This is a genomic window from Vibrio sp. SCSIO 43133 (genome assembly GCF_023716845.1).
Classification (GTDB): Bacteria; Pseudomonadota; Gammaproteobacteria; order Enterobacterales; family Vibrionaceae; genus Vibrio; species Vibrio mediterranei.
Genome location: NZ_CP068025.1, coordinates 57,672 through 288,357, shown reverse-complemented (window position 1 = coordinate 288,357; position 230,686 = coordinate 57,672). Strand labels below are relative to the sequence as shown.

Genomic DNA, 230,686 nt, shown 5'->3' with positions numbered 1-230,686 from the left:
ACCAGCATCCGCGATAATGTTGATTTTAATCCCTTCAATTTTACCCTCACGCGATACGCCTACTTTGTAGCGCATAGTGTATGGATGACGCTTGGTACTTTCGATAAGTGACTGCTCTCTGTTATAGGAGAACTTGACTGCGCGTTTAGTAAGGTAAGTGGATAGCGCCGCACGACAAGCAAGATGATCAATGGTGTCATCTTTACCACCAAACGAACCACCAAGCACAGAACGCTTCACGTTGATTGTTGCTTGCGGAATACCAAGGAAACCGGCGACAAAGCTTCTTACTCTATGAGGGTTTTGAATTGAACCAACGATAGTCAACTCGTTATTATTGGGGTCGAGATAAGTGGTTATTGATTCTGGCTCAATATAGCCATGTTCTTGATAGTGCGTTTGATAGGTGTGTTCGATAACCACATCGGCCTTCGCAATTGCCTTATCTGCATCACCTTTAACGGTGTGGTGAGTGTTAACGACATTAGAATCTTTATCCGGATGAATCAGTCTTGCATCACTTTCTAACGCTGACTCTGGATCAGTAACGGGCTGAAATGGTTCATATTCGACTCGGATCTTTTCACTTGCTTCACAAGCAGTCTCATAACTGTCTGCAATAACGAGCGCAATAACATCACCACTAAAACGTACCCATTCCTGACATATAGGGTAAAAGTCTCGAATGATCACCCCAACTTTGGGGTCTCCTGGAATATCGTCATAAGTAATGATTCGTTCGACACCAGGGACTTTCATTGCGTCCGAGGTATCTAAAGAAAGAATTCTACCCGCAGGTATATCTGTGTAACGGCAAACTCCGTGAAGAGAACCCGATATGTGAACATCGTCGCCGTAAACTGCCGTACCTTCTACTTTGGCTCGTCCATCTACTCGAGGCATTCTGCTGCCTAAGCCAGCTTCATTCATAATAACTCCCTCTTGGTTGAATGAGGTGTGCATCACGATTCGCGGCACGCCCACGAAATAGAGCAGTAAAGCAGGCGTGCCGGAAAGCTAGATCAAAGCATTTATCAAGCCATTAATTTCATAAAGTCAGTCGTCAGCATAAATATTCTTGTTAAAAATGAACTACCTAAAAAACTGTGATGGAGATTTTATTTATCGGATGATATAAAGGCGATATATATCTTAGCTATAAAATACTCGAATCTAAGTTAATTTATTTATAAACCTGAAAATTGCAGATTATCATTGTGAGACTATCAATTTGATAGCCTCGCAGGCTGATAGACTCATTTCGGAAAGTTCTCTTTTTCTGACATCAAATGGGAATAATGCTTATTTATTCAAAAGTGCGTATTGATAAATATGTGACCCAGATACCAAAGCTCTGAAAATTGACAGGCGCGTACATTTGTCTCTGACCTAAATCAAACTCATAAGGAGTAATTAAAAATAGAATGTCATTCTCTTAATAACGATTAAAACATTATGCCTGAAACTAAGAACGCTTCCGAACTCATGGCTATACAGCCAACCATCATCCGATTCACCCAGATGCTATCTACCGTTCTAAAGGTGGATGCTGAAGTGGTTGACGCGGATTTGGTCCGTATCGCGGGAACAGGCCCATATAGCCAATTTTTTGGAAAAAAACTCAACGCCAGCTCACGACTTTTTAGATACATTATTGAAACAAAAGAAGAAAAAACACTCATCAAGTCTCAAGCCGATCCACTCTGTGCTGAATGCACAACTAAGGACGCGTGCCGAGAAACTGCCTTCCTAGGTGTTCCTATTCTTCTTGAAGATCGTTGTATTGGCGTAATGAGCCTTGTCGCTTTTACAGAAGAATCTCAACAGACTATTAAAGACAACGCGAAGCTTTTTTCCGACTACATTAAACATACCGCGCAACTTGTTGTGGCAAAAGTCACAGAAAACCAAACACCGAATAAAGGCCTTGAAGATGTCTTTATTAACTTAATAGACAATATGGACCAAGGAGTTTTAGTTCTTGATGAAAATAACTACGTTAAATATGGCAATCAACCAGCCCTAGCTAACCTCAATATTACTATTCAAGAACTACCAGAAAAGAAAATAAATATTAGACCTCTATCACAATGTCGTGGTAGTAATGATCACCAACAGCAACATATTGTTTCTATTGGTCGTCGAGAAGAATTATTAGTGGGGCAATTTTATAATTGTCGAACTCATAAACTATTCTTAATGTCATTCTACCAACCACATAACCCTGTCCTACCTTACGAGACCAACGCCGTATTTGCCGAAGTCATCGGTGAAAGTGCAAAAATGCAAAAGCTGAAAGGACTCATGTCGCGCATTTCTAAGAGCCCATCGAGTGTTCTTATTAATGGTGAAAGTGGTACAGGTAAAGAAGTCATCGCCAACGCTGTTCATAAGCTCAGCGGACGAGCACAAAACCCGTTTATTGCTATCAACTGTGCAGCGATCCCGGATCAGCTACTGGAAAGTGAACTATTTGGTTATACCAAGGGCGCCTTTACCGGTGCGTCCAGTAAAGGCCGAGTCGGTTTAATCCAAGCCGCAAACAATGGCACACTTTTCCTAGACGAAATCGGCGATATGTCGATGCAGTTACAAGCGAAACTGCTTCGTGTACTAGAAGCGCGCGAAGTCATGCCAATTGGCTCTAACAAAGCCACTCCAGTGGACATTCGAATTATTTCTGCGACCAACCGAAACTTCGCCGAGATGATTGCTACTAACAAGTTCCGTGAAGACCTTTACTACCGACTTAACGTTATTCCTTTGCAACTACCTGCATTGCGTGAGCGCGAAGGTGACGTACCTCTGTTGGTTAATCACTTTATGGACATACATACCCAAAAACTGGGAACCAATTACCCAGGTATGTCTGAAGAAGCTATGAGCTGTTTAACCAGTTACCACTGGCCGGGCAACGTTCGTGAATTGAGTAATTTAGTAGAGTATCTGATTAATATCGTACCGGAAGGCGAACAGATTGATGTTGACCTTCTCCCCCCTCACTTTGAAGCACATCAACCCGAGCCCAAACCTAGCCCTATTCAGGATTCAGGAATGAGCTTAGAAGACATGGAACGAGTCAGAATTGAAGAAGCAATTGGCCGACTAGGAAACCGCAAATTAGTTGCGGAAGAACTAGGCATAGGAATTGCTACTCTTTATCGAAAACTCAAAAAATATGGTCTGAACGAGAAGTGCTATAGCTAACTATTTTCGACAATCTCTTGTTGAACGCTCTCAATAGCTAAAATGGGGCGCTGTAATAACCAAGTCTGCACTTGGTTATTGCCTCATTGATGCTTCTCTCCCTAATTCACTTACGTACGGAGTTGTTGCTATGGAAAATATCGCGCTTACCCAATACAGTCATGGTGCCGGTTGTGGCTGTAAACTGTCACCGAAAGTCCTTAACCAAATTCTCGCCTCCTACACACCTACGCCAAGCAGTGATCAATTAATCGTTGGCAACCTTAGCCGTGATGATGCCGCGGTTTATCATATTGGCGATGGACACTGCGTTATCAGTACCACCGACTTTTTCATGCCAATCGTTGACGACCCGTTTGATTTTGGGCGTATTGCTGCCACTAACGCTATTAGCGACATCTATGCGATGGGTGGGAAACCTATTATGGCGCTAGCAATTTTAGGCTGGCCTATCGACAAATTGGCTCCAGAGATTGCAGGAAAAGTTATAGAGGGAGCACGCAGCGTCTGCCAAAAAGCAGGTATTGAGCTTGCGGGCGGCCATTCCATTGACTCCCCAGAGCCGATATTTGGCTTGGCCGTAACCGGAACTGGCAAGTTAGATCAAATCAAACAGAATTCAAAAGCCACCGCAGACTGTGACCTCTTTCTAACCAAACCTCTAGGTATCGGTTTATTAACCAGTGCTGAGAAGAAAAAGCAGCTTAAACCAGAACATAAAGGACTAGCAGTCAAATGGATGTGTGAGTCCAACGTGATTGGTCAGCAACTTGCTGAGTTTTCACAAGTAAAAGCTATCACAGATGTAACGGGGTTTGGCTTACTTGGCCACCTTACTGAAGTCTGTAATGGTTCCAATCTAGATGCCCATATCGATTTACCTGCGATACCTCTGCTACCTGGCGTTGAGGAATATATTGAGTTAGGCACCATACCTGGAGGCACTCACAGAAACTATGACTCAGTCAAACATATGCTGGGTGAAATAAGCGACTCTGACAAAGCCATCTTATGCGATCCACAAACTTCTGGTGGCCTGCTTCTCGCAGTAGAAAAGAGCGGCGTAAACGATATGCTGAACTTCTGCAGAAGTTGTGGTGTTACGGCAACAAGAATTGGGTCACTGACTCAGCCAGCCAATAGTGAGCAACCACAAATTAAAATAGAACGTTAATAGTCACAAGATGGGAGACATTTGTACTGCACTTGTCTCCCAAAACAACCAGCCGACCATGATATAAAAGCTTGAAATAGCGAAAACCGCGACATAACCCCACATCCATTGTTTCTCTTGGTTTTTATGTCGACGATGAAGTAAAGATTCCAGTTTAAACCAAGCGCTTTGACCGAATACGACCACTAAGCTTAATGATAAAAAGCTGCCGAAAAAGCTCGCCAGCATCAAACCTAACGACAGCTGCCAGCCAAACCAAAGCATACTGAAAAGCCCTATCAATGCCGTGCTGCTGCAAGGTCGCAATCCATATAATATAACGTTTGAGAAATTCCATGTCGCCACGGTACTGACTTCAGGTTCGTGTGGCCGTTTTTGTTTGATACAACCTTTAATCAAATAAACGACGCCAAGCACCACCATACCAGCGCCAACAAACTGATTGATGGATGCAACCCAGCCTATGGAAGCCCGATACCCAATAGATAAGAACTGGTTGGCAAGCAAAACAATGGAGATCGTCACTGCTGCTTGCAACATATTGATAAGTAGGCTTAACCAAACTAGTTTCCATCGGCTTAAGGTTGAGCTTGTTGCGAGCAACATCACCGCACTTTTGCCATGCCCCGGCCCCAAAGAATGAGTAAAACCATAAGCAAAAGTACACAGTGCAGTAACAATGAGTGCCTGCCAGTCGCCAGAGTCAACCAGATCCAAGTAGTCAGATAGCTGTTCTAGTAGCGATCGCTGTATCGAAACAAACGCCCATCTAAGGGAGTCAATGTTCTCGATCACACTCATAATCACGGCGACAAAAACGGCCAATATTAGTGCCAGCGTTAAAGCTTGAATCCAACGGTTCAAGCTATTCACAATGTATGCTCACTTTCTGACTAAAATGAGCACCAAGGTCGTCATCCCCTTGTTCATCAATGCCTAATGAGTTCGCGTAATCAAGGATTTCTTGAGACGGATTTGGTGTTTCAAGGGTAGTTTTGCATTTGCCACTCACGTCTGGACTAAGCGTAACGGTCGACGGGTCTTTCCAAGAAATATAGATGAAGTACGTATTATCGTAAACCTGAACATCCAGCTCCTGAGTCGATACATCGATAGCGCGAGATAACGGCAATGTAAAAGTCAGTACCATACGTCGTCCTCGCTTAGTTAATGCGTAGACCTCTGGCAAACGAAACTTAAGCGGTTCGCCATCAACATGCAAATAGGTAAAGTAATGTGTATTCAAAAGATTCGACATCAACCTTACCGCTTCTTTTTGCGCTTTTTCTTCGCTATCAAACACTGAAAAATCGCCGTCTAGCGCATAGGCGCTGGTGAAAGGATCAAACACCCATTCCATGCTGATGCTATCCACCAGTGTCCCTTTGCCATTGATCGTTAACTGGTTACCTATCCACGAATGTGGGTGTGCGTTGACGTTGGTCGCCAACGTCAACAAAACCACAAAGAATACTCCCTGCCAGTTGAAAGCTCTCAATGCGAACCGATTAAACATGGCGTTTTTCTTGAACCGCCGGAATATCGCCTTCGTTACCAACAAGTTGGTCAAATTCCGAAATTCGCGCAATAAACGCAGGCTTATCCTTCGGTGGTATCGACGTTGCCATCGGCAAGTTAGCTGTAATTGGATCAACTGCACGATTTCGTACTAGCACTTCAAAGTGTAAATGGGGCCCCGTTAAGCGCCCAGTTGCTCCAGATAAAGCCACTGTCTGACCACGCTTAACATGGTCACCTCGTTTAACAAGAATACGCTGCAAATGTAAGTATCGTGTTTTGTAGACACTGTTATGCTCAATAACTAAATACTTGCCCGCATAAGGGTGGTTGCGCACGGCAATTACCTTACCATCACCAGTCGAATGAACGGGTGTGCCGACAGGCGCTGCAAAGTCAGTACCGTTATGTGGTGAAATACGCCCAGTAACAGGATGGATGCGTCGTGGATTAAATGGTGAGGTAATTCTTCTGAACGGTTTCGCAACGGGGTAGCGGTCAAAGGCTTGCTCTAAACTGTTACCTTCACGATCATAGAAACGACCATCTTCAGCCAAGAACGCAGCGACTTCTTTTCCTCTAATCGTAATCGAGATACCTTGTACTTCGGTATTACCTGTTAAGTGGTTACGCAGGTATTGCTCATTGACCAGAATGTTAAAGGTATCACCCGCTCTAAAATCTTTGGCGAAGTTTATTTTGTCTCTTAGGACTCGGGTAATGTTGGCGATCTGTGTGATCGTTAACCCTGCTTTATGGGCAGAGCTCGAAAAGCTGCCAATTACTTCTCCAGAGAAGAGATGTGTCTTCCACTCACCCTGTTCTTCAATAAATTCATAGCTGTAGCTGCCATCTTCCAAGCGTTTGTATACAGCCCTTTCCACTAAGCTTTCATGATAGGTTAATTGATTGAGCTGGTTAGTGTTTCGATCTATCACCATTTCTAGGTGGTCGCCAGGCTTAATAGTATCGAGTTTCAGAGAGTTTAAATCGGCCTCTAGTAGACTTTGCAGAGTGTTATACGACAAGTCCCAGGCATTAAAAATGGTGCTTAACGAGTCACCAACTTTAACGATGTAATGGACTTTAGCGAGGTTAGGCTTTTCTGCTTGCAGCGATGTCGTTGGGGTTGAAGCGCTAATTTCAGGGTTATCGAGCGTAGACTTGTATGGTGTAATTTTAATGGTTACAGGTTCAGGTTGAGGCTGTTCTTGTTCAAGTGAGAGGTACGCTGCGAGGGAAAATGAGACAGCAGCGATAGCAAACAAGACGTATCGTGGAGACTTCATAGGATAACAATAACTAAAACACAATTGTTATGTTATAACATCACTCTCGCTAATAATAAACACTGTTTATGTCAGAATATGTATCACAGTAAGCACTACTCACCAAGTCAGCGATTGTTAGAAAAAAACCTTGCTATGAATCACAGCAAGGTCCTCGTCATTTAATAAGGGCGACTTAATGTGTCTATGGCACACCGTGACCTTTTGCTGCAACCCAAACTCTGAACCATTGTTCACGAGTAAGTTCGATTTCTAGAGAAGCAACGGCTGCTTTAACTCGTTCAATTTTGCCTGAACCAATGATAGGTAAAGGATTCGAAGGAAGACACTTAACCCACGCATAAATCACCTGATCGATGCTGGCCGCCCCTACTTCGTTGCGAATTGCCTCAAGTTCTGCTCGGACTCGCTTCGCTTGTTCCGATTTGCCGTTGAAGATTTCTCCACCAGCAAGTGTTGACCATGCCATTGGCAACACACGAAGTTGTTGCAATTGATCTAGCGTACCGTCATGAGCCACTTCAAAATTAAGCGGGTTAATTTCTACTTGGTTAGTCACTAGTGGTTTGCTCAAACGCGATTGCAGCAATTCAAACTGGCGTGGCGAGAAGTTTGAAACGCCGAAGTGTTTGACCTTACCAATCTTGTATAGTTCATTAAACGCATCAGCAACTTCATCAGCATCCAATAAAACGTCTGGACGGTGAATTAACAGTACATCTAACTCGTTTACGCCCAAGCGTTGTAACGAGTTATCTACTGACTCATAAATATGTTTTGCACTGGTATCGTAATGGTTGATCTTACGATCCGGGTATTTATCTGAGCACAGTTTGATGTCGCATTTTGAGACGATTTGAATCTGTTCACGGACTGAGCTATCTAGCGCTAACGCCTCACCAAACAAACGTTCGCACTCATAGTTACCGTAGATATCAGCATGATCAACAGTAGTAACACCGAGTTCAATATGCTGTTTAAGGAAGGTCAGACGTTGTTGCGGTGTCATTCCCCAATCGGCTAATCGCCAATACCCCTGAACCAGTTCTGAAAACTCTGGTCCATTTGGCGCTATTGTCACTTTAGAAACAGCTGTAACATTCGAAACCATTGGTTATCTCCTTATTTAAGTCTGCCAACATCCTATGCTTGTTTTACCTAGCTCTCAACGGGTAAACTTCGAAAAAACGAACTAGAGTACGAAGTTGTGAGCTTTGCAGACAGACTACAAGAATTGATTGGACAAGAGAGTGTTAGCGGATTTGCTCGACGTGTCGAGCTATCAGAAGCACTCATTCGCAAATACTTAAAAGGTAGTGAACCAAGCTTAGCAAAAGCAAACCAAATCGCCATGAAAGCCAACTGTTCACTCGAATGGTTAGCGACAGGATGCGGATACCTGTACCGCCAGGCCGAAGTTGTCGATATGGAAGCCTACCAACTGGCTTACGAGGCCGTTAACGGCACTCGCCTAGCTGAAAAGGACATTTTCGAGCATCGTAAGCTCATCACTGCTTATCAATATTTACGTGCGACCAAAAAGCCAGATGGATATTTGGACCAATCAGGCATGAAACGACTACTGACTTCGCTTGCTGAGTTATGAATACACTCAAAAATCCCTCAACTTTATTACCGAAATACCACTAAGAGTAACATTTTATTAACAACCATTCGTTTTATAAAAAGTACAACCCTCCTTCTATTTGCCTAGTTCATACATGAGCAATCATCGGTCCTATAAATGTGACCGAGGTTAAACACACGTTTGAAAAAAATATCTTACACTAAATATAAATAACGTATTTATTAATAAAGTAGGAAACCATCAACAAAGATTAATTAATCTGCTCCAAACTATGTCCCCTAATAGTGGTATTCAAAAATAGATTTATTTTTGAATGGGGATTCTTTTATCCAAAAAAACGGAAATTATAAAAAGGAATAACTATGAAAAGTCTATTCAAACTTTCTACATTAGCTGTAAGTGTATTTGCTGCCTCTCAAGTTAGCGCTATCGAATTATATAATAACGAAGGCACTGAACTTACTATGTATGGTGCGATTGCTGCACAAGTGAGTAAGTATGATTATGATAAATCAACACCAATGGGGTCAGATGATGCCTATGGCCTTAACGGTGACTCTACATTTATCGAAGATCCAGGGTCATATGTTGGATTTGATATCAGTCATACACAAGGAAAGTTTAAAGGCGTAGCCAAGATTGCGTTTGATGTTAATTTTGGGACGCAAACCGACGTTAATGGATATGGAGATAGTTTAGAGGCACTTACCGCAAGACAAATTTACGCTGGTTTCGGTCATGAGGACTTTGGTACCGTGACGATTGGCCGTCAGGAAAGTCCTTATATGAAAACTGACAAAGGCTATTACTCATACTGGGCTGGTGGCCTTAATATGATGCAGTCTGATGAGTTAGGAAGTCGTCGTGCTCCAAATACTGTCGTTTGGCAAAACGATTTCGATAATTTGTATTTAGGATTGCAATATCAAGCACGCAGAGATGTAGAACAAATTGCTTTTGGTAACGGATTAAACTTTGGCTCATTCATAGTTGGTGGCACGCTAGATAGTAACTTTGATTTGGAATCACGTTCTAAAATCACCATTAAAGATGGCTTTGGGGGCGCAATCGCCTATACCTTTGATTTCGGAACATACGTGTCTGCTGCTTACAACCAAGCAAATGATATCAGCGGGAATTTTATCGATATCTTAGGCAGCGCCACCGGTACAGCAGACAATGCCGAAGTGAAACAATATGCGTTGGCTGCTGAGCATCACTTCATGGATGGGGCAATTTCTGTCTCTGGACGATATGAGCACTTCGAAGCAAAAGATGGTAGTAGCAGCCCAATCTTCGACAGTAAAACTGACAACTTCGGATTAGGTGCTAACTTCTACTTTACGGAATCAATGCGAATCTACGGAAGTTATGAATATGCTAAAGAAAACAATAACCTGACAGGTAAAACGCAATCTGAAGCAAATATATACAATATTGGCTTTGGTTGGGCGCCAGTCGCTTGGGGTGAAGTGTATCTAGAAAGTTACTACGATGACGTACAGCTTAACGACAGTATTAACTATGAGACTGGCGCTGCTCCAGCTGACACAGAATCAAAAGGCGCTCACTTCTTCCTCGGCGCAGCTGTTTTCTTCTAAATAGTGACTAAAATGTGACCTACTTAATGCCTCCTTCTCTGGAGGCATTTTTACATTCCAACCACATTTCACCCTTGATATTTCAACATACCTAAATCAGCGACAGATTTCTTTACTCCCCTCAACCCTAATCCATTCATTAATTCTATAAGTAAGAGTCATTACCATAGTCTAATTAATTACATAAAAAATTATAAAACTATAAGTTGTGATTTGTACCATGAATAATTCCACACCATTTAATTAAACTCCGGTCAGCCAATAAATTAATGCAGAGGGACATAATAACCTAAACAAAAACATAACAAATTCAAACATAACAAATCTAGAAAAGATAATTAAATACTATGACATGCTAGCGTTTAAAACGTAGGCAGAGACTTTTGCAACCTAATTATAAGCTTAAGAAACATGACTAAACTGAACCCTATTTTCCTAGCACTTTTGGCAACTTTTTCTTCCAATGCAATAGAGCTTTACAACGACGAAGGTACCGAACTATCAATTTACGGGGCGATAGCCGCGCAGCTTAGCCGTTATGATTACAACTCAGCTACCGCCATGGGTAACGCCAATGGCTACAATTACAATAGCGATGTTACCCACGTAGAGGATCCTGGCTCATATTTGGGCTTCGATATCTCGCACACCCATGGGCACTTTAAAGCCCTCGTAAAACTGGAATGGGACGTTAACTTTGGTACTCAATCAGATACATCGGACATTGCATTACAGCAGCGCCAAACCTATGTTGGCTTCGGCCATGATATTTACGGACAAGTAACTATTGGTCGCCAAGAAAGCCCTTACATGAAAACAGACAAGGGCTATTACGCATATTGGGCTGGTGGCTTAAATATGATGCAGTCTGATGAGCTGGGTAGCAGACGAACCAAGAATACTGTTGTGTGGTCAAAAGAGTCAGAGAATTACTATGTTGGACTGCAGTATCAAGCCAGTCGTAATGAGGACCAAATCTCGTTTGGTAATGGCCTTAACTTTGGCTCCGTATATACGCCTGTTGAGGCGCGCCCTACTATCACCATAGATAATGGCTTTGGTGTCGCTGCAACCTATACTTTTGATTTTGGTACTTACTTAGCGGCGGCATATAACCAAGCCAATCATATTAATGGCGAGTTTATCGACTTGCTTGGCATACCAGACCCAAGTGCCAGCCTGACCGCAACGGATGCAACCATTAAGCAGTATGCCGTTGCTTTTGAACATCATTTTGCTGAGGGATTACTCTCTGTCTCCGGACGCTACGAACGATTTATGTCTGAAGATGGCGCAACCAATCCGGCGTTCAAAGGCACCACGGATAATGTTGGTCTTGGTGCAAACCTATATGTAGCCGAAAATATCCGTCTCTATGGCAGTTATGAATGGGCGTTAGATAAAGATGACTTGGCTAACAAGACCAATACTAAAGTGGCGATGATTAATTTAGGTGCAGCTTGGGCTCCTGTTCCGTGGGGAGAAATCTATGTTGAGGGTTACAGAGACGATGTCACACTCAACGACACGTTAAATTGGAATACGAATCAACCGACCGACTATCGGGGTTCATCCAATCATTTCTTCTTAGGCGCGGCAGTGTTGTTTTAAAAACGAGGGATAAACAAAGTGGAGCAGCTTAGCCTCTGCTCCACAACATAACACCATTCAAACCACCATCATTTATTGGTGGTCTTTCGAGTAAGATCACAACAACCTGCTATTATTTTACATAGAGTTATATTGAGCAAATAATAGACAACAAGGAAGGTAGGTATGTACGATCTAAAGAAAGAGTATGACCAGTTTGGCCCCTGGTTGATCGAAATAAAATCGCAAGAAGACATTCCACCCCAGTTCTCAGAACAGCAGCATTTCTTTGAAGACGCGGTATACAGCTTTAAGATTCCTGTGCATCAAGAACGTAGAAATATGAAGCCAGGCATGTTGCTTTATCCCGAAGTTGTCATCATTCAACAAGATTTCATCATGCATTTGAAGATTGATGGTGAGCGGATTCAAGCCGAGAAAATGTGGTACACCGATGTGTTGTTCCTCACTCATGGCGGTGATTTGCTCGACAACTACATTGGCCTTCAATCGATTCAAGGCGAGATGATCATCAAATACAACCTCGTATCTCAAGATGTTGCCAGCCATGTGATAAAACTATTGCGTGAAATTGTCTCTCCGAGAACCAGTTACCCTATTTCTACAGAACTAAATGACGCGAGTTTGTTGGACAAAGTGACCTACAGTTTCTATTGTGGCACCGAAAAGCTATTAGAGCCGCTGCACATACTGGCTTACCAAAGCGAAATGATGCTCACAGAGAGAAAACGCACGAGCATCATGGATCTTTACCATAATTTTGTGCAGTACAAACTGTTACGCTCAATGATTATGACAGATGGCGTTGATTTGATTATCGCTAACCAAGGTAAACACATTATCGATGTTAAAGATGCCAACTATAAATTCGGTCACACCTTTATTCGAATAGGCTTGATTGAAAACGTATCGCTAGAACCTCATCCTCACTTCCCTGAGCTAAACTCGCTCATTATTAAAGTAGGATTATGCGAGTTTACTTTAGCGGTCGATAAAGCCTTCTCTATCAATAAAGTCAATGAGCTACTTCTTGCCACTAAGCAAGTGAAAGAGCCAGCCTAATGCGTTAAATACGCTAAGCGTTCTTCCTAATTGAACTAGGGAGAACGCTAACTACACTGCTGTTGTAGCCAACTAGCCAGTTTCTTGATTTCCGGCTGTCGGGCACGACTCTTCTTGTAAACGAAATAAAAATTGTCGCCCGTTTCTAATCCATGTGAAGGGATCACGACCAAATCTTGTAAGTCTCGCTCAGTCATCATGTAACCATTAGCGAAGGTGATTCCTTGGTCATACTTCGCCGCTTCTACGGCCAACAACATATGGCTGAAGTGCTGCATATCAAGGTCTTTTGGCATGGTTATACCGCCTGCTTGACACCATTTTAGCCAGTCTTTACCTCTTTCTCTGAATACAGAATCCGTCGACAAGATGGGATAGTTCCACAACGCCTCAGGAAGGTTTTTTCCATCTATCTCTTTCCAGATTTTATGGCTACAAACTGGGTAAAGAACCTCGTTGTATAAAGGCTCGGCAACAAAATTCCTTCGAGGTTTCTCTACAGTAATAAAGCAATCACCTATGTTATCTGATAACTCGGGATCTTCCGCTACCATGTTTAGTGTCAGCTCGATTTCAGGATATAGGCGCTTAAAATCAGACAACCTTGGAATCAACCACTTTACGGCTAACGAACTGTATAGCGCCAAACGTATCGTGCCACGCTCCCCTTCTCTAATTCTCTGGCTGGCCTTCGCAATAGACGCAACGGCAGGGCTAATCTCTTCCAAATAGCTTTCACCAATTTGAGAAAGTGACAGCTTTCTCCCTTGTCTAATAAATAGCACTTCGCCTAAATACTCTTCCAATAAACGAATCTGATGACTGATGGCACTTTGGGTCACATTGAGCTCTTCAGCGGCAAGTGAAAAGCTGAGGTTTCTTGCTACAGATTCAAAACAATGGACGGCACGTAACGGAGGAAGTTTCATTATCTAAATATCTCATACTAAGTGAATATTTATCATTTCACTTCATCCTAGGTCATCTCGTATGCTCTCGTAAAGAGGAAGAGGAGGATAAACATGAAACCAATGACCGTCGGCGTAGCGATGCTTTTGCTCGTATTTGGTAATCAAATTGCTATTTTGTCAGACGCACTAATTAAAAGTGTGGGTAATGACGTCGCTGTTTTTCAGTTCGTCTTCTTCCGTCAGTTGTCAGCGGTTCTGATCTTGTTGCCTTTTTTCCTATTTAGTAAACCCAAAAACATCACTGAAGGTTTGAAGTGGCATGCTCTGCGAGCACACGTTTGGTTGTTTGGCGCCATATTCATGGTTTACGCCATTTCATCAATGCCATTGGCAACAGCCAATGCTATTTTCTACGCAGCACCGCTGATGATGTTACCTTTGGCTGGCCTGTTTTTTGGTGAGAAACTCTCGCGCCAAACCATCGCGGCAGCGATTATGGGTTTTGCCGGTGTGTTAGTCATTATCAGACCTGACCAAGTCGATTTTGCCGCCTTATCGGCCTTGGTTGTTGCGCTTACTATTGCGGTAAACAATCTATTAATTCGCAAACTGCCTAAACAGCAATCGGTCGTACACACGTTACTCATAACTAACCTTGTTGGAATGCCAGTCTCGTTATGTTTGGCATACATGGAAGGTCAATCTTGGGATTGGAGTTCGTTTCCTGTAGCCGCCGCATCAAGCACCTTTATTTTGATTTATGCGGCGACGTGTGTGTTAACCTATCGTTCTGTAGATAGCAACAAAATTGCCAGCGCAGAATACAGCGGTTTGATTGGCGCAGTGGCAGTGGGCTTACTGTGGTTCGGTGAAGTTCCCGATATCTTTATGGCAATTGGTACCTTGATGATCGTCGTTCCTATTGTCTGGTTAACCAAACATGAGAAGAAACGCAAACGAATGCATAAAGAGACCGCGATTGTTGAAAGCTAGGTCACAGCAATGTGAACAGTTTGTGAATGCAATTTGTAATATTTTTTCCATTTCATATACTTAATAGCGAACTCTGAAATGGAAAATCACTATGAAACACTTAACTAGGACGTTATTGTTCTCATCTCTTTTAGCTACATCAAGTCTTCAAACAGCCTCTGCAAACGAGTGTGGTACTGTCACTATCGCTGACATGAACTGGAATTCAGCCACACTCATCGCCAACATCGATAAATTTATTCTGGAACATGGTTTCGACTGTGATGCAGAACTTGTTCCCGGCGATACCATGCCAACAGGCGCATCGATGATTTCAAAAGGACAACCTGATATCGCACCTGAGTTCTGGAGTAACTCAATGCGTGAAGCCTTAGATCTCGGTGTTAAGGAAGGCCAGATTCAATACGCCGGAACCACGCTTACCGATGGCGGTGAAGAAGGCTTCTGGGTTCCTGAATACATGGTTAAACAAGATCCTACTCTCGCAACGATCGAAGGCGTACTTGCCAACGCGAAGAAATTCACTCATCCAGAAGACCCAAGTAAATCCGCATTTTATACTTGCCCAGCAGGTTGGAACTGCCAAATTTCTGCTGGTAACTTATTCAATGCACTAGGTATGGAACAAGCGGGATTTGAACTAGTCGACCCAGGTTCAGGTGCAGGTCTTTCCGGCTCGATTGCGAAAGCCTATGAACGTGAAGAAGCGTGGTTTGGTTATTACTGGGCACCGACTGCGGTTCTTGGTAAATACAAAATGGTCAAAGTAGACTTTGGCAGCGGTGTCGACGAGACCATGTTTAAAGACTGTATTACCCAAGAAGAATGTCTTGATCCTAAACCTACGATGTACCCACCTTCAGCTGTTGAGACGGTTGTTACCGATAGCTTTGCGAAGAAGTCACCAGAAGCGATGGCGTATTTCAAGCAGCGTGAATTCACCAATGCTCAAATGAATGGCCTACTTGCTTGGATGGAAGACGAGCAAGCAGATGGTGAATATGCCGTTGAGCACTTTATGAAGGAATACAAAGATACGTGGGCAGCATGGCTGTCACCTGACGTAGCCGCAAAAGTACAAAAAGCGGTTGATTCACTGTAAAAGAAATAAAGCTCTAGAAGGATTGCCTCTTCGGATTTAGAGGCAAATTAGAGCCAGAGATTGATCCAATACTCGCCATGATGGCATTGGTTGGCGTCAATCACACTAAAAGAAGATCCCTAAGTTAGGGATCTTCTTAAATGGCAGAAGTAATCAAGGAGTAACAGATGTCTAATGCCAGTTGGTTGAGTGAAATACCTCAGCTCGATAGAAAACAACTACTCGATATTCGTAAAACCCTCGACGGCGCATATCGCGACTTCTCTCGCGAATATGGCGACGCCATCGAATCCATCTTTGACCCTCTCTTAAGTTTTTTAATCTGGTTTGAAAAGCTGCTTCTTTCTAGCCCTTGGTGGCTCATCCTCGGTATTTTGGTCGGCCTAGCCTACTTAGCCAGCCGCTCATGGAAGCTTAGTGCTTCTGTTGGTATTGCATTCTTTTTAATAGGCTTCTTCGGAATGTGGGACAATACCATGCGAACCATGAGTATTATTCTCGTCTCCACCTTTGTCGCCATCGCGCTCGGAATACCTACCGGTATAATTATGGCTCAGTCTAAGAAAGCACGAGCAGTGATCACTCCGATACTCGATATTATGCAAACCATGCCAGCGTTTGTTTATTTGATACCCGTGGTCATGCTACTTGGCATTGGTAAAATTCCGGGCGTTATTGCCGTCGTCATTTATGCCATTCCGCCAGTGATTCGACTGACAGATCTCGGTATTCGCTTGGTAGACAAAGAAGTTCTTGAAGCTGCTACTGCGTACGGCGCAAGTCCGATGCAGCGCCTATTTGGCGTGCAAGTTCCTTTAGCAATGCCAAATATTATGGCAGGTATCAACCAAACCATTATGATGGCGCTCGCCATGGTGGTCATTGCCTCTATGATTGGGGTGAAGGGATTGGGCCAACCTGTGCTTAAGTCTATTACCAACCAATACTTCACTTTAGGTCTTTTAAATGGTCTAGCGATCGTTGCACTTGCTATCATCTTCGACCGCGTTTCCCAAAGCTACGCTAAGCGTACCCAAGCTCACTTAGGAGGAAGAGAATAATGACTCAACCTCAGCCAATTATTCAAATTAAAAACCTCTATAAGATCTTTGGTCCTAAAGATAAGTCATACTTACAAGCCGTCAAGCACGGTGAGACCAAAGATGAGCTACTAGCCCGTACCGGCCATACTCTCGGACTTCAAGACATCAACCTTGATGTCTACCCTGGCGAAATTTTCGTCGTTATGGGACTTTCCGGCTCGGGTAAATCCACTTTGATTCGTCACTTTAACCGCCTTATCGACCCTTCTGAAGGTGAGATTATCGTTGATGGATCTGACGTGATGAAACTATCCGATAAGGACTTGCGAGATTTTCGCCGTCATAAGATGTCGATGGTATTTCAACGTTTTGGATTACTTCCACATAAATCGGTCATCGACAACGTGGCGTATGGTTTACAGATTCAAGGCTTAAGCAAAACAGAGCGCTTGGCCAAGGCTAAAGAATGGATCAAGACCGTGGGCTTAGAAGGCTATGAAGAACAATACCCTAGCCAACTTTCAGGAGGACAACAACAACGTGTTGGCCTTGCTCGCGCCCTTTGTACCGATGCCGATATCCTTTTAATGGATGAAGCATTCTCAGCACTCGATCCGTTAATCCGCAGCGAAATGCAAGACCAGCTAATCGAACTTCAGGAAAAACTGCACAAAACCATTATCTTTATCACTCACGATTTGGATGAAGCACTACGCTTAGGTGATCGCATCGCAATCCTTCGCGATGGCGTGGTTGTTCAACAAGACAAACCTGTCGATATACTGCTAAACCCAGCAGACGACTATGTTGAAGCCTTTGTTAAAGACGTTAATCGTGCGCGTGCATTAACCGTAGAGACAGTGATGCAACCTCCTATTTCGCGCATTACTGCCGAAACTCTTGGTGAAGCACTGACACAAATGCGTCGTTCAAAACACGATTATGGTTACGTTGTCACTGATGAAGGATACCAAGGAGTCATTACCCAAGAAGCGTTGGAGCAAGTTGAGCGCTCTGATTACCATAAGGAAATTCCTGATGAGATGTTGGATGATGTTCCCGCGGTGAAAAGCGATGCTTTGTTGGAGGAAGTGATTCCAGAAACGCTGGATAACGATCACCCTCTTCCGGTTGTCGATGACAACGGTGACCTTCAAGGCCACCTATCTAAGTCAACGCTTGCTGATGTGCTAAGTGATAACACCAGCGAAAACGAAATCTCGGAAGAGGAGACGTCTGAGCCAAAAAAGGGCGCAGCCTAACCTAACTAATGGCGCAAACCCAGCGTTTGCGCCATTCTGCCGCCGGATAGTCGTCTGGCCAATATTCTACTTGCTTGACGATTTCTCCATTTTCCACGGTATGAAAAGTAATAGCTTTTGCTTTGATCTTTCCATCAGTGACATTAACATCGGTAACGACCGTATTACCCTCTGCAACAATAGAAACAATATCAAACTGCCACAACCCATTAGCGGGATACTCAGTGTTTACCGCAGCAAAGTTCTCTCTTCCCACGATTTTTTCATTCGACTGAGGCCAATGAACTTCAATACTTTCTGCTAAACACTCACTCGCATAATAGAAATCATTCCCTTCCATTGCACGCCAATACGCTTCAACTATCTGTTTAACGTTTTCCATAAATCTACCTTCCACGTTGTTACTAGTGATAATTTAACGTAGAAATAACTGTATGCATATACAGCCAAGTGAGTTTTGAGAACTAAGACAGAGAAGAAGCGAATGGTATAACGTCAGCTATACCGTCGTCCTAGGTTGAATGACGAAATTGCCCTCCTGCGACTCGGTATAACGATATCGACTCTCTTTTAACAACCAAGACAGCGGATGGCGAACCCATGGCTGTGGGTCAGTTGGAGCAAAAGCATCGACACCCCGCAAGGAAATACAGTGCCAACCACATTCTTCTGCCTGACGAATACAGCGGCTTGCATGCCAAAGTTGAGCAACAATATTCACCTTGCGAACTTGGGTATACTGAATAGCCTTCAAAGCGACTTCTTTTGTTGTCATATAAGTCTCGTTATGCCCGAACTGAATGGAAGTAACGCGCGACTTAAAATTTGGCTGAGAGTCTAAAACAATGTCGCAGATTTCCCATTGCAGGATAGCTTGAATCCTTGGCTGACTGAGCATAATAGTAATGACTTGCTCAGCAATGAGTTGATTAACCTCTCTGCCTTCTCCATATGAAAAGGCCAAAATGGGAAATCTAGGGTCAACGACACCACGAGGTTCGGTGAAGTATTGGTATCGTTTAAGATAGATATCTAACTCACAAAGAGCCCTAGTTGTTACGGGTTGTTCGCAACGAGGGTAGTACTGATGATGAGTCAAAACCCACGAAGTATCGGACGTTATCAATTGATTATCAGCCCATGTTAGAACGGTACAAGGCTCTAGCATTTCCATTCCTCACGATATTCAGAAATTGCATTGAAGCATTCGACAACCTAAAACAGTTACCTTTACTACAAACTTAAGCCATCTCGGTAAAGCCTTTACCAACTAACGTTCTGAACACGTACTCTAATGAATGTAGCCGCGATTCATTATTCAAGTAAGTAGCAAATAGACTGAAAACTAATCTGTCTCAATCTTGCACCAAAACTCGAACTTAACTTGTTCGCTGCTCACGGTTTGCCTCTTTACGTTCTAGCAAAGTCACGCTTCAGTTTTATGAACAGTGAAGAACCTCTGCGTTAAAATCGTTTCTAACCACACCATAACTCCAACCTCACTCTCACAAAATTTGTAACGGCCAAGAATCTGGAACAATTAATGCAGTTGTAATCACAGTTTCTTATCGAAAGCGCAAATTGCCCTATTCGTAATACATTCAAGGAGAGAGATGATGTTAGATAACTTTGTAGACTCAATACAGGCGTACACTGAGCTTAAAGAGATAAGCATCCGTTCTGTATTTGGCGGGAAAGGCGTTCTGTCTAATGGTGTGATGTTTGCACTAATAAAGGGCAACGAGCTCTACCTTAGAGCACCGAATAGTAAGTTTAAGGACGAGTTTTCGCAATTTGGGTGTACGCCATACGAGTTTCACTGGCGCTCATCGTCTCGCAACTACCCTAGCCTTTCTAGTTACTATTCCATTCCTGAAGCAGTAAAGCATTGCGATAAACAAATAGCACAGCTCTGCGAAGAAGTTTGGAGTGTAGGTTTGGAAGAAAAAAGGCGTAAAGAAACGCCCACGCGCATCAAAGACCTTCCTAATATGCAATATAAAACGGAACGAATGTTACGTAAGGCGGGCATCCACTCCATTGATGAATTAAGAGCGCAAGGTCCTGTGAATGCTTATAAAGCAGTGTGTGGTAGCCACGATAAACAGCCGGGAATCAACTTACTGTTTTATATCGCTGGTGCGTTGGAAGGCATACATTGGAGTATCCTTCCTGAAACACTGCGAGAGACACTTTCTCGCCAAGCAGGCTCTGACTATCTTACTCATTAAAAAAACGCCCTGCGGCCAAAGGCTGCAGGGCAAAACATTAATACAATGTCTATGTTGGATGCATGTGTTAATTGAAAGTGGACAGGACAACTAAGCACATACCGTTATTAAACCACGTGCTTCAGTGGTTCGATAGCGAATAACCTTATCAAGTGATTGCAAACCCACTTCAATAGATGACCAATTGTTTCGAAATGTAGATCAAGCCCCGTCATATGTAGGCTACCCGACCCAAATCACACTCCACTGTACTAATTTGTAAATTAAATCATTAAATTTATTGCGGTTAATTGTAGTTAAGTTGTTTAAATAGGAGACAATTTTAGTTATAAATGGGAGTTATTACGGACAAAGTTTTACGTATAGGATGTACTCAATGAACAAAAAAACGCTCCCCCTCACCATTGCCTCTTTACTTATCGCGACGTCTTTTCATGCACTCTCTGCCAATGTTCCGGATGGGACGGTATTAGCAAATGAGCAATATCTTGTTAGAGGAAATGGAGCCGAGCCTAGCACTATCGACCCAACCTTCGTTAATTCGGGTATGCCGGGCGACATTATTGCCAACGATATGTTCGAAGGATTAATTATCGAGGACCAAAATGGGCGAATGATTCCAGGCCAAGCCAAGTCTTGGAGTGTCTCCGACGACGGTTTAACAGTGACTTTCCAACTAAAAGAAGATCTTAAATGGTCTGACGGTTCACCGCTAACAGCAGAAGACTTTGTCTTTGCTTGGCAACGCGCGGTAGATCCTAGTACGGGTAACAACACTGGACACTACTTCAAGACCGCCAACATCGCTAATGCTGGCGCTATCTTATCGGGAGACGTTAAAGCTTCTGAATTGGGTGTAAAAGCGCTTACAGACACTGCTCTTGAAGTAACCTTAACCAAACCAACACCGTATTTCTTAAGCTTGATGAGTGTGAAGACCTTCTTTCCTCTTCCTGAAGCAGTAGTAACAAAGTTCGGTAACCAGTGGACTCGTCCAGAGAACATGGTCACCAATGGTGCTTATAAGTTGGTTAAGTGGGTACCTAATGAGTATGTTGAAGTAGAGCGTAATCCACAATATTGGGACGACCAACACACTGTCATTAATGGCGTGACCTATCTTGGTCTTGCTTCTCAAAATGCTGAACTTGTGCGTTATCAATCAGGTGAGATTGATATGACCAACCGAATTCAGTTGGAGCAATATCAACGTTTGATTAAAGAGGATCCATCTCAAATCCAAGGGTTGCCACTACTTGGTTCGTATATCTACTCTTTCAACACCCAAAAAGCGCCGTTCGATAACGCCAAAGTTCGACAAGCCCTTACCGTTGCTATCGACCGCAACATACTGGTTGAGAAGATCACTGGTCAAGGAGAAGTCGCTGCTTATACGCCCGTTCCATCTATCATTCCAAATTACGATGCTCCACATATGGCATACAGCGATAAGAGCATGCAGCAGCGTTTGGAAATGGCAAAACAGTTGTTAGCAGAAGCTGGATATAACAAAGACAAACCGCTCGAATTTACAGTGACTTATAACACCAGTGAAAACCATAAAAAGATAGCCTTGGCCCTCGCCTCCATGTGGAAGCCGCTTGGCGTCAAAGTTCACCTGCAGAACATGGAATGGAAAGCCTATGTCTCAGCTAAATCTTTAGGAGATTTTGAGATAGCGCGTTCATGGTCATTTGGAGATTATGCGGAACCATCCTCAGTGTTAGCTTCCTATACGTGCAATCACGTTGAAAACGAAAGTGGCTTCTGTGATGCGAAGTTTGATGAGCTAATGCAACGTGCTAGCGTAACCGCAGATAAAGCCAAGCGCTACCAACTGTTCAACCAAGCAGAAACCATATTAGCCGAGGCCGCACCGATGATTCCACTCTACTATTACAAGCATACTCGACTGGTTCGAAATACTCTGAAGGGCTTCCCGATTAATAACCCGAAGGGCAATATTTACGCTAAAGACATGTACTTTGTTCAACCAAAGTAAAGTAGCGCCTACGCGCATTCTTTGATAGTGCACCACTATCACTGTTTTCAAAACATTAACCTCATTGATGCTCATTGCTTATACAATGAGCATCAATTTATAGCCTTGCCAATTGCCATTCGAAACTATCCTAGTTTCAGATAGATACCCTTTTTTCGCTAGTGACCTCAACATCCCTGCTCTATAGAATCCGCGCCAACCTCTTTCACTACACCCTATTTAGAGAATCCAATAATGAATCAAGTATTCAATTCAGCACATATGACAAAAACGCTAATGCTAACAATCTGGATCGTAGCCGGTACGGTTATTCTTCAGAAGTTAGGTATTCACGATAAATGGCCTGCATTTCTTGCGCTTATCTTTTTCTTTGAAGCAAAATTTGACCTAAGCAAACTTAAGAACATTTTCGCAGCTGGTATTGTAGGTATCGCCATGGGAATGCTAATCCCTGCAACCTTGGGAGCACTGGCGCCTATCGTTGGCGGTGAGAACGCGTTTTACATTTACGTTGCTGGTGTTGTTCTGATTACTATTGGTATGGGGCCAATCGCGCACTTTGCATTTAGCTATATTACGTTCGCTTATGTGGTGATGTGTATTCTTCACAAAGACCACGTTGTTGAGCATGGCTTATCTTGGATGGCAGTGGCTCTTCTTGGTGGCGCTATGTACATTGCTGGTGTTACTGCGATTGCTAAATTTCTTGAGAAAAAGGCACTCGTGGCTCAGCAAGCATAAGACTACGTGGGAGCGGTCTGTGACGGCCGCGCTCACTTATTTATTATCTCTTTGGTGTAATAATTATTTACCCAACCAACACTACCAAAGTTTTTGAAATTATTTATACTCTCGCCCATCAGAATACGAGCGGTTTCGTATTCACTTGTTTGGTGGTAATGCAGTATGTTTCAAACTCTTGTTTCTCTGCCTCCAGCTATTGCACTTTCAATAGCCATTGTGACTGAAGTGATCGCAACTTCGTTTATTCCTAAGACAGAACAGTTTACCAAGCTGGCTCCTAGCCTAGTGGTTGGTATCGGCTACGCCGTGGCTTTCTTTTTGTTATCTGTCACCGTTAAAAGTATGCCGGTTGGTGTGGTTTATGCGATCTGGAGCGGTGCAGGCATTGTCTTAGTAGCGACGGTCGGATATTTTGCTTACGGACAGAAATTGGACCTAGCGGCAATTGTCGGAATCGGGCTTATTCTATCTGGCGTTCTTGTCGTCAACTTGCTTTCGAAAACCGTAGGTCACTGATCTCAACCTCATCAACGATTTCACTAGGGGCCCTGATTCGGGCCCTCCGTTATTTGTAATAACCTATGCAGGCTTACCCCATACTTCAATTTCTTGGAAGTTGTTCCATTTGACCAGCTTGCTGTTCACAGGGTCATTATTGCCGTTGCAAGTAATTCTTAGGGTACGGGCCTGTTGACCACCAAGCTCTACGTCTACATAGCCAGTTGTATCTCCCGGCGTTTGGTAACTCATGAGTTTAGTGAACTGCACGCCATCGCTACTTACCGATATATCCATAAAGTACTGCCTTACATCGCCCTTAGCTTGTGAAAAACGCAGCACATCAAGGCTAGATATCTGTGACAATGTAATATCAAAATGAATCCCTTCGCCTTTCGCCGTCCATTTCGTCGTAGGGTCACCATCAATAGCCATCTCTGGTGTATGATCTACCCGAGTCACAGAAGCCGCGACACCGGCGATTGCTAGATTTTCGCTTTCCATTAAATCCTGTCCTAAGAAACCTAAGTAACGGCTTGGGAAGTGATTTTCCTTATCTGGCGACAAAGTTGGGAAGATATAGTCAACTCCGGATTCCGATAATCCAAACCATCGACATAATGTCGCAGCATACTGTTCCGACGCTGTGGTAGGTATGAACTTGTTACCTATTGCGTCTGGACCATCCTTAACAAACTCTGGATAGCGACCATAAGCTTTGCCGCCTTTTACACTACCGCCTATAACTAATTGGTTACTTCCCCATCCATGATCTGTACCTCGATTACTGTTATTTTGAATGGTTCTACCGAAATCAGACATAGTGAAAGTTACTACGCTATCTTGCAATCCATCAGCCTCAAGGGAGGCATAAAATGCGGAAACAGCATCGTCAATCGTGGTCAGCAAACCATCATGCTTGCCACGCTGGTTGCTGTGATTATCGAACCCACCTAGCGAAACAAAAAATACCTGGCGTGCTTGATTAAGGCCCCCACTCGATTGGATAAGTCTTTTAACCATTTTCAACTGAGATCCAAGGTAGCTGGAAGGAATGTTTGGATCTTCTGGGTATTGGTCGAGCAAATCTCCCAATGTATCTTGAAAATCTAAGATGTCTTGGAAGCTCTGCAAGTATGCCTTACCGAACTCCGATGCATTATTATCAGCAAGTAATTTGGTAATATTATTGTTTACTGAGTTTACCGACAAAGAGGACATTGCACGAATTCCCGATGAACTCACTCTAAGGTCTTGCACTCCCGAACCATTCATTAGCTCGTTACCACTGAAAGAGAGATTAGGTGAAATGGATTCAGCCCCAGTCGCTAGTAGGTCCATCATCATTCCAGCCCAACCGTAAGGATGATACTGACTCGTCGCCCAGCTTCGCTGCCATGCCAGTTGCTGCTTATTATGCGCCCCCAAATTGGGAGAGCGTTTGACACTGTTGTAGTTTTCCTTGGTTGTTGGTTCGATTAATGAACCGACATTAACGATACTTGTCGCCACTTTGGCCTCGAACAAACTGGATATTTTGGGCATAGCGGCATTGAGGGCTAAGGATTGCTGATTGTCGTCCATAATATGACCAATTTGCGACACCTCATGCTCCCATAACTGAATATCTGGCCGGGAATCTCTATAATTATTTAAATTTTCTCCATCTTTTGGAACAAGCATATTAAAAGAATCATTACCACCATAGAGAAATAAACAAACCAAGGCTTTATAATCACTTCCTTCATTTGCTAAAGCGCTCGACGGCAATGATAACGTCAATGGAATAGAAGTTGCTGCAGAACTATAAAGAGTGCTTTTAATAAAATTACGTCTTGTTAATTTCATAGTACTTTACTCCTGAACCATAAAGTTGGGAGAGATAAATGCAAAATAAAGCATGGCTGATACCGAGTAGGGTTTATTATTATCGCTTTTCGCATTCCATAAACCTTCAAATCGAGGCGCTAAATCTGCAGGAACTTCTCCTCCAAAGAATCGATTTGCAATTAAATTTATAAGCTGTGAGTAGTCTCCAGATGCCGACACAAAATCCGACACATCCGGATAGAGTTCTCCAGAACTATTTGAGCTAGTTTTATAACCATTATCGGTAACCAGTTTCCAAGCAATATTGCTCATTTTTACGGTTTGGTTCCAATCAATGATCTCAAGCTCAGGAGCAGTTAGCCCTTGTCCGCCAAGACTGCCCATTGGTAGGTAATCTGGAGAGTAGAAATTAAATACCGAAGGTGAACCCAGTGGATATTGACCAAAAGTGTCTTGATATAGCATGGCATTTGGTGTGATAGTTGCGCCTGCCCCCGGTTTGCTATCCAGAGCACGATACAGGTAGGTCATGGCCAATATGGGCTCACGAAGTTTCGCGCGAAATAGACTTCCTTCTGCATTTACTTCGTCATCAAGTAACACTGCTTTAATCACTGCAGCTAGGTCTCCATCCGTTTGTTTAAACACGGATGAGACTCGCCCTACATAGGCAGGAGTCGGGTTAGAGGTGACAAATCGCTTAATCAACAAGGTAGAAATATTCGGGGCGGTATTAGGGTGTTTGACTAACACTTCCAGCACGTGATCGAGTTCTTGTTCCGCTCCAACGCCAGCCGGAAAGCTCTCTCCCAACACCTTTTTTGATTCCATATCGTGGTAAGAATTGTTTGCTTCCATAGGAGCATTCATGCTGCTATTAGACATAAACCAACCAGTAAATATTCTTGCCATATCTTCTACATCGGCATCGTCATAATTAGCTTCGGGGTTACCTTCCAAATCTAAGTAAAGTGTTCCGTCTGGATTAAGTTTATTTAGACCTATCGTAAACAACTGCATGATTTCTCGTGCATAGTTTTGATCTGGATTCACTCCAGTTTGAGACTTGGGAAGGTTACCCACCATAGTCAAGTAATGACCCATGATGGGTGAGCGTGTGACATGGTAAAGCAGCGTTTTGTAGTCGCTAAAAGCGTAGGTTGTCAGAATGTCATAGTAATTGGCCAACTCTAATGGATACGGTGCCAACTGCGCATCACGGTCGCCCACAACCAGTATTTGACTGAGTGCGAAGGCAACTCGTTGACGTAACTGAGCCTCATCTTGCAAAGCAAGATCAAACCAAGCGCAGACTCTCATTTCCTGAGTGAGAGTTGTTTGACCACGCTGTTGCTGCTGGATTAACGTTTGTGAAACATGATTTGTGTAACTGAGGTTAATCTGTTGGTCGATCCAGCCGTTTCTATCATCACTAACTAATAACGCTTCAACATCGCCTTTCTTAATTCCCATCGTCGCTGCATCAAGAAATTTAGATGCCTGTTTATATGATAAACCATCCATAGTTATTCCTTATATTATTCCCTAGCTCGCAATTATAAAACTAGTACCCACAAAATATATTTCAAACACAAAATGCAGATTTAAAATAACCCTTCCTAAGCAAAGTTTAATATATAAAAATCAATACAAACACTTATAGAGAGATTATATTAACCACAACAATTAGACTTTAAACAACATAATAAAATAAGAATAATTACTTTAACAACAAATAGATCAGAATAACTAATGAAAAACAAAAGTATTTTTTAGATAATTATCAATTTTCGATAATTTAGATTGAATATTCCAATTTTCATTGAAGAATTTTATAAGGTGAGCAAATAGCCGATTTTTAAACAAATTACAGATTGCTTTTCTAGCCAGTTCCTGCACCATAGAGGCTAAACTAATGTGCTACTAGTAAGAAATGTCATGAGATCTCTGCCATGGAATGCTTGGTTACTTGCCACAGTCCAACCTTTTGTCCTCTCTGTAGGCGCTTTAAACGTATTTTTGGGAGGCATTGTCGGTACCAGTCTTCATAGTGACCCGACCCTCGCTACTTTTCCGGTCACTGCTTTGATTTTAGGCGTATCACTTAATATCTTTCCCGCTGCTCGTATCCAGAGAAAAATTGGTCGAAAACACGCTTTCGTCATCGCTGCGCTAGTAAGCAGCGTCGCAGCCTTCTTTGCAGCTTGGAACATCGATAATAGCAGTTTCTGGGGATTCTCTCTGAGCACTTTTATTCTTGGCACTCAATTAGCCTACGTCGGTCAATATCGATTCGCAGCAATAGAGAGTTGTGCAAACCCTTCCCAGCACGCCAGTGTTATCAGTTTGGTTTTGGTCGGTGGCATTGCAGCAGCATGGGTTGGTCCTGAACTGCTCAATTTGGGCCAGTTTATCCCAATGTTTGAGTCTGATTACGCTCGGGCATATGCTGCGCTAGGGACTTTAGAGATCGTTGGTGCTCTCATTCTGGCTATCGCAATGAAACCGCTAGAGATTCACGATAGCAGTAAAGATGTTGGTGAAGCGCGCACCCTTTCACTTCTATTTAAACAACCCCTACTTTGGCTCGCTATCGGTGCTGGGCTTACCGCTTATGCAGTTATGGCTTTCTTAATGACTGCGACACCACTTGCGATGTCAGGTCATGGACATGATATCCAAAGCGCAAAATGGGTCATTCAGAGTCATGTCATGGCAATGTACTTACCGTCATTAATCACTCCGCTGATCATTAAGCGCATCGGTCTCTACAAGTTGATATCCTTAGGTTGCATTATATTCCTTGCTTGTATTGTCATCGCTCTACTAGGACATTCCGTACACCATTATTGGTGGGCATTAGTAGCACTTGGTGTGGGTTGGAACTTCTTATTTATCGGAGGGACAACATTATTACCTCAAACATACAAGCCTAGTGAGCGATTCAAAGTGCAAGCTGTAAACGATTTCTCTATCACTGGATTTCAAGCGGCGGGTTCATTAGGAGCGGGAATCGTCCTCTATACTCAAGGCTGGGCGTGGATGTTGATTGCCTCACTATTTCCTATCGCGCTGTTGTTTGTCCTCAATTTAGTCGTTAAGAAATAGCTCAAGTAACCATGTTTTGACACAAAACCATATAAGGCCGTCAATGACGGCCTTATTCGTACTTAACAATAGGTACCAAGTTGGCAATGAGAGTAGCTAGCGTGCATGTCATTGACTTTAACAAGACGTTGATTTACATCGCCCTGCCCCGCCAATTGAATCTGGTACCAACGGTTATATCGCTTTTCGTCGGAAGTAATACTATCGGCAACGTACTTAAGAACCTGATCATACGTAGCGACATTTTTTTCTGAAAAGCGATAACTATCAATAACGTCCTGTCGCTTTTCATCCAGCTGTTTAGCTAACGCAACACGGTCTTTTTTCATTTCAGTATCTTTTTCAGTAACTAAAATGGCTAGATAGTAGTAGGTTAATGCCGCATTTAACTGGCTCTTGTTAGCCGTTAAAGTATCCAAATGATATTTCACGTCATTTTCATCGGGGGATTGCTTATCAAAAGAGGCGACAAAGTCTTCGCTGTCCAACGCATCCCTTGAAAAAGACCAATCATAAGCCACCAGCAACCCCAAAATCACGGGTAGTATCCACTTTTTCATCTAGAGCACTCTTTCTACTTGTCCAGACCGATACTCGAAGCTCTCCTCAGCCTCGACCCAACACTCCACCATCTCACCTTCTAACTCAAGGCTTTCGCAGTCCTCTAACACGCCAAACTGGCCACTGGTAAGCATCACGACAATATCCATATGCATTTCCTTATGCAGTATCTAGATATGTTCAAAATTAGTCGCTATACCCCAACTCTTCAAGGAAACAAGACTAAAGTCTTATCGACTAATGGGCTCAACGCTATCATCCTCCCAAACGAAATGCATTACTTATACTAATCCATAAATCATTGAAAATTTATTTTTTAATTGAGAGTGGAATAATTATTTAAAGCTAAATTGCATTTGAGATCTCAATCACGGATATACTTGGAATTCAAATATAATATAAGCATCAATATGGAATTGGATAGATAAAATGAAACCAACAATGAAATTTAAACTAAAAGTTACGGAGTGCATCAAGCTGTTATTGCTTGCACTTCGTTCTTTTTGTTTGTTTTTCATACCACAATCTATTGATTCCGTAGATAAACTGACGAACGCATCTCAATCAGAACTCGCAACAGACGAGCTCAATCTTGCAGAGCAATACTCTAATTTATGGACTAAGAGCGCCGAACTCATTCCTCCATTTAGAGCGATTTCTCTTCCAATGGCAACGACTCGATTCAACCATGAATACAAGTACGCGGTGCAACACGCTCGCTTACTACGTCTTGTATTGAGCTTTATTGCCATTGTAGGATTTACAGAGATTTTAAAAGCATGTCAGTACTCTGTACTTGAGAAAGCCTACGCTTTTCTTACATTAGTTGATAGAAACATCAAAAAACACACAACTAGCGTTATCGCAGTTGTGTGTTTTTTTTTACAATAAAAAGAGGATTACATTATGTTCATCGTGTGCGTTGCCGCTTGCCCTACTGGCGTAGCTCATACCTATATGGCCGCTGAAGCGCTTGAAGTTAAAGCCAAGGAATTGGGACTCGAAGTAAAAGTCGAGACTCAAGGTAGTATGGGAGCTGAAAACGAAATTACTCCTGAAGATATTGCGCGAGCTGACGCTGCTATTATCGCAGCTGATGTGGCAATAAATGGTGTTGAGCGTTTCGCTTCACTTCCTAAAATTGAATGCAAAGTAGCAGATCCAATTAAGCACGGCTCTGCTTTGTTTGAGGCGCTAACAGCGGAGGTGTAATTATGAGCCAGTTCAATGCAGGACAAAAATCAGTAGGTACTGAAATTAAGAATGCCATCATGACCGGTGTGTCATATATGCTCCCTTTCATCATTGCCGGCGCGGTACTGATGGGAATTGCTCGTATCGGTGCCTCGTTTTATGGTGTCGATAACATTTGGGATGGCAGTCACGCCGAGTCGGTACATCAACTAGTCAGACTGTTCCACGATTTTGACGGCTTCGGTGGTATGGCATTATCGCTAATGTTACCTGTTGTTGCGGGATACATCGCGTTTGCTATCGCTAACAAGCCGGCGATAGCCCCAGGCATGATTGGTGGTTTGCTTGCCGGTAAAATCGGTACTGGTTTCCTGGGGGCGCTTGCAGCAGGCCTTCTCGCAGGTTATATCGTCAAGTATCTAGCAACCAAAATTAAGCTACCAAAGTCACTAGCCTCCGCCGGACCAATCTTTATTATTCCTGTTGGCGGTACTCTGCTCGTTTGCGCACTAATGTCTTACGTAATCGGCGACCCAATGGCGGCATTGAATAGAGGTCTAGAAACATGGCTACTCTCTATGTCTGACGGCAACAAAATCGTTCTTGCGGCGGTAGTCGGTGGCATGGTTGGCTTTGACCTTGGCGGTCCGATCAATAAAGCGGCAGTAACTACTGCTATGGCTCTATTAGCGTCTGGCATTTATGATCCAAATACAGCAGCCCAAGTCGCTATTATTATTCCGCCAATTGGCATTGGTGTTGCGACGTTAATCTGGAAATCTCGCTTTCCCGCATCACTTCAAGAAGCAGGCAAAGCCTCAACACTGATGGGGCTAATCGGTGTGTCAGAGGGCGCTATTCCCTTTGCACTGGCTAATCCAAAGATCATCGCAGTAAACGTTTTGGGCTCTGCCGTTGGTGCCGCTATGGCTGTAGGCTTAGGAGCCGTAAACAAAGCGCCAATCTCAGGATTCTACGGCTGGCTTGCTGTTGAAAGCTGGTTTGTTTACGTCTTAGCAATTGCAACGGGCTCTGCCATCATTGCTGTAGGTTCCCTGTTAGTTTTCAACGGAGAACAAACGACAAAGCAGGACAAAACGGAAAACGCACCTAAGTTTACCGTTTCCCGTTAAACAAATTCTTCTTAGTTCAGGGCTAGTCACCTAGCCCTGACATATACCTTCATTATAAAACTATTAGAGCCCATGCTCTGGGGTTAATCACGCCTTATGAAAACTATTCACTTAATTCAGCATACCCACTGGGATCGCGAATGGTATTTTACTGAGAACGATTCAAAAGCATTACTTTATTATTTCATGGACGATTTAATGTCCAATTTGGAACAAGATAATAATATCGGATCTTTTGTATTAGATGCTCAAACCGTTGTATTAGACGACTATTTACAAGTTGCACCAGAACACAAAGAACGATTAGAATTTCTTATCAAAAACCAGAGAATATTGATTGGCCCCTGGTATACTCAAACGGACTTTCTCACCGTCAGTGCTGAGTCAATTACTCGTAACCTACTGCTTGGGATGAGCGACTGTGAGAAATATGGTCAAGCGATGAAAACCGGCTATGTTCCTGATTCCTTTGGGCAAACAGAACAACTACCAATGCTGTTAAATCAATTCAATATTGATAGAGCAGTTTTATGGCGTGGTTGGTCTGAACGACTCGTCGCCAATACAGAATTTCAATGGCAGAGCCAAGACGGGAGTAAGATAACAACAGCAGTCTTTCCATGGGGTTATGGGTGTTCAAAATGGTTACCTACTGACCCTATGAGTTTTACCGAAACTATTACTTCCAATGCACGAAAGCAATGCCAGTTTGCAGCGAGTGAGCACGTCATGCTTCCGAATGGCAATGACCAATCACCTTTTGAGTTTCAGGTAGTTAGCCTTCTTGATCATGCCAACCAAACTCAAGATGAATTTCACTTTGTGAACAGTTCTTTCGATGACTATTTCGATGCACTTGCTACATCGGCTCCCACTCTAAATTGCTTCAAAGGTGAAATGCTCGATCCTAAGTATATGAGAATTCATCGTGGCATTTTCTCGACACGAATGGATATTAAGCTCGCGAACGAAAAGTTAGAGACCCTAGTCAGTCGTTATTTGGAGCCTTTGCTGGCATTAAACTACACCAATGGACTGCCTTACCCACAAAATGCCGTTAATCAGATCTGGCGTGAAGCCATGAAAAGTCATGCACACGATAGTATCGGTGGTTGCAACTCAGACCGTGTAAATGCAATGGTTCTTAATCGTCTTTTGTCAGGCATCGAAACCGCTGAGCAATTGTTAGATCTCAACTTCAGAAAGTTAACGCAAGGTATTCAAGCCTCTGTCGATGGCACAAAAATCGTAGTCTTCAATAGTATTCCGAAAAAACGTGACAGTTTAGTTGAAGTTACCATCTACACCCCGTCTGACCAATTTAACATCGTCGATCAGCAAGGTAACGAACTGCAATATCAAATCATTGACGAATCACAACAAGATATGTCGACGATCATTCAGGAACTCTCGAATAACACAACAACAACTTGGTATAGAAAGATCTCCATGATGGTGAGTGTTAAAGATATCCCTGCATGTGGTTATACAACGATTTACCTTCAAGAAGATAAGCTAAGTGCAACTAACTCTGACACAATCCGCCGCAAAGAATCAGTAATCAGTAACCAATGGTTCACGCTTGAATACCAAACTAACGGTACACTGCATCTTGTCGACCATAGGAATGGCGCTCAATACCCGAACCTGTTCGAAATCTGTGATGGTTCTGACGAAGGTGACAACTACAATTTTTCTCCACTCCTCAATGATTGGATAATTAGCAGTAAGAGCGCCGAACACACCGTGTTTGTAGAAACAGGCGTATTAACGTCAACCATGACATTAAGTTTCTCCATGGTGCTTCCTAAAAACCTTGATGAGAGAAAGCAACACGTCGCTTCAACTCGACTTCCTATTTCTCTCAAAATCACTCTACGTAATGACTGTCCTGCCATTGATGTAGACGTTGACTTAGATAACTGCGTTTTGGACCACCGTTTACAAATCAACTTCCCTACAGGCATAGAGTGCTCACAACATGTGGCAGACCAACCATTTGGCTTGGTCACTCGAGAGAACGTACCGGGTGAGCTTGATATCTGGCAACAAGAATCGTGGACCGAAGCACCTGTTGCTAACTATCCGATGCAATCAATGGTGCTACATCGTAATGCGTCGCGAGGGTTAGGTGTTGTCACGAAAGGCTTACGCGAGTACGAGTTTCATCAAGACACACCTAACTCTATTGCTATTACCCTACTACGTAGCGTTGGGTGGCTTGGACAAGCAAATCTCACTTATCGACCAGGTCGTGCCTCTGGTATGGTCCTTCCTGCTCCTGACTCTCAAATTCAAGGCCGTCATCAGTTCTCTCTTTCTCTGGTTCCTTTCTGTAGTGAAAAGGAAACTGAGTACTGGCAAACCGTTGAGTGTATCAATACACCCGTCATCAGCCATGTCGGCACTGACTGGGCAAGATTCAGACTCAACCCTACAACGCTTGTCGTCCCAGAATCACAAAGCCTGGTCGAATGGAACAATTCTCTGCACTTCAGCACATTAAAGAAATCTGAGCACTCCGAACAGATTATTTTACGTGCTTTCAACCCTACTTTATCTTCGTGCGAATTTGGCGATATTCAAACTCTTTACTCATACCAAAATGTTCAACTAGACGAACGTAGCCCAGTAGAACAAACGGCAGACATACCACCGTGCCGACCAGTAACAATAAGCCTTGCAACCAAAGCACTATGAGAAACGACAATGACTAATCTTAATTTTATCTGCCCACTACCAAATGGTTTACATGCGCGACCTGCCAAAGAAATTGAGCTACGAGCAAATCGATTCAACTGTGACATTCTCTTAGTCAACAGCTCAAAAGATAAAACTGCTAATGCGAAAAGTGTCTTGTCTATGATTAGTGCCGATATCTTGGAAGGCGATCATTGCCAGTTTATTTTCACTGGCTCAGACGCCAACGAGGCACTTATGTTTTTTCAAGCATTTGTTGATACTGAACTCAGCCATATCGACAATGCGATAGACACACAGAATGTCCAATTAAGCGAACAACCACTTCCTGTGGGTTTAATGCGTGCAGCACCTCGTTATGTACGAGGTACCGTTGCTTCAGTCGGTTTAGGTGAGGCTAGTGCTACTCTCTGGCAACAAACTGACCTTAGAAAAATGGCCGCTGCATTACCAAGCCAGACGTCATCTTGTATCGAGAGTGAATTACAGAGTGCTTTGAAAGCGTTACAACTAAACCTTCTGAAGAAGCAAGCTAGCTCTGAAGGCGAATGTAAAGAGATACTCGAAGCACATTTGAAAATTGCCCAAGATGAAGAGCTAGGTCGTGCTCTAATGATGCAAAATAATGCGTTAAACACTCTTGATGCGATCGCAAATGCATGCGACAAGTTATGTGCGCCACTAGAAAATAGCGCTAGTGACTATTTGAAAGAACGAGCGCTCGATATCAAAGATATCGCTCTTCAACTTGCTAATATCGTTCGCGATGAAGATCTGAGTCAAATGCCGACGATCACAGCACCAACTATTTTGGTCTCAGACACGCTACTCACCCCAAGTCAGCTTCTTGCTCTTCCAAAAGCACTAATTCAAGGTATTGTGATGGGTGAAGGAGGCAGCACTTCTCACACTATAATCTTGGCACGCTCTTTTAATATTCCTGTTTTGGTCGGAATAGAAAACCTCACTCAGCAGATTATCCAAGGCCAACGGCTCGTTGTTGATGCCATTAATGGCGCATTGATTTTAGAGAGTAACGTGGCTTGTGATGCGTTCTATCAACTAGAGCGCAAAAAACTCAACGCACTTTCGGCTCAAACCGCAGAGTTTAAGGATCTTAAAGTAACGACACTCGATAAAGAAAAGGTTAACGTTCTCGCCAATATCGTCTCAAGCGAAGAAGCTGAGGGTATCTATTCGTCTGGTGCAGATGGTATTGGGCTATATCGAACTGAGATGCTGTTCTGCGAGCGTACCACTCCACCTTCAGAGGAGGAGCAATTCCAACATTATTCAAATGTTGTGAAACATAGCCAAGGTAACAAGGTGGTTATTAGAACTCTAGATATAGGCGGTGACAAACCTTGTGCTTATATGGGTTTTCCAGCAGAAGACAACCCTTTCTTAGGTTATCGTGCTGTCAGAATGTACCCTCAATATGACGCCATTATACGCTCTCAGCTTCGTGCATTACTTAGAGCCAGTTGTTTTGGTGAAGTGTCTATCATGGTGCCTATGATTTCTAACCTTAACGAAATCATTTGGTGCAGAGAACTCATTGACGAACTGGCTATCGAACTTGCCAATGAAGGGCATGAGTTAGGCAATATCCGTCTTGGTGCAATGGCTGAGGTTCCATCCATTGCTTACATCTTCGACCAAGCATCTGAGTTCATCGATTTCATTTCTATTGGTAGTAACGACCTAGCACAATACTTCTTTGCGTGTGACCGAGGAAACAAAACCATCGCTGACCTATACGACCACTTCAACCCAGCCTTTATCGCATTTCTAAAGCAGCTGATTGGTTCGGCAAAAGTGGCCAAGTTAGAGGTTAGTCTGTGTGGCGAGTTCGCTGCTGACCCTATCGCGCAACCCTTGTTATTGGGTTGTGGGCTCACACAGTTTTCTATGGCAGCCTCGAAAATTGCCACAAGCAAACGTGCCTTAACTCGACTTAACGTAAACGAGTGTGAAGCTTTAGTTAATGAAGTACTTACCTTAACGAATAGCGAGCAAGTGAAAGCGCGTGTCGCAGCGTTTTACAACAGCAGTGACGGCAAAGAAACACTCGATGAAGCGCTCGTATTTACTCAACAATCTATTAGATCGAAAGAAGAAGCCATAAAGCTACTTTGCGATAACTTAGAGATTAACGAACGCACAGGTTGTGCAAATGAGGTTGAAAAAGCGATTTGGGACAGAGAAGCCGTGTTTTCAACCGCACTAGGATTTTCAGTAGCGATTCCTCATTGTAAATCTTCCAGTGTCTCTCATAACAGCGTCTCCGTTCTCACCTTAGACAACCCTATCTCTTGGGGCGAGGATGTCGATGTTGATATTATTATCATGCTTACTGTCACTGAAGAGGGTAAGGATTCACATATGAAGATTTTCTCTAAAATCGCACGCAAACTCATGCATGAAGACTTCCGTACCTCTTTGCAGCAAGCTCATGAACGGAAGCAAGTCATCGACATTTTGAATAACGCAATCAACGCCTAAAGCTTGTTCTTATCTGATTGCTGATAAGCAATTAACCATCAGTATTCATCGGAGGAGGTCCACAGAAATGTGGGCCTATGTTTCAGTGGCTTCCAAATCATCTCAATCTTTAATTTTGTTATCTGCTGTGTTTTTCAGTTGGGGTCTACTAACTTCTGCAAACAGTATATTAGTCCCCTATTTTCAATCGACATTTTCACTAAGCTACGAACAATCGATGCTTGTTCAACTGGCCTTTTATTTTGCTCCGTTTGCCATAAGCATTCCTACTTCTGCTTTAATGGCCCGTAAAGGGTATAAATTAAGCCTGACGGTAGCGCTTATGCTCACATTTTTGGGCTCGCTCTGTTTGTGTATCAGTCTTTATGCTGAAAGTTTTGTCTTCGCGTTAAGTGCCGTTTTTATAACCGCTATGGGAGTAGCTGCTTTGCAGGTTGTTGCTAACCCGTACATCATCAGAACCAGTAACGACCAGAACGAAACTAAGAGGTTAACGATCGCTTCAACGTTCAATTCGTTAGGTACAACTATCGGTCCTATTGTTCTTGGAGTCGCTATGATTTCCATCGGACTATCCAACATTTACTTAGTTTTATCCGCATTGCTTGTTTTGCTTGCCTGTACTTTGTACTCCTCATCGATAACCGATTATCGAAGCACAGAGAGCGTGAAAATTCTAAGTCATCTGGCTACCTTACGTCACCAGCCTCAGTTTATTTTTGGTGCTGCAACTATCTTTGTTTACGTAGGGGTCGAGGTGTCGATTGGTACCGTCACGATAAGTTACCTTTCTGATCCCAACATTGGAGGATTCAGTGCTCCAGTTGCCGCTACATTAATGAGCTTATACTGGGCTGGCTCCCTGCTTGGTCGTTTTGGATACAGCATTTTTGCCCAACGTCTTTCTGCGATGAACACGTTGTTCTCTGGTGCGTGTATTGCGATGATATTACTTTCAGTTGCTATCTTATCGCCGTCGCTTTTTGGCGGAGTCGCTCTAATACTGATTGGTCTGTGCAATTCATTTATGTATCCAATCATATTTTCTCGAGCGGTTTCAGGACTCGGTGATGCAAGTGGTGCAGCATCAGCGATTCTCATCATGTGCGGTATTGGTGGCGGAATTATCCCTATGATGCAAGCAACGCTAATTACAAGGTTTGATGTCCCTACTAGTTACCTCATTCCTGTCCTCTGTTATGCCTTCATTGCTTCGTTCGCCTTCATCGCCAAAAAGCGAGGACTGTCCATCGTGACCGCATAGCAACGTATCTTATCTCACTTGAACTGGTATCCGCTTTCTTCCCCACGGCTTGTCGCATTTCGCGAAACGTCCTGCAATTTGGTGGCCACAGTGGTGGCAAACGCCAGAGCTAGTTAGTGCGCAATCGCCGAGTTGGTGCCAGTTACGTGAGAGCACTTTATTATGACAGCTTGGGCAATAGGTACTGCTGCAAGCTTCATCGTGTACATTGCCCACATAGACATAGTGAAGACCGTTGTTAAGCGCTATGTTTCGCGCTCTGACTAAACTGTCCGCTGGTGTTCTCGTTTTATCGAGCATTTTGAAGTCTGGATGAAATGCGGTGAAATGGAGTGGCACTTCAGGTCCCAAATTGTCCATGACCCACTGGGTCATGGCATCGATTTCAGCCGAGCTGTCGTTTTCGTCGGGGATAAGCAGAGTGGTAATTTCAAACCAAACATCGGTTTCATGTTTAAGATACTTCAGTGTCTCTAGCACCGGAGCAAGTTGCCCACTGCACACTTTATGATAGAAACGCTCAGTAAAAGCTTTGAGATCAATGTTGGCAGCGTCCATCACTGAGTAGAAGGTTTCTCGTGGCTTCTCACACATGTAGCCTGCCGAAACTGCAACGGTATTTACTCCTGCCTCCTTACATGCAAGCGCCGTATCGACAGCATATTCAAGAAAAATCACTGGATCGTTGTAGGTAAAAGCGATGCTGTCACTTTGGTGTTTCGTCGCTGTTAAGGCTATTTGTTCAGGACTTGCCTGACTACCTAACGTGTCAATTTGACGAGACTTACTGATATTCCAGTTCTGGCAAAACTTGCACCCTAAATTACACCCAGCAGTCCCAAAAGAGAGTACTGAACTACCCGGATAAAAATGGTTGAGAGGCTTTTTCTCTATAGGGTCAATGCAAAAACCACTCGAACGCCCATAGGTGGTTAACACTATCTCACCATCAATGGCTTGACGAACAAAACATGCGCCACGCTTGCCTTCTCTGAGAGTGCAAAAACGAGGGCAAACCGTGCACGTGACCCTTCCATCGTCCTGCAAATGCCAAAATTGTGTACGGTGATTGGCGTTAACTGGTTCCATCTCACACCTTCATTCAGTACAAAAACTATACTAATGAGTATATACATTTGATGTTATTTGAGTGGAAAAATGACGATTAGACCTCCTGCTGTCGCGGGCCGTTTTTATAACAAGGATACCGAGCAACTCACTAGACAGGTAAACCAGTTATTGACTGGCCCTAACGTCAGAGACGCAGAGACATGTAACGTTCAGAATGATCTGCGAGGACTTATTGTTCCACACGCAGGCTATGTATTTTCAGGAGAAACAGCAGGATTAGCGTACCATCAGTTGCAATCTGTCGCACAGCAGTTTTCACGAGTGATTTTAGTTGGTCCTAGTCATCGAGTCGCGTTTCACGGATGTGCATTACCTTCTGTGGGTGCCTTTGAAACACCTCTTGGCCGCGTGAGCATTGACCGAGATTGTGTCGAGTTACTTGCCGACAATTCCATGGTATCGATTAACGATCAAGCACATGCTCAAGAACATAGCTTGGAAGTACAACTTCCCTTTCTTCAAACGGTATTGGATGACTTTCAACTGCTGCCCATCGTCACAGGACAAGTTAGTGCCTTAGAGATTGCCAAACTTATTGAGCCAATATGGGACAGCAAGACCTTATTGGTGATCAGCACTGATCTTAGTCACTTTCATCGCTATTCTGAGTGCCAACTCCTTGACCGGCAGACCTGCAACAAAATTGAGTCAGGCATGACGACGATTACCCCACACGAAGCGTGCGGTTCAACCGGTGTTAATGCCGTAATCCATCTTATTTCAACCAAACAATATCAGTTACAGCGTCTCACTTTGATTAATTCCGGAGACACTGAATATGGTGATAAACAAAGGGTCGTTGGTTATGTCAGTTACACAATCTGCCGCTAATCCATCGAAAAGTACGCTAACCCATAGCGAGCTTTCTATGTTGCTCGACGTGGTTGAACACACCATTCATTGCTATTTGAATGAACTACCGCTACCGAAAGTACTGGTACAAGATTACCCAGAAAGTTTGGCTTTACCCGGGGCTTGCTTTGTCACGCTAACCGTAAACAATCAGCTGCAAGGCTGCATTGGCACAACAGTGGCACAGATTCCCTTAGTACTAGAAGTAGAGAGAAAAGCTTGGGCAGCGGCTTGCCAAGATAGACGATTTACCCCTCTTCAAAAACATCAAGCCGAAGCGCTTAACATTGAGGTTTCCGTACTGACACAACCCGAACTCCTGCACGTTGATTCGGAACAAGACTTACTACAGCACCTTTCCTTGCACCAGTGCGGCGTGACGTTAAAGGACGGAAAAAAAGGCGCGTTATTCTTACCCCAAGTTTGGGAACAACTCCCTAATCCGGCTCAATTCTTAGGACACCTAAAACAAAAAGCCGGGTGGTCTCTAGATTTTTGGAGTGATTCGATACAAGTCGCCACTTTCGAAGTGCAAGCATTAAGCCGCCCATTCCGCAGGCTATAGATATTCTAACGCTTTGATTAATAACCAGTGAGCTCCATATATCCTCTACCTTGATGAGAGCCTTCAACGATAATTGGGCCTTCCCAATATGGGACGGAAAGTGGCATTTTGGCGTTAGGATTAAGTGCTGAAAGCTTTACGTCAATACCCTGCGACACGACTATTAGTTTCCATTGCGTCGGGTATGATTGGCCTTCGATTACGGTTTGTTGAACGGCTGACAGTTCTAGATCGTTTTGAGTCAAAGTAATGCCTCGACCATCTTTATACATTAATCGCCCATAGGAATAAGTCGCTTGTCCGGTCGCAGCATCACGCAATTGAAAGACCACCAAACTCGTTGCTTCGTCTAACCGTATTGCGAACCAATCCCATCCTTGTTGAGAATCGAGCAAAAATTGAGAGCTCCACTCTCGGTCTATCCAGCCTTGTCCAGATACGTGATGGCTTTCTCCATTAATCGATACAGTACCATGAACGTCGATAAAGGGCTGGCTGTAATAGTACGATGCAACCTTTCCGTCAGCGCTTTTCTCGCTATAACCCTCATCACCTTGTTTTTGATAGGGAGCGGTTCGAGTCAATGACAATTGATAGCCAAATTGGTTTGATGCGACATCAAGGGTCGCAGGGAAAAGATCGTTGGTTGTGGAAGTCCATTGCCAATCATCAATAAAGACTCGAAACGGTTCGCTTGATACGTCCGCTATTTCTGGGTGCTGGCGAGACCACTTCTCATCTGCAAGGTGAATATCAGGGGTAGTAATCGCACTGTGCGCCATAAAGATCTGCTGACTCTGCCATCCATTTTCATTCGCTGGTGCCTCAGAACTCACCGCCAAGCGAAACTGTGTCCATTGAATACCATATTCTCGGCCTTCGGCATCCTGTAAGTTTGCCGTGAGATACCACCATTCTTGACGAAAGTCGTTGTGGGCTTGATGATCTTCTGGAAAAGAAAGGTTGCGACCACCTTTGACCTCTTCAAATTGACCATCATCGGAGCCTAACATTTGGCCAAAACTTGGAGCGTCAGGTTCACCGCAGCCAATAAGGATTAGAGCCGATAATGCCGCCATCATCTGTTTGAACATTACAGTACCTCGCTTTGCAAACTTGCGACCACAGGACGAGTCACCAAACGCCACAAAGGAATAATGGTCGCGACGATGGTCACGGCGACGGTTATGGTCGCAAGGCGAACCACATCCATCCAACTCCAAACAAAGTTCAAACTCCAACCAAATGCTCTCAATGTCACAATATCAGTCAGCACATAACCGACTAATGCGCCCAGTGGCAAGGCAACCAATAATGTGAACAGCACTAAAGTGACCATTTGTCCTACCACCATAACAAACAATTGCGATTTGTTGACGCCCAGTGCATAAAGCCGAGCGATAGCTGCTTTGCGAGCTTCCAGTAGCATAAAACAGGAAGTAAATAAGCCAATAACAGCGACGAGTAACGTCACACCATTGAGAGCGCTGGTAATAGCAAAGGTTTGAGCAAATATATTGAGCGCAATCGCCTTAATTTCTGCCTGATCAAACAATTGACTGGAGTGTAAATTCAGTTTGGCTTTTAATGCCTGCTGCATAGCTTCGCGGTTACCGCTCACCTTCACACCTAAACTGCTTGGCACCATCGAGAACCCTTGTGATTGCCATAACTCAGGCGAGATAAGCACTTCGCCATCGGGCGAACCATAATCATAAAAAATGGCACCGACTGTCAGTGTCATACCAGACATAAAGTCTCTAGGCAGCTCACTTCCCAGCACTAACCCCAGTTTCACTGCCATCGGCTCACTGATAGCCACGACATCCCCAGCATAGAAACGGGACCAAAAATCATTAACTTTTGATTGAAACACCATGGTTTGTTCTAAGGTTATACGGTCTTTGGTACCTAATCGCGTAGGCAGTCCACTGACGTTAGATTGTACATAATATTGCTTATAGACCTCTTCCACGCCGTCGAAATGAGCTAACGTCTGCTCGACTTTAGTCATGTCACTTTGTGCAGGACTGACATAAATATCCGCATGCAGGCGCTGCTCTAGCCAATGTTTCAATGTCGACTCGAAACTGCCCACCAAGGTGTTCATTCCTATGTTAGCGGTAATAGCCAACAACAGCGCCATCATAGCCAAAGACAAAGGTGCAATCAGTTCCCGCAATTCCGCAAACAGGTACTGGACCAACCCAGTAGAGGTTTTACGTTCTGCTATTCGAGCCAGCAGGCCAAGAGACTTGGGCAGCAACATTGGAATCGCAACAATAAACACACCCAGCCAGAACATCGTTAAGCGAAAATAACTACTCAACCAAAGGCCAATGAGTGCCACCACCACAAGTATCAGCCCAACGATCATCAAGCGGTTTTCATTGCTCTGTTCAGGAGATTGATAGAATCCGCCGTGGGAGGATAAGGGTTGTTGTACCCTCTGTTTAAAATGATGCCAACAAGCGAACAATGCCGCTACTAACGTAAGTAGCAGTGCCTGAGCCCACCATTGCCATTGCCATGTTCCCGGCAATAACGTTGCGCCGTAAAGCTGCTCTAAGGTGAGTGCTACCGTGGGATGTAACCAATGACTTAATTGGATACCAAAGATAAACCCAAGACTGGTGCCTACAGTGACCAAAAGCACCAGTTCTAAAATCAGCGCCAAGAAAACCGTGTTAGGTGTGAGTCCCGCTTGCTGCATTTGCACTAACAGCCGATTGCGTTTCAGTAAGCTGTATTTCACACCGTTGTAGGCAATGAATAACCCAACCAGAAATGCCAACATACTCATTGCAGTGAGGTTGAGGTGAAAGCTCTCCGTCAGTGAACCAAGGTCTGAGCTTTTTGTATTGGCAACCCATTGTGCTTCGCCTGATATCAACGCTTGCCACTTAGTATCGTCCGCCACCTTGTTATCGTCAGCCACCTTGTTATCCAGTATGGCAATGTAGCTAAGCTGCCCCTGTTTGTTCAGCAAACGTTGGGCAAGGCTGATATCCACCAGCAAGCGACTTCCCAACTGCCATTCGTCGGGTACTACAACAAACTGGATAGCAACGTCGTCCAAAACAGCAGTCTTAGTGCCGCCCATCCTTTGATACTGAGTTTCGCTTACAATGACAAAAGGTTCGCCATTCATCAAATTCGCCAGAGGCAATGCTGAATTAGATAAAGACACATCATCACTCTCTGACTGTATTCGAGAGCGTGAAGTGACGGCCGCTACAATGTCACTTCCTTGGATAGAATAACGTCGCCCAGTATCATCTCTCACTCGACCCTCAAGTATTGGCAACGATTGACTCAACCCAGATTGACGTAATGAAAAGTACACGGATTCAGCAAGATAGCGCTGTCCAGGCATTGGAATGACTAGATAACTCGCCTTGACGCTAAGCGATTCTGCCGATTCCGCGTAACTGCGTTTGGCGTTTAAATTGATCGCTTGCACGGCCACAAATAACGTCACTGCCAAGATAATGCCAATAAGAATAGCGAGTGCCTGTAAAGGCGCTTGACGATAGTGGGCAGCAGAAATGGACAGAGCGACTCGTAGATGGATTCCTTTACGGTTTTTCATAAAGCAATCCGTTTTCTAGACGGCAACGTCGCTGCATAAACGCCGCACATTCTTCGCTATGAGTGACAAGCAAAACAGATGTATTTCCTTCGCGGGTAATATCTTCTAACAGTCGCATCACTTCCAAGCCCGCTTTCTGGTCAAGGTTTCCGGTGGGTTCATCTGCCAAAAGCAATGCGGGTTGATGCGCCAACGCTCTTGCAATCGCCACTCGTTGTTGCTGACCACCTGATAACGCAGAAACATGGCGTTCAAGCAGTGGTTGAATATCCAATTTAGCGACTAAATAGTCGCACCAAGCGTTCCACTTCCGTTTGTTTAAACTTAAAGGAAACTCAATATTCTGTCGGACATTTAACGGCGTTAGCAGGTTAAATTGCTGAAAGACTACGCCAAGCTTGTGGTGACGAAAATAGCCCCATTGCTTATCGTTCCACGTTTGCGCCAATTCACCAGCCAACTCTAAGGTCCCACTGGTCATTGGCTCGAAACCACCCAAGATATTCAATAGCGTGCTCTTGCCACTACCACTTGCGCCAGTGAGTGCCATGCTCTCTCCTTCCGCCAGCGACAAGTTCACTCTGTCCAATACGTGATGAGATTCTTTGCCGTCAATAAACGTTTTGACCGCATCTTTAAGTACAACTACCGGCCTTGGTAAAACCATCGCTCTTGGCACTATCGAGCTTTCCATCCAGATTCCTTATTTGGGTTTGGATACTTTATACGTACTCGTTAAGGTAACGGATGCTTACCTTGTTGAGCGAGCTAATTATCGAAATTATAACGGATATTTCTTGTGCATTGCGCCCACTCATTAGCTAAGTCATTGTGTTTTCGTTAATCCGCTGCGTCATTTCACATATTCCTGAAAGAAAACGTTCTTTGAACTATAAATTAAACTATATTGATACAAAATGTATCAATATGGACAGTTAAAATGCATTCAGTAAAAGGAATTAGAACAACCATTGGCGAGTCGCCTATTTGGAAACCCGACACCAATAGTCTCGTCTGGGTCGAAGCTGCAGGTAGTGAGATTTTTGAGTATTCGATTCACAGCCAGAGTACCCAAGTCTTTCACGTACCTTTTGATATCACGGCGATTGCACGATGTGAGGGCAATGGTTGGATATGTGCTAGCAAACAGGGACTGTTTTATTGTACTTCGAGTTTTGACGATTTTGCTCCTATCGCTGATCCTTGCTTTGGTTCAACTAAGCTTCATTTAAATGATGCGGTTACGGCGCCGAATGGTCATTTATGGTTTGGTTCGATGAACCACAAGCAACTTGAAGCTCCTGATGGCAAGCTTTACCGACTAACGGCGAACACCGCGCTTGAAATGGATTCTGGATTCAGCGTCGCCAACGGCATAGCGTTTAACCCAGCACTCAAACGCGCCTACTGTTCAAATATGTTCCAAAGAAAAGTATATGAATATCAACTCGATGATTCGATGACCCAAATAATTGAAAAGGCGGTGTTTGTTGAACTCGATGAGTGCAAGGGCTATCCTGATGGGCTGTCCGTTGATCGCCACGGAAACCTGTATATCTGTCACTGGGACTGCGGCATCATTTCCTATTACACTCCATCACAGAACAAAATAGGTCATGCCACACAACTTGGTGAAATCAATCTTGCAGTTAAGCACGCTACGCGCTGTACTTTTGGCGGCGAAGATTTCAATACCTTATTCGTCACAACAGCAGATTATGAGCTTACCACTCAAGAGTCGGTGTTATATCCCAGTTCAGGAGAACTTTTTATTCTCGATGCGCCAACTCAAGGACGAGAAGAGTATCGGGTCAATACCGACATTTTGCCCCACTCAAATCAAGTCAATGTCTCTTTAACCAGTTGAAACTCGTAAAATACTTTGGGAATATAAAGCCTTGCTGCCCAAATGACTGCGTTAACGCAGTGAGATTGGATATTATTTTAGGGTGAGCTTTTAAAAGGAATCTATGGTGTCGGAAAAAGTAAATTCAGTCGATCGTCTTATCAACGTTATTGAACAGATTGGCGAAGCAAAGAGTCCTATCTCAGCTTCTGATATTATCTTCGAGTCAGGGATTCCCAAACCTACTTGCCACCGGTTGTTGCAGCAACTCGATGACGCAAACTACATCCAGTCTGATGAACGCGGCCATTTCTATCCAGGCTCACAAATGCTATCTATCGCGTTGGATGTAAGATGGACCAATCAGCATAAACTGCAACGACAAGCTATTCTACACGGCCTTTCTCGTAAGCTAGAGGAAACCTGCGGTTTGGCCTTGGCGAATGATGACCCTAGCCCGCATATGGTCTACTACGACCGAATTCAAACCAATTGGCCGCTGCAAATTGTCATTCCGGTTGGTTTTCCCACTCCACTTTGGGCATCCGCCAGCGGCAAGCTTTATTTAAGTACTTTGACGCCACCTCAATTACGTCGAGTATTGAGTAAAATTGAACTGAGCCAGTGTGCGAAAAACACCATTATCGACAAGCAGAGCCTAAAAAAGGAGCTAAGCGTTATTCAACGCAGAGGGTACAGCGTGGATGATGAAGAGTTCATTGATGGTATGGTGGCGATCGCACTTCCCCTTTATGACCAATTTGGCAGCTTTATGGCAGCCTTATTTTGTCATTGTCCAAAGAGCCGTAAAACCGTTGCCGATCTCGAAAATTACCTCCCTATTCTTCGTGTCGCCCAACAGAGCCTAGAAGCCGTATATCAGGAAATGAAAGAGCTGGCGGAAAGTAAATAGCAAGGTGTGACTCATCTTTACCTAATCATACAGTCACATAGCTAAAGCTTCCTTAAACTGGGGGCATAGTAATTACCAAACTTAGCTCTTTTTCACTAAGTTCGTTAGCTGTTCACGTTCGCTATCTCGCCATTTCAAGGAACTCATCAGATTATGAAAAAGCTCTGCTTTTTAGCTGCATTACTCATCACTGGTCATGCACAGGCACAATGGGACAACCCTGTCGACCGTTATGCCAACGAATATAAAAACCATATCTCTGCTAAATGCCCGATTCCAAAAGATAATATTCAGCATTTTGTGTACTTTGCACGTGATCGAGAAGCCATACACAATCACCCATTGCTAAACAACACTCGCTTTTCGGGTGCGCAAATCATGTACTCTTGGGCAATGTTAGAACCAGAGAAAGATCAGTACGACTTTTCTATGATTCAAGCCGATTATGACTATCTAAAAGCACATGGCAAAAAGCTCTTTATTCAGCTTCAGGACGCGACGTTTGATCCTCGCTACAAAGGTGTACCTAGCTACCTATTGTCTGATGAATACGATGGTGGTGCGGTTTACCAATACACAGACGACGGTGAGCCAGAGGGTTGGGTGGCAAAACGGTGGGACAGCAAAGTAAGAGCGCGTTTCGCGAAACTCCTCAACGCATTAGGAAAACAGTTTGATGGAAAAGTTGAAGGCATCAACCTTCAAGAAACCGCTATTGGCGTTGAGAAAGATCCAAGCTTCACTGAAGCGAGTTATGTCGAAGGACTCAAGGATAATATGCGAGCCATGAAACACGCGTTCCCAACCTCCACCACGATGCAATACGCTAACTTTATGGTTGGTGAATGGCTACCATGGGAAGATAAAGGTTACTTAAAGAGTATTTATCAATATGGACAAGAAATAGGCGTTGGCCTTGGCGCACCTGACCTTATGATGCGAAAACGCGGACAATTAAATCACGCCCTAGCAATGATGCATGAGAATAACTATACCGTGCCACTTGGTATCGCGATACAAGACGGTAACTACATTGGCCAAACCAACAATACTGACGTCGTGGATAACCGACAAAGTCTTGTTCCTGCCCTCCACTCATTCGCTCAGTCGTTTCTTCATGTTAACTATATGTTTTGGGTAAACCAAGAACCCTATTTTGAGCAGGATGTATTACCCTGCTTTAAGTAATCGATAGCCCCAATGTAAAACCTGCCTGAGTCTGCTTCAGGCAGGTTGAAATCTTAAGGTGCTTGTTTCCTGAGCATTTGGTAACTGCACATGAATCAATCCATGACATTCACAATAAATCTCGCTACCATTCACGCAATGTAAATAATTCTCATTGGCGACTAACATTCTTGTTTGCTGGTGCGCCGCTATTTTGCTATGACTATTTCTCATTCAGATTACTTCAAAATTGCTCTGCCCTTTATTATCTCCACAGTCACTCAGCCTCTGCTGGGTGCCGTCGATACTGCTGTGATTGGCCACTTAGGTATCACAGAGCTGATTGGTGGCGTTGCTATCGGGACGGTCATTATGAACACCCTATATTGGTTGTTCGGTTTTTTCCGAGTTAGTACAACGGGCCAAAGTGCAATGGCATTAGGTAAAGGTGATGACGCATTGATGACAAATAGTTTGATGCGCCCATTTGTTCTTGCTGCTGTTGTCGGTGCAAGCTTTATCCTACTACAGTCCGTCATTTGGCAAGGAGCACTCTGGATAATAGAGCCCGAAAATGCCGTAGCTGAACAAGCCCATATCTATTTTGGTATTTTGATCTTCGGTGCTCCGTTTGTGCTTCTCAACTACACCATTATTGGTTGGTTGATGGGGCAAGCGAAAGCGAAAGAAATTTTATACACCCAGGTCTTTGGCAATGTCTTGAATATTGTCCTTGATGCCCTGTTTGTACTGTACTTTGACCTTGGTGTAGCGGGCGTGGCTTATGCCAGCTTGATTGCACAGATCACGACATTTGCGATTGGAATGACGTTAGTATTCAATACACAAGCAATGTCTCTAACTCGCCTTATTTCCTCCGCCAAAATGAGTAGTCACGACTTCTCAACGATCGTCTCATCGAACACTGATTTGATGTTGAGAACGGTCTGCATTTTAGTTTTCTTCAACATGATGGCAAGAGTTGGCTCTCAACTAGGGGTTGACGTACTTGCGGTTAACGCCATTCTTATGCAAATTACTTTTATCGTCAGCTACATGTTTGACGGTATCGCCAATGCCTCTAGTGTTTTCGCAGGTAAAGCCGTCGGACAAAACAATCCAAAGATGCTAGATCGAGTGCTAACACTCAATTTCCAGTGGACATCGGGCTTCATCGTAATTCTCACTCTGTTGGTGCTGATGTTCCAATCGCATTTAGTTTTACTGTTCACGACACAAACAGAACTCGTCAGCTTGTATCACCAAGTGGCAGCTTGGCTAATTGTATTCCCCTTGGTTGCCGGGTACGGCTTAACGGTCTACGGGATCTTTACCGGAACCGGAACAACCCGACCGGTCAGAGACTCCAGTATTGCAACACTGATGGTGTTTTTATTGGCGCAGTTATTGGCTGTTCCACTATGGGGTAACCACGGTTTATGGCTTGCTTTTACTATTTTTTATTGTGGCCGTATCGTCTTTCTCTATCCATTCATCGGTCAAGTTAAGCAAAAGTGTGGTCATCAAACCATTTCTTAGCCCCAACCACAAAACCATACTATTCAAGAAGCACTCTTTTGAGTGCTTTTTTGATTTAATCTGGTGATACACCAGCTAGAAAATCTACACCGTAATCTGTGCATTGCTCTTCTCTTACCTAACTCGTGATGATAACATTGTTATGTTATAACATATTATTTAAGAGTTTTTTCGTGACACCTCCTCTCCTCGCCATAAATCAACTATCCATAAGCAGTAAAGACCGAATCCTATTTCAAGGCATTCAGTTTGACGTATCTGCGGGGGAAACGCTGGCCGTAATGGGTCCTTCAGGTATTGGTAAGTCCATGCTATCTAAAGCCATTGCGGGCTTTACTCCAGACACCATATCCGTATCGGGTACGATAACAATTGCGGGCAGTGAAGTCTGTAAGATTCCATTGCTTAATCGTTCTGCACAACAACGGCCAGCCTTCATTTTTCAGGATGCCCTTCAAGCGCTTAATCCTTTAGTTTCTGTAGAGAAGCAGCTTTGTCTCGCTCTCACCGGAGACCAAACAAAGCCAAGCGCTAGAAATCGGAACACCATAGTTAATCTACTTGCTCGTCTTGGGTTTCCCGATCCGGCCATAGTATTAACCAATTATCCTAGCCAACTCTCTGGTGGGCAGAGACAACGCATTTGCATTGCTATTGGTTTATTAAGCCAAGCTCAAGTATTAATTGCAGACGAACCGACAAGTGCTCTCGATCCTGTCACTGAACAGGAAATATTGACTCTCATTCTCCAAAGCGTAAAGCAGTCCAATATAGCTGGTATTTTGATTACACACGACCTAAATAGTGCGTTAGCTTGCGACAAATTACTGGTTATTGACGAAGGAAAAGTCGCTGCTTATGGTGAACCGCGAGTCGCTCTTGAATCCAGTTCTCATCATTTTTGTCGTTCACTGAAAGGACTCCTTCAATGACTGCCATTATCGAAGAGACTATCATGGGTTGTAGTAAGGTAAGTTCAACTTTAGTGAGCTTTAGCAACGTCAGTGTGCACCACTACTCTACTCCTAGATGGTTGGGTGGCAAACCATTTAAAGCACTCAGTAATGTTTCCCTCCAGATCGAGAATCAAAACATTGCCATTGTTGGCCCATCGGGTGCCGGAAAGTCTACGCTTATTGAATTGCTCTTTGGTTTACGGACACCTTCACTAGGAAACGTTCAAATCGCGGGAAGGACACTCTCTCTCCACAACGCAAGCGAGCGTTTGAGGGTCTGCAGTGAAGTACAAATGGTTCCCCAAGAGCCACACACAAGTTTAAATCCGTACTACACGGTCGAACAAATCCTGATTGAACCACTAGAAAACCTCAAAATTGGGGGGAACCACCCACAGCTCGCACAAATTGCACTGAACGAGGTTGGCTTGACCGCGGACTTGTTGCCACTCTACCCGCAACAGCTTTCAACAGGTCAGGCACAGCGAATCGCCATCGCTCGTGCGCTCATTGTAAAACCCAAGTTACTTGTTGCAGACGAACCTACCAGTAGCTTAGACCCAGTAAATCGCCAACGAATAATCGAACTGCTCAACTCGCTAAAGCAAAAATATGACCTGCAACTACTTCTTGTCAGTCACGACCTCAAGGCAGCAATCGCGCTATGTGAAGAGATAGTGGTCTTAGATCAAGGAGAGATCGTCGAATACGGCTTTGTTAAACAAATCATGGAACAACCTGTTCACCCAACAACACAGGCACTGATTCGTGCCCAAATTCATTCAAAAACGAATACTTAACACAACATCACCGAGACATAATCATGCGTTTTCACTCAATTAAATTGGCATGCGCGCTTGCGCTCGCTCTACCGTTAACTGGCTGTTTTGATTCACAAACTGAAAACAGTGACTCAAGCGTCAAATCCGAGATTCGTGTGGCAATGATGCAGCCACCTCGCACTGAACTATCACCATTATCTGACGACGCTTTCAAATTATCACGTTGGAGCACAGCGGAAACGTTAATCAATCTTTCCCCGGCTTCTGAGGTTGAACCAATGCTGGCTACCGATTGGAAGCAGATTGACCCACTCACATGGCACTTCACTATTCGTCAGGGTGTGAAATTCCACGATGGTTCCATGCTAACCGCAGAATCAGTGGTTAACTCACTGCAACAGGCTTTGAGTGCTGCACCTAAGCCTCGTATACTTGATGGTGTTGACCTCACTGTGAGAGCCCTTGATTCATCGCACGTAGAAATCAAGACAACATTTAATGACCCTTTACTACCTAGCCGCTTATCAAGTCCTCAACTCGCCATTTTGGCGGCAACTGCATATAAAGAGAATGGTCGAGTCGTACCTACTGGTGCAGGCACTGGTCCATTTGAATTAATAGAAATTAACGGCACAACCAGTGCCAAGCTAAAACGATTCGATGATTACTGGGGTGAGAAAGCACACATAGACACGGTCATCGCTGAGTATGTTCCAAATGGCTTCACGCGTGCAGCAGCACTACGCACAGGTTCCGCCGATGTTGTCGAAGCTGTGCCTGTATCTCAAATAGCAACGATTGATAGCAACCTTTTACACGAAGTGGCTATGCCGCGTACTAACACGCTCTACTTAAACAATAAGTCAGATGTTTTTAGTCAATTAGAGTTGCGCCAAGTTGCCGCCGCCGCGGTAGATAGAGAGCAAATCATTAAAACTGTGTATGAAAACCATGCCGATATTGCGAAGGGTTTGTTAGGTCCGGCACTTGCTTGGGCTGCACCACTTCGTCCCGAAGCATCACCAATTGAAGCTAAAACAAAAGCAAATGGTGAGAAAATCGTCATAGGTACTTTCACTGACCGTGCTGAACTTCCTGAAGTCGCCGCTTTGCTCAAACAGCAGCTTGAAAGCGCAGGCTTCCAAGTAGAACTTGATATCCGTGAGTACGCTCAAATTGAAAACGATGCATTAGCGGGTAATTTTGATGCCTTTATTCTTTCTCGAGCGACAGTTTTGGATTCAGGCGATCCTATCGCATATATGATGAGTGATTTTGGCTGTAAGGGGTCGTTCAACTTAGGTCAATTCTGTTCTGAGGAAGTCGACAACGCTCTGACTTACGCCGATCTACAGCCTTTAGGACCAAAACGTCAACAAGCCATCATTGCTGCAGAACAGATCATTTTGAACGATTTCGCTGCCATTCCACTGCTACACGAACGTGTCATTCAGGGTGAAAGTCTTCGTGTTTCTGATGCTGTTCGCGACCCAAGCGAACGTCGCCTTATCAATGCAAACACTAAGGTGAACTAACTTAATGTTGTCTGTTGATACTTCTCGACGAATATTCGATGTGCTAACACCTTGGTTATCAAGACTTATCTCATTGATCGTCGTCGTCATTTTAGTCGGTTTGATGCCAGATATTGCTGGTATTGACCCAAGCCAATCGATTTTGCGTGCCCGCGCCGGACAACAACACATGTTAACGCCGGAAGCACTTGCCGCGGTAAGAGCCGATTTACAGCTTGACCGTAGTGCAATGGAACGATTAACAGACTGGCTTAGTGACGCTCTGCATGGTGATCTAGGCTACTCATGGATCGATGGTTCACCGGTCATAGATGGTATTCAACAGACAATGTCGACCTCTCTGTTACTGATGTCGATGGCACTAGGTTTAACCTTTGTACTGTGTGGGTTTAGCTTAGTTCATACCTTGTTTAGCTGGAAACAAAGAAAGCTAAAGCAAACCCATAATAGCCTGAGTACTGTGCTCATCTCGTTACCTGAATACGTGGTAGCGTCCGTTCTCATCCTTGTTTTATCGATTTGGTTGGGTTGGTTCCCCCCCTACGGGTGGCAAAGCTGGCACCATATTTGGCTGCCTAGTCTGGCACTTGCGCTTCCCGCTAGCGGTCTTTTGAGTCGCCTGTTAAGGGACAGTTTGCAGCGCGTCCTCAATGAACCATGGGTGATCACTTGGCTCAGTGCGAACATCAGTTCCTTCCAGATCATGCGCTTCGCATTAAAACGTGCAATCAGCAGTTTGATCCCGCAAATCGCGATGATAATGATCGGCCTGACCGGTGGAGCGGTTGCTGTCGAGCAGATTTTTTCCATCCCAGGAATAGGACGACTAATTTTAGGTGCAGCGAAAGCACAAGATCTACCAGTGCTCCAAGGTGGTTTGTTAGTACTTCTATTTATTTCGATTTTCATCAGTAGCTTGAGCTTGCTTGTTCAACAGTTGTTGTTAGGCCACAGTCTCAGAAACGGTAAGCTTATCAGTAGTCATTCATCTTTTGCGTTTACCTCGAGTAATAACAAACGATTGACGGCAGGTTTAATCTTGTCAGTGTTGCTGGCTGTTGTTATCTGGTCACTGTTTCGCGACCCGTTTAGCAGTCAGTTCATCAGACTTGCTGCTCCGAGCTTGCAGGCACCCTTAGGTGGCGACGGCATTGGACGTGACCTTCTAGCCCGCATTGGGTCTGGTATGTTATCGACGTTTTGGGCAGGGTTTGTCGCGACAGTGCTAAGTTTGGTTGTGGGTATGGTCCTTGGGTTCAACACTCGATACAGCCAAGGTTTAATCGAAATAACCAAGGGTATTCCTTATATTATCGCTGGCTTATTGGTTGCTGGAATGACGGGGATGAATCCAAACAGTGCCATGATTGCCATTGTTTTGGTGTCTTGGGCCCCTCTTGCGGCTCACTGCTCAAGTCTTATCGTTGAGGCTAAAGCGCAGCCCTACACGCATCTTGCGCCGATATGGGGAACGAGCAAATTCAAGATACTTAGGTATTATCTCCTTCCTTATGTGCTTCCGCCATTATTGAGACATGCTCTACTAAGAATGCCAGTGATTACGCTAAGCTTAACGTCGCTGAGTTTTATCGGTCTTGGCGCTAAGCCACCCTCACCCGAATGGGGGCTGATGATTGCAGAAAACCTACCGTATATTGAACGAGCACCGCTTGGCGTACTTGGTCCAATTTTCGGATTAGTGCTGTTAGGCATTGCTATTAACCTTTTGTTTGACGATTAATTGTCAACCGAAACGCTAAAGCAGGTAGTGCTGTGAAATTCGTTTCAACTATTTAGCACTAAACAGAGAAGTATCTATAAGAGAAATACCCTTTGTTATGACTTCTTTCAATATAGCGCCCAAAAGGTGTCCTATTTGTGTTAAAATCCGTCCTTCAGGATTAGATGTAAAACGGACGCTTTCATCATAAACTACTGATTAACATAATGTTAATTGGAAGAATTTCGAATTCTAATCAGTTATTAATTAAACATGGAGTTGGTCTTTATATTCGTTCACACGAATATGTAAACCTCATAATTATGGGTTTTAAATCTCAAAAATACAGTATAGATTCTACAGATTATCAAGTCGGTCAAGACAACATCACTAAATGGGGCATGGATGTTCACAATACAGTGTTTACCGCTTCCGCGGGCTTATCCATCCTCTTCATCGTCACTCTCTTAGTACTTTCCCCAGAAGACGCAAAAGCAGCCATCGATGCCGTTAAATCCGCTGCACTATCAAAGTTTGATTTTGTCTTTATGTGGGGCGCAAACATTCTTCTGATTTTTGCCTTGCTGATTGCTTTATCTCCGCTCGGTAAAATTCGTTTAGGTGGCGACAATGCCACAACAGATTATTCAACCATTTCCTGGATCGCCATGTTATTTGCAGCGGGTATGGGTATTGGTTTGATTTTTTGGGGCGTAGCAGAGCCGACCGCCTTTTATACCAATTGGTTTGGTACACCGCTAGGTGTTGAGCCGTTTACACCAGAAGGGCGAGAACTAGCCTTAGGTGCTGCCGTATTCCACTGGGGACTTCACGCTTGGGCTATCTATGGGATGGCCGCATTATCGCTAGCATACTTTGTCTATAACAAAGGTCTTCCGCTCTCAATGCGTTCGGTATTCTACCCTCTACTTGGTGACAGAGTTTGGGGAAGAGTCGGTGACGTTATCGATGTAATGGCTGTTCTGGTAATCCTATTTGGCCTTGCAACATCACTTGGTCTGGGCGGCTCACAAGCTGCAAGTGGAATCAGTCACGTATTCGGACTAGAAAACAGTCTTCTGCTTCAGATTGCCATTATCCTGACCATTATGGGTTTGGCTATTGTTTCTGTTGTTCGTGGAATGGACGGCGGCGTTAAGGTATTGAGTAATCTCAATATGATTATCGCATTCGTTTTCCTTGGTTTTATCGGTATTTTGAACTTCACAACGGTATTGGATTCAGTTTCGACCGCAGTCGTTGGTTATGTGAAAAATATTCTTCCACTAAGCCAAAGCGCTGGCCGTGAAGACACCACATGGCTTCATGGCTGGACTGTGTTCTATTGGGCCTGGTGGGTTGCATATGCGCCATTCTTCGGTATGTTCGTTGCACGAATTTCAAAAGGCAGAACAATTCGCGAATTCCTATTTTGCGTACTAGTTATCCCTACTCTTGTCACCACTGCATGGATGTCTTTCTTTGGCGGTGTCGCGATTCAACAGATCGTTGATCATGTGGGTATACTTGGTGCCGCTCAGGGTATCGGAGACGTTTCACTTAGCTTGTTCTATATGCTTGATGCGTACCCTATTGGTAACATCTTATCTCTGATTGCCGTTGCGCTGATCATTGTTTTCTTTGTGACCACTTTGGACTCAGGTTCAATCGTAGTAGACAGTATGACTGCAGGTGGCAAACTCGAGCTTCCTATCAAACAGAAAGTGGTCTGGGCTGTGATTTCAGCCGTCATCGCCGTGGTCATGTTGTGGATCGGTGGTACTCAATCGATTCAAGCACTTCAATCGATTACCATTATTGCAGCGCTGCCATTTACACTGATTCTAATTTTAGGTTGTGTGAGTTTGATTAAAGGCTTACTGACTGAGGTTGAACAACCTCAAGTAGTTAGCGACAAGTCTGCACAATAGATAACTTTAGGCTTATCGTAACCGGGTTACGGTAAGCCTTTTTTAGCTCTTTACTCACATTCCCCTTTGCCCTCACCGTTCAAGATCCTCCTTAATAAAACGACTGTTCGACATGGCCCTGCTCTCCAAATGGGATATCAACAGAATAAATACCACACACCAAAGCCATAGCCTCAACTAATGTTTTATCAAGTATATCTGGGTATAATCTCTATCAATTTAAGGATATTTCCTCAAAACGGTGTACTTAACACCCCGTAGCTGCTTTTCGATTCAAATCATCAATGCGGCAAGATAAAGGACTATTGAACACATGAATTCCGATTTATCTATCCATGTATTGCTCATTGAAGATGACCGAGACTTAGCAGCCTCGGTTGCAGATTACTTGGAATACGAAAACATAAAATGCGATCACGCCTACGATGGACAGAGTGGTTACAATTTAGCCAGCGAGAATTACTACGACGTCATCCTTCTTGATTTAATGCTACCCAAGGTAAACGGCTTTACGGTTTGCCAAAACCTTCGAAAAGCAGGTATTGACACACCTATTCTCATGTTGACGGCCAAAGATACCATTGAAGACAAAGAGGCTGGGTTCAACTCAGGTACCGACGATTACCTTGTAAAGCCATTTATGATGAAAGAACTGGCTTTACGGATAAAATCTCTATCGAGAAGACGAAGTGGTCAAATAACTAAACTCGTTGCTGGAGATCTGACCTATGATCTTAAACAAAAACGAGTAACGCGCTCAAATCAACCTATTGAACTCACTCGACTTAATCTTAGGTTGTTAGAGCTGCTGATGCGTAAATCTCCTCAGTTGGTCTCGAGAGAAGAAATTGAACAGACGCTATGGCCTAATGAAATACCTGAAACCAACAACCTAAAGGTTCAGCTTTATCAACTTCGACAGAAAGTTGATAAGAATCATAATATTAAACTCATCGAAACCGTTGTGGGCCAAGGTGTAAGAATTCAGGTTACCAGCAATGCTTAATAGGAGCTTTCCATTAAAAAACCATCTCACCTCGTTTTTTCTTGGAATCGCGATTATCACTGCCTTCATGCTTTTCGAGCTGCTAGTTCGCTACTTTGAGTACGGCATTGAAGATTCCGTGAAGATGAGAATGTTAACGGAGTGGCGAGCCTACTCAGAAGCTTACCAGTTAGACCCCAATATCGAGTTGCCAAGTTCTTATGTGATTCGATTCTACCTAGACGACCTCCCCGTTATTCGTGTGGAAGGAACGAATATTTTGGCAAATGTTCAACTTTCCAACAATCAATTCACTGTGGTTTCAGTGGATGAAACTTTTTCCGATGACCCAGAGAAGGAAATCACTTTAGGGATATTTAGGTTTCTTCGCGACGACGAAAAAACGGTATACGTCATCGCGAAATATGACTATCACCTAATCAATGACACCATCGATATATGGTTTGATAGCCGATTCAATTTTATCTTGCTAATCGTCGGTGGTTATATCTCTATAGTGCTGTTGGCACTCTGGTTTTATAACTATCGAATAGGAAAAAGAACAGAGCAACTGGTTCATTGGTCTGAACTGGTATCAGAGAACTTAGAATCAAACCCCACTCCCGATTTTACTTTTCAGGAATACAATCGCGTCGCTTCATATTTGCAACGAGCACTATCGAAAAATGCCCGCCTGCTCGCTCGGGAAAAGGACTTTTTATCCCATACCAGTCACGAACTTCGCACCCCTCTGGCCATCATCAGAGCTAATATGGAGATATTGGAAAGAATAGCGCTACCAGAAGCATCAAAAAACGCGATTGTGCGCATAGACCGAGCAAGTCAAAATATGCAACAAGTCGTTGAGACAATGCTTTGGCTTTCTCGCAAACACAACACCGCTCCACCACAAAAGGAAATTTCAGTAGCCGCTTTATTGAATGAACTGGTCGACGAGTACTATCACTTCATTAACGGTTCTGATGTGTCGTTAGAGACTGATTATAGTAACGCCCCAGTACTAGAATTACCGGAAACCCCGATACGAATCGTTATAAGTAATCTTTTGGTTAACGCATTCAAATACACCCACGCAGGGCTTATACGCATTTACTGCAAAGACAACACCGTCATCATTGAAAATACCACTACGGCAGACCATGAGCTTCAGGTAACAGACGGATTTGGTTTGGGACAAGATCTAATATTCAGAATTTGCGATAAGCTCGGTTGGTTTATGGAAACTAAAAAGACCGAGACAGGCTTCGTTGCTATTCTTCACTTGCCAACATAATGTCATGTACTCGCAACAGGCCGAACCGAATGTTCCAAAAACAAGGGTGCCACCATTTCACCTCTATTTCACCTCCCTTCCGATAGAATGGACGGTATGTCAGATTTATAGGCTAAAGATAGTTCCTTCAGAATAGTTTTTGTTTCTTAGCCTAGAACTCTGCTCGTATTTACCGCCTCTCGCTGCATCAAGCGACTTCTTATGGAGCCATTTTTTATGACTTTGCAATATCCCAAAGCCCTTCCGATAGCAATGACCGTAGCTTGTCTCAATATCAACGCAGTCAACGCGGGTTCATCCAGTGTTGATTTTTCTATTTCAACACAACAAGAAGCACTCGGTATTACTGAAGTTCCATTACAACTGAAAAAACAGTTTTCGTCAGAGTTACGCTTTAATCGTTACACTTCGGTTGTTGCACCGAATGGAAAGTCGATTCACATTGTTGCTCAAGACCAGCTATCTGACGGACAGATAATTCGAGCCAAATCGGTGCTTGTTCATTATCTTAGCGACTTTTCCGGATCTAAGTATGGAAGCAATAAGAGCTCTGTTGCGAATAGAATGGCTGAGAATGGTGCTACTTTACTCCTTTTAAACGGACGAGATGATGGCACTAATAATGCTGCCGAACTTGAGGGGCAGCCTTTATATGAAGAGGAAATTCAAGTTGAGGGCGGACCTTGGTACATGGCGCAAAACTACCAGCACCGAGACGCGACTTTTGAAGAAATATTGCACCTCGTTCATGATTATGGAATCGGCGTAGATGGGTACGACAAATTCATAGGGGTTCTCCCTGAGTACCAAACTGAAATACGCAATGCTCAAATCAATGCTTATGCCAAACAAATTTGGGCTATGACTCCAGAAGTACAAGATTGGATCGACGAGCTAACGGCAGAGAACAGTCTAACTCAAGAGTATCTAGCATCTGTTCTAGACTCATATTACGGCTTGTGGGGTGCTTATCCGAAGCAATCTTTTAGGATGATGGACAAGTTTACCGGCGGATGGGGTATGTGGGGATTTTACATTGCTGGAACTAGACACGAAGTTCAACTTCGTGATCCAAAGGGCTATCAGTTAATGACAGAATTCTTCCATCCCTACTTAACCTATAACGCCCATCTAGACCCTAATTTTAAAGGAACGTTTAGTCTCCAGTACCGTGAAGACTTGCTTTATACCAACCACTCTCGCTACCTCAAAGACATAACTTTGACAGGAAGCCATCCCGTCGAAGTAATCGTCAATAAACTTGACAATAACATTACAGGCAATAATTCCAATACCATCGTTACGTTCTCAGGAGAAAAGAATGATTACAACATCAACTATCAGGATGATGTTGTGATTGTTAGAGACTCTCTTTTAGGACGAGATGGTAATAATACGCTACGGTCAGTCAGTACAATACGTTTTGCAGACCAATCCGTTGACACTCGTAGAATATATTAGCTCTCCGACTCGTCATTAATTCTCAACTGACGAGTAGACGATGCTCTCAGACACTGTGAATTAGATAATAATACCAAAGCAATTACAATCACATACATTAGGTGAACAAGAAATTACATACAAGTTACTTAGATAGACTTAACCCACAATTATCTTACCAACCTTATCACAATGAATATCAAAAGTGGCGTTCAAGTCTAAATAATATATTTATCATCTTGATATGCTATATATCACCAAAAATAAATGCACTCTTTCATCAGAGAACATTGACAATTGAGGCAATCAATAGAAGCTTGAAGACAACCCAATTAATATGCAACAAAAGTCGATGCTGCACACAAAAAGATTGGGCTCTTCACTATGCAATAACTGTTACCCTAGGTTTGTACTTGCATATAAAAATGTCAATTGAAATACAACACCAGCGGTAAACAGCTAAGTAAACCAATATTGCTTTACATTAAAACCTATCAGAAAGAATGAACCAATGTTGGTTTATTTAATGCTAAACCAACAAGTAAATATAGATAAATCCAAGGTTACTTTATGAGCTTTCCACCAAAATCTGCTGTCGATGTTTTTGCTTTATTAAAGGAAAAACATAACCTCAGTACAAGAGAGTTGGCTCGGTCCATCGGTGTAAGTCATGGTGGACTTGCAATGGTCTTATGCGGAAATACGAGACTCTCTCCTAAACTAGCTATGAGGCTGTGCTGCTTCTTCGCACTGGACATAGACAGCATACTTGAGGCACAAGCAAAATATGAAGCATGGCAAGTTAAACAGGACGGCTTGTCGATTGAAGCCACATTGAGCGAAGTATTGGAAAATCGGCAAGAAAACAAATAACCTGTGTTTTGCTTTAACGCTTAAGGTGATCACCTTTTAGATGATCGCCTTACTATCGTTTCCTATCACGTTTAGTATTGTCGTCAATTCATTATTAAATCTCTACTAATAAGATTCTCAACCTCTTTTCACTAAATACCTCAACTCTCACCATCTCGCGATATAGCACCTTCGTTAATTATATTATCTATTCTTTATTACATTCCAATACACTATCAACATAGAAAATGACATTGTAAATAACCCATCTGACAAAGAAGTTATATTCAAATACAACCTCCCACCTTAAAAAGGGTATTTAACTGTTCAAGTCTAAATATTAATACTATCAACTTGTCAATAAACATCTCTCACATAAAAATAATCATCGTTGAATAAAAACACAAGAAAGGACAAAAAGGTAAATTATGAAATTCAATATATTAGCAGTGAGTATTGCATGTGCGACTATGTCATTTGGAACAATGGCAGCAGACATTAAAGCTGGCCCTGGTACATTAACTCTTGGCGGCAATATGCGTATTGATATGAACGCTACGAAACAATCTGTTGACTTAAAGACTTCGACAACAAAACTAAAATCGGACAAAACAACGCTTAATACAAATGGGCGTCTATCATTTACTGCCGATTATATTGTTGAGCAAAACGGGTATAAAATGAAAGCTCGTGTTAATCCGTTACTGAAAACTGACGGCACCGTCACTATGGATGACGCTTACTTAGACCTTAAGAAAACTGGCAACACTTATCTGGGCGCTCAGTTAGGTCGTTTCGAAGCTCTGGATCTCTCCCCTCTTCAAATTGATATTTTCGTAGATGATGCTGATACAGCCAGTCTAGTCGATGGTGAACTATTCGCAGGTCACTATCGTGGTAACAAATACCGCGGACGTTTTGATGGCGCAGCGTTACTTTACGCTGGTAATGATTTAATTAAATTTGAAACCAACGTTGTTTTCGTTGATCAAAAAGATAAAAACAGCAATGTTGCGTTACGTCCAGTATTAACAGTGACTCCAAGCAAATCGTTCTCAATCTCAGCAGGTCTTGAGAAAGGTTTTGACGACGCGTCTAAAGACAAAGATGAACTTGGTTTAGCAACAACTGCTAATGTTAAATTTGGCCTAGCAAGCTTAAACCTGAGTTACGCATACAAGACATCTAAACCTCTCTTGAAAGGTACCAGTACCCGTGTAGACACAAAACTACACACGTTCGGTACTAACATTGCAGCGTATGGTTTCGGCTTAGGAGCTTTCTATACAACAGCCAACAACGAAGTAAAAAATGGCAGCGTTGGCGATGTGAATCTATTCACTACCTACGCTGGTTATGAGCACAAAGACTTTTTAGTTGACTCATTGACGGCGTCTACAGGTGCTTATTACACCTCCGCAAAGGCTGACAAAGTAAGCGGCGATGTCTCTGAATACGGCGCTCGTGTACGTCTTCAGTACAACTTCTAAACAAAAAGAATCAAGACTTATAAGGAAACTGCCTTTTCGATAAGTCCTGATGCTCCCTTGCAAACTTAATCTCACTTGCAAGGGAGCCCCTCCTTCCATAACTCCTAACGTATCTCATTGTTTTAAGTAGGCTTACGTAGAGTTGCTAAGATATTTCTATACCAATTTACCATCTACTACCTAAAAATTATCCAAAATAATATTTGACACATACTCAAAGTGAAATTAACATTCGCACCCACTGACTGACTGGTCAGTTAACAAAGTGAGTAATGTGATGGACAAGAAAGACAAGATCATTGAAGTTGCCATGCAGCTATTTGCTGAGCATGGGTTTGAAAAAACGCCTATTTCAACTATCTGTGAGCATGCAGAAATCTCAAAAGGCTTAGTTTTCCATCACTTTAAAAATAAGAACGAACTACTAAGAGCAGTGTTCACCCATATGACTGACATCATCAACGGAGTTGACCAACAAGATGAGCACTTAGCTTCATCAGAAGGGAGACTTGAGGCGATGATTGATTCGATATTTGAAGGAATGATGATCGAACAGCACCGAAAGATGTATCAATTAAACTTCAGTGTTATGGTACATCCGACCACGCGTAAGATCGTCTTAGATCTAATTGAAGAAAGATATCAAGGTCTGCAGGCATCAACCGAAGAGGTGTTTCGTTCTCTATCGCACCCAAATCCATCGGTTGTGACAAGAATGTTTATCGCTGAAATCGACGGCATCGCAATGAACTATTTGTTGAATGTTGACTTCCCTATAGAAGAAATCAAACAAGAATTCATCAACAAATATTGTTAATAGATTCACTCAATATCACGCACAGTTAACGGCGTGATTTTTTTAAACACAACAACCGACTGCACGGTCAGTCAGTTCCTTTTTAAGGAGCAGTATCACCAATAAACTAACTAGTGTGAGGTATTCATTATGACTAGAACGAAAACTTTAAGAGCTAACCCTAACGAATCATTCCTTTGTGCATCATGTGGTTTAGGCGTGACACCTATTCAATACGGTGGACAACATCGTAACCACTGCCCTCACTGCCTAAGCAGCGTGCACATGGATATTAAAGCGGGAGATAGACGTTCGAGTTGTCGTGGCATTATGGAACCGATCAGTATTTATGTTCAAAAGAATCGAGAATGGTCTCTGGTCCACAAATGTAGTAAGTGCAGCACGATTAGAACAAACCGAATCGCAGCAGACGACAATGAGTTTTTGTTAGTAACAATGGCAGCAGAACCGATGATGTCTCTACCATTCCCATCAAAAACTATTTTGTCTGAACTGAAACAAATGAGCATAAACAAAGGTAGTGAATATGTACTCGAATAACCTACAGACATACCGAGTAATTGAAAGAAACGCCAATAGATACAAAGTACAAACCCCTGACGGCATTAGAACTGCCCAATTGAAGGGTAGCTTTATCCATTTAATACAAGACAAGCAAGGCTATCCTTGTGTTGGCGATTGGATAGAAGCCAGAGATGACAACAATATTATATTGATCGAAAGCATCAAGAAACGGAAAAGTTTGGTAAGCAGAAAAGCCTCAGGTGAAGCAACAGTCCAACAAACTATCGCTGCAAACGTAGATTACACATTCATCGTGATGGGCTTAGATGGTGGTCGAAACTACTCAGACCGTCTATTAGAAAGACTTCTGACCGTTGCTTGGAACAGTGGTGCAACGCCTGTAGTCATACTTAATAAGTCGGATTTAAATGAAGACGCTGAATTAGTGCAAATGCAAGCCGAAACGATCGCGCTAGGTATCGACATAATTACCTGCAGTGCTCTAGACGGCACAGGTATTAACGACGTTATGACATACCTAGCTAACGGTAAAGTCGGTGTCTTCATTGGACCATCTGGTGTGGGTAAATCGACCTTAACCAATACGTTATTGCAATATCAAGCGCAGAAGACTAATGGACTTCGCTTGCAAGACATGCGAGGCAGGCATACCACGTCAAGCTCTTACCTATTTGAGTTAGAAAATGGCGGTTTCATTGTCGATACATCTGGTATCAAGGAAGTACAGGCGTGGGCAAACGGTAACGATATTGACTCAGTTTTCGAGGAAATATCTTTTGTTGCCCAAGATTGCAAATATAGAAACTGCCAGCATGAGGGAGAACCTGGTTGTGCAGTTCAGAAAGAGCTTGAAGCAGGTAACATAACCCCTGAACGTTATGACAGTTACCTAAATTTAAAACAGGAACATGCTTTCTTAGAAAGACGAAAAAATGACAAAAACTCGAATGTAGAACGTCGATATGACAAAGATATGAGCAAATTGATCAAAACGTCTTTAAGTAGAAAAGAACTCGTCAGACAAGCAATGAGGTGAACCGTGGACGCTTGGGTTTGTGCTCTGACAACCATGAAATTTATAAGGTAAATCGAATGAAAACGCCGTACCAAATTCAATATGAAGCCTTCGCTGCTGCAGGAGGACTATATGATGAAAGACATGCCAAGCTCTATGCTGAGTTTGCCGATAACTTAATTCTCGATGGAAGCTACTCTATCGTTTATCAGGGTGTCGCTCACGCATGTTATACGCCAATTATCATTGATGCTGCACCACATCTCAAATGTTATGTGCTCGCACCATTAGCTGTACTGCCGGAATATCAAGGGAAAGGCTATGCGACACGATTGATGGACCAAGCCGAAAGTGAATTGGATGCAGACGTTATCTTTGTTATGGGAGAACCCTTCCATTATGGTAATCGCTACAATACACCGCATAATGTTCTACCGCCGGTGAGAACACAGGCGCCATTGGAATGTTGGTTTGCACGTGAACTGACACCGAACGCTTTGCAAGGTATTGGGGAGTCCACATCATCGATAACAGGCCCTTACGCTGAGCCGCGCATGTGGGGACACCCAAACGAACAGGTATAAAGTAGGCCTTCGAACTTCAAGAGCACTCAAATAGGTCTAGCTTTCAAGCTAGACCTATTCCTTATACGTAGGTATCAACGCCCGCTTTTTTCTCCGCAATTTTCTCACCGTCATAGGTTTTGACGACCGCTCCCTCAGAGTTGCGAATCTTGATTTGGTTCTGACTATCCAAGGATGCTGTCAAGTCTCCTTTGCCTGATTTTAGATACCCATTAATGAACTTTGTGGTGTCTTTTAAATGCTGCTGAATATGAGGTTGGTACATTGCGTTGCTGGTTTTCAATGCCTAATGCTCCCTTGGATTGGAAGTATTAACATACTCGAGACGGATGAAAATTAATATCTCAACCAATCACAAATTCTCACTAACGATTAATGCCGTACGGTAATTTTTGGCAAAGATCAAACTACTCGGTCTTTAGCTCGCCAAGTGTAAACTCTAAAATTTCTTGCGCAGCTGAGCGTAATTCTGGGAGATGTGTTTTCAGCTTATCCAACGAGGTACGAAAGCTCGGTGCATGACAAAATAGATAACCAAAACTTAATGCATCGGAGCCAATAGGCACCGATATCGCCACCATACCGTCGACAAATTCTTCATTGTCTTCACCAAATCCTTGTTCAGCAATCCGGCTCAGCTCTTCAAGAAACAGACCATCATTAGTTATGGTCTTTGGTGTGTATTCGGTTAACCCCATGTGTTGTACGACGTTTTCACGAATTGAAGTGTCCAATGAAGCGAGATAAAGCTTACCCGATGCGGAAGCTGCAATAGGGACCGGACTCCCCTCTGCCAAATTGATTTGCAGTGGCCAGTTGCAGTTCACACGCTCAAAGTAGATCATTTCAATACCATTAGGCACTGAAATTCCGCACGTTTCACCAATCGTGTCAGCAAGGCGTTGCAACACCGATGTTCTTTGTTCAGAAAAGCGTTGGTTCTTCAAAATATCATGAGATAAAGACTGCAGGTTCGGCCCCGCAATAACGCGACCAATGATATTTTCTTGGAGATGGCCTAAAACGATAAGCTGGTTGATCAGTTTGTTCGCAGACGCAATTGGCATAGACAGTTGTTCGGCAATAGACTCTCTATTGAGTTGGCCACGGCTGTGAGCCACGATGGCGAGCACTTGTAGTACTCGGTCTAGGGTTGAACCTTTAGTAGTATTTGCCGAACTAGAGCTTGTCATAGAGCTACATTCATCCTTGATACGGTATTCGATATGCTTTGAATAGCCTATTGCTTTTACTGATTAAGTGCAACCGTGTACAAAGCCTAAGTGACAGATATTAAAAGGGCTTGCCGGAGCAAGCCCTGTTCAAGCTAGTTTTGCAATAGTTTCGCATCCCCCCAACTCGCGTGGTCATAACCATTGCCATTTCCGGCATCATTCGCCTTAAGTGTGATGGTCGTAGCGTCTACTGGAATATCAACAGAAACGGATTCTGCGTTATCTGAACCGGTCAACGTCGCACTTTGATAGTACAACACGCCATCTAGTTCTACTTGGAATACTACCGAGCCAGAGTTACCCACTTCGTCATCAACACCAACACTCGCAGTAAAGCGACTGTATTGACCTGCAGAGATGGTATAAGTGATCGTTGAGTTCGCATGTACCCCCAATCCTTTGGCGAAGGTTTGCCCGCCTATTGAAATGGTGGTGCCATCTTGCGCTTCTCGCTCACCATTACTCATATCTTTTTCGATAGAGCCCCAGCCATTGGTCGAGCTGTCTTCCTGTAAGTCACTAAGATAAACGCTCGCTGGCGGTGTGGACGAGCTTCCTGGATCCTCAGTCATAAATAGATTACCCGAACCGTTATCGGCTGGATGAATCCAATTGCTGCCACCGTCTGGGTCATAGGCAAAAGCCAATCCAGTATGAGGTCCGCTGCCACCATTGCCATTACTTAGCCTCAACTCAAACTGATGCCAACCAGGAGATAAGTTTAAGTTGCCAGTCGAGACCCGATCACTCCAGAGGTCACTACTTAGCACCAACTGTCCATCAATCCATAGACGCGTTTTGTCATCATTGTTTTCACTGAAAGAAATCTGACCGTCGGCATCGTAGATATAACCGGTAAACACCTCGGTCGTATTACCAGCAATCGCATCTTCCGTTTCGCTTAATGAGGTTGTTATGGATGTTTTCGGGTTAGCATCGGTTTCATTAATATTGCCCGAAACGGTGCCATAAAACAGCCCAGGAACAGCGGCACCGCCCCCTTCACTTGGTGTGCGAAGCTTAGCGTCTCCCCAAGAACCATGGTCACTACCGACTCCGTCGCCCGCATCACTCACTACTAGCTTGAGCTCCTGCGCGCTACTTGGAATGTTCACTTGCACGTACTCGGCAACATCACTTCCTCGTAATACGCTACTTTGATAAGCCATCACGCCATCCAACCAAACCTCGAACACGACGGAACCTGAACTGCCCGTCTCATCATCAACACCGATGAAAGCAGTAAACTGATCGTAAGTGCCACCCGTCAGGCTGTACGTCACCTCTGAATGAGCATGAACACCGAGTCCTTTGGTAAATTCACTGCCACCAATGGATATCGTTTGACCATCACCCGCAGCGTTTTCACCGACACTGGTGTCTTTTTCAATCGGTCCCCACCCATTGGTTGCGCTGGTTTCCGAAAGATCACTTAGGTAGGTATAGGATGTTGCTTGCGGTGGCTCGGGCACCACTATATCGGGGCCTTCGTATTCAATCTGTTCTAGATAAGCCACCAATGCAGCGCGTTCTGAGTTATCCGCCACGCTATGCTGCGAGCCAATTTGTAACACATCATCCAACGTTGCCGCTTGACCATTATGGAAATATGGCGCGCTACCCCAAAGACCAATCAAACTCGGTGTATCAAAACCCGTACCTACTAATGGAGCTCCGATGCCTTGCCCTGAAGAGGCATCAATGGTACCGACATCGTGCCTTTGCATGTCGGTGTAATACACTCCCGCATGACAAGTGTCACATCCTTTCGAGGTGAACAGCGCCTGCCCCGTTAAGGCTTCAGCTGTTAACGCGCCAGAAGAATCTCGGTGTGGACTTTTAGGGAATTGATTTAAGCTACTGACGTAAAACGCGAGGTTATCTAAGTCTTCACTTTTACCTGATTTCGATGTTCCTAATGGGTTTTCTGACAGGCTAAATAAGGCGTCTACCATAAACCCACGACCACCGAACGCGTAGCGAATATCGTTTTCGAAATCCTGTATCTCGTCAAAATTCGCGGTCCAATGCACTCGACCATTGCCTGTGCCTGTCTTACCCAATAACGAGATAGTGTTTCTTAACCCTTCACCACGGTCGGTAAAGTCCCACACCCTATGGTCGCTATCGCCATCTGCGTGGCAGCTGGCACAAGATATGTAGCCATCTTGAGTCATTCTCGCATCGGCTGCGTTGTAGAAGATCTGTTTGCCGCGTAGCACTCGTGGATGCAGTGTTTCATTCGCCACCACAGAGACTTGTGCCAAGGTTGGAATGTCACCTCGATCGGTCAAAAACGCATTGACGTCATGCACAGACACCGTTCTTGACATAAAGTTGTGAACAAATAATATCGACCCTGATAGTACGAGCCCTCTTGGTGCTAAGCCAGTATCAAAAATCTCCCCAGCTCTGTTTAAGTTGTAGGTATTGCGAATCTCAATGCTATTTTGACCTTCTACCGCAATAAAAATTAGGTCGCCTATATCGCTGAATACGGCCGCTTTGGGCTGTGCACGATCATCAATATCTAAGGCATTATCCATCACTGTTTTCGAATTGAGATCGAGTCGGTTAACCACAGCTCGAATCGTCGTTTCAAACGTCAGCGTTTTGGTTTCATCACCTTCTAAATAGGGACCACGATCAACGTTTGCTTTATTAGATGGCAGCCAAGCACTATATCCATCCGGCGAAATTGCGACGGAACCAAGGTAGTTAGCAATGCCTCGGCTTCTATCTGGGCCATCTATTGTTGTCGTATCTTTAGCGATAAGATAACTCTGGTCGATGGTCATACTGGATGCATCAACCGCGACAACTTCCGCGTTAGCTTGAGGCGAAACAAAGCGTGTCACCAGAACCTGTGATGATGAACTGTCAACCGCAATGCCTCTTGCGCTCTGACCAACATCCACTGTTGCCACGATAGCTTTGGTGCTTGGGTCGATCTTGAGCAACTTACCACTTGCCTGCAGCGACACAAAAGCGTTAGTGCTATCTGGGGAGAAAGCGATGCCGTATGGCTGAGACGCTCTTGGCAGCACAATCGTATCCACAAACTGGCCAGTATTTGTCAGCACAGTGATACTAGCATCTGCCTGATTAACTACCCATAAATTGCCATTAGGCGCTACCGCTAGAGTTCTCGGCTGATCACCCACCGCAGCTTCCCATAATTTGCCGTACGGAGCGGTGTTTTCGATAGCACTGACGGTATCGTTGTCTTCGTTAACCACGACAACCTGGCCATTGGCTTCCACTATGGTTGATGACGCCGTTGGCGAGGCCGTTGTTGGTTGACGATATACTGTGATGGGTACCGACTTACTACTCTCAAACACGCCATCAGCCGTGGTTTCTTTAATCGTCACCACCGCAGACCAATGGTTTGGCTGATTGTAGGTATAACTCGCGTTTCCGCTGGTCGAAAACGGTGTCGAACCACTCCCATCGCCAAAGTTCCAAGAATACTCCAGACTGCCCCCTAACAAAGGTGTCGTAGAAGCAGACACATTAACACTACTACCTAGTGTCACTTTATCATTGGCTGACAAGCTCACATCGTGGCCGACTTGTGATCCCGTCGCAAAGCGATATTCAGTACGAGCCATTGGGTTGCCAGCAAAGTCCTCAATACCTTCAAGTACGACTTCGTAAATACTTTCCGCTTCCAGTGCTTGGGATGGAGTAAAGTGGATGAATCCGAGGTTGGTGCTGTACTCCCCTTGAAGCGGGGTTGAACTACCGATTTTGGTGACAGTAAACGAGCTACTATTGACCGATTCCATCAACACGCTATCTGATAACGCCACACCAATACGGGTCGATAAAGGTTGCAGTGTCGCGTCGATCGCTGGGTTAGCGGCGGATATATAAGGAGGAACATTGTCCGGCATACTTTGATGTGCAATCAAACCACTGCCAGAACCATGGTCGTTTCCAACCCAAACTAGGTTACCAAATGGGAACACCTGACCATGGTCAGTGTTGCTGCTTGTGGCATTCAATGAGCTGCGCCCAAGTTCACGTATATTGTTGATATCACTGACATCTAATACCGCAATATCGTCTTGGTTACCCAAAAACAACTTGTTGTCTTGAACGTTACAATAAAGATTTTCGAATCCAGTCAGTTTTTCATTAACTAACGTCATCGGGTTAGTAGTCGTGTCATAGACACGCAAATAGTCATTGGTGCTTCGCGCTCCGAAATACGCATATTTGCCATCCCAACATGAAGCATAGTACTTCTCTGGTAGGCGATTAACCGTCTTAACTAAGGTTGGGTTAACCGGATCATCTATGTTGAGCATGGAAAAACCTGCCGTCCCTTCCATGCTGGAAATGAACATTCGGTTACCCAGCGCAAAGAGTGGTCCTATGTTGAATCCGCCCAGTTCCGAGTTCGGCACCGTTTTCACTAGTGTTGGGTTACTCATGTCACTGGTATCAACAATGGTTAACCCTGCATTGCCACGAGCAATATAAAGATAAGGAGCTTGCCAAAAAAGCTGCCAAGAGACGTTGTTGTAATCACCGAAGTTCACGCCAGAGATCGCCAATTTCGACAAGCGCACAGGATTAGTCACATCCGACCAATCCCAGATTTCTATCCCCTTTCCCGTTTGGATGGCAATGGTGTTATTCTCCCCCAAGCCAAACGAGTGCGGCTCTCTGAACTCCGCTGTTCTTAACCCATCACCAGTACGGTTTAGATTGGCAAGATCCGGTTCATATACTGTTTTAACGAGTTGCATGGCTTTGGGGTTAGAGACATCCAGTGCGATCCAACCTCCCGGCCCACCGCCACTATCAGGGGCAAAGACTCCAACCATATAGCCGTTGAGCATGGTCATGACGTTTACGCCATAGTGTTTTCTGCCAGGATAGTCGGGGGGAAGAAAATTAGTGGTATCGTCAACGAGTGGACTCGATACATGAGTAAACGCCTCTGATGATCCGTAGGTAAGGTTACCCAATCCAGGGCCTTGTGCAGCATTTGCTGCGGCAATAAACGAGGTACTGCATAGTCCCGCTAATACACTGCTCACAACAGGGCGACGCCAAGTCTCAAGAGACTTTATCAAGCGATTGGCTTTCATCGCCTTCTCCTTGTTTTTTATGGTCACTAAACAAAGCTCACTTCTCATAGAAAAGTGAGCACTTAAAAAACATGAAGAGGACAGGCTCGCCTACCCAATCAATCCAAAAAATAGACAGTTTATCTTGTTGACTCGCTGCCCAAATTTAAGCAAACCTACCACACACCTCCTCACGTCAATGCGTTATTTCATAGTTGGCATGACGAATTCGGCTTGAGTCTGTGTGCTGTCCTTTGAACCGACTTTCACATCCGATTCGGGCCAACGTGTAGTGATGGTTTTCATTCGAGTAAAGAATCGAACGCCGTCAGGACCGTGCATATGCAAAGGGCCAAACAGTGAACGCTTCCAACCGCCAAAACTGTGGAATGCCATTGGCACTGGAATAGGCACATTTACTCCGACCATACCGATCTGAACATTGGCGGAGAAATCTCTTGCGGTATCACCGTCTGCAGTAAAGATAGCCGTGCCGTTGCCATATTCATGGTCGTTTATGATTTGCAGAGCTTCTTGATAGGTTTTGACTCGAACAATGCAAAGCACTGGACCGAATATTTCTTCTTGATACACAGTCATGTCGGTGGTCACATGGTCGAACAAGGTACCACCAACGAAAAAGCCATCGCAGGACTTAGCCAGTTCTAGATCTCGACCATCAACAAGTAAAGCCGCGCCCTCTTCCTGACCCTTTTGAATGTATCCGCAAACTTTTTGCTTATGCTCTTTGGTAATCAAAGGTCCCATATCGTTTTCAATCGCTTGACCGTAACCGGGTCCTACTTTTAACGTGGCTAACTTATCTTGAAGGTGACGAGCCAATGCATCGCCCGTCTCATCACCCACAGCGACGGCAACCGAAATCGCCATGCAGCGCTCTCCAGCGGCTCCATAAGCTGCACCCATCAGCGCATTCACTGCACCGTCAATATCGGCATCCGGCATGACCACCATATGGTTTTTCGCACCACCTAGGGCTTGAACGCGCTTGCCGTGTTTCGCGCCTTCAGAATAGATGTATTCTGCAATCGGCGTTGAACCGACAAAGCTAACAGCTTGAATTCTTGGGTCTTGCAGTAACGTATCTACCGCTTCTTTATCCCCTTGAATCACATTAAAAACACCATCAGGTAATCCCGCTTGTTTCAGAAGGTCAGCAATAAACAGAGGCGCGGAGGGATTTTTCTCTGACGGTTTTAAGATAAAGGTGTTGCCCGTTGCGATGGCAATGGGAAACATCCACATAGGAACCATCACTGGGAAGTTAAATGGTGAAATCCCGGCCACCACTCCAAGCGGCATCATTTGCGAGTGCGAATCGACACCAGTTCCAACATTTAGGCTGTGCTCGCCTTTTTGCAGATGTGGGATTCCACAGGCAAACTCGACCACCTCTAGCCCTCGAGTTATCTCACCTAATGCATCACTAAACACCTTGCCATGTTCACGGCTGATGATATTCGCCAGTTCATCACGATTCTGTTCTAACAGAGTTTTGAACTTGAACATCACTCTGGCGCGATTAAGCGGTGTGGTTTTAGCCCAAGAGTCAAACGCTGCCTGTGCAATGGTAATTGCCTGCTCTACTTCCTGTTTTGAGCACAGTCCAACTTGGTTCTGCACTTCACCTGTAGCAGGGTCATAGACAGGCAAATGTCGTTCCGACTGACTTTCAACATATTGATTATTAATAAAACTACTGATCATGTTTTCATCCTTGTTTAGTATTCTGAGGCTTAATTGAGGAAATTCAGGCGCTACCAAGCGGCTTTATACAGCTCGATCACTTCTTCTTTGTTCGGAATTCGAGGATTGTTGTTAGGCGATCCAGAAGCCAGAGCTTGCTCAGACATGATGTCGAGATTTGACCAAAACGCCTGTTTATCAATGCCAAAATCGCTCATGGAAGGCACGCTTAAATCCTGATTGATCTGCTTAAGTTCCAGCAGTAGCGCAGCGACTGCATCGTCGTCATTGGTGCTCGCATCAACCACTCCCATTGCTCTTGCACACTCGGCATAACGAGTTTTAGCCGCAGGAATCGAATATTCCGTGACCGTCGGCAATAACATGGCGTTGCTCATACCGTGAGGCACATGAAAGTGCGCGCCAATTGGGCGGCTCATGCCATGTACCAAGGCAACAGATGCGTTAGAAAACGCAATGCCTGCGAGCGTCGCGCCGAGCATCATTTGCTCTTTGGCATCTTTATTGTCGGGATTATTGACGGCTTCACGCAGATTTGGCGCGATAAGTTTCATCGCCAATAGCGCTTGCTGATCAGTAAACAGACCCGACTTTCCACTGACATAGGCTTCAATGGCGTGAGTTAACGCATCAATTCCGGTATCCGCTGTGATGCGCTCCGGAGCCGTCATTGTTAAAGTAAAATCAATGATGGCGGCTGATGGAATAAGACCTGGTCCCATACAAAGCAGCTTTTCGTCGTTGGTTTCGTCGGTAATAATGGTCACTTTGGTGACCTCCGAGCCCGTTCCCGCCGTCGTTGGAATCGCAATCAACGGCATAATTGGCGAAGTCACGATATTAGGTACACTGTAATCTCGAATTCGACCTTGGTGCTCCGCAAGCAAAGCAATCGCTTTAGCACTATCAATCACACTGCCACCGCCTAGCGCGATGACGCCATCATAATGCCCATCAATCACCTTATTTACCGCTGGAAGTATCGACGCCTCTGTTGGTTCTGGAACGGTATCCGTGAAAACATCCGCCTCAACACCAGCTTGATTCACGAAGGACTTTAGCTGGTCGACCTGGCCTAAGGTTTTCATCACTGGGTCAGATACAATCATGACTCGGCGACAACCCAGTTGGATAGCTATCTCTCCCGCTCGCGCTGTTGCGCCTTCGCCTACCTCTAAAAGCTTTGGCAAAACAATAGATTGACTCATAATTCACCTCACAATTTATATCGATACATTTCGTATCATTATTTAAATTAATTTATTCAGGACGTAACAAGTCCCCACAACTTTGCTGTGGCAAATTCTTGTTAGTCGCTAACTAGCTAGACCTGTCGCTTGAGATAATCAAGGTTCAATCAACCCAATGAACGTAATGCATCTCTCAGAAGACTGTACTTACTATATCGAGTCGCAAAGAACTCCGAGCGTTTAGTATTAGGCACATAACGCTTATCGGGCTGCGGCTGAGGGCTTAGTCGCTCAGTCTGACTTTCAGTAACAGAACTCATCGCCAGTTGCGCCACGCCTTTTGCCCCGACCTCGTTACAATTTGTCGACGTCACCGTGACGCCCAATATGTCTGCAAACAACTGACACCAATATTCACTTCGAGAAGCGCCACCGCTAATGGCAATTCGATCCACGTCATACCCTGCCGATCGCAGTCTTTGGATATGCTCAAGGTGGGCAAATACAATACCCTCATAAAAGGCGTAGACCACGTGAATGTCCTGATGCCAACCCTTCAAACCAAACAGATTGGCCGATTGGCTATCTTGCCCGGTCGAACCATAGAGATACGGATGGAACATGGGTAGCGTTGGCATTAATTCGACATCTTCCAATTGGCGATTAAACTGTTCGAAAATATTGTTGCCATTACTCGCCTCATGTTCTCTTCGCTCTGAGAAAAATCGCTCCACCAGCCACTCTAAATTGGATGCTGAGCAGGTGCTGGACTCTATGGCTAAGTATCGATTCTCAGCAAATTTGCACGCCATAAATACCTCTTCAGGCGGCAGCTCATCAGTCACTACCTGATTGATATTCCATGTGCCAGCGACGACCGAGGTATCAGCTAACGCACTGGCTTGTGAACCATAGGCGCATGCCACTACATCGAACAGACCCGCAATGACAGGCGTCCCCGCTTTAAGCTTTGTTATACGTGCAGCGTCTTCAGAGACTGTTCCTATCACTTGATTACTTTCATAAATCGGCGGCAACTTGGTGCTAATGTCTGCCAACTGGTAGTGATTTAGAAGCGCAAGAGACACTGAGTCAGTTTCAAAATCGAACAAACCCGATGCAGTGATATCTCCCCATTCTGTCGCGCACTGCCCTGTAAGGCAGTAGTTCACATAGTCTTTGCAAAACAGCACCTGACCGATTTTTTGAAACGTTTTTGGTTGGTGCTTCTGTAGCCATGTAAGTAACACTGCTGTTTGAGATGGCCACACGCCTTGCCGATTGCGCTTTTTGAGGTCTGTGAATCCCTTAGATGCCTGTAGCAAGGTGACTTCGCTGGCAGCGCGATTATCCAGAGACTTAATACCAAGTAATGGCTTTAGTTCAGTATCAAGCAGATATAACCCATTCCCATGACCGCTGGTTCCTAGCGCGATAATTTGACTGCTGTCCACACCGGTTTGCTCAATCAACTTAGCGATCACCTCTGCGCATAGCGACCAACATTGGTTTAAGTCCGCTTCGGTGTGGTCTGGTTGAGGGATATGAGTCGGATAATTATTGGCTACAGCACCTATCTCGCAGCCATGCTCATCGAACAATGCCGCTTTGATCGCCGTGTTACCACAATCAATTCCTATCGCATATGACTTCATATCCCCTCCTTGCTTTAGTTCTGTATCTGCTATTTATCGCCAATGTAGATGTTCATTGCTTCTGAGGTAGACGCACCGTTGTGAATCATCGCCATCAAAGCATCGACAACGCGGCTTGGATTTGGGTGTTGATAAATGTTGCGTCCATACACCATGCCAAGCGCACCCTGATCGAGCAGTGCTCGCGCTTTGCTAAACACAGATTCAATATCTTCACGTCCACCGCCACGAACCAATACCGGGCACCTTGCCGCCTCAACCACTTTATGGAAGTCTTCCGCTTGGCTAGTTGGGTCAGCCTTGATAATGTCAGCACCTAGCTCACGTGCCATACGCACCAAGGTGACAATCTTTTCGCAGTCACCATCGACCATATAAGCCTGTCCTTGGCTGTTAGGCTGCATCACCAAGGGTTCGATCATCAGTGGCATACCGTATTTCTCACACTCAGCTTTGACCTTACTTATGTTGGCAACACATTGCTTAAACAAGTCAGGTTCATCAGGCAGCATGAATAGGTTCACTACAACGCATGCCGCATCCATTTGAAGGGCTTGAATAAGAGGCTGCTCCGCATTTTGTAGTAGTGCCCACATGTGGCGGTGACGCTCTGCGTTATATGGGTTACCCAAATCGATTCGCATGACCAGTGCAGGTTTGTCTTTGCCATCGACAGTTTGCAGTAAGTCAGCTTGACCCGCATTCATCTGAATCGCATCTGGCTTGGCATCCACTAGTTGTTTTACCACTGAAGACATGTTTTCTAGCCCATCTAAAAATGAAGGCTCGTTGCACACGCCGTGGTCGATAGCCACATCCAAACAACGCCCTTGCTTAAATAGGCGATTCATCCTGACTTTACTGGTTAAATACATACTCTTCTCCATCTAATAGTTGTTCATTTTCCGTAACGGTAGGTTGTAATGTGGGTTTTGAAACTTTTGGTAAGGCGTCCAATTCAACGCCATGGAAATCCAGCAACACTTGCTTCGATTGAGCTCTATCTTTATCGCGTTCGCTTTGACTCCAAGAAAAGTGGTCAGCGACCAAATTGGAAATCTCCTCGAAGCTCTCCTCAGTTAACTTGCCTTCAATCGCTATCGAGGTACGGCGAAGCAGCACATCCAACGTTGTCGATACATACTCACGTTCCAGAATGAACTTGAGCTCGCCTTGGGTGTAGTCATCGAGTGACGACAGCGCTTTATCTTGTGTTCCTTGAAGTGCACCAAGCAGTGATTCACAGGCCGTGCCGTAGCGCTGAAACCAAGTTTCCATTTGGCGTTGTGAATATTGCGGATGACGCTCACTTAATGAGGCTAAGTAAGTCGCTTTTGATGAATCAGTGACAGGGTAACCCTTACCACCACCTATTGCTCTTTGTTTGGTATCGCAAACTCGCGTTTTACCTAATGATGCTAAAAGTTCATCTGCCACTTCCTCACCAAAGGCACGGAACGTTGTCCACTTGCCTCCGATAAGCGAATAGATAAGAGTGTCGCCAATCTTGTCTTGTTTCAATGAATGACTGCGGGGGATTTGCCCTGTGGTCGAGGTATTGACTGACGGAAGTGGTCTCACACCACAGAACTGATAGACGATCTGCTCACGACTGATATCCAGGTTTGGTAGCACGCCTCTAAGTGATTCGATAATGTAATCAATTTCTTCGTCAGTACAACGCACCGATTCAGGGTTGCTCACGGGGATATCCGTCGAGCCGATCAGTACTTTTCCGAAATACGGGAACAAGATACAAACTCGTCCTTCACTGTTTTCATAAAACAGCATATTGCCATCCAGCTCAGCCAGCAGATCTGCGTTATCGACGATGATATGTGACCCTTTTGTCCCCTGCATATACTGGCTAGGTGCAGTCAGTAATCCATTGGTCGTGTCGACCCAAGCACCTGTCGCGTTGACCACATGGTGCGTTTTAACTTGAATAGACTCCGCAGCGTCGTGATTAGAAATCGTCAACTGCCCCTGCTCTAACCCAGAGACCATAGTGTAATTGAGTGCAACGCCACCCGCTTCTACCCCTTCTTGAATCAATTCCAAGGCGAGGCGCTCGGGTGAGCTAATCCACGCATCAAAGTATGTGGCACTGCTCTTTACGTCCCCCCCCATCATCGGCCAGCGTTTTTGTGTTGAGCGAGATGAGTGCATCTGGTGATTTGGCATCAATTGGTCACGCTTGGTGAACCAATCGTAAAGACTCAGCCCAATTTTGATGACCACAGAGCCACGCTGTGAAGGCTTGTCTTTCAATCCTAAGAACTTAAACAGGCCGTCAAACATACCCGACCAAGTAGAGAAAATAGGAATGGTGGTTTCTAAAGGAGCAACAAAATGAGGCGCGTTATCAAGTAGGCGATTTCGCTCATAGAGTGCTTCTTTCACCAATTGAAACTCACCATTTTCTAGATAGCGAAGTCCGCCATGTATCATGCGAGATGGCGCAGCACTGGCCTTAGAACAAAAGTCATCTTTCTCGACTAACAAGACCTTCACACCTTGCAATGCCAGTTCTCGAAAAACGCTAATACCATTTATTCCTCCGCCAATGACCACGACGTCAAAGTTACTATTCTCTTTTAATCGCCTAAAGGCGGTTGAGTTGTTATTCATTGTTGCTCCCTGCCACTGTTTTCCGCTTTCCTTACGATGCGTCGCTACGCCAATTCCAACTCGCCAAAAAACTCATGGGATTTTGCATCAATAAACTTCACCTCTTCCTGAGATAGCACCACACTTCCTGCTGCGGCATTTTCTATTGCTTGAGCTGCATTTCGTGCACCACAGAGAGCATAAGTGATGCCTGGCTGTTGCAGTGTTGCGGCAATCACTAGCTGTGCAACACTTACATTTTTCTGGCGAGCAATCGGCTCAATGGACTGACAGAACTTTTGTACCCAACGGCGGTTTTCGATAGTAAACATAGGATCAGTGATGCGCTGATCATCGCCAGTGAAAACACGTTCAGGTGTGATTTTTCCGCTCAGCAGCCCCATAGCAAGTGATGAGTAGCTCAGGCAGGCGACGTTAGTTTTGATGGTTGACGGCAACAAAGTTTGCTCTAACTGACGCTCGATGAGGTTATATTTCTCCTGCACCGCGTCGACAACGCCTGTTTGTTGATACTGTTCCAACTCCGCTTGATTAGCGTTGCTGATCCCGATGGCGCGGATCTTACCGGCTTTCTTTAGCGCCAATAATGCTTCCATGGTTTCAGCAATCGGCGTGGTTGGGTCTTGCCAGTGGGTAATGTAGAGATCGAGATAATCCGTTTGCAGACGTTTTAGGCTTTGATCCACTTCATGTTGGATAGCATCAGCACCAAGGTAACGATGCACTGGCTTGCCATTCTCATCAAAAAAGTGATTACCTTTATTGGTATGCCAAACCAAACCACATTTGGTTGCCAATACCACCTTGTCGCGGCGTCCTTTGATTGCCTTACCCACTATTTCTTCAGACACACCAAGTCCATACGCTGGAGCGGTATCAATTAAAGACACGCCGTGATCTAAAGAAGCATGAATGGCATCAATGGAGGCTTTCTCATCTGTTCCACCCCACATCCAACCACCCATTGCCCACGTGCCAAGACCGATGACTGATGCTTGAATACCTGAATTTCCGATTTCTCTAGTTTGCATGTTGATTCCCTATTCTGCTTGTTCTAATACACTGGCGACGGTGTCTTCGTCCGAGACTAACCCGTTGATCAATCCGCCTCTCAATGCCGCTAACATGGCAGACACTTTAGAGCGAGTTGCTGCTACACCGAAACTGTGTTCGATGTTATCGAGTTCTTGAAGATTGAGGCCGATAAGTTTTTGGTTGATGTGTTCTGCGCATTTATCGCCTTGTGCATCATAAAGATGGGCCAGTACTTCCCCTTTACATTGGGCGCTGATCAGCGTTTCAGTTTCATGGCCACTTAACGAGCGCAGGTCATAGTAGCTGTCACTTTCACTGGCGACGGAACCAATACCCACCAAGGCAATATCTGCGTTTCGAGCCAAGTCGAGAACATCTTTAATGCTACGCATCTCCATCAAGATGTTGCGCTGTTCGTCGGTATCTACAAAAAGCGGCGCGTGGAGTTGGGTACTTGTTCCACCCAGCTTTTCTGCCAATTTGCTTGCTAGGTAGTTCACATCTGTGAAGTGGTGCCCCTGAATACCCCCTGTAGCCGGAACCACTCTCACATTCGGAAAGTGCATGGGTTTTAGCTGCTCAACAATCTGCGCCATGGTTTTACCCGCACTGATGCAAATAATGCTGTCTGGCTTTATGGTTTCTATAAGTAGTTCACCTGCTGCCTGTGCCACTTGGCGAGTAACGACTTCGTCATCCTGGCTGAGACTTGGCTGAATCACCGCAGTTTTCAAGCCAAATTTTTCCAACAAGCGTTGTTCTAATGTATGCGTTCTTTCTTGTGGAAGCTTTAAGGTAATCTCAACTAGACCATCATCATGCGCTTGCTTAATGACACGATTCACTTTCGCTGTGGACAACCCAAGCTGCTTAGCAATATCCGACTGGCTGCGATTTTCCATATATCGCAACGTTAAGATCTTTGCTGTCTGTCTCAATATGTCGTCACGTTCGTTCATCGTCATATCTCTACCTTTATTACTGCTTTCTTGCCTTTATATAGGCTTCACATTTCGTTAACACTCAATAGCTTTTTATCTTGGCAATCTTGGTTAACAAGGTGTGAAATTTATTTCATCTGAGTAAAAAGTAATCATAGAAAAAGAGTTTTACAAGTTAAAATGATACCAATCGTATCGTTTTGACCATTTAAGTGCGTCAGATCACAAATAACAACCAAAGTGATACGTATTGTATCGATATAGCATTGACCGGCTACATTTTGTTCACTACCTTTTAACACGTGAAATATATTTCACCTGTCTGAAAGATAATTCACATCATCGAGAACAACGTGTTGTGCTGCTTTTGGCTTAATAAGAACCAAGCTGTTTTATAGAGGCGAAGCAGATGTTGCTCCAAAGACGACGAGTGAATAGCAAATAAAAATGGAGAAAATTATGAAGTCAGTGACTTTGAAAAAAATATTTAATAAAGGACTTATCGCTACGAGTATTATTGTCGCTTCAAGCCTAGCTGCCACAACACATGCAAACGAACGAATCGCGTTTTTCGTTTCTGATTTGTCTAATGTATTCCACCAATCTCAAGCGACGGAAGCAAAGCGCTACGCAAAAGAGAAGTACGGTGCTGAAGTGGTTATCTTCGATGGTAAAGCCGATTCAGCGGTAATGACGCAAAACGTTGACCAAGTAGCAGCAGGTGCATTTGATGGTGCCTCACTTCATATATGGGATGGCGAAGCAGCGACACCAGGTGTTGAAGAAGCATTAGAAGAGAACATCGCTATGACGTCTTTCTTTAGCCCAATCACTGATACCGGCATTCCAACGGCTCGAAGTGATGAAGCGACCGTTTCTTTCGATATGGGCGCACAAATGGCAAAAGCATGGAAGGAAGCGAATCCTGACAAGCCAATCGTCATGGTTCAACTCGGTTGGCCAAACCATACTGAGGTAAGTTCTGGTCGAACTAACCCATTTGCAGAAGGTGTGCTTTCGGTTGATCCAACAGCGAAAAACCTAGGCGCTCTTGATGCTAGCGGCGGCCAAGAAGCTGCGAAACAGATCATCGTTGACCTTCTTACTCAACAGCCAGAAGTTAACTTAATTTATTCCGAAGCCTCTAACTTAACCGTTGGCACAATGGCAGGTCTTAACCAGCTAGGCCGCGGCAAGTTCAAAGATGGCAAACCGGTGACAGAGATCGTTGCCAGTGTTGACTTTGACTCGGTCGAATTTGGTCAAATCTATGACCCTGAATCAAGCCTAAAAGTCTCTATGGGTCTTCCACCGATTGAGACAGCACGTGGTCGTATCGACTTGGTTATGGACGTAATCAACAAAAAAGTCGCTCCGACAAAAGATCAAGCAGAAGAGTTCTTCTACAAGGCTTACACCATCTCTTACTGGTCAATGCCAAAACCTGATGCAGAGCAATGGCTAGACGCTCAGTTCAGCAACTAACCTAGGCTTAAGGTCGGCGGCTAGACCGCCGACCTTATATGTTACTCATTTATTCAAAATCTCAGTGTTAAGGAAAAACTCGCTTCATCTGTCATGTCATCTGTGGCCTAGCAGTATCGAAGGTGCAACCACTGAAGGAGAGATCATCTTGAATAGTCACAATTCAACACCTGTATTATCAATTGAAGGGCTGATTAAAGACTACCCCGGTGTTCGGGCAGTTAACGATGTGAGCTTTGCAATTGAACGAAGTACCGTTCACTGCTTGATTGGCGAGAACGGCGCAGGAAAATCCACATTGGTAAAAATGATCACCGGTGCTATTCAGCCTACTCAAGGCGTAATGAAAGTGAACGGTAAGGATTACCGACCTACTGGCACTCAGTCAGCACGTGAATCGGGAATCGCCACTTTATTCCAAGAGCTACACGTCGTTGATGAATTGACTGTACTTGAAAACTTAACGCTGGGTATGGAACAGAGCCGATTCGGCTTTTTAATTAAATCAGATCTAGAGGATCGCGTAATCGAGACCTTAGCGACCATCGAGCCATCTATCGACCCATATGCTCGCGTCTCGACCCTAGGTGTCGCTCAAAAGCAGATTATTGAAATTGCACGTGCCGCTTCATCTGGCGCGAACGTCATCATTATGGATGAGCCAACAGCTGCGTTGTCGGAAAGAGAAGTCGAAAGACTTTTTACCGTTATTCGTAGGCTACAAGAACAAAGCGTGACGGTTATTTATATCTCTCACAAACTGGATGAGATTTTGACCCTAGGCGACCGCGTCACCGTCATGCGCGATGGCAAACACATCGCAACCAAACCCATGTCTGAAGTCGATGGCCGCGCAGAGCTTATCGATATGATGATTGGTCGAAGCATCATGCACGATTATTCCCCGCGCGACGCCATTACCGATGAAGTGTTCCTGGCGGCGCAGCGCCTTAATAACCACCGCCTCAAAGATGTCTCGTTTGATATCAAAAAAGGCGAAATCGTTGGGTTTTATGGTTTGGTTGGCGCGGGAAAAACAGAAATCGCACGAGCGATATTCGGCGCCGACAAAGTCTCAGGCACAATTCGCCTCAATGGCAAAGATGTGGGTAATTCGCCACGTGAAGCCATTGCTGCAGGTATTGCCCTCGTTCCTGAAGAACGTCGTACTCAAGGCTTATTTACCAATTTAACCATTCGAGAAAATATCCCAGTGATGAATCTACCAAGAATGTCTGACTTCGGGGTATTCAGAGAAGATGATGAGCTGAATGCAGCGATTGATTACGTCGATAAGCTCTCCATTGCCACCAGCTCAATAGAAAAGCACACAGAGAAACTCTCCGGTGGTAATCAGCAAAAAGTGGTTATCGCTAAATGTCTGTTCTCACAGGCAAAGCTTCTTCTACTTGATGAACCCACTCGCGGCGTCGATGTGGGAGCGAAAAAAGAGATCTATGACTTGGTGAAAAGCCTCGCCAACGAAGGCAACTCAGTCGCGGTGTTTTCTACAGAACTCGAAGAGATCTTGGGTGTTTGTGACCGAATCTTCTTACTTTATGACGGTTCACTGGTGTCTGAAATCAAGAATGGACCGAACGTCGACACTAACTTTATTTTAAATGCCGCTACGGGTGGCCTTGAGGAGGCAGTATAATGAACACGTCAGTAAAGCCTAATCACTCGCCAGTCGAGTATCGAAGGGTGAGCGACCAAATGTACATCACCTTGTTAGTGGCATTTGTCGCTATCGGACTCTTTCTTGTTGCGTCAGCGTTTGTCCCGAACTTTTTCCAAGTTCAAAACATGCTTAACCTGATTACCAATAACTGGGCAGTAATTTCTCTTGGTGTTGGCGTCTCTTTCTTGTTGATTTCAGGCAACTTTGACCTATCCGTTGGCGGTATTGTTGCGCTTTCAGGCGTGCTATCGGTTTGGTTTGCTCAAGCCATAGGTGGCGGTTCTGCTCTGTCCACAGGTTTAGGCTTACCTTATTGGTTAGCCGTGGTCGGCGCTTTAATGGGTGCACTGGCTATCGGTGGTCTAAACGCTCTGTTCGTCGTGAAGTTTCGCATCCCATCAATCATCGTCACGCTGGGTACTATGATGGTGGCGAGAGGTATCGCTCAGGTGATTACTCAAGGTTCGCAACGCAACACCAATTTGCCGGAGGAGTTTGGCTTGCTAGGCAATTTGAAGGTGTTTGGCACCTCAATGCAATTCCCCGTGCTGTTTATGCTCATTCTATTTTTTGTCGCCATTTTTATTGAGCGTAAAACCGTGTTTGGCCGCATCACCTATTGGATTGGCGCCAACCCTGAAGCCGCCAAGCTGTCAGGTATCGACAATTCAAAACACATTACTTACCTCTATCTATTTAGTGCACTAGTAGCCGGCATTGTTGGCATCCTGCTCTCCTCAGAGTTTAAGTCAGGCTTTTCTAATCGTGGTTTACTGATGGAGTTTGACGCATTGGTTATTGCGCTACTTGGCGGTATTGCTATTGCTGGCGGCTTCGGTTCTGTCATTGGCATGTTCTTTGGTGCCATTATCTTGGCGGTGGTAACCTCGGCTGCAACTGGGTTAACTCTCTCACCGGATTGGCAATTCATACTCAAAGCAGTCGCCGTTTTCTTAGCAATTACTGCTCAAACTTGGGCACTGTCCCTTAGAAACAAATAAAGAGGGGAAACGTTATGTCCGATTCAACCAAATCACTTAATTCATCATCTGCCCCGTCACCAGTACCATCACCTGCACTGGGCGGACAAGTGGCCGAGTTTTTCCGTAACTATTACATCTACTTTGTATTAGCAGCGATTGTTATTTTTCTAAGTAGCGTTAACTTAGATCAGTATGCACTGTTTGAGCGCGGAAACTTTCTTTATAAGAAAAACGTCATCAACATTTTACGTGTCTCCGCACCACTGTTAGTGCTTGCCGGCGCATTTACCTTGCTAATGGTTTCGGGTTACATCGACTTATCCGTTGGTAGCACCATGGGACTCACTGCGGTCATATATGCCCTCCTCGCCATCAATGGTGTTCCAATGTGGGCGGCTTTCTCCATTACCGTGTTTTGTGGTGTATTGCTGGGCGCTTTCAACGGCTTGTTAGTGGTGAAGTTTAATATTACGCCCGTTATTGCCACTTTGATTACCCTGAGTTTATATAAAGGCATCGCACTGCTTCTAGTAGAAGATGGCGTGTCAGCCATCAAGTCCATGGGCGATCTAAAAATGCCAGCATGGTTTAACGACTATGGTCGCGATGCTGTTTTACTTGGTTTGCCAATGGCATTTTGGGTAGCGGTGGGGGTTACGGCTTTGCTCATCATCCTGCAAAACCGTTCTTTACTAGGTAAATACGCCGCAGCGACGGGTGGTAACCCAACGGCGGCTAAATTATCAGGTATTAAGACTGGGCTAGTCGTCTTCACGCTCTACGCCATTGTCGGTGCAACAGCTGCGCTTGCGGGGATTGCTCGTTCAAGCTTTATGTCGCTGGGTGACCCGCTGTCGGGTGATGGTATGGAGTTGACCGCGATTCTTGTGGTGTTAATTGGTGGTACAGCGTTTAGTGGCGGTGAAGGCAAAGTACTGCGTTCATTTGTTGGTGCATTGATTATCATGACCTTAACCGTCGGGATGCTCACTCTCGTACCTGCCTACTACCAAACCTTGGTAATTGGTGGTGCGCTATTAGCAGCGGCGGCGTCAAATCACTTGGTAAGCCGAAAGCGTAACCAAGGCTAATATTCATTACAACCTAAAGAGCCAACACGTGCGCCTAGCCCTGTTGGCTCTTACTATTTGGAATAGCTTTTCCCTACTTCTATCTATCTACTTCTACTTCCATTCTTTTACTTAAAAGGTCTACTACCCTGATTTTTCGAATAAAATTGTATATGCTTAATGCAAGAAATTGACATTCAACAGGTGAAACATGGACGTTTTACGCATCATTTTACTGTTCTCGACGATACTGCTGACAGGCTCATTAAGCGCTGAAGAAAATAGCTATTGGCAATTTGACAGTGATAATGACGGAATCACTATCTACACTCGAGAACATACCGATGGCTTAGTCGAAATCCGAGCGCAAATGTTTACACCAACAACTTATAGCGCCTTCTTAACCTTATTAGAAGATAGTGAAAACGTCCCCAACTGGATAGATAACGCCAGCCATAGCCGAGTGTTAAGGCAAATATCAATCAACGAAAACATCGTTTATACCCAGTTTAAAGCGCCTTGGCCAGCGAGAGACCGCGATATGGTTACCTACTCGAAGTATTGGGTCGACGATTATGGTTTCACCATAGAAATTAACGATGCTCCTGAATCTTCATTGCCGATCCAAGAAGGCTATATTCGCATTACCTCTGTCGATGCGAGTTGGAATCTACAAAAATTGACTAATGGTACGACACTTATCGAATACAAAGCCTATGCTGACCCTGGCGGAATTTTACCCGACTGGTTGATGAATAAACTCTCGACCCAAAGTGCTAGAGCGACGTTCAATAATCTAAGAAATCAGTTACCGAGGTACCAACGCTACTCTCATCCATATCTGAAAGAATGAGCCCAATCAATACATTAATGATCCATCTCTCTTCATCTTTAGTATCAATGTTGTGAATTAATCTCCCCTCCACTCTCCATCACAGGGTCTTTTGTGCTATGATTCGCGCCCTCGCTGGTTGGCGCAGTGAAATAAGAGAAAACCGCAGTGTTCAAAGCGGTCATTAAGCAAGCGTGAGATAGAATATGAGTTGTGAACTGGTTGTTGTCGTCGATAAATTTGGGAAACCAATCGGTACCGAAGAGAAGCTGGAAGCCCACCGTTTAGGCCTTAAACATCTGGCTTTTTCAGTGCTTATTTATCGTTATAACGCTGGCCAACTTGAGTTCTTACTTCAGAAACGCGCGATCAATAAATATCACAGTGGTGGATTGTGGAGTAATACCTGCTGTTCACATCCACGTCCAGATGAAGAGATTATCTCGGCTTCACAACGTCGTCTTGTCGAAGAGCTTGGCATAACGACCCCACTCGAACTCATCGATATTGGTACCGTTAGTTATTGTGCTAAATTCAGCAATGGTTTAACTGAGAATGAACTTGATCACGTGGTTATTGCTGAATCGAACAAGGTCGAATTCAACCTTAATGCAGACGAAGCAGAACTGTGTGAATGGTGGCAGCAGTCTGATATCGAGCAAACGATGAAGGCGGAGCCAGCAACCTTCAGTGCATGGTTTCGGTTAGTTTTAGAGAAAACGACTCATCATCTAAGTAATTAGAATGACCATTTGATGTTGGCAAACAGCAGTGTTGAGGGGGTTGCTCCAAACAAGCTTCCCGAACTGCCATCAAAACGCTGTAATACGGTAAGTAATTGCCAGTCGTCAGACAATGAGTAGCTGTTGGATAAACCAACGAAAAAAGAGCCATCTTGATAGTAACTACCAGACATAGTAAATCGCGACAATGGTGTAATGTCGAAACCTAAGTCGGCGTAGCCCGTGAATTTAGTAAAACTCAGAGTTCTCGCGGTGAGAGGCAAAGTTAGATATACCGCCGCATCAATCGCTTGTTGTGGTTCACTAATATAAAGTACCGATGCTCGCCCTATCCAATTGCGTCTTCCACCAAAACTATAGTCAGTCTCAATACTCGATACGATGGTCTTTTCATAAGATTGACCTTGATACTCGGACTTCCATGGGTCAAACCATGTCAGCTCCCCTCTAAAGCCAGCACCATTAATATCACCGGCAAAACCACCACCTACAACGTAATCCAAACCTGAGCGTCCAGCTAGAACCTGCATGTCCCAACCCTTGTGATTAAAAAGATAGCGAGCAGAGTATCTCTGTAAATTGCTGTCTTTGTTGGGACTGTAGACAAAGTCTATACTGCTCGCAAATCCAAGTTTGCGGCTGAGCGATATCGCATCGGTTCCTGGTCTTTCTTCATAGTCAAAGTCGTATATCGAGTACGAGTTATACAAATCGTTAGGATTCCAAATGGTGTTCATCGCCCAATTGACTCGATAACGTCCTATTCTTGAGCTCCAGTCATCTCCTTTCCAATCAAAATACAAACGGTCAAACTGACTGTTGATGATCATGTTGTCGTTATCGACCAGGTTTCTTGATAGGTCAAAATATCCGTTGTCCGCCGCAGTAATCTCTGAATAGAACGGCGCATTCAAGCTATCGCCAGCGAGTACTCTATTGCGCATGCCTGCATTAAAACGAAATGAGGAAGAGAAGCGATACTCGTAGTTAAATCGCTGATGTATAAGATGATCTAAGGTATTCTCTCCGTGATCTGGAATACCCCCTGTCGCCATGTATTTCACATAACCAGTTAGGTCCCAGTTCTTCTCTGGCTGTAACCCCGGTATCTCCGCTTTCACTTCTACCATATAGACAGCTGCGCCAACGATAAAAATGGTGGTGACTAACTTTTTCCACATAACTAGTGTTCGAGCTCCGTGGTAAGCTCAGTTTGCAGTTTGTCGGACGCCAGTTTGCCATCTTCAAACACAATGACGCGCTTTGCCCTTTTTATCACTCGAGGATCATGGGTGGAAAATATAAATGTCGTTCCTTCCACTTCGTTCAGATGTTGCATAATATCTAGCAGTTCTGCGGTACTTTTGGCGTCTAGGTTGGCTGTCGGTTCGTCCGCCATCACAAATCGTGGTCTTGGCGCTAGAGCACGTGCGACGGCTACACGTTGCTGTTGTCCCCCAGACATTTTTGGTGGCCGTTTATCTTTCTGATTTTCAAGCCCCACTTGGGCCAATAACTCACTCGCACGCTGCTGACACTGCTTCTCTGCTACGCCTTGTAGTTGCATGACAAACTCGACATTCTCTTGAGCAGTCAGGACAGGTAATAAACTATAGTCCTGGAAGATAAACCCGATGTTGTCACGGCGAAATGCAATGAGTTGTTTCTCAGATAGCTGACAAATGTTGCTTTCCTCAATCCATACTTCTCCAGATGTAGGGGTATCAATGCCCCCTAACATATTGAGGATAGTAGTTTTTCCTGATCCCGAAGGTCCCATAATGGCGACAAACTCTCCCTGCTCAATCGTCAAAGATAAGTCTTGAACCGCATGCACCGGAAATTCACTTTTTGGGTTATAGATTTTATTAAGCTGTTTAATCTCTATGGTCATCTCAATTCACTTACCTTTTGATTATTTCTTATCAGACATGGCTTCAACGGGCTTCTGTTTAAGGATTTGTCGTGCAGGATAGAGCGCAGCCACTATAGAGGCGATAAACACGGTAACAAATACCATCAGGTATTGTTCATTGGAGACCGTTGGGAACAGTAACGTATCTACGCCATAAGCACCTAACCCTTGCGCCATAGAGCCAAGTGACAACCCCGTGTGACCTAAAATAGCAATAAGTGCTTTGCTAAATACAATACCTAAAACGGCACCTAAGCTACCTAGTAACACAGTTTCTAGCATCACCAGCATAAAAATCTTGTGCTTTTGCATTCCCACGGCCATTAAAACGCCAAATTCTTGAGTACGTTCAAAAACCGACATCAACATGATATTGACGATACCAAACGCCATCGCCACAACAAAAACCGTCAACATCACTTGATTACTGATTTTCATCGTATTAATCATGGTTGCCAATAGCGGTTGCAATTGATACCAACCTTGTACCACGTTACCACTTGGAATGAGCGATTGCAGGTCTGAGACAACATGTCGTACTTGCTCCTCACTGTCAGCGTTAGCCTTTGCGGTTACTTGGACGGCATATTCATGAACACCATTAAGTTTTGCCAGAGATTGGATGTCAGACTTTCGGACTAAGACGTGACCATCATCGTAAGCAGATGATGGCGTTTTAAAGATACCGCGAACTCGGAATGCCGCTCCCGTTACCTCTCCTTTAGGGTCGGTAAACGTAATCACCACCTTAGAGCCCACGCGAAGCTTTAGACGCTGCGCATTTTTGGCCGACACTAATATCGGGTTACGACCTTTTTCATCAAGCCACTCCCCATCAACGAGACGTTCTGCAATTGGTGTAAAGTCACGTTCATTGGTCGAATCTATGCCCAATACCGTTACACCACGGGTGCTGCGAGCTGATGCCATCATGCCATCCACAACGAACCTAGATACCCACTGATTGATATTCGAGTTTGCCTCAAGTGCAGCTTCAATTTGCTTATCACCAATTACGGTGTCTTTAATATCAGGATTCTCATCGAATCTTTGATTATGGATCTGTAAGTGACTGGTTTGCCAAGCAATAGCATTATGGACCATGTTGTCAGTCATACCATTCATGAATCCCATCATGGCAACCACCCCCACCAGACCGAATACCATAGCGCCCGCCATGATCCCGGTGCGAATTTTGTTGCGCCATAGATTACGCCACGCCAATTTAATGAGCATGTGATCCCCCTTTTAGCGCAGAAACCAGATTGAGACGATAGAGACGCCAACTTGGGTAGACTAGACACAATAATAAGATGAACGTGACAGCCACGGCTTGGGTCATAAATAACGAAAGATCGAGGTGAACCGGAAGAATCGGCTCGAAGCCGGCTTCAAGCATCATTTGAGCAGCATCACCTGTTATCTCGATAGGATTTAAGAAGAAATAACCTAGAACTGGCATGGTCAATAGCGTACCGATAACAATACCTAAAAGACAAATGAACGCCGATTCAATGAATAACAACCCCAGTAGTTGACGTCGTACCATGCCCGTTGCAAGCATAACGCCAAACTCTCGCTGCCGTTCCAGTGTCATCATCATGACAGTCGCAAACAAACCAAAACCAACAATGCCATATAAGATGTAAATTAAGAAAATTCCACCTGCACGATCCAAGGCAATTTGTTGCGCCATTTCAGGGGATAGGTCTTGCCAATCCCTAACTTTCAATTGATCCTGATAATGATCTTTAAGCTTTGTTTCGACAGTTGCAACGTCATCAAGGGAGTCGGTGTGCAATACCCAAGAAGTGACTTGATCACCAGTACTGTATAGCTCTTGTGTAAGCTTGATCGGCATATAAACCATTTGGTTATCCAGTGCTTTCACTGGGAAATGAAGCAATCCATTTACAGTGTAAAGCCCCGCAGCAGTGTGTCCTCTGTAACCTTGCCCGTAGAGTATTATTTCATCACCTACGTTCAGTTTTAAGTACGAGGCTAGTCCTTCACCCAATAAAACACCGTTACTGTCAGAATCGATAAAATTCCCAGAACTGACTTTACTACTAACATGTGAATAGCGATCTTCTGCTTCTGGATCCACGCCCAAAACCAACACACCCTTAGAGCGGTCATCGGCCGCAGCCAATGCTACAGACTCAAGTCTCGGCAAAATATAGCTAACACTGTTCATGTTCTTTAGATAAGGAAACTGCTCCAGGTCACCCGATATCACATCATCGATACTATTGCTTTCGGCATATTCTGGGTGCTGTAATTGAATGAGACCGGTATAAAAGCGTGCCGCGTTATCTATGTTGGCGTTGTAGCTTCCTTCTTGAAAGCTACGAGTTAACAGAGACAAAAAAAGGGCTAATGCCAACGCCGATGCGGTTAGCAAGGTTCGGCGTTTTTGTCGCCACAGATTTCGCCAAGCCAGTTTTAATAACATGATGAACGCTCACTCCTTGTTTTCATGTGGGCCTTAGTCACGTAACGCTTTCATTTGGCTTTGAGAGAAGAAGCTGTCTTCAATAGCAAAATTAAACTGTGCTTGATGAGTGATCATTTCTGTCTTCTGTCCGGGTTTGTCAGCTGGAATCATCTCCATACGTGTTGCCACTTTACGTCCACCTAATTCCTTGATATCAAAGGTTTGCATTGTATTTACCTTCTCATCAAACTCGTCATAGAACTCCGCTTTACGTTGTAAGAAAGTCTCTTTTGAAATCCACAGTCTTACCTTACTCCAAACTACTGGCGCATCCGGCTTAGCATAAGCGTCAATGACCCAAGTTTGCTCACCATCGAAACTCTCTTCTTTTACTAACTCATGTGTGTAATCAACCACAATAGAAGACTGGTTTATGAGGTCATCATTGGTAAAGTCCGATCCCATCCATGACTGTCCCAACATAGATGGCGCAATCTTTACCACCCTCTCAATATTCGGTAACCAGTTCCACATTTCCCGTTGACGTTTTAGCGAGGCAGAGCCTTTATCTTTTGCAGGTGCTGTAACCAAAACAAGGGAAAGATCTTGCCCTTTGGTCCAACTCTTCATACTCATTGTTCTCGTCCAATCAGGCCTGATAATACGCATGGTCAGTTCGGTATAGCTTGAGTCGCCTCTCATAGATTGGTCAGATTTGATGATGATATCCGATGGGCTTAATGCCAGGCTCGGTAGGGAAAACAGTAGTAGTAAGGCAGCAATAGCGCGCAATATAAATCTCATTGAGAACACCTGTTCTTATCGGTTTGGAAGACTATATCAATTCTTTAAATATATATTTGTGACACATGACATTTCCATAACTATCGAAGTTAATATTCTGCAATTTGCACCATATTGAGTCAATGCGATATCACTGCTGCTATTCGGGTGCAATTTTCGAATAGACATCACTAAAATGGTGCAAAACTCTATTTAAGGAACTCCATAGCATTGAATAATCAGTAAGTTACGGTATGGCGTAGATCTTGTAAGGATTAATAGACCCCCATAAAAATTGCACACATTCAGGGAGAAGACGATGCAAGATGTCCTTACGATTGTTCTCGCAGGAGGCATGGGTTCACGGTTAAGCCCTCTAACCGATGACCGCGCTAAACCTGCCGTACCCTTCGGTGGCAAATACCGAATTATCGACTTTACGCTAACCAACTGTTTGCATTCTGGACTACGGCAAATTCTGGTTCTCACCCAATACAAGTCTCACTCCTTACATAAACATATCCGAGACGGTTGGTCGATCTTCAATCCTGAACTAAAAGAATTTATTACCGTCGTACCACCGCAAATGAGAAAAGGCGGCAAATGGTATGAAGGCACTGCCGATGCTATTTATCACAACATGTGGCTCCTCTCACGAAGTGACGCTAAGCACGTAGTTGTGTTGTCAGGCGACCATATCTATCGTATGGATTACGCTGCTATGGTTGAAGAGCACAAACAAACTGGCGCTAAACTTACGGTTGCTTGTATGGACGTACCTCGAGATGAAGCCAGTGCGTTTGGAGTAATGGCGACCAATGCTGAGTTGCAAGTAACAGCATTTGCTGAAAAGCCAGCAGATCCAGCGGCCATGCCGACAGACCCTCGTCGTTCCCTTGTCTCTATGGGCATCTATGTATTTGATATGGAAACACTTCAGCAAGCTCTAGAAGATGACGCTGAACTGGATAGTTCAAGTCACGATTTCGGAAAGGATATCATTCCTAAGTTGATAGACTCACAAGGTGTTTATGCTTACAACTTCGGCCAAGATAAAGGCCGCGTGGCACGAGATTGCTACTGGCGAGATGTCGGCACTATTGATTCGTTCTATGAGGCGAATATGGACTTACTAGAGCCTGTTCCACCAATGAATTTATATCAAGAAAACTGGGGAATACGGACATATGAACCTCAGTTGCCTCCAGCACGCACTGTCCCTTCTGCGACTGGGAACGAAGGCATATTTATTAATTCGATTATCGCCAACGGTGTGGTCAATTCTGGTGGTTCAGTCCACCACTCCATTCTGTCATCCAACGTAAGAATCAATGATGGTGCGACCATTGCTGACAGTATTTTGTTTGGAGAGGTTACCGTCGGTGAAAACTGTCAATTAGCAAACTGTATTGTCGACAAGCACGTTGTCATTCCTGCCGGTACAGTGATTGGCCTAAACCCATCACAAGACGCGGAGCGTTTTCATATTTCAGAGAAAGGTATTGTTGTTGTACCGGAAGGCTATGTATTTGTAGACTAAAAATCTATGACATAAATTACAAAAGCCGCCAATATAACTTGGCGGCTTTGCTGTTTAGTTGCTATCTATTAGATAACGCAGACTTGTTCCCAACTACCGTCACTTCCTGGCACCGAGTTCGTCCACCATTTCGCTTTGTAAACCACTCCGTTGTGACTCATTTTATCACCACCACTCGCATGGCTAGGGTCACCTTTCCAGTCCGTTTGAGGGAAATTTGGATAAGCATTTACTCCGGTGGTATTACACGTTCCAGAGTTACCACCTCCATCGCCACCGCCATTATTCCCACCACCAGCGTTCAAGTCAGCAAGAGGAAGATCAGGCTGTTCGAACTTAAATGCATAGTCGACACCATTAACATTGACTGCATAATTAGCAGGACCTGAGATAGGTTGGTAGTACACCATATCCAGTTCATAGCTCGCCCCAGCAGCTAAACTCTTCCAGCTTGGTAGCGTAAAGGCGACGCGATGCATTGGTCCGTCTAGACCACCGATATTATTCGCTCTAGTATGACCAGAAGCGATAACTTTTAGTCCACCGCCAGACTGGTCTTTAGCGTTGTCCGGTGCCGATACTGGAATATCAAATTGAAACTCAGTGCCACCTGGAATGTCGGTGCCTGTATTGTTGGTGAAAGTGATTTTAGGATTGATTGGGTAATTTTGGTCACCTACTTTGAAACCATCGATAGAAACAGCAATATCAACAGCCTCAGTTGGTATCGCCCCCGTAGCAACTTTATTGCCATACGGGCTAGCACTCAAGAATTTGTCGTACATGGCTTTGGTCATGCTATTACCCATATGATATTCACCATTACCAGTTGCACATGCTTGTTCCGTAAGATCAACCGCTCCACGATTACCATTAGCGTCTAGTACATAACAGTTGTAGTCACCCGCAAGTTCCCAAAACATGATGCCACCAATTTCTTTATCAATAACGTATTGCGCTTTTACATCAATAGATTCTACATCTTCAGTAGAAAGGAAAACGTTCTTTTCTGCATTCCACAACCAAGGTGCGACGGCAACGCTGTCATAGTTACGAGTGTAGGTTCCTACAAACTTATCGCTTGGGTCGTTTACAGGATCTAAACCATAGGCTTGTGCATAGGAGCCCCAGATACCCTTTTCTAAGTTCTTCGCATGCCACATAGGGTTAGAACCTGCGCCCATTTCATTGCCGTTAACGTCCTTATCATGCCACATATTGTCGATACCTAAAGCACCGTATCCACAGTTGTTTTTCTCTCCTTCTCCCGTTCCCGCTGGGCATTCAGATTGATTCGGAAGTGGTGCACGTCCCCATAGACCGTTGTTGCCACCAGAAACGTTTTGCCATCCTCGGGTATAGTACGGAACACCAATGTTGATTCGACCAGCAGGCATGGAACCACGGAAATAATGATAAGCCCAATCAGTGTTTAAGTACCCGATGCCACCATAAGCTGCTGTTCCATAGACATTCCATTGTGCCAGTTCAGAGTCTTCACCTGTGTCATAAAGGGCTGCGTTATGACCTACATGGTCATTCCAGGCTCCGTGGAGGTCGTAGGACATAATATTCACATAATCAAGATATTGGGTCACTGACATGGTTTCCATACCACGCAGTAAGTAGCCTGAGGAAGGTGCCGCAATCGTCAACATATAATGCACACCATCTTGAGCACTGACCGCGTCCAGTTTCTCACGCAGTACTTTCATCAACACTTCATAAGACTTCCAAAGATGCGCTCTTCGGCTTTCTGCAAACGCTTTGTCATCTGGGTTACCCGCGCCTGCCATTGAGGTAGGATATTCATAGTCAATATCCAAACCATCAAACTGATACGTTCTCATCATTTCAACGGCTGAAGTAGCAAAGGTTTCAATTCCTTGATGATTAATCGAGCCATCAGCATTAGTGGTCATAGTATAGAAACCACCGTCAGCAACTCGTGTACCGTCGGTAGCGAAATGACCACCGGTCTCAGCCCAACCTCCTATAGAGATCAGGGTTTTTACACCATGTTTCTTTTTCGCTGTCGCTAACGCCCCAAAATGGCCTTTAAAGCCAAGCGCAGGGTCAACTTCCACACCAGGCCATTCCTGACCTACAGCTACATTATTCGGATCATTAACGTCACCAATATTAACTTTGCCATCTGAGCCTATACTGACGAACGCGTAGTTGATATGAGTTAATTGGTCCCAAGGAATATCTTTAACTAAGTAGGCTGCCTGAGGATCACTCCCTGAACGCCAACTCGTAAAGTAACCAATTACTCGACGTGGGTGGTCTGCCCCCATCAGCTCTCTCCCCTCTGCATCATAAATAGTGCAATAAGGTACCGTTATGCCTGGTGTCTGATATAAGCCATCTGGACGACAGTCAGTTTGTGATGTGTTCGCTTGGGCATAATTACCATATAGTGAAGCAGCACAAACCAGTGCTAATAAGCTTAGAGAACCTACCTTCAATGTAGGTGTGAGCTTTCTAGTATGTTCCATTACGAATCCTTTCTTAACTAGTAGAAAATTTCACAATGATGCAATGAATCATAAGGACTACGACTTTTTTGTGAATTTACAATTCAATTACATCTCAGAAACACACTTTAGATACGACAAAAATAAAGTGTAACTTTTGAGCCGTTATTGAGAATTCTATTGATGGTTTTTAAGAAATGTCTCGCAATTAATTGCTGTTACACTGAAATGACGGGACACTTATTTTGCGTCAAGAATACAGATTAATAATGATTCGATAGGTTAAATAACAGAGTTTTATATCTCTTCCCAATACCACCTAAGTTAATTAAATAATGAATCGTTCTTGCGTCAGTTTAGTATGTTAAATACTTCGCTAACATACTAATTAAATGGAGAAAAATCTGCAGATCCATCCTATACTGGCTCAATAACTATCAATGACAAGGAATTGATCATGAAAGTACGTTCGTTATTAGCTGTCGCCATTTCTTCTGTCTTACTATTGGGCTGTGGCGCCAATACTACACAAAGGGCTGCAGAAGGTGCGGCAGTTGGTGCGGTCTCTGCTGGTATGTTGGGGGCACTTACCGATCTAATCGTTGATGGCGAAGTAGACACCTACCGATTGAGTCGAAATGTTACGGCAGGGGCTCTAGCTGGCGGTACTGCCGGAGCCGTAGATGGATATGCCAAAGACCAACAACAAGAAGCACAACAGCAGAAAGCACCTGCACCCGCTAAGCCCTCGTTAGATTTTGGTCCCGATATCGATGCTTCGGTGAACGCATTAATTTCCTGTCAACACGACAATGCATACCGCTCAGCACTTGCTGCCGAGAATGCATCTCAAGAATCTTATAAGGAAGCAGGAGTCGCTATGCAGGCTCTGATCGACTTTGACCGTGATAATACTGAAGGCGTTGATCGAGCGGTGAGCAAATTCGTTAAGATGAGTTCATCCATCAACGATCCAGCCGTCGCACAAACCCAATTAGAAGCATTCCATAAAGAACTACAGCAAGAACGAGAGATTGCTGGCCTATCCCCTAATTGCTCTTAACTGCGTATTAATTCGCCCATCATTACAGATAGATCAGGTTTAACACTTGAAGCCTGATCTATTTGCCCCAAACATAAGCAGCATAAATGCAATGCGCCCTCTTCATAATTAAGGTGCATTTACTACATTGGAATGTGAGGCAATACTATGAAATTTAGCTACGTAAACCCTACAGTGATTCATTTCGGCCAAGGCCAAATTGCACAGATCTCTTCTAGCATACCAACGACCTCCAAAGTACTCGTTATCTATGGCGGCGGCTCCATTAAAAGCAACGGAGTCTACGATCAAGTCGTTGAAGCTTTGCAAAATCACACATGGTTAGAGTTCTCAGGCGTAGAAGCCAATCCTACTAAAGAGACCTTAGATAAGGCTATCGAACTGGTTAAATCTGAAGGCGTTAATTATTTGCTCGCAGTGGGTGGTGGTTCTGTTATTGATGGAACTAAGTACATCGCCGCAGCGTCATTGCACGATGGCGACAGCTGGGACTTAATTACAGGCCAATATAAGCCCGAAACTGCTGTACCTATCGGAGTAATACTGACGTTACCAGCAACAGGTTCCGAGTCAAACATGGGGGCGGTTGTCACCAAGAAGTCGACTCATGAAAAGCTGGGCTTCATGACACCACTAGTTCGTCCTCAGTTCGCAGTACTCGATCCGGATGCAATGAAGACATTGCCAGAGCGTCAACTGATTAATGGGCTTGTTGATGCATGGGTTCACGTTTGTGAGCAATACATCACTACTCAGACAGGCAACATGGTTCAGGAAGGGTATGCTGAAGTGCTGCTACGTAACCTGCTCCAGCTCGGAGCTAAGTTTGAGCAACGCGATGATGCGTGGCGTGAAAACTTAATGTGGACAGCTAACCAAGCACTTAACGGCTTAATTGGTACAGGGATGCCTCAAGACTGGGCTACTCATATGATCGGCCACGAACTGACCGCTCTTTGGAATGTTGATCACGCTCGCTCACTGGCGATTATTCAACCGTCACTGCTACGCAGTCAGATGACTTTCAAGCGTGGGAAAATTGAGCAGATGGGACGCAACGTCTTCCAATTAGAAGATAGCGATGATCTAGCGGAACGCACCATCAGTGCTATTGAAGCTTTCTATTCGAGCCTAAATGTTGATGCTCAATTATCCGAAGTAAGCGGTGACAAGTCTGATGCAGTAGAAGCAGTCTTAGCGAAGCTTGAGCAAAATGGCTATGTTAAGTTAGGTGAAAATCAAGCAATTACCCTAGACGTCAGCCGAGAAATTCTCACTAACGCGCTGTAAATTCTCAGTAGAATGCCGTAATTAAAACACATACCAATAACATCAAAAAAGCACCTGCCAAATGCGAGGTGCTTTTTTATTTTGCCGTGAACAGCCTACAATAATGACTTTACACTGTTTCTCACCACTAGGGTTGGCTCTAACTGTACTACGTCAGGAACCTCTGTCGTTTTATCTATTTTGGCTAACAAAGTTTCAACTGCAGCCTTACCCAACCGATATTTAGGCTGATGAATTGTTGTTAAAGCAGGCGTCATGTATTTTGCTATGTGAATATCATCATAGCCGATTATAGACAGCTCTTCGGGCACCTTTACGCCTTTGTCATGAGCGATATTTATGGCGCCCATCGCCATCATGTCATTGCACACAAATAACGAACTCGGTAGTGCACCACGAGACATTAATATCTCTAGAGACTTAGCTCCACCATCACATTCAAAATCTGACTCAATAATCCAGTCGGGATTTAGTGGCAGCGAATGTTCTTTTAGAGCTTTTTTGTAGCCCTCGTAACGCATCAAAGCCTGATGGCGATTCAATGGTCCAGTGATACAACCAATTTCCCTATGCCCACATTCGATCAAGTGCTTAGTCGCTAGATAACCTCCTAGATAAGAGTTATCTTGAATTTTGTCACTTTCAAAATGGATAGGCCCCCAGTCCATTACTACCACCGGTATAGTTGGGTACTGGTCGAAAATATCCAGTTTCTCACCTTCTAGTGTCGAACACATAAGAATCAGCCCATCAACACGCTTTTGCAGAAGCGTATCGATGGATGCTCTCATGCGCTCAGTATCCCCTTCTGTATTGCACAGAATAAGGTTGTAGTTTTGATGATAACAGCTACGTTCTACCCCTTTCACCACCTCGCCAAAAAACGGGTTGGTTGAGGTTGTCACTAACATTCCAATTGTTCGTGTACGGTTCATTTTTAAGCTACGAGCTAGTGCTGAGGGGGCATAGTTCAGCTCTTTCGCTGCGCTATTCACACGCTCCGAAATCTCTTCACTCACAAACCGTGTTTTATTGATGACATGACTCACTGTCGATGTGGATACGCCAGCTAGTCTTGCTATGTCCTTCATCGTTGCCATTGGGCAATGCTCTCCGCTACTGCTTATGCATTGTAGTCGCCTAATATCAGCGCCTTATTTTAAGCTTTTTGCTCTAAAAACTCTTTTACTTCATCTAGCGAAGGAATGGAAGTCTGAGCACCAAATCGAGTCACCGAAATAGCGGCAGCAGCATGAGCAAAAACGATCGCCTCTTCAATCGATTTTCCTTCAATTAAACCAGTAACCAACGCGCCATTAAATGTATCGCCCGCAGCCGTGGTGTCCGTTGCATCTACTTTAAAACCAGGGATACGCACTCCACGACCATTTTGACTTAACCATACACCTTTTGAACCCAGCGTAATCATGACAATTTCAATGCCTTTACGGTGAAGTTCATTCGCTGCTTCTTGTGCTGACTCATCGTCAGTGACTGTAATACCAGTAAGTACTTCCGCTTCTGTTTCGTTTGGCGTGATCACATCAACACACTCAAGCAGAGAGTCTGGTAACGCCATTGCAGGTGCGGGATTTAGGACTACGTTAGTTTTCGATTGTTTTGCCAGTTTTGCCGCATACTCTATACCTTCAATAGGAGTCTCAAGCTGTGTCAGCAAATATTTTGCGTTTTCAATCATCGTCCTATGTGGTTCAACGCGAGCAGTAGTTAACTTTGCGTTCGCTTCTGCAGAAATACAAATACTATTCTCACCGCTTTCTGCTACTTGTATCATCGCGATACCTGTTGGGGTTCCTGGCTCCAATTGCACACCCGCGATATTGATACCGTCAGCTTTGAATGCTTCGCGAATGTTAATGCCAAACGCATCATCGCCTACACAGGCAATAAAGCCAGTATCTCCACCAAGGCGGGCCGCGGCTACAGCTTGGTTTGCACCTTTACCACCTGGAATCACTTGGTAATTCATACCGTGCAAGGTTTCACCCGGTCTAGGGAAAGAAGGAACTTGCAGCACATGATCTGCATTCACACTACCCAATACGATGAGTTTATTCATACATTGTTCCTTTTTACTCAAATAAATTAACTTGGGGTTGCCTTGATATGACAGGCCGAAATTAACTTGGACGAGACAGGCTTGCTTCATTCAAAGCTCTCCTTTTGTTAAAGGAGAGCTTTACTATCCTCAAAAGAGGGAGTCTGGTGATTATTCAGTCACTACTTTAAGTGGTACAGGAATGTACTCTTCGACTTTTTCGCCTTTCAGTACTTTATCTGCTGTTTCAACACCTAATGCACCGATCATGTCAGGTTGCTGAGCGATAGTTGCAGCCAGTTTGCCACGTTTAACCGCTGCCATACCGTCTTCTGTGCCATCAAAACCAACAATCATCACGTCTTTACCAGCTGCTTCAACCGCACGAAGTGCGCCCAGTGCCATTTCATCGTTCTGCGCGAATACCGCTTGAACATCAGGGTTAGCTGCTAGAAGGTTTTCCATTACATTCAGACCTTTAGTACGGTCAAAGTCTGCTGGTTGGCTAGCAAGGAGCTCCATTTGAGAACCTTTTACAGCGTTCATGAAGCCTTCACCACGTTCGCGAGCTGCCGACGTGCCAGCAATACCTTCAAGTTGGATAACTTTCGCTTTCTCACCTACTTTTTCCATAATGTAGTGACCAGCCATTTCACCACCGACTACGTTATCAGACGCGATATGACTAACTACGTCACCACGGCTTGCACCACGGTCAAGAGTGAGTACTGGGATATTAGAACGGTTAGCCATGCGAATTGCGTTAGATACTGCGTCAGAGTCTGTTGGGTTGATCAGAATCGCTTTGACGCCACGAACGGTTAAATCTTCGATGTTTGACAGCTCTTTGCTTGGGTCATTCTGAGAGTCCAAAACGATCAGGTTATAACCCAAATCTTTTGCTTTTGCCTCTGCGCCTTCTTTCATGGTTACAAAGAATGGGTTGTTAAGAGTAGATACAACAATTGCCATCGTGTCTTGTGCAGATGCCGTTGCAGACATCGAAGCAGAAAGTACCGCAGCAGAGATAAGAGTTGCTAGTTTTTTCATCGTTTTAGTCCTTTGTGTAGGGGGTGGCTCAACTTAATGTCGAGCCAGTTATTGTTAAATTGTGTTTACGAGTTGTTACTTGTTTTTGTTATCTACCAGTACTGCCAGCAGAATTACCACTGCTTTAGCAATCATTTGGTAGTAAGAGGAAACATCTAATAAGTTCAGAGCATTGTTTAGGAAGCCAATAATAAGAGCACCGATTAAGGTTCCCATGATTCGACCTTTACCGCCCATCAAGCTAGTGCCACCAAGAACAACGGCAGCGATAGCATCTAACTCATAGCCCATACCTGCCGTAGGTTGTGCTGATGATAAACGGGAAGTCACTATGATGCCTGCTAGTGCTGCTAACAAACCACAGATGGCGTACACACCGATTTTTACTTTGTCGACGTTAATACCAGACAAACGTGTCGCTGATTCATTGCCACCTAGTGCGTAAACATAACGACCAAATCGTGTATGGTTAAGTAGGTACCATGCTGCAGCAAATACAATCACCATAATCCAGACCGGTACCGGAATGCCCATAGCGTAGCCTGTACCAAACCAGGCGAACGCATCAGCGGTATCAGTGAAGCCAGTTGAAATAGGACGACCATCGGTATAAACCATAGTGACACCGCGCAACAAGGTCATCGTTACTAATGTTGCTATAAAGGCTTGCACTTTACCTTTCGCGATTATGATGCCACTGATCGCACCCAACGCAGCACCAGCAAGTAAAGCAGTAGGAACGGCGATTAATACCGGCACTTCCATGGCAATCAAACTTGCTGCAAACGCACCGCAAAGTGCTAATACCGAGCCAACACTCAAGTCAATACCCGCCGTCAAAATGACCAAGGTCATACCAACCGCTATAATAGCGTTAACAGAGGTTTGACGTAGAATATTCAGAATATTGTCTACGGTGAAAAAGTTAGGGTTAAGGAATGACACCACGACAATCAAGAAGATCAAAGCGATCAGCGACTTCTGCTCGATTAACCACTCTTTGTTAAAAAGAGGCTTCTTTTTTTCCGTGTCAACGCTCATTGTTTTGTTGCTCATGCTGCTTCCTCACTTACATTTTTGCCGACAGCGCATGCTAATAGTTTTTCTTGGTCTGCTTCGTGTGCCATAAACTCTCCGCTTATATGCCCTTCATGCATAACCAAAATGCGATCACTCATACCCAATACTTCAGGCATTTCTGATGATACGAGAATGATGCTCATACCATCTGCTTTAAATTTGTTGATAAGCTGATAGATTTCTTTTTTCGCACCAACATCAACGCCACGGGTGGGTTCGTCCAGAATCAGAACTTTTGGTTTGGTCATCAGCCCTTTGGCGATAGCTACCTTTTGCTGGTTACCACCCGATAAGTTACCGATGATCTGGTCACGAGACGGTGTTTTGATGTTAAAGAGCTTAATGAAGTCCTCTACTGCAATCACTTCCTCACCATGTTGAATCTGAGCACCTTTAGACAACTGTTCTAGGGCACAAAGCGACATGTTCTCTTTAACGGATAAACCGAGTACCAAACCGTCACCTTTACGGTCTTCGGAGATATAAGCGATACCATTTGCCAAGCCATCCTGAGGGCTACTTGGATTAATGGTTTTGCCATTCAGTATCACAGAGCCCGACTCACGCTTGCGAGCACCATAAATAATCTTCATAAGCTCGGTGCGCCCTGCCCCCATAAGCCCAGAGATTCCAAGAATTTCTCCTTGGTCTAAGGTAAAGCTGACATCATTCACGCCTGGACCCGACAGGTTTTTCACTTCTAGGCTCGTTTTGCCGTGAACCGCATCAATGCGAGGGTATTGTTCATCTAACTTACGACCAACCATCATTTCAATAAGTAGGTCTTCATCGGTTTCCGCTACAGTGCGTTGACCGATGAACTTACCATCACGCAATACCGTGATGTCGTCACAAATCTCAAAGATTTCTTTCAAACGGTGTGAAATGTAAACTATGCCGCAACCCTGATCGCGCAGCTCATTAATGACGCTAAATAGCGACTCAGTCTCGGTGTCAGTCAATGCGTCGGTTGGTTCATCCATAATGATGACTTTTGATTCGAACGATAGTGCCTTGGCAATTTCCACCATCTGTTGTTCACCCAGACTCAACTCACCCAATGGTGTTTTGGAGCTGTGCTTTACATTCAAACGAGCCAACAAACGATCGGCTTCGGCATACATCTCATTCCACAGAATGCGACCAAACGCGTTCGTTTTTTCTCGACCTAGAAAGATGTTTTCCGCAATAGTAAGCTCGGGAATTAGATTTAACTCTTGGTGGATAATACTGATGCCGGCTTGCTGAGAGTCTCTTGGACCTTGGAATGCAGCCTCAGTACCTTGATAGCGCAAATCTCCAGAATCTTTGGAATAAATACCCGTCAACACTTTCATTAATGTCGATTTACCAGCGCCATTTTCACCTAGCAAAGCCATGACCTTGCCCGGATACACATTCAAACTGGCTTTATCCAAGGCTTTGACCCCTGGGAAAGCTTTTTCAATATCGCTTAATTGTAATATTGGTTGCAGCATGTTAGTTGTCCTGTACTGTCTGTGCTTGCCGGACTAAAAGACGACGCCCGCTTGAAAAATCACGTTAGCATAAGGCGTACATTCACCTGTTCTTACTACCGCTTTTGAGTCGTGTGTTCTTACTTTGAACTCTTCATGTGAAACGTATACAACTGAAATCGCTTTGCCCGTTGCTTGCTTCTCTTCTTCTATCGTCGTAATCAGTGCGTCATGGAGTTCAGGGCTTACTTGTTTAAATTCCTCTGCAATTACCACACCTTCGATTTGCGCTTCTGCAAGATAAACTTTAACCGTATCCAGGAAGGCGGGAACTCCGTGAGTTAACGCAAGATCGATGCGCTGCACGTGGTCTGCTATAGGTAACCCTGCATCACAAATAGTCACTTCATCAGTGTGACCTAATGTGGACACTAAGTAAGAAAGTTCAGAGTTAATTAGAGCACTTTTTTTCATGTCTTATACCTGCTTCATGCGGCTTTATCGAGACTGTATTCTGGATAAATGTTTTTTGATAATTTTGTCATCGAAACGTTTCGATGATAATCCTAGCGTAGTTAATCAAAAGATCGAGGGAGTGAATGGTCAAGTGTGAGCCAGATCGGACTATCGAAACGTTTCGATGAGTTTTCCGTGAATGGTTTCAAATTGTGACAATTGGAATTAAAAGAAGGAAATAGGCAGCTTAGCTACCTTGTTGCATACGAAATGAAATGTAAGGGCCTGAGGCAAAATGGCAGCCAATCGTTTTTAACGACTGTAATTGCTGTTCAGTCGTAACCCCTTCCGCAATAGTCTCAATATTAAGCACGTTAGCCAACCCAACAATCGCCTTAGCTACCTGCTCTACTGACGTATCTTGCGCAATTTCTTCTGTCAGTTGAGCGCCTACTTTTAGTTTTTGAATAGGCAGCGCACGCAATTCGGAGATGGAGATATGACCCATACCAAAATCTGCGACGGTAATTTGACAGCCGAAATCGACTAATTGGTATAGCTCATCAACGCAGCGCTTTTTAGAAAGCATATCTTCAAACACTTCTAATACTAGACACTGAGGAGGTAATTTAAAGCGCTCAAGAATTTCAATAACTTCTTGAACAAACAAACCGTGACCAAAGTTCTTCGAAGATACTTTAACGGCAACCGTTTTTAGCTCACCTACGGTTGCGTATTTACAAGCCTGCTCGATAGTAAATAGATTAAGTTTGCGAACCAACTGCGATTCTTCCGCAATAGGAATAAACTCAAAGCGATCGACGTTACCAAGAACTTTATCCACCCACTCTAAACGGCTCTTATAAGCAACCACCTCATTCTTATGAAGATCGATGACTGGCATAAAGCTTACTTCTAGCTTATGAAGTTCTATCGCTTCAGCAAGCCTTTGAGCTAGGGCTTTTTTACGTCCCCACTGGGTTCCCATCTCTTCGTTATAACTTACCCACATCGTTTGGCACTGTTTGGCACGATACATGGCAAGGTCAGCCTGCTTAAGAAGCAAACTTGTTGGAATGCGTTTATTTTCATTCGTTGTAATACCAACCGCAGCCGAGCCGCGCTCGGATTTATTACCGATTTCGATGTAAGCTATGGCATCTAGTAGATTTTGGGCGACGCGCTCTGCAACGTCTACACCAGACTTGGGCAATAACACGACGAACTCATCGCCCCCTAGACGGGCAACAACTCCACCTTCCCCCACCACATTCTTAAAACGTCTGGCGACATTTTGTAGAAAGAGATCACCATAATCATGTCCTTTACTGTCGTTAATTGATTTAAATTCATTTAAATCAATTAACAGCAACGAATATGGTTCAGTTGAGTCTTGGTGCTCTACTAAGAAATTCTGAAGATGATCGAAAAAAGATGTTCTATTCGGCAAGCGAGTGAGTGCGTCAAAATACGCTAAGTCACTTAGTTTTTCAGTTAAGTTCTTTTCGGAGGTTACATCTCGTTTGACCGCAATATAGAATTTTTGGCCTTGATACTCGAATGGGCTAATGTGTGCTTTTTCAACAAACAACGTACCATTCTTCTTTCTATTTATCAGCTCACCGTACCAATCCTTGCCGGAAAGAAGCTTCGACCACATATCACGGTAGGTTTTTTCGGTTGTTTTTCCAGAGCGAAGAAAATTAGGATTTTTCCCAATCACTTCTTGCTCACAGTATCCGGTAAGATTGTAGAATTGTTTATTAGCATATTTGATATGTGCGTTGACGTCAGTAATTAGGACAGCAGCAGAGGCACTTTCCAACGCTTTTTCCATCAAACCTAATGACAATTCAAAATCCGAATACTGCAACGCCAAATCCACTACAAATAGAAACTTATAGAACTAACGCCGTTATGATAAATTTTTATGGAATGGACATCAAACAAAACGTCAAAAAATCGTTATCCAATCAACAATTTTTTGACGCAAAGTTAAATTACTGTTTTTGCGTTATTTTATTCTTGCGTTAAGACGTAAATTAGGCATTTATTGACTGGATCGTTGGCCATTATCGATTTCTTTAATAACCTTACAAGGATTACCTACCGCCAAACTATTTGCCGGAATGTCCTTTGTTACCACGCTTCCTGCACCAATAACAGCGTTGTCACCAATAGTAACGCCTGGGCAAACAATAACACCGCCACCTAACCAAACATTGTGCCCAATTTTAATTGGTAGGCCAAACTCCACTTCATCCTCAACTCGACCTTTAACATCCAATGGATGGCCTGCGGTATATATTTGTACATTAGGTGCAAAAAGAACATTGTCACCTATCTCGACCACGTTGACATCTAAGATGACGCAATTGAAGTTGGCGTAAAAGTTTTTTCCAACATGAATATTTTCACCATAATCACATCGAAATGGTGGCTCCAAATATAGATTGCCAGAGCGATTAGGAATTAACGCCTCTTGTGCTTGTTTCCAATCCTCTGTATTAGGAATACTATCATTGAGTTTTTTTAGGATTTTTCGGCAGTTTACACGCGCTTGAAGCAGCTCTTCATCCCAAGCTTGATAAGCTTCACCCGCTAACATCTTTTCACGTTCAGTTTTTGTTGTCATTGCTAGAACCAGTAGAGTAATTAACTAAAATATATTGCTCTAATTGAATCTATTGCACTATTTACTATGTCAACAAAACGTCAGATATAGAGCAACGAAAGCAAACAATCTCGCCGTCATCACACTTTGTAGTGAGTCTTTCAATGGTAAAAAATAGTTACACATCATATCTAACGCCCTGAATTAAGATAGTCCACGACGGCTTCTGCGGTAGCTGCAGAACTTGCAGGGTTTTGGCCTGTGATTAATTGCCCGTCTATTTCAACGTAACAGCTCCAGTCATCGCCTTTAAAATATAGCCCTCCGCAATTGGTAAGTTCTTCCTCAACAAGGTATGGCACAACTTCACTCAAACCAACGGTTTGTTCTTCACTATTACTAAAACCTGTAACTCTTTTGCCCTTTACTATCGGTTCTTCGTCTTCTCCAACAACATTGATAAGAACGCCGGACGCATGGCAGACTGTCGCTACGGGCTTACCTTGACTGAAAAAATCATCGATGAGAGAAACAGAATCAGGGTCACAGGTGAGATCCCACAGGGGACCATGCCCACCAGGATAAAAAACAGCATCATAATCTGACGCTTGAACTTCTACTAATCTAAGAGTCTGAGCTAGGTGGGTTTGCGCGACTGGATCTTGCTCGAATTTGGTAGTGGACTCAGTTTGAAACTCTGGAAGTGCGCTCTTGGGGTCAATTGGAGGCTGTCCCCCTTTAGGAGAACAAAGAGTAATATGTAAACCAGCGGCCTTAAAGACATAGTAAGGTGATGCGAATTCTTCAAGCCAAAAGCCCGTTTTCTCATCCACGTCGCCTAAACGGTCATGAGACGTGATTACCATTAGTATTTTCTTTTGACTCACTAAGAATTCTCCTACTAGAGCTTTCTTTTAAACCTAGTGAGTTTATGAGAATTTTCAAATCCAAACGCTAGTTGACTAAAGGTTGGCACCTTGCCTAAGGCGCTGGACACCAACCTAAACTACCTTATCCTTACACGTACGTTAGCCTTTCATTGCAGGCCGAGACGAGACGACCTCAAACCAGCGCTTGATATGCGGGTATGGCTCTAACACTTCGATCTTCAGTGCATTGATAGCCACAACAACAAATATATAAGCACTAATATCGGCGATGGTATAGCGCTCTGTCGCTACGTAATCAGATTGAGAGAGTTGCTTATCAAGTTTCGGTAAAAAAAGCTCCACTCGATGCTTGGCTTCTACGCCCCAAGCCTCTATACAATTCTCTCGATCTTTATACAACCCAGTCGTGTTTCGAAACGCTTGAAATGCGTTTTGAATTCCATCGATTTCAACGATGCGATTCCACATTTCAACCTTGGCACGAGCTACCACGCTATCCCCAAACAAGTTCAAGTCATTCGGTTGCAATTCATCAAAATACCGGCTGATAGCAACGGTTTCACTTAAGAAACTACCATCATCAAGCTCTAATAATGGCACCTTACCATTGGCACTTTTTGCCTTGTAGTCATCACTTAGGTTGTCTCCTTCTCGAACATTAATTTCAACTCGCTCAAACCCTGTCGCATCAATTTCGCGTAAAAATAAATTGAGTCGCTTGCAGCTTACAGTTGCTGCCTGTTCGTACAGTTTCATCACTATCCCTTTTATCTAACCGATCGTTCAGATATAATCTACGAGAAAACTAAACGATCGGTCAAGAATAATTTTATGTAATATTGAACGGTTAAAGCGCGTTTAAGAGTATTGAGATGGCAAGAAAAGCAAACTTCTGCAAACAAGAGAAACTTCAGCAAGCAATGACGTTGTTCTGGAGCAAAGGGTACGCAAACACCTCTATCAATGACCTCATCGAAGTTCTAGGAATCAATCGATTTAGTCTGTACAACACGTTTGGTGACAAAGAAACGCTCTATTATCTAGCACTCGACAATTACCTAGAGCAGATTTCGTTTCCCAAACTTACTACACTGCGAGAACCCGACTCCGGCTTGGAAGCGCTCCAAGACTTCTTGCTACTTTTTGCTGAGAAGCAGAAAGACAACACCTGTGGCTGTTTTATTCAAAATGCTGTTGTAGAACATGCCGCTACAAACGCCATGGTACTCAAACGTAGTGATTCCTTATTTGACACATTGGAAAAGGCAATCGCAGATGTACTTAATAACGCCAAGCTGCGCCAAGAACTGGAATCGGACACAGATGTAAGTGCTCTTACGCAGTTCATTATTTGCCATATGCAAGGTATCCGAGTATTAGGAAAAGCAAAACGTTACGACAATATTGATATCGCAACCAAAATGCTAATTAGGGCAATCAAATAACGTCTATTGTTGATTAGCTGAAGGTCATTGTGTCCTAAGTGAGCGTTTGTAAAGGGCTTCAAGATACTGAGTATCTCTACAAGGCATTTCTTGATATTCCTTTAAGCGTACTTGGTTTACCGCTGACTTGAGTTGTTGCAGTGAAATATCGTGCTCCTGACAAAGCTGATGCCTATTCAAACCTTGATAGAGTTTGTCAGCAAGCTGTTGTGCTAGTGCACTGTCGAGTTGATGGTGAGTGTTTAGTTGTCTGTTCATCATGGCTGTATCCCCTAGGTCATAACACCTAGGGTATACAGCGTAAGATTTAAGTTCTAATCAGATAACGTTCAATAAAACTTACATAAGAACACCCATGAAATACGGGATGATAAATGCGTTGGCAAGGTCAATGAAAAATGCGCAGACCAACGGAACAACGATAAATGCTTGATGAGAATTGCCATACTTTTGCGCAACCGCGGACATGTTTGCCATTGCCGTTGGCGTAGAGCCTAACGAAATCCCACCAAAGCCTGAACAAATAACCGCTGCATCATAGTTTTTACCCATTGCTGGAAAAATAACGAAAAGATTAACTAATATCGCCACAATAAATTGCGCTGCTAAAATCGCGAAAATTGGTCCGGCTAGATCCACTAATGTCCATAGCTGCATACTCATTAGTGACATCGCAAGGAAAGCTCCTAAAGACATATCCGCAATCAGAGCAACAGCAGGTTTGTTCGCAGGCCATGAGGTTCCAGTAATCCGCGGATAATTATGCGGTACGAGATTAGAAAGAATGATGCCAGCAAATAAGCAGGTCACAAAAAGAGGAAGCTGTAACCCTAAATGCTCAATACCTTCATTTAAGAAAACACCAACAATGATACAGGTATGAATGGCCAACATGGCATCAAGAAAATCATAGGAGGTAATTTTAGGCTCCGGCTGATTTTCGGAGACACCTACATCTAACGACTGTTGCTCTTGTGGTTTAAGGTCGTATCGCTTGATAAGGAACTTAGCAATTGGTCCCCCCATGATACTCGCAAGAATAAGACCAAAGGTTGCACTTGCAATTCCCAGTTCCATTGCTGAATTTAACCCAAACTGCTCCTGGATTTTTGGAGCCCAAGCGATGGCAGTGCCATGTCCACCAATAAGAGAAACAGTGCCACTAAGTAGCCCTGCTACTGGTTCCAAACCAAAGGCCGTAGCAACGGTAATACCAGTTAAATTCTGGACTATCATGTAGGCTATTGTCACTGCCAACAATATGACGAGTGGTTTTCCACCTTTTTTGAGGTCACTCAAGCTAGCGTTAATGCCAATGGTAGTGAAGAAGTAAACAAGCAATACATCGCGCGCCATCAGATCGAAACTGACCTCGATTGATGTCGCCATATAGAACAGAGCAAAAAGAACCGAGAAGACGATTCCTCCAGAGACCGGTTCAGGAATGCTGAATTCTTTTAGGAACCCAACAACCTGATTCAGTCTACGACCAACAAAGAGAACAATAATACCCAGAGTAACCGCAAAAAAAGAATCAATATGGACAGCGCCATCTTCAATAATCATGTATTCCACATCCTGTTAGAAAACGATACAGAATAGAATGCCTTTATTTTGCGCGCTATCCAACTCTTTTTAAAAAGATTTTAACCTTGATAACCAATACTTACTTGTTCTTTCCGTACCCTTACTTACCTTTATTCTTCAGTTCTTCAATGACGTAAGGCGGAGCGACTTTTTCTAGCTCCGTCAGACAGGCGTCAGCTTTCTCGTGCCCAGTTCGCACATAAATGTCGCAAACTGCGTAGAGTTGTTCTGGCGCACCAGAAATCAAGTACGCTTTTTCAAACGAATCCGTCGCTTTCGCCACATCAATCGGTTCTTGAAGTACACCGTTCAAGTACCAATAATAACTGTTGTCAGGCGAGTACTTCGTCGCCTGTTCGATAGCATTAGCCGCTTCGTTCTTGTTGCCTATCCTGACTAACGTTAACGCTTTTGAATAGTATAATTGAGCTGAAGTGCTGTCGTTTTCTATGGCACGATTTAACACTTCTAGCGCATTCTCATCTTGTTGTTGCGCTCGATAATTATCCGATAGACTCAGAGAGACCTGCGTCGCCATTGCAGGGTTCGTTATCAACTGTTGGTAGATTAATTCAGCGCTGCTGAAGTCTTGATGCCAACGGTAAACATCCGCTAGAAGTAACTGCTTTTCACTGCCAGAATGCTGCTTCAACTGCTTAATAGCGCTTGGATAAATCTTATCAAGCTCTTGTTGCTGCTGCTCATGCATATTGGTGTAATCAGGGATCAAATTTACCAAAGCTGCCAACTGCACGTCACTGCTTTCATCGTTTAATAATGGAGCAACCAACTTCCATCGATATTCAAACTGATAAGGTTTGGCACCTACGATGGCTGCTTGTCGAATATCAGAGTTTGAGTCTTTAAGAGCTCTTGAAACTGCAACCAGTGCATTCTGGTTTGGAAACTGACTAAGCTGATGCAAAGCATCAACGCGACGTTGTACGTTCTCTGACTGATTCTGCGCCGTATAAGACAGGCGCTGAATTTGTTGCGCCGTACTTTCTTGAGCTGAAGCAGCGACGCTTTGTGGTTTGGTAACTTGATCTTTCTGTGGTTCGGCACTGACTACCGAAAGACTAAAGATCGTTGCCATCGCACCTAAAGCGATCAGATGTCTATTTTTCATTGGTAGGCTCCTAGAACTTGGTTGCAAATCCAACATTGCGAATCGCTTGGTCGCTGTACTTTCCATGAGCTACCGGATTGCCAGTGGCACGTAAGATATAAGCAATCGCTTTATCTGCGTGCGAGAAAAACTTTTTCCACCCTGCACAAAGGTAGTTGAGCCCAGGCTCACCTGTACGGGTCTTAATAAATCGATTTTTGGGGCATTCGCCATAGCATGCAAACTGATAGTCACACTGCTGACACTGCGCAGTTAGCGTCTTAGATTTAGCGAATCCGAAATTTTGTTGTGCTTGGCTATAAGCCATTGTTTCCAATTTAGTTTCGTTAATATTGCCAATTTTGTACTCGGGGTATACATAATGGTCACAACTATAAACATCGCCATTAGGCTCCATTGCTAAACCTTTGCCACACAATTGACCAAGCGTACATAACGGATTTTTTCGTCCCATCCAAGTTTCCACACTCGCTTCAAAGTACTGAACAAACACACGGCCGATATCTCGTTGAATCCACTCATCGAAGATGGCAATAAGGAAATTACCCCAAGCCTCATCAGAAACGCACCATGATTCCATAATCGAGTTGGCGTTACCGGGAATTAGTCTTTTGTCTCCTTGCTTGAGCTGCTCATTTGATTTCCATGTTTGCGGTGCGGTGGTTCGGAACGACTTCTGCTCAACAATTGGAATAAACTGCATTTGTGGTGAACGCACTTCATCACGCAAAAAACGATACACTTCTAAAGGATTCTTGCTCGTGAGGTTATTAACGCAGGTCAAAGTGGCAAAGCTCACCTTGTGTTTGTGCAGCAGTTCAACTGCCTTCATGACTTGCCTATGTGTACCACGCCCTGCTCGGTTGGTTCGGTAAGCATCGTGTAGCATCTGTGGGCCATCAATACTCAGTCCAACAAGGAATTGGTTCTTAGCAAGAAACTCACACCATTTATCATCAAGCAGTGTACCGTTCGTTTGCAGGTCATTTGAAATCTTAATACCTACAGGCTGATATTTCTTTTGTAGTTCAACCACTTTTTCGAAATAACTGAGGCCAAGCATAGTTGGCTCCCCACCCTGCCACGAGAAGATAATTTCCGGCGTATTCTGTCCTTCAATGTAGTTTTTGATGTACTGCTCTAAAAGCTCTTCGCCCATCTCTGGAGAACAGCCTTTTTTGTATTCCAACAGGTCTTGTTTACTCAGGTAATAGCAATAATTGCAATCAATGTTGCACACAGCGCCAATGGGCTTCGCCATCACATGCATTCTTTTGGAAGCTTTCCCTTGGAACTGGGGACCTTGCGATAAGTGGATTGACTGTGAGGACTCTGTCTTTCGGGAATCGCCTATCGACTGAGCTGAATTCACACTTAATACCATAACTCATGCACCTTTTATGTTGAGACTCATCGCATTTTATATCAGGGCGAAATACGCGGGCGTTATAGTGCTTATAACCAAAAAGAAAGTGGGCAGTCGTTAAAATTGAGGAGATGTTTCTTAACACTACAGAGCCAAACTATGACTGATTACTCAGAGGAAAAAAGGGCATGGAATACAACAAAACTACTTGTTGTTTTAGCCATCATTGCGCTACCTATACTACTTTCTGGCTGCGCGAGTCCGTCCAACCATCCTATCGCTATGAGTATCAACCAAGATATGGTTCTCGTTGAAGGTGGTGAGTTTACTATGGGCTCCGACTCCGACACCGCAGCAAAGTCAGAGCGTCCAGCCCACTCTGTGCGAGTCGATAGTTTTTACCTATCCAAATTTGAAGTCACCCAAGAGCTGTTCGAGTCCGTCATGGGTTCATCGATGAGTTACTTCGCAGCGCCTGATGTACCCGTGAACAATTTAAGTTGGCAACAAGCCAACTACTTCGTTGAGAAACTTAATGAAATGACCGGCGAAAACTATCGTTTACCGACAGAAGCCGAGTGGGAGTTTGCAGCGAAAGGCGGTATCCACTCTAAAGGATATATCTACGCCGGTTCCAACAACATTGATGACGTCGCCTGGTACTCAGAAAACGCCAATAATCGCGCTCACCCAGTTGGAATGAAACAACCTAATGAGCTAGGTTTGTATGATATGACAGGAAACGTAGGTGAGTTTGTTCAAGATGCTTTCGATGACGGCTTCTACCGTTTTTCTCCTGTTAACAACCCAAATAACGCCAAACATTCAGACTCAGGGCTTTCACATAAATCCGTAAGAGGTGGCAGTTTCTCTTACGACGCGAACGAATCTGAAAACTTCCGACGCGACTTTGCGAGTCAATCAATCATCATGTCGGATATGGGCCTTAGACTCGCGAAAGACAAATAAGCTTCCATCGTCACGGCAAGGACAGACTATGCATAAGAATAAACTCATAAAACCAATAGTGACAGCATCACTTTTGGTGACTTTGTGTTTCAACGCTAGCGCGGCGCTAGCAACAGAGTCTAAACCCAATCTCGTGCTGCAGATAACCGTTGATGGGTTACGTGCAGATCTGATTGAGCGTTACAAACACAATTTCTCAGACAATGGTTTTAAATACCTTATGGACCAAGGCGTTTATTATAAAAACGCCAATTATGAACATGCTAATACCGAAACCATCGTAGGCCATGTTTCCCTCGCAACCGGTGCACCACCAGCCGTACATGGCATGGTCGGTAACGTTTGGTTTGACCGAGGATTAGATAGGCTTGTCTACAACGTCGAAGATCCCAACTATTCAATGTTAACATCTGGTGCAGGTGTTGATAAATCCACTGAAATAGACCCAACACAGAAAGCAGCTGCAGGCGATGGTCGTTCACCTGAACCTATTCTTTCGACCACATTTAGTGACGAGCTCGTTATCAGCAATAATGGACAATCACGCGTTTTCTCTGTTTCAGTGAAAGATAGAGGTGCAATTTCCCTGGCTGGACATGGTGGTAAAGCCTTTTGGTTCTCAAAAGCACAGTCTCAGTTTGTCACCAGTGATTATTATTACGACACCAACCCATTTTGGGTTGATCGATGGAATGAGAAAGCCATTCCTGCCAAATACTCAGGAAAGCGATGGGAGTTGTCACTACCTAAAGACCAGTACTCTCTGCAAGAAAACAGCAAAGATCATAAAGTGGATTTAGGCGGATTTGCCCGTACCTTCCCTCACCCTTACGGGCCTGCATCTTATAAGTACTACTCGACGATGTTGACAGTAAGTCCAGCTGGCGATGAAATCACGGCTGACTTCGCCAAGACACTGCTGGCACAAGAAAAGTTAGGAAGCGGAGACGCAACGGATTATCTGGCTATCAGCTTTTCTTCCAATGATTACGTCGTTCACCTTTATGGCGCATCGAGCTTAGAAACCGAAGACAACCTCATCCGATTGGACAAAACACTCGCTGATTTATTCAAATTTGTTGACGACTCGATTGGTCTAGAGAATACCCTCATCGTGCTCTCTGCGGACCACGGAGTCCCCGAGGCATCTCCAACTTTAAACACGCTTGGTTTTAGACAACCTTTTTACTTCAATAAGGATGCATTGTTGACTGACGCTCTTATGACACGACTTAAAAACGAATTTGGTCTGGAAAAAGACGTAATTAAGCTTTACGCACAGCCTTATATTTACCTCGATCACGACCTCATTGCTGCTAAAAAAGTATCACTGAGGGATGTGCAAAAAGTTATCGCTGAAGAGGTAATGAAAGTAAAAGGGGTGGCGACTGCAGTAACCAGTGAGGATATCGCAAGCAATCGAGTTGCGGACTCACGAGTTAATGAACTGATTCGCAACAACTATCACCCTCTTCGTTCCGGCGACGTCTATATGGTATTTGGTCCTCGTACTTATATTAATGATATGGATGGACTCACCATTGCATCAACCCATGGTTCACCATGGCGCTACGATACGCACGTTCCCGTCATCTTTGCAGGGCATAATCTTAAGCCCCAAATTGTTACGCGCCCTGTCACGCCTTATGACATCGCCCCAACACTATCTGGATATTTAGACGTTAGTGCACCAAGCGGCGCCACAGGCGTGATGTTAGAAGAAGTATTTCAAGATTAACTTATCCTAACCACCAAGAGAGCATTGAGCTCTCTTGGTCACAACTTTCTCCTTGAGCACACCCAAAATCATGTAGGAAAACATGAAGTTTTCTCCGTGTTTAGTGTACAAAACACCGTCACCCTATTCAGCAAACCACTTTTAACACCCTAATTTAAAGCCCAAATAGTCCTTAAACGCGCTCTTCGGCTTTTTTGGCTTAAGCATTTTCGATACCATCGTGCATCACTTGTCATCACAGATAGTCCATGATGCCTAGCAACCAAATCGAGCTTTTTCCTTGGAACACCAATTTCGAAACCGGAATAGCCAGCATTGACGAGCAACACAAAAACCTATTTTCGTTGATTAACAAACTCGCTAATGCCTTGGTATACGATAACCAGCTTCAAGTTTCTACCATTTTTGATGAGTTAGCTGACTATGCTCTCTACCATTTTTCGGAAGAAGAGCGCGTGTGGCAGCAATACTTTGAACAAGATTCTTGGTGTGTACTTCATAAAGGTAACCATGAATCCTTCGTACCTGAGATTATTCGACTTCAACATCGTACGAAGAGTGTTGGTTGGCATGAAGCGACCGAGCAAATTCTACATTTTCTTATTCGCTGGCTGCTACTACACATTCTCAACGAAGACAAAAAAATGGGCTTAGTGATAAACGCTCTTTCAAAAGGTGCTCTTGACTTAAACCAAGCAAAAATCGAAGCCGAAGTCGCCCTCGTTGGAGAACATGGAGCACTCACCGACACTATTTTAAATATGTACTTTGAGCTCTCCTCTCATGCGATTGAGCTTATTAGAGAGAAGAATCGTCGCATCGTTGCCGAGAAAGAACTAAAAGCGCTCAATGATAAACTCCAGCAACTGGCAGTCACCGACGAGTTGTCCGGTTTGTTCAATCGCCGATATTTTATGATGATGACACAAGAGGCCTTGTTAAGAGCAAAAGTGGAGAACAGCTACCTAAGCTTCATTTCTCTCGATCTCGATAATTTCAAGCATCTAAACGACACGCTTGGGCATGCTCGAGGAGACGAAGCCATCATTCACTTTAGTCACGTATTAGCATCAAAGTTCTGCCGCAAAAACGACTTTATCTTTAGGATGGGCGGCGATGAGTTCCTGGTAGTTGTATGCTGTGCTGAACATCAACAGGTAATTGAAATAGCGGAACAAGTGAGAAGTGCGATCGAACAACAATGTCTAATTGATACGTCAAGCATTAACGCTATAACAACATCCATCGGGGTATTCACCCACATACCCGAAGAACACGAAGATTTTATGTACTTTATGGAGCGAGCAGACCAACTGCTATACAAAGCAAAAGAACAAGGCCGAAACTGCGTGCTTTCAGCTTTGGAGTGACGACCCTGACTTCAAACCTTATGGCACACCTTCCAATCAGGAAGCGAGTCCACTAGTATGAAGACGTTTCCCCCGAAAATAATTGGTCAAAATGTCTATTACTCATCAGCTTCGGCTCTTCGTGGATGTCGTCCAGCAAGGTTCATTCGCCAAAGCTGCGACGCTCAATAATATGGATAACTCCTCGCTTTCTAAGCAGATAAAAAAGCTCGAGGAGACATTGGGCGTGCAGTTGCTCAATCGCTCTACTCGTTCGTTTTTTCTTACCTCTGCAGGGGAAGACATTCTTGCTGAAACTCATGTGTTGTTAGAATCATTGGATAACATAAAGGGAATTGCGGATTCTTACCAATCTGAGCCAAAAGGAGTCATACGGATTGTCTCCGCGGTGTTCTTAGGACAGCAATATGTTCAGCCCGTTATTAGTTGCTTTATGAGAACGTACCCAAACGTTCAAGTAACTTTGCATTTAGACGACAGAAAAACCGATATCATTGCTGATCACTTTGATCTGGCTATTCGGATGGGTAAGTTAACGGATTCGAACTTAATTGCTAAAAAGCTGGCTAAGACTAACTTTGCCATCGTTGCCTCTAAAGAGTTCCTTAAGCAACATGGAACACCACAAACACCGGAAGAGCTCATTACCCTGCCCGCCGTCATCTATAATAACGGCGATGTATGTCTTGATAGTTTTAAAATGAGTAGAACACCGAGTTGCCAAGAAATGACTAGCTATAAAATGCAGGGTAACTATAAAGTCAATGACGTTCGAACCATGATGTCTGCAACGCAGAATGGAATTGGTTATTGCGTTATTGACCTATTTAATTTGGAAAAACCCATTGATGAATTAGGGTTAGTACCATTACTCACCGACTATACCCTATCTACTCAGGACACAGGGATTTACGCTATTTATCCACATCGCAAACAAACCTTACTGGTTTCCGAGTTCATTAATCAGTTGAAGAGCTACATTGGAGAGCCAGCTCGCTGGGAAGCCCATATTCCTGACTATCAGCATATGTACAAGCAATGACCTAAATTAATTAACTTGAGAGGCAATCTTAATAATCTGTTGTCTTAACCATTGATGCGCCGCATCCGAGTTGCGACTCGGGTGCCAAACCATGCTTAGTCCATAATCTGATGCGCCAAATGGCATCATCAATGCCTTAACATCTAGACCAACAGCAAACTTGTTGAATGTTGAGTGGGTAATAATACCTATTGCGTCAGTTTGGCTAATCGCTGGCAACATATCTACCTCACCCGCCGCTCGGTACATAATTTTACGTTTACCGAATTCAGGGAAGTCCTTCTCATTAAAGAAGCTTTTACGTGTCTGCCATTGAGACATCACCACATGCTGCTCCGCTAAATATTGCTCGGTAGTAATCGTGTCTCCGGTTATACGTGGGTGATTGTTGGCGACTACCACGTACAGCTTTTCTCTGAAAATCTCTCTAACTTTTAATGTTGGAGTTTCACTTCGAGTTCTATCAATGACCAAATCGTATCGCTGTAAACGCAAATCAGACTCATGGTCCTCAGTAAACAAAGGATGAACTTCTAGAGATACTTTGGGTGCAATTTTGGAGATACGAACCAATAACTCTGGCAATATCGCATAATTGGCTGCAGACACTGAAGCTATCGAGAATGTCTTGGTCGATGTCTTTGGGTTAAAGTCTCTAGAAGCTTCTAATGTCGAAGTAAAGTTTTTCAAAGAAGTGGCTAGCGCTGGATAGATATCATTGGCAAACGTAGTCGGCTCTACACCACTTGCGTTTCGATGAAACAGCGAGTCATCATAGATTTCTCTTAATCGCTTTAAAGCCTTGCTAACGGCAGGCTGACTAATTCCCAACCTTGAAGCCGCGCTAGAAAGACTTTGCTCTTCATAGATTGCAACGAATACGGGAATTAGGTTTAGCTCAGTATTTTTCATTATTACCTTAACTTCACTCGCAGCACTCAACCCCATTTATCAAGGCCTTTTAAGTCACTTGCGCGCTGTTGTTGTTTTCTACTTTTCAACTGACGCCACAGCCAAAAGCTGTTTTCTTTGTTTGGCGTATGCCTCTGAATGTACTCACTTTCCGCTCGCCACTTATCACTGTCGTGCATTCGCTTTAATTCTAGGGTGGCAGTACGCTTTCGACCTTTTAAATAAAGTAACGTTCTTACCTTAGGCCAATCTTGTTTTCTTACGGCTTGTTGGAACAGCCACCAAGGCGGTTTAGGGTGAAACTTATAATAGCGATTTACAAAGATCGTCAATCCTATCAATACAATAGAGGCACTTATCAGTATAGCTATCTGCGACCAATAGGTATTCAATAAAGATCGCCAAGTGTGAGCAACGGTTATTTTTTTAGTTTCTAGTGTTACTTCTTTGACAGATTGTGACTCGCTATCCCACCAACGAATCGTCTGCTTTGGAAACGTGACCTCACCACCTGTTGTCAGTATATAAACAGTCTCATCGGTTCGGGTCGATTGATAGTTTCCGCGAGTCTGACTATCTGTCAACGCACTTGGTTTGGGATAAGATTTCGTGCCAACGATGGATTGTTCACTGTCTAGTGGAGGCAATAGTATGGATAACGTGTCATCAGCCGTAATGGTTACTTTTCTTGTCAGGCTATCTCCTGCTTCCAACTTCTCAGATGACTGCTGCCAATCTTCCGAAACCTTGACGTTACTGGCAACAAACCAAGGCTTGTTTGGAGTGAAGGAAGCATCTGGAAGTTGAGTAAAAAGCGACATCGGTTTGGTATAGAGTGTGCCTTGCACGTTAGTCCCATCAGATGCTGACACTTGAACTCTAACTGGAACTTTAGGTAAACGATATTCACCACTTTGCTGAGGGTAAAGCGTAATCTCCCAACGCTGACGTGACCATGTTTGGCCATTTTTTCTCTCAGTATAATTGGTCGCAAGCTGATTGCGCTGTTTGACAATAAGATCGGGCATACCAAAAGCCGAAATGCGAGTACCACCTGTAAACCAACGAGGTGTCGATATCTCAATGTACAATATCACCTGTTCTCTAATGGCAGCAGGTTCAGACGCGGTTGCTCCTGTACTGAGCCAAGACTTGATTTCTACGCCTCCTACACGTTCAAGTTCGTTGATGGACATAGCCGCATTAGATTGTACAGAGAACACCAGTAAGAAAGTGCTAACAAGCAGCAAGCTCAATCGTTTTACATAGCAAAGTCGAAGAATCATTGAGTTTGGCCTCTCTGAGTGTCACGCAGTTGAATCTGGAATTTATTGCGTAAGAAGTTTTTAGGATCGGCTTCCACTCGGCTTAGCCATTTATCAGCCAGTTCTTCACTTCCTAGAATTTCCCGTGCATTGAGCGTCTCTTTTAGCATCATTTCCGATGTCGTCGTTTCATCAGCGCCATCTGCCGTTTGAGGATTATCACCAAGCTCTATAGATTCTTCTGGGCCATCTGTGGTCCCTTTTTGGCTTTCACTGAATCGGTTTATTTCGTCAACAAGCGATTGCATCACCTGGTAGTTATGGGTCGCTTTTTCTGCAATATCCGCAGATTGTGTGTCCTTAGCAAGCGCGCGATAGAGGTTTCTTGCTGCCAAGTATTCTCGTTGTCGTGCTAATGCATTGCCTAAATATAGGGTACCTAGTTCGTTATTCTGAACTTGCAAAAACTGCGCTTGTGCTGACTTAAAATCGCGCCCGTAGTAATAGGCAATGCCTTTATTCATGGGCTCTTGATAGTGCTTTGCCGCTTTTAGAAACTCTCCACGCTCAAAATACCACTGACCTTGTTGCTCGGGTGTCAGCCAAAGATTCATCCACGCTTGTTTCGATGAGATCCAGAGTTGATCCACTTGTGACACAGATTGTGCCGTTGTCTCGGTTATTGCCACCGACGACACCGTTTCCGCGTGTGCTTCTGAGACCAAAATATTTGGACTTAATAAGGTTGCGATGAACATCCATTGCACCAACCAACCCTTTCTGAACCAAAGCAAGGCCAGCAGCATAATCGGAAAGACCAGATAGTAGCCCATATCACGCCAAGGCATAGCTGACTCTCCAGAGATTTGCATGTGCCTTTCAACATCAGTAGCAATTTGTTCAACATCAGTGTTGTCGATACTCAACGCGTAGTACCTTCCACCAGTGTCATTGGCAAGCTGCTTCAGGCTGTCCCAATCTGTTGCTGCGCTTGATTGGTTGCGTTCACTGCCTACCGCCATCACCATGACGAGCACGTTTGAGTCTTCAAACGCCTTCTTATACTGTTCAATCGCCTCTGATGCTACGCCATCTGAAATAATGAGCACTGAACCCGATGAACTGCCTTTAAGCTGTGACTGTATTTGAGGGATAGCGGCTTGGGCACTCTTACCCTGAACAGGAATCACTTCTGGTGAAATAGCGTTTAAGAACGGCAAGAACACCTGATTATCTTCTGTCATTGGCATCGCGGTGTGAGCGCTGCCAGCAAAGACAATAAGCGATGTTTTTCCACCTTGACGAGCTTGCAGTAAGTCGCGAATTTTGTACTTGGCACGCTCGAGTCGAGAAGGCGGTAAATCACTTTGCATCATCGATTGGCTGGTATCGAGTACTATCACCAATTCGCCTTGATCCTCACCAAATGGTGAGGCCTCACGCTGCCAAGTCGGCCCTGCGCAAACAATAATAGCTAAGCTAAGAATCGCACTAAGGAGTTTAAGTGGCAGCTGGCTTTTCCACCCTTGCTCGCCAATAACCAACGCCTTTTGCAGATGCTCAGGAATTATGGTTTTCCAAGCAGCAGATGATTCTCTGCGCCAACGAAGTAGCAACAGCAAGGCTAATGGTACAAAAGCAAGCAACCAATAGGGACGCATAAAATGGAACTGAGAAATAATTTGCTCGACGACTAGGGAGTTCATTAGATGTTTCTCCCCGTTTGATTGGTCTCGTTAAGTTCGCGAGGTCGACTATACCGACGCCGTAGCGTTGCGGTTGAAAAGGCGATCAAATACAGGATGACTACTACCATCAATAAATACTGGTGCACGGTTTGTTTAGGTCGGTATTGAGTACTTTCGTACAACTTCGGCTCTAACTCACCAATCGTTTGGTACGCTTGTTGAAGTGCTTCTTGGTCTAGGGCCTGAAATGCCTGACCACCTGATTGGCTAGCAATATTATCGATCGTTGCCATATCCAGCGCCTGCTCACCGATGGTGGCGGGATCGCCCATCGCAATCACGTGAATACGCACACCTTTTGCCGCCGCGACAATAGCGGCATCTTTAGGTTCTACAAAACTGCCAGTGTCATTACCATCGGTCAGTACCACGACTACTTTCTCTTTGTCTTTTGACGATTCAGATTGTTCAAATACCTTAATCGCGAGACCTATCGCATCACCTAGATGCGTGCTCTGCCCTGCCATCGCCACTTCAGTCTGATCAAGTAACGCAAGCCAGACATCGTGATCCGCGGTGAAAGGCGTTTGAAGATAAGCCGCATCACCAAACAGTATCAGACCAAGTCGGTCACCTTCTCGCGTTGCAACGAATTCATGCAGGACACTTTTGACAGCATCAAGCCTTGAGACCGCTTGACCATCTGACGAAGAGAAGTCCATCTCAGACATAGAGCCCGATAAATCAACTGCGACCATCACATCTCGACCAAGCTTCTCTCTCGTTTGTGGCTCGCCCAATACCGTAGGTTTGGTCATTGCAATAACCAATAAGCACCATGAAACGATCAGTATTCCACGTTGCCACCAAGACGGTTGCAATTGGCTGGCACCAAGTTCTGGCTGCTCACCCAAAATATCCAGCAACTTATTAAAGAAAGGGACTTTGATGGCACTTTGTTTGGTCTTGTATGCAGGTACAAATCGATAGACAACCACTGGCAGCGGCAGAAGCAAAAGCCACAGCGGATACGTCAATGTTAAGGTAGACCAACTCATCGCTGACCTCCTTGAATACCAATTCTACTGAGACTGCGAGCAATCACTTGTTTTGCCTGCCAATACTGTTTAAGCCAATTAGGTACGGGGTGATGTTCAATCCACCTATGTACTTGTTGATAAATATGTTCTGATTCCGAAGCGTCTAGTGTCACTTTTGAACTCAGTAAAGTGCGTAACCATTTTCCACCCAACTCAACATTAAATTGAGCATCAGGGCTGACATAGCGGTTCAATTGCTCTATCCATGCTGTTCCATATTGTTGAGATTGAGAGATTTTAAGGTACTGCGTGACACTTTTTAGTACGTCGTAACACATCTGGTCGCGTTGTGGTGATGTCTTGTTGCTTTGCAGAATAGCGAGTGCTTCTCTTCGGTAACGAAGCATAGAATGGCGACAATAGCCGCGAAAAAGTTTAACGCCAATGAGTAGAACGATGAGTAATCCGATAAGTTGCCATCCAATGGTTTGTGGCAACCAACTAACAGAATCAGGATTAGGAACTTCGAGCATGTTACGCAAAATGTAAGAGCTAGGTGCAGGTTGAGTCATGAGCTAAACCCTCCTACAGCTCGTTTAAACCTGGCAATGTGGTCACCATCGGTCGTCAGTTCAATCACAGGTAATTTTTTTATCGACATAAGCTGGCGTAAGCTTTCCAGTTTGCTTTGAGATTGCGCTGCCAAACCAGCATTGGCGGTATTGAGTTTATGTTTCTCTGTCACACTTAACTGATACTTACCATCGCCAAATACTAACGTTGACGCATCAAGAATCTCATCAGGTAGTCGACGTTCTAGTGGGTCCGAGATGATTACGCTGAGGATGTCATTGTGCTGTTGTAGGTATTTCAGTCGGTCAATATCATGCTCTGTAGCATCTGACCAATCCGATATGAAAACTACGGTGGCGTTTTTTAACCCCAGATTACCAAGCATAGATATGGTCGCCGTAAAGCCTACGTTGTCACTGTCTTCACTGTGTAAACCAAGGGATTGATTTGCGTGACACAAGCGCTTAAGTCCATGTAGCAGATGATTTTGCGAGCGCTGTGGTTTTATGTATTCGATGTGGTCACTATGATTAATGATAAAACCCACACGGTCGTTGTCTTTTATGATTCGCCAAGCAGCCAGTGCGCCAACTTCAGCTGCAACAACCGATTTCATCGTATCGACTGACGAAAAATACATCCCGCTTCGCTGGTCAATACACAGAATAAAGTTACGATCTTTCTCTTCGGTATAGGTTCTGACATGTGGTTTACCAGTACGCATCGTGACCTTCCAATCGAGATTACGAATGTCATCACCAAGCTGATAATGTCGCAATTCTTCGAAGTTAAGACCACGACCGCGAAACGGAGAACTGTGTCTGCCAGACATTGCCGACTGCGCCATCAAGTGTGGCAATAGTGAGAAAGCTTGAACTTGCGATTGCAGTTTCACCAATCGGGCGTATGGAGTATAAATGCGAGTATCGAGTGACGCCTCGGTATTGTGAGCCATATTATCTACCTCTGCGGTTAGCCAATAGCCACAACATCCAATAGACGGTCGACGACATCCTTCTGAGTGATTTGCTCTGCGAGCGCGTTGTATGACAGCGCTACCCGATGACCCAGAACCATATGAGCCACGGCACGCACATCATCTGGCTCTACATGAGAGCGGCCTTGTAACCACGCATAGGCTCGACTGCATTTATCCAGAGCGATAGACGCACGAGGCGAAGCACCCACTAAAATCCAATCTTGTAACGAGGAATCTGGGTAACGGTGTGGCTGCCTCGTAGCCATCACTAACCCGACAATGTAGTTTTCAACGATGTCAGATACTTCTATCTTTGCCATTTCTTCACGAGCAAGAAACACCGACTCCGGTGAGATGGAAGATTCGGAGCTATTGCTGTTTGTTGTGTTCGAACGCGCTCCCAGCTCTTCATCACGAACAAGGCGAATGATGTCTTTCTCGGCTTCGTCTTCTGGATAATCCACCGTCACTTTCATGATAAAGCGATCCATTTGCGCTTCTGGTAATGGATAAGTCCCTTCTTGCTCGATAGGGTTTTGTGTCGCTAACACCATAAAGAGTTCTGGGAGAGAGTGGCTTTCACCACCTACGGTGACCGTGCCTTCTGCCATTGCTTCCAACAAGGCGGCTTGAACCTTAGCAGGAGCTCGATTGATCTCATCCGCCAACACGATGCTGTTGAAGATAGGTCCGGATTGGAAATGTAGCTGAGGTTTTCCATCCACATCTTGATAGATTTCGGTGCCTGTCACGTCGGAAGGCAACAAATCAGGGGTAAACTGAATACGACCAAAACTTGTATGTAGACGATCCGCTAACGCTTTGATAGAGCGCGTTTTGGCCGTACCTGGCAAGCCTTCTAGAAGAATATGACCATTGGTAATAAGCCCAACCACCAGTGCAGTGACCACATGCTGTTGTCCGATCACTGACTCACCAACTTCAGATATTAGGCGGTTAAGCTCTGTTTGTGCTTGATTCATTCGTTTACCCTTCCAGCTACACTTAATTTAGGCGATAACACATACCCTTCATACTATCGTTAGCGGTCATAACTTTTAGTTATATTGATAATGCTCATCGCACTTTAATAACGTGATTGTAGTTGCTCTATTACTTCCTTAGGTGCGAATTGCGACAGTTGCTGCAAACAAGCCTTCGATTCAGGCTTTTGGTATTTCAACAGCATGTCACATTGTGCGTATAACTGTTCTGGATTTCGACTGAGCTTGAACGCTTGGTTCAGAGCGGAGATTGCCTGCCCAAGATTAATAGACTCCATCGATAAACCATAAACGTACCAGTACTGAGCATTGTCTTTTTCTAGGTCTACCGCTTGTTTTAATAAGTCAGATGCTGCCAGTTTTTCACCCTGTCTTAGTTTGGAAAGCGCGGCGCTGTAACGAATTGCCGCTGAGTTTGGCTGATTTTTGATGCCCAACTGTAGAGTCTGCTCGGTTAATGCCTCTTGACCCTGAGCACGATAAAGGTCGGCCAGATTGATATAACTATTGGCAAAGTATGGTTCAACAAGAATGGCACCTTCGTACTCTGCAATGGCCAGCTTTGTCTTACCTTGAGCGGCGTAAACGTTACCTAGGTTGGTGCGACCAAAACCTCTGTCAGAGTTAAATTCTTGTACTGCTATATATTCTTTTAACGCAGGCTTTAGTTGATCTTTTTGAAGAGGATTTAGCTCCTGCCAATAACGCGCTAATGCACCAGCGGCTTCAGTTCGAACAGCTAGCACTGAATCAGTCAATAACGGCGAGATAATTTGCCAGCGTTGGTGTGAAGGATAAGGCTCACTGCCTTGGATCGCCCCGACCCGTACCATAGCATCGCTGTTTTTTACAGCACGCCCAAGCGCTATCAAACTATTTTGGCCAGGATAATTGGCTAAACGTTGCAACGCTGATGCTCTTACGATTGAAGCTTCAGAGTTATCTTGCGCAATGTACGATAAGGCATCCGCTGCAGCGCGGTGCCCTATGGCACTTGCATAGAAGGCAATTCCATAATGCTGGCTGTTTTGGTATTTAGATTCAGGGAACCATACCGCAAGCGCTTTACTAGCCCACTCAGGTGACTCACTTTCATGGCATGTCGTACAGACATTGGGCGTTTTGATATGCTGTGTGAGGTCTGGACGAGGAACGTGCCAACTGTGGTCTCTTCTTGGGTCGACTTCCATATAAGTAGTTTCTGGCATGTGACAAGTCGTACACTTGTCTGCTTCACTACCTTTTTGATGGAATGTATGATTTTCCGAGCTATATTCAGACGCGATGTGACATTGTAAGCAAACACTTTCTTCCGGGATTTTAAGCTTAGCTGTATGTGGGTCATGACAATTGGTACACGTGACGCCCATCTGAGCCATTTTCGATTGTTCGAATGAACCAAGCACATATACTTCATCGTAGATTTGACCATCGGCGTGATAAAGTTCTTGAGTAAGGTTTGAAACCAAGTAACGGTCCAAAATCTCGCCTTGTACATGATCGTAGTCTTCTGTGAGTTGAACACGTCGACTATGACACTGAGCACATACGTTTACCTGTTGGGTCGATTCAATATCACTAGGTTGTAACGTCGATTTCCCTTGTTTGAATACCCAGCTTGTCACCGCTTGAGATAAATCACGATTGAAACCGTAGTGGTCAACAGTCTTAAAGCCCCCCTCGCTGCCTCGCTTTGCAAGCTCTATATGAACGCTAGCAGGACCATGACAGGCTTCACAACCGACGTTAATCTCAGACCAAGTGGTTTCATATTGATTGGTGGCTTTATCGTAACCTTTGAGTAAATTTGTAGAGTGGCAATCTGCACACATGAAGTTCCAATTTTGACCAGAGTTGGTCCAATAAAACTCATCGTTTGGCGTCGTATCAGGATAGAGGTGGTACCACCTTTGCCCGCCAGACTCCTTGGCTCTCGAATCCCATGTAAAAGGTATCAGTTGTACGCGACCATCATCAAACTGGACCATATATTGTTGAAGTGGGTAATGACCGAAAGTATAAAGAACTTGATAGTCGTGGAACTCACCGTCAGGTCCTTGAATATTGACCCAGAATTCATCGTCTTTCTTATAGAAGCGATTCGTTTTCCCTTGATACGTAAACTGAACATTATTGAAATCGGCTAGAACACTCTCCGATGTCGCGTGATCCATGGCTCGCTCATGGTCAGAGCCCGTCCATGACTCGGCTTCCTTAGCATGACATTCAATACAAGCATCACTGCCAACAAAGGAAGCCCCTTCAAGTTCAGAGCTAACTGCCGACGATGTGAAACCGACACTAACTAGTGCTAATAAAACTCTTACCATCACACCCATTTAGCTTCCCTTCTAACACGTGCAAGTTATTGTTATTTCAATAATAACAATAGACTACTGAGTTATAGGTGCAAGGTGTTCGAAAAAGATAAAACCCGATCGGTTTATTAAGACAGCAAAAAGATAGTTTATCGACTATTCAATAGCGATTTTGGCGACTCGCCTGTCCAACGCTTGAAAGCTCTCGAGAAGGAGCTTAGATCTTTAAAACCGACTTCTAAGGCAATTTGAGTGAGGTTTGTACTCGGGTTGGCAGACAACGAAATCGCTCGTTCTAATTTGTAACGGTCTAGCAAAGTTCGAAACGACAAAGACTGCGCACTGAGTTTTCTTGTTAGTGTTCTACTACTCATATGAAAATGCCGAGACACAGAGTCAATCGTTATATCTGTGACCTCATACTGCTTAAAAACGGAAAACACCTGCTCAGCTAAACTCGAATCCATAGTGCTTTCGGCACTGTAATGCATCGGTGCCACTAATGTCGCGTTAAGCTCAGAGTTGGCGTAGGTGCATGGTTTATTAACAAACCAGCTTGGTAAGGTAATACGTCGAATCTTATGCCCATAGAAAATTCGGCAATTAAATCGTTGTTCTAATGACTCTATGACGTCGTCATCTAGAGGATCTCGTTCAAAGAAAAACTCTACGGTGCACGCTTCTTTTTGTGTCGATCGAATAAAAGTAATTAACGCGATACAGTAATAGCTAAAACCAAGGTTGGAAAAGGTCGGCATACCTTTATCGTTGTCGTGTCTGAGCATCCAAAGTTCAGACTTCTCATTAAGGCGATGAATAAACACCAACTTTACAGCAGGACAAAACACTAACGAAAATGCTTCGAAGAACTTCAACATGACATCAACGCTGGGAGCGCTATATAGAAACGCCCCAAGCACACCGAGATGATTTGCCGTAATACTGGTACCAGCATCTATCACAATATCAAACGCGGCAGGATGTGCTTCCACTAGTGCAATCGCTTCCTCCAACGCATCAAGGGAGACCTTTGGCCTCTCCATTTGCTCGTGCCAATCCTTGATGCCGCCGCGATACGCAGCAATATCGAGACCATAGCGCTTAGCTGCCTCGTCAAGAGACCGAAGCCACTGCACATCAATGATTTGTCGGGTCGAAGCCGTCTTTAGAAGTTCATTTGAGTCCATACCCTAACGTAAGCCACACAAGCGAAGGAGTACTGTCTCCAATTGCTCCCATGGTAGAAGTTCACTATCGATGACTTCGATTCTTGATTCATAGCCTTCTAACGACATTTGATTGACAGAAACAACACGATTAGCAACGTTAAAGGCGTAACAACCTTTATCTGTGTTTACTACCGCCTTAATGCGCTCTGCATTCAAATCACTGAACATTGAGAATAACTGGTCAAAATCGAATGTATGTTCCGCACCAACAATCCAACCACAACTAAAGTAGCCTTGTCCCTGATTCTCGCGACGAATAAATGGTTTTTCAGGAGATAACTCGAATACTGGTTCAAGATCGCTATGGTCGTGAAAGTCGTGAGAGTGGGCAGAAGATTCCGTTTCTTGAATTCGTCGCTCTATATCCAATACCTCTATCGGAAGCACGCCGTTTTTTACCAGTTTGTGGAAAATCTTGGCAGGCGTTTGATCCGTAACCCAATCATTGAACACATCGACATCTTCAGCGGTGCATTGATCCACTTTATTACCGATCACAACCTCAGCGACACTAAGTTGATCATTAAAGTTAGCATTAGATAAATGCCTATCATCGGATAAATTACGCGGGTCCACCAACGCAATCGTCGCTTTTAAATCAATATAATCAGTGTACTGCTCTGATGTTAACGTCTTAATGACCTGTTTGGGATGCCCCAATCCTGTTGGTTCGATTATCAAACGATCCGGCTTTTGTCTTAACAGGACGTTGATACCTACCGACATCGGAACACCTGCAGTGCAACACATGCAGCCTCCCGGGACTTCTTTAATAAGTGCACCACCCTCAGCCATCATTGCACCATCAATACCGACTTCTCCAAACTCATTAACGAGTACCGCCCAGTTCTCATTCTCGGGTTTTGATTTAAGTAGATTAAGTATTGTGGTGGTTTTACCCACACCAAGAAAACCAGTGATGATGTTGGTAGGCACTTGATTTGACATGATGAACTCTCTGAATATTGCTTTGGTATGAGTATATACCTAAGTGACTCGTAGGTTCTATATTGAATAGGTTTAGGGATGAGTATAAAAGACCAAAAGACAAAAGGCGCACTTTGCGCGCGCCTTGATCCCCCGTTACTCAATCGTGAGTTTGCGAATCTCTGAACCTTGTTAACGCGGCTGAGATAATTTACGGGGCAGTAGTATGTGTTTGTTGCACATCCAAATTGTACGTAGGGTTTTCAAATCCTCCATGCTCGTCGAATACAATCCCTACGCTTTAAATATGGTACATATCTGGATTATTGCAAGTAGAGAACATTGAGGTGAATCACAAAATGCTGCAACACTAGGCAACATTAAATTTGGAATACTACTTTTCATCTTTACCACTGTTGCCAATTGTTCTAAGTCGTATAATTTTACTTATACATTCCCGCCAATCCGAAGAACCAAGGTCTTTAAATACAATGACAAAGAGAGAAAGAATCAAACAGTCGTTACTTGCCCATGTGCCACGCGGAACGATTAATCAATTTCTCTCGAGAGACACGACCCCTATCTCAGTGCTTTTGCTGTCTTGTGTTGTGGGTGTACTTGCAGGTTTAGTAGGCACATTGTTTGAGCTTGGTGTTCACTTCGTAACTGAGACCCGCACAGAGTGGCTTCGCGACGAAATCGGTTCAGTCCTTCCTCTGTGGTTATCAGCTTTTCTAATTAGTGCATTACTCGCCTTCATTGGATATTTTTTGGTCCATAAATTTGCACCAGAGGCCGCTGGATCAGGTATTCCTGAAATTGAGGGTGCGATGGATAATATGCGACCAGTTCGTTGGTGGCGCGTGTTACCCGTTAAGTTCTTTGGTGGCTTAGGAGCTCTCGGTTCAGGTATGGTACTAGGTCGAGAAGGCCCAACGGTACAAATGGGCGGCAACTTAGCTCGGATGGTGACAGATCTCTTCCGAGTAAAAAACGATGACAGTCGCCATACCTTACTTGCGTCCGGTGCTGCAGGCGGTCTCGCAGCTGCTTTTAACGCCCCTCTTGCCGGTATCATGTTTGTTGTCGAAGAGATGCGTCCACATTTTCGCTACTCTCTTATTTCTATTAAAGCCGTACTTATCTCAGCAGTAACCGCGACTTTGGTTTTTCGCTATATTAATGGCCAAAGCGCCGTCATCTCCATTCCACAATATGGCTCACCAGAGCTCAATGTGTTGTGGCTGTTTCTAGTTTTAGGTGCACTTTTCGGTGTATTTGGCGTTGCTTTCAATAAACTTGTTACTGTGTTTCAGGATCTGTTTGTACGCATTCATAAAAACGACCTTAAGCGTTTCCTGTTTACTGGCTCTATTATTGGTGGATGTTTCGGACTACTCCTTCTCTATGTACCAGAATTAACTGGTGGCGGTATCGGTATTATTCCTGATATTACAAATGGCAGTTTTAGCGCTTCCATCTTGGTATTGCTGTTTATCGGTAGAGTACTTACTACCCTTATTTGCTTTGGCTCTGGTGCGCCTGGCGGTATTTTTGCACCTATGCTGGCACTGGGAACGTCCTTCGGTTATGCCTTCGGATTAACAGCGAAAGCACTATTTCCTGAATTACCAATAGAACCCGCTGTCTTTGCAATCGCAGGGATGGGTGCACTCTTCTCTGCAACGGTACGTGCACCGATTACTGGAATTTTACTGGTCATTGAAATGACCAATAACTACCACTTGATCTTACCACTTATCATCACTGCGTTGGGCGCAACAGTAATTGCTCAAGCAATGGGGGGACAACCTATTTATAGCCAACTACTCCACCGAACCATCAAAAACGAAAAACTACGACAAGAAGATCTACCACGAAAGGAAAACTGAGCGCATTTTCTATCCAAACTGTGTATAATTAGACGGCTAGACTGCTAGTTCTCCCAGAAGAGCTAGCAGATAATAATAAGGATATTAAAGAGAGCTCTCCTCGTGACAACAAGTCTTGCTGCCCTAAAACGACTGACACAGTTTCACAGTGTCCCCACCTCTCAAGCCTCATTGGCTTTAGGAATAATCGGCCTCGGCCACGCTTGGGCGATGTATGTACCAGAACTTGGTAAGACTATTCAGCCAATCTTAGCCACTATCGGGGCCCTACTGTTAATTCCCGTACTGTTAAAATATCTGCTCAATCGCCATATATTTTCTGCTGATATAAAGCACCCATTAACAGGCAGCTTAATGGCTCCAATGAGTATGGCGTTATTAATCCTGTGTGATTACTTAGCCGTTATTAGACCGCTCATCGCCTATCCTCTTTGGTTTGCTGCGTTGATGTTGCATATACTCATGGCGATATTATTCTTTTTCTATCAAATTAAGAATTTTAAAATAGCCAATATAGTTCCAAGCTGGTTTCTTTATCCTGTTGGACTAATTAGTAGTTCATTAGCAGGAACTCAATTTGGACATACGGTATATTCTGAAACCATTGCTAGTGTATGCATCGCAATATATTTCTTTATGCTACCACTGGTTCTATATCGACTGGTGTTTGAAGGTATGCTTCGCAAACGTGCCAGGCCTACTATCGCTATCATGGCAGCGCCGATCAACCTCACATTATCAGCATACTTAGTCAATTTCCCTGAACCTGATCCTATACTGACGGGTGCGCTAGCTGGTATCGCCATCACGATGACATTACTTATCTATTTGTGTTACTTCAGATTATTAAAACTGAAATTTCAACCATCTATCGCTGCGATTACCTTTCCTTCAGTCATCAGTTCTATCGCGATGTACAGGTTAACGGATTTCTTCGAGGGCGAGTACCCGCATTGGCATTGGCTTCACAACTTCGGCTTTTTGGAGTTATCTGTAGCAACTTTGGCGGTTATCTGGGTGAGTTTTGGTTTTATCAAAATGTATTGGCCGGAGTTAATGTCACGACAATGAAAAAATGTGATACATATATCAATAACAACTAAAAAGAGTATAAAAAACCTCGCACAGATCCCCAATGGGTATAAGCAAGATGAATATATCGCTATGTAGTATAGTGAAGATTGCTAGTAACTCCAAAAAATAAAATAGTCACTAGTGACTATTTTTGCATATTGGGCAATATTTCGTTCTGTCGGCCGACAACCCATTTTAAATGTCGAGAGAACCTAGCTATGCACTTAGAGAAAATAACAAAAACGTTGCCTAAATTTATTGAACAGCAACACGATATTTATATCGCTGAAAATATCCATTCAACCAAAAGTAAAAAGCATCTAGTCTCTGGGAAAAGACCTACGGCAAGTGATACTAGTTACCAAACAAATGACTATCTATGTCTGAATAACAACGCCTATATTAAGGAGAAGCACATAGACGCTATACGAGCCAATACGGAAAGTATGTTGATGTCTGGTGTTTATACTGCTGAGGCGGAAGACAGTTCTGCTTTTGAAAAAAAACTCGCTAAACTAACAGGATTTGAAGAGTGTGTGGTATCACAATCAGGTTATACCGCAAACCTGAGCTTACTACAGGCTATCTGCACGAAAGACACTAATGTGTATGTTGATTTCTTCGCTCATGCTTCATTATGGGAGGGTGCAAGAATTGCTGGCGCTATGGTTCATCCATTTATGCACAACAATATCAGGCACTTAAAGCGACAGATTCAAAAGAATGGCCCAGGCATAATTCTAGTTGATTCTATCTACAGTACGTTGGGAACTATAGCACCGCTTGTAGACCTGGTATCAATGGCTTATGAGTATGACTGCGCATTGGTCGTGGATGAATCTCATTCACTTGGAACTCACGGTCCTAAAGGTGCTGGTTTAGTTGCTGAATTGGGTTTAACTGAGCATGTCGATTATATTACTGTGAGCTTAGCAAAAACATTTGCATATCGTGCAGGCGCAATTTTATCCAACAAAAAGACCGCACATTGTCTTCCATTTGTGGCATTCCCTGCAATATTCAGTTCCATGCTACTACCGTATGAAACTGAACGGTTAAGTGCCACTGTCGACGTTATCAAGAGCGCCGACAGTGCAAGACGCTCGTTGTTCTCAAATAGTGACTATTTAAGAAATCAGCTAAGAAACTTAGGACTATCTATTCGTAGTGAATCTCAGATCATCGCTTTGGAAACAGGTGACGCTGAAAACACTGAAATTGTTCGGGATTTCTTAGAGAGCAAAGGCGTTTTTGGTTCAATCTTTTGTACACCGGCAACGCCAAAAGGAAAAAATATCATCAGATTTTCAGTCACTTCAGAGCATACTCTCGAGGATTTAGATCGAGTAGTACAAGCATGTAAAGAAGCAACGGAAAACAAAGAATTCTATTTCTTATAGGTAGTAAATCGGATGTGGAGCTCAACATTTAGATCTGAGCTCCCTCATCTATATCCAAGACGCCACTTTATCAACTAGCTCGTCTTTCGGTGTCGGTTTAATGAGTAAGTCATCCATTCCAGATTGCTTGATTTTTTCACGAGTTGTTGGATTCGCATCACCAGTAAAAGCAATGATAGGCACTGTGTTGTACTTTGCTGTCGATTTTCTTATCTTATCCGCAGTGGAAATGCCATCTAGAATCGGCATCTCTATATCCATAATAACTAAATCTACGTTTTCTTCATCAAGCATAACTAGTGCGTCAGCACCATTGCTAGCCTGAAGCACGACCAAACCTTCTTTTTCCAACATTATGCTAGTAATTGTTCGCAATGAGTGATTGTCATCGACTAAGAGAACTGTTTTTGTAGAAGATATTGTGTTGTATGGACGAACCGTCGCAAGCTCTTCCACTTCTCTAAAAAACAACTTATCTAACGTGTCTCTAATATCAGAGGTAAACTCGTCATAATCCATTAGTTCGACATTAAGATAGCGCTTGAAGTATAGATTTCTCTGGTCATTTGCGGAGTGAACGAGAACAATTCTTGCCTCAGTAAACTCAAGCTTAGCCTCTAGACTCGAAAGGTAGATCCACCCTTCTCTCGATAGATTACCGTCGATAATAATAAGGCTATACTCGAAACTATATTCTTCGCGATAACTTGCCGCTTTTATGTCTTCAACTGTCAGCTTGAATTCTCGGTGATATTGAGCACTCTTAACCAAGTCCAACATGCTAGATGACTCACCAATAAACAACACTGACTTATCTTTAATCAGTTCACTCTTAATCTGTGCCACTTCAGCCGACTCATACTTAGGAAATATTAATTTAAACTCTGTCCATGCACCAAACTCGGATTGACATACAATCTTACCGCCAAACGACCTCATAACCTTTTTACAGAAGGCCAACCCTAGACCATAGGACCCAGATTTACCGGTAGTGTAAAAGTCTTCAAAAATATACGGAAGTAGTTGCTCTTCAATCCCCTTGCCGGTATCTCTAAAAATAATGATATTGCAATCGTCTTGGGTTTGAGAGTCAATTGTTATGGTGAACTTCCCTGCGCCCCGGTGGCGAAACGAGTTTTTGAGTAAGTTAAACAACACATACTTCAATAAAGTATCACTGCCAAAATAGTCGAAACTGTTCGGGATATTGACCGAGACAGCTTTATTGTCCAGTGCTGTTTTATATGCAAACGTTCTGATTGCATTTTCAATTACTTCTTTGCCATTATTACGGCAGAAAGTCGATGTAGATACTCGACTTTGATCGATAGAAGTCAGTAGTAAGTCAATGGTCTCATTGCCATTCATGATCGTTTTCATGGAATCATCTATGATTTCATTCAAACGTTGAAGCTCTTCGGTGTTCAATTGGTGAGAGTTACGAAAAATAGCACTCTTATTAGGAATAATCGCTCGCATTACCTCTAACGAAGAATACATAGCGCTAAGAGGGTTTCTCATTTCATGAGCGATACCAGCACCGAATGACTTAGCAATCGCGAATTTCGATTCATGCTCGTTTTGGTTACGAAAGAAGAACAAACTGCCGAAAATATAGGTAAACGCAAATATGGGCAAATAAGTAAGGCTCTGTTCCATATAGATCCCTTGCCCACCCATAATGTAAGCAAGTATAACAGCAGATACAACAGATATTACCGCCTGAGCGACCATGATTCTTGTATCATAAATAAGCAATATATGAAGAAATATAGATGACATAAACGACATAACCCAAACTGTCGTCCAGTTATTCATCAACATCATGTAGCAAAAGAAGAATGGTAAAGTAAAGCCAATGACTACTAGGTAATAGTATGGGAGGATTCGCTTAGTTTTTTCTGAAAAAGCACGTAATAAGATAAACCCTATTAACATGATTGCGCCAATAGTTCTTAAAAGCTCACTTTCATAAGGCTGAGGAAATACATACTTCCAAATGACGTAATAAAGTGGAAAGCCCAAAATCCCCATCCATGCGACAAGTGTAATATTTGGCGCAGCATACTCGTAGGTTCTCTTTATCCTTTCCATCTGTGCAATCAATCCAGATTTAAAACTCATTACTATTGGTTAAGCATAACATTGGCTTGATCGGTAAGAAAGCTTTGTAAAACAACAACGCCCTCGTAATCAGAGGGCGTTGCAAACGAATATGTGATGCGTCTTCCAGAAAGAACTATCGCAGTCCATGCAAAAACTCATGTCGAGTCGCTGGTTTGGATTTAAAGATGCCACCCAATGCTGTAGTCGTCGTTTCGCTGGTAGCATCCATGACACCGCGAGACTTCACACAGTAATGTACTGCGTCAATTGTTACTGCGACATCGTCGGTTTCAAGCAATGCTTGTAGAGCAACCAGAATTTGTTGCGTCATGCGTTCTTGAACTTGTGGACGCTGTGCGAAGAACCTGACGATACGGTTAATTTTAGACAAACCGATGATTTTACCTCGAGGGATATAGGCGACTGCCGCTTTACCGTCAATGGTAACAAGGTGGTGTTCACAAGTGCTCGTTACCGTGATGTCTTTAACACGAACCATCTCACTAACGTCCATCTTGTTTTCGATGACGGTGATTTTAGGGAAGTTCTCATAGTCCAAGCCAGAGAAAATTTCATCCACATACATCTTGGCAATGCGATGCGGCGTCTCCATCAAACTATCGTCTTGTAGATCAAGCTGTAACAACGTAAGAATTTCACGCATATGATGTTCAATACGCTCTTTCTTTTCTTCACGGCTGACTTCATTTGGCAGCATCGGTGTTTCTAGCCCTCGCTTTGACAACGCGGCTTTCACCAATTTTGCTGATTCACTTAATCCTGACATCTTACTTCCTCGCACTAACACCCGTAAGGGGGCACAAGGATACTCGGAATTTTCATCAATTACACCCACAAATTCTGTATTGCTTTGTATGCATTATGATTTGAAGCATGTTTTTGGCTATTTTATCCATAGGAGTAAGCCTCTCTTCAGACAAAATGTGTTACATTCCGAAGACTTTATTGAATTAAATAGTTCCACTGAATCAATTAGGACGGCTTATCTTATGGGTTGCTGCGACGCACCAGGCTTAATGCCTATAGAAGAAGCATTGGATAAAATGCTCACACCAATTACTCCTGTTACTGACACTCTCACACTGCCGTTACCTGACGCGCTTGGGTATGTATTAGCAGAAGACATTCTTTCTCCTATTAACGTGCCTCCCTTTGATAACTCCGCAATGGATGGCTACGCCATTCGTCTCCGTGACTTAGAGCAAAGTACCACTCTATCAATGGTTGGTAAGTCATTTGCCGGCGCACCTTATGAGGGTGACTGGCCTGCAATGACAACGGTTAGAATTATGACTGGTGCGAAAATCCCAGAGGGTTGTGATGCCGTTATTATGCAAGAAAACACCACGGTAGACGGAGATAACATTACGTTCAACCAGTGTTCTCCGAAGACAAACATGAACATTCGTCCTACTGGTGATGATATTCGAGTGAACGATGTCGTATTAAAAAAAGGGGCTCGTTTAACCGCACGCGATATTCCTATGATAGCTACGTTAGGAATTAGCCACATCAGTGTCTTCCGTAAACCAGTTGTTGCTTTCTTTTCTACAGGAGATGAATTGCGCCCGCTTGGTACTGAGCTAGAAGATGGACAGATTTACGATAGCAACCGTTACGGAATCAAACCGCTTATTGAGAACTTCGGTTGTGAGGCTATTGATTTAGGTATCATTCCTGATTGCCCAGAAACACTGAAAGCCACATTCGAGCAGGCGCAACAACAAGCCGACGTTGTTATTACCTCGGGTGGCGTAAGCGTTGGTGAAGCTGACTATACTAAAGATATTCTTGAAGAATTAGGTCAAATTGGCTTCTGGAAACTTGCTATCAAGCCCGGTAAGCCTTTCGCTTTTGGTGAGCTGGACAACGCTTGGTTCTGCGGATTACCAGGAAACCCTGTTTCTGCAGTATTAACTATGTATGTCCTAGTACAACCTCTCATCGCTAAGCTTTCCGGTCACTCAGAATGGAAAGAGCCGGAGTCTATTCCTGCCATCACACGCAGCGCTTTCAAAAAAGCTCCTGGAAGAACCGATTATCAACGCGGTATCTATACGATTGAAGATGGCCAGTTTGTAGTCGAAACAACCGGAAACCAAAGCTCAGGAGCCTTTAGATCGATGAGCTTAGCAAACTGCTTTGTGGTGCTTGAGCGCGACCGCACGTCAATTGATGTGGGAGAAACGGTTCAAATCCAGTTGTTCAACCCAACTTTATTCTAACGAGGCTATTGTGGACATACTGTCTGATGAAGAGATGCTTCGCTATAACCGTCAAATTATATTGAAGAACTTCGATTTTGATGGACAAGAAGCACTCAAACAATCTTCAATTTTGATTATTGGAGCCGGTGGTTTAGGTTGTGCCTCTAGTCAGTATCTTGCCGCAGCGGGTATTGGTTCACTCACCTTAGTCGATGACGATACGGTGGAGCTATCAAACTTGCAACGACAAGTATTACACAACGATGACTCTATTGGTGTCGATAAAGTTGAGTCAGCCCGAACTGCGTTAAGCAAGATAAACCCTAATGTGATGATTAAAACCATTAATCATCGCTTGGACGATGCTGCTCTCGAAGCACAAATTAAAGAGCACGACCTTGTTCTTGATGCCACTGATAATGTAGATACTCGTAACCAACTCAATCGCCTTTGCTTTAAACACAAAAAGCCGCTGGTCTGTGGGGCAGCGATTAGAATGGAAGGTCAAGTCTCCGTCTTTACATATCAAGACGACAGTTTACCTTGCTATGCTTGTTTAAGCGCACTGTTTGGAGATACAACGCTGAGCTGTGTTGAAGCTGGCGTCATGTCACCTGTCGTTGGCATCATTGGTGCTACGCAGGCACTAGAGGCGATAAAAGTCCTCGCTAACTATGGGCAGCCTAAAATAGGTAAGCTATTAATATTTGATGGTTTATCATTAAGCTGGCGAGACATGGGGTTGCCTAAATCCAAGGCCTGCAAAGTTTGTGGTGAATAGAGAGTAGTCTATGGAGAAGTACTAATGAAACAACTAACCATCGCATTTGCTATTCTCGCTGTGGGTGTTGGATTCTTGTTGCTTCTCCTATCTTCAGATTCAAATACAGAAAAAACAGAACAAGCCAAAGTAATAAGCCATGTTCTCACACAATCTTTAGACGGCAATCGTTACTACCTCATCGTGGAACATAGAGACGGTAGTAACAGCCGTGTCGCCACAGATAAAGCAACATTATGCCCCGTAGGTTCAGAAGTCACACTAAGCTCACAGCAGAGCTCAGTTTCTAATACCAAGACCTATCGCCTTCAGCATTGCCTCAACAGATAAGGAAATCATTGATGACACAACCTATTGTTTCTCCTCAATGGCTAAAGCAACAGCTAGATGCTAACAACGACATTATTGTTCTTGATGCCAGTATCGAATTTCAAATTCCGCTAGAGCCTGAAAAGGACAAAAGTGGAGTAATTCCTGGCGCTCAGCGCTTTGATTATGACAACGTCTTTTGCGACCCAGACAGTTCTCTTCCTCATATGATGCCAACTGAAGCTCGTTTCAATGAACTAGCTTCGAAACTGAGCCTTACTGAAAAAAGTACGATAGTTGTTTATGATAATTCCGGTACTTATGCTTCACCTCGTGCGTGGTGGATGCTTAAAGCAATGGGATTAAGTGAGGTTTATGTGCTCTCCGGAGGCTTACCTGCTTGGAAAACAGCTGGTTACGATTGCGATGAAGATTATTCGATTGGAGCGCCCACCTCCCCTTCTCTGTCACTAGATCAGCATTACTTCCTATCAGCAGAACAAGTTCTTACGTATTCCGAAAAGCAAAACGCTCATATCGTCGATGCTCGCTCTTTAGCACGCTTTAAAGGCGAAGTGAAAGAACCAAGAGAAGGTGTCAGAAGCGGCCATATTCCAAATTCTGTTTGTCTTCCTTTTGCTGAACTCATCAACGATGGCACCCTCAAACCGTTAGAAGATCTTGCTCCTTTGTATTCAGCTATCTCAGCAAGTAAACGAGAGCATATGGTGTTTAGCTGTGGTTCCGGCGTAACGGCTTGTATTCTCGCTCTTGGCGCTTATGTCTGTGGTTATCATAATTTATCTGTCTATGACGGTTCATGGACTGAATGGGGTCAACGTGTTGATCTACCTGTAGAAAAGTAAAATGAAGATAAGCAGGTCTATGGGACCTGCTTCCTTTCGCTAGCCGTTATAAGCACCACTTGAGTAATGAAGCTCATAACTATGTGAGTAGATCTCTAGAATATTACCAAACGGGTCTTCCATATAGATCATTCGATACGGTTTCTCTCCCGGATAGTAGTAACGTGGCTCCTTCATTCGTCGTTTACCACCTGCCGCGACAATTTTGTCAGCTAACCCTTCAACATCTGGATCTTGTACGCAAAAATGAAAAATGCCGGTTTTCCAATATTCAAAGTTGTCTTCTGGATTTCGCTGATCTTTGAACTGAAATAGCTCTACCCCGATTCTGTCACCGGTGGACAGATGAGCAATTCGAAAGTGGTCCCACCCTTCCCCAAAAACGTCTGTACACATTACACCGATAGCAGAGTCGTCTTCAGTAACATCAGTCGGCGGCATAATAAGATACCAACCTAATACCTCGGTATAAAACTTGACGGCAGCCTCCAGATCAGGCACCGATATTCCAATGTGGCTAAAACAGCGTGGGTAGGTGTGGTTTGTGTTTGCTGAACTCATAAGTCGATGTCCTCTAGATGATAACGCTTGAGTATTTCATTGTGGATCAGCCGATAGTTATCATATAACCTAAAAACTATAATTATTTGTTATCTACGAAACCGTCATGATAAATACGACTTGGCTCAATACTTTTAAAACTCTAGTAGAGATCGGGCACTTTACCCAAACCGCTGAAAAGCTCTTCATGACACAACCTGGTGTCAGCCAACATATTAAAAAGCTCGAAGCTAGCCTTAATGTTGAGTTGCTTACTCGGGAAGGCAAGAGTTTTGAGCTCACGGAGCAAGGACGTTTAATGTATGAATACGCCCTTGAGCTAGCCAGTCGGGAAAACATGTTACTAGAGCGTCTAAGATATGATGACCCTGAGTCAGGTAGCCTTAGCTTTTCAGCTTCGGGCGCTATCATTACCGCACTCTACCCAAGTTTGCTGGATCTGCAGCAACGATATCCGGGGTTGAAGGTCAATGTTGAAGCTGCACCAAACCGTCGGATCATAGAAAGTATTAGTAATGGCATTATAGATTCTGGCATGGTCACGGCTTCGATTCAGAACCCTGAACTTTCAGCAGAGTACATAGGACAACTAGAGCTATGTCTCATTGGTAGTAGAGACGCGGTAGCTAAATTTTCGGCGTCAGAAGCGATCAACCAGCTTGGCGTAGTCGACCATCCTGATGCGCAATACTACTTACAAAAATACATCGAAGACAGCCGACTCAAAGAACTCACTCAAGCAGAGTGGCAAGATTTCAATAAAGTCACCTACATTAACCAACATAGTCAGATATTACAGCCTGTTTCTATGGGTATTGGTGTCACTGTATTACCCAAAGTTGCCATTGAGTATTCAGGCTACAAAGATAAAGTTAATGTCTGGCCCACTGAACATTTAGTCAGTGAACCGCTCTATTTTGTGAAGAAAAAACGAAAACAACTTGCCGCTCGGTACTTATTTTTGCTGGAACTTATCAAAGCCACAGAGTTCGCGTAGTCTGCGATTAGCTCGGTAAATTCTTCATTTGCTCATCAAGGTTCAGCACCGTTAAAGCATTACTTACACTGGTTGCAACCACATCGATTACGCCAGTACGCAATGCTCCGAGTAACGCCATTGGTTTGCTATTTTCAGAAGCGATCGCAATCACCTCTGATATCATACGAAACTCTTCAAGCCCCAAGCCAATCACTCGATCACTCATCACTGTATTGGCGGCTTGCCCCTGGATATCGAAGAAATCATAACCAGCAAAATCACCAACTACTCCTTGATTCAATCTCGATTGAACAACTTCGTCAGCGGTAAACCATCCCAAATCAACCATGTAACTGTTCTCACTCATATCACCGACACCTACGATAGCCATATCGGCTTTACGCGCTAAATCTAGAGTCTGTTTGACCGTAGCATTTTGCATAAACGCTAGCTTTTGATCTTTATTTTCAGCGTATGCCGGTGCATATAAGGTTTCAGAACTACCACCGTATTTTTTCGCCAACTGACGACAAATATGGTCGGCATTAAAGCGTCCCCCACGTGGATGAATTCCCCCAATCCCACAAACAAACTTACAGTCTCTAGGAGTAATAACCCCCATATGATGAGCTACAGCCGAAACGTTTCTGCCTTGTCCTACTGTCACCACAGTTCCACCTTTTAGTGTCTGTGCTAAGTAGTTTGAGACTAGCCCTCCCACTTGCATACGCTGTGCTTCTTCATCAGCTTGGTCCAATGCAATGAGCGCTCGCTTAACTCCAAAACGTTCAATCAGACGCTGTTCGATCTTAGCACTATATACCGGGTGGTATTTGACTGTGATTTCGACAATTCCTTCATCTCTTGCTTGCTTGAGAAGACGACCGATTTTTGCGCGCGACACACCAAACTTCTTAGAGATCTCCTCTTGTGTTGCACCATCTTGGTAATAGGCGACAGCAATTTCTGTCAGCAAGTCATTGCCAGTTTCGCTAATTTCACTTTTCATTATCACTTACCTAATCGGGAAAAATAGTGGCGCTCATTAGTTCACACCTTATACATATGCTCAATCATAAACAGAACTAAGCATTCGCTCAATACCATTACATTTTCTCAGGTCAAGATTTCAGCAGAAAAAGCAGCCCACAGACCTTATAAAACATGGAATCGACATTGAAGTACGCTTGCGTTATCAAAAAACTAAAATAACCTTATGAATACTACTTTTCAGACCAGTATTTGATTGACATTATTTCTGCATAGGGTAAATATGGGTTCAACATTTACTCAGAAGTGATACATATGTTCACGCATATTTGTTCACTAACACGGAAAAGGTTTACGAGCTAATCCTACGTAAAGTTGAAACTTTGGCTCGTAACATAACATTTGTAGTATGAGGCCATTCCTCACAAATTTATGCCCTCAAGAATAGGAACGTACCGATGAGCAACAAATTAGAGCAACTTCGCAAATTGACTACTGTAGTAGCGGACACTGGTGATATCGAAGCAATTCGTAAGTACCAACCAGAGGACGCAACAACTAACCCATCTCTGATTTTGAAAGCAGCACAAATCGCTGATTACGCACCGCTTATCGACCAAGCGATTGAATACGCTAAAACTCAAAGCGACGATAAAGCACAACAAGTTCAAGACACTTGTGACATGTTAGCGGTTAACATCGGTAAAGAAATTCTTAAAACTATCCCAGGTCGTATCTCCACTGAAGTGGATGCTCGTCTTTCTTACGATACTGAAGGTAGCGTTGCTAAAGCGCGTCAACTTATCAAAATGTACAATGATGCAGGCATCGCCAATGACCGTATCCTAATCAAACTGGCTTCTACATGGGAAGGTATTCGTGCGGCTGAGATTCTAGAAAAAGAAGGCATCAACTGTAACCTAACGTTACTATTCTCATTCGCTCAAGCTCGCGCATGTGCGGAAGCTGGTGTTTATCTAATTTCACCTTTCGTAGGTCGTATTATGGACTGGTACAAGGCGAAAGAAGGCCGTGACTTCGAAGCATCAGAAGACCCAGGCGTTATCTCAGTATCAAGCATCTACAACTACTACAAAGACCACGGTTACAACACCGTTGTCATGGGTGCAAGCTTCCGTAATATCGGTGAGATTCTTGAGCTAGCAGGCTGTGATCGTCTGACTATCGCTCCACAACTTCTGGCTGAACTAGAGGCAGCTGAAGGTGAAGTAGTAGAGAAGCTTGTTGACTCAAAAGGTTCTAAAGAACGCCCAGCAGCGATGACTCATGCCGAGTTCCTATGGGATCATAACCAAGACCCAATGGCAGTAGAGAAACTGGCTGAAGGCATTCGCAACTTCGCAGTAGACCAAGGTAAACTAGAAGCAATGATTGAAGCTAAGCTTTAATCCACACGATTAATAAAAGGGGAACGTTTGCGTTCCCCTTTTAATTTCCCCTCTCCAATATCAAATTTATTCGGTGTTTATTATGGATCATAAAAACCTAGCAAACGCTATCCGTGCATTAAGCATGGACGGTGTTCAACAAGCTAACTCTGGCCACCCAGGTGCTCCGATGGGCATGGCTGACATCGCTGAAGTTCTTTGGCGTTCTCACTTAAACCACAACCCGTCAAACCCTGAGTGGGCGGACCGCGACCGTTTTGTACTGTCTAACGGTCACGGTTCAATGCTAATTTACTCTCTACTTCACCTTGCAGGTTACGAGCTTTCTATTGACGACCTTAAAAACTTCCGTCAACTGCACTCAAAAACACCAGGGCATCCAGAGTATGGCTATGCACCAGGCATTGAGACAACCACTGGTCCTCTAGGCCAAGGTATCACTAACGCTGTGGGCATGGCGCTAGCTGAAAAGACACTTGCAGCACAATTCAACAAAGAAGGTCATGACATCGTTGACCACTTTACCTATGCGTTTATGGGTGATGGCTGCTTGATGGAAGGCATTTCTCATGAAGCGTGTTCTCTCGCGGGTACACTAGGCCTTGGTAAGCTAATCGCTTTCTGGGATGACAACGGCATCTCTATTGATGGTGAAGTGGAAGGTTGGTTCTCTGACGATACTCCAAAACGTTTTGAAGCGTATGGCTGGCACGTTATCCCAGCAGTAGACGGTCACGATTCAGAAGCGATCAACGCGGCAATTATCGCAGCGAAAGCAGACCCTCGCCCTACTCTTATTTGTACTAAAACCATCATCGGTTTTGGCTCTCCAAACAAATCTGGCTCTCATGACTGCCACGGTGCACCACTAGGCGCAGAAGAGATCGCGGCAACACGTAAGCAACTAGGCTGGGAGTACGGTCCTTTTGAAATTCCGACAGAAGTCTACGCAGAGTGGGATGCGAAGGAAGCGGGCGCGGCTAAGGAAGCAGCGTGGAACGAAAAACTTGCAGCGTATGAAGCAGCTTACCCAGAGCTAGCCGCAGAATTCAAACGTCGCGTAAGCGGTGAGCTTCCGGCTCAATGGGAAGAAAAAGCAAGTCAAATTATCGCCGACCTTCAAGCGAATCCAGCAAATATTGCATCACGTAAAGCATCACAAAATGCACTTGAAGCTTTTGGTGCAATGCTACCAGAATTCCTAGGTGGTTCTGCTGACCTAGCACCGTCAAACCTAACCATGTGGTCAGGTTCTAAGTCGCTAACAGCTGATGACGCATCTGGGAATTACATCCACTATGGTGTACGTGAGTTTGGTATGACTGCGATCATGAACGGCATCGCACTACATGGCGGCTTTGTTCCTTACGGGGCAACGTTCTTGATGTTCATGGAATACGCTCGTAACGCAATGCGTATGGCTGCACTGATGAAAGTGCAAAACATCCAAGTTTATACTCACGATTCTATTGGTCTGGGTGAAGATGGCCCAACACACCAACCAGTTGAACAGATGGCATCATTACGCTTAACACCAAACATGAGTACGTGGCGTCCATGTGACCAAGTTGAGTCAGCAGTTGCTTGGAAATTCGCCATCGAGCGTAAAGACGGTCCAACGTCACTAATTTTCTCTCGTCAAAACCTAGCTCAACAAGAACGTAGCACTCAGCAAGTTGCTGATATCGCAAAAGGAGCTTACGTGCTCAAAGATTGCGAAGGCAAGCCTGAGTTAATCCTGATTGCAACAGGCTCTGAAGTTGAGTTAGCCGTCAGTGCCGCTCAACAATTGACTGAAGCAGGAAAGCAAGTACGTGTTGTTTCAATGCCAGCAACAGACGTATTTGATAAACAAGACGAAGCGTATCGCGAGTCTGTACTTCCTTCAGATGTGACAGCAAGAATCGCTATTGAAGCGGGTATTGCTGACTTCTGGTACAAGTATGTTGGTTTTGGTGGCAAGATCATCGGTATGACAACATTCGGTGAATCTGCACCTGCAGGCGAGCTATTTAAGATGTTTGGCTTTACGACTGAGAATGTCGTAACTACTGCTAACGATCTTCTCGCTTAAAACTCAGTTCCAAAACCTAGACGACTAAGCCGAGCATAAATGCTCGGCTTTTTTGTTCTAGTTATCTATCTACTTTCAACAAAACGCTTCAAGAATGGTTCGCTTTACTATCAAATAGTTCCTCGATTTCATTTTGTCCCTGTCTCATATATGAAACACCTCCTACGTTGATTACGCAAACACGCTTCCTAAACTATGAATGTGGCAACGAAAAGGAACTTCATTATGCTCAAGAGTACGATTGTATTATGTGCGCTCTTCTCTTCCCTAACTTTCGCCTCTGATCTAACCATCAAGAGCGAAGGTGTCACTTTCAAGACATACACAGACGAAGATTTGGCGAATATGCCACAAACCAGTATCAAGACTGAATTACCTTGGTTAGAAGGAGAAAATCATTTTACCGGTGTTTCGCTTATTGAGCTTTTTTCGCAGGCAAACGCGCAAGTGCCTGACATGGTTACCTTTGTCGCACTGAATGATTATAAAGTCACGATTAGTCTCAAAGATATTCAAGCATACAACCCTATTGTTGCCAATCGTAAAAATGGGGGAAAAATGTCTGTCAGAGATAAAGGGCCTTTTTGGGTGATATTTCCTATTTCTCAATTTCCAGAGATTAATACAACCGACTATCACGCTATGATGATCTGGCAATTAAAAGAAGTCAGCTACTGAGATGTTAAATACGCGCGCTATTCGTCAGTTTCCTATCAATCTGGCGAAGCTCATTCTGATCATTATCACTTCCTGCGTTTTGGCAGTGAACGTGATTACCATCGATCGTATTAACCATATTAACGAGGACCTATCTGAACGCAAAAATGAGGCAACCTGGTTCATACTGCAACTCGTCAAAGAATATTCAAACTTCATCACTCAAACCCATATTACACCGCTCGATACAGAGAAGATTTGGCTCTCTTATGACCTCACTTGGAGTCGTTTTGACATTATCTTGAACAGCAAAGAATCCGCTAACTTCATAAAGCAGGCTAACTATCATGACTTCTTCATCGCTCAGTTCGACAAATTCAAAGCTCTTGAGCGATCCTTAAAACTGCTACAGGAAAAGCCGGAACTTCAAACTGCACTCAACCAACGCATTAAACTTAACTTTAATGAAGTCATTCATTTTATTAATAATAAATTCCAAATAGAGAGCCCTCTGAGCGAGAAAAGTCGCACTTTAATAGAACGCTTATTAGTACTTCAGAAGGTAAGTACAGTGGCGTTAATCGTATTATTCATCGTTATTTCGGTGATTTTCTGGATTGAAACCAAAATGCGGCAGACCATTCAACGAAGAGATCCACTCACACGCTTGTTGAATCGAGTTGCTCTTACAACTGACATTAAAGCAAACCTCACTGCACCTCACTACAATTTGCTATCAATCAGAGTGCAAAATGTTGCTGAAGTGAATCAAAAATACGGCATCGACTATGGCGATGTCATCATCAAAACCGCAGCGCAAAGGGTGACTGGTTTTCTAACCGATGATTTACTGCTTTATCGCTATAGTGGTGCCCAATTCATTATTCTCGGCAAGGCAGAAGGTTCATTAATTTCCGATAAGCTAGTTCAGAGAATTAAAGAAGAACTGTCAAAAACTATCGAATTGAGTGATATGGAGTTGGTACTCGATGTTTCCCTATCGCAAGAGGTTAACCTTAAACGAAGCAGCCTAACTGAGACACTGACGCAGCTATCACGCAAAGCGCTATCCACTTAACGTTTAAAATTTGTGGTCAGCTACTTTGATGCTGGTCACCTTGGCAGAAAGCGTTTCATGTCGGCCGATCTTATAGAATTCACAGAACTCGGAATAACCAAGCGGTTTACTAAAGAAGTAGCCTTGTAAGTAATCACAGCCAATTTCAGTCAGATAGCGGTATTGATTGGCATTTTCGACGCCTTCCCCAACTACTTTAGCGTGACAGTTGTGACCTAGCGCTATAATTGAGTTAAGCATGCGCTCCTGATTCACTTCGCCACTAATTCGGTCAACGAAGCTCTTATCAATTTTCAGTTCATCAACAGGGTAATGCAGCAATTGATTGATTGAAGCATACCCTGTTCCAAAGTCATCCAGTGACACTTTAAAGCCTAACTCTCTAAGTCCTGAAATAATAGCGACCGTATCCTGTGTACTTCGGACATAACTGGTCTCTGTTACTTCTAGAGTAACTTTATGATGTTTGACACCGTAACGACTACAGAGGCTACATATATGCTCAATAAACTCATTATTGTAGAGCTCCAATGCGGAAATGTTAATCGAGAGACTTCCGGTATAGCCGCAATCCGTTTCCATTTTCTGTAAATCTTTCAGCGAGTTTTCAATGACCCAACTATCAATAATGCCTATGATATTCGCCTTTTCTGCCACAGGGATAAACTCATCTGGTCCAATACCTTTTGCTTGTAGCACTGGACATCGGACTAACACTTCAAGACTGGCGATCTCCATTGTTTTTGAGTCTATAAGAGGCATGTAACGTAGCTCAAAACCATGCGTTTGGGTGCATTTCAGCAGTACTCTTTCTATATCATCAATACGGGATAAATCCTCCAAAAGTTGGTCGTCAAATAGTACTAGAGAGCGTTGGTTTTTGATTTGCTTAGCTTTATTCAAGGCCACTTCTAGCCCTTTTTGCCATAAGTTTGCTTGGTCTTTACGACACAACGGGAAAATAGCCATTGCGAGGTCTAAATTAATGGGTAGAGCATCAAGTAGTCCCGCCCGCTTGAGCGTCTTCTCACTATTAACAATTTGTGACTTCACCTGGTTTTCATCATTTGCATCTATAAGTACACAGAATGTGTTACTACCATAGCGGCAAACTGAATAATCACTGGTCGCTGTTCCCCTATCTTCTTGATAATGTCCAACAAACACCTCTATTTCTCTCGCAAGATTCTTCAACACTTGGTCTGCTATTTTTGCTCCATGAAGGTCATTGATTCGCCTGAAGTCTATGATGTCCCATGCAACAATATAAGTCGTTCTAGTCGAATAACTAGCAATACGCTGCTCTACAAAGTGAATAAATGACCTACGATTAGCAAGACGAGTAAGACCATCAAACTCCGCTTCAAATTTCACCTTACTCAAACTATCTATATAGGCGTTTTTTAACACTGATACTTCATCGGTTCCTTTAGCTCTTTTGAAATACCTCAGTTCCAAGCCACCTTTATGAATTTCTGACAGCAAAGCATCAATTGGATAGAGTATTCGACGGCGTATATTGAAATGAATTACAACCAATAGTACGAGCATTACCAGAACCAAATACCCGAATACTTCTATGACAAGTTCCTTTTTGATCGACGCGTAATGAGAGTCAAGGATATTCAAATCGACGACTAACCCAGACCCAGCAATACGTATAACGTTGCCATCGATAAATTCACTACCCAACTCTGTAACCACAATGTTGGAACTACTATTATCTTCTAAGGCACCCTTGCTAAACTCCAAGCTAATGTAAGGATACTGAGATGCTTCGCTAAACAAAGCGTTAATTTCTAAAAGACTGCCATCAACAATTAATAAACTGCGATCTGATCTAGTTACCACATATTTATCATCAGGAGGTAATGTAGGGTCATAAGCTCCTGTAGAGCTGTATCTCACCTCCCCTATTAAAGATTGATAGATATTTCCCGACTGATCAAAAGGTTCCCCAAGAGAAACTTTAACGTGAGAGTCAAAGACATGCTGGTAAAGGTCGTCAGGCAAAGAACGAGCACTGAATGGATTCGACTTGGAAGAGGCGGCTGTCATGGTAAACATTTCATCTAGTACATAGATTGCAGTGTTGCTCTCTTGCCGACTATGGTCTCGACTTAGTACATAATTGATATGTGATTCAAGGAAGTTTCGGCTACTGAGCTCGCCTGTGTCTTGGATGTGACGCAGAAATTGCGTACTGCCCGATATCTCATAACCTAAGGCCTCTATACCTTTTATTTCGAATCTGGTCGCTTTTAGAGCCGCTTCTACATTTGCAATCCACTTGGAACGTTCAAGTTTCTTATATTCATCGAGTTGCCACTGATAGAGCAAAGCTCCTGCGCCGAGAGTAATCACGCCGATTGTTGGTATCAATGCCAGGTGCAACCTCTGCAATAACTTCATCGTCACCTCAAATCTTCTACTATCCGCTGTCTTAACCGCAGACCAATATCGCTGACTGGCCGATAGATATAACTACGCTCGATTAAATCAGGTGCTGGATTGATGATGGGGTCGTTTAGGTACTCTTGACTCAGGTAGGGAGTTACGTTGAGGTTAGGCGACGAAAACCAAGATTCTTCGGCATTCAAAGCTGCGACCTCAGGAGAAGATAAGTAATCGATAGCTTCGCTCGTTGCTTTGCTCACAGGTTTACCTGCGGGAACAGCAAGGCATTCAAGCCATACCACAGTACCTTCTTCAGGAACCACATATTTCCACTGAACTTCGTCAGAATTGCTCAATTGGTTTAACACATAGTCATCACCAGAAAAGCCAAATGCCATGTAAACATTATCAAGCTTTTTCGGCTCTTGGATCGCTTCTAAAATATACTGCGTAGAGCTTAAAAAAGGTCGCTGCTGCTCCAGCAGTTGGTAGGCATGTTGAAGCTTTTCCTCATCATCTGAAAAAGGGTCATGTTTAAGAAACAGCATCGCTGCACCAATAAGATCGATAGGGTGATAGTACATGGAGATCTTATTTTGAAGAGCTTTGTCAGGCATCAACAATGATGCCCAAGATGTCACAGGATTTTGGATCTTGTCACTACGGTACAAAATACCACTGGTTCCCCATGAGTAAGGGATGCCATATTCGCCACACGCCTCCAACCAACGTTTTTCAAATCTATCGGCTATTTGATTTTGAATAGAGCTTATATTTTGTATAGCTCCCTGTTTCGCTAACATCTGTAAACGTACACTTTCAACGACGACCAAATCAATGGTTCGCCCTCTTTCACTAAGGAGCAGTTCATCACGCACCGCTTCGTCAGAAAAGAAGAACTCTTCAATGGCAACGTTATGCTTTGATTTAAGGTCATTTTTGACCGTTGGAGAGAGGTAGGCTTCCCAATTGTATAGGTGAACGGTATTACTGCTATGCTCCGCAAAAGCAGGCGCAATCATAACAAGAGCAGATAGTACTACTTGTTTAATCACGACCTCTTTTGGCAGAACTTGTCGTTGCATCTGCTAGTCCTTTAGCTTTTACTAACATAATCAGACTAGGACATAGTGTCGATGAATGCGATGCAAACCCTATCTCATTAGTGAGAATGGTTACTTTTGAGTGCTATCCTTCTCTTTTGGGATTGGTAGCGTTTCTAGCTCAGACTCACCCGTCACCATGTTGATTTTAAACAGGTATAAGTTTTCCGGGTCACCATAATGTCTAAAAGTAAATTGGTAACTATGAGCAGGGTAGAAAATGGGAAGCTCTTCGACCATAGCGATACCATAGCCGTCTTGAACCACAATCTCTTGAACCTCAAGAGTTTGCTCTGCTGTTTGTTTCTCACGCTCTCGACTGTACTCGGGTGCAACAGAAGGATTTGTCGGATAGGCTTGTCCATCAAAGCTCATCGTTCTCAGTGAACCATTACTCCAAACGTAAAAGTCTTTCCAACCATTTGTTGTTCGGTCTGAAACGAGAATAGGCTTTCGTGTCACCGTCATTCTGGTAATTACGTCACCCGATGAAGAGAATAGGTAGGCCGTGCAACCGCCAGAACCACAAAAATAAGGATCCTGCATAAGAACAAGCAATTCATCATTGCCATCGTTATTCAGGTCAGTAGCTCCAGCTACGTATTTATAGTCTTTCTCATCAGGATCGAGTTGCTCTGGCTGAAGAATGTCTTCATTCACTAAGCGGTCAACATTCTCCAATGTAAACACACTTGGTCTAGGTTCCTCTGAAGCACTATGAAGACAACCAGTAAGGCCGATCACTAAGGAGCAGAGAATCAATAGCTTTTTTAATTTCAAAATACAGTCTCAAGATAGTCCGTTATTTCCTAAGTGTAAGAAGTTAAATGGCATCTCTCAAGCTAATGATTCTACTATCTTAGTATGGCTCGAATCTTAGAATCACAAAGTATAAACGACGCGAACAGCCAAGAGTATTAAGACAACACCCGACAACTGGTCAATAATTTTCGCTTTCGACTTCAATGAATCTAACAACCTTGGCGATGACAACATAAAGGTAATGAGTGTGTACCAAAGGCCATCGATAATCAGAGGTGTCGCGACAATAATAGCTTTATCTGAGACTTCACTTCCTATCGCTACAAACTGGCTAAATAGTGCAGTAAAGAATAATGCGATTTTCGGGCTCAAAAGTGAGATGAACAACCCTTCCTTTGCCGCTGATGCTACCGATACCTGTTTGCCCGACTCAAGGCGCTCGACAATTCCACCTTTTGAACGAATAGCATTGAATCCTAGCCACGCAAGATAGAGTGCGCCGAGCAATGATATTGTTTTAAAAACAATCGGGAATTGATGCAGCAACACCGACAAACCAAGAACCGTTACCAGTGCATAAACTCCAATTCCGCATGCATGTGCCCATGCTGTTGCCAGTCCATGATTCCTTCCCCCAGCTAAACTGTGTTTTGCGACAATAGCGAGACTAGGGCCTGGGGACATCGCCCCAAGAAGACAGATTGCAACTAAAGATAACCAAACAGTAAAAGTCATAACAGCTCCTCAAATAACTGGAGCCACTTTATCACCGCAACATTATGATTTGAAATCACCATTTCTCATCATCGCAATGAAATCAGATCATAACCATCATATAAGTACTATTCACCTACTAGGTTACCTAACCGAATACATCGAACTGCGCATGATGGACAACACATGCTCTCTAGTCCAAATGTGCGCGGGCTCATGGTCATATTTAGGGTGCCATATCAGCCAATACTTATGAGTAGGTACAGTAAACGGAATATCAATAACATGTAATTTTTGGGTCTTTTTGAGATTCACCGCGATATGGAGTGGGACGGTCAACAATGCGTCTGTTTGTTGCAATAGCGCAAAGGCTGAAGAGAAAAAAGGCGTTGAAACTAGAATTCTTCGCTTTAAGCTCCGCACCTTCATTTCTCTATCAAGGAAACTATCCTTATCTCCACCACCCGAGATTCGAATGTGTGGATACGCGCCCAATTCCTGCTCTGTAATTGTTTTAGTACCAGATAATGGGTGGTTCTTGCGAGTCACGATGACTGGAATATCCTCCCCTATTTGTTGAGAACTCAAACCTAAAGGTGCTTCTGGCAACATAGTGGATGCCAATTGAACATCGATTTCACTGAGTTTAGCTAGGTTGTCTGGTTCCCATAATCGGTAGGCAAACTGCATCGTTGGAGCCAAAGACGACAACAGCTCAACGAGCTCCGGAAGTATATATTGAGCCACATAGTCAGAAGAAGAAAACGTGAACGTTTGATCGAACAGTAGTGGATCAAAGTCCGCTTGTCCTAACACCTTGGTAATGTTTTGGAATAAGTCTTCAAGCTCCGCTCCTAATCGCTCAGCACGCGGGGTCAAAACATAATGGTTGCCGTTTCTTACCAACAAAGGATCGTGATAGATATCGCGCAATTGACTAAGCTGACGGCTTACGGCGGATTGAGTCAAGTTAAGCCTTTCAGCCGCGCGACTCACGTGCTTCTCAGCTAACAACACTTCTAGGGTATAGAGAAGATTGAGGTTGGTTTTTTGATTCATTTACTTCGACATCTATTCGTAAAAGAGGTGTCATCACTTGTCTATCGTGGACATTCTCTTAGCCTGTGAGGATATTAGCTCTACCACAGCGCGGTTTTTCCCCTGCTTTTTAGCAACATACATAAGTCTATCAGCTTCATATAGTGTCTCACACTCCGACGCATCTTCGTACACCGCACAGCCAACACTCACTGTAACTGGTTGACAGCAGATATCCTTAACGTCTAACTCTCTGATAGAGCGACAGATATTTTGTGACAGTTGATAAGAATATTCAAATCCTTGATATACATAGACCAACGCAAATTCCTCGCCACCAATACGCGCGATGACACAATCACTTTTGAGTAACGACCGTATAGAGTTCGCAACAGACTTGATCACTTTGTCACCTTGAACATGGCCAAATGTATCGTTGATTTTCTTAAAATCATCAATATCGATAACGATGATCGCAAGATAACCACCAGTATGTCGATACTTCTCGAGTTTTTCTAAAAAATAGCGGCGATTACTTAAACCGGTTAATGCATCGGTTTCAGACAGCACCTTTAATTCTCTATTAGCGTTGGCCAGTTCATTGGTTCTAGTATTTACGGTATAGCGTAGCAAGAGTATATAAATAAACACACCGAGTATGATCATAATGCCAATTATTGGTAATAGATGTTCTGGATAAACAGTCTCTATATGCATCCATCGGCTGAGTATACGCTGGCGTTCATCAACACTGATTTTACTGAAATTAGGGATCAAAACATCAAGCATTGCTGCTTTGTTCTTGGCCACAGCAAAATACAATGCTCCGGAATAAAGATGTTTGACACCGATAAATTCACTTGTGTTCGACGACGTATATAGATAGTAATTCGCAACCTGAAGATCAGCGACAAAAGCACGTATCTGGTGAGAAAAAGCCGCTTGCAATAACTTGGAATTATTATCGAACAAGGTTAATTCAACATTCGGGTAGTTGGTCTGTAAAAACTCAACTTCATAGCTTCCAGAAACTACGCCTACCTTATAATTGTGTCCTCCCATCAAGAACGAATTAACATTAAAAGACTGCAAACTACTATGAAAATAAAGTTGGGTGTCGATTTCAAATATTTCACTACCATACTCAAGGTAATTAGCGCGCGTTTTAGACCACAGTAACCCCGCATGAACATCGGCTTGATTGGTTTTGACTAGATCTAGCGACGATTGCCAATCAACCAACCTAAACTGTACTTCAACACCGTTTTCAACCCCGTAAGCGCGCCAGTAGTCAATGAGGATGCCTGCTGGTTGATTGTTTTCATCAAGATAAGAGTATGGTTTCCATGCTTTCGAATTCGAGATTATAAGAGTATCGGGGCCGCGCTCAATGGCCACAGCACTGTTCGTAAACAGTATCAACGTAACCAGAACAAACACGACTTTGGGAAAGAACACAATTGCCTCTAAGATAAACAGCCAACAAGAATGTTATTTATAGTCGCAAAATTCGTGACTTTCCCCTCAAATATTTTAAAGCACGATCAAAATCTCATTATATATATGGAACACCATTCACTTTTATTAGGTCCTGTCGTGCTCTTAATATTTCTGCCTACTTGTTTAAAGCAAAATCAACAGCAGCTTCACTGTGAATCTGCGTAGTGTCGTATAAAGGAATATTTGTGTGTTCTTGCTTCACTAGCATCGCGATTTCGGTACATCCGAGAATAATCGCTTGTGCCCCATTGTTTCTTAGATCTTCAATGATCGTTAAGTAACCTTGACGCGAGATATCACGCACCTCCCCTTTTACTAACTCATTGTAGATAACTTCATGAACCAGCGCTCGTTGCTCTTGGTTGGGCACAACTACTTCAATATCGTATTTCTGTTCGAGACGCCCTTTGTAAAAGCTCTGTTCCATTGTGAATGCTGTACCCAAAAGGCCTACCTTTGTAATCCCGTCATACGTCAAACGTTCTGCTGTGGCATCAGCAATATGCAACAGAGGAATGGATATAACACTTTCAATTTCTGACGAAACTTTATGCATAGTGTTGGTGCATATCAATAAACAGTCGGCACCCGCCGCTTCGATACACTTGGCAGATTCACTCAAGCATCTAGCCGCAGCGTCCCAATCCCCCTGACGTTGTAGGCTCTCTATTTCCGCAAAATCGACACTATATAAAGCGACTTTAGCAGAGTGGAAACCACCTAGTTCTCGCTTAACACCTTCATTGATTGCCTTATAGTAGTTAGCTGTAGACTCCCAGCTCATTCCGCCTAATAAGCCTATTGTTTTCATATCACCATCCTATTAATACGACACTTTCTATCAAACTAGGTAAAAACTAGCCGTTCTGTCATAACTGTACCTTCGTTGTATCATAAATGTCTCAAATCATTACAGAACAATCTGCTTACCCTCTCTATATTAGAACGCCGACCAGTCATTTTTAATGACATAACTACTAAAGTAATGCTGCTTGCCACCGATAACATTTAAAGTTATACAAGACACTGTTCTTATTAACCCTAAAAATAATCATAATTATCAAATCAGTACTGGCTAGCCAATCGGCTATAGGTTTAAGCCAATCTAGGACGTAGTATGAAATTTAGTCACAAAATCGTTTCGGCCTCAGCAGCCTTGTTGCTCGTGACCGTTTCCACTCTCGGAATTACCCAACTTGTTACCGTTCGCTCTGAGTTGCAAAGCCATATTGACGGCAGTATTCATGAGCTTATTACCGGTGTTAAAAACACCATTAATTATGATCTAAACTCCAAGCGCGATTTAGCGAGTGCCGTCACTGAATCACTAGAAATTGCGCCCACTGAGAATGACTATGTCAACAACGTCATAACAACACCGACACTTAAATCCAGTTTCCAAGCAGTTGGTGTTGGATACGAAAACGACGGTTCCCTAGTAAGTAATGATGGATGGGTGCCAGATGCTTCTTATGATTCAAGGTCACGTCCTTGGTATCAAGAAGCTAAGTCGTCGGGAAACACTATCATTACCGATCCTTACGTAGACTCCTCGACAAAGAACGTCATTATTTCTCTGGGTTCACCACTTAATGATGAAACTGGGCGTTTCATTGGTAGCGTAGTATTCGATGTAACCCTAACAACACTCGCAGATCTGGTAAACCAAACCAATTTATTTAACGCTGGCTATTTATTCGTAGTCACAGATAAAGGCATGACTATCGCGCACCCAAACAGTAGTTTAAACGGAGAGCCAATCAGCAAGTTCTTGCCAGGTATTACACTCTCTGAGGGTGTTCAAGAATTAAAACTTGATGGTAAGGACTATCAGGTTAATCTGGTTCAAGTACCGGAGGAGCACTGGTATGTTGGTGCGATTATCGATAAAGACATCGCTTTCTCTGCAATTGGCGAACTACGAAATCAGTCAATTTTCTTCATTTTGACGGGTCTAGTTGTTAGTGTCATTGCACTAACGTTACTCATTCGTTTCCTTATGCGCCCATTGAACGACCTCAATACAGCGATTCAAGACGTAGCGAATGGAGACGGCGATTTGACCCATCGTTTGGATACAGATACCGACGAGGAGTTTGCCGAACTAGCAAAAGGATTTAACACCTTTACTGCAAATCTTCAGCAACAGATCATTCAATCTAAAGAGATCTCCACCAAGATTCTTACCCTGACTCAACAAACAACTGAAGGCTCAAAGCACTCGGCAATAGCAATGAATACCCAGTTGCAAGAATTGGAACAACTTGCTACGGCGATGAATGAAATGGCAAGTACCTCCGCTGAAGTTGCAAACAATGCTCAAGGAGCAGCCAGTGCCGCTCAAGCAGCAGACAATGCAACACAGGAAGGCTCTGCTGTTGTTTTAGACACAACATCAGCTATCACCAACCTTTCACACAGTATTGAAGATGCAGTAGTTGAAGTTCAAGGCCTTGAGACGGCAACAGATAACATTGAAACCATACTTAAAGTCATCAACGACATTGCCGACCAGACTAATCTACTAGCACTCAATGCGGCTATTGAAGCTGCTCGTGCTGGTGAATCTGGTCGTGGATTTGCTGTTGTCGCCGATGAAGTTCGCACGCTTGCACAACGTACTCAAGAATCAACGACAGAGATTCGTAGTATGATAGAGCAACTGCAAAGTGGAGCGCATTCTGTTTCTAGCGCTATGACTCAGAGTAAAGAGAGTGCTAGCCTTGCTGTTGAAAGAGCACAAAGTGCAAATGATGCGTTGGAACGTATCCGCCAATCTATAGCGCAGATTTCTGACATGAATATGCAAATTGCTGCGGCTGCTGAAGAGCAAAGCTTAGTTGCAGAGGAGATCAATGCCAACACCATCAAGATTAAAGATCTTAGTGAACAGGTTTCCGATTCGGCTAACAATGCGAACACAGCAATGACCGAGCAGTTTAGTAATGTTCACCAACAAGAGAACATACTCAATCGATTCAAAGTATAACGTCTTTTGATGTCAACCAAGCTCTGCCAATTTGGCGGAGCTTTTTTTATCCCTGATGAAAATTGACTCACCAACAACCACAACGCCCTAATGAGTTCTTGGTTATATTACCGCCCAGCAACATCAATCGAAGCAATAACCTATTTTTTCAACTAAACTAAACATAATTATCTATAAAATTTCCACTTAGCCAGTTCAAACAACGAATGAACTGCAAACTATAATTTACATTAACTACAATAAGCTTTATAAAGCCCCGCTATTGACAAGACGATTTCCACATAAAAACTTTGCTTAATTATGCGTTATGTAAGCCACTTGTATTGCATTTTTAGTCAAAACAACCTGATTTTTTGCCGAATTGTTAATAGGTAATTCTGCAATATAATATCCTACGATCTCCTAAAGTGGTGCTAGAAATATGGTTAGCGTCAGAACAAATCCCTACTTTATGCAATGGAGTGATTATTCTAATTCAATAAATAGCGCTATCGAGTCAAGAAAATTTAGAAAATAAAATGACGAACGTTTAAAAAATCAGCAGTTGACAACAATTTGATGACAAAAGTTAGAAAAAAACACTTTTTAGACTTCCAACTCCAATCATAAACTGGTTTACTTGTCACTGATAAAGCGCCTCCACAAATTTTAGAAAGTGTATAAAAATAAATACACAAACTTTTCGGCGCCAAAGTTACGGACAAACACAACAGATTATCGGAGTTATCGTGGCAACGAGTAATACAAACACAGCACCCCGCGACAATTGGGGTTCGAAGCTAGGCTTCGTAATGGCCGCTGCAGGTTCTGCAGTTGGTCTTGGTAATATTTGGAAATTCCCTTACACAGCAGGTGAAAATGGCGGTGGTGCATTCATCGTTATCTATCTTGCATTCGTAATTTTCATTGGCTTTAGCGTAATGTTAACTGAGTTCGCGGTTGGTCGTAAGACTGGTCGTAGTGCAGTAGGTGCGTTTAAGTCGACAGACGGTCGTTGGACTTTCGTAGGTGTCATCGGCGTACTAAGTGGTCTACTTATTATGGGTTTCTACCCTGTTGTAGGTGGCTGGGCTCTAGCGTACGTTCAAAAAGTATCTACTGGTCTTCTAAGTAACCCTGAAGCTATCGGCGATAGTTTCGGTGGTTTCATCACTAACCCAATTCAACCATTGATGTGGATGGGTATCTACTTGCTAATGAACGTAATCATCGTTAGCCGCGGTATTTCTGGCGGTATCGAAAAAGCAGGTAAGATCCTAATGCCAATCCTATTCCTGATTCTCATCATTGTTTCAGTGAAAGGTTTGTCTCTACCAGGTGCAATGGCGGGTATTGAGTTCCTGTTTAGCCCTGACTTCTCTAAAGTAGACAGTGGTGTTGTACTTGCAGCACTTGGCCAAGCATTCTTCTCTCTAAGTTTAGGTATGGGCTGTATGATTACATACGGTAGCTACCTGAAGAAGAAAGAGAACCTTGTTCAAACTACAGGTATGGTTACGGCAATGGACACTGGTGTTGCAATCCTAGCGGGTATCGCAATGTTCCCTGCAATGTTTGCTCTAGGTATGGAGCCAGCAGCTGGTCCTGGTCTAGTCTTCGTTGTTGTACCTCAGCTATTCGCAGAAATGGGCGGTGTTGGTCTAATCTTCGCACTACTATTCTTCGTAGGTCTAACTGTTGCAGCACTAACGTCTTCGGTATCTCTACTAGAAGTAGTTGTGTCTTACCTAATCGATGAGAAAGGCTTCAAGCGTACTACAGCAGTACTCTCTGCAGCTGCAGTAATGGCGGTACTATGTATCTTTGCTTCTCTATCTCTAGGTGGCGTTGGTCCAACATTGTTTGACACTGGTGCATTCGACATCTTCGACCTAATGACAGATAAGATCTTCCTAGCTGTTGGCGGTATGTTGGTGTGTATCTTCGCAGGTTGGAGACTAAGCCGCGAAGAACTTGAGAAAGAAATCACTAACGACGGTGAAGTGAAATTCCCACTATTCGGTCTTTGGTACAACCTAGTTAAGTTCGTAATTCCTGTAGCAGTAGCAATCGTTGCGTTTGCGGGAATCTCAAGCGGCTTCGACAGTGGTAAAGGTCCAATCATGTTGATGGGTATCGGTATCATTGCTCTAACAGGTATTCTTTCGAAGAAACTGTAAGACTTAAACCTTATTGAAAAAGAGGAATCCTAGGATTCCTCTTTTTTTGTTTAACTCTCCTTGTTTAATGTTCCCCTTCCTGCCACTTCACGTTAGACTTTGCGCCCTACCCAAATAACGAGATTATAATGATGCTTTCATCTGCCAAATCTGTCGTAGTACTCGACTTTGAGACCACTGGTCTTTCACCAAATCAAGGAGACAGGGCTATTGAAATTGGTGCAGTTAAGCTAGAAAACGGCACCGTAGTCGATAGGTTTCAATCTCTCATGAATCCGGGATTTCGTGTCAGTGGATTCATCGAAAATTACACTGGCATCAGTAATGCAATGCTGGCTAACGCGCCAAGCTGTAAAGACGTGATGGGTGAGTTTTCAACTTTCATAAAAAACAGTAATCTCGTTGCTCACAATGCTTCGTTCGATAAGCGATTTCTGGATGCAGAGCTAGAACTCATCAACGAAAGTTACACGGGGGAATTTGCCTGTTCTCTTCTAGTCTCAAGACGTTTAAATCAGGAAGCTCACTCCCACAAACTCGGCGACTTAGTGGCTTATCATAATATTGCTAATGATGGCGTCTTTCACCGTGCTTTAGCCGATGCAGAAGTGACAGCATCACTATGGTTGCTCCTCGTTGATTCATTGACTGAGAGATTCAAGATCAATGATCCTAGTTTTGCTTTAATGCAAAGACTGTCCAAACAACCGAAAGCATCGATAGCTCAGTTCTTAACAAAACAAGCAGTGTAATTGTTTAGACATAGGTCATTTTCTATATAAAAATCAAATCGTAGTGTGAAATGCTCCTCACTATGTTATGTATAACGTTAGTGTCATTTTTCTTAGCCAGAGTCTCAAATGAATTCAAGTTTCGACCAATTAGTACCCGTTGGTGTTCGTTATATGGTGCTCTCCGCACTTGGCTTCGCCTTGATGTCGGCGTCAGTAAAATACGTCAGTACTTATGGAATACCTGTCTTTGAGATTGTGGCAGCTCGTGCCCTTGTCTCATTGATACTCAGCTATGTTGATGTGAAAAGGAAAGGTATCTCGATCTGGGGTAACAATAAAAAGCTGTTGTTTGCTCGTGGAGTCATGGGGTCGCTTGCCTTAATTTGTGTCTACTATGCCGTGACGACCCTTCCATTAGCTGAAGCAACAATATTACAATACATTCACCCTGTTTTTACCGCGCTACTTGCCTTCTTATTCTTGAAAGAGCGTGTGCAATTTTCGACCTTTATTTGTATTTTGCTGAGTTTGTTAGGTCTATACACCATGGTCAGTCCTACATTGGGTGCTAACAGTACCGAGCATTTACCCTTATTCAGTGTTGGTGTGGCCTTACTTGGCGCATTAGGGAGCTCTATCGCTTATGTTATTGTGAGAAAACTAAGCCAAACTGAAGATAGTTCAGTTATTATTTTCTACTTCCCTCTCGTTGCACTCCCTTTATCGCTATTACTGATCGGTGACAACTTTGTGATACCCGATATGCACCTTACGGTTATGCTCATACTCGTAGGGATCTTCACCCAAATAGGACAACTTGGGTTGACTAAGGCAATGCAGACACAAGCAGCAGGTAAAGCATCCGCTTATTCCTACATTCAAATAGTGTTCTCGATATTGCTAGGTCTTGTTCTGTTTAACGAGCTGCCATCGATATGGACTTACTTAGGCGGTGCACTCATTGTTTTAGGTGCGCTAATCAATGTCTTTGGGAAAAATCTGCGATTGCCTTTCTTACGCTCTCGCTAGAATTAAGGTTGCTAGGCTTGGCTTCGGTTATCCCGAAACGACTGGTTTAGCAACCAAACTGAAGACCATAGAATGGCAACTGCGATAATTGAACGTAACCAATAGATCAACATACGTTTTATCAAGGTATGATAAGCCGAATAAACGATTATTGAATATGAATAACGTGAAGAACTAACCTCAAACTTCATCTCATTGACATCAGGCTCAACCGGGTTCCTAGAGTAAGTGGAGTTGAGGTCACCATCCAACCTAAAGGCGTAGTTAGCGTAAGGCAGTGTTGGCTCCAACCAATACCCTACTAAGCGTCGTGGGTTCACGTAAGCAAAGAACCGTTTATCACCATCATCGATATCAACAACCAGCGATGTTTCCGGAAAATAACTGGTTAACAACGACCAACCAATGAATACATCGGTATTTGATTCGCCACGCCAATACTTTTGATGCAACGAAGTCTTGCCAAACATACTGCATACAAAAGCACCATCATCAGACTCACGGATATATCCGACTGCTCGAATTCGTTCATTTTCGTAAGCTAGGTTGGCATAGTCGTGCATCAGTGAGTCTGGACATGATTCATCGTAGGGCACTTGTCTGATGACCGAGACAACTTCATCGATGCGTTTATCGACACTGAGTACCGAGCTCTGAGCGCTTGTTTTTATCTCATTTGAGATATGTAAATAAGCTAAACCACCACTAAGAAGTAAGGCAAGGACCAACACGTAAGCTGTCTTTGCCCATGGGAAGTTATAGGTGTTCATAGGCATCTTGGTCGCTACGTAGTCTTGAATAGATATCAACGGCAAAAACAGCACCAAAGACGATAAACCCGAGTACTGATAAACGTATGAAGAAGGTTTTAATTCTGTTGGTCAACAATCCCATAGTCTTAGTCACTTTGATCTCAAACGGATAACGTTCAGAAGCTAGCGAGGTAGACAGCTCTTTTCCGGAAAAAGCACTTTGATTTCGGTCTAGCAAGACATTGGATGACTTTGGGAAAGACATGGTAATGCGTGCATCATTATTGTAAGGCTCAATCCACCATCCTAGGATGACCCTAGGGTTAATAGTACCAATCACAATTTGATCACCACGATAAACCGCTAGAGCGAACGAGAGGTCACGACGAAACTCTGTTACATGAAGACGAGCAAACAGTACGTCCCCTTCTTGTCTCGCGTCCCAAAATGCTTCATCAATAAGCCGTTCGTGAGCACCAAAATTACTACAATAATTGGGGTCGTCATTTACTGTGTTGGCAATCACAATTCCCCGTATCCCAGTGCTATTAAATACGTGGTGAGCCAGCGCAGTTTGAACGTCAGAGGTGCAGGTTTCAGCAATAGGTATGGCACGTAACTCAGACTCTATCTTAGATAGATGGTCGTCGATTCGACCAACAACTTGTTCAGCATCACAACTCAACTCCTCTCGAAAGGTCATCATTTGATAGACGCAACCGATGAGCAAGGTGTAGAGAAAAATCAGAGAAAGGTTCTGCCAAGTCCGTCTGGTTACCATATGTATCAACAGGAAGTATATTAAGACAAGAAATCATAACACTCGATAAATATAAGTTTCTTTATCTCAACTCAATATTGTGTCTTCAGATTTCTCAGCTACCGAGAATTTTTGCGAATTTCTGCTATCTCATCACAACTAATATTCAAAGATTCGAGAAATTCTTGGTGCGCATCTGGCTGCATTCTTTCAAACTGTCGATGCCAATTCGCCATATCTTCTTCGTTAAAACCGGAGTGTTTCATGATCTCAACCCACTGTGTTTTATTCATGGAATTGGTCTCCAACAAATTAGGCTCTTCTAACGCAGTGAGAATCGCTTTCTGTTGGCTTCGCAATGCCTCTATTTCTCTTTCCAGTGCATTGAACTGGTCTCTCAAGGTCTGCTCTTGTATTTGATCTCCTTGCCTATCGAGCAAAGAACTTATTTCTTGAATTGGTAGCCCGAAAGAGCGATATGCGAGGATACTCTTAAGCCTTGAGACCTGTTTCTCTCCATACCAGCGGTACCCATTGCCTGCACGATGAGCAGGAAATAAAAGACCTGCGCGTTCGTAGTAGAGGATAGTAGTTCTCGATATCTTACATTCTCGCGCTAGCTGAGTAACGGTTAACATTTTTACTTATTCCTGTTTGTGAATAATTTTGGAACACATACGCTCAGAAAGAGCAGAACAACACCGATTATCGCTAGTTGGTTTGGTGTTTCTGAAAATAGTAGATAACCAATACCCATAGCGTAAATAATTTTCACGTATTCGACATTGGAAACCACGTTTGCTGCTCCATATTTATAAGCGCTCACGCCAAACCATTGAGCGATTGATGAAATAACACCGACACTAACCAAAAGCAGTAACTCATTCCAACTTGGCCATACCCAATCGAAAGTGGATGGAACCAACGCCAAAATACCTACGAATAACGCTTGGTATGCCAAAAGAGCGAGTTTAGATTCAAGTTGCGCAATCCGTCGAACACATATCGCCGCAGTCGCCGCTCCCATCGACGCCACTAAACCTAAAACTATATAACCCAGCGACGTATCATCAAAACTAGGTTGTACGATCAACATGACTCCGGAAAATCCTAATATCAGCGTCAATATGCGGCTCATAGAAAGCGTTTCACGTAGAAATAGCCTCGCTAGTAAGGCAACAAACAATACTTGTGTGAAACCAAGTGCAGTCGCATTCGCTAGCGGGATTGTGCTCACCACGACAAAGCCAATAGAGAGAGCAGTAAACGCACCTAGAATTCGAAAAGTATGCAGTTTCAAATGGGTTGGTTGCCTTAAACTGGCAAAGTTAATAACAATAGCTGGCATAAGCAATGTCAAAAACACTAACTGGCGAAACAGTAAAATTTGAAACACGCCTATCGAGTCACTGAGTAGGCGAACGATAACGCCAACAACAGTAAAAAGTGCTGTAGACACTAACGCCAATGCGATTCCTTTCGTCGTCGGAGACCATTGAGTTGTGACCTTGTACCAGAATGATTGTGTGGGAAAATTTATAGACATGAGCGCCCTCTTACTAATAAGAGCACGAAGCCTAAACCCTATACCAGTAGACGGGTCAATCTAGTCGCTGAAAGAACTTAACATTAGAACTATTGTACTTCTCTGCGGCGCTGCATTCTTTCAGCGCGCTCCGCTTCTTGCTCTACCAAGATTTTTTCATGTGCCTTGAAAAATGGTAGATAGATAAAATACGAGTTAAGCATAGCGAAGCCGACCATAAGAGCATTCACCACGCTACCATTGGCTGCCCACGCTGCTCCTATTGGCGCCGGTACTGACCAAGGAATCATCAATACCACTCGGTCCAATATCTCTGCTGAGGTGAGAAACCACGCCAAGGTGGCATTGATCATAGGCACCATTACAAACGGCACCAAGAACAGGGGATTCATAATGATTGGGAAGCCAAAAAGAATCGGTTCGTTGATATTAAATATCGCTGGAATTGCGCCCACTTTACCAACCGACTTCAATTGATTTGACCGACTCTTAATCGCCAAATAAACCAATGGCAAGGTTGAACCAACGCCGCCCACTAACAAGAAAAAGTCCCAAAAAGCAGGCAGATAAATATGTGGTAGCACCGCCTCACCAGCTTCTAATGCCGTTTGATTTTCGAGGAGATTCGACATCCAAAATGGATTCATAATCCCGGTTATGATTAATGCTCCATGGATGCCCATAAACCACAGCAACTGACAAATTAAAATTGATACCAGTACAGCCACTAAACTGTCTGACGCAAGCACTAAGGGCCTAAAAAGCTCTTCAATCAACTGAGGGAAATGCACACCAAACTGAGCTTCCAACGCAACGTTAAAGGTTGAAATGGTGCTTAGCACCACGAATATTGGGATCATCAGTTTGAAGCTTTGAATCGTAAGGATGGGCACATCTTCAGGCATCTTGATATACCACCCTTTTCGAATAAACAACCTGACCACTTCAATAGAGTAAATACTCGCGATTAGCGCAGTAAATAACCCAGACCCGCCGAGATATCTGACGTCCTCCTGTCCATTCAGATAGAAACCAGCCAACATCAGAAAGGCCATACAACCCGTCAATCCCGAGAGTCGTTCAGGTAGTTGATAACTTTTTGCCAAACTTGCTGAGACACCAAACGACACAATGAGCCCTACAACTCCAAGAGTTAATTGATAGGTAGGCAATAGAATAGGTCTTAAGGTGTAAGACATGTTCAGCCAAGCGACTGACATCCATGACTCTGGGTTGGCAAACGGAGGGAAAATAATCGGGACAAACATGCATCCGACAAAAATAAACGGCATCGCCAACTGGAAACCATCACGCATTGCCATCAAATGCTGACTACGCATAAGCAATTTAGCAATGGGGTTCATGAACTGCTCTACCTGATTGGCAAACAGTCTCATTACAGAGTGGTTCATCTTAGTTACCGAGTGTCGAGATCCGGGCAAGAATAACCTAATACTCAATAGTGCGGAAACTTCGCATCCAAATCTGATGACTTCAGCACACTTTTCGACTCATGGTCGCCGTAAATACATTCAAAAACAGCTCTAACCCTCCCCGCTATTTCAGATGTTCATAACGTTTTAAGGTCAGCATAGTTTTGTTTCACATGTTGTTTCCAGACCACCGACAGTTCGTTAACTGAGTCACGAAAAATCCACCTTACAGAGATTTTCTAGTGATCGTTTTCACACTTAACTGGAAATCATTTGGAAACCGGTTTCCAAATGATTTCCAGAACGGCATAGTAAAAAGGAATTCAAGATTCTGGAGAACGAAAAATGAAAAAAATTATGCTTTGCTGCTCTGCCGGTATGTCTACTTCTCTTCTAGTTAAAAAGATGGAAGCCTCAGCTCAAGAACGTGGTATCGCTGCTGAAATTAAGGCGTTCGGCGCAAGCGAATTTGATGTGCAAGTTGGCAACTACGAAGTAGTTCTACTTGGCCCTCAAGTTAAATACATGCAAGCAGATTTCCAAAAGAAAGCGGATGCGCACGGCATCAAAGTTGAGCCAATCAACATGATGGATTACGGCATGCAGAAGGGCGACAAAGTTCTTGATTTTGCTCTAGAACTAATCGGCTAGTTTTCTGGCTCGGTGTCCCCCCTGTAGTCACATTTCGACACCGAGCTTTCTTATTCTTTAATATCCAAACGAGATCTACGACATGGGCGCTATGTACGACAAAATGGTCAACGTTATCGAGCAAAAGGTGACTCCTATTGCTGGTAAAATTGGCCAACAAAAATACATCACTTCTATCCGCGACGGTTTTATCGCGGCACTACCTTTTATGATTGTTGGTTCATTCATGTTGGTGTTTATATTCCCTCCGTTTTCAGCGGAAACAACTTGGGGATTCGCACGAGCATGGCTAGATTTTTCTGATACTTACCGTGAACAACTCATGCTGCCATTCAACCTAAGTATGGGCATAATGACGATATTCATATCTGTGGGCATCGCATCAAGCTTGGCACGTCATCACGATCTAGATCCTGTTACAACGGGCCTACTTTCATTGATGAGCTTCCTTTTAGTGGCTGCGCCAGTGCAAGACGGCATGCTTTCTATGCAGTACTTCTCAGGCCAAGGTATCTTTACCGCGATTATCACAGCACTGTACTCAACGGAAGTATATGCTTACCTAAAACGCAACAACATCACTATTAAACTTCCACCAGAAGTACCTACAGGTGTTGCTCGTTCATTCGAAATCCTAATCCCAGTGTTAGCCATCATCATGACCCTGCACCCATTGAATCTTTTCATTGAAGCACAAACCGGCATGATCATTCCTGAAGCAATCATGGCATTAGTACAGCCTCTAGTATCAGCTTCAGATACGCTACCAGCCGTACTTCTTGCAGTACTAGTGTGTCAAATCCTTTGGTTTGCAGGCATCCACGGCGCGCTAATCGTTACTGGTATTATGAACCCATTCTGGATGGCTAACCTTTCAGTAAACCAAGCAGCAATGGCAGCTGGTGAAGCTATCCCACATATCTTTGTTCAAGGTTTCTGGGATCACTACCTACTAATTGGCGGTGTAGGCTCTACCCTTCCACTTGCTTTCCTACTACTACGTAGTAAAGCCGTTCACCTTCGTACTATCGGTAAAATGGGTGCAGTTCCAGGTATGTTCAACATTAACGAACCTATCCTATTCGGTGCACCGATCATCATGAATCCAGTGTTCTTCCTACCATTCATTTTGGTTCCTATGGTTAACGCAACATTAGGTTGGTTCGCTCTTGATTGGGGATTAGTTGAGCGCGTTGTTTCTCTAACACCTTGGACAACTCCAGGTCCTATCGGTGCTTCATGGGCAGCTAACTGGGCATTCAGTCCTGTCATCATGTGCTTCATCTGTATGGCTATGTCAGCAATGATGTACCTGCCATTCCTGAAAGCATACGAAAAGCAACTTCTTGAGCAAGAAGCTGCGGAAGAGAAAAAACAACAAGAAGCTGCAGGTCAACCTGTAACGGCTTAAACCCCAAATTACATAAATTAAATGTCGCCCCTCAGTCTTAGTTGGGGATAAGCATGGGGCGACACCTATCTTTGAGATAGAACCATTAAGAATTAAGAGGTACAAAATGGAACCAATGGATTTAGAAGAACAAGTAATGGGCATCATCATCAACGCTGGTCAATCGCGCAGCCTATGTTACGAAGCACTTCGTCATGCTAAAAACGGCGAGTTTGAAGAAGCAGAAGGCCTGATGAAAGAAGCACAAGAATTTGCAAACCAAGCACACCTTGTTCAAACACAGCTTATCGAAGCGGATGAAGGTACGGGAAAAATGAAGATGACTTTGGTGATGGTTCATGCACAAGACCACTTAATGACATCTATGCTAGCAAAAGAACTCGTCGCTGAAATGATCGAACTACACAAGCGCACCGCGAAATAAGCAAGTAAACTCATTTTACTTTTTTCATAGTTGTCGACCATGCAGGGAACGAGTCAGAGGGAAGGTGTTGTATAGGAGCATCTTTTAAAATTGGTCGTAGCAGCTCTCATGTGCTCCTACCCTTTTGGGAGCTGCTTTTTTCAACAACTTACTGCTTTTACTTGTTTTCCTCGGTTTTATAATACACTTCTACCTTCATCAAGCTTGAGCTACGTACCAGTAAAAGAGTACAATATTGGAAATTTTGGGAAACGGTTTCCCAACTTCAGAAACCCTGCAAATGAAATAAGGTTGTTTTCATGGCTACTATCACAGACGTATCTTTGCTAGCAAACGTGTCGAAAGCCACGGTTTCGCGCGTGATGAGTGGTAGTCGCGGTGTTAAGCCCGAGAGTCGTGAAGCCGTTCTGCGTGCCGCAGAAGAGCTGAACTACCGCCCAAATGCTGCAGCGCAAACACTGGCCAATCAGCGCTCTGATTACATCGGTGTTATTCTTTCTTCAACGGATGCTGGCCAAGTGTCTACCTACCTCCCGTTATTGGCGAAATCGCTGAAAGCCAAAGGTAAACACATGCTTGTACAGTTTGCCGAAACGCCTGCTGAACAAGTGCGTATCGTCGAAGATCTAAACCAAAGGCATTGTGATGCAATTATCTCTCTGGGGGGAACGGTCGAAGAGTTAAAGAACGACAACATTATTGCCATAGACAGTTTGGCTGATCCGTCTCACTCTATTGGCTATGATTATAAATTTGCTTCAGAAAGCGCTTGTCGTTTCCTATCTAGTAAAGGCCATTCAAGCATCGCCATTGTCGTAGACGATGAAAGTTACGCCTCAAATCAGGTCATAGAGGGTTATAAGACGTCACTGCAAAACTCTGCAATGCCAGTTAATCGTCAACTGATTGTGACCGCTAATGGCAACAGCGAGCAAGCTATCATGTCATTACTTAATAGCTATCATCCATTTACTGCATTGGTTGTAATGCGCGATAGCCAAGCTGCAGTAGCAATGAACCTATTTAGAGATTTTAACTTGGCAACGCCACAAGAGGTATCCATCGTCTCGTTAGAAGACTCTCAACTGGCGAGTCAACTAAATCCGCCTCTGACCTGCATTAGCTACCCATCACAGCAAATCGTTGATTTTGCCATGGAGCAATTGGACGCCATTTTAGATGATAAACCAATGACTCCAAAACCGCTTATCACTGGTCGCCTTGTCACGCGAGATTCCGTCACTAATCGCAGCTAGTACAAGTAATTTAGAAAAAGGAGTGTGTTACATACTCCTTTTTTAGTTCTACTTCACCACAATCTTCAATCAACTTTGCAATAACTTGTTTTTGTATTGTTCTGGTGTTTGACCTGAGTATTTCTTGAACATCGCAATAAAAGGGCTTGCTTGGTTGTAACCGAGTGTGAAAGCCACTTCCTTAACAGAGTGCCCTCCTCGTAGTAAATCCATTGAATACAAATAACGAACTCGCAAACGCCATTCTGTAAAACTCATTCCGAGTTCGCTTTGACAATAACGAGCGAGAGTTCTCTCAGTTGTATGTACCCTACTCGCCCATTCATTCAAGCTAATATCGTTAGTAGGCTCTTCCTCAATCGCCGCCAATATCGGTGCTAAATATTTGTTATTACTAGAGGGCAAAAAGTGATGTTGTTCTTGTTGGTCACTTAGCTGATCTAAAAGCACCTGTACTAATCGTTTGTCTTTTTCGGACTCGGCCACATTTATACTTCGATGGCGAAAATCCTCAATAATCGACGAAACAATCGGCGTCACTTTAATTAGGCTGGTCTTTTCCGGGAAGGTCGACGTCAGCTCATGAGCAATATTAAGAGAGCAGTACTCCAATGGTTTGCGGTTGTAACTGCAATGCATCACTCCGGCTGGTACCCAAATGGCAAGATGGGGCGGCGCGAGAAAGCGCGTATCTTGCGCCTCCATTTCCAATATGCCACCGCTAATCAACTGAATCTGCCCCCAAGGGTGGCAATGTACTCTCGTCTCAGTATTGGAAAGAAACGCGTCGAAGTTCATGAAAACGTCCGACGGCATTTTATCAATAGAAAGAGAGGGATGGAGGTTACGTGACTTTTTTTTCAACTTGTCTTCCTATCGCGCCTAATGTCTGAATGGAGATATTTATAATTATAACGACCTGTCACACTATACATCAATTCACAAAACGCGACGAGGCTCACAATGGTTTACTTACTACCTTTCCTAACCGTACTCATCTGGGGTGGGAATGCCATTGTTAATAAGATCGCCGCGTCGACTATCGAACCAAGCGCGATGAGTTTTTATCGCTGGGCTCTCGCTATGTTAGTCATGACACCGTTTTGCTTACCAAAGTTAAAACGCTATTGGCCTGAAATTCGTCGCAACAGTGGCAAACTCGCTTTTCTTGCGTTACTTGGAATGGTGCTTAACCAATCGTTAGGCTACTACGCAGCGTTGACAACCTCTGCTTCCAACATGGCGCTGATCACCTCTTTAGTGCCGCTTATCAGTGTGTTCATGTCAGTCCCTTTACTTGGTAAAAAAATCTCCATGCTCAGTATTGCTGGCGGCGTGATTTCTTTAGCAGGGCTTGCCTTCATGCTAGGTCAAGGCGACGTTGCTTTCTTCATGCATCAAACCGTAGCTCAGGGCGACTTGTTGATGGTTCTCGCCGCTTTTGTTTACGCTACATACTGCGTACTGTTGAAACGATGGAAAATGCAGTTGTCTAGCTGGATGCTAATTTATACACAAGGTGTGTTTGCCGTCATAATGCTATTTCCTCTCTTGCTTACTAGCGAGACAATTATGCCAACGTCAGCATCTCTGCCACTAATCGCCTACGCAGGTTTATTGGCCTCGCTGATTGCACCACTATGCTGGGTTAAAGCGATTGACTTAATTGGAGCAGACAACAGCGCAATGTTTATGAATTTGCTACCTGTCATTGCGGTTGCACTCGCTGCAGCCCTATTAGGCGAAACTATCACTCAATTCCACGTCATTGGTGGGTTAATGGTGATATCTGGGGTAATTCTATCTCAAGTGAAAGTGAGACGTCGTAAATCGACAACTGATACCGTGGAGCAAAACCTGACCATAGATAAACAATAAACTCTAGCGGGTGCACAATCTCTGTAGCCTACTGTTAACAATTTTGTCATACTCAGCGAAGCCCAAATAACAATAAGGACATGTTCAAATGAGTCGTGGCAAAAGAGATATCACCCTTCGTTTTCTTGCTGAACCTGGCGATGTAAACTTTGGCGGGAAAGTGCACGGTGGTGCGGTAATGAAATGGATCGACTTGGCCGCTTATGCCTGTTCGGCAGCTTGGAGTGGTAAATACTGTATTACCGCTTATGCTGGCGGAATTCGATTTGTTCAACCGATTCACGTCGGTAACCTTGTGGAAGTCAGCGCTAAAGTCATTTACACAGGACGCTCTTCAATGCACATCGCCATTGATGTGCAAGCAAGCGATCCCAAAGAACTTAAAAATCGTCTCACCACACACTGCATCGTCATCATGGTCGCCGTCGATGAAGATGGAAAACCAACTTCAGTTCCTGAATGGATTCCTGAAACCGACGAAGACATCAAACTACGTGAGTCAGCAATCAGACTGATGAATATGCGCAAAGAGATTGGCGAGGAGATGGAAGCGCACGTTAAGTACCTTAAATAGCGTTTATAAAAGCCGACAGCCCAACACATCGCCCCAACGGATGCAGATAATGTGTTAACCATTATCTGCTTTTGTCACACAACTCACATCTACGCCCCTATTTTAAACCTAAAAGGATGAGTTTTTTGTCTCAGCCTTACTCTACACTCTCATCATATAATAGATTTTTTCTATATCCAGACCTCTACTTTGACTGTGAGATGAGTATGAACCACAAAACTAAAATCCATCTTTATCAAATTTTCACAAGACTCTATGGCAATAAAAACTCAAATAACAAACCATGGGGTACTATCGAAGAAAACGGCGTGGGTAAATTCAGCGATATCACCCCAACCGCGCTAAACTCAATTCGAGATCTCGGCATGACCCATGTTTGGTATACCGGCATACCGCATCATGCATTGGTCGCAGACTACACTGAGTTTGGCATCTCAAACGATCACCCTTCTGTTGTAAAAGGTAGAGCTGGCTCTCCCTACGCAGTAAAGGACTATTACTCGGTTAATCCTGATCTAGCCGATGACCCTAGCAAACGTAATCAAGAGTTTCAGTCTTTGATCCAAAGGACACATGAAGCAGGCTTGAAGGTTATTATCGATATTGTGCCCAATCACGTGGCGAGACACTACCAAGGTTTAAATAATCCAGTTGGAATCCGTGATTTTGGTGCTGATGATGACGTGAGCGTAGAATACGCGGTAGATAACAACTTCTACTATATTCCAGGTAAAGCCTTCCAACTTCCCGATATTCCACAGCACCTTCAACCACTTGGTGGTGAAGAGCATCGTTTGCTAAGAGAACCATATCAAGAGCTTCCTGCTAAGTGGACCGGAAATGGCTCTCGACTCGCCAAACCAAATGCAGACGATTGGTACGAAACCATAAAAGTTAACTATGGTGTTCGTCCTGATGGCAGCAAAGACTTTCCGGAACTACCACAAACTTATCGCCACAAGTCATGCCAAGCACATTTTGAGTTTTGGCAAGATAAGCGCGTACCAAACTCATGGATAAAGTTCCGTGACATCGCACTTTACTGGCTATCACAGGGTATCGATGGATTTAGATATGATATGGCCGAAATGGTGCCCGTAGAATTCTGGAGCTATATGAATTCATCAATCAAAAAGGTCAATCCAGATGCCTTTTTAGTTGCAGAAGTGTATCAACCGCATTTATATCGAGATTATATTCAGCTGGGCAAGATGGATGCCCTCTATGACAAAGTGGACCTTTACGACTCTTTGAAAGATATCATTCAGGGGCGTGGCAATACTCAAAACATCACTCGAATTCAAGAAGAACTGAACGATATAGAACCCCACATGCTTCACTTCTTAGACAATCACGACGAGCAGCGTATACCTTGCAGCGAGTTTGCTTCCAATGCCCAGGCTGCTCTGCCTGCCATGGTGCTCTCCGCGACGATTAGCAATGCTCCAACAATGATCTATTTTGGTCAAGAAGTTGGAGAAGCTGGTGCAGAGTATGCCGGTTTTGGACAACCAACTCGAACCTCTATCTTCGACTATATCGGTGTTCCAACCCATCAGCGTTGGATGAATGGCGGCGAATTTGATGGAGGGCAATCATCTTCGGATGAATTGGCGTTGCGTCAGTTTTATCAAAAACTAATGAACATTGCGCTGACCTGCCCAGCCTTAACGGGGGCCATGCAACCATTAAAAATAGATGAGGATAAAACGCACGGCAGTTTAGCTAGCAAACTTTACGGTTATGCTCGATACACTCAAAAAGAACATGCTCTTATCCTATTAAACTTCGATTCAACGCACAGCACTATACAGCCAATCACGCTACCTACTGAGGTCGTTACTACATTGACGCTGGCTGATGGACATTATGTCTATCAGGATTTATTAAACTCCAATGTTCAGTTTGAGGTTGAAATTAAAAATGGTGAAGGACATATCTCACAACCATTAAAACCACTCACATCACATATTTTGCAGCTCGCAGACATTAGGTAATTTTGAGCCCCAAACACAAAAGTGTATAAGCTCCAACCTTCGCGTTGGAGCTTTTTTATTGGCAACCACTCAAATCACATTTAACCGCCATGAAATAGATAAAAACTATACCATACATTAAAAAGCCTATTTTTGTGCTAACGAAATTAGGTTTATTCTAATGCCATTACAAATAGTCAGGATCGTAACAATGAAAAATCTAAAAACATCCTTGTCCGCTATCGCACTAGCGACGTTAATGGCAGCACCAGCATTCGCAGTAACTGAGGGTGAATTACTAATTTGGATCAACAGTGACAAAGGCTATGAAGGCTTAGCAGAAGTTGGTCGTCAGTTCGAAGAAGACACTGGTGTTAAAGTTAGCGTTCAATTTCCAGAGTCTTTAGAGTCTCGCTTTCAACAAGTTGCGGCAACTGGCGATGGTCCTGACATTATTTTCTGGGCTCACGACCGCTTTGGCGGCTATGCGGAAGCAGGCTTGCTACGTGAAGTAAAACCAAGCAAAGAATTTCAAGAAAAACTGGTCGATTTCAGTTGGGATGCCGTTAATTACAACGGTAAGTTAATTGGCTACCCTCTTGCCATCGAAGCGATATCTCTTATTTATAACAAAGACTTGTTACCAGAACCGCCAAAAACATGGGAAGAGCTCCCTGCTATCCAAGCGAACATGAAGGCGCAAGGAAAACAAACCATCATGTGGGATGTAAAAAATGCGTATTTCACTTGGCCTATCGTCTCTGCAGGAAGCTACTCATTTAAGAAGACCGAAAATGGTCACGACGCAGCAGACGTTGGTATTAACAGCGAACAAGCTCGCAAAAACCTAGCCTTCCTGCTTGATATGAAAAAGAAAGGCATTGTCGACCCTGGTATGGACTATGCGAATGCCGAATCTGCATTCGCGAAAGGCGATGTGGCAATGACCATCAATGGACCGTGGTCATGGGGCAACTTAGATAAAGCAGGCTTAAATTACGGTGTGGCGACATTCCCTACTCTAGATGGTAATAAATCCAATCCATTTGTTGGCATTTTGAGTGCCGGTATCAGCTCAGCTAGTCCAAATGAGGATTTAGCGGTTGAGTTTATCGAAAATTACCTGTTTACCGACGAGGCTCTTAAAACGATAAACAACGACAAACCTCTTGGTGCTGTGACACTTAAGACATTCCAGAATTCTCTAGAATCCGATGCTCGCATTAAGTCCACAATGCTCAATGCCGAAAACGGTGAGATTATGCCAGCCATCCCACAAATGATGACGTATTGGATTTCAGAAGGTGCTGCTATTGAGAATGCACTTAACGGACGCCAAACGGTTGAAGATGCGCTAACAACCGCAGAGAAGCAAATTTTAAGATAGTTATAACTGTTTTGATCGTAGGTCAAGCCCGTCGTAAAAAAGCGGGCTTTTTTGATCGCCTTGTCTTTCCCACTAATATATTTAAGTTCTCGTCAACTCAGTAAGTTGCACCATAATCGCTTTTATATCTGACTGTTACCGATTATAGAACTACGCGAGTTTACCTCATCTATGCTAAGGTAGAGGTTAACCAGTTATTATCGAAGAAATTTCATGCCTTCCCATTTACCAAAATCATTCAGTAAACCTTTCTTAAAGGTCTTCCATATTCTTGAAGCTGTCTTGTTGGTTGCAATCACGCTCGCTACGCTGTTTGCGATGATTGAAGAGTTCATGCACGTCTTCACCGAACGTCGCGTTCTGCTGACTGATATTCTGCTGATGTTCATCTATTTGGAAGTATTAGCGATGGTCCAACAGTTTGTGATGAACGGTAAAATCCCAGTACGTTACCCTATCTACATCGCTATGATGGCTATCGCTCGTTATATCACGCTGGGAATGAAAGAGTTGGACGCTGTCCCTATCGTTTGGCTGTCTCTTGCTGCGTTTGTTTTGGCAGCGGCGACAATACTTATCAGGGTCGGTCATCATTATTGGCCTTACGTGGACGACAAAACCAATCAACCAGATGAGTAACTCCGCTCTGCCAATAGATTACTGTTAGCAAATATTTCAACCGATTTCCGACTGATTCGGGCTTTTTCATCGCAATTTGGGAAAAAGCCTCTTAAATTCAAACTAATATCTATGTAACAGAGCTCCGTACGTTTTTGTAATTGTTAACGCAGGATCACACTCTCCAGGTCATTCATAAAAGTGCCATTGAATTCATCTAGATAGCTGTCTATATCATTAGAGGTCGAGAAAAGATCTTTCCAGATCACTCGACGTAAAAATGGAAGCCGTTTGTCTTTTTTGGGCAACGGTATAGGCTTCACAACCTCACGTCAGGTGAATATAGGAGATAGAAAATGGATCGTACTTGCCCTATGTGTAACACCCCAATGGTAGAGAGAAACACTGAACATGTGTGTCCTAGGAATGATATCGGCGATTGCGCCTATGACCCATACTCTTACGAATTAGACGTGGATAGAGAGCGCGACAGCGAGAATAATCAGCCGTACTAACTGAGTTAGCCAATTGAAAACCAAAAAGGCGAGAACTTGAGTTCTCGCCTTTTTGGTTCCATTTTAAACCTCGGCTCTATAGACGCAGTACTGCTGCATCATAAGATTTTAAAGTAAGGCAACTAAAATCTGAGAAATCAATCCTTGCATTTGACAATAACTCTGTACATTGAGCTGGAGCCTCAATGCCTAAATCGACATCAACACTCTCATCACTAAAGTTTGCAACCACAAGTAAGGTTTGTTCTCCATGTTGACGTAGGTAAGCGAATACCTTGTCATGTTCTTCGAGTAAAGGAATAAAGTCGCCGTAAATCACCGCCTCAAACTCACGACGAAGACCAATAAGTGCTTTGTAATACTCATAGATTGATTCGTTCGAGGCTCTATCAAGCTTAGCATTCACGGCTGTGTAGTTCGGATTGACCTCGATCCAAGGTTCGGCAGTAGAGAATCCTGCATTGGCTTCATTTGACCATTGCATTGGTGTACGAGCATTGTCACGACTGTTTTCAGCCAACGCCGCCATCATCTCTTCATGACTCACACCTGCTTCGGTTCTTACCTTGTAAAAGTTGAGCGTTTCAATATCTTTATATTGCTCAAGATTGTCGAACTTCACATTCGTCATACCAATCTCTTCGCCTTGATAGATGTAAGGCGTGCCTTTTAAACAATGTAATACTGTCGCTAACATTTTGGCCGATTTCACTCGATACTGGCCGTCGTTTCCATACTTAGACACCGCTCGTGGTAAATCATGATTATTCCAAAACAGCGAATTCCAGCCGGTCTCTTTAAGCTCCAATTGCCACTTAGTCAGAACCTGTTTGAATGCCTTTAGATCTAACGGCGCAGGCTTCCACTTGTCACCATTCGTCCAGGTCAAGGTAATATGTTCAAACTGGAACACCATCGATAGCTCTTCGCGGTCTTCCGCGCTGTAAAGCTTGGCGATTTCAGGCGTTGCGTCCCAAGTTTCTCCTACTGTTAGCAGATCTTTGTCGCCAAATGTGGCATTGTTCATCTGCTTAAGTAGAGGGTGTAGGCGTGGTCCATTACCCGTAATACCGTTATCAATTTCTTTACCAATCAAATCAATGACATCTAATCGGAAACCACCAATCCCCCTATCGATCCACCAGTTCATCATTTTATGAACTTCATCATGTACTTTAGGGTTTTCCCAGTTTAAATCCGGCTGTTTTTTTGAAAACAAATGTAAGTAATACTGCTGTGTGGGCTCATGCCACTCCCAAGCACTCCCACCAAAGATTGAGCCCATATCACTCGGTGCACTGCCATCCGGCTTTGCATCTCGCCAAACATAATAGTCTCGATAAGGCGAGGTTTTCGACTCGCAAGCGCGTTTAAACCATTCGTGCTCGTCAGAGGTATGATTGACGACCAAATCCATGACGATTTTGATGCCCCTTTCTTTGGCTTCCGCTAGTAAGGCATCCATATCTTCCATTGTGCCGAACTCGGGTGCGATTGCTTGATAGTCTGAAATATCATAACCATTATCGTCCATTGGAGATTGATAGACAGGCGATAACCAAATCACATCCACACCGAGTTCAGTTAAATAGTCTAGTTTGGAACGAATACCGTTTAGATCTCCAATTCCATCACCGTTGGAGTCACAGAAGCTGCGCGGGTAAATCTGATAGACAACGGAGTTATGCCACCATCTTTTTTCCATGTTCAATTCCTTTAATAGGCTTAGTTTATTCCATCACTCTACGCATTGCTCAGTAGGAAAGAAAATAGAATATACGTATAATCATATAGAATTTTTATATAACACCTTGGTGCGAAACATGGCTATCAACAAATCGTTAAAGTACTTCTTAGCAGTCGCAAAGCATGGCAACATCAAACGAGCCTCTGATGAACTATTTATCAGTCAGCCGTCTTTGACATCCGCGATAAAAAAATTGGAATCCGAAATGGGCGCGCCTCTATTTAATCGATTATCAAAAGGTGTTGAACTCACGCCATATGGCGAGAAATTTCGGGCATTTGCGCAGGAACAGCAGGAACAATACTTCTCTCTCAAACATCAATTTAATGACATGCAACAACGTCAATTCGGCAAGATAAAAATCGGTACTGGAGAAGTATGGTGGGAACGATTTGTACGTCAATCGGTAAAGGATTATCAGTCATTAAACCCAGCAAATTCGTTTCATCTCGAGTTTGGTAATAACCTCTCCCTACTGAGCCACCTAACACGAGGTGATATAGATTTATTTATAGGTCATGAGGTATTGGATCTCTCTGACGACTGCCGTGTAGCCTTCCAACCTCTTTTCCAAGATTACGAAGCAACCTACGTATCACAACAACACCCGTTAGCGAAATCGAATGCAGAACCAAACGAGATAGATCAGTTTCCATTGCTTCGAGTAACACCGAACCACCCCCGACACCAATCCGTGCTGTCTAATGGCCTACCTCATGATGGCTCTCTAGAAGAACGTGTTGTCTACGATGTAGACTCTGTATTAGCCAGTATAGACATGCTTCATATGACTCAAGCAGTTATGCCATACAGTCACAGAGCGGAACAGTGGTTAGCAAGCTTAGGTTTGAAAGCCTGCCATATTGATAGGCAAAAAGTAGGCAATATCGGGATTTATACCAAGCTTGGTGAACATAAAAACAGCGTGAACGAACTAATTTACCTTTTGAAACAGAATGTTGAATCAATAGTCTAGTTTGTCAATTCACTGTCAAGTCACGCAACTGTCATTTTTCTTTCATTAAAGTTTGATGTAATCGCCAAACTTTAATGCCAAAAGAGATAGGAGCTCGGCTTGACCCTCAACGACATCACGTTAAGTGAAACAACACTTACTAACTTAAAATCTGTCGAGTACCAATGGATCAGAACGATGTATGTGGAAGGTTATCAAAGAGACGAGATCAATCACTACATTAAAGCGTGCTTTGGTGGCGACGATGTCTTTGCTGATTTGTTACAGCGAGTCGCACTGGAGCAAGAAAGTCTTTACGTTCTGCTCCAGTACGTGGGATGCGCACCCTCTAGTCGTGAACTAAGTTAGTCTCACTTGCTGCTGTTGGTGAGCGTTTAAGGATGACGTCTACCTCGGTCATGGTGTAAGGCTTATCTACTTTAGCCCTCAAATCATCAACAAATCGTTCATAGCTCTTGAATGTCATCGATTCACGCTTAGGATCCACATACACAGACACCCAAGTTTTTCGACCAAGCTTAGCAATAAAGATATCGACAATCTCAATCTCATACTCCTGAGCTAAACCTTTCAGACCGCGATAAATCGGCTTAGTGTGCTCTATCGGAGGCATGGCTAAGGTGAGTTCACGCATACCATTTTTGATAAGTTTGATTGGGTCACTAATGAAGGCCAAACTAAATAGCACAACAAGAATTTGGTCGATATAGCGTGCTACCCATCCAAACGATGTCCCTTGAATCAACATCACCAAGAGCAGTGCTACCCCAATAGCTCCCGAAATGATTCCATTGATAAACCAAGCGTTCTTTTCTGCCTTAAGAATGTCGGAGTTTGACTGTTTGTGTCCTAGGTGACAAATCCAATAGAGAAAAGCACACAACGCCACGGCAGGAAAGACGTAAATTGCCATTAAACTTAGTGCCGGCTCACGGCCTCCTGCAAGAATAACCGGAATATTACTACCGACTGCGAACGCAATAAGTATTAATATAGTAATTCCTTTGATGACAACAATAAGTGGCTCAAAGGCAAAGAACCCCATCGGGTAGTTTCGTGATGTACCAGATTCAGTTAACTTTGCAATGCGCAGAGAGGCGAAAGACACCACCGCTGATAATAGGTTAAACGAGGCGTCAAGCAAGATGGCACTTGAGCCAGAAATCATTGCCATTAGACCGCCCCACAGCGCTAACAGGCCTGCCCCAATGGCTGAATAAATTAAGGCTTTCGATTCCGTAATTCTTGTCATCTGATTCTCCCTTTTTCAGACAAACTGGCTACCTATTTCAGGTCTGTTAAAACTTATAACACACCGAGCACAGACTGCCTACGACAACACAAGCCAACTGCTGCTTTTAACAGCATTAATTGTCAATAATAACAATAGGTAATGAACGGACGTACGGCTATTCCTATTAGGTCACAATTTAATGGACGAAAAGAATTGATGGCTAGAAAAGAAAACGCCCGAGACTAAGCTCAGGCATCGGTTACAAGAAACTGTTATTCGTGATAGTAAGGAATCCTGGTAACAGCCAGCTATACGTAACACCAGTGATCTTATCTGACTTGTCGGCGGCCAAACCAATTGAGTGTCAAACAAGACAAAAAAACGGGTGACCTTGCGATCACCCTTATCGTTATTATCCTTTAACACCACCAGCTGTGAGGCCACCCACTAACCAGCGCTGCGCAAGTAAGAATACGATTGTGATAGGTAATGCTGACAATACCGCCGCTGCCGCGAAGTCGCCCCATAAATAGTTCTGAGGGTACAGATATTGCTGCATACCAACCGCTAATGTGTATGAGTTTACATCAGAAAGCAGTAATGATGCTACTGGTACTTCACCCACAACCCCAATAAACGACAGGATAAAGACTACCGCTAGAATTGGCACAGACAGTGGCAATAGTACCAAGCGGAACGCCTGCCAAGGAGTCGCACCATCTAGTGCTGCAGCTTCTTCTAGCGAGTTATCAATCGTTTCAAAGTAGCCTTTAATCGTCCATACGTGCAGTGCAATACCGCCTAAGTAGGAGAAGATAAGACCACCATGCGTGTTCAATCCTAAGAAAGGAATGTACTGACCAAGCTTGTCGAATAGTGCATATAACGCAACCAACGCCAGTACTGCCGGGAACATTTGGAAGATCATCATCGCTTTAAGAATGGTGCTCTTTCCAGGGAAACGCATGCGTGCAAAAGCGTAAGCTGACGTTGTTGACAGAGCCACAATCAAAATCGATGAGATGCCTGCTACTTTCACCGAGTTCCACAGCCAAGTTAGTACTGGGAATGGCGGCGGTGTCACCGAACCATCTGCATTGGTCACAGAGAACCCTAGCGCCAGTTTCCAGTGCTCTAGCGATGGGTTATCCGGAATCAGACTACCTGTCGCAAAGTTACCTTCGCGGAAAGAGATTGCGATTACCATCAACAGTGGGAAGATGATAAGTGATAGGAACACCCAAAGTGCAATATGGGTTGCCCACACTCGGTATTTTAATGATTTACCTTGTACCATTGGCATCGTGATATTCCTTAATCTTGCTCAAGTTTAGTGAAACGTAAGTTGAGTAGAGCTAACGCGCCAACCAATAGGAAGATAAGCGTTGCAATCGCACTTGCTAGACCGAAGTCTTGACCACCCGAACCTTCAAACGCGATACGGTAGGTATAGCTTACTAGTAGGTCGGTATAACCCGCTGGCTCAGAGGTACCAATCATGTTTGGACCACCTTGAGTCAATAGCTGAATCATTACGAAGTTGTTGAAGTTGAAAGCAAAACTTGCAATCAAAAGCGGCGTTAGTGGTTTGATCATCAATGGCAACGTAACGCGTGTAAAGTTATGGATGAAGTTTGCTCCATCAATCGCCGATGCTTCATACAAATCGTCTGGAATCGCTTTTAGTAGACCCATACATAGGATCATCATGTAAGGGAAACCAAGCCAAGTGTTAACAATTAACACCATGGTTTTCGCTAAAATTGGGTCAGAGAACCAGCTTGGACTGATACCAAATAGGCTCTGTAACACCATATTAATTTCACCAAAGCTTTGGTTGAATAGACCTTTAAAGATAAGGATTGAGATAAACGCTGGGACCGCATATGGAAGAATAAGCAGTACGCGATACACCGCACGTCCTTTCAGTTCCTCCCATTGAACCACACTAGCCAACACCATACCGATGACCAGAGTAAAGATCACTGTCAGTACTGAGAACACAACCGTCCAAATAAAGATGCTAATAAACGGCTCTTTAATACCATCATCTTTCCAAACACGCTCAAAGTTGTGCGTACCAATATCAACGATGAAACCCGGAGAAACCGTATTGCCAGTAAACTCTCCATTCGTATCAATAGGCTGATAGAAACCAACTTCCATATTCGGACGGAATGTCTCACCCGTCTTGTTGTTCAGAAGATCGTCAGTACCCTCAATTTTGCTAAACAATGGTTGTACCGACGCGAACTTACGTAGGCCACTCATTCTAATATCAGCGCCATCTGGCATGTGAAGATCGATAGTATTTAGCGCTGAACGGTTTTGAATGATCGCCTTAATTTTCTCTTTTTCACCCGACTGAGACTGAGCTTCAGAAAGGTCATACTCTGCTTTAGGGCTTGAGATATCAAACTCAGGCGTGACGAGCAGCTGGTCACCGTCTTTAACGTAAATACGATGGCCATTATCCGTTTTATACAAATCAAAAGAGAAGCTTTCACCGCTTTGGAATGTGCGCTGCATTAAGACGCTTTGTGCCCTATCCAAAGAGAGTTGGTTTTTCGCACTGTAGTTAGTGAAAGCGAGTCCGACGGTATACGCTAATGGGAAAAGAATAAAGAGAATCATGCCCGCAATACCTGGATAGATATAGCGGTGAGCGTAAGTTTTCTTACTGCCGAAAATATAGAGTGCCAGAGCGGTTAAGATCACAGTAAGCATTGCAAAGGCAAGCTCACCGCGTGAATACATAAGAATGGTCGCGTAACCGTTCACTAGACCAACTGAGCCAAGAAGTCCCCACTTAATGAATACTTTCTTGCTGCTCGGAACTGTAGCGGTTGTTGCTGACATGGCATCTGTACCTTGAACTGACTGCATAAAAGGACCTGCTAGCGATAATACAAAAAATAGAAAAGAAGGAGGGGTTGCCCCCTCCTTAAAAGGGTAGATCTAATATCAATAGTTACTTAGTCATTTGCTTTTCTGCATCTGCTACAGCAGCATCAACAGTCTGACGTCCATCAACCACGTTCACGATAGCGTTTTTAGCCGATGCCCAGAACGCGCTCATTTGTGGAACGTTTGGCATGATTTCACCGTTCATCGCATTATCCATTGTCGCCGCGATACGCTCATCAGCACCTAGCTCTTCTTGGAATGACGTTAGCGCAACTGCGCCTAGTGGCTTGTCGTTGTTAACTAAACGTAGACCGTCATTAGTCAGTAAGTAGTTCTCTAAGAACTCAACCGCTAAGTCACGGTTAGGTGATGCAGTACTGATACCCGCAGTTAGTACGCCAACGAAAGGCTTAGATGCTTGACCGTTGAACTTAGGAAGAGTAGCAACACCGTAGTTGATGCCAGACTTCTCGATATTCGCCCAAGACCATGGACCGTTGATCGTCATGGCAGTCTTACCTTGGTTAAACGCAGACTCAGACACTGAGTAATCCATATCTGCCGAGATAACACCTTTGTCGACAAGGCCCTTCACGAATGAAAGTGCGTCTTTCACGCCATCTTTAGCAATACCTGCGTCTTTAACGTCATAAGTACCACCGTTGTATTTGAATGCATAACCGCCATCAGCCGCCATTAGTGGCCATGTGAAGTACGGTTCTTTTAGGTTCCACATGATTGCGGACTTGCCGTCTTTTGCAAGTTTCGCATTCAATGCTTCCACTTCTTCCCAAGTCTTCGGTGGGTTAGGAACCAAGTCTTTGTTGTAAATTAGGGATAGGGATTCAACCGCTACTGGGTAACCGATAATCTTGCCATCGTACTTAACTGCATCCCATGCAAAATCAATGATGCCTTCTTTAACTTCTTTAGAAGGTTTGATTTCAGCTAGCAAACCTGCTTGAGCATACTCACCGAAACGGTCATGAGCCCAAAACACGATATCAGGACCGTCACCAGTCGCTGCAACTTGAGGGAAGCGGCTCTCTAGACCATCAGGGTGAGCAACTGTCACTTTAATACCTGTGTCTTCTTCGAACTTCTTACCTACTTCTGCAAGACCGTTATAACCTTTATCACCATTGATCCAAATAGTGAGTTGTCCTTCTTCGATAGCAGCATTTGCACCAAAAGAACCAAGAGCAACTAGTGTACCTAGAGCTACAGTGCTTAGGGCTTTTTTCATGTTCATATCCTTTTTATAGTTTTGATCGCAGGGTCATCCAGAGGATTTTCCTAAATTTCGATGAGTATCATCTAAAAAATACAGCAAGGTCTCATCCTCCTACTCTCTACGCCCTTTGGAGTAGCAATGATTTCCGTGATCTCTGTCGGCAAGAACTATAGATCAACATCACAAAACAATCTTCTGTTGTGACATGTTTCACCATTATGAGGAGTAATTATTTGAACTGGATCTCATATGGCTTTTCTACTCCCCTAACCCCTCCTCCTTTCCTACTCCCCCCACAATTATTTTTATCAGGAGGATGTACGACTTACACGAATCAAGGAAACTGCAGTCATCCAAGAGTGGATGGTAAGAACCCTTTACCAGTATGAGCCATGTGCTCCTTGAGTTTCATACGAAACACATGCTGGGTTTGCATCGCCGGACTCGCCAAGTAGTCATAAATTGAAGTACTAGTGGTAATTTATTTTACGGGGGAGAACTTCAATTTATGTCGGGGGATACTAGCGAAGTCTTGGCTTTGAGGGTGGCGCCATATCGTACAGCGCCGCCCTTTTTTCTTTCCATCAGGGGCTAGATAGACAATCAAAGGACAAGGCCTTTTAACAAAATCGAGCAATACCCTAATCACTTACCAATTTCCTACTATTATTACCTGTCGACTTATCTCTATAATGACCGACAGAAAGATATAAAAATGAATCGAGGACGAGCTACATGGCGAGTGTCACGTTAAAAAATGTTAGTAAAGCGTACGGCGACGTACTGATCTCCAAGAATGTCGACCTAGAAATCAACGAAGGCGAGTTTGTTGTCTTTGTCGGTCCATCAGGTTGTGGTAAATCAACTCTACTACGTTGTATCGCAGGTTTAGAAGACATCACGTCCGGTGATTTGTATATTGGTGATGAGCGCATGAATGATGTAGAACCATCAAAGCGCGGCGTAGGTATGGTATTCCAGTCTTATGCACTCTACCCTCACCTTAATCTATACGACAATATGTCGTTTGGCCTTAAACTCGCTAAAGCAGATAAAGCAGAAATCGACCGCCGTGTTGAACACGCTGCTGAAATTCTTCAATTAGGTCATCTACTAGAGCGTCAGCCTAAAGCACTTTCTGGTGGTCAACGCCAGCGTGTAGCGATTGGTCGTACTTTGGTATCTCAACCTAATGTATTTTTGCTAGATGAACCCCTGTCTAACCTTGATGCAGCGCTGCGTGTCAACATGCGTTCGCAAATCACTAAGCTGCAACGTCAACTTGGCTGCACCATGATCTATGTAACGCATGATCAGGTAGAAGCGATGACTATGGCTGACAAAATTGTTGTCCTAGATGCTGGCTATGTGGCACAGGTCGGTAAACCACTTGAGCTTTATCATTATCCTGACAACCGTTTTGTAGCTGGTTTTATTGGCTCTCCAAAGATGAATTTCATGAGTGTATTCATCGACGAAGTCGAAGCAGAGCGCGTAAAAGTTCAGCTTTCTGACGGCGACTCATTCTGGATTCCAGTGGACGGGACAACCGTAAACAAAGGTGACCGTATGTCTCTGGGTGTGCGTCCAGAACACCTTGTCTCTGAAGAAGAAGGCGATGCTAAAGTTGAAGGCGAAGTTATGATCGTCGAGAAACTTGGCAACGAGACTCAAGTCTATCTAAATCTAGAAAGTGCTGATGCTGACGTTATCTACCGTCAACCAGACACTCTTGAGGTAGAAGTCGGTGACCGTATTAAGATTGGTATCCCTGCACATCGTTGCCACTTGTTCCATAGTGATGGTAAGGCGTGTCGTCGTTTGTATAAAGAAGCGGGTGTATAACGAAACTAGCTATCTAATATAATCACCTTTACTAATAGTAATTCCCCCTATCTTAATGAGATTGGGGGATTTTTTTCACCTCTATCGTACAGTCCTCTATTATTTCCCATTGCCTTTGACTATCAACTTCAGTGACTGTTACGGGGAAGTAGTCTTTAACTAACTGATAGGCTGTTGCTCCTCCATTCATTCTAATACTCAAAATTGTCCTTTCGTGACTAGTTACTAACAATTCTCCGCTATTAAGCGGACGCTCGAATATGAGCTGGATCGTGTTATCCGTAAGAGGTGTACATTGAAGTGGTTCCGGAAGACCGTAACTTTGGTACGAAAATAAACAAAGAAAAGCGGCGATATACGCCGCTCTTTGGATTAAGTGAAGCTTCATTAATTTTGTTTGATATAGACAGCGTTGTGGTCAGCATTCGAAATAAATACACCAGCGTAATCACCCGTTGTTTGGACGATGTAGATACCGGATGTATCATTGAACTTGTTGCCATTATCGTTATTGTCCGCGTTTACTAACGATACTTCGGCTAAAGAATTACTATGTCCAGATTTTTGTAGAATGTACACTTCGTTATCGTCACTGTTGGCTCGCATACCTACATTTGCCACAAAATTGGACCCTTTCTGATCGATGTCGACATCGTTATCATCACTGCTATTTCTCATAGCAACGCGAGCTTGGTTACTCGAACCTCTTTGCAAGATTTCAACGTCATTATCGTCACTACCACCTTTAAACATAACCCACGCGCGACCATCATCGTTTTGAATGATTTCTACGTCATTGTCTCGGCTGCCATTGTAAGCTTGAACTAACGCGTTGTTATCTTCACGATCTTGCTGAATAGATGTGTTGTTATCATTACCGCTTCCAGTGTAATCCACAACGGCTAGGTTTCCATCGCTCAAAGGCACAACACCTTGCACGATAGATACATCACCATAGTCACCACCGTCCATTAGCACCAACGCCGAATTATCGCCAGCAGGCAATGAATAGCTCGCAACTGCATTTTTGATATGTACGCCGGTAACACCCGGTACAGTTGGTACGGCAGCTACAGAAGCTGATACTAAAAGAGCTGAAATTGAAATAGCTAACCTTTTCATAATAAAACCCTTATTTCCTTTTAAGTTTCCATGTCGACTATAACTTCTATAAAAAGAAGTCATTTACTAAACCAAAGTAACGTTAATACCGCGCGCTAGTTAGATTGGTCTATGTAAATTCTCATTGCACTTGATGCATTAATTAATATGTTATCCCCGCCATTCTGGGAAACACCTAAATTAGCACCACCTGAACCAGCGACAAACGCAATATTGTTATCGTTCTCTTGATTAATACTGAGTTTGCTCGAAGGATGAAATATATTTGCTTGACCGATTACCGCTAAGTTATTGTCTCCTTTTTGGGCAACAAGAGCTTGCCCATTTCTTCCAAGTTGACCTATCGCCGCTGCATTGTTATCACCCTCTTGAATGATATAGGCGGTATTTGCTGCCCCTTTCTGACCAATTAGGGCAGTATTGCTACTACCGCTTTGTACTATTTTCGCCTTGTTACCTGCTGAGTTCCCCGGACTATCCTGAACTACAACCGCAAGCGAATCAGTGGCGTTAGTGATGTGCACCTCTGAATAATTATCGATGTCATCTACAGTGTTGAGTAAATCATTGAAATCACTTTGGATATCCTCGTTTACTCCATGTAAGAAAACACCGTGAGACTCAACCCCTCCGTTGGGAGCAAAAACCAGAGCTGTACTCGCAGCACTAGTGCTAGCGACTAAGCACGCTACGCCTAATACCGATTGAAGTTTCGTTTTTATCGAAGCATTCATTGCGACTTTCCCTGAATTGCCAAATGTATCGATTTTCATCCTGCTTCTGAGTTAACTGAACGCAGACTTCGGATTTAACACTTCATGATTCTTAAAATGGTTGTGTTGCGCTTCAAACAATAATTGTAATTTCAAATAATGATTGAGTTTGCGCCTGATAAAAAATAAGAACCGATGACATTTAGAATTCTAATTACAACTAGTTTTAGTCACACTAAACTTAAATTGATTTGTAAGAAATAAACCTTGGATATTTGAAGTAATTATTAGGCAATCAAAAGAACCGAAGTATGAAAAAAAAGTCATAATAACTAGTGCTAAAGTTTATGCAGTGAAAAAAGGCTTTGGGTTACTATTTATCTAAGTTCAGTTGAACTCACTCTTCTCATTTTTTAAACGGATTTTTGAATGGGAGCCAACATGAAGTTATTGCTGCTTATGATTACCATGTGTTTGTTTGCCTCTTCTGTATTCGGGGCAGGAAACAGTAATGGCATTGAAAACGGGGCTCCCTTAGAAAACGGTAAAAAGATAGAAGGGCAAGGAGACAAACTTAAGGTTCCGTTTAACGACTTTAGCGAAGTTAGTGGTGTTATTGTCGATAGAACTATCACTCGTTTAGGGGAAGACTTTTACTTTTTCTTCTCTCAACAACTTAATGATAGATACCCTGACCTTAAAGAAAATCTCACTATCAAAGAAATCCCGACAGCGCTTTCTGGCAGTATTATCGAGGTATACCATTCTCGAAAAGCTATCTACAGAACAGCGTTGTCACCAGGTCGAAGACAGGCTAAAGACCGGGCAAACGATGCCTTACAAGTCGTGGGTAATTACATTATCCGATGGCAGGCTGAGCGTCTTTACATGGACACCTTTGATTTGGAACACGATGAATTTTAAGGCGGCAAGGATGGCAAATTTATCAACTAAACTCGCGTTAATTGGAATATTGGGGTCTCCATTAACACTGGCGAGCGAACTCGTCTACACCCCAGTTAATCCTACCTTTGGGGGGAACCCATTAAACAGTACGATCTTGATCAATCATGCGAACGCAATTAACGACTATCAAGACCCGAACGCGAGTTCGTTTGATTTTGAAGAAGAATCAGCACTAGATAGGCTTGCTTCAAGCTTAGAGTCCCGACTAATTAGCCAATTATTGGCAGATATTGGTAATGGCAATACTGGCCAATTGGAAACTGACGACTTCTTCCTTAATGTCGTTGATGATTCAGGCACTTTATTGGTTCAGATCGTCGACAAGGCAACTGGAGAATCCACCGAAATCAGTGTTTCTGGACTTAATCCCGACCTCTAATTTACAAGGAACGTATTATGAAAGGTCTAATTTACTTGAGCCTAGCATTAATGCTTGGTGGCTGCGCACATTCTTTGGATATACCTGATACCTCTGCAGAGCCTAAATTAATGCCACGAGGCGCTACTTACACCGACTTGATCGCGCTGCCTAAACCAGCAGGTAAAATCTTAGTTTCTGTCTATGATTTTCGTGACCAGACAGGCCAATATAAGCCTCAGCCTAATAGTAACTTCTCTACTGCAGTACCTCAGGGTGGTACGTCATTGCTGACAACATCACTACTAGACTCTCAATGGTTTGTTCCACTTGAGCGAGAAGGCCTTCAAAACCTACTAACTGAGCGTAAGATTATTCGAGCAGCTCAGAAAAAAGACAAAGTGATCTCAAATCATGGTTCGGATCTATCGTCACTTAACTCCGCTAATGTGGTGATTGAAGGGGGTATTGTCGCGTATGACTCCAATATACGAACTGGCGGCGCAGGTGCAAAATACTTAGGCATAGGTGCTTCAGGTCAATATCGAACTGACCAAGTTACCGTCAACCTTAGAGCAGTCGACGTGCGTAGTGGACAAGTCTTGCTAAGTATAACTACTTCAAAAACCATCTCTTCTCATGAAATTGGTTTGGGCGCATTCCGATTCATTGACTATAAAGAGCTACTCGAAATTGAGTTGGGTTACAGCAACAATGAGCCCGTCAATATCGCGATTATGTCGGCTATTGACGCCGCTGTTATACATCTAATTGTCAAAGGGATGGAAAGAGGAATGTGGTCATCTGGTGACCCAGATGCAATGTCTAACCCGATTATCGCCAAATACTCTCAAGCTAAAACGGAAATTTTATAGCTAACCGAGTAAGCAGCAAACAGGGCTATGCGGAAAATGGAACTTACCCGTAGCCCTGTTTTTTTATCGATTATTAACCGCAAATCCGACTGCAAACATCCAACAAGTGAGCCCTGACATAAAGAATGGAAGGTACGCTAAGGGGTGATAACAATAGTGATATGCCGCAGCAATACAGATAACACCCAACATATTGAAGCCAATGACCATCATTCGGTTTGAACGGTTCCAACTAAGCAGCATGGGCGCTATCAATATAACTACACTTAACAAAGTGATATGCACGTCTTGTTGAACCACTAGGTTGTTAACTCCACAATAAGGCGTTCTAATTCTTCTAAGCTACTCAATTGGTGCAATATGACTTGCTGATTACCATTTACAATTATCGTCGGTGTCGCTCGAACCCTATACTCCTTTATTAAACTGTTAAAGTCATCGACTTCATCTTGTATTTGCTCACAGCGCTCCTCAAAAGGTTGAGAATTAACACCGCACATTTCTAAGACATCGGCAATATCACTACGAAACCTTGGCGTTTGATCCCTTCGAAAGTGAATTCTATGAATCAACTCTTCAATAAATGCTTGCTCTGTGCCCTGCCCTTTGGCAACCACAAAGGCTTCTTGAACGTCGCGACCGACAGGCCCCATACCTACAACAACTTCGTTAAAGGTTAAGTCATGTTTTTGAACAATATCCACCAATGGCCCGTGAACCATGGCGCAAGGACCACAATAAGGTGAATGGAATAACATAACCTGAGATTCAATAGTCTGAGGTCGAGGCAAGGTTACATAGTGCTTACCCTTTTCAAACTGACCAGCAAATACAGCGGTCGACAACAAGCTAAATGCCCAAAATAGGAGAGATTTTTTCATCACGTGCCACACTCAAAATATGGAAATGTGCACACGATAAAACAGCATCTATTTCTAGTGAAATCAGACACTGTTAGAAAATGGTTACAACGTGCGGTAAAAAGAGGCTCTGTTTCGGCTCAGCGGATAGTCACACTATTGAACGAATTCACTAGATGCTATGTTGTTCTTCACCCACAACAATGCTTGCAAACGGTTTTTGACCTTAATTTTCTTGAATGCATTATGAAGGTGGGCTTTCACTGTATTCTCACTAACAAATAGAGTATCGGCGATCTCTGTATTAGACGCTCCATCGCCAAGCAGCTTAATGATTTGCTGTTCTCGTTTCGTTAGCTTGGTATAATACGGGCTGGTTTTTGAGCATTGACGACGACGATAGAAATTCACGTACTCGTAGACCAGCTTTCTGCTCATCCACAACTCCCCAGCTAAAATGCGCTCAAAGCCCGATACCAACGTTTCAATAGTGTCCGAGGCATAAAAGACACCAACAAGGTTTTGCCATTTAAGCATTTCCGCGTGTTCTAGGTCACTGGGCGCATTCAATAAAATTTCTTTGATGCTGTTGTCCATACTCTCTATAATCTCGTGATAGTGAGTGGCAGTGCCATGACCAATGGCGGCGTAGTCAATGATAATAAAGCGCACATCCCTCTCAACCACATCATCTCGTGAGCGGTAAAGCTTCTCAGCAGACATTAACCTAATGGTGATCGGGACCTTTTGCTCTATTGAATCTTTGAGCAAACCGGATTGCAGACTATTCTCTGCTAACAATAATGCGTGCACGTTGTTGCTATCCTTTTCAACAGACATAACCAACTCCCTGTAACTATGCTTAGTACGCCGTATTCTGTGAAGTATAACAGAGCATTTATTGAGCGGATCTGGCGCTAAGCCCGAAGAATAAGTCTTATTTGTGGAATTACAGTAAGTTAGAGTTAGAGTCTCAGTAGTGAGAAAGTTTAGATATAAGCCTGACAACGTATCTTCAACAAGCCTGTTACTCAGTGAGATCTTGAGATGCGCCTACTTCAGTTATCATGCAGTCGCTACGAACTTCCCAGCGTACGTTGGATACGCTTTCTAAAAGCAGAGGAAATTGAGAAGTCGGTAGTTCATATACTGAAATACCTCCATTCTGAGAAATAAATATAGATGAGCCTGACTGAGTTCTTAACGTGACTCCTTCACTTTCAGGGTACTGTGTAATAGTAACTTGGTTACTATTAAGGTTACGTTGGCATTGGATGTCTGTGCTAACTAAAGTAGACAAATCGTTAGAAGAATACAGACCCACAATTGTAAAAAATACAATTGTGGATCCTTTAGTAAACAAATCAACCATCAAAGTTACTGTTGATTGACGTATATAGCACTGTTAGTGGAATTGTTCATAACAATAGTTGAAACATCAACCCCTGTTTGGTTAACTCTAATTCCCTTTATTCCAGAGTTTATATGGTTGCCCGAATTATTTCCTGAAGAAGCATAAAGTGTGATCTCTGATTTGTTCCCAAGGTAAGAACCCGATTGAGTCACATTTATTATATTGCTATCACTTTCACCATAAAGGTTGATATCCGAATGGCTTGCTTTTCCACTTTGTTTAACATCAATATCATTTAGATTGCCATTAACACCCACATATGAATAATGACCATCATCGTCCTGATTTATATTTACGTTATTATCAACACTATTATCATATAATTTCACAAATGACTCATTATTGTCGCCATTTTGATCAACCTTAATTAGTTGTTTATTTGCTGAAGAACCACTACTACCTCCCGAAATGACTACTTCTGAGAAATTACCACTTCCTACTTGATCTATATCGACCTTGTTGAAATCACTAGCCCCAGAAATAGCCACATCAGACCAGTTACCTTTTGCACGTTCACTATTATCCTGCTTTACGTCAACCAAGTTATTATCTGCGTCAACTGATAATTTGACTTCAGAATCATTATAATATCCACGTTGGTCAACAGCGATATCAGCCCCACCACTAGTTCCACCAATCTTCACTAGAGAATCGTGGGCACTTGCAAAACCTCCATCCTGTTTTACATGTACTTTGTTTAGTCTTCCCCAATCTTGTAACCTCATATCTACGACCGAAACGTTCATGTCGTAGCTACCAAGCTTACCTTGTTCGATAACCACTGAACTAGTAGTGTTATTTGATTGAAGTATAACCGATTGGTTATCTGCGCTCAATTTACTACCTAACTTGTCGCTATAATTACTGAAATTCACGTCTTCAGCAACCACAGTACTAGAAGCTAGTGCAATACTCACCACTAATGCTAATTTATTCATAATAACAACCTTAATCCTTTATAATTCCTTGTCGACATATACTTCTTAAGAAGCACGTATTTATATCAACCCACCAACATACCACGCCGCTAATTAGTTTGATTGACGTAAATTCCCATTGAACCGGAAGCATTAATTATTAACTCACTTCCATTTCCTACTTGAGATATTCCAAGGTCTGCACCTGAACCGGCGACTACCGCTGCAATATTCCTATTACCAATTTGATTAACACTGACATTGCTAGATGCACTTCTGTATCGCTTTTGACCAATGTAGGCTTCGTTATCATCACCCTCTTGGATAACAACGGCGACACTTTCTGAACTTAAATCCCAGCCAACTTGACCTACAATAGCTGTATTATTATTGCCCTCTTGCGCTATGTAGGCCTCATTCCTGCCTCCTAGTTGTGCTGCCAATACACGATTCCCAGCCCCGGAAACACTGACTTTTGCTTTATTTTTCCCATCAGACCCATAGCTTTTTTGCAAGATGACTACTTGTGCCGATGTAGCATTCGCTATATTTATATCTGAATAATTATCAAGATCTGACTCAGTACTCAAATCTGAATTGTTGGCTTCTTCAAACCCATACTTCGACAGAGTAGCGTCAGTAACACCGGTTAAAAACTCTCCAGACTCAAATGGGACAGTATGTACAATTACTTTAGAGGTGTTCACTTCGCCAGCAATAACGACGCTTTCAGATAGAAAAAGAGAAACAACTATCCAACTAAATAAAGCGCTGCATTTAAACAAACCTGGAGTTTTAAATAGAACGGTAAGCCATTGTTCCATTTTCATGGGAATACCCTTTCCTAGCCTCAGCAATCTGACGTTGCATATAAACCTAAACCTTGAATCAAGCTTAAAGTTTATCCATCAGAACACCAATAAACTAACTAGGGTTATTAATTTGGTAGCAAGTAGATGAGAATAGTTAACAAGAAAGAGTAGGAATGACGCAGATTAGCTAATCGAAACATTTACGAAACTTAAACTATCGTATGATAAAAATAAATAACATCATAGCAAACAGCCTTTTAGAAAAATTATCACATTAGATCTCTATAATGGACCTCGGAATTGGTTTTGTGATCATGATCAAAAATAATATTAGAACATCATCCACAACAAGCAAGCTAAATATTCACTTTCATTTAACTCATTTAGAAAACCCGCCAAAAAAGACGGGTTAGCATTTAATATGAATAGCGAAGACTACGCAAGTTCATGGGGAGCTATGTTATCTTTGGCCCAAATGAGGGCTTGCAGACGATTATTCACCTTTATTTTTTTAAAAGTATTATGCAAGTGTGCTTTTACTGTATTTTCACTCACAAAAAGAGTCTCTGCTATTTGCGTGTTAGAAGCCCCATTACCCAAAAGTTTAATAATTTCTTGTTCTCTTCTAGTCAATTTAGTGTAGTAAGGGTTTGTCGTATGGCAATGTTTTCCTCGGTAAAGTTTAATGTATTCGTAAACCAACTTTCGGCTCATCCACATCTCACCGTCTAGTATGCACTTAAAACCTGTAATAAGCCGCTCTAGGTTATCGGTCGCATAGAATACACCTACTAAACGTTGCCAACGTAACATCTCCGAATGACGGATACCTGGAGAGGTATTTATCAAAACTTCTTGAGCTTCTAGCGAGAAAACATCCCTAACTTCATGGTATTGTCTTACCGCCGCATGGTCCATCGTCGGGTAGTCAATAATAATTAGATCGACATTGTAATCTTTGGTGCTGCGCCTGAGTTGACCAATACGTTCAGGTGAAATTAGCCGAATTTCCATATTAAGTTGCTGTTCAATCGACTCTTTTAACAGACTCGATTGCAAATTATTCTCTGCCAACAGAACCGCACGTTGGTTTCCCTCTACCAAGGTAGCCATAGTTCACTCCATGTGATTATTTTTGTTTTGAAAAGTAGTTCCAAAGTTAATATTGAATTCGATGCATTCTCATCCGTCAATAGCCTAGAAGTGCAATGAAATCGATTGCATTTGACTAACTTTTATTCAAAACAACGGCTTGCATATGCAGTCTCATTTTTGAGAAAAATATCAGTTGCAACTAAGCATCGAGTGTTAAATTGAGATATGAGATATAGCTCTCAAATACTAAATCAAAAGTTCAGTGTGAAATATTGAGGGGGTTTAGCTAGCAGTGGTACTTTTATTTAAAAGCCCCTAGTTAAAATTGCACTTAACAGGGGCTTAGATAGGTGGTTTAGTGAATTGGTGTCTGGCTCTTTTGATTAAACTTGCCAAAGTACTTTTCTAGCACTTCTGGAGTCAATTTACCTTCAGCCTCAAGCTTCTTTAACTCCGCAGCAATTTCACGCTGCTCTTCAATTGAAGGAAGAGCTACCTCTGGCTCAGACTCTGCTTGAGAAGACATCAACTCTAATTCTTTCTCAAAATCACTCATAACAAATTACCTTACTTAATCACTTAAACTGGTTCTAGTTTACTTGTTTTGGCGTGCTCATGCCATATTCCAGCTACAATTAGCCTACTTATGAGCATGTTTACTTCCTTCAACAATGAACACGTATTGCCAAATTATGAAACGTGAAGTGGTAACATCCTTGATTGTAATTACAAAACAATGACATAACTTAGGGAACTTTCGCGGTAGTTTTCCATCTACCTATTTATCTCAATCGCTCGCCATAAGGAAACATCATCATGCCAGCGCAGTCTTTCCAACAACTTCAACGCTATCTCGAATCTCAGGTTATTGGTCAGGACAACTTAGTGAAACAGTTGCTCGTAGCGTTGCTCGCTGATGGACATATACTGGTAGAAGGCCCTCCTGGTCTTGCAAAAACACGTGCGGTAAAATCCTTAGCCGATTGCATTGAAGGTAGCTTCCATCGTGTTCAGTTTACACCGGACCTTCTACCATCAGATTTAACAGGTACTGATATCTATCGTCCTGAGACTGGTGAGTTTCAATTTAAGTCTGGTCCGATATTTCATTCCCTTATTTTGGCGGATGAAGTAAACCGCGCACCAGCTAAAGTACAAGCGGCGATGCTAGAAGCAATGGCGGAGAAGCAGATTAGTGTTGGTCAAACGACCTACCCTCTTCCCGATCTTTTCCTCGTCATGGCAACACAAAACCCCATAGAACAAGAAGGAACCTATCCACTACCAGAAGCTCAGTTAGACCGCTTTTTGCTTCACTTAGAGGTCAATTACCCAGATGCGGATAGTGAGCTAGCGATCTTGAGGCTCAATCGCGGTGAAGCTTTAGGAGAAAGTCACCACTTTGAGAATCGTATTTCCCAACAAGAAATTTTCGAAGCGCGACGCCAAGTTTTATCCATTCATATGGCAGAGTCTATTGAAAAATATATCGTTCGATTGGTTATGGCAACACGAACTCCAGATGCTTATAGCAACGACCTAGTCAGCTGGATTGAGATGGGAGTGAGTCCACGTGCAACTATCGCGTTAGATAGAGCGGCTCGAGCTCACGCTTGGCTATCTGGTCGCGACTTTGTAAGCCCAGAAGATATTCACGAAATCATTTACCCAGTTCTGCGACATCGACTGTTACTGACTTATCAAGCGCAGGCCGAAGGAATTGATGGCAATAGAATCATTGACGAGTTACTAAAAACCGTTGCATCGGCGTAGGTAAACTGGCTTATGTTCGGAAAATTTAACCTTGCTAAAGGTTTTCGAAAAGATACCAATAACAGTCACGTCCTCAAGACCGCTATCGTGCGCGGAGACTTGCCTATACAGTGTAATGGAGCCTCGATTTCTCTGCAGGAGCTCTGCTTCTATCAAACACACGGTAAACGTTGGCAGCCACCAGCTAAAAGCCTCTGGTCACAACTTAACGGACAGCATGCCAGCCCTCGTAAGGGACGTGGAATGACGTTTTCTGAAGTTCGCCAGTATCAAGCTGGTGATGACGTTAGACAAATAGATTGGCGCGTTACCGCTCGCACTGGCAAGGTGCACACTAAACTTTTTACTGAAGAGCGAGAACGCCCTGTTGTTCTATTCTTAGACCTGACACCAAGCATGTATACGGGAACGCAACTGCTGTTAAAGTCAGTGCAGCTTTGTCACTTAGCCAGTTTGTTAAGTTGGATTGCTATTGGCAATAAAGATCGCGTTGGCGCGGTTATTCGAACCAATAGACGTTTGTTTGAGCTTCGTCCTTCGAGCTCAAGAGCCTCGCTATACCAATTACTGCAGCAACTCGTCGACGCTCATAATGAGGGTTTTCATAACGTAGTAACGGAATCGAAGAGTGTTCCTAATTCTAACGATATGGAAAGTGACAAAGACCCTTATCAAGTACTAGCCAATCTCTGCAATAAAGGAAGTGAGGTCATTGTGATCAGTGATTTCTCGGCGACTTCTGATAGGGATATAAGCGCCATTTCGAAGCTATCTAAACACAACCGTGTACGAGCTATTCAGGTGTTTGACCCTATCGAGCTTGGTATCACCAAAGCTAAGGGTATACAAAACGTAATGGGTAAAAATGAACGGTTATCAATAGACTTTTCTAATGATCGTACAAGGAAAACCGTTGAATCCATATATACGCAGCAACAGCGCGAGCTAACTTCCAAGTTAAATCGATATGGTATTGCCTTATCTCAAGTATCAAGCGGAACACCGCTTTTACAACAGCTATTAATGTCCAATTTTAAGTAGTGAATTATGAGCCAGCTAAGTCAGCCTCAAACTTTACCTTTAAAGCCATTGCACCTACCAACCGAGCCTAGCGTTTGGCCCCTACCTTGGGGATACTGGGCTTTACTGGGTTTCATTGTGCTTTCCATCATTTTAACTGTTCTATTGATACGTAGAAAACGTAAGCAAGAGCGCGCAAAAAAAGCCGCTTTAAAAATGCTTACAAGCGATGTGTCCACATTGTCACCCGCTGAAGCCAATGAAATATTACGCCAAGCGGCGCTTAGCTACTTCCCTAGAAAAGAGGTGGCTAATTTGACTGGACAATCATGGTTTAGTTTTTTGGATTCACAACTTGCCTCGCCGAGGTTCATACCCAATGAATCTTCGTGGCACTCCGCACTATACACTAGCGCCAATCCTCCAAAAGATGAGGAGGCAAACTTAATCTCCGATTGTAAATACTGGGTACAGAATGCGCTGCCTCCAAAAAGAAAATATCGAAACTGGAATGCTGCATCATGAGTGAATTTACATTTGAATGGTGGTGGCTATTCGCTTTGCTACCCCTGCCATACCTCAGTTATAAGTTCTTTCAACCTAAACAACCAAGCGCATCTATAGTTTTACCTCACATTTCAGGCATGCCAGCTGCGAGCCGAAAGAAAATACTACTCGTCCGGACCATCGCAATAATGGCATGGGTAAGCCTAGTAGTTGCTGCTGCTCGACCAATTTGGTATGGCGAGCCTATTGAGATTCAGCCAAAGCACCGTGACATGATGCTTGTCATCGACCTCTCCTATTCAATGAGCCAACAAGATATGGCATATCAAGATGGTTACATTGATAGGCTCACTGCCGTCAAACATGTGGTGTCAGATTTTGTTGACCGTCGCAAGGGAGATCGAGTCGGATTAGTATATTTTGCTGACCACGCTTATTTGCAGACCCCACTGACCTTCGACAGGGAGACCGTTAAAACTCAGCTTAATCAAACCGTATTAAAACTGATTGGCACCCAGACTGCCATAGGAGACGGTATTGGACTTGCGACAAAAACCTTTGTCGATAGTAACGCTCCGCAACGAGTCATGATATTACTCAGTGATGGCAGCAATAACGCCGGTGTTCTTGACCCTGTTCAAGCAGCAGAAATCGCCAAAAAGTACGGCACCACGATTTACACCATAGGTGTCGGCGCAGGTGAGATGCAGGTTAAAGATTTCTTTATGACCCGCACGGTAAACACCGCAGAAGATTTAGACGAAAAGACTTTGATAAAAATCGCTAACATAACTGGCGGACAATATTTCAGAGCTCGTAATGCCGATGAACTAGCGACCATTTACGATACCATCAATGCACTACAACCTGTTCAGCAAGCCACCCAATCCTGGAGACCTCAAACCGAGTGGTTTGCACTACCCGCGACGGTCAGCCTGTTGCTGATTATGCTTTTAGTGATACTAAGGAGAGAAAAAGATGAATTTTGAATTTCTCTATCCGCAAGCGTTTTGGCTACTTTTGCCCGTTGCTTTAGTTGTTGCGGTGAAGAACTACCGTCAATCTAACTCATCACTTATCGCCTCTCACTTAGAAAAAGCGTTGAAGTTGCAATCTGATTCCAAAAAGTCAGCTCAGTTTTGGTTAACGTTACTTTGTCTTGTTCTGATAACCGCGATTGCAGGACCGAGCTTTGAAACCCAAACTCGGCCTGCATTTCAATCATCCAGTGCCAGAGTGTTAGTGCTAGACATGTCTCGTTCAGTTTATGCCAATGACATCAAACCTAGCCGTCTCGCTCAAATAAAGTACAAGGCACAGGATCTACTTCCATTGATTACCGATGGGCAGACCGGATTAGTAGCCTACGCAGGCGATGCTTACACTTTAAGCCCCCTAACGACAGATTCCGCCACGCTGGGCAACCTAATCACAAACCTTTCGCCGGAGATTATGCCATTCCAAGGTGCGAGAGCAGACTTAGCCGTAAAGCAAGCTATCGATATGATGAAACAAGCGGGTTTGTCTAGCGGTGAAATCATTCTGCTTTCTGATGATCTAGGCCAAAGTGAACTTAAAGCAATTGAAGCGATGCTCAGCGGTCATAGCTGGAAACTTTCAGTCTTAGCGTTCGGAACCAGTGGAGGCGCACCTATTGCACTACCCGACGGTTCTCTGTTGACTGACAAGTCGGGAAACACCGTCGTTGCCAAAACTCACTTTACAAACTTAGAGCAAGCAGCAAAAGTGGGACGAGGGCACTATACAACGTATCGAAGTGACAATCAGGACATTTCGAGTCTGATCAAAACCTCAGATGTAACCGCAAACCTTAAGAAAGAAGGAGAGCAAAGCGTCGATATAAGGGTAAATAACGGCTACTGGTTACTTCCTCTTGTATTAGTACTCTTGCTGCCATTATTTAGGAAAGGCGTAGTGTTTTGCTCTCCTTTACTCGCTATTCTTTTTGGTTTTAATAGTAACAACGCAGAGGCGTCCATCATTGATAGCGCATTCAATAATCAGAACCAACTTGGTTACCAAGCCTTTCAAGATAAAGATTACGAGTCCGCCAAGAACTTGTTCAGCAACAAGCAATGGTTAGCAGCGGCGCAATATGAAAATGGCGATTACCAACAAGCTATCGACAACTTACAGGGCGAGAGCGATATCAGCGCTTTATATAACCTTGGTAATGCCTATGCCCAGCATGGTGAATTGGAAAAAGCAGCTGATATGTATCAACAAGTGCTCAATCAACAGCCTAACCATGCTGATGCGAAGTTTAATCTTAATCTAGTTAAAGACGCAATGAAGCAACAGCAACAGCAACAGCAACAGCAACAGCAACAGCAACAGCAACAGCAACAGCAACAGCAACAGCAACAGCAACAGCAACAGCAACAGCAACAGCAACAGCAACAGCAACAGCAACAGCAACAAAATGGTGGCAACGGGGCAAAGACAAGTCAACAACAATCGCAATCTAACGCTAATTCAAGCAGTAAAGAGAACTCATCTGGTGAAACCGCAAAACCAGACTCAGAGCGCACAAAGAATAATTCGCAACCAGAGCATTCCGATAATAATAAAGAATCTCGGAATCAGCAGGCAAAGCAGCCTCAAGAGAAAGACAATACAGCTAAAGCATCAACCGAAAAATCCGCTAGTGCGAGTTCCGGTGAGCAACAGTCACAAGCTTCTGAAGAGCAAAAGCAAGCTCAACTAGCTAAAGAGACAACACAACAAAACGTCGACCCCGATCTTAGAAAACTTGAGCAAATTGAAAGCGTGCGCGACCCAAGTTATTTGCTGCGTGCACAAATGTTGTTGCAATCGAAGAATAAAGAAGTCCCTACCTCAACAGGGAAAGATTGGTAATTACAATGAAGAACATAAAATCTCTCACCTTAGTGCTACTCGCTATTATTAGTTCTGCTGTCAGCTTTTCATCATGGGCATTGAACGTAACAGCAAGCGTAAACAAGACCAAAGTCAGCAAAGATGAGGTCATTCAGTTAAAAATCGTCGCAGACCAAAAACTAGACGGAAATAAGGTGGACTTTAGTTCACTTTCAAAAGACTTCTATCTTGGTCGACCCAATTTTAGCTCTTCCGTCAATATCTTGAATGGCACGCGTACAGACAGCAGTATTTGGACGGTGGCGATCGCCCCACAAAGAATTGGCAAACTGACCATCCCTAGTTTTGATGTCAATGGTGTTGCCACCTCCCCTATTACATTGAACGTTACCATCGATGAGCAAACACCTACGACCAAAGACATGATTGAAGTTCGTACTCAATTAAGTAAGTCAGAACTTTATCCCAAGGAAAGTGCGTTACTAGATACAAGAATCATTGTTAAGGTCGATCCCCGTTTACTGCAAAACCCCAACTTAACCTCACCAGAAGCGCCAGGGTTAGATATTGAGGCAGTTGGCGAACCTAAACAGTATCAAGCTGTGCTTGATGGTATGGAGGTTATGATCATTGATCAGTCATACAGAGTCACCGCTATCGATAGTGGTAATTTCGCCATTAAAGCGCCAACACTCACTGGGGGGGTTCTTTATGGGAACAATAGAAGTGGAACTACGAAGATCCTCACTCTGGATACCAACTCACCTACGGTTGACTTAAAAGTTGACCCAGTACCGGAAGGCTATACCGATAGTTGGTTACCAACTTCGAAACTTTCTCTGTCTCAAACCTGGAAATTAGATAGTGGGAAAAACGTAGAGACGAAGTCAGTTTCAATTGCCAGCGGCGACTCCTTAACACGAACCATTACTCTAACGGCAACAGGGCTAACGTCAGCTCAGTTACCTAATATATCGGTCAGTAACCCCGATGCGTTTCGGGTCTATTCAGAAAAGCCATCGTTCAAAAGTAACGATGATGGCAGCGTCACTATGATCACTAAACAAGTTCTCATAGCTCAACATGGTGGCGACTTTACTCTTCCTGCTGTAAAGATTAATTGGTGGGATTCAGTGAATAAAAAGCCAGCCCAAACTGAACTGGAAGGGTTGAACGTTTCGGTAACAGCGAACGAAGTGATTAACGCCGTATCGCCAGTCTCAAGTCCAACATCAAGCTTGCCTGGTACAACAACAATTGTTAAAGACTCAGGTAGTTGGCCATATATCGCCGGATTATTCGCTGCACTCTGGGTTTTCTCTAGTGCAATGTGGTACCGCACTAGTAAAGCCAATCAGAACCAACTTAATGACAACTCACCAATGAGTTCAATAAACAATGCATCGATTAAAGAAAACTTAATTGCTGCGATTAAAAACCGAGATCCAATTGCAACACAAACAGCATATCGGTCATGGAAAAGAACAATCTCATTGTCAGAAGAAGATGATGCACTTTTGAGGAACGAAATAGCCAAGATGAACAGTGCGATAATTGGCAGCGACAAAGACTTCATATGGGATGATAAGACCGCATTGAAATTGATTGGGAAAGCGAAGGTTCAGCAACCCCAAGCAGGATCAGCACTCGCTCAACTGTAATGTGCAATACCTAATAGATCCAATAAAGCGCCCCTTTAATAGGGGCGCTTTCGTCGTTTTAGGTTATCAAGACATTATAAGTAGAAACGCGTACCGATAATGAATTGGTTGTCTTGCGCTTTGCGGTAATCTACATTCGCACCAGTCTCGCCTTGGTTGTCGAAGTTATAACCTGTATATGCTCGAACGCGTGGGTTAATTGTATATTCTGCCTGAACAGAAGTTCCAGATTTAACACGTACATTGTTTTCTGTATCTTGCATTTCTTCATGCTTTAGGATTAAGTTCAAACCCATGTCAAAACCGTATGCAAGAATCGAGTCTACAGCTTGAGTTTTCGCAATTAGTTTGCTGTCGAATGAGTTCATATTTTTGTTGTCAGCGAATGTAGCTGCAACATATAAACCCGCGCCGAAATTACCATACTTAGCTGAAACCAAGTTAGACTCAGCAAGCTTAGCTACATTGCGCTCAACAACATTGCCGCTGTTGAATGCATAGTTGACGTTGAAACCTGAGATCGTATACCCGAGAGCAACTTGACCACGGTTTTGCGAACTTAGCCAAGTTTGAGTTTTTGTTGAATAAACTTGGTCGCCAGCACCCGCTACCGTTTTGCCATCTTGCTTATAACCAATTGTTTCATCAACAGAGTTAGCACCTTGCCAGCCAGCACCGATTGTCAAAGCACCCGCTTCATCAAAGTCAATAGTATTGTAGTACGCCGCTAACTTATCAGCACGCGCAGTACCAAATAAGCCTTGATTGTCGTAAAGGAAATCATTAGACCAACCGATTGGCGTATCGACAACGCCGGCTGCCATGTAATAAGGAGACCATTGAGTACCTGCTGCAATACGGCCATATGTTTCATGCCCTATACCAATGTAACCCAGACGAGTCGTAAAGGTGTTTTTGCCACCTTCTAACATGTTCATTGCCCACTCTCCTTTGAAGTCTGCCTTAAAGCCATTACCAAGGTCATGGATCACTTCAAGATTAATACGAGGAGACTTTTCTTCAACGCGAGCGTCTTTTCCTGCATGAGCACCAGTTAGACCGATAGTCGCATGACCACCGATAGACATTTGCGTGCCTTCTTTGTTGTAGATTTCTAGCGCGTTAGCTTGAGTGCCAATCGTTGCTGCAGTCACTGCAAGAGCAAGTAGAGTTTTGTTCATTATGATTTCCATATATGACAGTTAGGTACTTTTATTCGCGTTACAGAACGTAAGTACTTGGGTGTTAATGCCGTATTGCTCATAGGTGCTGTGCGCAACACTGATGAACAATTCGTTAAAAACTTGAAACTTGTAATATGGAGATACTTTAAAGAGAGAGTTCCCAGAAGTGATGTGAAATGAAATGAAGTTTTAGAGCACAAAGTAATTGCTATTTTTATTACTTAAAAACAACAAGTTATAACTAAATTGATTAGTAATTTAGACAACTTACTAGAATTTGTAAGATATTTTTACCACAAACGCATTTATGCACTAAATAGCACTCAGCAATTACATTCACTGAGGCGTTTGTCTAACAAAAAAACCCGCTCATAGAGCGGGTTTTTAGAATTAGGTAGTTAGCTTTCCATTATAGGAAGAAACGAACACCAGCCATCCACATGTTGTCGCGGTCTTCTTTGAATGCGCCAGTACCTTGTAGGTCGAATTCATAACCTGCATATGCACGCATGCGAGTAGTTACGTCGTACTCAGCTTGGATTGCTGAAGTTGCGTAGATAGTTTCGCCATTGTAACCAGTACCTAGCGTATCACCGTCGTTCTTAACTGCTTCGTAGTTTACAGATAGGTTTAGGCTGTTTGATAGACCATAAGCTAGGATTGCTTCATAAGCCTTAGTATCTTCAAGCTGTCGGCCATTGTAGCTGTTCATGTAATCGTTCATTGCATAAACACCTGCTACGTATAGACCTTTACCGTAAGTACCGTATTTAGCAGAAACTAGGTGAGATTGCGCTTTATCATCTAGAGCAGGAGTTGCGCCAGTTGAAGTAATATCACCGCCAGTGTACGCGTAGTTGATACCAAAGCCAGCTACATCATAGCCAAGTTGAACTTGACCACGTTGACCTAGGTCGTACTTACCTGTAAGAACACCGCTAGGAATATCAGTGTTATCGATGTCGTTAGCACCTTGCCAACCTAGACCGAAGTTAAATGCACCAGCGTTACCAAAATCAAATGCGTTTGTGTAAGCAAGCATAGCGTCTGCACGACCAGTACCTAGGGCACCGTGGTTGTCGTATAGGAAGTCATTCGCAAAAGCGATTGGAAGGTCAGCTACGCCGCCAGCTGTATAGTATGGAGCCCACTGAGTACCAACCGCTACGCGACCTAGTTCAGCGTGGCTAACACCAATGTAGCCTAGACGAGTAGTGAAAGAGTTATCACCGCCGTCAAGCATGTTTAGAGCCCACTCACCTTTAGCATCAGCAGTAAAGCCGTTACCTAGATCTTGAGTAGCTTCAAAGTTAATACGTGGAGATACAGAGTTTACACCAGCATCGCCTTTCTCAGAATCTTGAACGCCAACAGAAACGTGACCACCTACAGAGAAAGTAGAACCGTCTTGGTTGTATAGCTCAACTGCTTGAGCAGTAGTACCGAAAGCTGCAGCAGAAACTGCTAATGCAATAATTTTTTTGTTCATTGGGATTTCCATATTTCAAGTTTTATGTGTCATTTCAACGAATGACATAACGCACATAAAGCTGTTACGTACACAGACATAACACCCATGCATGTAACCCGACTTGATGTAACGCTGGATTAACATGACGGAAATCACTCTAACCCTAAAGTTCCCAAAGGCTTCATAAAAAGACGTAAAAGATTAAAAACAGTGTTTTCTATTTTATATAATCATTAAAATACAACAAGTTAAGACAATTAGAAAAAACGTAAAACGATCTAAAACAACCATTTAGATGAGGATGATTTATGTTTTTTGTTGTTTTAGAGTGATTAAATTCACATTTTTAAACACTTTCCGGTTATTTATCAGACAGAGAAGCACGTGAAATTCAACAAGTTACGTTTTGATATTTCAGTTTAATTAGTAGATTTAAGTCTTCAAAACACATCATTTTTGTCAACAATCTCCCATTTTTTGAGTAACGCCTGCTGAGTTACTTTGTTGTGAGTTATAAAACTGCCAATGAAGCACGTCATTTATGAGCGATAGATCACAAAAGAGTAATTAGAGGGGAACTATTTGGAATTTAGAAAGGAAAGCTAGAAAAGGCGTTCTATCCTTCCATTAGGCCACTTATGTCATAAGGCAATAAATGGTCTAGCAGTGGAAACATTGCAGTGGTTAATAATAATCAAAGGATAGAATTATGAAAATGGCAGCCATCGCTACGGCGATTACAACAGCACTCGTCTCTGGTTCAGCACTTGCTGCAGAGGTCTACAATTCAGATGGTACTTCATTAAATATTGGTGGACGTGCAGAGTTCCGTGGTGATTTTATTGGTAAATCATCGGGTGCTGAGTTGGACGGTTCAATGGATAACAACTCCCGTTTCCGTTTGAACGTAGGCGGAAACACACAGATAACCAATGACCTTTCTGGTTTCGCATTTTACGAAGCGGAACAGGGCGTGAATTCGGATGGCTCTGGTGCAGGAAATAGTCAAACAGACAATTTCAAACAACGTTACATGTATGCAGGCCTTCAAACTAACTTTGGTGCAATCTCATTTGGTCGCCAAGATACAGCTTTAGTACAGCTATCTCAAATGTCTGATATTGCAACATACACTGGTGCTCAAAAAGAGTTTATTGATGCCGGTAACGAGCAAGCTAACAACAACATCCTTTATACTGGAATGTTCGCTGATGATGCTTTGTCTTTGAAAGCAAATGCTATTCTGAGTGATGAAAAAGATCAAAATAGCTACGGTATATCTGGTATCTACACGTTACCTATGGGTCTTGGTATTGGTTTAGGTTATGCAGGGGGAGACGAATGGATAACTAGTGCTACCGATACTGCGGAGACAAGCCAGTTTATGGGTGGTCTAAGTTACGCTGTTGGTCAACTATATGTAGCTGGTACATACACTCAAGGTAAGGTCAAAGAATCAGCTGGTGATGTAGATTTCACCGGTTACGAGTTCGCTGGACAATATAAATTTGATAATGGTTTTGTGGCTCAAGGTGTTTACGCAAAACAAGAAAGTGATACCTCTCCTACAGACTCTTCTACCTTAGAAAAGAACAATTATGTCGAGTTGACGGGTAAATACTACTTCAACAATTCGATTCACTCTTATTTGAGCTACAAGTTCAACATGCTAAAAGCTGACAGTAGCTCGTTGTCCAAAGATGCGGATGATTCACTTCGTCTAGGCCTTCGCTACGACTTCTAAAACCTGCATTACATACTTCAAAAGGGCGATTAAACGCCCTTTTTTTGCACCGACGTAATCCTTTAAACATACTTTTTAGCCCAACCCCAATTAAATCAAACCGTAACACAACTCACATTTTTCTGTCATACCCATCCAATAACTTACTCGCATCCCAAGAAGACGACGTCCTCACCGAAAGAAGGACGCATTTAATTGATACTTAAAAGGTAAGAAAAATGAGAAAGGCAATTCTAGCGAGTGCTGTTTTAGCAGTGATGGTTTCAGGTTCAGCTTTGGCGGCAGAAGTATATAGTAAAGATGGAACAACCTTAAATATTGGTGGTCGTGCTGAGTTCCGTGGTGATTTTATTGGCGACAAAGGGAAGGAGATCGAAGGTTCAATGGCGAACAAATCTCGCTTTCGTCTAAACGTTGGTGGTGAGACTCAAATTGCCGACGGCCTCACTGGATTCGGTTTCTATGAAGCTGAACAGGGTGTGAATTCATCTGGAGACAACACGCCAACCAATAGTTTAAAACAGCGTTACATGTTTGCCGGTATTGGAACGCAGTTTGGTAATATCTCATTCGGTAGGCAAGATACAGCCGGTGTACAAATCTCACAAATGTCAGATGACGGACAAATTTGGACTGGCGGCCAGAAAACGTTCATTAATGCGGGTAATGAACAAATCAACAACACCATCGCCTACTCTAACGTATTCTCAGATGTTCTTTCTATCAAAGCGAGTGCTATTGCAGCTGAAGAGAAAAACGAAAACGGCTACGGTCTTTCTGGTATTTATGCCACTCCATTTGGTTTGGATATTGGCCTAGGCTACGCGATGAACGATGTTTCTGAGGATGAGTTCCGTGGCAATAACGACAACGGTTCAGCCAATCAGTTTATCGGCGGCCTGAGTTACTCTATCGCAAGCCTGACTCTTGGCGGTACTTATACCCAGGGCACTTACGATTTCGATAACGCTGCTGATGTCGACTACAATGGTGTCGAGTTATCTGGTACTTATAAGTTTGATAATGGTTTCCGTATTATGGCAGCTTATGCAAAAGCTCAATATGAAGGAAAAGGCGCTGGTGAAAGCAAATACGACAAAGATGACTTTTTTGAACTAACAGGGCAGTACCACTTCAATAAGTCATTACGCACTTATTTGTCTTACAAGATCGACAATCGTAGCAAAGGTGACTCTTCAGACATCGCAAACAATAAAATCGCCTACGATGTTGAAAACACACTACGTCTAGGTCTACGTTACGACTTCTAGATTATACGTAGCATATAGATTAATAGGGCTAGGTCATTTTGGCCTGGCCTTCCCTACTTTCGTGCAGCTGCACCAAATCCTGTTTTAGTATTCACATCGTTCTTCCACCGATAAATAGAATATCCAAATAAAACAATTGGTTATAATTTCAAAGAAGTTGGCACAACTACTGCTTTAGTAGTAGAGACAAATGTTAGCAGCATTTGCACTTGTCAGTCTCAGCATGGCGGAGTTGTTTTTCTAAGAGGGAGAAGGTGATTCTTAGCTATGCTATCTAGGCAGAAGAGACTGAACAAGTGGTCACTATTTTTGCCTCCCTAATAGAGGGAGGCTTTTTTTACTTTATCGGATTAAGCGAACAACAAGAGCCCCCGCCTCTCTCAAACTATCAACGTTGTAGCTAATGACGGTACCATCATTAGGTGCGTAGTAACTGTCGGTCATACGACCAAAACTATCATATTGCACCGCCAGAAGTTGTCCCTTTTCCACTCTTTCCAAAAGGGTCACTTGTGGTAAAACAAAACCACCCTTATTAGCACGAACGCTGATGATATCTTTCCCTTCGATGTCACACGGGGTAACGTTTGGTGATTCTCCTTCAATCACTCCTTGGTTAACTAGTATTTGCTTGATGCCGCACACCGCTCTCTCGATGAGTTCAGGTTGAGTCACTTTACCCATTCCAACTTCTACTGTTATGCAAGGAACACCCGAATTATTCCAGACGGTTTCCAACACACCGTGATCACCTGGGTCGTTGAGAATAACATCTGGCTCCATGAGTCGGGCCATTTCTAATGCTTGCTCTAACCTAAAATCTGCAAACACATACAGTGGATACGTAGCACCACGCGTTTGCGTATGCAAATCGATAGCGAGTTCACCATTTGGTTTTAATAACTGTGTCCAAATTGTATCAAGATAGCGATTGGCTGTATCACCATTCGGATTACCGGGGAAAAATCGATTAAGATTGGCTGGAGACGAATCAGGGTCAGATGAGTGAAAATCTCGACTGTGGTTTAAAATGCCTGATAGATTGATTGATGGGACAATTGTTACCGAGCCAGCGTTTAGTACTTCTGGTAGACGCCTAATAAGTTCTTGAGCGGTCAAAACACCGTTTAACTCATCGCCGTGCACACCAGCAGTGATAACAACTTTGGGCCCAGGTTTCTCTGCTTTAGCAACAACCACAGGTAGTCGAACCTCAATCCCCATAGCATTGGTTGAGGCTTTAAACCAAAAGTGATGAATCCCGGCTGATAAGGTTTCAACATCTAATGAGCTGATGGTAGGAAAATTTTCTGACTCAATCACGTGTTTCGTTTCTCTTTCTGATGATAAAAAGCGGGCTAATGCCCGCTTGATCACTACACTAAATCAATGCTTAAGCCTAAGCAAATCCCATTAAGTGTGCTCCAACGACCACAAAGCTTGCTAAAACAAATAGCAGCAAAATAAAGCGCCAGCAGAACCTTGCCCAATCACCCCAATCAATACGGCAGACCCCTAAGGTTGCCATCAAAGATGCAGAGGTAGGAACAATAACATTGGTAAAACCATCACCCAATTGGAAAGCAAGTACGGCAACTTGACGAGTGACACCTGCAATATCAGCCAACGGCGCTAACAGTGGCATAGTCAACGCTGCTTGACCCGAACCAGAGGTCACAAAGAAGTTAAAGATGGATTGGAACACATACATTAACCAAGCAGCAGCCACATCAGGCAGGCCGCTAATCATTCCACCAGCGCCATTAAGGATCGAATTCAATACACTAGATTCGTCCGTGGTACCACCGCCAAGAATTAGTAGAACGCCCTTGGCACAGCCTACTAGCAAAGCAGGCGCTAACATAATACCAGCACCTTCTTTAAAAGCGTCCGCCATATCGTTAAGGGTCATACCATTCAAGCGGAATACCACACCAATCAGTCCCGCAACAAAACCCATGGTGAAGAACTGAGAAGCAATTTCTGGGATATACCATGCATGTGCTACCACCCCCCAGACAACCCAGATGGTCGTTGCTACAACAGTGGTCAGAACGAGAGTATCACCAAGATTCCAGCGTGATTCTTGCACTGTGTCTGTCTGTTTTCTAAAGAAGATGTCGGTACGGTGACTATATGATAATTCCGGGTTTGCTTTGATTCGAGATGCGTACACCATAGTGAACACAATACCTATGATGGTAAATGCAACCCACATAGCAATTCTCATCGACATTCCAGAGAGAACTGGAATTCCGGCAATACCTTGAGCAACGGCCACTGAAAACGGGTTCATCCATGAGGTAGCAAAACCAATCTGCGTAGCTACGTACGTCACCATTACAGTAGTAATACCATCATAGCCAAGACGTACCATAAGCGGAGCAATAATAATGGCGAAGGCAACGGCTTCTTCTCCCATTCCGAATACCGCGCCACCTAAAGAGAACAAAGCAAAAAGAACAGGGATAAAAAGTGCTTCACTTCCTTTGGTTTTATCAATCAAACGTAGAATACCGTTATCGATCGTACCGGTACGCATCACAATTCCAAATGCGCCCCCGATCACGAGCATAAACATGATTACACCGATCGCAGAACCCCACTTAGAACCAGAAACTAGTCCTTCAAACGCGAAATTCATTAATCCAATGCCGCCACCCGATGCGAATAATCCGACTGACTGATAGACTAATTCACCATTTTCATCAGTCGCATATTGGAATGAATGAGGATCAATAACGGTACGTGACTTCTCTGCACCATCTACCATATAGGTAACTTGCTGACTGTCGAAGTGTCCCGCAGGGATAAAGTAAGTCAAAATTGTCGCAAGAATGCCGACAATGAAAATTAAGATAAGAGTATCCGGCATCTGCCATGTTTTTGTGCCATCAGCAACATGCGCATGCTCTTTAGTATGAGTGTTCATAATTATGTATTAGCCAAGCATAAAATTTGGCATAAATATCTATTAATCGGCATAAAAAATCAATATAGCATCGAATAACATTTGAACATTCGAACAGATAATTGATCTGTAGCAGAAATAAATCAGCCGTTAACCTATTTGGTGCTTGATAAGATCCGTAGTAACATTGAAAAAAAATAAAGAAGTCAATTATGAGCTTACAACACCACCCTATTCAGGGCGCAGCATGGATGCTAGCAGCTGGCGCTTCCTTTGCTCTCGTCAACAACATTGCCCAAATCGTCAGTATTAACCACGGTATGTCCTCTACTATGGTGGCTTTGATTCAATATGCCATCGCTTTTGTAGTTATCATCCCTTATCTGCGAACACTGGGTTTTCGACAGTCGCTGCAAACCTCACACTTTCCAGCACACCTATTTCGTGTCTTTCTCTCTGTCATAGGTATACAACTATGGATGTGGGCACTGGCTTATCCTGTCCCAATATGGCAAGGCATTGCACTGTTGATGACGTCGCCTCTTTTTGCAACTTTAGGTTCAGGTTTAATATTAAAGGAAAATGTCGGTCCTGCGCGTTGGTTTGCGACGTTGTGTGGTTTTGTTGGTGCCATGATAATCCTAGAACCCTGGTCCGATAACTTCAGTTGGGCATCCTTACTTCCTGTTGGCGCAGCGTTTTTTTGGGCATGTTATTCACTTATGGTGAAAAAGCTCTCTTCCGATGACTCGCCATCAACTATGGTCGTATACCTGCTGCTACTGATAACGCCATTTAACCTTTTCCTCGCTTTACCAGATTGGTCATTCCCTTCTTCCGGTGTCGTATGGGGCTTCCTTATCGTAGCAGGATCGCTAACCGCGCTTGCACAATGGGCTATTGTGAAAGCGTATTCGGTGGCAGATGCGTCATTTGTCCAACCTTTTGACCACGCAAAGCTACCAATGAATGTGCTTGCAGGTTGGATTGTTTTTGGTTGGGCTCCCCCAGGCCGGCTATGGTTAGGAGCGGCTATAATTATAGCGTCGGTGGCATTTATTACTCAGTGGGAAACTAGAAAGCGAAAAAGTGCAGCGACTGTGAAATAAAACCCTGAGTTAGCAGTTCTAATTATTAAACGGATTATTCAAGAGGCTAACACTATGGCGGAACCAATCAAAATCACTCTTTATCGTTGGGCAGGTAGTTGGGGACCATTTAAAGTCAACATTCCATGCGGTGAATGCACATTGACTAAAGATATTCTCAATGACACTTTCAATAACGAATTGGACGGTATCCCAATTGAGTTAGAAGTGAAAGATTGGTTATCTCACTGGTGGGAGCCTTTAAAAGTTGGAGCTTGGCACGCCCCTATTTTAATGGTTGAGGGTAAGGTCATCAGTCAAGGTGAAGCCCTAAACAGAGGTGTATTGGTTCAATCTGTTATTCAAGAGTGGACAAAGCGCGATACGCTTTCTGGTAACATTGTCTATGGTAAAGCAACCTGCCCTTATTGCGTCAAAGCTAAGCAAATGCTTGATGATGCTGGCATTCCTTACACATATTCTGATGTCGTTAAAGATAGTGCCGCCCTTTATAGAATGATCCCCGAAGTAAAGGCACACATAGGATTAAAAACACCAGTTACTGTGCCACAAATCTGGCTAGAAGATGAATATATTGGCGGTGCAGACAATCTGGAAAGTTGGCTTAGCAAGCGGAATCTCGATAGCAAACCTGATAACGTTCTAGAGTTTGGTGAGAAAAACGTATCTTGACCAAAAATTAGAGCCGTGAAATAACAAAAAGCCCGCGATTAAATCGCGGGCTTTTTGCAAGAATTCCGTTACTTAGCTAGCTTTTTCATCATTCGCTTGATGAAAGATACTTTTTTAGGTTGTGGCTTGCCATATAGCATCTCGTCAATCATTTTCTTTGCAGCGATTTGACCGATGTAAGCAGCACCTAGTTCATAACCCATGTTCGTTCTCCAATAGGTATTTTGTAATTTAATTACTTTTATCCGTAATTATATACCTACACAAAGCAAAAACAAGATGAAAATCACACTTTTTAGTAATTAACTTACCAGAAGTCGTATCACATAATGATAGATAGCTAACATCATGATAAATCGACATAAAACATAGCATCCTTCGTAATCACTATACTTCTCTCATCATTTATCTCTTCGACACAAACAGTCAAGGTCAACTCAAATTATACAACTTAACGATAAATACAATTTATCTATCTTTCGTAACCTACTGTTTTAAATGAACAACTCCAACATTCTGACATTATTCCTATTTGGAATTTCCATCATTCCACACTTTCAGTGCATTGTTTCCTATACTTCCGAGCATCGTTAATTCGACACTAAAAATAATTCTTAAGATTTTAGACGTAACCGACAAGTGATCGCGCTCTTTTCCCAATCCTGTTTCGCCAATCATTTGTATAGCAAGGTAAAGTGAATGCTCTATCCAAACACGAAAGACTGCCTCATCATTGATAACTACCCGCTAGTTAGGGAAGCACTAGCTCAGATCGTGTCTAGCATCGATGATTTAGATCTAGTCCACCAAACCGGTAATATTCAGACGGCTTTAAACCTAGTAAAAAACAGTAATATCGAACTTATCATCCTAGATGTAAATCTCGCAGAAGCTGACGGTTTTGAGTTCATGCGCAGAGCCTACGCTTGTGGCTACAATGGTAAAGCAATCTTCGTATCCAGTTACGGTTACCCAGTATACTCAGAAACTGCTTATAAACTGGGCGTCAACGGTTACATTAGTAAATCAGAAGACAGTCCGCTTATCCGTGATGCGATTAGTGGTGTGATGCGTGGTTACAACCTATTTAAGACTGACTATAAAGAGCGAAGCCGTAATATTGTGCTCTCTCAAAGAGAAACTGTAGTATTTAACTACCTTAAGAAAGGCTATACCAACAAACAAATCTCAGAATTTTTGTCATTAAGTGCGAAAACAATCAGCACGTACAAGTCTCGTATTCTAGATAAGTATGAAGCGAACTCAATCGTGGAATTGATCAACTCACACGATGTTCTTGAGAGTAAGAAACCCGCCCTAGCAAGTTAGCCAACTTTGAGCAGGAGAGGTCTACTCCTCTCCTTTCTTATTTACGATACTTTTAATAATGTCATGCAGTTTTCGGTGCAATGGATTTTGTCGATTACTTTGCTTCATACACGTCACAACTGGCGTAAATGTCTGCATGTAATCCGGAAATGGCACAAATCTAAAACCGTTACTCGGCATCAAATGCTTGGATAACACCACCGAATAATTGTCTCTCTGAATCATGGCTAGGGCGACACTCAGATTATCCAATTTAACCTGATAATCAAACGATAAGTCGTATTTTGCCATCTGTTTGATCAACCTGTGGTTGGTTTCGTTCCATCCGCGAATTTCAAAGAAAACACACGGATTTTCGAATACTTGCTCCCAACTATCTATATGACTATTACTCGCGACAACCGCCCCTATTTCGACATTAATTAGACTGGCTTGATAGACCGCTTTGGAGCAATCTTCATTAAAGAACTGAATACCTATGTCTGTTTTCCCATCGACAATAGATTGGTAAGTATCTGAACGCCAAGTTCTAAGTTCGACCCTCGAACGACAAAATACAGACTTAAGCGCGACCAACAGCTCTGTACCAAAGCATTCGATCGATAAATTGTCTAACGCAACAACTATTGGTTTTTCATAGTTTTTCTCGTCAAACGCTTCCCCTCGCTTCAAAGCCTGTTCGACCGAACGTAAACCTGTTTCGATACCAGGGATTATTCTTTCTAAATAATGTGTAGGTTCTAGCCCATTGGACGACCTTACAAACAGCGGGTCACCCAATTGTTCTCTCAATTTAGACAGATGCTTACTGATCGCACTTTCCGTTTTACCTAACACAGCAGCCACAGTGGTCAAACTGCGATATTGATATATTAAAACTAATACTTTCAATAAATTGTAGTCATGCTCTTTATGCATTATTCTGCCTAATTCATTTGTAATGTAGGGTTAAGCTTTGTTTCGCTTGACCTGATACAGCAAAGCATCTGCTCGCTTAATGGCCGACGAGAGAGACTCTTTTTCTTGTAACACCGTGACACCCAAGCTGATATCAAGCGTCAACTTATTTGCACCAAACGTTTTCGAGCGTATAGTTCGACTCAATGTATTGGCCAAACGCTCTGCAGTTTGCAGTCCACACCCAGGTAATAAGACTAGAAACTCATCACCGCCACTACGTATAAGATAGTCACTCTCACGAAAACACTGACGCATGCATTGTGCAATATACACAATAGCCTCATCCCCAACATGGTGCCCGTAGTTATCGTTAATTAGCTTTAACTTATCGCCATCAATGACAATGACAGCCAAACCCTTCTTTTCAATCGCATACTTAATGCCACTGTCTCTAAGAATTGCACGGTTATAAAGCCCTGTCAGTTCATCTAACTTTATTGCCAGTTCTGCCAGTTTTAACTTTTCTCTTTTGACCTTGAGCTCATCCAGTCGAATGACGACATAGAAAAACAGTGCCACCATAGAAAAGTAGATCCAAAGAGAATCTACGACAATTTTGCTGTAGGGTATTTTATAGACAATGCTAAGCCTATCGTCGACTTGAGTTCGTTCCGCGTGCGCTGATTGATGGAAAGGGTAACGAGTGTCTTCAATAATGATTTCCCGCCCTATTTCACTTCTCGTACTAAAATACTGTTTGTTATAGAGAAATGGAAACTTATCGAGATAAACATCAGCGTTAACATCTCCAACCATTCCAAATTCGTCATAAACAGGGCTTGAGATGGTGATAACGGTTTTGTTTGTTACGTTATCTCTATAGATATCGGAAACTACAATTCGGTTATCCAAATCTTCTTGAGACGCATACTTTGAACACTTAAACGACTCCAAACATATTTTTTTAGAAAAGACTTCGTTCACATTCGTGTTGGTAAGACCAAAAGCATGACTAGATAGTATTTTCATTCCTTCATAGGAGCGATAATACAAAAGGTATTCTTGCCCTAATGCTAATTCGGGCATGCTATTAAACATACGTTGTGCCGTCATGCTAACAACCCGTTCATTATGGGTTAGTGGCTCACCTGGATTGAGCAAGTAGACTCGCCCTTTGTCGAAAAGTGGGTAGCCAACTTCTTCATCTTTATTGGCCGCAATTTGTGCCTCAAAAAGCACACCCAGTATATACAAAGTAGATTTGTAATCTTGAATGGATTTAGTGACTAGATGAAACTGCGCTACTTCGTTTTTTACCAACTTATCAAGGGATTGGAACACAGCGAAGCCGTAAATCAAAGAAGATACAAGCGCTGATTTAAACAAGAGTAAAGTGTATTTCTTCGTCAGCTTTTGCATCTAGGTTTCGCAACACATCGTTAGAATATGAATGGCATGCAATTATCAGTGATGCAGTAAGTATTATCAATACAAATAGATCAAGTCGTGGAAAGCAAAGACAAATTGAGAGATAGACGTGGGGAAATGCTGACGAAAAAAGAAAGACCCTGTAAACCCAAAAGTCACCTAGCCATGGTGTAATTCTATATTCTGTTCTGAATCTATCGTTCGGACGTTGTTAGTCAGGTTCACAGGGTCTTAAGACTGTTATACGCTTGTATCGAAAATAAGATACTGCAGAAACTGACAGGTTGACTTTTCCGTAATTGCAATAATTCAAGCTGACTAAACTGTCAGTTATCCTCTCCAAAGCGTGGCGCTAACCTATGCATGAAACTGTATAGGAGGAAACCCCATGGAACCTATTGTCTATATCCGAAAATATGATGAATTGACCGAGAAGCAGAAATACGAAATGCACACGCTAAGATATGATGTTTTTGTGCGTAGACTTCGTTGGTCTTTGAATACTGAAAATCAACTAGACATTGATGAATATGATCGACCGGATGCCAAATTCATTGTTATTGAATACCAGGACAAGGTCGTCGCGTGTTGGAGGCTTATACATGCCGATACACCTTACATGTTGAAGCACACTTTTCCAGAATTACTTCAGGGAGAATCATTTGACGACCATAATGTTATCGAGCTTTCAAGGTTTGCAGTCGATCGCGAGGTATCCAAACAAGCATCTCACATTAACTTTACTGAACTACTTTTCTATTTGGTTGTGCAATATGGTTTTGAGCAGGGCTTCACTACATTTATTACGCCAACAACCACAGGAATAGAAAGGATAATGCGCCACGTCGGTATCCCGAATCAACGCATAGGTGATGGAAAGATTAGAATGTTAGAGCATACGAAAAGTGTCGCTTTACGTGTCCCCATTAATGAAGCGTTACGAAATTGGTTTACCAACGCTTCCATAAACCAACATAGGCTCGATAGAGCCGGTTAGCAAGGCCTTAGAGACCGCTTGAGTGCGAGAGAATGCATTGAGCTTTTCACTCGCATTCTGAATATGAAAATTTACAGTGCGCTCAGAGCAACCAATAATCTGGGCCACTTCCCACGAACTTTTTCCTTCCGCTACCCAAGCTAAACATATTTGCTCTCTAAGTGTGAGGCTCGATTTAACTTGTCCGAACTGCTTTTCACATACATGGTTTCTGATATCGTTAATGTAATCAGCAACCAGACTCCCCACGTAAGTTGATAGGATCGTTGATTCGTGGTCTATCTTCCGAGTTCCTTTCCTATTAGAAAAACTGATAAGCCCCAAGCACCCATGGTTGGCGCGAAGCGGGATCGTAATCCCATCTCCCAAACCAAAGTCAGACGCCAATTTGATCACATTTTTATCATCTGGAATATCATTGGCGAGAAGAGATCGCCATTGGAGAGGAAGCATGCTATTCCGACAATGAAGTACAACTTGATCGAAGTACATGACTTCATTATCTTCATAGAATTGCCGCCAAGCTAAAGGTTGGTTAGTCAACACGACATTTTCAGCTCTCATTACTGTCACCGGCACCGAAACAGCAAAGAGATAATGTTCAAAGCCAATAACTTCAGTTACCTCAGCAAGTTTGCCACTGAGGTCTTCAAAGTCAAACTCATCGTTTGATCCTATATCTCTGATCAAAGTTGCGTTTATTTTATCAACTAACTGCACAATTAGCCCTTCTCTTCAACTACGCCTATGAGACTATGCACTCTATTGAACAAGATAACGAGACTAAAACCAGATTACAAACATTAAGAACTGAAGCACGCCATTAAATGACGTACACACTCCTTAATCTTACGAGGTTGATATCTATCCCTATGATAAATTAGCGAAAGTGGTACCAACTCAATACCCCAATCATCAAATACAGGTTTTAGAACCCCTGCCGCCAATTCGTCTTCGCAATAAAGGGTCGGGACTCGAATTAGCCCTAACCCAGACTTTGCCGCATTAATTAGCACACGCCCGTTCTTGCATTTCAGGTCGCCGTTAATGGAAGTTTCGAAGACTTCTTGATTGATGTTATTTACAAAGCGCCACTTGGTTACTGAGCCTGTAATGCATTTATGCTGCTTTAGCTCTTTGGGGTGAGTTAGTTTAGGGTATTTAGCAAGGTAGTCAGGGCTGGCTAGCGTTTGCATTTCAATGTTTGTGAGATGTCTAGCGATATAATTAGAATCGGGTAATACCCCCATACGTATGGCTAAATCAAACTCTTCTTCGAGTAAGTCAACTCGATGGCTCGAGAAATCAAGCTCTATATTGACCTCTGGATATTTCAATAAAAACTGAGATAAGTAGTTTGCAACAAGCTCCTCACCTATATAACCACCTACACAATTGATCTTAATACTTCCACGGACTTCTTCCACATCGTCAATTGCAGCATGTACCGCTTGATCAATCGACTGCAATGCACCATCACAAGAGCTTAAAAATGCTTTACCTGCTTCCGTTAACTTCATTGTTCGAGTGGTTCGAATAAGTAGACTCACTCCCATTTGCTTTTCTAGCGATTGAATCTGCCTCGAAACATGGGACCTCGACACGTTGAGTGCTTCAGCCGCCTTTGTAAAGTTACCTAAGTTAGCGACCAGCACAAAAGCGCGAACATCAAGAAGATTAATAGATGAATGATACATGATGAAGTTCTCAAGCAAGTGATGACATTATTCTGTCGTGCATGGCTAGAATTGCAATAAAAACCAAGAATTAATCTCCCATTGTTAGTTAGTGGCAATAGCAAAACTTAGTCACATCAATTTGGCTATAAACTATGAGAAACACCAGCAACACCTAATGTATTTGGCAAAATCATTCACACAGCAAATTCCTTTCCCGATTGGATAACTATTCTTCACTGTGAGCCAAGTAATACTTTTGTGGTAGTGATTTAATCTGAAATTAACAGCTAGTGAACAAATAAAAAACAGATAAATTACCCACTATTTTCAATTGAATTAATTGTTTGTCTTAGATCATTACATCGGCATGTAGTTGTCGTGCCACAGTGTAATATTTTGTACAGTTTCTGACATATTTTGAAATAGATACTTTAGATATTTAACAGTTTCAAGGGAGAATTATGTTAGAACTATTAATTGGTCTAGTCGTGACGATCGCCGTCGGCTACTTCATTGTAAAAGGCTACCGACCGGCTGGCGTACTACTGACTGCAGGTATTGCACTACTGCTATTAACAGGGATTTTGGGCCATACCGTACTACCGGCAAAAATCACCTCTACGGGTAACATCGTTACTGATTCACTCGAATACGTGAAGTACATGCTGCAATATCGAGGCGGCGGTCTGGGTATGCAAATCATGCTACTTTGTGGTTTTGCCTCTTACATGACTCACATTGGCGCAAACAACGTAGTAGTAAAACAGTTTTCAAAACCCCTCTCTTTCATTAAATCTCCTTACATTCTACTTGTTGCCGCTTATATTGTGGCTTGTTTGATGTCTCTCGCGGTAAGTTCAGCAACGGGCCTAGGTGTCCTACTAATGGCAACCTTGTTCCCTATGATGACCGCTATGGGTATCTCTCGACCAGCAGCGGTAGCTGTATGTGCTTCACCGGCTGCCATCATTCTATCTCCAACTTCCGGTGACGTCGTGATTGCCGCTGAAAAGTCTGGACTTGCGCTTGACGTATTCGCGGTACAAACCGTCTTACCTGTTTCAATCTGTGCCATTATTGTTATGGCTGCTGCCGCATTTTTTTGGAACAAATATCTAGATAAAAAAGAAAATACGCCAATGGAGCGCGTTGATGTGTCAGAAATGAAGGTAGACGCTCCGGCATTCTATTGCATTCTGCCTTTCTTACCGATCATCGGTGTTTTCCTTTTCAATGGCCGTACGATTCCAGGTCTTACACTTGATATCTACACTATCGTTGTAGGCTCTATCTTCCTAGGTGCCCTCATCGACTTTATTACTAAGCGCTTCAACGGCCAAAAAACATTAGAAGACTTAGAATCTTGTTATCAAGGTATGGCCGATGCCTTTAAAGGCGTTGTTATGCTCTTAGTTGCAGCTGGTGTATTCGCACAAGGCTTAATGTCGATTGGCGCTATCGACAATCTTCTTCACCTTGCAGATAAGGCGGGTGCTGGCGGTGTCGCACTAATGTTAATTCTCACCGGTCTGACTGTAGCCGCGGCGATTGCGACAGGTTCAGGTAATGCGCCATTCTATGCATTCGTTGAGCTTGCGCCTTCCCTAGCAGCAAAAATGGGATTAAATCCAGCATTCCTAATCATCCCAATGCTACAAGCCTCAAACCTAGGTCGTACAATTTCGCCAGTTTCTGGTGTTATCGTCGCCACATCGGGTATGGGTAATATTTCTCCATTTGAGGTTGTAAAGCGTACCTCGGTTCCTGTACTTGCTGGCCTGATTACCGTAATCATAGGCACCATGGTATTAGTACCGATGAGTGTATAGTCCAATAATCGAATATCCAAGGGAAGCGACTGCTTCCCTTTTTTACGTTCAAATCAAAACCTCGCCTTTCACGCAATAAAAAATTCAATTGGTTACACCTCAATCTGGATTGTACGTACTAAGCTTTGTAGTGCGAGGACAATAAAGCCAGTAAAGAGGAAACAATAATGAATAAGAGACTCATTGGAATGCTTCTTGGTACAGCGTTAGTCAGTAGTTACTCTGTAGCGGGTGAACATGTTATCTATGAGGTAGATGGGCAGCCTTATGAAGGCTACTGGGCCAAAGTGAATAATACCGCGCCACTAGTGTTGTTAGTTCATGACTGGGACGGTCTCACAGAATACGAAGAAGACCGAGCAGAAATGCTCAATGAAATGGGCTATAACGTATTCGCAGTGGATTTATTCGGGCAAGACGTTCGTCCTACAAAAGTTGAAGACAAGAAGCAGCACACAGGTGAGCTCTATAAAGACAGAGCCAAGCTTCAAGCTCTTATGAATGCTGGATTACAAGAAGCTGGCAAGCTTGGTGGAAACTTAGATGATACAGTGGTCATGGGTTACTGCTTCGGTGGTGCTGCTGTATTAGAATCCGCGCGAGCAGGTATGAATGCGCGAGGTTTTGTAAGCTTTCATGGTGGCCTAACAACGCCCGATGGACAAAGCTACGCACAAACTAACGCGCCGATCCTAGTGCTTCACGGCACTGCTGATACTGCGATACCCATGTCTCAATTTGCACAACTTGCGGTGGAATTAGAAAAGAACGGTGTAGAGCACGAGATGATCACCTACAGTGGTGCACCACATGCATTTACTGTGTTTGGTTCCAAAAACTACCGTGAAGACGCCGACAAAAAGTCTTGGAAAGCCTTCTCTGAGTTTTTAGTCGCTAAGACAGGTAAGTAATCCATCTGTTTGCTTAGATTAGATAAACGGAAAACAAAAAAGGTCAGACGATGTGTCTGACCTTTTTGATCATTTCAATGTGATTTAAGCTGGATTCTTAGCTTTGAACAAAATTGCGTACATTACTGGGATGAAGACCAAGGTTAAAATGGTCGCAAATCCTAATCCGAACATGACCGTAATAGACATGTTAACGAAGAATACGTCTCCCAGTAGTGGGATCATACCTAATATCGTTGTACATGCCGCAAGCATTACTGGTCGCATACGAGAGATCGAAGAATCAATAATCGCATCATAAAGCGGTTTTTCTTCCGCTTGCATATCGATTTCTTCCAATAACACTATTGCATTCTTAATCAATAGGCCGATTAAACTCAATGCACCCAGCAACGCCATAAAGTCAAAGGCACCATCAAGCAGCAGAAGACCAGCTGTAATACCAATGATTGCCAGTGGTACAGTAATCCAGATAATCAGTGGCTGACGTACTTTACCAAACAGCAACACAACCACAATAATCATCATGATGAATGAAACTGGAATAGCACTGAACAAGGCTCCTTGCGCTTCTGCTGAATCTTCGTACTCACCACCCCAGTCCATCGAATAACCTGGTGGTAGTTCGATAGCTTCTATTTGTGGTTTTAGGCGTTCAAACAGTGGTGCTGCCAGTTCACCCGTAGGGTTCGCAGAAGCAATAATGGTCGTCAAACGATCGCGTCCACGAATCATTGCATCTTCCCATACTGTTTCAAAGCCAACGACAACTTGTGCAATTGGAACCGTTCTTTGCAGAACAGGGCTGTATACTTGCGCATCCATCAATTGAGCAACATTTTGTCGCTCGCTCGCATCGGAACGGAAGTAAATCGGTAATAGCCTCACGCCATCTCGATAAATACCGACTTGAGAACCTTCACTCGCTGCTTTTAACGAAGCAGTAAGCTCAGTACGAGTGATCCCGAGTTGTCGAGCCACCTGTTCATTAAAGATTGGTTTAATCAACTTAACCGGTTGACGCCAGTCGTTACGAACTTCCTTAGTCTCTGGGTCAGCGTGCATGATCGCTTCAGCTTGAGAAGCTAAATCACGCAAAACTTCTGGATCCGGACCAGCAAATCGAGCCTCAATTTTCGAGTCACGTCCAGGACCGATACGTAGCCCTTTGATTTTAGGCTCAATATTGTCGATATTTTCTGTCATGAAAGTATCGATTTTCTTTTGTAACGGTGCGATTTGTTCACGTGTTTCAGTACGAACAATGATCTGACCGTAAGCTTTGGTTGAGTCTTGTGGTGTATATACCAGCGAGAAACGTGATGCACCGCCACCAATGAAACTCGCGGTCCATTCAACACCTTCTTGTTCACGAATAAAATCGGCAATTTTTAGCGTATCATCACGAGTTTGACGAATATCCGTGCCTTCAACTTCCCAAACATCCACGAAGAACATTGGCGTGTTTGCATTTGGGAAGAACGCGTTCTTAACGAATCCAAATCCCCAAACCGATGCAACAAACATCGCCAAAATCACACTAATGGTCAATGCTCGTTGTTTAAGTGCAAACTGAAGAACGCTCTTATAAATTACAAAGCCAGCACCTGCGTATGGGTCTTTCTCTTCTTCCCCTTCTTTCTTGTCATCTTTTTTGAGCAATAATGCACAAAGCAGCGGTGTCGTCGATACTGCCGTAACCCAGCTTAAAGACAGAGAAATTAGGATTACGTAGAACAGAGAACGGGTAAATTCACCAGTGTTACTCTGAGACATACCAATTGCTGCAAACGCTAGAATACCTACAGCGGTACCACCGAGTAGCGCCCAACCATTCGCACCAACAACTTCTCCGGCCGCCTTCATCGCTGGAACACCACGCTTGATGCGTATCATCATTCCTTCGGCGACAACGATGGCATTATCTACCAACATCCCGAGTGCAATGATCAACGCACCTAGAGAGATACGTTGTAGCTCGATACCATACATGTGCATTAGTGCCAAGGTACCTGCCACTGTAATCATCAATACAGCACCGATAATAAGTCCGACACGTAAACCCATAAAGGCAAGCAGAACAACAACTACGATAATCAACGCTTCGACAGTGTTGGTCACAAACCCAGCTACTGATTGATCAACCTCAGATGGCTGATCGTAGATGATATCTAGGTTCATACCAAGAGGGATTTGGTTCTCTAGACTTGCGATCTTATCTGCGATTAATCCGCCTACTTCCACAACGTTTTTACCAGGAAGCATTGAAATACCAACTGTTAACGAAGGTTTTCCATTAAAGTAGATGAGCTTCGACGGCTCTTCGACATATTCACGCGTTACTTCGGCAATATCGCCTAAACGAATTAGCTTCTTGGTGTCACTTGAGATAAGTAGATCTTCAATTTCACTTACATGTTTAAAGCTACCTGTAGGCTCAATTCGAATAAACTCAGGTCCGACACGGAAACGACCAGAATCGGAAACCAAGTTTTGAGAACTTAACAGGTTCTCTATCGTAGCCATATCAATGCCAAGTTCCGCCATTTTGGCTCTAGACATCTGAACATAAACGACTTCTTTTTGGTCACCATCAATTGCAACTTTACGTACGCCAGGGACAAGTACTAGTTGCTTCTTAAGGTTGTCAGCAACATCTTTTAACTCACGATAGGTATAACCTTCGCCATTAAGCGCTAGGAACCCACCATAAACATCGGCAAAATCGTCGATAATTTGTGGTTCGCCTGCGCCCGGAGGCAATTTATGCTTATTGTCAGCAATTTTACGGCGAAGTTCATCGTATATGCCTGGCATTTCAGCCGAGGTATATTCGTCTTTAAACTCAATCGTAATATCCGACAAACCTTCACGAGTTACTGAGCGCTTGATCCGTTTAACTTGCCCAAGAAGACGCACCGCATCTTCGATGTGATACGTAACCTCGTCGTAGACTTCCTGAGGAGAAGCTCCTGGATAAGCAGTAATAATTTTTGCTTCTTTGATTGTGAATGCTGGGTCCTCAAGTTTCCCCATTTCAAAGTAAGCCAAAACACCGCCAATGGTCATTAGCAGGACTAAAAGCCAGCTATTCACCTTATTCTTTACTGAATACTCACCTAAATTCATAAAACATCTCTTCTTGCTGAGTTACAGTTATTGCGCCTGATCGATTTCAGGCATTAGGCTCACTTCCATACCTTTAATCAAAAATGGAACACCTACAGTGACAATGCGTTCACCCATTTCAAGTCCAGAGAGTACCGTGATTTTGTCACCAGACATCGTGGAGACTTCGATCTGCTTTGGAGAAACAGTGTTGTCGTCTCCAACAACCCACACTGTGGCATTGTGTGCATTGTCGCTAATTACCGCAGTTGCAGGCACTTGGATTGAGCCTTTCGTTTCTTGGAGTTTAGAAAAATCTGCAGTGACATAGCCCGTCATGCCTGGAAGGATATTTTGATCCGATGGTGCCTCAAGTGTCACCGTCACCTCAAAGGTTTGTGTATCAGCATCAGCTTTAGAGGACACTTCCGTCACCGTGACTGGATATGGTTTCTCTCGAGCTGCATCAAAATAAGCAAAGACTGGTATCTCTACAGGATCTTCAGCTTGTTCATCGCGAATTTGCCTTACTAACTTTTCAGGGACATTAAATTTCAATTCAAGGGTATTTAGGTTTTGGAAAGTAAACACCACCTGCTTAGCTTCAACGTTTTCGAAATTTTGAATATCTCGCTGTGCCACAAAACCGTCAAAAGGCGCTAAAAGTTTGGTATAGCCAAGTTCAGTGTTTGCTTTATCGTATGCTGCTTTTGCACGTGTCAAATTAGCGCGTAGCTGCTCAAAATCTTTTTTGGAGATAAAGTTATCTTTAATCAGTTCTTGAGCGCGTTTGAAGTCAGCTTGAGTTCGCTGCAAAGTCGCGCGTGTATCACGCACAGCAAGTTTGAAATTAGTGTCGTCTAATGTCGCAAGTACCGTGCCTTTCTCAACATTATCACCCTCTTTCACTGGAATGCTGTTGACCTTACCCGAGACACGGAAAGCCATATCAGCACGATTCGATGCGAGAACACGCGCAGGGAATTCACGAATCATACTTTGGTTTTCTAAACCAATGACCATAGTTTTAACAGGACGAACAACTGGCGCTTCTGCCTTTTGTTCCGGCTCAGGACTGCATCCAGATAGAGCAACACCGATTACCGTTGCTAAAGTTAGCGCACGTAAATGAGTTTTCATAACAACCACCCAACAAAAAAATTTATAAAAACCAAGACAATAATAGGTCTAAGAAATCAATTACACGTTATTGGTACAAGTTACATTAAGCGTAGCAAAAAGCAACAAACCACAAACAAAAACCCAACCTTTGAATAATCCAATTCGTAGACCAAACTAGCTCAGCCAAGACAGAGCAATATCTAAGACCTTAAATTAACTACGAGTTCATTCTTTTTTTGGTTTTTTTAGCTTTAATTGAAACGACAAATAAGTATCCCATACTGATACATATGATCAATATTATGTGTACATTGTATGAACAAAATTCTCATTAGGTGGCTATCCTCACTATTCGCTATTTTGATACTTGGTGCCTACCTGCTTCTGAATTTTGACTCGCCCCTGACACTCCAGCAACTTAAGCACGAAGAGCACCACTCCCTCGCCCACAAACAGCAATATG

At 43.5% G+C, this 230,686-nt stretch carries 199 protein-coding genes (2 of these 199 only partly in view); 102 read left to right on the top strand and 97 right to left on the bottom strand.

Going from position 1 to position 230,686, the window contains the following annotated elements:
- Positions 1 to 930: the 5' portion of a molybdopterin cofactor-binding domain-containing protein gene (locus JKJ11_RS18065; RefSeq protein ID WP_124941982.1), read on the bottom strand. It extends 2,295 nt beyond the left edge of the window; the window shows 930 of its 3,225 coding nt (coding positions 1–930); it begins with the start codon at positions 928 to 930; its stop codon lies off the left edge, out of view.
- 525 nt (positions 931 to 1,455) lie between these two features.
- Here JKJ11_RS18065 and JKJ11_RS18060 point away from each other — a divergent pair.
- Both JKJ11_RS18060 and selD read left to right on the top strand, forming a co-directional pair.
- A complete protein-coding gene (locus JKJ11_RS18060) occupies positions 1,456 to 3,207 on the top strand; it encodes a sigma 54-interacting transcriptional regulator (RefSeq protein WP_006073555.1) in 1,752 nt (583 codons plus the stop codon).
- Positions 3,208 to 3,337: 130 nt separating this feature from the next.
- Positions 3,338 to 4,381 (top strand): selenide, water dikinase SelD, encoded by a 1,044-nt coding sequence (gene selD / locus JKJ11_RS18055; RefSeq protein WP_252039682.1) that lies wholly within the window; start codon positions 3,338 to 3,340, stop codon positions 4,379 to 4,381.
- Between the two features lie 3 nt (positions 4,382 to 4,384).
- Here the strand turns inward: selD and JKJ11_RS18050 are convergent, their stop codons facing one another.
- The 4 genes from JKJ11_RS18050 to JKJ11_RS18035 form a co-directional block, all read right to left on the bottom strand.
- The gene (locus tag JKJ11_RS18050; protein WP_252039681.1) at positions 4,385 to 5,254 is read right to left on the bottom strand and encodes a hypothetical protein; all 870 of its coding nucleotides are present in this window, start codon (positions 5,252 to 5,254) and stop codon (positions 4,385 to 4,387) included.
- Positions 5,247 to 5,897 (bottom strand): DUF1007 family protein, encoded by a 651-nt coding sequence (locus JKJ11_RS18045; RefSeq protein WP_252039680.1) that lies wholly within the window; start codon positions 5,895 to 5,897, stop codon positions 5,247 to 5,249. Before JKJ11_RS18045 ends, JKJ11_RS18050 begins: the two co-directional genes overlap by 8 nt.
- Positions 5,890 to 7,188, bottom strand: a complete 1,299-nt coding sequence (locus JKJ11_RS18040) for a peptidoglycan DD-metalloendopeptidase family protein (protein ID WP_252039679.1) — start codon at positions 7,186 to 7,188, stop codon at positions 5,890 to 5,892. The genes JKJ11_RS18045 and JKJ11_RS18040 overlap by 8 nt, the downstream gene beginning before the upstream one ends.
- 184 nt (positions 7,189 to 7,372) lie before the next feature.
- On the bottom strand, positions 7,373 to 8,299 hold the full coding sequence (locus tag JKJ11_RS18035; protein WP_252039678.1) for an aldo/keto reductase: 927 nt from the start codon (positions 8,297 to 8,299) through the stop codon (positions 7,373 to 7,375).
- A gap of 96 nt (positions 8,300 to 8,395) precedes the next feature.
- On the opposite strand from JKJ11_RS18035, the gene JKJ11_RS18030 reads away from it, so the two are divergent.
- The 4 genes from JKJ11_RS18030 (at position 8,396) to JKJ11_RS18015 (ending at position 13,050) form a co-directional block, all read left to right on the top strand.
- Positions 8,396 to 8,794 (top strand): hypothetical protein, encoded by a 399-nt coding sequence (locus JKJ11_RS18030; RefSeq protein WP_006073566.1) that lies wholly within the window; start codon positions 8,396 to 8,398, stop codon positions 8,792 to 8,794.
- A gap of 344 nt (positions 8,795 to 9,138) precedes the next feature.
- Positions 9,139 to 10,377, top strand: coding sequence for a porin (locus JKJ11_RS18025; RefSeq protein ID WP_252039677.1), 1,239 nt, complete (start codon positions 9,139 to 9,141; stop codon positions 10,375 to 10,377).
- Between the two features lie 411 nt (positions 10,378 to 10,788).
- Positions 10,789 to 11,988: a porin gene (locus tag JKJ11_RS18020; protein ID WP_252039676.1), complete on the top strand. Its 1,200-nt coding sequence runs from the start codon at positions 10,789 to 10,791 to the stop codon at positions 11,986 to 11,988.
- Between the two features lie 165 nt (positions 11,989 to 12,153).
- On the top strand, positions 12,154 to 13,050 hold the full coding sequence (locus JKJ11_RS18015) for a hypothetical protein (protein ID WP_124941976.1): 897 nt from the start codon (positions 12,154 to 12,156) through the stop codon (positions 13,048 to 13,050).
- A gap of 47 nt (positions 13,051 to 13,097) precedes the next feature.
- Here the strand turns inward: JKJ11_RS18015 and JKJ11_RS18010 are convergent, their stop codons facing one another.
- Complete coding sequence (locus JKJ11_RS18010) at positions 13,098 to 13,979, bottom strand: LysR substrate-binding domain-containing protein (RefSeq protein WP_124941975.1); 882 nt, start codon at positions 13,977 to 13,979, stop codon at positions 13,098 to 13,100.
- Between the two features lie 93 nt (positions 13,980 to 14,072).
- On the opposite strand from JKJ11_RS18010, the gene JKJ11_RS18005 reads away from it, so the two are divergent.
- From JKJ11_RS18005 to JKJ11_RS17990, 4 genes are all read left to right on the top strand, one after another.
- Positions 14,073 to 14,954: a DMT family transporter gene (locus JKJ11_RS18005; protein ID WP_006070438.1), complete on the top strand. Its 882-nt coding sequence runs from the start codon at positions 14,073 to 14,075 to the stop codon at positions 14,952 to 14,954.
- A gap of 91 nt (positions 14,955 to 15,045) precedes the next feature.
- Positions 15,046 to 16,056 carry an ABC transporter substrate-binding protein gene (locus JKJ11_RS18000; RefSeq protein ID WP_006070439.1) on the top strand — a complete coding sequence of 337 codons (1,011 nt, stop codon included), beginning with the start codon at positions 15,046 to 15,048 and terminating at the stop codon, positions 16,054 to 16,056.
- 167 nt (positions 16,057 to 16,223) lie between these two features.
- Entirely contained in the window at positions 16,224 to 17,117 is an 894-nt protein-coding gene (locus tag JKJ11_RS17995; protein ID WP_006070440.1) for an ABC transporter permease, read from the top strand.
- The gene (locus JKJ11_RS17990) at positions 17,117 to 18,361 is read left to right on the top strand and encodes a quaternary amine ABC transporter ATP-binding protein (RefSeq protein ID WP_252039675.1); all 1,245 of its coding nucleotides are present in this window, start codon (positions 17,117 to 17,119) and stop codon (positions 18,359 to 18,361) included. Before JKJ11_RS17995 ends, JKJ11_RS17990 begins: the two co-directional genes overlap by 1 nt.
- Position 18,362: 1 nt before the next feature.
- Here JKJ11_RS17990 and JKJ11_RS17985 read toward each other — a convergent pair whose 3' ends face one another.
- Positions 18,363 to 18,743, bottom strand: coding sequence for a nuclear transport factor 2 family protein (locus tag JKJ11_RS17985; protein WP_031495514.1), 381 nt, complete (start codon positions 18,741 to 18,743; stop codon positions 18,363 to 18,365).
- Positions 18,744 to 18,860: 117 nt separating this feature from the next.
- Positions 18,861 to 19,529, bottom strand: coding sequence for a hypothetical protein (locus JKJ11_RS17980; protein ID WP_124941972.1), 669 nt, complete (start codon positions 19,527 to 19,529; stop codon positions 18,861 to 18,863).
- 445 nt (positions 19,530 to 19,974) lie between these two features.
- Between JKJ11_RS17980 and JKJ11_RS17975 the strand changes: the two genes are divergently transcribed.
- The 4 genes from JKJ11_RS17975 (at position 19,975) to JKJ11_RS17960 (ending at position 23,854) form a co-directional block, all read left to right on the top strand.
- Positions 19,975 to 20,592 carry a TfoX/Sxy family DNA transformation protein gene (locus JKJ11_RS17975; protein ID WP_252039674.1) on the top strand — a complete coding sequence of 206 codons (618 nt, stop codon included), beginning with the start codon at positions 19,975 to 19,977 and terminating at the stop codon, positions 20,590 to 20,592.
- 376 nt (positions 20,593 to 20,968) lie between these two features.
- On the top strand, positions 20,969 to 22,594 hold the full coding sequence (locus JKJ11_RS17970; protein ID WP_240205242.1) for a peptide ABC transporter substrate-binding protein: 1,626 nt from the start codon (positions 20,969 to 20,971) through the stop codon (positions 22,592 to 22,594).
- A gap of 234 nt (positions 22,595 to 22,828) precedes the next feature.
- Complete coding sequence (locus JKJ11_RS17965) at positions 22,829 to 23,335, top strand: hypothetical protein (protein ID WP_006070446.1); 507 nt, start codon at positions 22,829 to 22,831, stop codon at positions 23,333 to 23,335.
- A 165-nt stretch (positions 23,336 to 23,500) separates the two neighbouring features.
- Positions 23,501 to 23,854: an SMR family transporter gene (locus JKJ11_RS17960; protein ID WP_006070447.1), complete on the top strand. Its 354-nt coding sequence runs from the start codon at positions 23,501 to 23,503 to the stop codon at positions 23,852 to 23,854.
- A gap of 63 nt (positions 23,855 to 23,917) precedes the next feature.
- Here JKJ11_RS17960 and JKJ11_RS17955 read toward each other — a convergent pair whose 3' ends face one another.
- Positions 23,918 to 25,684 carry a DUF1501 domain-containing protein gene (locus JKJ11_RS17955; RefSeq protein ID WP_252039673.1) on the bottom strand — a complete coding sequence of 589 codons (1,767 nt, stop codon included), beginning with the start codon at positions 25,682 to 25,684 and terminating at the stop codon, positions 23,918 to 23,920.
- A gap of 6 nt (positions 25,685 to 25,690) precedes the next feature.
- Positions 25,691 to 27,190: a DUF1800 domain-containing protein gene (locus JKJ11_RS17950; RefSeq protein WP_252039672.1), complete on the bottom strand. Its 1,500-nt coding sequence runs from the start codon at positions 27,188 to 27,190 to the stop codon at positions 25,691 to 25,693.
- A 414-nt stretch (positions 27,191 to 27,604) separates the two neighbouring features.
- On the opposite strand from JKJ11_RS17950, the gene JKJ11_RS17945 reads away from it, so the two are divergent.
- A complete protein-coding gene (locus JKJ11_RS17945; protein WP_252039671.1) occupies positions 27,605 to 28,774 on the top strand; it encodes an MFS transporter in 1,170 nt (389 codons plus the stop codon).
- A 62-nt stretch (positions 28,775 to 28,836) separates the two neighbouring features.
- Here the strand turns inward: JKJ11_RS17945 and JKJ11_RS17940 are convergent, their stop codons facing one another.
- Both JKJ11_RS17940 and JKJ11_RS17935 read right to left on the bottom strand, forming a co-directional pair.
- Entirely contained in the window at positions 28,837 to 29,334 is a 498-nt protein-coding gene (locus tag JKJ11_RS17940; RefSeq protein WP_252039670.1) for a hypothetical protein, read from the bottom strand.
- Positions 29,335 to 29,484 (bottom strand): hypothetical protein, encoded by a 150-nt coding sequence (locus tag JKJ11_RS17935; protein ID WP_006070452.1) that lies wholly within the window; start codon positions 29,482 to 29,484, stop codon positions 29,335 to 29,337.
- Positions 29,485 to 29,776: 292 nt separating this feature from the next.
- Here JKJ11_RS17935 and JKJ11_RS17930 point away from each other — a divergent pair, with 292 nt between their 5' ends.
- From JKJ11_RS17930 to JKJ11_RS17905, 6 genes are all read left to right on the top strand, one after another.
- Positions 29,777 to 30,226, top strand: coding sequence for a hypothetical protein (locus tag JKJ11_RS17930; RefSeq protein WP_124941959.1), 450 nt, complete (start codon positions 29,777 to 29,779; stop codon positions 30,224 to 30,226).
- A 15-nt stretch (positions 30,227 to 30,241) separates the two neighbouring features.
- Positions 30,242 to 30,547: a PTS fructose transporter subunit IIB gene (locus JKJ11_RS17925; RefSeq protein WP_353505907.1), complete on the top strand. Its 306-nt coding sequence runs from the start codon at positions 30,242 to 30,244 to the stop codon at positions 30,545 to 30,547.
- A 2-nt stretch (positions 30,548 to 30,549) separates the two neighbouring features.
- Positions 30,550 to 31,662 carry a PTS fructose transporter subunit IIC gene (locus JKJ11_RS17920; RefSeq protein ID WP_006070455.1) on the top strand — a complete coding sequence of 371 codons (1,113 nt, stop codon included), beginning with the start codon at positions 30,550 to 30,552 and terminating at the stop codon, positions 31,660 to 31,662.
- A gap of 96 nt (positions 31,663 to 31,758) precedes the next feature.
- On the top strand, positions 31,759 to 34,362 hold the full coding sequence (locus JKJ11_RS17915) for a glycoside hydrolase family 38 N-terminal domain-containing protein (protein ID WP_252039669.1): 2,604 nt from the start codon (positions 31,759 to 31,761) through the stop codon (positions 34,360 to 34,362).
- 9 nt (positions 34,363 to 34,371) lie between these two features.
- A complete protein-coding gene (gene ptsP / locus JKJ11_RS17910; protein ID WP_252039668.1) occupies positions 34,372 to 36,867 on the top strand; it encodes a phosphoenolpyruvate--protein phosphotransferase in 2,496 nt (831 codons plus the stop codon).
- 67 nt (positions 36,868 to 36,934) lie between these two features.
- A complete protein-coding gene (locus JKJ11_RS17905) occupies positions 36,935 to 38,131 on the top strand; it encodes an MFS transporter (RefSeq protein ID WP_252039667.1) in 1,197 nt (398 codons plus the stop codon).
- A 9-nt stretch (positions 38,132 to 38,140) separates the two neighbouring features.
- Here JKJ11_RS17905 and amrS read toward each other — a convergent pair whose 3' ends face one another.
- Positions 38,141 to 39,220: an AmmeMemoRadiSam system radical SAM enzyme gene (gene amrS, locus JKJ11_RS17900; RefSeq protein ID WP_252039666.1), complete on the bottom strand. Its 1,080-nt coding sequence runs from the start codon at positions 39,218 to 39,220 to the stop codon at positions 38,141 to 38,143.
- A 69-nt stretch (positions 39,221 to 39,289) separates the two neighbouring features.
- Between amrS and amrB the strand changes: the two genes are divergently transcribed.
- Together amrB and amrA are read left to right on the top strand one after the other, a co-directional pair.
- On the top strand, positions 39,290 to 40,093 hold the full coding sequence (amrB, locus tag JKJ11_RS17895; protein ID WP_252039665.1) for an AmmeMemoRadiSam system protein B: 804 nt from the start codon (positions 39,290 to 39,292) through the stop codon (positions 40,091 to 40,093).
- Positions 40,068 to 40,679 (top strand): AmmeMemoRadiSam system protein A, encoded by a 612-nt coding sequence (gene amrA, locus JKJ11_RS17890; protein WP_038226637.1) that lies wholly within the window; start codon positions 40,068 to 40,070, stop codon positions 40,677 to 40,679. Before amrB ends, amrA begins: the two co-directional genes overlap by 26 nt.
- A gap of 17 nt (positions 40,680 to 40,696) precedes the next feature.
- Here amrA and JKJ11_RS17885 read toward each other — a convergent pair whose 3' ends face one another.
- Genes JKJ11_RS17885 through JKJ11_RS17875 form a run of 3 tightly spaced genes read right to left on the bottom strand, consistent with a single transcriptional unit; the run spans position 40,697 to position 44,965 of the window.
- Positions 40,697 to 41,773, bottom strand: a complete 1,077-nt coding sequence (locus JKJ11_RS17885) for a lipocalin-like domain-containing protein (protein WP_252039664.1) — start codon at positions 41,771 to 41,773, stop codon at positions 40,697 to 40,699.
- Complete coding sequence (locus JKJ11_RS17880; protein WP_252039663.1) at positions 41,773 to 44,271, bottom strand: ABC transporter permease; 2,499 nt, start codon at positions 44,269 to 44,271, stop codon at positions 41,773 to 41,775. Before JKJ11_RS17880 ends, JKJ11_RS17885 begins: the two co-directional genes overlap by 1 nt.
- Positions 44,258 to 44,965, bottom strand: a complete 708-nt coding sequence (locus tag JKJ11_RS17875; protein ID WP_252039662.1) for an ABC transporter ATP-binding protein — start codon at positions 44,963 to 44,965, stop codon at positions 44,258 to 44,260. The genes JKJ11_RS17880 and JKJ11_RS17875 overlap by 14 nt, the downstream gene beginning before the upstream one ends.
- Positions 44,966 to 45,211: 246 nt before the next feature.
- Between JKJ11_RS17875 and JKJ11_RS17870 the strand changes: the two genes are divergently transcribed.
- The 18 genes from JKJ11_RS17870 (at position 45,212) to JKJ11_RS17785 (ending at position 65,662) form a co-directional block, all read left to right on the top strand.
- The gene (locus JKJ11_RS17870) at positions 45,212 to 46,138 is read left to right on the top strand and encodes an SMP-30/gluconolactonase/LRE family protein (protein ID WP_252039661.1); all 927 of its coding nucleotides are present in this window, start codon (positions 45,212 to 45,214) and stop codon (positions 46,136 to 46,138) included.
- A 103-nt stretch (positions 46,139 to 46,241) separates the two neighbouring features.
- The gene (locus tag JKJ11_RS17865; protein ID WP_252039660.1) at positions 46,242 to 47,030 is read left to right on the top strand and encodes an IclR family transcriptional regulator; all 789 of its coding nucleotides are present in this window, start codon (positions 46,242 to 46,244) and stop codon (positions 47,028 to 47,030) included.
- A gap of 153 nt (positions 47,031 to 47,183) precedes the next feature.
- Positions 47,184 to 48,218 (top strand): hypothetical protein, encoded by a 1,035-nt coding sequence (locus JKJ11_RS17860; protein WP_006070467.1) that lies wholly within the window; start codon positions 47,184 to 47,186, stop codon positions 48,216 to 48,218.
- A 198-nt stretch (positions 48,219 to 48,416) separates the two neighbouring features.
- A complete protein-coding gene (locus JKJ11_RS17855) occupies positions 48,417 to 49,736 on the top strand; it encodes an MATE family efflux transporter (RefSeq protein WP_252039659.1) in 1,320 nt (439 codons plus the stop codon).
- 173 nt (positions 49,737 to 49,909) lie between these two features.
- Positions 49,910 to 50,668 (top strand): ATP-binding cassette domain-containing protein, encoded by a 759-nt coding sequence (locus JKJ11_RS17850; protein ID WP_252039658.1) that lies wholly within the window; start codon positions 49,910 to 49,912, stop codon positions 50,666 to 50,668.
- Complete coding sequence (locus tag JKJ11_RS17845; RefSeq protein ID WP_252039657.1) at positions 50,665 to 51,492, top strand: ABC transporter ATP-binding protein; 828 nt, start codon at positions 50,665 to 50,667, stop codon at positions 51,490 to 51,492. The genes JKJ11_RS17850 and JKJ11_RS17845 overlap by 4 nt, the downstream gene beginning before the upstream one ends.
- Positions 51,493 to 51,515: 23 nt before the next feature.
- Complete coding sequence (locus JKJ11_RS17840) at positions 51,516 to 53,009, top strand: ABC transporter substrate-binding protein (protein ID WP_252039656.1); 1,494 nt, start codon at positions 51,516 to 51,518, stop codon at positions 53,007 to 53,009.
- A gap of 4 nt (positions 53,010 to 53,013) precedes the next feature.
- Complete coding sequence (locus JKJ11_RS17835) at positions 53,014 to 54,750, top strand: ABC transporter permease subunit (protein WP_252039655.1); 1,737 nt, start codon at positions 53,014 to 53,016, stop codon at positions 54,748 to 54,750.
- Positions 54,751 to 55,052: 302 nt separating this feature from the next.
- The gene (locus JKJ11_RS17830; protein WP_252039654.1) at positions 55,053 to 56,660 is read left to right on the top strand and encodes a BCCT family transporter; all 1,608 of its coding nucleotides are present in this window, start codon (positions 55,053 to 55,055) and stop codon (positions 56,658 to 56,660) included.
- A gap of 313 nt (positions 56,661 to 56,973) precedes the next feature.
- Positions 56,974 to 57,666 carry a response regulator transcription factor gene (locus JKJ11_RS17825; protein WP_006070474.1) on the top strand — a complete coding sequence of 231 codons (693 nt, stop codon included), beginning with the start codon at positions 56,974 to 56,976 and terminating at the stop codon, positions 57,664 to 57,666.
- Positions 57,659 to 58,939 (top strand): sensor histidine kinase, encoded by a 1,281-nt coding sequence (locus tag JKJ11_RS17820; protein ID WP_252039653.1) that lies wholly within the window; start codon positions 57,659 to 57,661, stop codon positions 58,937 to 58,939. The genes JKJ11_RS17825 and JKJ11_RS17820 overlap by 8 nt, the downstream gene beginning before the upstream one ends.
- Positions 58,940 to 59,155: 216 nt before the next feature.
- Positions 59,156 to 60,400 (top strand): hypothetical protein, encoded by a 1,245-nt coding sequence (locus JKJ11_RS17815; RefSeq protein WP_252039652.1) that lies wholly within the window; start codon positions 59,156 to 59,158, stop codon positions 60,398 to 60,400.
- A 549-nt stretch (positions 60,401 to 60,949) separates the two neighbouring features.
- Positions 60,950 to 61,252: a helix-turn-helix transcriptional regulator gene (locus tag JKJ11_RS17810; RefSeq protein ID WP_062459259.1), complete on the top strand. Its 303-nt coding sequence runs from the start codon at positions 60,950 to 60,952 to the stop codon at positions 61,250 to 61,252.
- 407 nt (positions 61,253 to 61,659) lie between these two features.
- Positions 61,660 to 62,721, top strand: a complete 1,062-nt coding sequence (locus tag JKJ11_RS17805) for a carbohydrate porin (protein WP_006070478.1) — start codon at positions 61,660 to 61,662, stop codon at positions 62,719 to 62,721.
- Positions 62,722 to 62,998: 277 nt separating this feature from the next.
- A complete protein-coding gene (locus JKJ11_RS17800) occupies positions 62,999 to 63,538 on the top strand; it encodes a TetR/AcrR family transcriptional regulator (RefSeq protein ID WP_031495133.1) in 540 nt (179 codons plus the stop codon).
- Positions 63,539 to 63,667: 129 nt separating this feature from the next.
- Complete coding sequence (locus tag JKJ11_RS17795; RefSeq protein ID WP_031495135.1) at positions 63,668 to 64,078, top strand: RNHCP domain-containing protein; 411 nt, start codon at positions 63,668 to 63,670, stop codon at positions 64,076 to 64,078.
- On the top strand, positions 64,065 to 65,099 hold the full coding sequence (rsgA, locus tag JKJ11_RS17790; protein WP_252039651.1) for a ribosome small subunit-dependent GTPase A: 1,035 nt from the start codon (positions 64,065 to 64,067) through the stop codon (positions 65,097 to 65,099). The genes JKJ11_RS17795 and rsgA overlap by 14 nt, the downstream gene beginning before the upstream one ends.
- A gap of 56 nt (positions 65,100 to 65,155) precedes the next feature.
- Positions 65,156 to 65,662 carry a GNAT family N-acetyltransferase gene (locus tag JKJ11_RS17785; RefSeq protein ID WP_171389470.1) on the top strand — a complete coding sequence of 169 codons (507 nt, stop codon included), beginning with the start codon at positions 65,156 to 65,158 and terminating at the stop codon, positions 65,660 to 65,662.
- Between the two features lie 61 nt (positions 65,663 to 65,723).
- Here the strand turns inward: JKJ11_RS17785 and JKJ11_RS17780 are convergent, their stop codons facing one another.
- From JKJ11_RS17780 to JKJ11_RS17735, 10 genes are all read right to left on the bottom strand, one after another.
- A complete protein-coding gene (locus tag JKJ11_RS17780; RefSeq protein ID WP_006070483.1) occupies positions 65,724 to 65,945 on the bottom strand; it encodes a hypothetical protein in 222 nt (73 codons plus the stop codon).
- A gap of 124 nt (positions 65,946 to 66,069) precedes the next feature.
- Entirely contained in the window at positions 66,070 to 66,855 is a 786-nt protein-coding gene (locus JKJ11_RS17775; protein ID WP_031494139.1) for an IclR family transcriptional regulator, read from the bottom strand.
- Positions 66,856 to 66,989: 134 nt separating this feature from the next.
- Positions 66,990 to 72,002 carry an NPCBM/NEW2 domain-containing protein gene (locus tag JKJ11_RS17770; protein ID WP_252039650.1) on the bottom strand — a complete coding sequence of 1,671 codons (5,013 nt, stop codon included), beginning with the start codon at positions 72,000 to 72,002 and terminating at the stop codon, positions 66,990 to 66,992.
- Positions 72,003 to 72,185: 183 nt separating this feature from the next.
- Positions 72,186 to 73,709 (bottom strand): CoA-acylating methylmalonate-semialdehyde dehydrogenase, encoded by a 1,524-nt coding sequence (locus JKJ11_RS17765; RefSeq protein ID WP_252039649.1) that lies wholly within the window; start codon positions 73,707 to 73,709, stop codon positions 72,186 to 72,188.
- A 50-nt stretch (positions 73,710 to 73,759) separates the two neighbouring features.
- Positions 73,760 to 74,917, bottom strand: coding sequence for an iron-containing alcohol dehydrogenase (locus tag JKJ11_RS17760; protein WP_239913608.1), 1,158 nt, complete (start codon positions 74,915 to 74,917; stop codon positions 73,760 to 73,762).
- 149 nt (positions 74,918 to 75,066) lie between these two features.
- A complete protein-coding gene (locus JKJ11_RS17755; RefSeq protein ID WP_252039648.1) occupies positions 75,067 to 76,554 on the bottom strand; it encodes an FGGY-family carbohydrate kinase in 1,488 nt (495 codons plus the stop codon).
- 29 nt (positions 76,555 to 76,583) lie between these two features.
- The gene (locus JKJ11_RS17750; protein ID WP_038226596.1) at positions 76,584 to 77,429 is read right to left on the bottom strand and encodes a class I fructose-bisphosphate aldolase; all 846 of its coding nucleotides are present in this window, start codon (positions 77,427 to 77,429) and stop codon (positions 76,584 to 76,586) included.
- On the bottom strand, positions 77,413 to 79,185 hold the full coding sequence (locus JKJ11_RS17745) for a glycerol-3-phosphate dehydrogenase/oxidase (RefSeq protein WP_252039647.1): 1,773 nt from the start codon (positions 79,183 to 79,185) through the stop codon (positions 77,413 to 77,415). The genes JKJ11_RS17750 and JKJ11_RS17745 overlap by 17 nt, the downstream gene beginning before the upstream one ends.
- 44 nt (positions 79,186 to 79,229) lie before the next feature.
- Positions 79,230 to 80,216, bottom strand: a complete 987-nt coding sequence (locus JKJ11_RS17740; protein ID WP_252039646.1) for an aldo/keto reductase — start codon at positions 80,214 to 80,216, stop codon at positions 79,230 to 79,232.
- Between the two features lie 9 nt (positions 80,217 to 80,225).
- Positions 80,226 to 81,185, bottom strand: a complete 960-nt coding sequence (locus tag JKJ11_RS17735; protein WP_006070492.1) for a sugar-binding transcriptional regulator — start codon at positions 81,183 to 81,185, stop codon at positions 80,226 to 80,228.
- A gap of 435 nt (positions 81,186 to 81,620) precedes the next feature.
- On the opposite strand from JKJ11_RS17735, the gene JKJ11_RS17730 reads away from it, so the two are divergent.
- The 6 genes from JKJ11_RS17730 to idi all read left to right on the top strand — a co-directional run bounded on the left by JKJ11_RS17730 (position 81,621) and on the right by idi (position 87,955).
- Positions 81,621 to 82,646, top strand: a complete 1,026-nt coding sequence (locus JKJ11_RS17730) for a sugar ABC transporter substrate-binding protein (protein ID WP_006070493.1) — start codon at positions 81,621 to 81,623, stop codon at positions 82,644 to 82,646.
- 148 nt (positions 82,647 to 82,794) lie between these two features.
- Complete coding sequence (locus JKJ11_RS17725) at positions 82,795 to 84,303, top strand: sugar ABC transporter ATP-binding protein (RefSeq protein ID WP_252039645.1); 1,509 nt, start codon at positions 82,795 to 82,797, stop codon at positions 84,301 to 84,303.
- Positions 84,303 to 85,328 carry an ABC transporter permease gene (locus JKJ11_RS17720; RefSeq protein ID WP_088878264.1) on the top strand — a complete coding sequence of 342 codons (1,026 nt, stop codon included), beginning with the start codon at positions 84,303 to 84,305 and terminating at the stop codon, positions 85,326 to 85,328. Before JKJ11_RS17725 ends, JKJ11_RS17720 begins: the two co-directional genes overlap by 1 nt.
- A gap of 14 nt (positions 85,329 to 85,342) precedes the next feature.
- Complete coding sequence (locus tag JKJ11_RS17715) at positions 85,343 to 86,401, top strand: ABC transporter permease (protein WP_252039644.1); 1,059 nt, start codon at positions 85,343 to 85,345, stop codon at positions 86,399 to 86,401.
- 190 nt (positions 86,402 to 86,591) lie between these two features.
- Complete coding sequence (locus JKJ11_RS17710) at positions 86,592 to 87,233, top strand: START domain-containing protein (protein ID WP_252039643.1); 642 nt, start codon at positions 86,592 to 86,594, stop codon at positions 87,231 to 87,233.
- Positions 87,234 to 87,418: 185 nt separating this feature from the next.
- A complete protein-coding gene (gene idi, locus JKJ11_RS17705) occupies positions 87,419 to 87,955 on the top strand; it encodes an isopentenyl-diphosphate Delta-isomerase (protein ID WP_031494129.1) in 537 nt (178 codons plus the stop codon).
- Here idi and JKJ11_RS17700 read toward each other — a convergent pair.
- From JKJ11_RS17700 to JKJ11_RS17680, 5 genes are read right to left on the bottom strand one after another with little or no spacing between them, the layout of a single operon-like run.
- Positions 87,952 to 89,085, bottom strand: coding sequence for a hypothetical protein (locus JKJ11_RS17700; protein WP_252040008.1), 1,134 nt, complete (start codon positions 89,083 to 89,085; stop codon positions 87,952 to 87,954). The two genes, idi and JKJ11_RS17700, sit on opposite strands and share 4 nt — an antisense overlap.
- A gap of 53 nt (positions 89,086 to 89,138) precedes the next feature.
- Entirely contained in the window at positions 89,139 to 89,849 is a 711-nt protein-coding gene (locus JKJ11_RS17695; protein ID WP_006070500.1) for an ABC transporter ATP-binding protein, read from the bottom strand.
- 21 nt (positions 89,850 to 89,870) lie between these two features.
- The gene (locus JKJ11_RS17690) at positions 89,871 to 91,106 is read right to left on the bottom strand and encodes an ABC transporter permease (RefSeq protein WP_252039642.1); all 1,236 of its coding nucleotides are present in this window, start codon (positions 91,104 to 91,106) and stop codon (positions 89,871 to 89,873) included.
- The gene (locus JKJ11_RS17685; RefSeq protein WP_252039641.1) at positions 91,096 to 92,325 is read right to left on the bottom strand and encodes an ABC transporter permease; all 1,230 of its coding nucleotides are present in this window, start codon (positions 92,323 to 92,325) and stop codon (positions 91,096 to 91,098) included. Before JKJ11_RS17685 ends, JKJ11_RS17690 begins: the two co-directional genes overlap by 11 nt.
- Positions 92,326 to 92,358: 33 nt before the next feature.
- Positions 92,359 to 93,111 (bottom strand): outer membrane lipoprotein-sorting protein, encoded by a 753-nt coding sequence (locus tag JKJ11_RS17680; protein WP_252039640.1) that lies wholly within the window; start codon positions 93,109 to 93,111, stop codon positions 92,359 to 92,361.
- 274 nt (positions 93,112 to 93,385) lie between these two features.
- Here JKJ11_RS17680 and glgC point away from each other — a divergent pair, with 274 nt between their 5' ends.
- Positions 93,386 to 94,630 (top strand): glucose-1-phosphate adenylyltransferase, encoded by a 1,245-nt coding sequence (glgC, locus tag JKJ11_RS17675; protein ID WP_286036758.1) that lies wholly within the window; start codon positions 93,386 to 93,388, stop codon positions 94,628 to 94,630.
- A 68-nt stretch (positions 94,631 to 94,698) separates the two neighbouring features.
- Here the strand turns inward: glgC and JKJ11_RS17670 are convergent, their stop codons facing one another.
- Complete coding sequence (locus tag JKJ11_RS17670) at positions 94,699 to 97,131, bottom strand: chitinase C-terminal domain-containing protein (RefSeq protein WP_503061139.1); 2,433 nt, start codon at positions 97,129 to 97,131, stop codon at positions 94,699 to 94,701.
- Positions 97,132 to 97,567: 436 nt separating this feature from the next.
- Here JKJ11_RS17670 and JKJ11_RS17665 point away from each other — a divergent pair, with 436 nt between their 5' ends.
- Positions 97,568 to 98,173, top strand: coding sequence for a YMGG-like glycine zipper-containing protein (locus tag JKJ11_RS17665; RefSeq protein WP_252039639.1), 606 nt, complete (start codon positions 97,568 to 97,570; stop codon positions 98,171 to 98,173).
- A gap of 147 nt (positions 98,174 to 98,320) precedes the next feature.
- A complete protein-coding gene (locus tag JKJ11_RS17660) occupies positions 98,321 to 99,463 on the top strand; it encodes an iron-containing alcohol dehydrogenase (RefSeq protein WP_236109594.1) in 1,143 nt (380 codons plus the stop codon).
- A gap of 95 nt (positions 99,464 to 99,558) precedes the next feature.
- Here JKJ11_RS17660 and JKJ11_RS17655 read toward each other — a convergent pair whose 3' ends face one another.
- The 10 genes from JKJ11_RS17655 to JKJ11_RS17610 all read right to left on the bottom strand — a co-directional run bounded on the left by JKJ11_RS17655 (position 99,559) and on the right by JKJ11_RS17610 (position 109,825).
- On the bottom strand, positions 99,559 to 100,563 hold the full coding sequence (locus JKJ11_RS17655; protein WP_063603370.1) for a substrate-binding domain-containing protein: 1,005 nt from the start codon (positions 100,561 to 100,563) through the stop codon (positions 99,559 to 99,561).
- 59 nt (positions 100,564 to 100,622) lie between these two features.
- Positions 100,623 to 101,543, bottom strand: coding sequence for a ribokinase (rbsK, locus tag JKJ11_RS17650; RefSeq protein WP_031494699.1), 921 nt, complete (start codon positions 101,541 to 101,543; stop codon positions 100,623 to 100,625).
- A gap of 150 nt (positions 101,544 to 101,693) precedes the next feature.
- Positions 101,694 to 102,572: a ribose ABC transporter substrate-binding protein RbsB gene (rbsB, locus tag JKJ11_RS17645; protein ID WP_006070510.1), complete on the bottom strand. Its 879-nt coding sequence runs from the start codon at positions 102,570 to 102,572 to the stop codon at positions 101,694 to 101,696.
- Positions 102,573 to 102,647: 75 nt separating this feature from the next.
- Positions 102,648 to 103,628: a ribose ABC transporter permease gene (gene rbsC, locus JKJ11_RS17640; protein ID WP_006070511.1), complete on the bottom strand. Its 981-nt coding sequence runs from the start codon at positions 103,626 to 103,628 to the stop codon at positions 102,648 to 102,650.
- The gene (gene rbsA, locus JKJ11_RS17635; protein ID WP_006070512.1) at positions 103,625 to 105,130 is read right to left on the bottom strand and encodes a ribose ABC transporter ATP-binding protein RbsA; all 1,506 of its coding nucleotides are present in this window, start codon (positions 105,128 to 105,130) and stop codon (positions 103,625 to 103,627) included. The genes rbsC and rbsA overlap by 4 nt, the downstream gene beginning before the upstream one ends.
- Before the next feature lie 33 nt (positions 105,131 to 105,163).
- Positions 105,164 to 105,583 (bottom strand): D-ribose pyranase, encoded by a 420-nt coding sequence (gene rbsD, locus JKJ11_RS17630; RefSeq protein ID WP_006070513.1) that lies wholly within the window; start codon positions 105,581 to 105,583, stop codon positions 105,164 to 105,166.
- A 229-nt stretch (positions 105,584 to 105,812) separates the two neighbouring features.
- A complete protein-coding gene (locus tag JKJ11_RS17625; RefSeq protein WP_252039638.1) occupies positions 105,813 to 107,438 on the bottom strand; it encodes a sensor domain-containing protein in 1,626 nt (541 codons plus the stop codon).
- A 177-nt stretch (positions 107,439 to 107,615) separates the two neighbouring features.
- Complete coding sequence (locus JKJ11_RS17620; protein ID WP_006070515.1) at positions 107,616 to 108,200, bottom strand: sugar O-acetyltransferase; 585 nt, start codon at positions 108,198 to 108,200, stop codon at positions 107,616 to 107,618.
- 170 nt (positions 108,201 to 108,370) lie between these two features.
- Positions 108,371 to 109,045, bottom strand: coding sequence for a type 1 glutamine amidotransferase domain-containing protein (locus JKJ11_RS17615; protein ID WP_006070516.1), 675 nt, complete (start codon positions 109,043 to 109,045; stop codon positions 108,371 to 108,373).
- 162 nt (positions 109,046 to 109,207) lie between these two features.
- Positions 109,208 to 109,825 (bottom strand): glutathione binding-like protein, encoded by a 618-nt coding sequence (locus JKJ11_RS17610; protein WP_124941916.1) that lies wholly within the window; start codon positions 109,823 to 109,825, stop codon positions 109,208 to 109,210.
- Between the two features lie 116 nt (positions 109,826 to 109,941).
- Between JKJ11_RS17610 and JKJ11_RS17605 the strand changes: the two genes are divergently transcribed.
- Positions 109,942 to 110,514 (top strand): TetR/AcrR family transcriptional regulator, encoded by a 573-nt coding sequence (locus JKJ11_RS17605; protein ID WP_006070518.1) that lies wholly within the window; start codon positions 109,942 to 109,944, stop codon positions 110,512 to 110,514.
- A 24-nt stretch (positions 110,515 to 110,538) separates the two neighbouring features.
- On the opposite strand, the gene JKJ11_RS17600 is transcribed toward JKJ11_RS17605, so the two are convergent.
- The 4 genes from JKJ11_RS17600 to JKJ11_RS17585 form a co-directional block, all read right to left on the bottom strand.
- Positions 110,539 to 110,775, bottom strand: coding sequence for a hypothetical protein (locus JKJ11_RS17600; RefSeq protein WP_006070519.1), 237 nt, complete (start codon positions 110,773 to 110,775; stop codon positions 110,539 to 110,541).
- 78 nt (positions 110,776 to 110,853) lie between these two features.
- Positions 110,854 to 112,080, bottom strand: a complete 1,227-nt coding sequence (gltS, locus tag JKJ11_RS17595) for a sodium/glutamate symporter (RefSeq protein WP_006070520.1) — start codon at positions 112,078 to 112,080, stop codon at positions 110,854 to 110,856.
- 121 nt (positions 112,081 to 112,201) lie between these two features.
- Complete coding sequence (locus JKJ11_RS17590) at positions 112,202 to 113,230, bottom strand: tetratricopeptide repeat protein (RefSeq protein ID WP_252039637.1); 1,029 nt, start codon at positions 113,228 to 113,230, stop codon at positions 112,202 to 112,204.
- A 10-nt stretch (positions 113,231 to 113,240) separates the two neighbouring features.
- Positions 113,241 to 114,548, bottom strand: a complete 1,308-nt coding sequence (locus tag JKJ11_RS17585; protein ID WP_252040006.1) for an anaerobic sulfatase maturase — start codon at positions 114,546 to 114,548, stop codon at positions 113,241 to 113,243.
- 330 nt (positions 114,549 to 114,878) lie between these two features.
- On the opposite strand from JKJ11_RS17585, the gene JKJ11_RS17580 reads away from it, so the two are divergent.
- The 4 genes from JKJ11_RS17580 to JKJ11_RS17565 all read left to right on the top strand — a co-directional run bounded on the left by JKJ11_RS17580 (position 114,879) and on the right by JKJ11_RS17565 (position 119,715).
- The gene (locus JKJ11_RS17580) at positions 114,879 to 115,565 is read left to right on the top strand and encodes a formylglycine-generating enzyme family protein (RefSeq protein WP_370736757.1); all 687 of its coding nucleotides are present in this window, start codon (positions 114,879 to 114,881) and stop codon (positions 115,563 to 115,565) included.
- A 28-nt stretch (positions 115,566 to 115,593) separates the two neighbouring features.
- Positions 115,594 to 117,303, top strand: a complete 1,710-nt coding sequence (locus tag JKJ11_RS17575; RefSeq protein WP_252039635.1) for an alkaline phosphatase family protein — start codon at positions 115,594 to 115,596, stop codon at positions 117,301 to 117,303.
- 248 nt (positions 117,304 to 117,551) lie between these two features.
- The gene (locus JKJ11_RS17570; RefSeq protein WP_006070525.1) at positions 117,552 to 118,673 is read left to right on the top strand and encodes a bacteriohemerythrin; all 1,122 of its coding nucleotides are present in this window, start codon (positions 117,552 to 117,554) and stop codon (positions 118,671 to 118,673) included.
- Positions 118,674 to 118,764: 91 nt separating this feature from the next.
- Positions 118,765 to 119,715: a LysR family transcriptional regulator gene (locus tag JKJ11_RS17565; protein WP_198558775.1), complete on the top strand. Its 951-nt coding sequence runs from the start codon at positions 118,765 to 118,767 to the stop codon at positions 119,713 to 119,715.
- A gap of 6 nt (positions 119,716 to 119,721) precedes the next feature.
- Here JKJ11_RS17565 and JKJ11_RS17560 read toward each other — a convergent pair whose 3' ends face one another.
- From JKJ11_RS17560 to JKJ11_RS17515, 10 genes are all read right to left on the bottom strand, one after another.
- Positions 119,722 to 120,627: a LysR family transcriptional regulator gene (locus JKJ11_RS17560; protein ID WP_038222099.1), complete on the bottom strand. Its 906-nt coding sequence runs from the start codon at positions 120,625 to 120,627 to the stop codon at positions 119,722 to 119,724.
- 26 nt (positions 120,628 to 120,653) lie between these two features.
- Positions 120,654 to 121,913: a BatD family protein gene (locus tag JKJ11_RS17555; RefSeq protein ID WP_252039634.1), complete on the bottom strand. Its 1,260-nt coding sequence runs from the start codon at positions 121,911 to 121,913 to the stop codon at positions 120,654 to 120,656.
- Complete coding sequence (locus JKJ11_RS17550; RefSeq protein ID WP_252039633.1) at positions 121,910 to 123,598, bottom strand: vWA domain-containing protein; 1,689 nt, start codon at positions 123,596 to 123,598, stop codon at positions 121,910 to 121,912. Before JKJ11_RS17550 ends, JKJ11_RS17555 begins: the two co-directional genes overlap by 4 nt.
- On the bottom strand, positions 123,598 to 124,638 hold the full coding sequence (locus tag JKJ11_RS17545) for a vWA domain-containing protein (protein WP_252039632.1): 1,041 nt from the start codon (positions 124,636 to 124,638) through the stop codon (positions 123,598 to 123,600). The genes JKJ11_RS17550 and JKJ11_RS17545 overlap by 1 nt, the downstream gene beginning before the upstream one ends.
- A complete protein-coding gene (locus tag JKJ11_RS17540) occupies positions 124,635 to 125,192 on the bottom strand; it encodes a DUF4381 family protein (RefSeq protein ID WP_252039631.1) in 558 nt (185 codons plus the stop codon). Before JKJ11_RS17540 ends, JKJ11_RS17545 begins: the two co-directional genes overlap by 4 nt.
- Positions 125,189 to 126,148 carry a DUF58 domain-containing protein gene (locus JKJ11_RS17535; RefSeq protein WP_124941907.1) on the bottom strand — a complete coding sequence of 320 codons (960 nt, stop codon included), beginning with the start codon at positions 126,146 to 126,148 and terminating at the stop codon, positions 125,189 to 125,191. Before JKJ11_RS17535 ends, JKJ11_RS17540 begins: the two co-directional genes overlap by 4 nt.
- A gap of 17 nt (positions 126,149 to 126,165) precedes the next feature.
- Positions 126,166 to 127,155 carry an AAA family ATPase gene (locus JKJ11_RS17530; RefSeq protein WP_252039630.1) on the bottom strand — a complete coding sequence of 330 codons (990 nt, stop codon included), beginning with the start codon at positions 127,153 to 127,155 and terminating at the stop codon, positions 126,166 to 126,168.
- A gap of 104 nt (positions 127,156 to 127,259) precedes the next feature.
- Positions 127,260 to 129,515: a multiheme c-type cytochrome gene (locus JKJ11_RS17525; RefSeq protein WP_252039629.1), complete on the bottom strand. Its 2,256-nt coding sequence runs from the start codon at positions 129,513 to 129,515 to the stop codon at positions 127,260 to 127,262.
- A gap of 128 nt (positions 129,516 to 129,643) precedes the next feature.
- Complete coding sequence (locus tag JKJ11_RS17520; RefSeq protein ID WP_031494840.1) at positions 129,644 to 130,681, bottom strand: helix-turn-helix transcriptional regulator; 1,038 nt, start codon at positions 130,679 to 130,681, stop codon at positions 129,644 to 129,646.
- 3 nt (positions 130,682 to 130,684) lie between these two features.
- Positions 130,685 to 131,671 (bottom strand): CobW family GTP-binding protein, encoded by a 987-nt coding sequence (locus tag JKJ11_RS17515; protein WP_006070536.1) that lies wholly within the window; start codon positions 131,669 to 131,671, stop codon positions 130,685 to 130,687.
- A 470-nt stretch (positions 131,672 to 132,141) separates the two neighbouring features.
- Here JKJ11_RS17515 and clcA point away from each other — a divergent pair, with 470 nt between their 5' ends.
- From clcA to cqsA, 3 genes are all read left to right on the top strand, one after another.
- The gene (clcA, locus tag JKJ11_RS17510; RefSeq protein ID WP_006070537.1) at positions 132,142 to 133,542 is read left to right on the top strand and encodes a H(+)/Cl(-) exchange transporter ClcA; all 1,401 of its coding nucleotides are present in this window, start codon (positions 132,142 to 132,144) and stop codon (positions 133,540 to 133,542) included.
- 102 nt (positions 133,543 to 133,644) lie between these two features.
- On the top strand, positions 133,645 to 134,613 hold the full coding sequence (locus tag JKJ11_RS17505) for a TDT family transporter (RefSeq protein WP_038222071.1): 969 nt from the start codon (positions 133,645 to 133,647) through the stop codon (positions 134,611 to 134,613).
- A gap of 221 nt (positions 134,614 to 134,834) precedes the next feature.
- The gene (cqsA, locus tag JKJ11_RS17500) at positions 134,835 to 136,016 is read left to right on the top strand and encodes an alpha-hydroxyketone-type quorum-sensing autoinducer synthase (RefSeq protein WP_006070539.1); all 1,182 of its coding nucleotides are present in this window, start codon (positions 134,835 to 134,837) and stop codon (positions 136,014 to 136,016) included.
- Between the two features lie 48 nt (positions 136,017 to 136,064).
- Here the strand turns inward: cqsA and JKJ11_RS17495 are convergent, their stop codons facing one another.
- A complete protein-coding gene (locus JKJ11_RS17495) occupies positions 136,065 to 138,140 on the bottom strand; it encodes a hybrid sensor histidine kinase/response regulator (protein ID WP_236109609.1) in 2,076 nt (691 codons plus the stop codon).
- A gap of 115 nt (positions 138,141 to 138,255) precedes the next feature.
- Positions 138,256 to 138,909, bottom strand: coding sequence for a GTP cyclohydrolase I FolE (folE, locus tag JKJ11_RS17490; RefSeq protein WP_006070541.1), 654 nt, complete (start codon positions 138,907 to 138,909; stop codon positions 138,256 to 138,258).
- Positions 138,910 to 139,132: 223 nt separating this feature from the next.
- On the opposite strand from folE, the gene moeA reads away from it, so the two are divergent.
- The 4 genes from moeA to JKJ11_RS17470 are packed head-to-tail and all read left to right on the top strand — an operon-like array spanning position 139,133 to position 142,306.
- Positions 139,133 to 140,368, top strand: coding sequence for a molybdopterin molybdotransferase MoeA (moeA, locus tag JKJ11_RS17485; RefSeq protein ID WP_006070542.1), 1,236 nt, complete (start codon positions 139,133 to 139,135; stop codon positions 140,366 to 140,368).
- Positions 140,369 to 140,378: 10 nt separating this feature from the next.
- Positions 140,379 to 141,131 carry a molybdopterin-synthase adenylyltransferase MoeB gene (moeB, locus tag JKJ11_RS17480; protein ID WP_124941902.1) on the top strand — a complete coding sequence of 251 codons (753 nt, stop codon included), beginning with the start codon at positions 140,379 to 140,381 and terminating at the stop codon, positions 141,129 to 141,131.
- Between the two features lie 24 nt (positions 141,132 to 141,155).
- On the top strand, positions 141,156 to 141,461 hold the full coding sequence (locus JKJ11_RS17475; RefSeq protein WP_006070544.1) for a hypothetical protein: 306 nt from the start codon (positions 141,156 to 141,158) through the stop codon (positions 141,459 to 141,461).
- Positions 141,462 to 141,472: 11 nt separating this feature from the next.
- On the top strand, positions 141,473 to 142,306 hold the full coding sequence (locus tag JKJ11_RS17470) for a sulfurtransferase (protein WP_006070545.1): 834 nt from the start codon (positions 141,473 to 141,475) through the stop codon (positions 142,304 to 142,306).
- 39 nt (positions 142,307 to 142,345) lie between these two features.
- Here the strand turns inward: JKJ11_RS17470 and JKJ11_RS17465 are convergent, their stop codons facing one another.
- Positions 142,346 to 142,867, bottom strand: a complete 522-nt coding sequence (locus tag JKJ11_RS17465) for a lactoylglutathione lyase family protein (protein WP_124941900.1) — start codon at positions 142,865 to 142,867, stop codon at positions 142,346 to 142,348.
- Between the two features lie 106 nt (positions 142,868 to 142,973).
- Here JKJ11_RS17465 and JKJ11_RS17460 point away from each other — a divergent pair, with 106 nt between their 5' ends.
- On the top strand, positions 142,974 to 143,864 hold the full coding sequence (locus JKJ11_RS17460; protein ID WP_240205190.1) for a LysR family transcriptional regulator: 891 nt from the start codon (positions 142,974 to 142,976) through the stop codon (positions 143,862 to 143,864).
- Positions 143,865 to 143,871: 7 nt separating this feature from the next.
- On the opposite strand, the gene JKJ11_RS17455 is transcribed toward JKJ11_RS17460, so the two are convergent.
- Positions 143,872 to 144,855, bottom strand: a complete 984-nt coding sequence (locus JKJ11_RS17455) for a sugar-binding transcriptional regulator (RefSeq protein ID WP_006070548.1) — start codon at positions 144,853 to 144,855, stop codon at positions 143,872 to 143,874.
- 439 nt (positions 144,856 to 145,294) lie between these two features.
- Between JKJ11_RS17455 and tal the strand changes: the two genes are divergently transcribed.
- From tal to JKJ11_RS17435, 4 genes are all read left to right on the top strand, one after another.
- On the top strand, positions 145,295 to 146,245 hold the full coding sequence (tal, locus tag JKJ11_RS17450) for a transaldolase (protein WP_006070549.1): 951 nt from the start codon (positions 145,295 to 145,297) through the stop codon (positions 146,243 to 146,245).
- Between the two features lie 82 nt (positions 146,246 to 146,327).
- Entirely contained in the window at positions 146,328 to 148,319 is a 1,992-nt protein-coding gene (gene tkt, locus JKJ11_RS17445; RefSeq protein ID WP_252039628.1) for a transketolase, read from the top strand.
- 225 nt (positions 148,320 to 148,544) lie between these two features.
- A complete protein-coding gene (locus JKJ11_RS17440; protein WP_006070551.1) occupies positions 148,545 to 148,997 on the top strand; it encodes a putative pterin-binding protein in 453 nt (150 codons plus the stop codon).
- Position 148,998: 1 nt separating this feature from the next.
- Positions 148,999 to 150,054: a GGDEF domain-containing protein gene (locus tag JKJ11_RS17435; protein WP_124941896.1), complete on the top strand. Its 1,056-nt coding sequence runs from the start codon at positions 148,999 to 149,001 to the stop codon at positions 150,052 to 150,054.
- Positions 150,055 to 150,057: 3 nt separating this feature from the next.
- Here JKJ11_RS17435 and JKJ11_RS17430 read toward each other — a convergent pair whose 3' ends face one another.
- The 7 genes from JKJ11_RS17430 to JKJ11_RS17400 form a co-directional block, all read right to left on the bottom strand.
- Positions 150,058 to 152,466 carry a bifunctional diguanylate cyclase/phosphodiesterase gene (locus tag JKJ11_RS17430; protein WP_252039627.1) on the bottom strand — a complete coding sequence of 803 codons (2,409 nt, stop codon included), beginning with the start codon at positions 152,464 to 152,466 and terminating at the stop codon, positions 150,058 to 150,060.
- 2 nt (positions 152,467 to 152,468) lie between these two features.
- Positions 152,469 to 153,536: an ABC transporter substrate-binding protein gene (locus JKJ11_RS17425; RefSeq protein WP_006070554.1), complete on the bottom strand. Its 1,068-nt coding sequence runs from the start codon at positions 153,534 to 153,536 to the stop codon at positions 152,469 to 152,471.
- A 90-nt stretch (positions 153,537 to 153,626) separates the two neighbouring features.
- Positions 153,627 to 154,334, bottom strand: a complete 708-nt coding sequence (locus tag JKJ11_RS17420) for a COG3650 family protein (RefSeq protein WP_038222075.1) — start codon at positions 154,332 to 154,334, stop codon at positions 153,627 to 153,629.
- A 102-nt stretch (positions 154,335 to 154,436) separates the two neighbouring features.
- A complete protein-coding gene (locus JKJ11_RS17415) occupies positions 154,437 to 155,051 on the bottom strand; it encodes a LysE family translocator (protein WP_006070556.1) in 615 nt (204 codons plus the stop codon).
- A gap of 123 nt (positions 155,052 to 155,174) precedes the next feature.
- The gene (locus JKJ11_RS17410; protein ID WP_252039626.1) at positions 155,175 to 156,089 is read right to left on the bottom strand and encodes a LysR family transcriptional regulator; all 915 of its coding nucleotides are present in this window, start codon (positions 156,087 to 156,089) and stop codon (positions 155,175 to 155,177) included.
- Between the two features lie 33 nt (positions 156,090 to 156,122).
- A complete protein-coding gene (locus tag JKJ11_RS17405) occupies positions 156,123 to 157,526 on the bottom strand; it encodes a sensor domain-containing diguanylate cyclase (RefSeq protein ID WP_006070558.1) in 1,404 nt (467 codons plus the stop codon).
- A 157-nt stretch (positions 157,527 to 157,683) separates the two neighbouring features.
- Positions 157,684 to 158,379: an aspartate/glutamate racemase family protein gene (locus tag JKJ11_RS17400; protein WP_198558758.1), complete on the bottom strand. Its 696-nt coding sequence runs from the start codon at positions 158,377 to 158,379 to the stop codon at positions 157,684 to 157,686.
- 306 nt (positions 158,380 to 158,685) lie between these two features.
- Here JKJ11_RS17400 and JKJ11_RS17395 point away from each other — a divergent pair, with 306 nt between their 5' ends.
- The 4 genes from JKJ11_RS17395 to JKJ11_RS17380 all read left to right on the top strand — a co-directional run bounded on the left by JKJ11_RS17395 (position 158,686) and on the right by JKJ11_RS17380 (position 164,479).
- Positions 158,686 to 160,557 carry a methyl-accepting chemotaxis protein gene (locus tag JKJ11_RS17395; RefSeq protein WP_006070560.1) on the top strand — a complete coding sequence of 624 codons (1,872 nt, stop codon included), beginning with the start codon at positions 158,686 to 158,688 and terminating at the stop codon, positions 160,555 to 160,557.
- A 728-nt stretch (positions 160,558 to 161,285) separates the two neighbouring features.
- A complete protein-coding gene (locus tag JKJ11_RS17390) occupies positions 161,286 to 162,716 on the top strand; it encodes a sodium-dependent transporter (RefSeq protein ID WP_038222077.1) in 1,431 nt (476 codons plus the stop codon).
- Between the two features lie 128 nt (positions 162,717 to 162,844).
- A complete protein-coding gene (locus JKJ11_RS17385) occupies positions 162,845 to 163,468 on the top strand; it encodes a 3'-5' exonuclease (protein ID WP_006070562.1) in 624 nt (207 codons plus the stop codon).
- Positions 163,469 to 163,576: 108 nt separating this feature from the next.
- A complete protein-coding gene (locus JKJ11_RS17380) occupies positions 163,577 to 164,479 on the top strand; it encodes a DMT family transporter (RefSeq protein ID WP_171389527.1) in 903 nt (300 codons plus the stop codon).
- Positions 164,480 to 164,490: 11 nt separating this feature from the next.
- Here JKJ11_RS17380 and JKJ11_RS17375 read toward each other — a convergent pair whose 3' ends face one another.
- From JKJ11_RS17375 to JKJ11_RS17355, 5 genes are all read right to left on the bottom strand, one after another.
- On the bottom strand, positions 164,491 to 165,294 hold the full coding sequence (locus JKJ11_RS17375) for a CSS-motif domain-containing protein (protein WP_252039625.1): 804 nt from the start codon (positions 165,292 to 165,294) through the stop codon (positions 164,491 to 164,493).
- On the bottom strand, positions 165,236 to 166,012 hold the full coding sequence (locus JKJ11_RS17370) for a CSS-motif domain-containing protein (protein WP_006069013.1): 777 nt from the start codon (positions 166,010 to 166,012) through the stop codon (positions 165,236 to 165,238). Before JKJ11_RS17370 ends, JKJ11_RS17375 begins: the two co-directional genes overlap by 59 nt.
- Before the next feature lie 98 nt (positions 166,013 to 166,110).
- Positions 166,111 to 166,629 (bottom strand): MerR family transcriptional regulator, encoded by a 519-nt coding sequence (locus JKJ11_RS17365; RefSeq protein WP_006069014.1) that lies wholly within the window; start codon positions 166,627 to 166,629, stop codon positions 166,111 to 166,113.
- A gap of 2 nt (positions 166,630 to 166,631) precedes the next feature.
- Positions 166,632 to 167,537: a DMT family transporter gene (locus JKJ11_RS17360; RefSeq protein WP_252039624.1), complete on the bottom strand. Its 906-nt coding sequence runs from the start codon at positions 167,535 to 167,537 to the stop codon at positions 166,632 to 166,634.
- Positions 167,538 to 167,626: 89 nt separating this feature from the next.
- Positions 167,627 to 168,949, bottom strand: a complete 1,323-nt coding sequence (locus tag JKJ11_RS17355) for a PTS sugar transporter subunit IIC (protein ID WP_038221529.1) — start codon at positions 168,947 to 168,949, stop codon at positions 167,627 to 167,629.
- A 366-nt stretch (positions 168,950 to 169,315) separates the two neighbouring features.
- Here JKJ11_RS17355 and JKJ11_RS17350 point away from each other — a divergent pair, with 366 nt between their 5' ends.
- From JKJ11_RS17350 to JKJ11_RS17335, 4 genes are all read left to right on the top strand, one after another.
- Positions 169,316 to 169,621: a PTS sugar transporter subunit IIB gene (locus tag JKJ11_RS17350; protein ID WP_006069017.1), complete on the top strand. Its 306-nt coding sequence runs from the start codon at positions 169,316 to 169,318 to the stop codon at positions 169,619 to 169,621.
- 82 nt (positions 169,622 to 169,703) lie between these two features.
- Positions 169,704 to 171,032 carry a PTS sugar transporter subunit IIC gene (locus tag JKJ11_RS17345; protein ID WP_006069018.1) on the top strand — a complete coding sequence of 443 codons (1,329 nt, stop codon included), beginning with the start codon at positions 169,704 to 169,706 and terminating at the stop codon, positions 171,030 to 171,032.
- 106 nt (positions 171,033 to 171,138) lie between these two features.
- A complete protein-coding gene (chbA, locus tag JKJ11_RS17340) occupies positions 171,139 to 171,456 on the top strand; it encodes a PTS N,N'-diacetylchitobiose transporter subunit IIA (RefSeq protein WP_006069019.1) in 318 nt (105 codons plus the stop codon).
- A gap of 299 nt (positions 171,457 to 171,755) precedes the next feature.
- The gene (locus tag JKJ11_RS17335; protein WP_006069020.1) at positions 171,756 to 172,712 is read left to right on the top strand and encodes a LacI family DNA-binding transcriptional regulator; all 957 of its coding nucleotides are present in this window, start codon (positions 171,756 to 171,758) and stop codon (positions 172,710 to 172,712) included.
- Between the two features lie 69 nt (positions 172,713 to 172,781).
- On the opposite strand, the gene JKJ11_RS17330 is transcribed toward JKJ11_RS17335, so the two are convergent.
- Positions 172,782 to 173,576 carry an AraC family transcriptional regulator gene (locus JKJ11_RS17330; RefSeq protein WP_006069021.1) on the bottom strand — a complete coding sequence of 265 codons (795 nt, stop codon included), beginning with the start codon at positions 173,574 to 173,576 and terminating at the stop codon, positions 172,782 to 172,784.
- 99 nt (positions 173,577 to 173,675) lie between these two features.
- Between JKJ11_RS17330 and JKJ11_RS17325 the strand changes: the two genes are divergently transcribed.
- The 6 genes from JKJ11_RS17325 to JKJ11_RS17300 all read left to right on the top strand — a co-directional run bounded on the left by JKJ11_RS17325 (position 173,676) and on the right by JKJ11_RS17300 (position 179,660).
- The gene (locus JKJ11_RS17325) at positions 173,676 to 174,590 is read left to right on the top strand and encodes a DMT family transporter (RefSeq protein WP_252039623.1); all 915 of its coding nucleotides are present in this window, start codon (positions 173,676 to 173,678) and stop codon (positions 174,588 to 174,590) included.
- A gap of 88 nt (positions 174,591 to 174,678) precedes the next feature.
- Positions 174,679 to 175,164 carry an acyl-CoA thioesterase gene (locus JKJ11_RS17320; protein WP_006069023.1) on the top strand — a complete coding sequence of 162 codons (486 nt, stop codon included), beginning with the start codon at positions 174,679 to 174,681 and terminating at the stop codon, positions 175,162 to 175,164.
- A 206-nt stretch (positions 175,165 to 175,370) separates the two neighbouring features.
- On the top strand, positions 175,371 to 177,161 hold the full coding sequence (locus JKJ11_RS17315) for an alpha-amylase family protein (RefSeq protein WP_252039622.1): 1,791 nt from the start codon (positions 175,371 to 175,373) through the stop codon (positions 177,159 to 177,161).
- A 190-nt stretch (positions 177,162 to 177,351) separates the two neighbouring features.
- Positions 177,352 to 178,527 carry a maltose/maltodextrin ABC transporter substrate-binding protein MalE gene (malE, locus tag JKJ11_RS17310; protein WP_006069025.1) on the top strand — a complete coding sequence of 392 codons (1,176 nt, stop codon included), beginning with the start codon at positions 177,352 to 177,354 and terminating at the stop codon, positions 178,525 to 178,527.
- A gap of 213 nt (positions 178,528 to 178,740) precedes the next feature.
- The gene (locus JKJ11_RS17305) at positions 178,741 to 179,166 is read left to right on the top strand and encodes a phosphate-starvation-inducible protein PsiE (RefSeq protein WP_006069026.1); all 426 of its coding nucleotides are present in this window, start codon (positions 178,741 to 178,743) and stop codon (positions 179,164 to 179,166) included.
- Between the two features lie 335 nt (positions 179,167 to 179,501).
- The gene (locus tag JKJ11_RS17300) at positions 179,502 to 179,660 is read left to right on the top strand and encodes a hypothetical protein (RefSeq protein WP_156020507.1); all 159 of its coding nucleotides are present in this window, start codon (positions 179,502 to 179,504) and stop codon (positions 179,658 to 179,660) included.
- A 76-nt stretch (positions 179,661 to 179,736) separates the two neighbouring features.
- Here the strand turns inward: JKJ11_RS17300 and JKJ11_RS17295 are convergent, their stop codons facing one another.
- On the bottom strand, positions 179,737 to 181,365 hold the full coding sequence (locus JKJ11_RS17295) for a glycoside hydrolase family 13 protein (RefSeq protein ID WP_252039621.1): 1,629 nt from the start codon (positions 181,363 to 181,365) through the stop codon (positions 179,737 to 179,739).
- Positions 181,366 to 181,489: 124 nt separating this feature from the next.
- Between JKJ11_RS17295 and JKJ11_RS17290 the strand changes: the two genes are divergently transcribed.
- Together JKJ11_RS17290 and JKJ11_RS17285 are read left to right on the top strand one after the other, a co-directional pair.
- Positions 181,490 to 182,383, top strand: coding sequence for a LysR family transcriptional regulator (locus JKJ11_RS17290; RefSeq protein ID WP_038221580.1), 894 nt, complete (start codon positions 181,490 to 181,492; stop codon positions 182,381 to 182,383).
- A 99-nt stretch (positions 182,384 to 182,482) separates the two neighbouring features.
- Complete coding sequence (locus tag JKJ11_RS17285; protein ID WP_006069029.1) at positions 182,483 to 182,731, top strand: hypothetical protein; 249 nt, start codon at positions 182,483 to 182,485, stop codon at positions 182,729 to 182,731.
- On the opposite strand, the gene JKJ11_RS17280 is transcribed toward JKJ11_RS17285, so the two are convergent.
- The 4 genes from JKJ11_RS17280 to malE (JKJ11_RS17265) all read right to left on the bottom strand — a co-directional run bounded on the left by JKJ11_RS17280 (position 182,712) and on the right by malE (JKJ11_RS17265) (position 187,770).
- On the bottom strand, positions 182,712 to 183,635 hold the full coding sequence (locus tag JKJ11_RS17280; RefSeq protein WP_252039620.1) for a cation efflux transmembrane domain-containing protein: 924 nt from the start codon (positions 183,633 to 183,635) through the stop codon (positions 182,712 to 182,714). The two genes, JKJ11_RS17285 and JKJ11_RS17280, sit on opposite strands and share 20 nt — an antisense overlap.
- 394 nt (positions 183,636 to 184,029) lie before the next feature.
- Positions 184,030 to 184,920 carry a maltose ABC transporter permease MalG gene (gene malG / locus JKJ11_RS17275; RefSeq protein WP_006069031.1) on the bottom strand — a complete coding sequence of 297 codons (891 nt, stop codon included), beginning with the start codon at positions 184,918 to 184,920 and terminating at the stop codon, positions 184,030 to 184,032.
- An 11-nt stretch (positions 184,921 to 184,931) separates the two neighbouring features.
- Positions 184,932 to 186,503, bottom strand: coding sequence for a maltose ABC transporter permease MalF (gene malF / locus JKJ11_RS17270; RefSeq protein WP_124941881.1), 1,572 nt, complete (start codon positions 186,501 to 186,503; stop codon positions 184,932 to 184,934).
- Positions 186,504 to 186,588: 85 nt separating this feature from the next.
- On the bottom strand, positions 186,589 to 187,770 hold the full coding sequence (gene malE / locus JKJ11_RS17265; RefSeq protein ID WP_006069033.1) for a maltose/maltodextrin ABC transporter substrate-binding protein MalE: 1,182 nt from the start codon (positions 187,768 to 187,770) through the stop codon (positions 186,589 to 186,591).
- Between the two features lie 723 nt (positions 187,771 to 188,493).
- On the opposite strand from malE (JKJ11_RS17265), the gene malK reads away from it, so the two are divergent.
- A complete protein-coding gene (gene malK, locus JKJ11_RS17260) occupies positions 188,494 to 189,603 on the top strand; it encodes a maltose/maltodextrin ABC transporter ATP-binding protein MalK (RefSeq protein WP_031493156.1) in 1,110 nt (369 codons plus the stop codon).
- A gap of 387 nt (positions 189,604 to 189,990) precedes the next feature.
- Here malK and JKJ11_RS17255 read toward each other — a convergent pair whose 3' ends face one another.
- Both JKJ11_RS17255 and JKJ11_RS17250 read right to left on the bottom strand, forming a co-directional pair.
- Positions 189,991 to 190,725 carry a curlin repeat-containing protein gene (locus JKJ11_RS17255; RefSeq protein WP_006069036.1) on the bottom strand — a complete coding sequence of 245 codons (735 nt, stop codon included), beginning with the start codon at positions 190,723 to 190,725 and terminating at the stop codon, positions 189,991 to 189,993.
- Between the two features lie 95 nt (positions 190,726 to 190,820).
- Positions 190,821 to 191,459: a curlin subunit CsgB gene (locus JKJ11_RS17250; RefSeq protein WP_252039619.1), complete on the bottom strand. Its 639-nt coding sequence runs from the start codon at positions 191,457 to 191,459 to the stop codon at positions 190,821 to 190,823.
- A 420-nt stretch (positions 191,460 to 191,879) separates the two neighbouring features.
- Between JKJ11_RS17250 and JKJ11_RS17245 the strand changes: the two genes are divergently transcribed.
- The 3 genes from JKJ11_RS17245 to JKJ11_RS17235 are packed head-to-tail and all read left to right on the top strand — an operon-like array spanning position 191,880 to position 193,637.
- Positions 191,880 to 192,362 carry a curli production assembly/transport protein CsgE gene (locus JKJ11_RS17245; RefSeq protein ID WP_110165257.1) on the top strand — a complete coding sequence of 161 codons (483 nt, stop codon included), beginning with the start codon at positions 191,880 to 191,882 and terminating at the stop codon, positions 192,360 to 192,362.
- Positions 192,363 to 192,372: 10 nt separating this feature from the next.
- Positions 192,373 to 192,783 (top strand): curli assembly protein CsgF, encoded by a 411-nt coding sequence (locus tag JKJ11_RS17240; RefSeq protein WP_031494927.1) that lies wholly within the window; start codon positions 192,373 to 192,375, stop codon positions 192,781 to 192,783.
- A 17-nt stretch (positions 192,784 to 192,800) separates the two neighbouring features.
- The gene (locus JKJ11_RS17235; RefSeq protein WP_006069040.1) at positions 192,801 to 193,637 is read left to right on the top strand and encodes a CsgG/HfaB family protein; all 837 of its coding nucleotides are present in this window, start codon (positions 192,801 to 192,803) and stop codon (positions 193,635 to 193,637) included.
- Positions 193,638 to 193,936: 299 nt separating this feature from the next.
- Here JKJ11_RS17235 and JKJ11_RS17230 read toward each other — a convergent pair whose 3' ends face one another.
- From JKJ11_RS17230 to JKJ11_RS17205, 6 genes are all read right to left on the bottom strand, one after another.
- A complete protein-coding gene (locus tag JKJ11_RS17230; protein ID WP_236109627.1) occupies positions 193,937 to 194,518 on the bottom strand; it encodes a DsbA family protein in 582 nt (193 codons plus the stop codon).
- Between the two features lie 135 nt (positions 194,519 to 194,653).
- The gene (locus JKJ11_RS17225) at positions 194,654 to 195,337 is read right to left on the bottom strand and encodes a LuxR C-terminal-related transcriptional regulator (protein WP_063603302.1); all 684 of its coding nucleotides are present in this window, start codon (positions 195,335 to 195,337) and stop codon (positions 194,654 to 194,656) included.
- Between the two features lie 537 nt (positions 195,338 to 195,874).
- A complete protein-coding gene (locus JKJ11_RS17220; RefSeq protein ID WP_252039618.1) occupies positions 195,875 to 196,849 on the bottom strand; it encodes a hypothetical protein in 975 nt (324 codons plus the stop codon).
- 89 nt (positions 196,850 to 196,938) lie between these two features.
- Positions 196,939 to 197,658: a curlin subunit CsgB gene (locus JKJ11_RS17215; RefSeq protein ID WP_252039617.1), complete on the bottom strand. Its 720-nt coding sequence runs from the start codon at positions 197,656 to 197,658 to the stop codon at positions 196,939 to 196,941.
- A 417-nt stretch (positions 197,659 to 198,075) separates the two neighbouring features.
- Entirely contained in the window at positions 198,076 to 198,753 is a 678-nt protein-coding gene (locus JKJ11_RS17210; protein WP_252039616.1) for a LuxR C-terminal-related transcriptional regulator, read from the bottom strand.
- A gap of 337 nt (positions 198,754 to 199,090) precedes the next feature.
- Positions 199,091 to 199,291, bottom strand: coding sequence for a hypothetical protein (locus JKJ11_RS17205; protein WP_006069048.1), 201 nt, complete (start codon positions 199,289 to 199,291; stop codon positions 199,091 to 199,093).
- A 260-nt stretch (positions 199,292 to 199,551) separates the two neighbouring features.
- Here JKJ11_RS17205 and JKJ11_RS17200 point away from each other — a divergent pair, with 260 nt between their 5' ends.
- The 6 genes from JKJ11_RS17200 to JKJ11_RS17175 are packed head-to-tail and all read left to right on the top strand — an operon-like array spanning position 199,552 to position 206,558.
- Positions 199,552 to 200,508, top strand: a complete 957-nt coding sequence (locus JKJ11_RS17200) for an AAA family ATPase (RefSeq protein WP_006069049.1) — start codon at positions 199,552 to 199,554, stop codon at positions 200,506 to 200,508.
- Positions 200,509 to 200,520: 12 nt separating this feature from the next.
- Positions 200,521 to 201,549 (top strand): DUF58 domain-containing protein, encoded by a 1,029-nt coding sequence (locus JKJ11_RS17195; protein WP_252039615.1) that lies wholly within the window; start codon positions 200,521 to 200,523, stop codon positions 201,547 to 201,549.
- Positions 201,550 to 201,555: 6 nt separating this feature from the next.
- A complete protein-coding gene (locus JKJ11_RS17190; protein WP_006069051.1) occupies positions 201,556 to 202,053 on the top strand; it encodes a DUF4381 domain-containing protein in 498 nt (165 codons plus the stop codon).
- Positions 202,050 to 203,024, top strand: a complete 975-nt coding sequence (locus JKJ11_RS17185; RefSeq protein ID WP_124941876.1) for a vWA domain-containing protein — start codon at positions 202,050 to 202,052, stop codon at positions 203,022 to 203,024. Before JKJ11_RS17190 ends, JKJ11_RS17185 begins: the two co-directional genes overlap by 4 nt.
- The gene (locus JKJ11_RS17180) at positions 203,014 to 204,915 is read left to right on the top strand and encodes a vWA domain-containing protein (RefSeq protein ID WP_252039614.1); all 1,902 of its coding nucleotides are present in this window, start codon (positions 203,014 to 203,016) and stop codon (positions 204,913 to 204,915) included. The genes JKJ11_RS17185 and JKJ11_RS17180 overlap by 11 nt, the downstream gene beginning before the upstream one ends.
- A 5-nt stretch (positions 204,916 to 204,920) precedes the next feature.
- The gene (locus tag JKJ11_RS17175) at positions 204,921 to 206,558 is read left to right on the top strand and encodes a BatD family protein (RefSeq protein WP_252039613.1); all 1,638 of its coding nucleotides are present in this window, start codon (positions 204,921 to 204,923) and stop codon (positions 206,556 to 206,558) included.
- Positions 206,559 to 206,632: 74 nt separating this feature from the next.
- Here the strand turns inward: JKJ11_RS17175 and JKJ11_RS17170 are convergent, their stop codons facing one another.
- Positions 206,633 to 207,739 carry a porin gene (locus JKJ11_RS17170; RefSeq protein ID WP_063603293.1) on the bottom strand — a complete coding sequence of 369 codons (1,107 nt, stop codon included), beginning with the start codon at positions 207,737 to 207,739 and terminating at the stop codon, positions 206,633 to 206,635.
- A gap of 412 nt (positions 207,740 to 208,151) precedes the next feature.
- Positions 208,152 to 209,231: a porin gene (locus JKJ11_RS17165; protein ID WP_252039612.1), complete on the bottom strand. Its 1,080-nt coding sequence runs from the start codon at positions 209,229 to 209,231 to the stop codon at positions 208,152 to 208,154.
- A 691-nt stretch (positions 209,232 to 209,922) separates the two neighbouring features.
- On the opposite strand from JKJ11_RS17165, the gene JKJ11_RS17160 reads away from it, so the two are divergent.
- Together JKJ11_RS17160 and JKJ11_RS17155 are read left to right on the top strand one after the other, a co-directional pair.
- Positions 209,923 to 210,957, top strand: coding sequence for a porin (locus JKJ11_RS17160; RefSeq protein WP_252039611.1), 1,035 nt, complete (start codon positions 209,923 to 209,925; stop codon positions 210,955 to 210,957).
- Between the two features lie 218 nt (positions 210,958 to 211,175).
- Positions 211,176 to 212,228, top strand: coding sequence for a porin (locus JKJ11_RS17155; protein WP_124941871.1), 1,053 nt, complete (start codon positions 211,176 to 211,178; stop codon positions 212,226 to 212,228).
- Positions 212,229 to 212,570: 342 nt separating this feature from the next.
- Here the strand turns inward: JKJ11_RS17155 and JKJ11_RS17150 are convergent, their stop codons facing one another.
- Positions 212,571 to 213,551 (bottom strand): succinylglutamate desuccinylase/aspartoacylase family protein, encoded by a 981-nt coding sequence (locus tag JKJ11_RS17150; protein WP_252039610.1) that lies wholly within the window; start codon positions 213,549 to 213,551, stop codon positions 212,571 to 212,573.
- Positions 213,552 to 213,627: 76 nt separating this feature from the next.
- Positions 213,628 to 215,103: a putative basic amino acid antiporter YfcC gene (yfcC, locus tag JKJ11_RS17145; protein WP_207383168.1), complete on the bottom strand. Its 1,476-nt coding sequence runs from the start codon at positions 215,101 to 215,103 to the stop codon at positions 213,628 to 213,630.
- 248 nt (positions 215,104 to 215,351) lie between these two features.
- Between yfcC and JKJ11_RS17140 the strand changes: the two genes are divergently transcribed.
- Together JKJ11_RS17140 and JKJ11_RS17135 are read left to right on the top strand one after the other, a co-directional pair.
- Complete coding sequence (locus JKJ11_RS17140) at positions 215,352 to 216,248, top strand: DMT family transporter (protein WP_006069061.1); 897 nt, start codon at positions 215,352 to 215,354, stop codon at positions 216,246 to 216,248.
- A 54-nt stretch (positions 216,249 to 216,302) separates the two neighbouring features.
- Positions 216,303 to 216,920, top strand: a complete 618-nt coding sequence (locus tag JKJ11_RS17135; protein ID WP_252039609.1) for a glutaredoxin domain-containing protein — start codon at positions 216,303 to 216,305, stop codon at positions 216,918 to 216,920.
- A 68-nt stretch (positions 216,921 to 216,988) separates the two neighbouring features.
- Here JKJ11_RS17135 and JKJ11_RS26045 read toward each other — a convergent pair whose 3' ends face one another.
- The gene (locus JKJ11_RS26045) at positions 216,989 to 217,123 is read right to left on the bottom strand and encodes a hypothetical protein (RefSeq protein ID WP_006069063.1); all 135 of its coding nucleotides are present in this window, start codon (positions 217,121 to 217,123) and stop codon (positions 216,989 to 216,991) included.
- Positions 217,124 to 217,619: 496 nt separating this feature from the next.
- Between JKJ11_RS26045 and JKJ11_RS17130 the strand changes: the two genes are divergently transcribed.
- Positions 217,620 to 218,249 carry a response regulator transcription factor gene (locus JKJ11_RS17130; protein ID WP_006069064.1) on the top strand — a complete coding sequence of 210 codons (630 nt, stop codon included), beginning with the start codon at positions 217,620 to 217,622 and terminating at the stop codon, positions 218,247 to 218,249.
- A gap of 21 nt (positions 218,250 to 218,270) precedes the next feature.
- Here JKJ11_RS17130 and JKJ11_RS17125 read toward each other — a convergent pair whose 3' ends face one another.
- Both JKJ11_RS17125 and JKJ11_RS17120 read right to left on the bottom strand, forming a co-directional pair.
- On the bottom strand, positions 218,271 to 219,167 hold the full coding sequence (locus JKJ11_RS17125) for a LysR family transcriptional regulator (protein WP_006069065.1): 897 nt from the start codon (positions 219,165 to 219,167) through the stop codon (positions 218,271 to 218,273).
- Positions 219,168 to 219,197: 30 nt separating this feature from the next.
- Positions 219,198 to 220,568, bottom strand: coding sequence for a sensor domain-containing diguanylate cyclase (locus JKJ11_RS17120; protein ID WP_198558738.1), 1,371 nt, complete (start codon positions 220,566 to 220,568; stop codon positions 219,198 to 219,200).
- A gap of 397 nt (positions 220,569 to 220,965) precedes the next feature.
- On the opposite strand from JKJ11_RS17120, the gene JKJ11_RS17115 reads away from it, so the two are divergent.
- Positions 220,966 to 221,574, top strand: a complete 609-nt coding sequence (locus tag JKJ11_RS17115; RefSeq protein ID WP_062455600.1) for an acyl-homoserine-lactone synthase — start codon at positions 220,966 to 220,968, stop codon at positions 221,572 to 221,574.
- On the opposite strand, the gene JKJ11_RS17110 is transcribed toward JKJ11_RS17115, so the two are convergent.
- Entirely contained in the window at positions 221,515 to 222,294 is a 780-nt protein-coding gene (locus JKJ11_RS17110; RefSeq protein ID WP_006069068.1) for a helix-turn-helix transcriptional regulator, read from the bottom strand. The genes JKJ11_RS17115 and JKJ11_RS17110 overlap by 60 nt on opposite strands.
- A gap of 83 nt (positions 222,295 to 222,377) precedes the next feature.
- Entirely contained in the window at positions 222,378 to 223,271 is an 894-nt protein-coding gene (locus JKJ11_RS17105; RefSeq protein ID WP_252039608.1) for a LysR family transcriptional regulator, read from the bottom strand.
- A 443-nt stretch (positions 223,272 to 223,714) separates the two neighbouring features.
- On the opposite strand from JKJ11_RS17105, the gene dcuC reads away from it, so the two are divergent.
- Together dcuC and JKJ11_RS17095 are read left to right on the top strand one after the other, a co-directional pair.
- Positions 223,715 to 225,082 carry an anaerobic C4-dicarboxylate transporter DcuC gene (dcuC, locus tag JKJ11_RS17100; protein ID WP_006069070.1) on the top strand — a complete coding sequence of 456 codons (1,368 nt, stop codon included), beginning with the start codon at positions 223,715 to 223,717 and terminating at the stop codon, positions 225,080 to 225,082.
- Between the two features lie 167 nt (positions 225,083 to 225,249).
- Entirely contained in the window at positions 225,250 to 225,993 is a 744-nt protein-coding gene (locus JKJ11_RS17095; protein ID WP_088878172.1) for a dienelactone hydrolase family protein, read from the top strand.
- An 84-nt stretch (positions 225,994 to 226,077) separates the two neighbouring features.
- On the opposite strand, the gene JKJ11_RS17090 is transcribed toward JKJ11_RS17095, so the two are convergent.
- Positions 226,078 to 229,122 (bottom strand): efflux RND transporter permease subunit, encoded by a 3,045-nt coding sequence (locus tag JKJ11_RS17090; protein ID WP_006069072.1) that lies wholly within the window; start codon positions 229,120 to 229,122, stop codon positions 226,078 to 226,080.
- Between the two features lie 27 nt (positions 229,123 to 229,149).
- Positions 229,150 to 230,241: an efflux RND transporter periplasmic adaptor subunit gene (locus tag JKJ11_RS17085; protein ID WP_006069073.1), complete on the bottom strand. Its 1,092-nt coding sequence runs from the start codon at positions 230,239 to 230,241 to the stop codon at positions 229,150 to 229,152.
- Between the two features lie 297 nt (positions 230,242 to 230,538).
- Between JKJ11_RS17085 and JKJ11_RS17080 the strand changes: the two genes are divergently transcribed.
- On the top strand, positions 230,539 to 230,686 hold the 5' portion of the coding sequence (locus tag JKJ11_RS17080) for a cytochrome-c peroxidase (protein WP_240206421.1). The gene runs 890 nt beyond the window's last position; only the first 148 of its 1,038 coding nucleotides appear in the window; it begins with the start codon at positions 230,539 to 230,541; the stop codon falls past the right edge of the window.

Excerpts from the sequence above, each read along its gene's own strand:
- JKJ11_RS18060 (WP_006073555.1), top strand. The coding sequence starts at position 1,456 with ATGCCTGAAACTAAGAACGCTTCCGAACTCATGGCTATACAGCCAACC.
- selD (WP_252039682.1), top strand. The coding sequence starts at position 3,338 with ATGGAAAATATCGCGCTTACCCAATACAGTCATGGTGCCGGTTGTGGC.
- JKJ11_RS18045 (WP_252039680.1), bottom strand. The coding sequence starts at position 5,897 with ATGTTTAATCGGTTCGCATTGAGAGCTTTCAACTGGCAGGGAGTATTC.
- JKJ11_RS18040 (WP_252039679.1), bottom strand. The coding sequence starts at position 7,188 with ATGAAGTCTCCACGATACGTCTTGTTTGCTATCGCTGCTGTCTCATTT.
- JKJ11_RS18035 (WP_252039678.1), bottom strand. The coding sequence starts at position 8,299 with ATGGTTTCGAATGTTACAGCTGTTTCTAAAGTGACAATAGCGCCAAAT.
- JKJ11_RS18025 (WP_252039677.1), top strand. The coding sequence starts at position 9,139 with ATGAAAAGTCTATTCAAACTTTCTACATTAGCTGTAAGTGTATTTGCT.
- JKJ11_RS18020 (WP_252039676.1), top strand. The coding sequence starts at position 10,789 with ATGACTAAACTGAACCCTATTTTCCTAGCACTTTTGGCAACTTTTTCT.
- JKJ11_RS18015 (WP_124941976.1), top strand. The coding sequence starts at position 12,154 with ATGTACGATCTAAAGAAAGAGTATGACCAGTTTGGCCCCTGGTTGATC.
- JKJ11_RS18010 (WP_124941975.1), bottom strand. The coding sequence starts at position 13,979 with ATGAAACTTCCTCCGTTACGTGCCGTCCATTGTTTTGAATCTGTAGCA.
- JKJ11_RS18005 (WP_006070438.1), top strand. The coding sequence starts at position 14,073 with ATGAAACCAATGACCGTCGGCGTAGCGATGCTTTTGCTCGTATTTGGT.
- JKJ11_RS18000 (WP_006070439.1), top strand. The coding sequence starts at position 15,046 with ATGAAACACTTAACTAGGACGTTATTGTTCTCATCTCTTTTAGCTACA.
- JKJ11_RS17995 (WP_006070440.1), top strand. The coding sequence starts at position 16,224 with ATGTCTAATGCCAGTTGGTTGAGTGAAATACCTCAGCTCGATAGAAAA.
- JKJ11_RS17990 (WP_252039675.1), top strand. The coding sequence starts at position 17,117 with ATGACTCAACCTCAGCCAATTATTCAAATTAAAAACCTCTATAAGATC.
- JKJ11_RS17985 (WP_031495514.1), bottom strand. The coding sequence starts at position 18,743 with ATGGAAAACGTTAAACAGATAGTTGAAGCGTATTGGCGTGCAATGGAA.
- JKJ11_RS17980 (WP_124941972.1), bottom strand. The coding sequence starts at position 19,529 with ATGCTAGAGCCTTGTACCGTTCTAACATGGGCTGATAATCAATTGATA.
- JKJ11_RS17975 (WP_252039674.1), top strand. The coding sequence starts at position 19,975 with ATGATGTTAGATAACTTTGTAGACTCAATACAGGCGTACACTGAGCTT.
- JKJ11_RS17970 (WP_240205242.1), top strand. The coding sequence starts at position 20,969 with ATGAACAAAAAAACGCTCCCCCTCACCATTGCCTCTTTACTTATCGCG.
- JKJ11_RS17965 (WP_006070446.1), top strand. The coding sequence starts at position 22,829 with ATGAATCAAGTATTCAATTCAGCACATATGACAAAAACGCTAATGCTA.
- JKJ11_RS17960 (WP_006070447.1), top strand. The coding sequence starts at position 23,501 with ATGTTTCAAACTCTTGTTTCTCTGCCTCCAGCTATTGCACTTTCAATA.
- JKJ11_RS17955 (WP_252039673.1), bottom strand. The coding sequence starts at position 25,684 with ATGAAATTAACAAGACGTAATTTTATTAAAAGCACTCTTTATAGTTCT.
- JKJ11_RS17950 (WP_252039672.1), bottom strand. The coding sequence starts at position 27,190 with ATGGATGGTTTATCATATAAACAGGCATCTAAATTTCTTGATGCAGCG.
- JKJ11_RS17945 (WP_252039671.1), top strand. The coding sequence starts at position 27,605 with ATGAGATCTCTGCCATGGAATGCTTGGTTACTTGCCACAGTCCAACCT.
- JKJ11_RS17940 (WP_252039670.1), bottom strand. The coding sequence starts at position 29,334 with ATGAAAAAGTGGATACTACCCGTGATTTTGGGGTTGCTGGTGGCTTAT.
- JKJ11_RS17935 (WP_006070452.1), bottom strand. The coding sequence starts at position 29,484 with ATGGATATTGTCGTGATGCTTACCAGTGGCCAGTTTGGCGTGTTAGAG.
- JKJ11_RS17930 (WP_124941959.1), top strand. The coding sequence starts at position 29,777 with ATGAAATTTAAACTAAAAGTTACGGAGTGCATCAAGCTGTTATTGCTT.
- JKJ11_RS17925 (WP_353505907.1), top strand. The coding sequence starts at position 30,242 with ATGTTCATCGTGTGCGTTGCCGCTTGCCCTACTGGCGTAGCTCATACC.
- JKJ11_RS17920 (WP_006070455.1), top strand. The coding sequence starts at position 30,550 with ATGAGCCAGTTCAATGCAGGACAAAAATCAGTAGGTACTGAAATTAAG.
- JKJ11_RS17915 (WP_252039669.1), top strand. The coding sequence starts at position 31,759 with ATGAAAACTATTCACTTAATTCAGCATACCCACTGGGATCGCGAATGG.
- ptsP (WP_252039668.1), top strand. The coding sequence starts at position 34,372 with ATGACTAATCTTAATTTTATCTGCCCACTACCAAATGGTTTACATGCG.
- JKJ11_RS17905 (WP_252039667.1), top strand. The coding sequence starts at position 36,935 with ATGTGGGCCTATGTTTCAGTGGCTTCCAAATCATCTCAATCTTTAATT.
- amrS (WP_252039666.1), bottom strand. The coding sequence starts at position 39,220 with ATGGAACCAGTTAACGCCAATCACCGTACACAATTTTGGCATTTGCAG.
- amrB (WP_252039665.1), top strand. The coding sequence starts at position 39,290 with ATGACGATTAGACCTCCTGCTGTCGCGGGCCGTTTTTATAACAAGGAT.
- amrA (WP_038226637.1), top strand. The coding sequence starts at position 40,068 with ATGTCAGTTACACAATCTGCCGCTAATCCATCGAAAAGTACGCTAACC.
- JKJ11_RS17885 (WP_252039664.1), bottom strand. The coding sequence starts at position 41,773 with ATGTTCAAACAGATGATGGCGGCATTATCGGCTCTAATCCTTATTGGC.
- JKJ11_RS17880 (WP_252039663.1), bottom strand. The coding sequence starts at position 44,271 with ATGAAAAACCGTAAAGGAATCCATCTACGAGTCGCTCTGTCCATTTCT.
- JKJ11_RS17875 (WP_252039662.1), bottom strand. The coding sequence starts at position 44,965 with ATGGAAAGCTCGATAGTGCCAAGAGCGATGGTTTTACCAAGGCCGGTA.
- JKJ11_RS17870 (WP_252039661.1), top strand. The coding sequence starts at position 45,212 with ATGCATTCAGTAAAAGGAATTAGAACAACCATTGGCGAGTCGCCTATT.
- JKJ11_RS17865 (WP_252039660.1), top strand. The coding sequence starts at position 46,242 with ATGGTGTCGGAAAAAGTAAATTCAGTCGATCGTCTTATCAACGTTATT.
- JKJ11_RS17860 (WP_006070467.1), top strand. The coding sequence starts at position 47,184 with ATGAAAAAGCTCTGCTTTTTAGCTGCATTACTCATCACTGGTCATGCA.
- JKJ11_RS17855 (WP_252039659.1), top strand. The coding sequence starts at position 48,417 with ATGACTATTTCTCATTCAGATTACTTCAAAATTGCTCTGCCCTTTATT.
- JKJ11_RS17845 (WP_252039657.1), top strand. The coding sequence starts at position 50,665 with ATGACTGCCATTATCGAAGAGACTATCATGGGTTGTAGTAAGGTAAGT.
- JKJ11_RS17840 (WP_252039656.1), top strand. The coding sequence starts at position 51,516 with ATGCGTTTTCACTCAATTAAATTGGCATGCGCGCTTGCGCTCGCTCTA.
- JKJ11_RS17835 (WP_252039655.1), top strand. The coding sequence starts at position 53,014 with ATGTTGTCTGTTGATACTTCTCGACGAATATTCGATGTGCTAACACCT.
- JKJ11_RS17830 (WP_252039654.1), top strand. The coding sequence starts at position 55,053 with ATGGGTTTTAAATCTCAAAAATACAGTATAGATTCTACAGATTATCAA.
- JKJ11_RS17825 (WP_006070474.1), top strand. The coding sequence starts at position 56,974 with ATGAATTCCGATTTATCTATCCATGTATTGCTCATTGAAGATGACCGA.
- JKJ11_RS17820 (WP_252039653.1), top strand. The coding sequence starts at position 57,659 with ATGCTTAATAGGAGCTTTCCATTAAAAAACCATCTCACCTCGTTTTTT.
- JKJ11_RS17815 (WP_252039652.1), top strand. The coding sequence starts at position 59,156 with ATGACTTTGCAATATCCCAAAGCCCTTCCGATAGCAATGACCGTAGCT.
- JKJ11_RS17810 (WP_062459259.1), top strand. The coding sequence starts at position 60,950 with ATGAGCTTTCCACCAAAATCTGCTGTCGATGTTTTTGCTTTATTAAAG.
- JKJ11_RS17805 (WP_006070478.1), top strand. The coding sequence starts at position 61,660 with ATGAAATTCAATATATTAGCAGTGAGTATTGCATGTGCGACTATGTCA.
- JKJ11_RS17800 (WP_031495133.1), top strand. The coding sequence starts at position 62,999 with ATGGACAAGAAAGACAAGATCATTGAAGTTGCCATGCAGCTATTTGCT.
- JKJ11_RS17795 (WP_031495135.1), top strand. The coding sequence starts at position 63,668 with ATGACTAGAACGAAAACTTTAAGAGCTAACCCTAACGAATCATTCCTT.
- rsgA (WP_252039651.1), top strand. The coding sequence starts at position 64,065 with ATGTACTCGAATAACCTACAGACATACCGAGTAATTGAAAGAAACGCC.
- JKJ11_RS17785 (WP_171389470.1), top strand. The coding sequence starts at position 65,156 with ATGAAAACGCCGTACCAAATTCAATATGAAGCCTTCGCTGCTGCAGGA.
- JKJ11_RS17775 (WP_031494139.1), bottom strand. The coding sequence starts at position 66,855 with ATGACAAGCTCTAGTTCGGCAAATACTACTAAAGGTTCAACCCTAGAC.
- JKJ11_RS17770 (WP_252039650.1), bottom strand. The coding sequence starts at position 72,002 with ATGAAAGCCAATCGCTTGATAAAGTCTCTTGAGACTTGGCGTCGCCCT.
- JKJ11_RS17765 (WP_252039649.1), bottom strand. The coding sequence starts at position 73,709 with ATGATCAGTAGTTTTATTAATAATCAATATGTTGAAAGTCAGTCGGAA.
- JKJ11_RS17760 (WP_239913608.1), bottom strand. The coding sequence starts at position 74,917 with ATGAGTCAATCTATTGTTTTGCCAAAGCTTTTAGAGGTAGGCGAAGGC.
- JKJ11_RS17755 (WP_252039648.1), bottom strand. The coding sequence starts at position 76,554 with ATGAAGTCATATGCGATAGGAATTGATTGTGGTAACACGGCGATCAAA.
- JKJ11_RS17750 (WP_038226596.1), bottom strand. The coding sequence starts at position 77,429 with ATGTATTTAACCAGTAAAGTCAGGATGAATCGCCTATTTAAGCAAGGG.
- JKJ11_RS17745 (WP_252039647.1), bottom strand. The coding sequence starts at position 79,185 with ATGAATAACAACTCAACCGCCTTTAGGCGATTAAAAGAGAATAGTAAC.
- JKJ11_RS17740 (WP_252039646.1), bottom strand. The coding sequence starts at position 80,216 with ATGCAAACTAGAGAAATCGGAAATTCAGGTATTCAAGCATCAGTCATC.
- JKJ11_RS17735 (WP_006070492.1), bottom strand. The coding sequence starts at position 81,185 with ATGACGATGAACGAACGTGACGACATATTGAGACAGACAGCAAAGATC.
- JKJ11_RS17730 (WP_006070493.1), top strand. The coding sequence starts at position 81,621 with ATGAAGTCAGTGACTTTGAAAAAAATATTTAATAAAGGACTTATCGCT.
- JKJ11_RS17720 (WP_088878264.1), top strand. The coding sequence starts at position 84,303 with ATGAACACGTCAGTAAAGCCTAATCACTCGCCAGTCGAGTATCGAAGG.
- JKJ11_RS17715 (WP_252039644.1), top strand. The coding sequence starts at position 85,343 with ATGTCCGATTCAACCAAATCACTTAATTCATCATCTGCCCCGTCACCA.
- JKJ11_RS17710 (WP_252039643.1), top strand. The coding sequence starts at position 86,592 with ATGGACGTTTTACGCATCATTTTACTGTTCTCGACGATACTGCTGACA.
- idi (WP_031494129.1), top strand. The coding sequence starts at position 87,419 with ATGAGTTGTGAACTGGTTGTTGTCGTCGATAAATTTGGGAAACCAATC.
- JKJ11_RS17700 (WP_252040008.1), bottom strand. The coding sequence starts at position 89,085 with ATGGTAGAAGTGAAAGCGGAGATACCGGGGTTACAGCCAGAGAAGAAC.
- JKJ11_RS17695 (WP_006070500.1), bottom strand. The coding sequence starts at position 89,849 with ATGACCATAGAGATTAAACAGCTTAATAAAATCTATAACCCAAAAAGT.
- JKJ11_RS17690 (WP_252039642.1), bottom strand. The coding sequence starts at position 91,106 with ATGCTCATTAAATTGGCGTGGCGTAATCTATGGCGCAACAAAATTCGC.
- JKJ11_RS17685 (WP_252039641.1), bottom strand. The coding sequence starts at position 92,325 with ATGTTATTAAAACTGGCTTGGCGAAATCTGTGGCGACAAAAACGCCGA.
- JKJ11_RS17680 (WP_252039640.1), bottom strand. The coding sequence starts at position 93,111 with ATGAGATTTATATTGCGCGCTATTGCTGCCTTACTACTACTGTTTTCC.
- JKJ11_RS17670 (WP_503061139.1), bottom strand. The coding sequence starts at position 97,131 with ATGGAACATACTAGAAAGCTCACACCTACATTGAAGGTAGGTTCTCTA.
- JKJ11_RS17665 (WP_252039639.1), top strand. The coding sequence starts at position 97,568 with ATGAAAGTACGTTCGTTATTAGCTGTCGCCATTTCTTCTGTCTTACTA.
- JKJ11_RS17660 (WP_236109594.1), top strand. The coding sequence starts at position 98,321 with ATGAAATTTAGCTACGTAAACCCTACAGTGATTCATTTCGGCCAAGGC.
- JKJ11_RS17655 (WP_063603370.1), bottom strand. The coding sequence starts at position 100,563 with ATGGCAACGATGAAGGACATAGCAAGACTAGCTGGCGTATCCACATCG.
- rbsK (WP_031494699.1), bottom strand. The coding sequence starts at position 101,543 with ATGAATAAACTCATCGTATTGGGTAGTGTGAATGCAGATCATGTGCTG.
- rbsB (WP_006070510.1), bottom strand. The coding sequence starts at position 102,572 with ATGAAAAAACTAGCAACTCTTATCTCTGCTGCGGTACTTTCTGCTTCG.
- rbsC (WP_006070511.1), bottom strand. The coding sequence starts at position 103,628 with ATGAGCAACAAAACAATGAGCGTTGACACGGAAAAAAAGAAGCCTCTT.
- rbsA (WP_006070512.1), bottom strand. The coding sequence starts at position 105,130 with ATGCTGCAACCAATATTACAATTAAGCGATATTGAAAAAGCTTTCCCA.
- rbsD (WP_006070513.1), bottom strand. The coding sequence starts at position 105,583 with ATGAAAAAAAGTGCTCTAATTAACTCTGAACTTTCTTACTTAGTGTCC.
- JKJ11_RS17620 (WP_006070515.1), bottom strand. The coding sequence starts at position 108,200 with ATGACAACAAAAACTGAACGTGAAAAGATGTTAGCGGGTGAAGCTTAT.
- JKJ11_RS17615 (WP_006070516.1), bottom strand. The coding sequence starts at position 109,045 with ATGGTAATCACGTCTCATGACCGTTTAGGCGACGTGGATGAGAAAACG.
- JKJ11_RS17610 (WP_124941916.1), bottom strand. The coding sequence starts at position 109,825 with ATGAAACTGTACGAACAGGCAGCAACTGTAAGCTGCAAGCGACTCAAT.
- JKJ11_RS17605 (WP_006070518.1), top strand. The coding sequence starts at position 109,942 with ATGGCAAGAAAAGCAAACTTCTGCAAACAAGAGAAACTTCAGCAAGCA.
- JKJ11_RS17600 (WP_006070519.1), bottom strand. The coding sequence starts at position 110,775 with ATGATGAACAGACAACTAAACACTCACCATCAACTCGACAGTGCACTA.
- gltS (WP_006070520.1), bottom strand. The coding sequence starts at position 112,080 with ATGATTATTGAAGATGGCGCTGTCCATATTGATTCTTTTTTTGCGGTT.
- JKJ11_RS17590 (WP_252039637.1), bottom strand. The coding sequence starts at position 113,230 with ATGAAAAATAGACATCTGATCGCTTTAGGTGCGATGGCAACGATCTTT.
- JKJ11_RS17580 (WP_370736757.1), top strand. The coding sequence starts at position 114,879 with ATGAGTATCAACCAAGATATGGTTCTCGTTGAAGGTGGTGAGTTTACT.
- JKJ11_RS17575 (WP_252039635.1), top strand. The coding sequence starts at position 115,594 with ATGCATAAGAATAAACTCATAAAACCAATAGTGACAGCATCACTTTTG.
- JKJ11_RS17570 (WP_006070525.1), top strand. The coding sequence starts at position 117,552 with ATGATGCCTAGCAACCAAATCGAGCTTTTTCCTTGGAACACCAATTTC.
- JKJ11_RS17565 (WP_198558775.1), top strand. The coding sequence starts at position 118,765 with ATGTCTATTACTCATCAGCTTCGGCTCTTCGTGGATGTCGTCCAGCAA.
- JKJ11_RS17560 (WP_038222099.1), bottom strand. The coding sequence starts at position 120,627 with ATGAAAAATACTGAGCTAAACCTAATTCCCGTATTCGTTGCAATCTAT.
- JKJ11_RS17555 (WP_252039634.1), bottom strand. The coding sequence starts at position 121,913 with ATGATTCTTCGACTTTGCTATGTAAAACGATTGAGCTTGCTGCTTGTT.
- JKJ11_RS17550 (WP_252039633.1), bottom strand. The coding sequence starts at position 123,598 with ATGAACTCCCTAGTCGTCGAGCAAATTATTTCTCAGTTCCATTTTATG.
- JKJ11_RS17545 (WP_252039632.1), bottom strand. The coding sequence starts at position 124,638 with ATGAGTTGGTCTACCTTAACATTGACGTATCCGCTGTGGCTTTTGCTT.
- JKJ11_RS17540 (WP_252039631.1), bottom strand. The coding sequence starts at position 125,192 with ATGACTCAACCTGCACCTAGCTCTTACATTTTGCGTAACATGCTCGAA.
- JKJ11_RS17535 (WP_124941907.1), bottom strand. The coding sequence starts at position 126,148 with ATGGCTCACAATACCGAGGCGTCACTCGATACTCGCATTTATACTCCA.
- JKJ11_RS17530 (WP_252039630.1), bottom strand. The coding sequence starts at position 127,155 with ATGAATCAAGCACAAACAGAGCTTAACCGCCTAATATCTGAAGTTGGT.
- JKJ11_RS17525 (WP_252039629.1), bottom strand. The coding sequence starts at position 129,515 with ATGGGTGTGATGGTAAGAGTTTTATTAGCACTAGTTAGTGTCGGTTTC.
- JKJ11_RS17520 (WP_031494840.1), bottom strand. The coding sequence starts at position 130,681 with ATGGACTCAAATGAACTTCTAAAGACGGCTTCGACCCGACAAATCATT.
- JKJ11_RS17515 (WP_006070536.1), bottom strand. The coding sequence starts at position 131,671 with ATGTCAAATCAAGTGCCTACCAACATCATCACTGGTTTTCTTGGTGTG.
- clcA (WP_006070537.1), top strand. The coding sequence starts at position 132,142 with ATGACAAAGAGAGAAAGAATCAAACAGTCGTTACTTGCCCATGTGCCA.
- cqsA (WP_006070539.1), top strand. The coding sequence starts at position 134,835 with ATGCACTTAGAGAAAATAACAAAAACGTTGCCTAAATTTATTGAACAG.
- JKJ11_RS17495 (WP_236109609.1), bottom strand. The coding sequence starts at position 138,140 with ATGAGTTTTAAATCTGGATTGATTGCACAGATGGAAAGGATAAAGAGA.
- folE (WP_006070541.1), bottom strand. The coding sequence starts at position 138,909 with ATGTCAGGATTAAGTGAATCAGCAAAATTGGTGAAAGCCGCGTTGTCA.
- moeA (WP_006070542.1), top strand. The coding sequence starts at position 139,133 with ATGGGTTGCTGCGACGCACCAGGCTTAATGCCTATAGAAGAAGCATTG.
- JKJ11_RS17475 (WP_006070544.1), top strand. The coding sequence starts at position 141,156 with ATGAAACAACTAACCATCGCATTTGCTATTCTCGCTGTGGGTGTTGGA.
- JKJ11_RS17470 (WP_006070545.1), top strand. The coding sequence starts at position 141,473 with ATGACACAACCTATTGTTTCTCCTCAATGGCTAAAGCAACAGCTAGAT.
- JKJ11_RS17465 (WP_124941900.1), bottom strand. The coding sequence starts at position 142,867 with ATGAGTTCAGCAAACACAAACCACACCTACCCACGCTGTTTTAGCCAC.
- JKJ11_RS17460 (WP_240205190.1), top strand. The coding sequence starts at position 142,974 with ATGATAAATACGACTTGGCTCAATACTTTTAAAACTCTAGTAGAGATC.
- JKJ11_RS17455 (WP_006070548.1), bottom strand. The coding sequence starts at position 144,855 with ATGAAAAGTGAAATTAGCGAAACTGGCAATGACTTGCTGACAGAAATT.
- tal (WP_006070549.1), top strand. The coding sequence starts at position 145,295 with ATGAGCAACAAATTAGAGCAACTTCGCAAATTGACTACTGTAGTAGCG.
- tkt (WP_252039628.1), top strand. The coding sequence starts at position 146,328 with ATGGATCATAAAAACCTAGCAAACGCTATCCGTGCATTAAGCATGGAC.
- JKJ11_RS17440 (WP_006070551.1), top strand. The coding sequence starts at position 148,545 with ATGCTCAAGAGTACGATTGTATTATGTGCGCTCTTCTCTTCCCTAACT.
- JKJ11_RS17435 (WP_124941896.1), top strand. The coding sequence starts at position 148,999 with ATGTTAAATACGCGCGCTATTCGTCAGTTTCCTATCAATCTGGCGAAG.
- JKJ11_RS17430 (WP_252039627.1), bottom strand. The coding sequence starts at position 152,466 with ATGAAGTTATTGCAGAGGTTGCACCTGGCATTGATACCAACAATCGGC.
- JKJ11_RS17425 (WP_006070554.1), bottom strand. The coding sequence starts at position 153,536 with ATGCAACGACAAGTTCTGCCAAAAGAGGTCGTGATTAAACAAGTAGTA.
- JKJ11_RS17415 (WP_006070556.1), bottom strand. The coding sequence starts at position 155,051 with ATGACTTTTACTGTTTGGTTATCTTTAGTTGCAATCTGTCTTCTTGGG.
- JKJ11_RS17410 (WP_252039626.1), bottom strand. The coding sequence starts at position 156,089 with ATGAATCAAAAAACCAACCTCAATCTTCTCTATACCCTAGAAGTGTTG.
- JKJ11_RS17400 (WP_198558758.1), bottom strand. The coding sequence starts at position 158,379 with ATGAAAACAATAGGCTTATTAGGCGGAATGAGCTGGGAGTCTACAGCT.
- JKJ11_RS17395 (WP_006070560.1), top strand. The coding sequence starts at position 158,686 with ATGAAATTTAGTCACAAAATCGTTTCGGCCTCAGCAGCCTTGTTGCTC.
- JKJ11_RS17385 (WP_006070562.1), top strand. The coding sequence starts at position 162,845 with ATGATGCTTTCATCTGCCAAATCTGTCGTAGTACTCGACTTTGAGACC.
- JKJ11_RS17380 (WP_171389527.1), top strand. The coding sequence starts at position 163,577 with ATGAATTCAAGTTTCGACCAATTAGTACCCGTTGGTGTTCGTTATATG.
- JKJ11_RS17370 (WP_006069013.1), bottom strand. The coding sequence starts at position 166,012 with ATGGTAACCAGACGGACTTGGCAGAACCTTTCTCTGATTTTTCTCTAC.
- JKJ11_RS17365 (WP_006069014.1), bottom strand. The coding sequence starts at position 166,629 with ATGTTAACCGTTACTCAGCTAGCGCGAGAATGTAAGATATCGAGAACT.
- JKJ11_RS17360 (WP_252039624.1), bottom strand. The coding sequence starts at position 167,537 with ATGTCTATAAATTTTCCCACACAATCATTCTGGTACAAGGTCACAACT.
- JKJ11_RS17355 (WP_038221529.1), bottom strand. The coding sequence starts at position 168,949 with ATGAACCACTCTGTAATGAGACTGTTTGCCAATCAGGTAGAGCAGTTC.
- JKJ11_RS17350 (WP_006069017.1), top strand. The coding sequence starts at position 169,316 with ATGAAAAAAATTATGCTTTGCTGCTCTGCCGGTATGTCTACTTCTCTT.
- JKJ11_RS17345 (WP_006069018.1), top strand. The coding sequence starts at position 169,704 with ATGGGCGCTATGTACGACAAAATGGTCAACGTTATCGAGCAAAAGGTG.
- chbA (WP_006069019.1), top strand. The coding sequence starts at position 171,139 with ATGGAACCAATGGATTTAGAAGAACAAGTAATGGGCATCATCATCAAC.
- JKJ11_RS17335 (WP_006069020.1), top strand. The coding sequence starts at position 171,756 with ATGGCTACTATCACAGACGTATCTTTGCTAGCAAACGTGTCGAAAGCC.
- JKJ11_RS17325 (WP_252039623.1), top strand. The coding sequence starts at position 173,676 with ATGGTTTACTTACTACCTTTCCTAACCGTACTCATCTGGGGTGGGAAT.
- JKJ11_RS17320 (WP_006069023.1), top strand. The coding sequence starts at position 174,679 with ATGAGTCGTGGCAAAAGAGATATCACCCTTCGTTTTCTTGCTGAACCT.
- JKJ11_RS17315 (WP_252039622.1), top strand. The coding sequence starts at position 175,371 with ATGAACCACAAAACTAAAATCCATCTTTATCAAATTTTCACAAGACTC.
- malE (WP_006069025.1), top strand. The coding sequence starts at position 177,352 with ATGAAAAATCTAAAAACATCCTTGTCCGCTATCGCACTAGCGACGTTA.
- JKJ11_RS17305 (WP_006069026.1), top strand. The coding sequence starts at position 178,741 with ATGCCTTCCCATTTACCAAAATCATTCAGTAAACCTTTCTTAAAGGTC.
- JKJ11_RS17300 (WP_156020507.1), top strand. The coding sequence starts at position 179,502 with ATGGATCGTACTTGCCCTATGTGTAACACCCCAATGGTAGAGAGAAAC.
- JKJ11_RS17295 (WP_252039621.1), bottom strand. The coding sequence starts at position 181,365 with ATGGAAAAAAGATGGTGGCATAACTCCGTTGTCTATCAGATTTACCCG.
- JKJ11_RS17280 (WP_252039620.1), bottom strand. The coding sequence starts at position 183,635 with ATGACAAGAATTACGGAATCGAAAGCCTTAATTTATTCAGCCATTGGG.
- malG (WP_006069031.1), bottom strand. The coding sequence starts at position 184,920 with ATGCCAATGGTACAAGGTAAATCATTAAAATACCGAGTGTGGGCAACC.
- malF (WP_124941881.1), bottom strand. The coding sequence starts at position 186,503 with ATGCAGTCAGTTCAAGGTACAGATGCCATGTCAGCAACAACCGCTACA.
- malE (WP_006069033.1), bottom strand. The coding sequence starts at position 187,770 with ATGAAAAAAGCCCTAAGCACTGTAGCTCTAGGTACACTAGTTGCTCTT.
- malK (WP_031493156.1), top strand. The coding sequence starts at position 188,494 with ATGGCGAGTGTCACGTTAAAAAATGTTAGTAAAGCGTACGGCGACGTA.
- JKJ11_RS17255 (WP_006069036.1), bottom strand. The coding sequence starts at position 190,725 with ATGAAAAGGTTAGCTATTTCAATTTCAGCTCTTTTAGTATCAGCTTCT.
- JKJ11_RS17250 (WP_252039619.1), bottom strand. The coding sequence starts at position 191,459 with ATGAATGCTTCGATAAAAACGAAACTTCAATCGGTATTAGGCGTAGCG.
- JKJ11_RS17245 (WP_110165257.1), top strand. The coding sequence starts at position 191,880 with ATGAAGTTATTGCTGCTTATGATTACCATGTGTTTGTTTGCCTCTTCT.
- JKJ11_RS17240 (WP_031494927.1), top strand. The coding sequence starts at position 192,373 with ATGGCAAATTTATCAACTAAACTCGCGTTAATTGGAATATTGGGGTCT.
- JKJ11_RS17235 (WP_006069040.1), top strand. The coding sequence starts at position 192,801 with ATGAAAGGTCTAATTTACTTGAGCCTAGCATTAATGCTTGGTGGCTGC.
- JKJ11_RS17230 (WP_236109627.1), bottom strand. The coding sequence starts at position 194,518 with ATGAAAAAATCTCTCCTATTTTGGGCATTTAGCTTGTTGTCGACCGCT.
- JKJ11_RS17225 (WP_063603302.1), bottom strand. The coding sequence starts at position 195,337 with ATGTCTGTTGAAAAGGATAGCAACAACGTGCACGCATTATTGTTAGCA.
- JKJ11_RS17220 (WP_252039618.1), bottom strand. The coding sequence starts at position 196,849 with ATGAATAAATTAGCATTAGTGGTGAGTATTGCACTAGCTTCTAGTACT.
- JKJ11_RS17215 (WP_252039617.1), bottom strand. The coding sequence starts at position 197,658 with ATGAAAATGGAACAATGGCTTACCGTTCTATTTAAAACTCCAGGTTTG.
- JKJ11_RS17210 (WP_252039616.1), bottom strand. The coding sequence starts at position 198,753 with ATGGCTACCTTGGTAGAGGGAAACCAACGTGCGGTTCTGTTGGCAGAG.
- JKJ11_RS17205 (WP_006069048.1), bottom strand. The coding sequence starts at position 199,291 with ATGAGTGATTTTGAGAAAGAATTAGAGTTGATGTCTTCTCAAGCAGAG.
- JKJ11_RS17200 (WP_006069049.1), top strand. The coding sequence starts at position 199,552 with ATGCCAGCGCAGTCTTTCCAACAACTTCAACGCTATCTCGAATCTCAG.
- JKJ11_RS17195 (WP_252039615.1), top strand. The coding sequence starts at position 200,521 with ATGTTCGGAAAATTTAACCTTGCTAAAGGTTTTCGAAAAGATACCAAT.
- JKJ11_RS17190 (WP_006069051.1), top strand. The coding sequence starts at position 201,556 with ATGAGCCAGCTAAGTCAGCCTCAAACTTTACCTTTAAAGCCATTGCAC.
- JKJ11_RS17185 (WP_124941876.1), top strand. The coding sequence starts at position 202,050 with ATGAGTGAATTTACATTTGAATGGTGGTGGCTATTCGCTTTGCTACCC.
- JKJ11_RS17180 (WP_252039614.1), top strand. The coding sequence starts at position 203,014 with ATGAATTTTGAATTTCTCTATCCGCAAGCGTTTTGGCTACTTTTGCCC.
- JKJ11_RS17175 (WP_252039613.1), top strand. The coding sequence starts at position 204,921 with ATGAAGAACATAAAATCTCTCACCTTAGTGCTACTCGCTATTATTAGT.
- JKJ11_RS17170 (WP_063603293.1), bottom strand. The coding sequence starts at position 207,739 with ATGAACAAAACTCTACTTGCTCTTGCAGTGACTGCAGCAACGATTGGC.
- JKJ11_RS17165 (WP_252039612.1), bottom strand. The coding sequence starts at position 209,231 with ATGAACAAAAAAATTATTGCATTAGCAGTTTCTGCTGCAGCTTTCGGT.
- JKJ11_RS17160 (WP_252039611.1), top strand. The coding sequence starts at position 209,923 with ATGAAAATGGCAGCCATCGCTACGGCGATTACAACAGCACTCGTCTCT.
- JKJ11_RS17155 (WP_124941871.1), top strand. The coding sequence starts at position 211,176 with ATGAGAAAGGCAATTCTAGCGAGTGCTGTTTTAGCAGTGATGGTTTCA.
- yfcC (WP_207383168.1), bottom strand. The coding sequence starts at position 215,103 with ATGCCGGATACTCTTATCTTAATTTTCATTGTCGGCATTCTTGCGACA.
- JKJ11_RS17140 (WP_006069061.1), top strand. The coding sequence starts at position 215,352 with ATGAGCTTACAACACCACCCTATTCAGGGCGCAGCATGGATGCTAGCA.
- JKJ11_RS17135 (WP_252039609.1), top strand. The coding sequence starts at position 216,303 with ATGGCGGAACCAATCAAAATCACTCTTTATCGTTGGGCAGGTAGTTGG.
- JKJ11_RS26045 (WP_006069063.1), bottom strand. The coding sequence starts at position 217,123 with ATGGGTTATGAACTAGGTGCTGCTTACATCGGTCAAATCGCTGCAAAG.
- JKJ11_RS17130 (WP_006069064.1), top strand. The coding sequence starts at position 217,620 with ATGCTCTATCCAAACACGAAAGACTGCCTCATCATTGATAACTACCCG.
- JKJ11_RS17125 (WP_006069065.1), bottom strand. The coding sequence starts at position 219,167 with ATGCATAAAGAGCATGACTACAATTTATTGAAAGTATTAGTTTTAATA.
- JKJ11_RS17120 (WP_198558738.1), bottom strand. The coding sequence starts at position 220,568 with ATGCAAAAGCTGACGAAGAAATACACTTTACTCTTGTTTAAATCAGCG.
- JKJ11_RS17115 (WP_062455600.1), top strand. The coding sequence starts at position 220,966 with ATGGAACCTATTGTCTATATCCGAAAATATGATGAATTGACCGAGAAG.
- JKJ11_RS17105 (WP_252039608.1), bottom strand. The coding sequence starts at position 223,271 with ATGTATCATTCATCTATTAATCTTCTTGATGTTCGCGCTTTTGTGCTG.
- dcuC (WP_006069070.1), top strand. The coding sequence starts at position 223,715 with ATGTTAGAACTATTAATTGGTCTAGTCGTGACGATCGCCGTCGGCTAC.
- JKJ11_RS17095 (WP_088878172.1), top strand. The coding sequence starts at position 225,250 with ATGAATAAGAGACTCATTGGAATGCTTCTTGGTACAGCGTTAGTCAGT.
- JKJ11_RS17090 (WP_006069072.1), bottom strand. The coding sequence starts at position 229,122 with ATGAATTTAGGTGAGTATTCAGTAAAGAATAAGGTGAATAGCTGGCTT.
- JKJ11_RS17085 (WP_006069073.1), bottom strand. The coding sequence starts at position 230,241 with ATGAAAACTCATTTACGTGCGCTAACTTTAGCAACGGTAATCGGTGTT.